Source organism: Siphonobacter sp. SORGH_AS_1065 (assembly GCF_030818595.1).
Classification (GTDB): Bacteria; Bacteroidota; Bacteroidia; order Cytophagales; family Spirosomataceae; genus Siphonobacter.
This window is the reverse complement of record NZ_JAUTAM010000008.1, coordinates 230,686-402,104: the sequence shown is the minus strand read 5'-3', so window position 1 is coordinate 402,104 and position 171,419 is coordinate 230,686. Positions and strand designations below refer to the sequence as shown.

Sequence of the window (171,419 nt, the reverse complement as noted above, 5' to 3'; positions counted from 1 at the left end):
AGCGGGCGTAGGTACGGGCGGTACCGTTATGGGTATTAGCAACTATTTGAAGGAGCGAGATTCGTCGATCCGCATTCACCCTCTAGAGCCCGCCGAATCCCCTACGCTGACGACGGGTTATAAAGTAGGCTCTCACCGGATTCAGGGGATTTCGGATGAGTTTATTCCCGCCATCGTTCAACTCGATCGACTGGATGCAGTAGTGCAGGCTCACGATGGAGATGCCATTTTGATGGCTCAGAAATTATCCAGAGAACTCGGTCTGGCCGTTGGCATTTCCTCCGGTGCTAATGTGATTGGTGCCATTCGGCTGCAACAGCAGCTAGGTATCAATTCCTGCGTGGTAACCATCCTCTGCGATAGTAACAAGAAATACCTGAGCACGGATTTAGTAAAAACCGAACCCCTTAAAGAAGATTACCTGAGTCCGGTCATTACGTTCTCGGGCTATCGACCTATGCCTCGTTTAGCTACTCACCCGGCTTTGTTCTAGCCATCACTTTTTGAATTGATAGTAGACATGAAAAGAAGCTTATTCTTTTTACTGGTTTTGTTGTGCCCTTATTGCCAGGCTCAGCTATTTAACCCCGTTACCTGGGACTTCAAAGCGAAGGCCACCTCCCCTACGGAAGCCGTATTAACCTTTCAGGCTAAAATCTCCCGGCACTGGCACATTTACTCCCAGCATTTGGCCGATGGAGGCCCCGTGGCTACCTCTTTTGTTTTCAATCCAAGCAAGGAATATACCCTGGTGGGTAAGGTTGATGAAAAGTCAAACGTGGTGAAAGGCTTTGATAAGACCTTTCAAATGGATATTAGCTGGTTTGAAAATCAGGCCCTATTCACGCAAAAAATCAAACTTACGGGAAATAAAGCCACGGTTTCCGGCAAGTTGGAATTCATGGCTTGTGACGACGAACGCTGTTTACCTCCCGAAGAAGTAGCGTTTGATATTCCCGTGCAGGGGCTCAGTGAACCCGTAGCAGCCGTAACTCCGACAAAACCTGCCAGAGATTCCATTCCGCAAGCTAGCCAATCGCTGGTCAGCGATTCTATCACTATCGGTTCGAAGTCAGCGTCTGTGGACACGGCACAGGCTTACGAGTTACCAGTCGTTCAGGCGAACGAATCTCCCAAACCCGAAGAAGAATCTTTATGGGTAACCTTTGTAGCGGGATTGCTGGGGGGACTGGCCGCCATCTTCATGCCCTGCATTTTTCCGCTATTGCCCATGACGGTTAGCTTCTTTACCAAGCAGGCGGAATCCCGCTCCTCTGGTATTCGAAATGCCCTGCTCTATGGTCTGTCCATCATCGTTATCTATGTTTCACTAGGCTTATTGATTACGGTGCTGTTTGGAGCCGATGCTCTCAATAACCTCTCTACAAACGGCCTTTTCAACTTCGCCTTCTTTCTTTTGCTTGTCGTTTTCGCGGCTTCCTTTCTGGGTGCCTTCGAACTTATGCTGCCCAGTAGTTGGGCGAATAAGATGGATCAGAAAGCTGATCAGGGCGGTTTGCTGGGTATCTTTTTCATGGCAACCACCCTTTCGCTGGTTTCTTTCTCCTGCACCGGGCCCATCATTGGCACGCTGCTGGTGCAGGCCGCCGCTCAGGGAGCATTGCTAGGCCCGGCCATCGGCATGTTTGGCTTTGCATTGGCTCTGGCGTTGCCGTTTACCTTGTTTTCGCTGTTTCCTTCCGCTCTCAAATCCCTGCCTAAATCGGGCGGTTGGCTGAATTCCGTGAAAGTAACCCTGGGTATTCTGGAACTGGCTCTGGCTCTTAAATTCCTTTCCAACGTTGATCTGGCCTATCACTGGCAGTGGTTCGACCGGGAAGTGTTCCTCGTCCTCTGGATCATCCTTTTCGCTATTTTAGGATTCTATCTGCTGGGTAAACTCCGCTTTGCTCACGACTCAGCACTGGTAAGCCTTTCGGTGCCCCGTTTCTTTTTAGCCGTGATTTCGCTCAGTTTCTCGCTGTATATGGTTCCCGGACTTTGGGGGGCTCCCCTCAAAGCCATTGCTGCTTTTCTACCTCCCCAGCAAACGCAGGACTTTGATCTTTACTCGGCCAGTCTGGCTGGAAATTCGGGTAGTGCTCCCGTTTTTCACGAGAAACACAAATACAGCGATTTATTCCACGCTCCGTTGGGACTGAATGCCTATTTCGACTACGACGAAGCTTTGGCGGAAGCCCGGAAAACGGGCAAACCCCTCCTGATTGATTTTACGGGACATGCTTGTGTAAACTGTCGAAAAATGGAAGCTACCGTCTGGCCTGATCCGGCGGTACTCCAGACCATCCGGGAAAAGTACATTCTTTTACAGCTTTACGTGGATGATAAAACGGAGTTAGCTCCTGCCGAACAAACGGTTATCAATGGTAAAGAAATCAAAACCATCGGTAAGAAATGGAGTACGCTACAGGCTACCCGTTTTCAGGCTAACTCCCAGCCCTATTACGTGTTATTAGATCCGATTACTGAAAAACCTCGGGTTAAGCCCCAGGGAGCTAACTATGACATAACCGAGTTTCTGACGTTCCTTCATGCAGGGATTTCTAAACCTTAAATTGTTATTTTTTTCGAATAAGCTTCTTTAAGAAAAGCTTACAAATGGTTTGGAGAAGAGTGATCTTAAAACATTGATGGCTTTGTAAATTTCACTACCCTACCCATAGAAGTATCGATGATCTATTTAATTCTGACAAGATCATTACGCTTAAATTATTAGAGTAATAAAAAGGCCTTTCTTTTTGGAAAGGCTTTTTTATGGTTTCTAGCTTATCGAAACAAGTAGTAGAAATAGAAAATAAGTATTCTTACCCATGTACAAATACGCTAATTTAAATATGAATCTACAGGTAACAATTATGTAAATTCAGTCAAAATATTTAGGAAATTCCTTATAATAGAAGGAATCTCAATAATTACTTAATAAAAGCCTATAACCTGAAAAAGTCCATTTGGTAGAAGCGGCTTATCGTCAAAATCATTAGGTAAATTCGATAAAATTGATTATTCCTAGATAAATTGATGTTCTTTATTCCGTAAGATTATATAACTTAAAATATTAATATGAAGACAAAGCCTGTCAACGTTACAGGCTTTGTCTTTATTCATTTATTTCGTTTTCTTTAATTCAAAATTAGAGGGAACTTTAATTGGTGTTACTAATCTTCTAGTGGAAGATCCAGTTGAAGCACTCATTCCATCCATAGGCTCAAGTTCTGCCCGAAATGTATGTGTGTGTGCATCTAATTGAAGAGTTATTGCATATGATCTTTCAATATATCCAAAATATATAATACCTGTCAAAACATTGCCAGTCTTATCTTTTTCAGGAAGAGAAAGAGTTAAGGTAGATTTTTGCTCTTTAGGGCTAGACTTTATAAATTCATAAGAAGAATCTATGACTTTTCCATCTTTCTCAAAGCTATGATAGCCATTCAAGACTTCAACCTTAATATTTCCAGGTTGTGTCATAATATCTTTGAATAGATAAATTTTAAAAGTTTCTGATCCATTACTCCATTTCCACTCACCAACATGCTTATTTGCATTATCTGACTTATAAGTCGAGTTTAATCTTAGTGAAGATTGACTAAATGAATTATTGAACTTAAAAATAAAAGCGAATAGAATGCTAAGTAAGATGATTTTTTTCATAAAAGCTTATTTTAGAAATGACTTTTTAGTGACAAGGTGACGGAATAACATTCATATTATTATCCGTGGAAATGGGTGAAAAATTATTAAAATAATCATTACCTTTAAATAATTTCATTCCACTTTGTGAAATTTTCAGATAATTAGCCAATTTCTTTTCATTTTCTGCACCGTTATAATGGTGATTTATATTAAATGGCTCATTGGTATAACCTTCTTCAAAAGCCCTTTCAGTAATTAAAGTATTATTAGCCGGTGAAACATAATTTACCCAAGCTTGAAACTTTGTTAGATCATCCACAATTACAATATATGATCCCCAGGGGGTAACAACGCCTAGGTAAAAATTTTCAGGATTGCTCATATGTCCTTTTTTATACATATGAGCAATAAACAGTAGATCACCTGCAGAGAAAACAGAAGTTGATCTATAATCGTGATAATGGGAATGTATTACTCCATCAAGTGGTGGATTATAGTTGATTTGCACATATCTATCGCCTGGACTTCCTTCAGAAGCCAATGGAGTACTTCCTCCATTACTAAACGCATAAGCAACTTCATAAATTTTACCTAAGTTTTGCTTCAAATCCATCATATAAAGTCTCCAATGAGCATCTGCTGCCAATTTTTGAGCCATTTCACATGGATTTTTAGGAGAAATAGGTGCTGGGTTTGGATTAGGGCCACCAGGTACATAGCCGCTTCCTGGTGGTGGTGCTGGCGAACCTGGTTCTTCATATACTGCTTCCCATACATATTCTGAGAAAGAAAAGAACCATGTTATTTGTCCCCAGTTATCAAATCCATGCCAAATCCCTGGACAATGGTCACTAACATCTTTTAAAATACTTGTCCCAATTGCTAGGGCATCTGGGTCAATTTCTGAGTTTTGATACCTTCCTTGATAATAACATTTTAAAAATTGTTTATAATTCCAGTTACTGATTCTTCCTCCAGTATTAGCAAGTAAATCCCTGCCTAATTCTGTACGAAAAAATTTAATTTTTTTCCCTTGTTTTACTTCAAACCCATCTAAAAGATTAGCAGTTTCAAAATCATAATATCTAATTTCACCAGTGAAGTTATAGCCAGATACGTGATAATCATGCTCTGTTGATACCATTTCCATGACTCGAAAAATGGTATTCCCTGATTTGTCTTGATAGATAATTAGATATCTAGGAAAAGTAGAAAAAGTAGTAGATTTTGTATTCTTTCCTGTTGTATCTCTTGTTATATCAACAGTACTTAATTTCAGTGGCTTACTTTTAAGTAATACTTGTACAAAACCAGAACCATCTGAATATTCATATTCATTGGCCATTTCCCATGCAGGAGAACCAAAATCCTTTCTATTAGAGTTAGTCCTTATACCAGAAAACTTTTTTGTATATATACCTTTAGCTTCACTAATTGAAAATTTTGCATTTAGAGAATTTTCAAATTCGTTTAATGGAAGAATTTGTTTACAAGAAAAGAAAATACTTATCCCAAAAACTGATAAGATAAGTAAGTAAGACATTTGCCTTACAAGGGAAAATTTCATAAATATTTTATTATAGTTTATAGTGTTAAAACTGATACAATGATATCTTATTATGTATATACGTCATAGTAAAAATACGACAAATAGATATATTTAATAGATGTAAAGGCTATAATTAAAGTCGTAGTAATTAATTAATATTTAATGATTTCCTATATTACATAAGTAATTTGTAGATTGATAATTAATTTTTTCTAATATGTTATTAGAAATATATAGCCTTATACGAATTAAGGTACTTAATAAAATTTCAATAATATTAATTTATACCTATTAAGTAGATTATATCTACTTATATTTTATTAATGACAAATAATGATACAAAGCTCTATCTATGAAGGAGCCTTATTTTTTGAGCCTATTTTCGCTAAACCACTAGCCTCTTTTTTCCATAGGTAATTCAACCAGCCTTCATGATTTCTGACTCGCTCTACTTTATAGCGTTCATTCTTTGCTATTGGCAAAAAGGTAAGCCAAATTCTCTAATTAGAATTACTGGTAGGTATCTGCTCATTTTCTATTCAAGCCTAAACCTTTTCTTCCGTGGAAGATATTCCTAACCCTAAAGAGATGGGTACCGGATTTGTGAATAATCCGGCAGGTTTGTTATCACTGGCAAAGATGGATTCGTTCAATCATTTATTGACTGAATTAAACCGAAAAACGGTCATGGAAGCGGCGGCAGTGCTAGCAAAAGCTGGTAAGTTTAAATCAAAAAAGCGGTATCAGAACCTATCTGATACCGCCCGGTAATCTACTAATACGCTTAGAGACTTATTTTTTCTGTTGCGAAAGGAAAGTAACTAAAGATGCAAATTCTTCGTAAGACAGAGCATTGGCCAGTCCAGAAGGCATCATGGAATTTTCCATTTCCTTACGACTTAGAATATCCGAAGTCTTGATGGTATACACCGTTCCCGTGATGTCACGCATGATTACGCGGGTTGGGTTTTCTTCCGTTACAAAGCCCATGTAGCTCTTCTTGCCTTTTGCGGTAATCATGACCGTCGAGAAGCCCTGGGAAATAGAAGCATTAGGCTTCAGGATTGATTCGGCAATTTGCTCCCGCGTCATGATCGAGCCGATTTGTCCCATGAAAGGTCCTTTCATCGGTTCTGTTTTGCTCAGGCTATGGCAGGCAATACAACCCTGATTGGTAAAGAGCGTTTTACCCTTCGAAGGATCTCCTTTCAATTGAGCAATCGCCAGCATTACGTCTTCAATCGAAGATTCGCCTACCTGCCCTTTTTTATTCTTGATTTTCTCTAAATCAACCTTAGGTTCTTCTTTCACAGCCGCGACTTCTTCGCCACCAAATTCAGAAATACCTAAACGTAACTTCGCATTCAGATCCGCATACGCCTGTTTGTCTGAAGACTTTTTCCATTCCTGCGTCAGGAAGGTTTTGATGGCTGGGGAAGATTCCCAGGTGATCGCTTTGTAGTAAGGTCCATGTGTATCGGGACGCGTACTCCACCACCAACTAGCATCGTAAGGAGCTTCTTTGTGGTACAGACGAGCAACTGTCTGGAGAATTTGCTTCTTCAAAGCCGGATCGTTGCTCTTCTGATACGCCTGAATCAACCCGTTTACGGCTTTTGGCGAGTGCATGTAACGCAGGGCCCATAAAGCCAGCGTGGACTCATCTGTACCAATGGCCGCTACGCAAGCATCCACTGCCTGTAAGTTAACCAGAGCACGAACGGCTAAGTGTGGAGGTACAATGGCCGAATTCGGCGTCGCGTGTGGTCCTTCGGTACCTTTCGCCGGAGCGACAAAAGAAGCGGGAACTTTGGTTTTCAGAAGAGCCGTAGCCGCTTCGGGTTTACCTAAACGTCCGATACCAATAATCGCTGCCGTCTGCACGCGGGGAGAAGCATCGTTCAAGGCTTTCAGGAATGGATCGAGGGGGACCTGAGCGGCCCAGGCTTTGCGGTCAGAAAGGGCTTTCAAGGCATATTCACGCAGATCGGCGTCATTGGTATACGTTACCAGTTGGTTAATACCAGCCGCTCCGTTTAACTGAGCATAGGTGAACAACGCCGCTACCCGACTCGATAATTTCTCCTTGGTATCCGAAATGATTTTTGTAATCATCGGATTTGCTTCCTGAGCTGCTTTGCGGTTGATTAATTCCTGCTGAGCAGCCAGACGAGCCACGTTACTACCCGCTTTGAGCTGAGCTACGACGTCTGAAATGCTCGCTTTTCTTAAATCGTGGAAAGCCTTATACTTCCAGTCTTTGGGAACAACCCGAACGACATAGCCTTTGCCGGGATTACCCGAGTAACCCGCACCGTCCCAGGCCGCTAAATACGCCCGGCCCGAAGCATCCAGATCCACATCCGTGATTTGAGGTAACTTGATGAATTCTTCTTCCTGTTGCGTAAAAGTCGCCTTATCGGGCTTCACGCGGTGAATGAAAAGAAAGTTACGACCCCAGTCGGCCATTAAAGGCACCTGGTTGTAACGCTCAGGCCAGGTTTCATCGTCAATAAAGAACGAGCCCGTACCCGAACCGCCACCTAAGTCCACCAGAGCAGGGATGATCTCTTCCGTAAAATTCTGGAAAAAGACCGGATACCCGTACTCACCCGATTGTAAATGGTGAGAGAAACGAATATTCCAACCGCCGCCGTCATTGGTGTTATCCCGCGTGAACACATTCATGTAAGGGTCAATAGCGACATCATAAATGTTACGCGTACCGTGGGAGAAAATCTCCATTTCTGTGCCGTCTGGTCTTACCCGAACGATGCCGCCACCCAACATGGTCAGTTTTTTACCTGAACGGTCGGTAGCATTGTGGAAGCCAAAATCCCCCACAGCGATATAAATCCAACCATCAATACCCATGCGGATTCCGTTCGTAGCGTGGTCTACACCCCGGTTACGGATATACGCAGCATTACTGATGTGTTCAATCAACATTTTTGACGGACCGTCAGCGACACCGTCCTGATTTTTATCTTCAAAAACCACCAGATTCATCCCCGTAGCCAAACCGGTTTCGGGGGAGAAAGCCGCATGAAGCACGTATACTTTGTCGCCTTCGATCAGAATACCACGGGGGTTGTTTACTTCCGCAAAAACGGTGTGTTTATCTACCTTGCCATCATTATTTGAATCGACGAGCTGGACGATACTTCCTTTGCCGGGTTCTTTCCCAAGTGAACCCATTTTGTCAACTCCCACGTACACCTCTCCGGTTGGAGCAACTGCCAGACAGGCTGGACTGGGAGTTAAATTCGGGCCAGAAAAATAGGTCAAGTCCAATTCTTTCGGCCAGCTTACTCCTTTCAAGAGGGTATCAGAACTGGTCGTCATGCTCCGCTGGGGAACCTGAGACGGAGTAGACATTTTAAGTGCAGCAACTCCTAAAAAAAGAGCGGCAGTAACCAGCGGTACGGTAAGCTTTATCATACTAAAAAATCAAAGGGTAAAACAGGTTTAGAAACACGGCCTCAGTGATAGTACAAACGGTTTTCTTCACTATTAGAATATTAAGGGTTATATATACCCTGTTTTCGTGAAATCAACTTCCTTAGTACTTTAAAAGCCCAGACTGTTACCATTCCTGCATATGCATCAACATAAGGTTTCTTAACAAAAGAAATCTAATTATCTCATTAGTAATACCAAAAGCGACAAATTGACAAAATTGACACTTTATTTGACGAAAATCTACCCCTATTACGTCCAGCTTTCCTCGTATCTGTTGTAAAATACTATCATTTGCAAAGCAGGCTTGTCCGGCTTTTCTGAGCATCTCCTCCCTGATTATGGCTAGTGATTACCCAAAAATCTTTACTCAATCAGGCATTTCTTCATGATAAGTTAATCCAATTTCTAGTCAGTTAATACGAAGGGACACGCCTGTATAGCTGACCGGAAAAGCATAGGTTACCCCTCAGACAAGGTTCTTTCCTGCTTGTGAAGCGGGTCTTTTGCTGACTGACATATGCCTGAAACGACATATTCCAACACGTTTATATTAAGTAATACGCTTCTTCGCTCTAGACCACAGACGTGGAGCCTAACGGCAGATGGGAACCTGCCATTATTGATAGGAACGAGAGGGAATCTCGCACCAGTGGCCACTGGCTCATCCCGAAACGAAACGTTCATCCCAAACCAAGAGAAAACTTGGATTATCGTTTTTTTCAACGGGCTTCCAAGAAGACACTTCCCTAACCTATAAGACGAAAGAATTTTAAGATAAAATCACCTCCCTACCCGATTTGGTACTTACTTTTGCGGGTATGAGTCCACTTTTCAAATCCATTAGCGTTGTTTTCTTCACTGGCTTACTGCTGTTGAGGACGCTTATGGTACCTTTGATTCTGATGGACTTTGAGCTTCGGCACGATTACATTGCCAGCGAATTATGTGTCAATCGGGACAAGCCCCAATTGCATTGTGATGGCAAATGTTACTTGGCTAAAAAATTAAAAGCTGCTCAGGACTCGGAGGAAAAAGAAGCCAGCGGGCGACTGCTGAGTCAGTTACTGGAGGTTCCGGCTCAACTTACCCAAACCCATATTACCTTTCACTGCCCTACAGTTTCATCCGAACCGATTAATAGTACCTTTACTTACCTCTGTTTCTTCCCTTCCAGTCTGCCTACTGACATCTTCCGCCCCCCACAGCTAGGCTAATTTCAATGCTGCATTCCGTACGTTTTTTAGAATATCCGTGAGCTTTCTATCCTCATGGCTAAAAATCATTAAGGAAATACTTTCGGGCCTTCGCTTGGTCTGGAATGCTCCCTTGTACGTCTGACAGCCTCTTTTCTTTCCCTTTCTTAAGTCGTTGATTCCTTTTCAGGTAATCAACCCATTGCTTTTATTCTAGTCCATGAAATTCCATTTACTCGTTTTTCTTTGCCTTTGTGTAGGGCTGGCACCCGCTTACGCTCAATCGGGAACCCTAAAGGGTCGCCTGGTTACCTTTGAAAATGAACCTCTGGCGGGGGCTTCCCTTTCCTTTCAACCTACTACGCTTGGTACTCAAACCGATTCGGATGGTCATTTCAGTATCACCGGCATTCCTGCGGGGACTTACGTACTGATCGTATCGAACATAGGTTACCGGGCTCATACCCAAAATCTCACGATCCGACCCGGTAAGAATCCTTTTCTTAATCTGCAACTGTCAGAGAGCCGACAGGAATTAAAGGAGGTCATTGTCAGTGCAGCTAAAAGCCAATATCAGGTACTTGCCTCCGCTACCTCTACCCGTCTGGAGCAGCCGTTGCTAGCTACTCCGCAATCCGTGCAGGTAGTAAATGCTCAGGTACTTCAGGATCGGCAGGCCTTTACCCTTAATGACATTGCGGGCACCTTTACGGGCATGAAAGCCAATAACGGCAACGGTTCTTTTCAAATACGGGGCTTTACGGCTTATTCGCCTAACGACGCCAGCTTTTTACTCTACAATGGCATTCGGGGGAATCTGTTTCTCTGGAGCCAGCAACCGCTGCTTTACAACATTGAGTCCGTAGAGCTTTTGCGGGGTCCCTCAGGAGCTTTATTTAGTGAAGGTTCGCCGGGAGGAGTGGTTAACTTCATTACTAAAAAACCACTGGCTCAGAAAAAAGCCCGTGCGGATCTTTCGCTGGGTAGCTGGGCTTTTCGTCGGGTAGCCCTCGATTTTACCGGCCCTCTTTCTACCAATCAGAAGTTACTTTACCGGGCCATTATTGGCTATGACCGCTCGAAAAGTTTCAGGGATTATCAGGACAAAGAAAATCTGTTTGTAGCTCCTTCCCTGACGTATCTGATTAATACCCGCAGCTCGCTTCATCTGGAGCTTAATTATGCTTATCAGAAGGCTGTCCATCAGTACGATAACGGAAGCTACATTTATACCCGGCCCGATGGCAGCTTTGATTTTAACTATTACCCCAATCACCTGACGATTCAAAGTCCGACGGATTACGGACGCACGCACAACGCTTCTGCTACGCTAAGCTTTACCCATCAGCTGACAGATCAATTGAAACTGACTGTGGTGGAACGGGCCGTTCGAAACGTGTTGGACTTCACGGATCATATTCCGAGAGGCCGAATCCGAAATGATTCCATTAGTCGGGGGTATCAGGACTGGCAAACGGATCGCTTTAGTTTACAAACCACAGCCTTTGCCAGCTATACTGCTAAAACGGGAGCTATCGCTCATCAGGTAGTTGTAGGAGTGGATTATAACCGCTACGGCTGGACGAAGAATGATTACCAGTATAAAAATTCCACCCGAATTTCAATCCTTCATCCAGACTACTCGGGTAGTGTGCCCGATGCCTCAGTTCCTGCGATTGAAGCTGATGATAATAAGCGAATTACAAACTTGATGGGTGCTTACCTTCAGGATCAGATAAGCCTGGGGGAACGGGTGAAGGTATTACTTTCGCTTCGGTATGATTCGTACCAGGGGAAGGAGACGCCGCTATCCGACCGAGATAATAAGCAAGGAGATACTTTACAGGCTTCAGGATGGATTCCCCGGGTTGGCCTCGTGTACTTACCTGTTCCAAACGTATCCATTTATGGCACTTACTTAAAATCGTTCAACCCTCAAACGTCAACGAATGCCCTCGCAGGCGGCCCCTTCCCTACTCGTCAATCCACTCAGTTTGAAGTGGGTTCGAAAGCGGATTTGATTCAGGAACGCCTCTCCGCTACCTTATCCCTCTATCAGATTAATTACGCCAATATTCTGACGGCAGCTCCAACGCCGGAAAACTCACACCGTCAGGCTGCTATCGACGGTACCCGAAGCCGGGGAGCGGAATTCTCCCTGACGGGTAGCCTGGGGCCGATACATCTGATTGCCGGATATGCATTCAATGATCACGTGTTGGTGAGTACCAGCAGCTACGGAAAAAAGGGAGATCGCTTTGCTAATGCTCCCCGCCACCTGATGAATGGCTGGGCTAAGTATACATTTTCCTCCAAAGCCCTGAAAGGACTAGGATTGGCGGCAGGGGTTCGCTACGTGGGCGATCAGGTGGGACTTTTGAGCAATCAACATTTCATTTTTCCCGCTTACACCGTTTTTGATGCAGCCCTTTCCTACCAGCGGAGCCGGTATTTACTCCAGGTTAATGCCTATAACCTTACTAATCAGCATTACTTCACGGGTAGCCGCTCTAGTACGACGACGGCAGGTTTGGGTGATCCTTTCAATTTCCGGGCAGCCCTTAGCTATCAGCTCTGGTAAGGTAAGTAGTTGTTAGTTGACAGACTGATAGCCAACATTTTACAGCCGAACCATAGATTAGTAAACCATTACAAGAACTTAAATTCAATGTAGCGTTCTCTGGGAGTAATCTCTACGTTGAAGCTGATGAAGTACGATCAAACGAGTTAAAACGTTAAATGTATGAATAAAGGAAAACTCACTCGCCTCACCTTCACCCTTCATAGCTGGCTGGGATTTGTTAGTGGCATTTTCCTGCTGCTGCTGGGCCTGAGTGGTTCCGTGCTCGTCTTCCGTCATGAACTGGATCATTGGGCTAACCAAGAACTGTTACAGGTTTCCAGCCAAGGCAAAACGCTGGCTCCTGATCGACTTTCCCGGTGTTACCATACCATCGTTGACAAGTACGGTGATCTGGATGGCATTGCCTGGCTTAACCCAGAAGCAGGTCCTGATCAGGCTTATAATTTTAGAATTTACTATAACGATGCCCGCCTGTTTACGTATGATCTGGGTCTGATTTCATTTGACCCTTATTCGGGAGCCATTCTGAGAGAAGGCCCTTCCCGTTCGTTTACGCCCAGCTTCATCGAGTGGTTATTACAATTTCATTTCAGCTTTCAGTTGGGGATTCCCGGGGCGGCTCTGACCGCCATTTTCGGACTAACCATGCTGCTTTCGTTACTAACGGGAGTCATCGTTTACCGGAAAATGTTTTGGAAAGTACTTTCTTTCAGAATCAGGATTAACCGAAAAAACTGGCGAACCATCAGTTCCGATCTGCACCGAATCGTTGGCGTATGGTCTCTGCTTCTGAACGCCATTATTTTCTTTACGGGTTTTTACATGAATCTCTTTGCATTTGAAGCTAAAACCTGGCGGGGAGAAACGGTTCCTACCCAACCGAATACGCTGATGGCTGCCTCTCCCGATCAGATGTTAAAACAGGCTCTGAAAGCGTTCCCCGGACTCCAACCAAGCTATGTGTATTTACCCACTCAACCCACCCGTACATTTGAAGTTAGAGGTTATACCCCTAATCAGTGGAAACTTTGGGGGGCTGGTAATAACGTAAAAATAGATCAGCAAACGGGTAAGATCACCCGAATTTCACGTTTGCAGGATAAGTCAGTAGGAGAGCGAATCGAAGCCACTTTCTTTCCCCTGCACGTAGGTAACTACGGTGGTCTGCCCGTTAAGGTGCTTTACGTAATCATAGGATTAACCCCTGGACTGCTTTCAATAACAGGCTTTTTACTCGGGTGGCGACGTTTGAGAAAACCCGCAAAAGCTCAGGTTAGCCCTGCTTTCAAGCCACGTCCATTACTAAAAAGATAACGATGCTTTAAAATAAGAGCTATGAGTCCATTTGTTAAATCCATTAGCGTCATTTTTCTGACTGGCTTATTGCTAGTGAGGGCCTTGGTGGTGCCTGCGATTTTGATGGACTTTGAACTTCGTAAAGACTATATTATTAAATATTACTGCGAAAACAGAAACCGACCCGAGCTACACTGCGATGGCAAGTGTTACCTGGCTAAAAAACTCAAAGCCACTCAGGAATCGCAGGAAAAAGAAGCTAGTCAGCGTTTACTAACGCAGGTTCTGGAAGTCCCTGACCAACTTAGCCACTGGCAGTTTACCTTCGAAGCCCCGGACTTCGAATCTACGGCAGTACCGTTCCCTTTTTTCTATCATCGTTTCTTTCCTTCGGCTGAAAAAAACGGCCTTTTCCGTCCCCCCAGGCCTTAAACGTCCCTACTGTCTGTGCTTATTCTTCCTGTTCGGGATTCTCCCGAACATAGGGTACGTATATGCTTATAAGTTAACCATTACCGTACGCTAGTGGAAGAAATCAGGAACATCCCGGTGCAAAACGGAGCGTTCTAATCGCGAGCCTGCTGGAGCCGCAGGATATCCTTATTTGATCATAAATTCTTACGGACGGGACCTTTCGAACCATCCGAATTTCAGAATCCATTTTTATACTTTTCTAATGAAAACTATTTTCTTCTTTATCATCTTAATCGGAGGCTTGTTTCTAAGCAGTTGCTCGGAAAAGAAGACGGCTTTGAAAGATGAAGTCATGGCTATTCATGACAGCATTATGCCCCGCATGAGTGAGCTTATGGACTTGCAGGAAACCCTAACACTAGAGCTGACACAGACGGATAGCTTGTTGGCAGCCCATCCCGCTGATTCCGCGTTAATATCTCGTCAAAGCCAGCTACAACGCCTGATTGCTAACCTCAAAGGGGCTGATCAGGCCATGATGCACTGGATGCACGAATACAACGCCGATACATTAACCAAACTAGAGGCAAAACAGGCCGATCTGTATCTGCAAAACCAGAAAAAAGCCATTGAAACGGTGAGGGATCAAATGCAGAAGAGTATTACGGACGCTCAAACTTTTCGACCATGAGAAAGCTACTTTACGTTTTTCTAATGGGCCTTCTACCTTCCTGCCAATCAGAAGAGGCGAAACTCCCCCTATTGGGTACTCCTCACGAGGTTGAGGTGAATGGTAAACTTACGCAGGTATATCCCAGCATTCCTGATTTTAGCTTCGTTAATCAAAACGGCGATACGGTAAGGCAACGCGATCTGAAGGGGAAAATCTACGTAGCTGATTTTTTCTTTACCACGTGTCCCACGATCTGCCCGATCATGAAACGCAATCTGTTAAAGGTCTATAAAGCTACTACGATCCAACTGCTTTCGCACACCATTGATCCCGATCATGATACCCCCGCCATCTTAAAGCGATATGCCCATGATTTGGGAGTCGTGGATACCCGCTGGCAGTTTGTAACCGGGGATCGGAAAAAGATTTACGAACTAGGTGAGAAACATTACCTGATTACCGCACAGCAGGATTCCACACAACCCGGTGGTTACATTCACAGTGGTCACTTTATACTCGTGGACCCTAATGGTCACGTCAGGGGACTGTTTGATGGGACTTCTGACGAAGGCACCCAACAGACCATTGAAGCCATCGCCCTTTTGAAAAAAGAGTTTCCTAACTAATTAAAATAGCATGAACATCCGATTTATTCTTGTCATTGGTTTATTCAGCAGTCTACCCGCCGCTGCCCAAAGCAAACCACCCGCCGACGTAGAAAAGATTTTACAAAAACACGCCTGTCTAACTTGTCATCAGATAGATACCCGAGTGGTAGGCCCCGCGTATAAAGAAGTAGCCAGGAAAAAATACAAGCCCGAGCAAATCGTGGCTTTAATCCACAAACCGGACCCTTCGCACTGGCCCGGCTACCCTCCGATGTCTCCCATGCCGCAGGTGCCCAAAGAAGATGCTTTAAAAGTAGCCAGGTGGATTAACTCACTGACTGTTTCAAAGAAGTAATTGAATCTCAACGCGTTTTATTTTATTTAGTTTAATAGGTTGATAGGCTTCCCCTTTTAGAGGAAGCCTATTTCGTGTATAATGTATTTTCAGTAACCCTTCTGAGCACCAAACTAACAAAGTCATGTTCTATTCTAAACTTTTAGCTATGAAAAGAATCTTATTTCTGGCAGGGTTCTCGCCGCAAGTACCAACCCTTTTTAGTTGGCTAGTGAACATTCACCCGGTTCAAGAGCGTTAATACCCGGCATAACCCTTATGCCAATCATCAGATTACTATTACGCTTATGAAAATAGCATTTAGAGTAGGTATCTCATTCAAGCTCATTAAAGAAGATTTGACAAGTCATCAGTGCTTTGAATAGCTCACCAGGTACACTAATTTTCGTTCGATATTTAGCCTTTCATTAACTATTCTATAAAAGACACTTCATCAAATGTTTTTTCAACCCCGCCCACTTGTAAATACCTGTCGGAAATTCGTGTCATTTTTTCTGACCTGTTTTTTACTGCTTATCATGCTGGGAGAGGCGGAGGCTCAAACCGTTACGTCCGTTTCGGGTCGGGTACTTGACTACTTATATAACCAGATTGGTGATTATAACGGGCTTCGCCTGAAGCCTTCAAAAGGGAGTGAAGTGGATGTATTTTTTCCACCTCACACAGCCGCCCGGATTCGCCGACAAGCGGCAATCGGACAACAGGTTAAGGTTGATCTTGATCCCAGCCCTAATGGACCACCGCACCCCGGACCCGTTCTAGCTAAACCCACACGGAAGAATCAGTCCGTTATTCCGGCCTTTCGCTTAATTCGGTTGCAAAATCAACGTTTAAAAACCACCTTATCGATCTCTGATCTCCCTTCTCCCCTACCTCAATCAGGGCCGCTGGTTCAGTCAGAGGGACCAGTGGTAGGACAAATGCACGATGAGCAGGGCCGATTAATAGCATTACTAACCAACAAATACTTAATCGAATTAAAACCTCACCAGTCCGAACAAATTAGTGCTCTGCTCGTGGGAGCCCAACGGTTGAGAGTTACCGGATTCGAGCGAATGTCTAATGGCTTTGTTAATCGGACGGGCCGCCCTTTATTACACCCGACTTCTTTAACCATTCACGGCCAAACGTTTGCACTTTAATGAAAATATTGCTGATCGACGACGAAGAAAAATTAGTCCTACACCTGCAAAAAGGACTTCGGCAGGCTGGTTACACGGTAGACATAGCCTTATCAGCGGCGACGGGTCTGGAAATGGCCGCAGTTGGGGGATATGATTTGATTTTGCTAGATCTGATGTTACCTGGTACAACTGGTTTCGATGTACTGCGTACGCTGCGGGCCTTTGGCATTGAAGTCCCCGTGATGATCCTGAGTGCCCTCAATCAGTCCAAGCACGTAGTTGAAGGACTGGATTTGGGGGCAGTCGATTATCTGCGTAAACCCTTCGAACTTGACGAACTATTAGCTCGCATTCGAACGGTTCAACGTAATCATGCTGGAAGCAGACTTCCCGTGTGGAGAGTCGAAGATCTGACGATGGATCTTGCCAGTCGGCAGGTAAGTCGGGCGGGCCAATCGATTGCCTTAACCCCCCGCGAATATCAATTGCTGGAGCAGTTGATGCGTCAGGCCGGGCGGGTCATCACGAAGGCACAGTTAACCGAAAAAGTATGGGAGTCGGATTTTGACCGGGGTAGTAATGTCGTGGAAGTTCATGTGCACCAGCTTCGCAAAAAGATTGACCGGGGGTTTTCGATTCCTTTGCTCGAAACGGTCGTGGGGGTTGGATACCGACTCCGGGGGAAGCTTGAAACGAACTAAATCTATGGCATTGATAAGGCCCGTTCAGAGCATTCGATTAAAAATAGGTCTGGTATTCGGGATTACTTTTTTCCTGGGATTTGCCGGAGCCGCTACCTACGTGTTCTACGAAGTAAAAAAAGTATTGATTCAGCAGGAAAATCGGTCCTTAACCGACCGGGCAACCCGGCTATCCGAAAGGACATCTCTCTACCCGCTGGTCATTCCCTTGCCGGACCGGGGGGAAGTTATATCACTCTGGTACACCACCGGGGGAGTCGCCAGACGGCTCTATCAGTCTCCGACATTTCCCGCTTCTGCCCCTAATCTGGGTAGTAAGGCTGTCTTTCAATCAGATACGTTTCAACTGGCTCGTTACGTTCGAAGCGTTGAAGGCGGCTACGGAAAACTAACCACTGTTGTTGGGCACAGCAACCAGCCTCTGGCTCATCAACTCCTGTCCATTGGCTGGTTACTCATTAGTTCTTTACTACTGAGTATGATCCTATCCGGGCTGGGAGCCTGGTGGTTGAGTGGCTGGCTGTTACAACCGCTGAAAACGATCATTAAATCGGCTCGTTCCGTCAATCTGGCCGACGAGGTTACCCCCATTCCAACGCCAAACTCTAATGACGAATTACAGGAATTAGCTGATACGATTAACGATATGCTCGCTCGCATTCGGCAGGCTATCGATACCCAGCATAACTTTTTTGCGGCGGCTTCACACGAATTACGTACCCCACTCAGCATTTTACGTACTGAAATTGAAGTGGCCCAGCGGGAAGCAACTCAAGATGAGGATCGCCGTTTTTTAGCTAGTCAACTATCGGAGTTACGTCGATTGAGTCGCCTGGTAGATGATTTACTGGCGATGAGTCAATTGCGTGCCGGTACGCTGCAACTTCGCCCCGAACCCATTGAACTGGATGACCTGACGCTGCATCTGATGGAGCGGTATCACTCATCCATCAATCAGCGGCAGCTTTACCTGGCGATTCATTTGGATGATACCACCCCCTCCTTCACCATTCAGGCCGATCTGGATAAGTTAACGAATGTATTATTGAATTTACTGGACAATGCGGTTAAATACGCCCAGCCCAATACCCAGCTCGATCTACGCATTTCTACTGACAATGAACTAATTATCTGGTCAATAACTAACCTGACAAATGTTCCCATTCCAGATCCTGATCGGTTGACCCGAGAGTTTTATCAGGTCGATAGCCGACATGACGGGTATGGCTTAGGTCTCTGGATCAGCCATCAGATTATTCGGTTGATGGGGGGCTCCCTCACGCTAGCCGCAAAAGATAATACGTTTCGGGCTGAAATCTCCTTTAAAAAGGCTAAAGCCAACTTCAATTAAAAGCGAGTTTCAGCCTACTCTGATTCATGAATGAGAGCAGCCTGAGTAATAATATACACGTAAAATTCATCGGATTCACGTTGGTCCTGTAACGTGAATCCGATGAATCTTATCAAGAATGAGAAGCTTCACTGTTTTACTACTAGCGGACTAAGTAGGACTGTCCGTTAACTGTGATTGTTGAAGCCTCAACGACGGTTTGCTTGGTTAATTGAACCTGTCCTTCTCCAATCGGGCGTACATAGCCATCCACCGAAATCGTACTTCCTTTAGGAGCAATCGTCAGGAGTTGAGACGCAATGTGAGGGGGCACCTTTACGAGCATCTGGTCACTCATTTTCAGTCCAGTAGCCTGTCCTTGTAGGTCTAATTGATAATCGATTACTTTTCCTTTCACACTAATCGACTTTGGTGTGGGAAGTACCGCCGGGGCTGCGGGTGGGGCATCATTCACTACCGTTTGTCCATTGGTTAAACTCACCAGACGGAAAACCTCTACCCCTTCGGGGGTAACCTCAGATACGCCGGTTACGGTCAGCTTACTTCCTGGTTTTCCAGCGGCCTGAATAGCCTGACCCAGGTGAGCAGGAAACCGAACTGCCACTGTTTTTGAATCTGTATTCAGCGTAAATCCATCCAGAATAGATTCGTCATTGGCGGTAAATTGCTGAATCGTACCCGACAAATTGGTTAGGGCTACAATGCCGGGTGTTTGCGGAGGACGAGGACCAGCCAGAGCCATTGGACCAGGGCCGCCGGGTCTGGGACCAACAGGGGGTTGTGCCTGAGCAGTAAACGTGGCGGTTAGTCCGACCAGTAAAAGCAGAAATGGGATTGGGTTGTTGCGTTTCATAACAGTAATAATTTGATTACGCTAGCAAACCTACCGTACCCATCTAAGGATGATCTGAGGAAAGTATTAATTTTTCTTAAGGTCAAAAAATGTACTTTATTTAAAACCGCAGTCTGCCGGATTTTCAGCATTCGAACGTGGTAATGCATGTATTAGCTCCAAAGTAACCCCTAATAAAGAACGACCCTTTGGATATTAAATGGTAAACCCTTAAGTTTATAGATTTATATTATAAGCTTTAATCAAGCTTTACGAAGTAACAGTGCAGGTAACGGGGCCGTGAGGTCCGCTGCTGATTACCTATTGTTTTTTAAATGCCCTCATCTTTACTAAACTTCATCAAGCAGATCTCAATGGTCTATTTTAATGATACTCCCTAGTGGTTCATTCCACTAGCTACGGTGAGGAAGGATCTTCCTCATCCGCTTCCCAATAATCTTCAGCTTTATTAAAACTTTTTATTACTACCTATCGCTTTTTTTTTCATCCTATGTTTTTAGTATAATTTCTTAAGTAAACACTACCTACACCCGGTCGGTTTGAGCTATGTGAATAGTCAGGATCGATTAAAACAGTCATACGTATGTATATCTATCAATTCCTAATAGATATGTCTCGATACGCCTGTTGATGATCTGATTAGATTATAAATACTGACTTACAAGCATTTACAACCGCCAATGTATAATGTTATTTTTTGTCAATGAAACGATCTTTTCTATATTTTCTTTCCATTTTACTAGTGCTGAGTCACTCGGCCTGGGCTTTGCCTGAGCCTCGTAAGGGTATTCTGGATCTTCGCCAAACCAATTTGAAAAATCAGGAGATTGCCTTGGGAGGAGAGTGGAAATGGTACTGGCATCAGTTACTTATTCCACAGCATCCTGCTGGAGAGAGTGAACCCATTCGTTTTCCCAAGCTTTTTAATAACAGTACCTGGAAAGGCAAACCTGTTCCGGCTCAGGGGTATGCCACCTATGAATTGACCGTATTACTCCCCCACCAACGACCGCCACTAGCTTTATTTATTCCTGACTGCTATACTGCTTATCAAATCTCCGTAAATGGTCAGGTGGTGATGAGTAGTGGCCGACCAGGAACTTCGAAAGAAACTACCATTCCCTATTGGTCGCCCCAGGCTCAGGTATTGCCTGATTTTCCCGGAGATTCGCTACAAATTTTATTGGAAATCGCTAATTTTCATCACTCTAAGGGGGGCTCCTATCGAGAAATGGAACTGGGAGATGCTCAGTTGATTGTCTCTTCTTTTGAAAAGGATAAAGCTCTGGATTTCGTATTGGCAGGCTGCCTTTTCATGGGCGGACTATTTTTCCTGGGGCTTTTTGGGTTCGGCAAACATGATAAAGCCATTCTGTATTTTGCCCTGTTCAGCATTTTTTACAGCTACCGAATCGTGGGTTCTGACTTACATGTCCTGCATACCCTTTTCCCCAATCTGAGCTGGAGTTTTTCCATTCATATGGAATACCTGACGCTATATTTATCTATCGCTGCTTTCGTCGAATACACCCGCCGTTTGTATCCTGAAGACGTGTATCATCCCGTAATGAAAGCTATGAGAGGTATTTGTCTAGCAATGGCCCTTGGAGTATTGATTCTGTCTCCGGTCATCTTCACTCAGCTCATCAATCAATTCTTACTTCTGACGTTTCTGTACGTAGGTTATGCGATTTATATCTACCTGAAGGCAGCCAGAAACCAGCGTCCGGGAGCTACTTATGCCTTGATGAGTACCGGAATTCTACTCGTGGTTTTTGTAATCATTAATTTACATTATTTCGGAATCATTACCCCTAAAAAGTTTCTGTTGTTTGTAGGCTATATAGCTTTTTTCTTTTTGCAGTCCCTGATCCTTTCTTTCCGGTTTGCCTTTGCCTTAAAACAGGCGAAATCGCAGGCAGAAGAAGGTTTAAAAGCCAAAAGTGAGTTCCTCAGTACGATGAGTCACGAAATCCGAACGCCCCTCAACTCGGTAATTGGTATGACGTATTTGTTACTGGGCGATCAACCCCGAAGCGACCAGAAGCAGCACCTGGATGTAATGTTGTTTTCAGCCAATAATCTGCTGAACATCATTAATGACATTCTGGATTTCAATAAAATTGAAGCCGGAAAGGTTACGTTTGAAAGCATTCCGTTTGACGCCACCCTCATTGCCCGCAACTGCATTGCCAGTTATCAGACCTACGCTCAGGAAAAACAGAACACACTAACGACTTCCATTGACCCTAAGCTAAAAAATCTGCTCTTGGGCGATCCTACCCGTACAACACAGGTTCTGAATAACCTGACCCATAACGCCCTGAAATTCACTCAGAAAGGCAGCGTAACACTCGGAATAGAAATGATGAGTGAAACGGATACCGACGTTCAACTAAAGTTTTCGGTTACGGATACGGGCATTGGCATTGATCCCGCTAAACAGAAACTTATTTTTGAGCGATTTACCCAGGCAGATTCTTCGATGACTCGTAGCTTTGGTGGAACCGGGCTTGGTTTAGCCATCTGCAAGCATATTCTGGAGTTACAGTCTGTCGAATTACAACTCATTAGCACTCCGGGAGAAGGTTCTCAATTTTTTTACATCCAATGGCTCAAGAAAGGAGATCCGATTAGCGTCGTGGAAACCCAGGTGGTGGAAACGCCTGTTCAGCCATTGCTAGGCCTTCACATTCTGTTGGTAGACGATCAGCCCATGAATATTCTGGCAGCCCGGGGAATTCTGAAACGCTGGGGAGCCCAGGTAGAAACGGCATCCGACGGACAACAAGCCCTGAACAAAATGGAAGAGAAGTTACCCTCGCTGGTATTGATGGATTTACAAATGCCCATCATGGATGGATACGAAGCTACCCGTCACATCCGTCAGCGAGGATATACCATTCCTGTCATCGCTCTAACGGCTAATCTGATTCCTGAAATCGAGGATAAAGTCAAAATCTCGGGAATGAACGACATAGTAATAAAGCCCTTCAAACCCGAAACCTTATTACAGGTTATTCAAAGTCACGTTAAAGTTCGTTCCTGATTATTCTTCAGGAAGACGACGAAACGTGCGGGCCGCAAAGAACATACTTAATAGTGCCAGTAAAGCTCCGGCAAGAAAGGGTGCTCCGGGGAAGTGAGTAGCTGCCCCGGGTTTGGTAAAGTGCGAAAAAAGGCTCGTCATGAATGGCGGCCCTACGATAGAAGTCGCACTCATTAGGCTGGTCAAGGCTCCCTGTAATTCACCCTGCTCGTTAGGCGGAACCTGCCCGGAAATAATCCCCTGTAATGCCGGACCTGCAATGCCCCCGAGGGAATAGGGAACGGTAAAAGCCAGCATCATCCAACCCTGACTGGCAAAAGCAAAACAAATAAAGCCGATTACATAAAACCCCATTCCGACAAAAACGGAATTTCGGGTACCCAGCTTGGGGATGATCACACGGGTTAATATTCCCTGAACCAGCCCCATGCAGAGGCCCACACAGGAAAGCGAAAGGCCAATCCAGCGTTCGGACCAGTTAAATTTCTCGATGGTGTAAAACGTCCAGGTGCTTTGTGTGGAATGCCCGGCAATGTAAATACAAACCAGCGAAGCTGTTAAACTAACGATAATCGGGTATTTACGAAGCTGGACTAAAGAGCCTACGGGGTTAGCCCGTTTCCAGTCGAAGGATCGCCGATTTTCAGGTTTCAAAGATTCAGGCAGTACGAAAAAGCCGTACAGTGCATTCAGTAATGAAAATCCGGCGGCAACAAAAAACGGAACTCTGGTACCAAAATCTCCCAGAAAAGCTCCAATGGCGGGTCCGAGAATAAATCCTGCTCCGAAAGCGGCCCCTACCAATCCGAAATTCTGAGCTCTGTTTTCGGGTGTGCTTACGTCAGCAATGAATGCACTGGCCGTGGTAAAACTGGCTCCGGTTACGCCCGCCAGAATTCTTCCTATGAACAGCCAGGTAATCGTTGGAGCAAACCCCTGAAGAATATAATCCAGTCCGAAGCCAATTAATGAGGCCAGCAACACCGGACGTCTGCCAAATCGGTCACTCAGGTTACCCAAAATCGGAGCGAACATAAATTGCATGATCGCATAGGCAAACGTAAGCCAGCCGCTATAGAGCGAGGCCTGGCTAATATCCCCGTGAATGAGTTCTTCAATTAATTTCGGAAAAACCGGAATAATAATCCCTAAACCCGTTACATCAATCAGTAAGGTTAGAAAAATGAAGATTAAGGCAGAAGAAGGCTTAGCCATAATTAGAATATTTACAAGCCTTCAAAAATACGGGTCAAAACCGAATTTTAAGCGAATCCGTCATTACTCGACATTTATATTTCATAATGAGGGGAATTCCATAACTTTCCTAAACATTTAGTCATCAGCAAGGGTATTAACAGTACCATGAACGACTATGAAATTAACGATTGGGCCCGCATATTACTAGGTGATTTACCGGGTCAGTTTTTACTGGAAGTGACCATCCGGACGCTTCTCATGTTTATCGTTATTTTCGTCAGTATGCGGGCTACGGGTAAGCGGGCCGTCCGGCAACTTTCCATTATGGAACTCGTGCTGATTGTCGGGCTGGGTTCAGCCGCGGGTGATCCGATGTTTTATCACGATGTAGGTATACTGCCCGCATTAATTGTTTTTAGCGTCGTTATTCTCGTCTACCGAGGTCTTACCCGACTGGCAGCTAAGTCCATCAAGATGGAGAAGATTATTGAAGGGGAAGCTCTTCTGATTGTAGAAAATGGACAGTTTACCATTGACAGTTTTGATAAGGAAGATTTGGGTCAGGATGAATTCTTCATGGAACTACGGGTGAACAGTATCGAGCATTTGGGTCAGGTCCGCCGAGCGTACATTGAAACCAATGGACAGGTAAGTATCTTTTTCTTTGAAGAAGACGAAGTAAAACCCGGGCTGCCGCTATTGCCCGAGATATTCAACCAAAGAACGCAAAGCATTCCCCGAATCGGCACTTATGCCTGTACATTCTGCGGAAACGTAAAAGAGTTAACGCCTCAAGATAGTCTGCACGTTTGCCCTACATGTAATCGTACCACCTGGGTAGCCGCTTTGAACAATCGCCGGATTAAGTAATACTATCCTTATTTATTTTCATAACCTCTTCCCGATCCCTTATATTTCTCCAAAAATCGAGTATGAATCAGTGAATGACTACGCCTATGGATGATTTCATCGCCGCCCGTTCCCAAATGGCCCTATCGCTGGGCTTTCATATTGTTTTCTCCTGTATTGGCATGGTCATGCCTGTTTTTTATGGCCGTTTCGCATTACCTCTGGCTCCAGACCCACCATATAGTTTACCAGAACATTACCCGAGCCTGGAGTAAAGGAGTAGCCATTTTCTTTGCCGTAGGTGCGGTTTCCGGTACGGTCTTATCCTTCGAGTTAGGCTTACTCTGGCCTACGTTCATGAAGCACGCCGGGCCCATTTTCGGGATGCCCTTCTCGCTGGAGGGAACTGCCTTTTTCATTGAAGCCATCGCTTTGGGCTTTTTCCTGTACGGCTGGGGTCGATTTAACCCCTGGTTTCACTGGATTACGGGGGTTATCGTAGGCATCAGTGGGCTATTATCAGGAATTTTAGTCGTTTCAGCGAACGCCTGGATGAACAGTCCAGCGGGTTTTGATTACGTCAATGGCCAATACCTGAACATCGATCCGATCAAAGCCATGTTCAATGCAGCCTGGTTTTCACAAGCCCTGCACATGTGTCTGGCCGCCTTTGCAGCGACGGGTTTTGCAGTGGCTGGCGTTCATGCCTTGATGATTCTTCGTAAGAAAAACGTTTTGTTTCATCGCCAGTCCTTCCAGATAGCCGCCATTTTTGGGTGCGTAGCTGCTCTTCTTCAGCCTTTAAGTGGAGATTTTTCAGCGAAAGACGTCGCCAAACGTCAACCGGCCAAGCTGGCAGCAATGGAGTCTCATTTTAAAACCGAAAAAAGAGCATCGCTCATCGTAGGTGGCATTCCTGACCCTGAAAACCAGAAAGTTGATTATGCAGTAAAAATTCCGGGATTACTCAGTTTTATGGCCCATGGTGACGTGGATGCCGAAGTAAAAGGATTGGATCAGATTCCGCTTCAGGATCAGCCTCCCATTGGCATCACACATTATGCCTTTCAAATCATGGTAGGTCTAGGAATGGTCATGATGTTGATTGCCTTGCTTTTCGGAACGGCTCTGTTCATCAAAAAAGACTGGCTGAAACGCAACTGGTTACTCAAGCTGTTTGCCTGGGCTACGCCCATTGGTTTCATCGCCGTAGAAGCCGGATGGACGGTTACGGAAGTGGGCCGCCAACCCTGGATTATTCACGGAGTGATGCGAACCGCCGATGCCGTTACCCCTATGCCTGGTATTGCCTATTCCTTCTATCTCTTTACGGGCGTTTACGTCTCGCTGGCTTTGGTTACCTTATTCATGCTCTACCGACAGATTAAAATGGTTGATACGCTGTACGATCTCCCCACGGGTATTAAAGAAGCTCATTAAACTAGCTGATTAGTAACTAAATCCAACATTCTCCTATTAACACTGTCGGTTATGTTATACGTCGTGATTGTTTTTTTGTGGGCAGCTATCTTACTCTATTTATTACTAGGCGGAGCTGATTTTGGAGCTGGGATTATTGAGTTATTTACCTCTTCCAAAAACCGAACCCAAACCCGTAAGATCTTGTATCGGGCCATCGGTCCTATTTGGGAGGCTAATCACATGTGGCTCATCATTGCCATTGTGATTTTATTCGTGGGCTTCCCGGCCATCTACACCACCATGTCGGTTAATCTGCACATTCCATTAACCATCATGCTATTGGGAATCATTGCCCGGGGGACGGCTTTCACTTTTCGGCATTACGACGCCGTAGTGGATGATATGCAGCATATTTACAATCGAATTTTCGCCGTTTCCAGCCTCATTACTCCTCTATTTCTGGGTATTATTGCCGGGAGCAGCGTTTCACGTCATATCGACCCGAATGCTACTTCTTTTCTGGACGCTTACATTTTCAGTTGGCTTCACCCTTTTCCGGTGGCTGTCGGGCTGTTTACCGTAGCCATTTGCGGCTATCTGGCCTCGATTTATTTAATTGGAGAAACCGAAACACCAGAAGAGCGGCAGCGTTTTATGGCGAAGGCGTGGATGATGAACTGGGCCGCCGTTGCTTGTGGAGTTATTGTGTTTACCGCCGCTTATTGGGAGAACATTCCTCTGATTCAATGGGTATTCGGAGAGATTTGGGGAATCCTGGGCGTAGCAGCGGCAACCATTTCAGTCATGACACTCTGGTTTTTTGCCCGTAAAGGATTTAATAATATCCTTCGAATATTAGCTGGGTTTCAGGTAATGATGATTCTCTTTGTGGCGACCTATCAGCATTTCCCTAATATCATTTTACTCAAAAAGGGAGGTTACCTGTCGCTCTTAGAGCATAAGGGTGACGACAAAACCATTGTTGCTCTAGGTTGGGCTTTAGTATTGGGAAGTCTATTCATCCTGCCATTTCTGATTTATCTCATGTATAGTTTTCAAAATAAAGATAGAGAAGATTCCACGGTGTACGGAGATGTCTAGGCTCATTAGTAAAAAAGGCGAACTCTTTCGGAGAGTTCGCCTTTTTTAGGCTAATACGTTCAGGTAACCTTTCTGATTCTCTATCGCTAGCGTTACTTCTGGAACATTTTCCAGGATCTCATCATCGGCGTGTACGTGTGGCCCATCCCAGCGAATCCTGAAATGACGTCCTTTAATGGCTGGAAAAGGAAATGTTTTTTCTGAACCATCGCATAAACTCAGGATGTATTTTCCGAACGCTTCTTTTTCTTCTTCACTGATACGAATCAGCTCAAACCATCCATCGCCAAATTCTGAATAAGGAGCCAAGGCCAGATTGGGGCCAATAGATTTGATATTCATGATTTCCAGAAGGATATATTTTCCGGAATAATCCTGACCATCCACCTGCAACTGACAATCCCGAGCTTCGGCTGTCATGATTAATTCATACAAAACGGTCAAGGCAAAATTGAGTTCTTCTTCCGGCTTCTCCGGTTTTTCTACCGTTTTCATTACCTGCATCAATCGTGGAAATAGTCCACAGCCAAAGGCTTCAATGAAGAAATGTTCTTCCGCTAACCCCCTGATCAAACCCACATCAAAACTTTTCGGGACTTTTTCTTTCCAGGATTTGATAAGGTCTTTGGTATCTTCCATTGCTCCCAGCGTTTTTGCAATGTTATTAGCAGTACCGAGTGGTAATACCGTAAAAGGAATAGAGGTGGGAACGCTTCCGTTTAATACCAATTCTTTAGCCACGCTTCGAACAGTGCCGTCGCCTCCGGCTACCACCAATAGATCGGTTGCAGAGGGCAGATGTTGGGGCCAGTCTTCATCTTTGGCCGAAGAGTACTCACAATGATAGCCTTCGTTTTCGATCGTTTGAATTAGTTGCCTTTCCGAATGCTCCTCTTCCCCTGCGGACGGATTGTGAATGAGTTTTATAGTTTTTATAGCCAGAGTCATCGTCTGAAGTATATAGTGGTGCTGAGTACTGATTCTTTAGGTAAAGCCATTAATAGCTAATGAACCATTTGAAAACAATCTCTGAAATATCTGTATTCGTTAAAAAGAAGTAGAAAAGGCTCCTCAAATCTACTCACTTCTCCCCTGCCCTGGTTTTCTTGCATGCAATCCTACTGCATTCAAAACTCACTAATCATTACTGTTATGCGAATTTTAGTCACTAATGACGACGGGATTTATAGTCCAGGCATTGCGGCTCTAGCCCGAATCGCTACCAAATTTGGCGAAGTATATGTCGTTGCTCCTGATGTTGAACAGTCTTCGATGGGTCATGCCGTTACGCATTCGCGACCCTTAACTATAAAAAAATCGACGAATTCTTTCGGTGAAAATATCTCTGCTCATCGGGTTAACGGCACCCCTGCCGACTGTGTCGCTCTGGGCACGCACCTGTACGCGGACGTGGATGTAATCCTCTCGGGTATTAATATGGGTCCTAACCTGGGTAACTCCATGTGGCACTCGGGAACACTGGCAGCAGCGAAACAAGCGGCTTTGTTTGGCCTGAAAGGCATTGCCCTCAGTACACCCGTAGGTAATGCTGACCCGGATTTTGATGCTCTGGCTCCTTTTGTTGAAAAAGCCATTGCCCTGGCATTAGAAGACAACCTATCGAATCTTATTAACATCAACTTCCCCCCTAACCCTACGGATTTGGTTTGGACGCGGCAATCCGTTCGCCAATACGATGGCCATGTGGTTCCGGGGGTTGACCCTATGGGCCGTAAACATTACTGGTTTACGGTATCTCCGCTGGAGCCTGCCGAAGAAGGCACCGATCGTTGGGCAGTTGAAAATAACCTGGTTTCGATAACTCCGTTGCGACTGGATCTGACTGACGAACAAGCTTTGCTCCGCGTATCGAATACCAGTGTTTAAAATTTAGAATCCGTAAACATTTAAGCGGTCGTTGATAGGCTGGTTTCCCGAACGCAGGAAGGAACTCTTTAGGGCGTTCGTTTATATCTCAAAAACTGTCATTCAGAGCGAAGAATCTTATGACTTTTGGGGGCAGGCGGTAACTTCACTAAGCTAGCCCCGTCCCATTCCAATAGAAGGTCTCTCCCTTCGTTCGAGATGACAGAATCGGAAGTATAACGGCAGGTTTCTACCTGCCGTTATACTTCCGATTCTGTCATTCACAGTAAAATTGAAATCTTCTTTTTCATAGATTCCTCACTAATGCAGGATCTATTGTTTCAAATAAATCAATTGAAAGGCTCTATAATTTTGGATAAAAAAAGTTCTTTCTATATTTGTCATAGAGAAAATTTTATCCTTAAAGCCTATGCTTACGCCTGAAAAAGCGATCCGGTTTTTAAAATCTAAACCCGCTTTAAATTTATCCCAAATCGAAAAAGAAGCGGGAATTCCTTCAAAAACTCTTCACAAAGCTCTTTCTGAACAGAACGATATTCCAGCTAAACATTTACAGGCCTTGGATACAGCTCTGCGGAAATACGGTTATTCCGACGATCAGGTTAATAAAGCTCAGGTTATTTCCATAGTCAATCACAAAGGTGGTGTCGGAAAAACAACAACGGTTATTAACCTTGGCAAAGCTCTGAGTTTGCTCGGCAATCGGGTGTTACTTATTGATATGGATTCACAGGGTAACCTATCCCAGTGTTTCGGTGTGCACGATCCACAGGAGCAAATCATCGATGCTCTGTTGCATAACTCTCCCCTTCCACTCATCCCAATTACAGATACCTTATATCTAACGCCTTCTGATATACGCATGGCGTATAAAGAGTCAGAACTGGCGAATGCCATTGGGGCGGATCGGCGTTTGGCGTTAAAACTGGAAGAAGTCCGTGAGCATTTCGACTATATTCTGATTGACTGCCCTCCCAGCCTCGGTATCTGCACTACCTGTTCGTTGGTTGCTTCTACTTCCTGTGTCGTTCCTATTCAGCCCGAAGCCAGTGCGTATCACGGCGTAGAGAGTTTATTTAACCGAATCGCTGAAATTCGAACCTACATCAATCCTACGCTTACGGTAAAAGGCATCGTGTTTACCATGGTTCATAAAAACCAGAGTGTGCACAAGAGCATGATGTCTCATATTCGGGAGAATTACAAAAACTTCCCAATCTATAACTCCATTATTGAAGTCTCAACCGTCATTAAGCAGTCGCAGGTGGCGAAAGAAGACCTATATACCTATTCACCCAAATCGGTTTCCTGGCAACAGTATGATAAGCTGGCAACTGAACTAATCGCTCTTTAATATGGCTAAAAAAGACTTCATGAATTTAATGAAGGAAAAGACGACGAATCTGAAACCTTCCATTTTGTCTTCCGAAGAACATATTAAAAGTCAGATTACGATTCTTCAGGAATTAAAAGAGCTGATTCCACCCCTTACGCCCGACGAGCTTCAGCAGCTCGAACAGAACATTCTGAAACATGGCGTAAAGGACCCGGTGACGATTTGGGAAACGACTACTTCCATTGCCGGGATTGACGAACAGTCATTGCCCGTTTATATTCTGATTGACGGCCATAACCGTTTCTCCATTGTTCAGACTCATCACCTGGATTTTCGGATTAATCTGGTTCATTTCGGGTCTATGGCTGAGGTGAAGGATTACATGATTGACCACCAATTGGGCCGTCGTAATCTGACTCCTGAGCAAGCTTCTTACCTGCGTGGACTTCGGTATTTACAGCAGAAAAATGTACGGGGAGGTAATCAATATTCCCCCGAGCAGGAAAATATTTCGGTTAATCTCGGGAAGGAATATGGCGTAAGTAGTCGAACCATCAAGCGGGACGGAGACTTTGCAGCAGGTTTGGAAAAGCTTACGACTGAGTTTAAAAGCGATATTCTTTCGGGTAAACAGAAGCTTCCCAAAGCTAGTATTAATGCCATTTCAAAGGTTAAAACGAAGCAATTATTCAATACACCTGAAGAGGTTCAGAACGCCATTTCCGCGTCTCCTTTTTCAGAAGATGTGACTGAACGTCGACAATTACAATTGGAAATCAAGACTTTAGCTTCTGGTCCGTTAACTAAAGAAATTTGCGAGACTTTGGTTCAACGCATTCAGCAGTTCCAAAATTTACTCCAACCAAAGTGACAGCTTGTCCCTTTGGTTTTCACATCTTAGTCCCTAAAAGCAAAGTGACAGGCTGTCACTTTGCTTTTTTTATTAGCTTGTTATAAGACAAAGGGACAAGCTGTCACTTTGCTTTTTGCATCGATTATTTGCTTCTCTACAGCATCAAAGAAACCGTCTGTTCTTTTTGTATCATGGGCTCAGTAGACACAAAGTGACACGTTGTCCCTTTGTCTTTTCATTCATTGTTTTTTTTCTACGAAGTACCTTTAAAAGCAGCGTTTCCATCTAATTGGAAAACCAGAGCCTCCTTCCCTTTGGGAACGTCTTGGGTTATGCAGAAACGTTACTAACTCGTAGCGTCGTCCCCTTCTACAGAAGGTTTCTTACCATGTTAGAGATGATAGTTGGAAAATTTAGTTTATAACGCAGAGCTAACCGCCCGCAATCGTGTTCCCGGATTACATCCGGGGCTATTGATATTGAACCCCGCTGGGGTTGTTATTCAAATCGTCTTATGGAAAATAGCCCTGGAGGGGTTAAACACGGATAGCCCCAGGCTGGATAGCCCCGGATGTAATCCGGGGAAGCAACATGCACCAACCAAAAATTATCCCTACACCAAGTAAAGCCACAAAAGGCCCTCAGCTTCTTCGCTTGGTTTCCCGCAGTCGATCGGTTCTAGCCGAGTGACTACAATTTTCTATTTACGAATCTGTAAAATTGTAAACCCAGTTTAACCCAAATTTTGGTTTTGAAAGCGTAGAGACGAATTACGACCAGCTGTTGCGAGATTCCATCTCGTCCCTATCTAACGGCACGTTCCCACCTGCCGTTAGGCTCTCAAGTCTGCGATCTAAAATGAAGCTTACCTACTTTGCTATTCTCTATCCGTGAAGGTTTCAGAAGCCATGATTCGCAGTTGGCTTCTACAAGTATAAATTTTAGATAGCCTTTTATGATTTTGAAAAACACAAAACCAAAGGGACAGCGTGTCTCTTTGGTTGGCTAAGAGCAGTGACTGATTTTTTAAATCTTTCAAAAATTATGGATAAGTAGAGCGGTGATTAACTCAGGATTGAAAGCAACATTATCAGTATGCATACAATTAGTCAATGGCAAGAATGATGGACCATTCACTTGGTTGGTATGCGTTTGTCACCAGTTGTTGTCCCAGACTAATTGGACTAATAGTGAAGCCCATCCTTTGCTGAATAGTAGATAAGGTAAGGCTCCTATATTAGTTTATGGGAACGATGTCCATACAAAAGGTAAGGCTTCCTTAGTACATCGGTGACTCAAGGTTAAGCCGCTATGAATTGAGTTATAGATTAAATAGCTAGTGCCCATCACTTTCATTTCAAGTACAAACATCAGGGTAAATCTGAGTTGAGTTATTAGTATAAATACGACAAAGCCGTAAGGCATTTTTTATAATATAGTTCAGATAAAAACACAATCTTACTCATATACTTAAATAAGTAAATTCATTACTTTTTTCGTTGGTGACTCTCCCTAATTATTGAGGGCAATTTGTGATAGATACGTTTCGTATTCTCTTTCTATTCATGAGTCTTCCCATCAGGTTAATAACTCTCCTAATAATTAATTGATTCAATAACTGTTGTTCCGAAGCGAGTAGGAGGTAGGCGAACTATCACAAATTGTGAGTAAAATTTGTAAGCCTTTCAAAGCTGACTATTGAATGTCTGGAAAATAAACCGTTAGGATTGAGGAGCAGGTATAATCTTAGAAAGCATCCTGAAAAACAAAACATTACTCATTAGCTGGTAAACAGGGAGTAAGGCTAAGAAATAGAGCAACTATCACAATTTGTGACAAATGAATTAGAAACTTCAAGCGTGCTATTTTCACTAAAACTAATCTAAATCGTTAACATAAATATTAATTAACTATCTAATATTCAATACATTGAAAAAACAATGTGTGATAGTTTGGGTAAAAAGAGAAGTAACAAAGCCCTTATTGATCATGTATTATTATTAGACCTTAACTTCCTCATTCTAAAGATATTACTGCTAACATATTGTGATAGTTTTTGTTCCTAGCATTTCATTCACTATCCGCCACTGCCTTCCGTACAGAATTCACAATTTGTGATAGTTTAATCTCTATAAACTTCCTAACAATCTAAACCATATGAGTCATTCCATTGATTTACAGATGATTATCTCTAACAAATTGTGATAGTTAATAAACATGGCTAGGAGACCCCAGCAAGTCTATCACTAAAACCACGTGGGAAAGTTTGGTAGAGGGCACTCACAAATTGTGATAGTTTATAGGATGCGAGATAGCTATTGTACGATTGTCATCTTGTAAATACCTATTTAAAGTACTGATTATAAATAGTTTACATACATTAAGTTCGAAACTATCACAATTTGCACGTGCTCGGAACCTGAATATTTAAGTATCACAAAAACACTTCCATTCTATTTTCCAATCATAAGCTCCATTTCAACATTTACTTTTTTCTTCATTTCACCTTTAAAAACCCTTCAAAAAATTCAAAAAATCATCATCAATTTCTGTTTGACTGTTTTTTATATATTATTTATATATATTTCCCTTAAAAATTCAGTTTGTAAATCATTCATTATCAATGTGTTATGAACACATTTTGGGATGAACTATCACAGATTCCACGTCTAAGTATCACAAAATGCACGTGCAACTATCACAAAATGCACGAATAAGTATCACAAAAATCACGCAAGTTTATTACCTTGCAGACGTGGAATCTGTGATACTTATTGAGATCGCTTCCCTAAACCTCTGATGTAAGTCCTTTAATCGCGTCTGGAAGTGGATAAAAAGCCTGTTACTCGTAAAAATGTCCGTAAGAAAAAGCGAAACAACACCGTCGTTCTGATTCGTAAATCTAACGCTCTGGTGGAAGCTCATTACAAATTTACGATTTGGGAAACCCGTGTGTTTGCCAAAATGATTTCCATGATTGATTGGGAAGATAGCGACTTCAAGGAGTATAAAATCTTCTTTCGGGACATTATTCAGGATTTCGGCCTTCGCAAGGACGGAAGAACCTATGATGACCTGAAAGAAGGGGCCAGGGGATTGATGAGTAAAATCATCAAACTCAAAGTAAAAACAGAAGGCGTGTACGAAACGCTGGAAACACCCATCATTGGGGGTATAAAAACGCCTGACGATGTGCATCGGAAAATTGTGCAGTCAAAACGACTCGACGACGACCGGGTTTATCTGAAGGTATCCTTTCACCCTGACTTAAAACCCTTTCTGATTGAGCTGAAAGAACGGTATCTTGTATACGAAATGGCAAACATTCTCGATTTGTCCAGCCCTTATACCGTTCGGATTTATGAGCTACTCAAGCAGTACGAAAAACTAGGGGAGAGAACCATTGAATTGCAGGAGTTGAAAGCCATGCTGGGTATGGAAGAAGAATATAAACTCTACGGTCACTTTCGGGATCGGGTGCTGGAGAAGGCAAAGGAAGACCTGCGTAAGTACACCGATATTCGGTTTGAATACGAAGGGGTACAGGCCAAGAATTATCCTTACGAGTTACCCGTTAAACTGAAATCTAATGCGGTAGTCGCGATTCGTTTTTATAACATCACTAAAAACGACGCAAGCCAGTCGCCGGGTAAGCCTTTTCTGAAAATCAGTAAACCGACCAAAGTCGAAGAACCAGAGGAGATTCCGTACGCTGAGGAAGTTCCTCTGGTACCGTATTTCGATGAAATCTACGCATTGGTCAAAAACTACGTTTCGGATCAGACCGTTTTGCAGTGGCTGAGTAAGTCATCAATTGAACACATTCGTACCAGCATTCAAACCACGCTGAAACAGACCCGAAAGAAAAACTCGTCTATCCAGAATATTGGAGGGTATCTGAATACGCTCATTCTGTCTCCGCCCTTATTCGGTGGGGCAGAGGCACCTAAGACGGTTACTCAAGCTCCTCAACTAGACCGGAAAGCGATTCAGGATGAGCTGGATCGCCTGAAAAGCCAATGGTACGAAAAGCAGTATGAACTCATTCGCGACTTCTTATCCATTCGCCCGGGTTTACGGATGGAATTGTTTCAGCAAGCCAAAAAGACGGTTCCGTTTTCGTACGATCCTAAAATGACGGATGAGCAGAACTACAAGGAAAAAATGCTGTTTGCCACCGCCGTTTGGGAGTTAGCCCGTACCTATTGTCAGGATGAACTGAGCGTTCTCGAAAAGAAATATTTACCCAGGCTAAAGGAAATGGAAATCAAACTATCTGCTTGAATTTTTATCAGGAAGTACATTTCATTACCTTACCAGCTCGTATGCGTTTTTGTAACAAACCTTGACCTCTATGACTACTTTGCAAACACGCCGGAGTTTCATCAAGTCTGCGGCTGCATTGTCATTGTTTAGTATTGTTCCCCGTCACGTTTTGGGCAAGGGGTTTCTGGCTCCGAGTGATCAGTTAACAAAAGGAATTATTGGTTTGGGAGGGATGGGGAGAGGGCATATTCCTTACGCAGGCACTCGCGTAGTCGCTCTTTGCGATGTGGATGAAACCCACCTGAAACAAGGGCTAGAACTGGCTGGTGGAGCAGGAATTAAAACGTTCAAAGATTACCGGGAACTGATTCAGTTACCCGAAGTCGATATTGTTCATATTGCTACGCCGCCGCACTGGCACGGCCTGATGGCTATAGATGCCGCACGAGCCGGGAAAGACATCTGGTGTGAAAAACCCATGACCCGAACCATTGGCGAAGGCAAACGGGTCAAGGAAGCCGTGGAACAATACGGTCGTATGTTTCGCCTGAATACCTGGTTTCGGTTCGAATCCACGTTTTACGGGATGAAAACTACCGTGCGTCCCATTAAAAAACTGGTTGAAAGTGGATTACTCGGTTGGCCGTTAAAAGTTACTGTTAGTAAACACACGGGGTTTGACTGGAAATTTTACTGGGTGGGTAAAACCAATCTGGAAAAGCAACCCGTCCCCAGCGAATTGGATTATAATGCCTGGCTTGGTCCGGCACCCTATAAGCCTTACAATGCTCACCGGGTGCATGGCACCTTTCGCGGGTATTGGGATTACGATGGGGGAGGGCTGGGCGATATGGGGCAGCATTACCTGGACCCAATTCAGTATTTTCTGGGAAAAGATAACGAAAGCCCAATCAGCGTCGAAATTGATGCTCCTCAGCAGCATCCCGAGGCTGTAGGTACCTGGCGAAGAATTGAATACACGTATGCGGATGGCTGTAAAATTATTCTTGATGGAGAAGGGAAGGACGAAGGCATCCCTTACATCGAAGGACCGAAGGGGAAATTGTATCCCGAATTCAAATCGGATATTCCTGATTTGAAGAAAAAGCTGGACGCCTTTCCAGATCCGGTCCCACAGGTAACGGATTTTCTGGAGTCGGTTCGGGAACGCAAACCTTTTGCCCTGAACGAACAGAATGGCTATCGGTCCTGTACGCTTATTAACATGGGCATTGTGGCTTTACGGTTAGGGCGTTCACTCAAATTCGATCCTGATCGTCAGGAATTTATTGATGATGAAGCCGCTAATCGCCTCATTGATCAGCCCATGCGGGCACCCTGGGTTATGGATTCATAGATGTTCGTTCGTAAATCGCTCTCAATCATGAAAAAAACGTGGTTACTCTTCAGTCTGGTATTTCCTTCCGTAGCCTGGGCTCAAAGTGATAAAATAGAAACAACGCTGGATCAGTTTCCCGCCGCAGATGCGGAGCATTTGCGTTCGGCTTTGACAGAACTCAATAAGTCAGGAGAAGCCGGAATTCTTGAACTGGTTGCAGGATTAAATCAACCCGGCGACCATAGCCGGGCAGAATATGCATTATGGAGTTACTCGGCTTACGTGGCCAAAGGTAATCACCCGGCAGATCGTCTACGCAGTTCTCTGGCTTATCAGAAAGCTCTGAAAGCCAGTAAAGATCCTGAGGCACAAGCTTTTCTCATTACCCAATTACAACTGGTGGGTAAAGACGAGACCGTACCTACACTGGCTACTTACCTGAGTGATGAACGTTTGGCCGATCCTGTTGCTCGAGCTTTAGTCAGTATTAACACGCCCGCCGCTCAGAAAGCCATTGCTTCAGCTTTACCAGCCTCAAAAGGAGCCGCTCAACTAGCGGTGCTTGAGGCGGCTGGGAAAATGCGAATCCAGACGGCTCAGCCCCTCTTTCTCAAATGGGCTAAAAGCCCGGATTTGAACGTGAGAAAACTGGCACTGTATGGACTGGCAAATCTGGGCTTCCCCTCGGCTCAGCCCCTTTTGCTGGCTCAGGCTTCAAAGGTTCATTACGAGTACGATCCCAGCGAGGCAACGAATGCGTATCTGTTGTGGCTAAAGCGGGCAGGCGAGAACCCAAAGCAGACCGGAGCAGAGAAAAACGTTCTGGAGCTTATTAAATCATCGAAAGGGCAGACGAGGTTGGCTGCGGAGCAGATCGTGCTGGAGAAGGCAAGTAAAGCGGCATTTACGGCTTTTATAGAGCGAGTTAGTAAATCAGACTATTCTGCGGCTGATAAATTCCATCTTTTGAAGCAGGCGATGGAAAAAGCATCGACTACGGAACAGAAACGGGTAGTTCTGAAAGAATTGGCTCAAGTGGATTATCCGGCGGCCTTGTATTTGGCCAGTACATTTCTGGAAACAAAAGAACTTCAGAAAACAGCCGCCACAACCGTAGCCGAGTTATCGCTGGATCTTCCTGAATTATGCACGTTTAAAGACCGTGAACTCATTTCCAAAACCTTTCCTTTCATTTCCAGTACTTTACAGGAAGAATTGCGGAAACATCTTTCCATCATGCCCGAACTGTATGGGTTGAAAGAGGAGGAAAAGAAAGAAGGCTTTAAAACCCTGTTTGATGGTTCCAATCTGGAGCAGTGGACGGGTAACAAGCAGGATTATATCATCGAAGAAGGAAACCTTGTGATTCGCCCTTCGGGTAAAGGCCAGGGAAATCTGTACACCAAAGATGAATACGCTGATTTTGTATTCCGTTTTGATTTTCAGCTAACCCCGGGAGCCAATAATGGTCTGGGGGTGCGGGCACCGCTTGAGGGAGATGCGGCGTATACCGGCATGGAACTTCAGATTCTGGATAATGATGCTTTCGAGTATAAAAACCTGCAACCGTACCAATACCACGGTTCCGTGTACGGGATCATCCCGGCGAAGCGGGAGGCGATGAAACCCGTAGGCGAATGGAACTCCGAAGAAGTTACGCTGAAAGGCACGCGTGTAAAGGTCGTCCTGAATGGAGTGACCATCCTGGATGGTGACACCGTTGAAGCCACCAAAGAAGGCACGCCGGATCATAAAGAACACCCCGGACTGAAAAGAACATCCGGCCACATCGGTTTTCTGGGACATGGATCAGTCGTAAAATTCCGAAACATGCGAGTAAAAGAATTATAAGCATTTCGCTTCTCATCCAAAGCCCCACAACTAACGTATAGTTTATATCGTTAGTTGTGGGGCTTTGGTTTGGCTCACATGGCGATGATTAGCTACCGTACGTATGCATAGATTGAATAACTATTTCTGAAGTACAAATCATAAACAGACAATAGGTCATGTAATCGCATAAAATCGATTTTTAGTCTACAAAATCTATAGATTATACTTGTATTTAAAAAATGCCCTTCTACCTTTGCCTCGATCTTTGGTTCTGCGTACACTTTAATAGGATAATCATCTTATAAACCTCAAAGACTGAGCAAATTCCGCCTGATACTTTGCTCATGCCTTGGAAAGTTTGTTGAAGTCTTAGATATATAGTCTATTTATTCTATATATCTACTAGTAATTAATATGTTATTGAAAACCATTTGAAGAGCAAGATTTTGATGAAACCTTACCTGTCTTCCGTACCCTTATCATGGAGGTTAACCCTTATTGCAGGAGGACTCAGCCTGAGTAGTGGGCTTGCGGCCCGACCTCCTGAAACCCATGCCTACGTATATTCCCAGCCCCGCATTCAGATTAACGGAAAAGTGCTCGATGAGAATGGCAGTGGTATCCCTGGAGTAAATATTCAGATCAAAGGCTCTTCGAAGGGAGTCACGACGAATGCCAATGGGGAATTTCAAATACCCAACACCGAAGTTTCTACGCGATTAATTATCTCATTCATCGGGTATAAAACCCAGGAAATTGTGGTTGGTAATCAGACGAATCTACGGATTCAGTTAGTGCCTGAGCAAAGTCAGTTGAGTGAGGTTATCGTCGTAGGGTACGGTACTCAGGAGCGTAAAAATCTGATTGGCTCAATTAGCAAGATTGATCCTTCAGAAACAAAAAATATACCGACGGGAAGTTTCGATGCCCAGCTACAGGGTAAAATTCCCGGCGTTCAGATTTCCAGTAATACGGGCGTTCCCGGCGAAACGGTAAATATTCGTGTTCGCGGAGCGACTTCAATTAATGCCGATAATGATCCTCTGTACGTCGTAGATGGCGTTTTTATCAACAATACCAGTTTGCAGTCCATCGGGACAGGTGGGAAAGCCACGTCTCCCATCGCCGACATCAATCCTAATGACATTGAAAGTATTGAGGTTCTGAAAGATGCCGAGGCAACGGCTCTGTATGGTTCTCGCGGGGCCAATGGGGTAATCCTGATTACCACCAAAAGAGGTAAGTTCGATCAGAAACCAAAGATTAGTTTCAACGCTTCGACGGGCTGGAATAAGGCCGCACGGCTTTGGGACTTGACCACTGGCCCCGAACACGCTCAATTAGTTAACGAATGGTGGATTAATACCGGAAAAGATACGCCCTCACTCAATCGTACCGAAGCAAATCGTCCCTTCCGGCCCGTCAGTGAAGGCGGTCGGGGCTTACCCGAAGAGCAAAAAACGTATGATCGATTAGGTGAACTTTTTCGAACGGCCCATCTGCAAAACTATGATCTCTCGCTGGCGGGAGGTACTAACGATACCCGCTATTACATTGGCGGAAGTTATACCCAGCAGGAAGCCATCATTAAGCCCATCAACTTCGAACGAGCCAGCTTTAAGATTAACCTCGATCAGAAGGTAAATGACAAAGTGCAGGTAGGGGTGAGTAACATTCTGAGTCGAACGTACCGCAATCAGGCCCGGGCCGGGGATGGCCCACAAGGTGGATTGCTGCAAGCGGCCTTACATACGCCTACGTATCTTTCTCCGTATGAAAATGGCGTACTGGTAGGCCGGGCAGGTTTTGATAACCTAACGCTACTGCTTGAGAATTATGACGTTCACTCCATCAGCCTGCGTTACATTGGTAACCTCTACGGCGAAGCTGAATTGTTACCCGGCTTAAAGTTCCGCACGAGTTTCGGGGTTGACTATAACGGTTACGACGAATCTGAATACTGGAACAACCTGCTCATTGCGGGAAGTCCTTCGGGTTTAGCGACTTCTTCACAGACGCAATTCTCCAGTCTGTTAAATGAACAAACGCTGGCTTATCGCAAAACAGTCGGTAAACACGGTTTTGGACTTTTAGTAGGGAATAGCTTGCAAAGCGATGTACTGAAACGTACTTACGCCGAAGGTCGTGGTTTTGCCAACAATGCCTTTACCCAGATTTCTTCGGCCTCTACCACGGCTGGTTCGCAGAGCTGGAGTAAGAACACCCTGGCTTCCTTCTTTGCCAAAGCCGATTATAATTACGCTGGAAAATACCTGGTCAATGCCAGCGTTCGGGCCGATGGTTCTTCGCGTTTCGGCAATGACCGGAAATGGGGCTACTTCCCATCCGTCGGAGCTGCGTGGCGAATCAGTCAGGAAGAGTTTTTGAAGAGCGTACCGGTGCTGAGTGATTTGAAATTACGGGCTAGTTACGGGATAACGGGTAACCAGAACGGTATTGGTAATTTCGCCGCACAGGGATTGTGGACCGGTGGAGCTTCGTATCAGGGAAATCCCGGGATCGCTCCCCAGCAGTTAGGCAACCCCGATTTGCAGTGGGAAAAAACCCGGCAATGGAACGTGGGTCTGGATGCGTCCTTGCTTGACGGACGGTTATCGGCTGAATTTAACGTGTATAATAAGTACACTACGAATGGACTATTACTGCTAACGCTTCCCAGTACTACTGGTTTTAGCACGTATTGGAGTAATGCCGCTGAAATCAGTAACAAAGGTTTTGAAGTAGCCTTGCAATCGGTGAATATTCGAACGCCGGAATTGAAATGGACCACGAGTCTGAATTTGGCTCGTAACGTCAATAACATCGAGAAACTCGAAACGCCTTTACGGTATGGCAGTCGTGATCTGATTCTTCAACAACAGGGTTCGCCGTTGTATTCCTTCTGGGTATACAAGCAGTTATACGTCGATCCGCAGACGGGTAATGTGGTGTATGAAGACGTAAACAAAGATGGAAAAATTACTACGGCTGACCGTCAGATTCTCGGTAGCATCTGGCCTAAGCTCTTCGGTGGATTGACCAATAACCTGACTTACAAAAATTTTGATGTGAATCTGTTCTTCTCGTTTTCGTACGGGAATAAAATCTACAATCATAACAAATTCTTTGGCGAGGGTGGGGGAGCCCGCGATGCCGCTCGCGTGATTTTCGCGAGTAACAATGCTCGCTGGCAGAAACCCGGCGATATTACTGACGTGCCTCGTCCTGATGGCGTAAATGTGAATAATTACCGGGACGGCGGAAGTCGTTGGCTGGAAGACGGCTCGTTCTTACGACTACGTTCGCTCACCGTGGGGTATACGTTCCCGAAAAACTGGTCGAAAAAAGCAGGTCTCGAAACCCTGAGACTCTACGCGGCGGGCAGTAATCTCTGGCTCTGGACAAAATACACGGGTCTCGACCCCGAATCAAGTGCCAGCAGTGATCAAAACCAGCAGGGGATTGATCTCGGTACGCCACCCCAGCCCGTGGGTTTGCAACTGGGTATTAACGTGACCTTATAAATGACATCCATGAAAGTACATACCTATCTTATTACGTTATTCAGTATCACGGCTTTAGCGTCTTGCCAGAAGTTTCTGGACGTGAAACCCAAGGAATCCATTTCGGATGCCGTGACCATTACCGATAAATCTTCTGCTGAAACCGCCGTTCGTGGCGTATACAGTGCTCTGGCTGGCAGTAATTACTATGGGACCAACTTTCAGGCCATCGGTTATTTGTCGGGTGATAATGTGCAGTGGACGGGCTCGCAGTCGATTGTGCAGGAATTTATTAACCACCGGGTAAACGCCGATAATGGCATGGTCAGCGGTGTCTGGACTGCTATTTATCAAACCATTAACCGGGCTAATAACGTTATTGTGAAGGTTAATGAAGTAACCGATCCTACGCTGACGGATGCCCTGAAAAAACAGTACATCGGCGAAGCTTACTTCATTCGGGCACTAGCTTATTTCGACCTAGCTCGTATCTGGGGTGGCGTTCCGCTCATTACGCAGCCTACGGTTCGTCCGACGGATAACCGGGGTATTGCCCGTAGCACCCAGGCTGAAACGTACGCTCAGGTCCTTAAAGATCTGGACGCTGCTGAGCCTTTGTTAACTAATACGGTGGATCGGTACCGGGCTACGCAGAAAACGGTTTGGGCCTTAAAAGCCCGGTATTATCTCTATCAGAAAGACTGGGCTCAGGCGGAAGCGTATGCCACCAAATTGATCGGTGAAACAACCACTTATAGTCTGATTAAACCTTACAGTGCCTTTTTTGCGAATAACGTTCGCGGTACCCAGGAATCCATTTTTGAGATTTTCTATAACGGAACTACCGAAATTAATGCTCACCGGGGGCAGTGGCAACCGCAAACGAATGGTGGCACCCGTCAGTGGGCACCGAGCGACGCTCTGGTAACCTTGCTCAATGATGCCTCTGTAGCAGGAAACCGTAACACCTTAATTGCGAAGGATAACCAGAATCGTTGGTACGGCAATCTGTATTACCGCAACCCCGGTTCAGATCCTTCGTACGTCTTACGCATTGCTGAACAGTACCTCATTCGGGCCGAGGCCCGGACGCAGCAGAATAAGCTAACCCAGGCGGCTAGTGATCTCAACGCGGTTCGGGATCGGGCGGGTTTAACCGCGACCACTGCCACTACTGCCGATGCTTTATTACTGGCTATCGAAAACGAACGCCGGCTGGAATTTGCCCTGGAACCGCATCGCTGGTTTGACCTTGTTCGCACGAACCGGGCGGGAGCCGTACTAGGCGTAACCGACCCTAACCGCTACGTTCTGCCCTTACCCATTGACCAGTTACTTGTAGACAAAGCACTTGTTCAAAACGAAGGTTATTAATCCCAATCGCTATGGCAGCTACGCTTGAAGTGTCATCGTCCCAATGGACTGAAGCAGAGAAAATTCTCTTCCGGTTTGTTTTTATTTATTTTTTCATTCAGGTTGTTCCGCTGGATTACAAGTATTACGCTCAGCTCTTGAGTTGGGATCGTTTAGGCTATCGGGAGATTTTTTACCTTTCGCGGTACAGTCCTAAATTCATTAGTGGAGCAGACAGTTTTCTCAATTGGGGTATCGTCGCTGGTATCGCGGTAGTTGGTTCAATCATCTGGACGGCCCTGGATAAAACTTCCAGAGAGTATAATCGACTCTATTACTGGCTTCGCGTGTTGGTGCGTTACCGCTTGGCCGTGGGTATTCTGGCGTATGGATTCCTTAAGTTTTTCCCGGAACAGTCGCCGTTGCCTTCGCTGAGTCACCTGAATACGAACTACGGCGATTTTTCGGCCTGGAAGCTGTTTTCCATCAGTCTGGGTGTTGTTCCTACCTATGAATCGTTCTTGGGTTTAGTGGAAATCGTGGGCGGTTTACTGCTGTTGCATCGTAAAACGGCAACCATTGCTACGCTCATCATTTTGCCTTTCACCGGAAACGTCTTTTTCTCTAATCTGGCTTACGAGGGGGGCGAATACGTGTATAGCCTTTATCTGATTAGTCTGGCTCTGTTCCTGTTTTCTTTCGATGCCATCCGTCTGTTCAATCTGTTATCTCTGGAAAGGGCAACCGTACCCAACCGTTTCCAACCCGTATTCTCGGAACACTGGCAACGGACGGGCCGACTCCTGGCTAAAGCTGGGTTTATCATCTTCTTCGTTTTTTTCTACGGTTACCAAACCTATGCGAGTCACCAAAAAGGCCCGTATCAGTATCCCCAACAACCGGGCTTAACTCAGGCAGCGGGCGTGTATAATGTGAGCAGTTTTAAAGTAAATGGGAATGAGTTACCCTATTCCAAAACCGATTCGCTCCGGTGGAAAGACGTGGTTTTTGAAAAATGGGCTACGCTGAGCGTTCGCTCCAACCGTCCGGTGTTGATTGATTCACTGAATACGGAAGAAATTTTCGCCGAGGATTCCCTTCGCAATTACGAGTCCACGGGCTCGATAGGGCGGCATTATTATTCCTATCAAATTGATACGGAACATCAGACGCTTCACCTGAACAACAAGAACAGCCATTATAAAACCGAAACACTGGTGTTGCATTACGAGCGTCCATCAGCTAATCAGATCATACTGTCGGGATTGAATGAAAATCGGGATTCGATCCGGGTCGTATTGGATCGGTTGGATAAGAAATACCTGATTCATGAAGCTAAAAAAGTCGGTCGTCGGAAAGGCCTTAAACTCTAAACGCCATGTCATCTTTCCCTCTGGAAACCCCCACGTCGCAGGTCAATTGGGTTGAACAGCCCGCTTCACCCAAGCCCTGGTCGAAGCTAACGAAATTCCTGTTCCGGGTTGCTTTCGTGTTTTTTGTGAGCATTTCACTGCCGAATGATCCGGGTTGGTACAAGGACCTGTTTACCTTCGACTGGACCAGCCTGCATTACCGGGATCTTTACGACATCGCCCGTTTCGGTTCAGGACTCAATATTTTTGGTAATAAAATCTTTGGCAGTACCCTAAACGGTTATGCTACCTGGGTGATTACTCTGATTTTTGCGGTAGTGGTTGGCGGTATTTGGACCGTCATTGCCGAACGTAAAAAGCCGCAACCCAAAGAATATAATCTGCTCTATTACTGGCTTCGTGTTGTGGTACGTTACCGGGCTGGCATTGGCATCATCGGTTTTGGGTATACTAAACTGTTCCCTACGCAACTGCCTTACCCTTCGCTGGGCGTGCTTAATACGGATTTTGGTGATCTAACGCTTCAGAAAATTTACTGGCTATCCATCGGTATTGTGCCCTGGTATGAGGTCTTCGCCGGAGTGGTGGAAGTGCTGGCTGGAGCCCTGTTGTTCTTCCGGGCTACTACCTTCTGGGGGGCTGTATTACTCTTTGGAGCCTTGGCCGACATCGTTTTTGTCAACTTTGAATACGACGGCGGCGTTCACGTGTACAGTTCTTACTTCGTGTTACTGTCGGCTTTTTTACTGATTTATGACATTCCAAAGGTTTATAACCTGCTGATTAAAGAGCGATTAACCATTCCCGTACATTATTACCCCACGTTCAATAAACCCTGGCAGCAATGGAGTCGAGTGCTTTTGAAAACGGGTGTAATCGGCGTGTTCATCGTTTGGTTCTTCTATTTACAAGGCGTAAACTTCCTCTACGATCCTTATAAACAACCCGCTTTAAAAGGCATTTCGGAGTTACGGGGTAATTACAACGTAACCGAATTCAAGGTTAACAATCAGGTTATTCCTTATTCTCCTCTAGACAGCGTTCGATGGCAACAGGTTACGTTCGAGAAATGGACCTCTCTGACCTTTAAAGTCAACCGTCCGGTTGATCTGGATTTATCCAATGGCGGCGGCTCGCCCATGCGGGACATTAACCGAACCTTTGAGTTAACGGGCGTAGCGGGAGGGCAACGCGTCTTTTATTACGAAGCCGATACCGTGAATAAAGTGCTGTATTTACAGGATAAAAACCGGGGACGACAAAACCGCGAAACCCGTGAGATTGAAGGAAAAGCGGCTCGTTCGGATCGGAAGGAAAAACCCGCAGAAGATCCCTGGATTTCGGCGGAGACTCGTAAAATCATTGGTTCGGAAGACGAAAAAATACATCCGTTGGCCCGTTCAACCCGCCGGACTCGCGGCATGGTTACCGAGGCCGAGGAACCCGGAAAGGAAAGCACCAAATTCGTGGGCTGGGATCAGAGTAACAACGGCACCGTGAAAGCTCAGGCTCCCCTTCGTAAACGCATGATTTTACATTACTCAGCCATTAACGGTGGGAACCGGGTGATTTTAAAGGGCATTGACGAAAACAAAGATTCCATTCAGGTGGTGTTAGATCGGGTGAATCGCAAGTATGCTCTCTCGGAAAGTACTTTAAAAGCGGGTAAGTACGATTAATGTATGAACGCAGTTTTCAAAATTACCTTGTCGATACTGATCCTTGGATGGGCGAGTGGCTTTGGATCTTTTTCAAAGCCATCGTCTGGGGGAGTGTTCACATCAGATACTATTTTCAATTTCGGTCGCCTGGCCACTCCGGCGGATATTCAACGCTGGGACATCGACATAAGACCCGATGGCAAGGGTTTACCTAAAGGTTCGGGGACGGCTCAAAAGGGAAAATCCATTTTTGCTCAGAAATGTGCGGCCTGTCATGGTGTGACGGGCGTGGAAGGGCCGAATGACCGATTAGTTTCGACCGATTCATCTCAAGGAAAAGCCATTGGGAATTACTGGCCTTACGCCACGACGGTGTTCGATTACATTCGCCGGGCCATGCCTTTTAATCAGCCCGGAACGCTGACGGACGAGGAAGTATACAGTTTAACTGCCTTCCTGCTCGAAGCCAATCGGGTAATCAAACCCGGAACCGAACTGAACGCTCAAACGCTTCCGGCAGTTCAGATGCCCGCCCTGAAAAGGTACATCCTCGATGATCGTAGGGGTGGGCCTATTATTCGCTAGTACGTCATGAAAGTAATACCCGGAGAAAAACCTACGCTGCTGCAAACCAAGGTTAGCCGACGGAAATTGCTCGGTGGAGCTGCCGCTGCCGCCGTAGTTTTAGCCGAAGCTCCCTTTGCCAGTGCCGTTCAGGCTGCTGTTACACAAGCGGAGTTAACAGACCCTACTAAAATACCGGGTGTTCCGCCGGGGCAGGTCGGTACTCGTTCGGCATTCGAGAAACTTGTTAAAAAACCTTCGGATATCTCGTCAAGAACGCCTTTACAGGATTTGTTCGGCACCATCACTCCCTCAGATTTACACTTTGAGCGAAACCACAACGGCGTTCCAGCCATTGATCCGGCCAAACATGAGTTAGTGATTCACGGGATGGTAGAAAAACCCCTCGTGCTCACCTTGGCAGATTTAAAACGTTTTCCTTCGGTTTCCCGCATCTGTTTTCTGGAATGTTCGGGCAACTTCCGTTCGGGCAGCGAAAAACTAAGCCCCCAGGATATTTGTGGCCTAACCAGCCAGAGCGAATGGACGGGCGTCATGCTTTCCACGATTTTCCGACAGGTAGGCGTGAACCCGAAAGCAACCTGGTTTTTAGCCGAAGGTTCGGATGCGGCAGTGATGACCCGTAGTATTCCCGTACAGAAAGGGTGGGACGATGCCATGATTGTTTACGCTCAGAATGGCGAAGCGATTCGTCCCGAGCAGGGCTATCCTTTCCGATTATTCCTACCCGGCTACGAAGGAAACATGAGTATCAAATGGTTACGGAGAATTGAGCTTTCGGATGCTCCGTACATGACTCGTGAGGAAACCTCTAAGTATACCGAACCCGTAAAAGATGGGAAAATCCGCTACTTTAGTTTTGACATCGACGCCCGTTCCATCATTACTTTTCCAGCCTATCCGGCTCAGGTGCAAAAAGGCTGGATCGAAATTCGGGGCATAGCCTGGAGCGGAAGGGGAAAAGTGCAGCAAGTGGAAATCAGTACCGATGCCGGGAAAAGCTGGAATCCGGCTCAACTCAGCGGTACTGTGCTGGACAAAGCTCATACGGGCTTTCGTTACCTTTGGCAATGGGATGGTCGCGAAACGGAAATTCAAAGCCGGGTAACGGATGAAACGGGTTACCAGCAACCGACCTACAAAGCATTAGCCGCTGCCCGGGGAAGTAAGGGGGGCTATCATTTTAATCCCATTACGGGCTGGGTTTTAAAGCCCGATGGCCGGGTTCTTTTGAGTAATGGGTAAGGAAAATTAAGACATGACAAAAAGAGATTTCGATGCGGTAGTGGTGGGTTCAGGGCCGAATGGACTGGCGGCAGCGATTACCTTGCAGGAAGCGGGACTTTCGGTTCTGGTGGTGGAAGGAAAATCGACGATTGGGGGCGGGCTTCGCACGCAGGAGTTAACCCTGCCCGGTTTTAAACATGACATTTGCTCGGCCATTCATCCCCTGGCGGCAGGCTCGCCGTTCTTCAATACCTTACCGCTCGAAAAATTCGGTCTGGAATACGTGTATCCTGAAGTGGCGGCGGCTCATCCTTTTGATCAGGGTAACCCCGCAGTTCTCTATCATTCCATTGAAAAAACGGCTGAGACGTTAGCAGAAGATCAGGAGCGTTATGAAACCATGGCCCGTTTTCTTACAAAAGTATGGCCAAAAATTGCCGTCGATACCCTCGGTCCTTTAGGTTTCCCTTCGCATCCCTTTGATTTTGCCCGTTTCGGTTTACACGCTTTACCTCCGGCCACCTGGTTTAGCAGACTCTTTAAAAGTCAGCAGGGGAGGGGGTTACTGGCCGGAATGGCCGCTCATGCTATTCAACCCTTGAGTAACTGGACGACGTCGGCGATTGGTCTGGTATTGTTGACGGCGGGACATTTACGCGGCTGGCCCATTCCCAAAGGAGGCTCAGCATCCATTGCCAAGGCATTGGGAGCTTACTTTGAATCGATTGGCGGAAAGATCAAAACCAATTTCTATGTTACTTCTCTGAAGCAGCTTCCTTCGAGTCATGCCGTTTTATTCGATATTACACCAAAGCAGCTTTTGAAAATTGCGGGACACGAATTTTCGTCTTTGTATCGAAATCAGTTGAGTCGGTATCGTTACGGCATGGGTGTATTTAAAGTAGACTGGGCATTGGATGAACCGATTCCTTTTAAAAATGCCGAATGCCGAAAAGCCGGAACGCTTCATCTAGGTAATACACTTGAAGAAATTACGCATACGGAAAAACTAAGTTCCGAAGGCAAACACCCCGATAACCCTTTTGTGCTACTGGCTCAGCAAAGTCAATATGACGCTTCGCGGGCACCCGAAGGAAAACACACGGCTTGGGGCTATTGCCACGTTCCGCACGGTTCTACGCTGGATCGTACGGCAGTAATCGAAAATCAGATCGAACGCTTTGCTCCGGGTTTCAAAGACCGGATTCTGGCCCGCCATACGTTTAATACCGCCGAAATGGAAGCGTATAATCCTAACTACATCGGTGGTGATATTAATGGCGGAATTCTGGACATTGGTCAGTTATTTACCCGTCCGGCCCTGCGACTGTCGCCCTACCGTACTTCCAGAAAAGGGTTATACATCTGCTCTTCTTCCACGCCACCGGGCGGGGGCGTGCATGGCATGTGCGGGTATCACGCCGCCAAGCGGGCCTTAGCAGATGTGTTTAAGATTAAGGAAAACCGAAAGTTGGTTCCGTGAGTAAGAATCTAGCTTTGTCTTTAAAACATTTATTGTCCCCCGCAGTCGTTCGGCTCTAACAACTGGCTATAGACTTCTGGCCGGTATGGTGCGACGATCAGCGGGCCACAGAACTATCTTTCCCAAACAAAAACAAGCTTGCAGCCATCGGCCAGAGGCCTACCAGACTACATCGTCACTCGGCTAGAGCCGAGCGACTGCGGGGGCAAATACCGTATCACTCCACAAAACGTCTCTTGCTACCTTCGAGAACTTGTTTCCTGAAAGTATACTTTTTTTCGCTAATAGTGAACATTAACTCAATGTAAAGAGATAGTTGAGATTTGCTAAGTTAACTATCTCTTTAGTTAATATAATATGTGTAATTATTATCTTATTTCGTAATGCGGCCTTAACACCTAGGTCATATTGCTGTAGTCTCTTTGCGGGAAATTTCTTTCAAATTCCCGCTATATGAAAAACAGTTTATTTGCTGTCCTATTACTCGTGTGGGGCTCGTGCTGGTTTTGCCAGCCTCTGCTTGCCCAAACTACTCAGGCCTCGATCTCCGGGGTTATCTCAGAAAAAGAAAATATGCCTCTACCCGGGGCAACAGTAACGATCAAAAACCTCTCTACGGGTTTTACGACCGGAACGGTTACGAATGCGAAAGGGGAATATTCCTTCAAAGAACTACCCCTGGGTGGTCCTTACGACGTGAGTGCAACCTTCGTAGGATATGGCGAGCAAAAACGCTCGGGATACATGCTAAACCAGGGCGACGCTGTGCGTGTAAACCTGACCGTTCAGGAGAAAGAGCAAAGCCTGGAAGTAGTTCAGGTGGTGGCTTCTGGTCTGAAAAATAAAATTGAAGACATTGGTACGGCAACGGCTGTTTCTGCCAAAGCCATGCTAGCGTTACCCGTCAATGGCCGAAATTTTACTTCATTAACGGATTTGTCTCCCCTGAGCCGGGGAAGTAACCTGTCGGGTCAGTTAGGCTCTTCCACGAACTATACGATTGACGGGATGACCGCAAAGAACCCGACTTCTGCGGGTGCTACCACTAGCCGAAGCGGTGCTCCTTATTCGATCTCGATTGAAGCCGTTCGGGAATTTAAAGTAGTGACTAACCAGTACGACGTAACTTTCGGCCGGGCCGGGGGTGGTACCGTCAGTGCGGTAACCAAATCGGGTACAAACAAATTTACGGGAAGTATCTTTAATTATACCCGGGCCAACTGGCTGTCGAGCCCGTATGACATTCGTGGTAACCGTCGGAATGTTCCTTTCTCGACGAATCAGTATGGTTTTTCATTAGGCGGTCCGATCATTAAAGATAAATTACACTTCTTCCTCGTTTGGGATCACCAACAAGACTCACGTCCGCTGGTAATTGCCGACATTCAGTCTCCCGCGGATGAAAACCGTTTCAACGTAACAACGGCTACACTGGATCAATACATTGCCATTGCCCAGAATAAATACGGCATGTCCAGAACGGGTCGTCAATACGGTACGTTCGATAAAAAACGTGGTTCAGACGCTGCTTTTGCCCGCATTGACTGGCAAATCAATAACAAGCACCTCTTGACGGTTCGTAATAACTTTACTTACGATCTGAACAAACTGGGATTGGCTGATAATACGGCCATCAACCTGTATGAGTCCTACGGGAATGACCTGAACTGGGATAACAGTTTTCTGGCGACGCTGCGTAGTTCGCTGAATCCTAAAATTACGAATGAATTAAAAGTACAGCATTTATATACCTATCAGAAAAGTAGCCCTGGCGATCAGTTACCGGCGGCTAACATTCCTCGGGCCATTGTTGAAAACGTTCCATCCAAGTTAAGCGACGGAAGAACTGTAACGACGGCCATTCAGATGGGCGGGCACCGGTTTGCTCAGGAATCTTTCAAGAACAACGTTATTCAACTGGTTGATAACCTTTACTATAACACGGATAAGGTTCAATACACCTTCGGACTGGACCTGATGTATACGAACGCCTATTCGGTGTATGGTAGTGAAGTCAATGGACGCTTCCATTATAACGTGGATACCCAGGCAGGGACAACGGCTTTACAGAATTTTAACGATCTCAAGCCCTACCGCTATTACCGGGAAGTACCTTTGATGAGTGATTGGGGCGTAACCGGGAATACCTTAAACGCTGGTATTTATGGACAGATGGAGACGAAGTTAGCTCGGGGGCTAAACATGACGGCTGGTTTGCGTTTGGATTATACCTATTACCCTTCATCACCTTTCAACCAGACTGTGTTTGACGAGCTGGGCATCCGTACGGATCATAAACTGAAGGCTTTCGTGGTGCAGCCCCGGGCTCAGTTTACCTGGGATGTCAATGAAAATCATAAAGACTTCGTCCGTTTTGGAGCCGGTATTTTCGCCTCTGACATCAATAACTACATGGTGATTAATAACCTGACGTTTGATGGAAAACACCTGGCGACGGTGGATGTACGTTCTCCGAATATCCCAACACCAGACTTTAACGCCTACCGTAACAACTTCTCAAGCATTCCAAGTCTGGCTCAGTTCCAGTTACCGACCATTAACACGAATGCTCCAGACGCTCGTATTCCGGTATTGTACAAAGCAAACATTTCCTATAGCCACTTCATTACGGACAAGTTTCGCGTAGGAATCGCTGGATATATGTCATTGGGACGTAACAACTACATGTACGTTGATCGTAACATGGTGGCTGATCCTCTCTTCCGTTTAGCGAATGAAGATAACCGGGGCGTGTACGTACCTTTGAGCACCATGCCTGAGTCTGGAGTACCCGACTGGTTAGAAGGACGGATCAGCAAGAAATTGGGTCGCGTGCTGGAATTAAACAGTCAGGGAAAAGTAAATCAGTTTGCTTTTGTTGCCGACGCAACGTATCAATACTTCAAAGACGGAGAAATTACGCTGAGCTACACCTGGAATGATGCTCGTGATAATACTTCCTACAATGGTAACGTAGCCAACACGGCAACGCTTTCATTACCTGTGAAAGATGATCCACGGGATTTGAGTCGAATGACTTATTCAGATAACCATTTCCGTAGCAAAGTAGTATTAGCGGCGACTTCTCCTTCGTTCCTGGGCATTACGATTGGTGTTCGTTACTCAGGTATTGGGGGTACGCGTTACTCCATGCTTTCGGGTGCCAATAATAACGGCGACTTCGTAGGTACCAACGATCTGGCATTTATCTTCAACCGTTCCAATGGAGAAGTTCCCCAGAACGTGCGTGCGGGTCTTCAGTCCATTTTGGATAACCCAGACGCAAGTCAAAGCATCAAGGATTATATTCTCAAATACGAAGGTAAAATTGCCGAGCGTAACGGGGGCATCAATGGTTTCTTTGGTACGTTTGATGTACGGGCCAACAAGAAATTCAAGCTCTACAAAAACCACGCTCTGGAAATCTCTGCCGACGTATTTAACTTCGCTAACCTACTGAATAAGAATTGGGGAGTTACGAAGACGTTTGGAAATCAGACCTTATACGGTTTAGGCGTACCCGCGGCCAATGGAAATGCTGCCATTCCTGGCTTCGACCGGACCGCTCAACGATTTAACTACCGGGTAAATACGGCGGGTGTGGTCAATCCCTCCGGTAATCCTTACCAGATTCAGTTGGGAGCCCGTTACAGTTTCTAGGCATTTTTACTTTCGATAGAAAAAACCCGGTAACCTCAACGTTACCGGGTTTTGCTGTTCAGTATCTACGCTTTGGGTAACTTTACGAAAAACTGGGTGCCCTGATTCTCAATACTGTTAAACCAGATTTGTCCTCCGTGAGCCATTACTATTTGTCGGCAAATGGCGAGGCCTAAGCCAAAAGGCTGCTCCCCTGAGGTGCCCGCTCGTTTGGCGGTAGTGAAGAACTCGAAAATATGCTTCTGTAAAGATTCAGGAATGCCAATGCCCCGATCCTGCACGGAAATGATAACATCATGCGGGAGTTCCTCAACCGTTATGTGAATGGTTTCACCCACGTCACTAAACTTAATGGCATTTCCCAGCAAGTTCCCAATCACCCGAAACACTTTTTCCCGGTCAGCCCGAATGGTTACCTCCGGTGTGTTCAGGGAAATGATCTGCTGTTTATCGTCTGCTTTATGACGCAGCATATTAACGCTGGAACTTAATAGCTCACGAAGCTGAACTTCTTCTTTCTGAATATCCTGATTCGCGTTCATGTTCACCTGTAACAATTGGCTAATCAGGCTGGTGGCATTCATGGAGGCGGTCTGAATCAGGTTGAGTAATTCAAGTTGCTCTTCGGTGTAATGTCCGTCATACAACAAGAGCTGAGTGGCGGAATGTACGGCTCCAATAGGGTTTCGGAGGTCGTGTGCCACAATTTTCATCATCTGCTGGTTCTGCTGCTGACTTTCTTCCAGGGCCTTCACAGTATCTATCATTACTGTATTTTGCCGGGCAATTTCTTCATTAAGTAAGGTTAGCTCAGCAACGTTACGCTGGGCATTTTTCCAGTTTCGGTAGACCAGAAAAGCAATACTCAGAATTGTTAGGGTAACCAGAAGGATGATGGCGAGCGATAATTCCTGCAACCGAGCCCGTTGTTTGTTCAGAGCAATCTCATAGTCCCGCTCGGTCTGGGCCATGCTTCGGCTGATGTCTAGTCTTAATCCTTTGCGTTCCTCCCGCTCATTTTCATCCCTGTAACCGATATAAGTCATCAGATGGTGAGCGGCGGTCTCGTAATTTTTCTGTTCATACTGATACTGACCGCTCATTTTCTGATATTCAAAACTGACCTCACGGCTGGGGTAACGTAACAGTGACTCCGCTAGTCTTTGAAGTTCCTTATGAACCTTGGGGTAGGCTTTGTTTTTAAGGTACAGTTTAATTAAACTAAGTTGTGACAATTGAGCGTTCTCAATGTCTGAATCTAGCCTGTAATTAGTATCAATGCAGGCTATAAGCATTGTTTCGGCTCGGCTGTAATCTTTTTTAGCCATATAGGCATCCGCCTGATTACTCATCACCACTACCTTGGCCAGCGACATGAACTGCTGCTGGTTGGGGTAATTTTTTTCCTCCTGCCGGATATACGCCAACGCCCGGTCATAGTAATAGAGGGCACTGTCCAGATCACCCAACTGGCGATAACTCAAACCGATATTATCCAGACTGCCCTGTTTCTCTACAAAGGTTAATTCAAAACCTGCATCCGGCTGGCAATTCTGTAATTCCTCGAATTCCTTTTTGTAGTACTCAATCGCCTGATGGTACTTTTTGTCCCCATAGGAAACCATAGCGATACGCCTGGAATATTTACTCAACTCACAGGTTTCACCCGCTTCAATCAATACCAGTTTTCCCTCAAAATAGTAGGGATAAACTTCCGAATACCGTCGTTGCTGAAGTAAGTCATCACCTTTAAAAAGTAAAGCGTCGGCATAGTCTCTGGGGTATTTTTTCTGAACGTCAGGTGATTTAAATAAAGAAAGCAGCTCATCCGTAGCTTTTCTAGCCTGTTTGGAATAGTTAGAATCTTTCTGATACAGTTGACGTAAAATTTTCAGATGTTTGATTCGATCTCCTGCACCTGGCTGGGGTAGCGTTTGCATTAATGAATCAAGCAAATGAATGGAATAGAGCACGCCTTTTTGACGGGCCAGACTATCTACCTGATCAAACCAGGCCTGCCACTGTTTCGGGTGATCCACCCGATCCGTAGAGGTCCATTGGCAACTGAAAAAGATAAGTGCAGGCAAACAAATCAGGCAAATACTAAGATAATGTCGCAAGGCAGAAAGGGCATACCACCTTTGATTATCAATGTTCATTAGATATTTTCACGTAAGTACCGAGTTTATAAAGGAGAGCTATTCAACACGAGTATGGGAAATCTTTCACTGTTTTTTACCTAAAATAAGCGTTAAACAACGCGGTTTGTCAAATGATAGCCTATATAAATAAATATTTAAACTTATTATAAGTACAAACTATGTAAACCTCATTCTGTTTTTAGAGTACTATCAACATTAATCAAATAAAAACCCCCATGAAGAACGTAGATCTTCATGGGGGTTTTTAGTAGTATAATTTATAGAGATTACTTCAGGTGAGCACGCAGCATCCAGGCGATTTTTTCGTGGGTTTCCATCACGCCCGTTACCCAGTCGGAGGTACCTGCGTCTTTATGAGCTTCATCGAATTCCTTGATGTTACCCCGGATGAATTCGATAATGCTTTCATGATCCGCCAGCAATTTCGCGATCAGGCTACGACTATCGTTACCGCCTCCATCTTTTTCGGTGAGGTGGGTAAGGTCGAGGAAGTTTTTCAGCGTACCGGGAGCATAATGTCCTAATTGACGAATACGCTCAGCTACCTCATCTACGATTTCGGCAGACTGTTTATATAATTCTTCGAAATATAAATGCACAGAATGGAAGTCTATGCCTTCCAGATTCCAGTGAGCATTCAGGGTTTTAGTATAAAGGACAAATTCGTCAGCTAATAATTTGTCAAGCTGATGGGCAACGACAGCACGATTTTCAGCAGAAATACCAAGGATGTTTTCCATAACTATTATGAGTAATTGAAGATTTGATAAGAACCAGTGTTAGGTTACATCATTAATCACAAAATAACCATGCTAGAACCTACTAGGTAATGTCATTTTTTATAATTCGTACTAAGATTTAATCTGCATTAATTTAAACAAGTCGAGTAGTTAAAAACAACATTCGAACCGCAAATCAGGAGAGATGAGGTTTCTTACTTGACTCTGGAGGACAGGCTTGAAGGTGTAAAGGCAGGTTCTCACCTGCCTTATCGTAGCAACGAGATAGAAACTCTCACTATTGTTTCAGTAGTTATGGGCTACTTAGTAGGGTGGGGGGCGATGAGTTGAATCTGTACATAGCCGCCACCATCTAAGCTTATGCCTTTCTTGAATCCATTGGCATCTCCCGCCGGATCGAACTCATAGATGAACGCTTCGGCGTTAATCGGAGCGATAGAGGTATAATATTTGCCGTTATAAACCAGCGGCGACCGCACCATACCTACCGGACTCAGGGGGGAGTTCATAAGCGTAACTTTCTGATTTTTTAAATCAAGCTTCACCACCTGAGCAATGTTTTTGTATCGATCACGAATGGAAGTCATCATTTCCTCAAATTGCACGGTTCCGAAAGCGATGCCATTGCTCACGTAATTAAGTCCCATCAGACAGGCTTGCTTGCCCAGCGGAGTTGTTACATCGAAAAAGTAATCCTTATCAAAATCAGATTCCCCTTTTTTAATACGAACGATTCCTGATTTTCCACCCAAACCCGTCCAGAATTTCCCTGCACTCACCACAAAATAATGGTTGCCGTCTTCGTCTTTATCCAACGTGGAGAGGTAATCATACCCAATTCCACCAGCAGTAGCTTTGGTTTGAATAACCTTCATGTTGTTCATGGAAGGATAGTCATAAACCAGTGCCCGAACGCCATCCACGACGAAAGATTTGCCCGCGTTATCGTAGAAGTAACCACCGAGAATAAACTTACCATTGTCAACGTAACCTTTACCGGGGAAAAACTCTACTCCTGGTTTACTAGCATCGAAAGGGACCTGAAGGGTGCCCTTGCTGGTTACTCTGAAGTCGGCGATATTGATCAGTGCCCAGCCGATTTTTCCGTTGTTTCCCGAGTCCATGGCACCCAGTACCAGCAAGGTGTTATCGTCTACAATGTTGAGCGACTGGAAGTAGTTGGGGACAATACCATCAGTTAACAGATAGGCTTTTTGCTGAATGCTGCCATCTTTACCCATTTCGTACTGAATGAATTTCTTTTCGGGAAGATTCATCAGATACACATATTGCTTATGCCAGAGATAGCGGGAACCATTGGCTTCCAGGCCTTTGCCTTTAAAGGACAGCGACCCTTCCATCAGCGAAGGCGTGGCGGCTACGTATTGCAAATCCTGAGTCCAGCTAGCAATGGTAAAATGCTGAGGGCCATCGGGGGTAACGTTTTCTTCTTTTTTACAGGAAAAGAGATAAACGGCCAGGCCTACCGAAAGCAGTAAGACGGATAGAAACGAGGTTTTTCGAAAACGGGTGATCATGGATTTTTGAATTATTGAAACTTACTTACTGATGAAATATCTGATTTTGAGGCTAATAAACCGGCCCGGCTTTTGGAGCAGATAATTGTCGTATACCTGTCGATCACCCAGATTCCGGCAATCAAGACCCAGCGTATACCGTCGGCTGGGCGTGGTATAATTCACTCCGGCATCCTGAACAAATTGCGTGGGAATTACCTTTTTGGTAGCCCTGGCACCCAGACTGGGCCACCCTAAAAAGTATTGAGGTACGTAATGGGTACTCACGTAAACCGATAGCGAAGAGCCTTTCTGGAGAAAATCCCGTTTGGTAACCTCCGCTTCGGCATTGGCCAGCAGATAAGGGGTGTTTCGAAGCCGATCATTATAGACGATGTTGCGGGCTCCGGTAGAGGTGTGTTTCAGTTTGTTCCGAAGATCCTGATACGTGACGTTAGCCGTTAATGATAGCCATTGGTTGTATCTATATCGAGCTTCTGTTTCAATCCCCGCACTCTGAATGCGATTGAGGTTTTCGTAACGAGCGGTGCCAAAAAGATCAGCTTCCCCCAGCCAGATTAAATCGCGGGTAAATCGGTAAAACAAGCCTGTGGACCAGTCTAGCTGGTGTAACTTCCATCGATACTGTTTCTGTAAAGAAGTGTTGACATTGAAACTGCGTTCAGGCTTGAGGTTAACGGCATTCAAAATGGTGTTACCGTCTCCTAGTAATTCTGCGGCTTCGGGTAGGCGAGTGGCATTTTCAGTGGAAGCCTTTAGTAAGGTGGTAGGGGTAAGAAAAGTGCGGGCGGCCAGGCCAAAACCCCAGGTCTGGTTATGCTGGTAATTAGCGATGAGTTGTTTCTGGCTGGAACCCTGGTAATCATAAAGATTTGTACGGGCAGAATAGTGATAATGCTTCGCAAAAAGGGTCAGACTTTTGTCGGCTTTCGTTGAAGTAAGCTCATACGACAAAGCGGAGATTTGCTTGTTCAAATGCTGAGGCTCGCGAAAAGGAATAGTCCATTCTGCCGTAGCCAGAGCATCCATACCAGTGCGTCGAGTAGATTGTCCGGTATAATTGAAACGAAGTGTATGATGGGCTGCCAGTGAATAAGTAGCATTCAGGGTAACCAGAGCCGTGCGATCATTGAAGGTATATCGGGACTTTTGTGAACGAATGCCTCCGAGTTCTCCATTTACATTCGAAGCAATTACCTTTCCCAGCCAGTTATACTTCTGGGAACTGGTATCAATGGTCATGCCGGTAAGCCGATTAAAAAGGGCGGAAGCTTTAACGGAAAGACCCTGGGTTAGAAAATTTTTCTTGGCGAAAGTCAACCCAGGCATCAGGAAAGATTCTTTATACCGAACCTTACCGTAGACAAATGCCATCGTACGACCCGTCTGAATGCCTTTTTCCAGATTGGAACCCGTAAGGCTTAACAGAAGCTGATCGGCCCATTTAACCTGAGTAAACCCTACTTCGAACCGAGCGTTGATGGATTGAAAATCGTCATTGAATCGCCTTAATTTCCCAACATTGGGTAAGGGCCGACCGTCATCGCCTGCGATTTCGATGGTCGGTCCCCAGACTTTGTAGGTATTGGCTGAAGACGAGTACGAAGCCTGACCGACCCAGGTAAAACCACTTGAAGGATGACGATAACGGCCATTTAGGGCAGCCTGATGGGTGCGAAAGGAACCTATACTATACGAGGCATCCAGGTATTGATTGACATCCTGCCGACGGATGATATTCACTGCCCCACCTAAAGCATCACTCCCCAATTCGATAGGGGTAACGCCTTTGTAGACTTCGATCCGATCAACTAGGTTAATGGGAAGGTTATTAATCCGGTAAGAAGATCCGAAGCTTTCCATGGGTATCCCATCCAGGAAAAACTTAACCGCCTTACCCGAAAGTCCATGAATGGAATAGGTAAAGTCCGAACCCGTGCCGCCCGTTTCCCGAACCTGAAGCCCCATGGTTTGATCCAACAGGCGATTCATCGCAATGGTGCGGTTTTGAACACGAACGGCATCGATGGCCTCCACCGAAAAGCCTTGCTGCACCACGCGTTTCATTTCTGACTTACCACTAACGGTTACGTTCTTTAAGTCCTGAGCCTGCTCGCTGAGTATAAGTTGAAGCGTATCCGTTCTTGGAAATTTGAGCACCTGCTGATAAGCTCGATACCCCACACCAGAAGCGTGAAGGGTGTACGTTCCTGATGGAATAGAAGGGAAAGAAAACAAACCCTGATCATCCGTTCGGGTACTTCGCTGAAGTTCCTGAAGACGAATATGAAGACCAGATAAGGGCTGTCCCGATACCGATTGAACCCGCCCCCAAATCATTCGGGGCTGGCTGGATTGCGTCCATCCCAAAGAAGATAAGGACAAAAGAATCCCAATCAGCAAGAATTTTTTAACTTGCATTGCTTTACTAGTTGCCAAACGGTAAAAGCTAACCCTGTTTTACGGGGTTACCCGGTCGTGTAGCTCGAACTACACGACCTTTTTTATAAATGAAAACGGTCAATCAGTCGTAAACTAAACGGACGGGGAATTTCATCATTGAGTTCGTCCGTCGTGGCCGTAATCAGGTTAAATACATTGTCTGTCATGGCGAGGAAAGTCTGTCCTTTTCTCAGATAAAATTCCTGCCGATGGGTACTGGCTTCCTGTTCCAGCCAGAAGTGACGAGCCTTGCTCACCTCGGATTCCGCAGTGATGGAAACGGCTCCGCTAAATTCAATCAGAGGAGAGTCCTGAAAAATACTTTCCCGGATTTCACAGCGACTGCCGGGTTCTACGACAACCTTCAATCCTTCCAGTTGGATCGTCTGAGCGGTCAACTGCTGATTGTGAATGCTGATCGCATTACTTTCAATAAAACCTACATATCCCATCAGAATCAGGATACTCGCCGCGATTACTGCTTTTGTAAAGGCACCTAACGATTGATAAGCAGGGGTAAATAGCGTCAGACGAGGGGGATTATCGAAGATTTTTTGCCAAAGTCGTTTCCGAATTTCGGTTTCTTCTGTAGCAGAACGAATGTATGATTCCGGTACATCGACAAAGGCATGTTCTTCCCGAAGCCAGTCTTCAACGGCCTGCTGTTCAGCAAAGGTTGCCAACCCTTGATAGTATCTTTTCAGCAAATCGGGAGTTACGTGCATACGTGCCTTTTTTGAATAGTTGCACGAGACGAAGATTCCCCCCTATGGAAAAGAAAATATTTTTTAATTATCAGCATGCTTACTTGTGGAGGTAATCGGCGAGCTGCTTGCGAAGAAAGTGTAACGCTCGGGTCAGGTAATTTTCAATTGTTTTTTCAGAAAGAGAAAGCTCTGCTGCAATCTGGCGATTACTAAGGCCCTGGTTCCGGCTTAACTCAAAAACCCGACGCGACTGGTGGGGCAACTGAACGGTCAATTCCTCGAGTCGGCGACTAAGTTCATTAGATAATACCTGATTTTCGGTGGTCAGGTCTTCTGCGGGTAACGTCTGGAGGAGCTGGTTTTGGTGTTTTTGGCGAAGGGCTTCCTGGCGGTAATGCTCCGCAATTTTCAGTTTTACGCACCGGAAAAGGTAATGTTCCAGAGGACCATTAATGATTAAGGTATCCTTTCGTTCCCAAAGAGATTTAAAAATATCCTGAACAATCTCCTCTGCCTGATCTGAATTCTGAGTGTAGTAACGGGCCAGATCGTACATCTTTTTCCAATAGCGATTATAAATCTGCTCAAACTGGCAGATGTCGCTAAAGCATACGGATGGATGGATGGAGTTCGCCAAGAGGAATGAATTTTCGTCAAAGCTAGATACTATTTAGAAAGATTACAAATAGTGAGATTATTATTATAGAATCGACGGAAAGCAGGCATGGGAATGAATGGCTTACTGGGGCCATTTAGCAGGTGTTCGCGTTAGGAAACCTACACAGCTCATCCATCCGCAACATAATTGCATACGACAGTAATAGTGATTACTATGCCGCTCTGTCATCCAGAGCGAAGCGAAGGACCTTATTCCCTTGCGACCTTACTTTGGTTTTAGGGCGGTACCTCTGGAGCGAGATGGAATCTCGTTCCTACAACAACGGCAGGTTCTAGCTCTCGTTGTCATCTTAGGCTTATTACTTGGCTTTGGGAAAAATTACTAGTCCTATTACTAACTCATTGGACAGCAGGTCTCTTACTTCAGTCGAGAGGCCAGAAGGAAAAGGTTCGTTTAAAACCCAAACCTATCATTCAAAGTGAAACCTAGAGACTTAAGGGTCTTCCCGTTCTCAATCGGTGATTGTTTTAAATAAAATGAGGGAAGGGCCAACCCTGTAACAGGATCAGCCCTTCCCTTATGACTCGATACGGAGGTTAAACCTCATTCGAAAGACCTTATTAACGGCCTTTACTGCTTACGTTCAACTCCCATTGATCGGCCCATCGGATGACAGGCCGATCGTTTTCAAAGGATATGGGTAACCATAGGTATCGACTGTCTTTTAAATCCTGTGGATTCCATCGGTCAGCCATGAATAGGAAAGCGTCGGGTTTGCCATGAATCGGTTGTACATACGTAGACTGCCCACCGAACGTCGTCTTTGCGGCAGGTCCCTGCATCGGATCGCCCACTAGTTTCCAGGGACCATAGATGGAAGAGGCTTCGTGGACGCTAGCTGCATTCGGTGCCCATCCGGTGCATCCGCTGGTGATGAGGTAATACCGATTATTTCGCTTGAAAATAGCCGGAGCTTCCCGGTGTGCACTGAACAACAGAGAATCCTGCGTAGTGGCACCCAGATAGTCGTCGGTTAGTTTTACCACTCGCAAATCATAGTTATCCTGCGAAGAATACATATGGTAAGCCGAACCATCCTCATCCACGAACAGCGTCATATCCCTCGACATGTTTCCATTGGGACGAAAACTGGATAGGAATCGGTACGGCCCCGTAGGTTTTTCACTAACGGCAACACCGGCCCGGGCGGCATCGTATCCCTTTCCAGCCAGTTCCAGGTGAAACCACATGACGTACTGCTTCGTTTTAGGGTTATAGATGACCTTGGGTCTTTCCATGAGGCAACCCACGGTAATATCACTCGAAGGATCGGTAGACTGACTCAAAGCTAATCCTTCGTTTTTCCAGTGGGAAAGGTCTTTCGATGAATAGACATTTACCCCTTCTGATGCCGTTTTCCCGCGTTTTTCACCAAACCAGTAATAGGTGCCCTTGGAAAACAGCAGTCCACCACCATGAGCGTTGATGACTTCTCCATGATTGTCAAGCCAACGCTCGCCTGGTTTGATTACCAACTGCTTGGTTTGGGCCTGAGCCCTTCCCAGGAGGGTAAGTCCAAGCATCATCGTTAGTGCGAGTAATCTGTTGTGTACCATAGAAATTACAAGTGTTTAGGATACGAGTAAAGGTGCACGGCTTTCGTTTTGAATCCCTGCTGATCCTGTACATAGTTAACTACTACGCCAACCGTTACTTTAGTGGTGGCGTTTAGTTTGAACGTAACCCTCGGTTTATCGAATGTAGCAGATAAGACGGATGTACTGGTTGCGATGTCGGCATAGTCAGGCAAAGTGCTGGCATTAGGAGCTACGACTACGTACGATACATCTTTCGTTCCCTGCCAAACCCAGGGGGAGGGGTCAAAAGCATAGGTCCCGGCGGGTAATGTGATGGTCTGGTAAAGTTTTCCATTTTTGATAAGCGGAGAACCCCAACCTGATTCCATATCCATAGTTGGTCCATCCCCATCCTTAGAAAAGCCACCTACGCCGTTATGGCTCAGGGCTCCGCTGCTGGCTACCCAATCGGCCAGCGTACCCCAACGTCCTCCCGGATCCATGGCTGAGGTAACAAACGGATTACCTGGGTTTTTGATGTACTTGCTGGTAACTTCCACTGCTGGTCCAATTACCAGAGCATCTACATCCACAAGCACAATGGTTTTACTGGCAGTTGCACTCAGTCCGAACGGTGTAGGATTCGCCAGACCAACAGCCAGAGCTAGCTTTTTACCCGAATAATCTGCCTTTTTCAACTCATTGATGTTTAGCGTCAGGTAAAAAGTCTTGGAAATACTGTCCCCAGCGACCCGAATACTCTTCGGTAACGTGTACATGGAGGCAGGCATGAGAATCGTATTGGCATCCAGCGTTTTGTTGGTAATGAGTTGCTGGATGGTATCCGTGTCTACCTTCAAGTCAACCGAGTAGCTGGTACGGTTGATTCCCGAAAGACTGACACCGAGAATAACATTGAGTTTCTGCTGCTCCGCATTCAGGGTATAATTGAAGGTAGATGAATCCGTTCCAACCGGAACTACATAATTGATGTTGACTCCGCCGGATTGATTTACTGCCTGAGGCATGTAAATTTTTGAAATCCCATAGTCATAGAGGTTCTCTTTTTCACAGGAGCTGATCATGCCCACCAGAAATAAAAGTACCCCGAGGCGAATGAAGGATAGTAGTTTCATACGTTATTCGATGAATGGCTCCAGGCGTATTACCAGCCCGGATTTTGATTCAAGACACCACTAGATTTATTGATCTCGACTTGAGGAATGGGGTACAGATACATTTTGCTGGCATCGAATACCCGATTTTCAACGACGATAGTATTATACGTAAAGGTTCCGCCTGTTTTACTTACCGCCACCCCTTTGACAGGGCTATTGAGAACCGAACCAGCCTGTTTCCAGCGAAGGAGGTCCCAGTAACGATGATTTTCAAAGGCTAATTCCACCTGACGCTCCCGGCGAACAGCGGAACGAAAATCTGAAGTGCTGGTAACCGTTACATCAGGCATACCCACTCCTGAACGACTCCGCACCTGATTGAGAGCCTGGCGGGCCGTTAAGGTATATCCATTGGCATTGTCCGGACCGTAGGCTTCATTCATGGCTTCCGCGTACATGAGCAGCACATCTGCATACCTGAAGACAGGCCAGTTGTGAACAACGGTCTGGCCTTGTACCAGATTCAGACCATCGGCCAGAAACTTCTTGAGGTAGTAGCCCGTGCGACTCGCGTTGGTTTTTCGCATATCGTCGGTTCCCCCGGCTGACTGGTCAATGGTTCGGCCATTCCAGCTACTGTTGTTCGTAACGACGGTAAGTGCCAGGCGGGGATCGCGATTGGCATACGGATTGAGAGAGTCAGGCTTGCCTTTGTATTCGTAGGCGTTCACCAGGTCCTGCGTAGGTGTAATGCCACTAGCACCTCCAGCGGTAGCAATCGGATAATTCTTCCGCTCCAGATCGCTATTGGCGGGGTAACGAATCGCCCAGATGGTTTCCTTACTGGTGAGGGTGTTATTTTTCAGGAAGTAATCCCGGTAGCTATTATCCAGACTATACTGGCCCGCTCCAGCGGCAAAAACCAGCACATCATTGGCCGCTGCTGCCGCTGCTTTCCACTTGGATACGTCACCCGACGAATTGTGTAGTGGGCTAGCCGCGTACAGTAACGTACGAGCTTTGAGAGCCAGGGCCATGCCTTTGCTAACCCGTCCATCATTGTTGGTGAAAGAAGACGTTTTCCAGTTAACCTGCAAGCTGTCTTTGTAGCGATCCAGGTCATTGACAATGAATGAAACGACTTCGTCATAACTAGCTCTGGGCAGGTTCATATTATCCTGCAAACCCAGCGTACGCGTCACTAGAGGAACGCCTCCGTAGCGTTTGATTAGCTCAGCGTAATACCAGGCTCTGAGCACCCGTGCTTCGGCCCGATACCAGCCGATGTTCAGGACATCGTTCTGGTAATTGGTTTTGCCATTCACCGAAATGGTATCGCGATTGATCGCTAGGCGAGCTTTATAGTCTGTGGAGTTTTCCAGGAAAAAGTTTGCGGCCCGAATACCGGAGTAATAACTAGAATAGTAATTATCCGGATTGGATAGGGCATTCCAACTGCCATTATTAAAGAGCAAAGCAAGCGAACTTCCCGGAGAGGTTTGGACGGCCTCATCAGAAACTGGAGCAAACAAATTGTTATCGAGAATGGCAAACTCATTCCGCAAATAAGTATACGGAGCGTTGGCGTAGGAGAACAGTGTCGAATAGTTAGACGAAAGTGTCTCCTGAGTTTGGGATGTATCGATTCGGGTATCCAGAAATTCTTTCTGGCAACCGACGAGTAGCCCCAGTACCCCTATGGAGAAAAGGATAGATAAGGTTTTCATGCGTTTCTTAGAAACTTAAAGTGATGCCAGTATTGTACGTTTTCAGACCTGCGTAGCCAGAGATGGTTTCTGGGTCGATGTTATAGTGCTTGCTTAAGTAAGACCACGTAAAAGGATTCGTGGCATTAACATAGATCCGCACGTTTTCCAGATGAATTTTATGCAACAACTGGCTGGGCAGTGTATAACCAATTTCAATATTTCTTACCCGTAGGAAACTACCGTTTTTCATCCAGAAAGTTGAATTCAAATAGTTATTCATATTGGCTTTGGTCGTAAATCTGGGATAGGTAGCCGTAGCTCTGGTATCGATACCTTGATCGGGATAATAAGCCCAGGCTTGTCCGGCAGTTGGGTATACATTGGTGTTGTCGACAAATGCAACAGCCTGACTGGAATTCAACAGATTTATACTCCGATGAGCTGCTCCCTGGAACAAGATGGAAAAGTCGAAATTCTTGTATGAAAGTCCAGCGTCGAATGCGTACGTCCATTCGGGTAAGGAAGTATACTTCATGGGTGAGACATCATTCAGATCTACTTTTCCGTTCCCGTCAGTGTCCTTATACCGTATATCACCGGGTTGTACACTACCAAAGGTTGGCTGGGCAATCCCCGATTTAAGAGTTCCATCTGCATTGAAATCAGTTATGTCATAAAATCCAACGGCTTGCAGTCCCAGCGTCGTCTGAATTCGCTGACCCGTCAGTCGGCTGAATGCATTCACTGGAGCAACTTCACCCATTTGCTTGACCTGGTTATGGGCATACAGGGTCATGGCGTTCAAATGATACTTTACATCACCTACCTTATCTGTAAAGTTCAGGGCGAGCTCAAAGCCTTTGTTGGAAACGATTCCCAGGTTACGATAGGGTGGGTTGGCTCCAAACACACCTGGTAAGGTATAATCTACTGTCACAATACCTGTTCGCTTATTGAAGAAGCCATCTGCCGTAAGCGAAAGCTTATTCCACAACTGAAGGTCTACCCCTACGTTATAACCCGTATTACGTTCAGCACGGATCTCAGGATTGGCCGCATAGGATGGAGCAATTCCGCTATTGTTATTCAGACCATTATTACCCGTGTAGTAGGTGCCGCTTCCCGTAAAGTATTGCTGGTACAGGTATCGGCCCTGATTAGACTGATCGAAGCCTGATTGGCCTGCTGATGCCCGAACCTTGAGAAAGGTAATGGCCTTATTCTGAGCCAGAAAATCTTCTTTAGATACTACCCAGCCTAACGAAAGGGCGGGATAGAACGCCCAGCGATTTCCCGGAGCATAATTATCAGAACCACTGTATCCGGCAGATAACGCAAGTAAATACTTATCATCATACGAATACTGGAATTGACCACCCAGGTTTTGGTAATGATAGAAAATGTTATTACCGGTATTCAGTCCACTCGCATTGATATTCCAATCCAGCATGTAATCACTGAGGAAATAATTGAGATCTGCCGACAAGGCATGTTTTCCTACGGAACGCTTGTACGCGGCGTTTAGCGTTATCTGTTGCCAGTTGTACTGGTTCGTGGGAGACGAGCCAATCGACGCGATATCCGTAGCCTTATCGGTTGTAGTATTTACGCCATTATTAAACCGGGCATAAGAAGCGGTCCGACCGAGGGTATTCCGCGTCCAGGTGTTGAAAGAAATGGCCTGCCCAATGGATAAACCTGGGGTAATGAAGTCCAGATTTTCCTTCAGGTTGAAGTTTGCCTGTAAGGTACGATCGTGCGTTGCAATGCGGCCCAGGGCTAACAGAGAGGCTACGGGGTTATCGGGAAACAGAGACGTTCCTGACCAGTTTTGGGTATTACCATCCCTCACCTGATAAATGTTGGAAGGATACGATGCCAGATTCCGCCACAACTTCGGACCATTATAGTTGGGATATTGACGATCTTCGATACGTCCACCCAAATCAACTCTTGCTTCAAAGATCTTGAAGAATTTAAAATCAAGATTGGTTCGAAGATTAAATCGCTGAATTTGGGCATTAGAAGTAGTTGCCGACGTAGGTACATTGTACAGACCCGTTTGTTTCATGTAGTCGAGTATGACGGCATACTTAGAAACCTGATCCCCACCGGTAAACGACAGATTGGCATTTTGGTATCGACCATACTTCTTCAACGTCTCCGCATACCAGTCTACCGAAGGGGATGTGCCGTTCTGATAAGCCTGAAGTTGGGCATCGGTATACTTGGGTGACCACACGAACGTATTATTATTCAGGGCATAGTTGTCATTGCTTATGGCCTGATTATAGAGACGAGCGTAATCGTAGGATCCGTAGGGCTTGTTGATCCGCAAAGCCTGCTGCAAACCAGTAACAAGGTTGAATTGAATCTGGGGTTTGCTGATCCTTCCCCGCTTGGTCATAATCCACAGAACCCCATTCGCTCCTTTCATACCAAAGGCAGCCAGCGAAGCGGGATCTTTCAATACCGTGATGCTTTCAATTTCGCTGGGAGACAGGTACTGGAAATACGAGGAGGTAGTAATGAATCCGTCTACGCAGATTACCAGATCAGAATTGTCATAGGTACCCAGTCCGCGAATGTTGAGAGTTGCAGCATCATACCCTGGCTCGCCAGAATTCTGGCGTACAATTAAACCCTGTAAACGACCATAGAGGGCATTGGTGATATTAGGCACGGGGGTCTTGGCAATCGTTGTTCCAGAAACGGAAGAAGAGATTAACGACCCTGTGGATGAGGTAAGAAATGGATTAGACTGGCTCATGCCCGGAGCAAAGAGCGGTGTTGCCTTAAGACTATCTAATTGCTGTGAGTTTGCGTTTAAACACGTACTCCCAAGCACTAATGCGAATAGCCAGGCGGTCCGTTTATTGACGTATAGGTGGTTTTTCATCTAGAGTAAATACGTTAATCAGGCCTAATACCCTGGATTTTGAACAATAATGGCTTTGTTAACCTCGTATTGAGGGAAGGGATTCAGATACTGGCGGGGAGCCCAGAAACCCTGGTATTCGATTTTGCTCTGGTAATTGGTATTGCCCGTCATCTTGGCACCGTTTCCATTATTGAAAGCAAAGGTTCGGATGGAGCCACCAATGATACCTGATCCGATGTTTTCGAGTTTCCAGTGTTTAATATCCTGAAGACGGTAATTTTCCGCGAAGAATTCTGCCGCCCATTCGCGTTGGATGATCTTCCGTAAAGCGGCCTGATTGGTTACCGTAATGGCGGGTAAACCGGCACGCTGGTGAACTTTATTGAGTCGTTCCAGAGCTTTCGCGGTCTGGCCTGATTCGTTATAGGCTTCAGCCGCACTTAAATACAGGGAAGCAACCCGGAAAATAGGAAACTCAAACCAGCCTCTGGAACCAGCCTTGTAATAAAACTTGGTTGATCGGGCACAACCCGTCAATTCCCACTGGAACGTATTCTGATTGCTCCAGGAGTTATCGCCAGGATTGTTCCAGGCATCCATTTGCCAGGGTTGAAAACAGGCTTTAAAACGGGCTTCCATATCCTTCATTTTGCTCAGATAGTCTGAGAAAGGTAAGGGATCGCTGCCCATTGTTGGCCAGCTCTGGTCCGTCCCATCCTGCTTGTAATAGGCTTCCAACTGAGTAGTCAGTAAGACGTTTCCGTAGGCCTGCCAGTTGTGCACGTTATAGAACGTATTCATTTGCCAGCTTTCGTTCGACTTGTAGGCCAGAATTACTTCCGCATTACCGGGGGTAGAAGTAGCGGTGCCATAATCATCCAGAGGATTCCCTGTATTAATAAGACGGAAGCCACCGTTGTTTTCAGCCTCTGCCAGGGCAGCTTCGGCAGCCTGAGCAGCGGTTGTCCAGCGTGAGGGGTCATTATTACCCAGGCAAATCAATGCATTGTTTACGCCGAAATCCAGATAAGGCGTTCCGGTATTGAACAAAGGTCTTGCCGCGTACATTAAGGCTTTGGCTTTGATCGACAGAGCCGCCGCTTTGGTCATTCGGCCCGAAAAGGTGTCTGGCCACTTGGCGGGCAACACCTCCGCTGCCTGATCACACCAGGAGACAACGGAATCGAGCACGGCTTTAACAGAACTCCGGGGAACGGTCAGATCTTCAGCGGCCTGGAAACTTCTGGAAACTAACGGTACACCACCCCAGATGGTTAACATCTGGCCGTAGCGATACGCCAACAGGGCCTTCATTTCGGCTTTTACCATTGCTTTATCCGCCGCAGACATATCCCGAACCTTATCGATGTTTTCTTTGACGAGACAGGCCTGGCGAATAGTCGTATAGTTGTAGTTGAAGCCATCCATATCCTGACTGCTGCCATTGGCATTCATCCCGGTAATGATGATTCCCTGTGAAATGGTCCAGGCAAAACCGTAGTTAAGTCCTCCCGTCAGGTTTTCGTGAATCATGGAATTCCAGAAACCCTGATAAGGTAAGCCCTGAGAAAGGTTCTTCTGGTAAGCTTCCGCAATAGCCGACTGTGCCTTAACGGTCGTGGAAAAGACGGAGTCAACCGTGGTAGCACTCGAAATAGGTAGCTGCAGAAAGTCATCCTGACAGGCACTAAAAAGCAAGCCAAACAGGGCTAATACGATGATATTGAGTTTCATATGCTTCTGAAATGAACTTAGAATTGGATACTTGCTCCGATATTGAAAGTGCGAGTCAACGGGTAGAGGTATCCCATGGAGTTTTTGCCCGTATCAGCCTGTTCGGGATCAATTCCATTGATGAGGTGGGAACCCCACGTAAAGAGGTTGTTGCCATTTACGTACAAGCGTACCCCCTGCAAATGCGTGGCTTTCAGGAAAGAGTTATTCTGCTGGAATGTATAGCCGACTTCAAGGTTTTTCAAGCGAGTGAAATCATTTGACTTGAGCCAGAAATCACTCAACTGGTTGTTATTAGACTGACCGCCACTGAAAGAGATGGTAGGGTAATAAATGGGCTGTCCTGCGGCATATTTTTCAGGAGTCCAGCGTCCGTCATAGGCATATTGCATCACGGCACCTACGTTTTTGGCGAAAGGCGTGCTGAGGATATACCCATACTGAGGGAAAGACCCCTGTTTTGTACCAATGAACAGAGCGTTGATATCAAAACCTTTGTAGGAAAGACCTACGGAAAAGTTATACGCTACCCGTGGCAGGTTAGAATAGCCGATGGGCACCAGATCCTGATTGTTGAGGATACCATCGCCGTTAATGTCACGGAATTTGATATCTCCCAATTTTGCCTGATTACCGCCAAACGTATTGTAGGGGCGATTGCTGAGTTCTTCCTGCGTGTTGTAGAAGCCATCCGTCCGCAGCCCTTTATACTGGCCGATGGAATACCCAGTCGAGTTCATCCAGGGGTAAGGGTAGGGAGCTTCCGCCCGATAGTCAATTCGGTTACGAGCATAGGAGAAGGTTCCTCTGACAAAGTACTGAACGGCTCCTACTTTATCGTTCCATTCGCCGAAGAGTTCATAGCCGCGGTTACTAACCCGTCCTACGTTAGCCGGAGGTACGTTCCAGTCAGGCACACCATAGGTACCGGGAATCGTTCCCAGGGATACCAGAATGTTGTTCCGATTTTCCCAGAATAAGGCCGTGTTTACGGTCAGACGATCCTTCAGGAACCGGAATTCAGCAGCCAAGTTCGTTTTCCGGGCACGTTCCCAGGTAATGGCCGGATTTCCTAAGGCCGTTTCCTGAGCCCCGCTGAAGTAGGGGTTGGCACTGGACCCATCGCTTCTGCCGAAGTAATAACCCCGACCGTTGTAAGCCCAGGTGTTAGGCAGGTATAAGTAGCGACGGCCACCTAACTGGTCGTTGCCTACTTCTCCGTACGAACCCCGGAATTTTACCCAGGTAACTAGATCGTTTTTAGGGAAAAACGATTCGTTGGACAAAATCCAACCGGGCGAAACGGAGGGGAAATACCCGAATCGTCTACCCGGAGCAAACTGCTCACTACCGTTGAAGCCCATGTTAAACTCAAACAGGTAACGTTCTTTGAAATTATACGTAACCCGTCCGACCAGACCCATCAGACCAGAAGGAGTGTTGTAACCCTGTCCGTTGGCCGTAAACCGCTGGGCGTTTCCAAGGATCAAACCCGTAACCGTATGATCTCCAAAACTGTGATTGTAATCAATTGCAGCTTCCAGATACAGTTTATTCCAGGACCCATTACCCACGTTATCAGCCGTGGACGTAGGACTGATCTGCCCACCGATAAAAATCAGATTGGCTGGATCGGATGGGTTTCGCATGGCACTGAACTGTGGAATGCTAACCGTTTTGGCAAATCCTTTCGTGTAGCTATCATCATACGCAACCGATACCCGCGAGCTCAGACCCGGCGTGATGTAACCCATCGTATGTTTCACCACGAAGTTACTGGTCAGGGTAGTGGTATACATGGTACGTGTTCCCGCCGTAAGGAGTTGAGTGAGAGGCGTATATCCTCCTCCTCCCTTACTGCCAACGGGATTGGTTGGATCGCCGGGTAATCCTACGAAGCCCGTTACCAAACGCCCATCTACGATACCTGGGCCAGAGAAGGGGCTGTTTTCCAGAATACTCTGAATGATGTTCTGATAGCGGTTTCCAAAGTCTCCGGAAGAGTTACCAGCTCCGGGTACTCTGGCGATGGAAGTCTGACCGGCCATGTTGAACGATACCTGGAAATTCTTAAATACGTCGATATCAACGTTAGACCGGAAGTTGTACCGATTGAAATAAGGATTGGTATTTGATCCTCCGTATTTTGTGTTGTTCAGAATACCTGCCTGTTGGAAATTTCCCAGCGAGACGAAGTACTTTACCCGGTTGGTGCCGCCCGATACGTTCAGGTTATACTGTTGCTGCCGACCTACGCCGCCGAATTGCTCCTTGTAATAGTTATTGCTCGTGTAGTACAGAGCCGGACTATTCAGCAGAGCTTGTTTCTGGTCAGCCGTGAGGTTCATGGCATTTACCTCGGCGGGGGTATAATCCCGGTTATTCTGAAACTTCCAGAGTTCGTCGTTCGAGAACAGAAGCTGGTTGTAACTGTTATCACCCGAAGCCTGAGCATTTCGAACGGCTTCGTTGCGAAGCAATCCAAACTCATAAGAATTGAGCGTTTCGAATAGGGAAGAGGCTCTGGTAAAGGCCTGATTCGTTGAGAAACTAAATTGAGGACGATTGGTCCGACCACGTTTGGTGGTAACGATGATTACTCCGTTTGCTCCACGAATACCGAATACTGCCGTAGCAGAAGCATCCTTAAGTACACTGATGTTATCAATTTCGTTGGGATCCATGGCGTTCAGTACCGTATACGGCTGTTCGGTAGGCTGTTGAATCCCGTCGATTACGATGAGTGGATCGGAGCCGTTTAGTGTAGATATCCCCCGAATCCGAATGGTCGTGGCATTTTGTCCAGGCTCACCACTGTTCTGGATACCGCTAATACCAGCCGCCCGTCCAATCAGCATGTTGGTAATGTTGGCCACTGGAGTTTGCAGCAGGGCTTTGCTATCGACAACGCTGATTTCACCCGTAACGGTCGGAAGTTTCTGCTGACCGAAACCGACAACAACGACTTCATTGAGTGCTTTATGATCAGACTCCAGTTGAATGGTAAGATTGGTCTTGTTGCCAATGGCTACCGCCTGCGATTGAAAACCAATGTAGGAAATGACCAGAACCGGGTCTTTAACGTTATCTGGTATACGTAAACTAAACCGACCGTTGCCGTCAGTGGTAGTTCCCAGATTCGGCACTCCTTTTACGGAGATGGTTGCCCCGGCTAATACGTTCCCTTTTTCGTCTTGTACCGTGCCGGAGATGGTAGTGACGACCTGCGAGGGTGATAGGGGCGAAGCAGGATTTTCATAGGCATGTAAAGGCAGGTGCATTGCCGAAACCTGCCGGTTTCCAGGCAATGCACCTGACAAAAGCGTTACTCCGGTAAAAAGTAGCCCTTTTAGTGGTAAACGTTTTTGAAACATAATTCTCATTGTTTCGGACCTTGATTCTTGAGTGAACGGCCTAGGGGGGAATAAAAAAAATTGGAATAGTTCAAAAGTAGAGGAGTGAGGGCAGAGCAGGGGGCGTTTTTTTCGTCAAAAAGAAGGTCCGATTTAGTCAATAGTCCCTATACCGACCAAGTACCATTTCTTTTTTCTGCTGAAAGGTTTGAAAACCCTGCTTTTACCCTCAAATCTCATGATTCCGTGCATTAGGGTAATATAATCTAATTCTAAACAGGGTTTAGGCGGCGTATCTTTTACTTAATACGGGGTCTGCTTCGCCTTAAGGTTTTTGAGTATAAAAACACAGATTTACGCCTGTAGCTTTAGGATACTACCTAGAATTAAACGTGTCCTGATTAGATCCATCAGGACTTTTGCTTACCCATCTGGGCTATCACTTAGGGGTAGTGTCTTCACCATGTTTGTCCAGTGATAGCCTACCCTATTAACGTCCTATACCTGGGGTAGGAGCAAGGGAAGTTTATCAGTAAGACTGCACTGACTAAATAGAAATCTGCCGACTGACGGAAATGAGGATTCAGCAACAAAGGAGACTCAACTTGATGCAGTATATTTCTAAAAGTATAAAGGATGGAAAGGAAATTATAGTCTAAACTTTGGAAGGCCTTATGTACCGTTGGAACTAATGAAGGGATTATTTTTTTGAAGCTTAATAATGGAGCCAGCGAGCATACGGATCACTTATCTACTATCATACATTTAAAAATTATGACCCTGTCACTCGAAGTACTTAACGAAGTCATTCGTAACCGTCGCAGTATTTTTCCTCCGAGTTATACCAGCGAAGAAATTTCCATTCAGGAAATTGAAATGATTCTGGAAAACGCCAATTACGCTCCAACGCACCGATTGACCGAACCCTGGCGGTTTACTATTTTCAGAGGTAATGGACTCTATAAACTAGCGGATTTTTTAGGGGAAACCTATCGTAGTCAGACGACGCCTGAAAGTTTTTCAGAAGCGAAATACGAGGGTACTCGCCAAAAAGCGTTGCGTTCGGCTGCTGTGATTGCCATCAATATGGAGTTACATCCCGAAAAAGTACCGGAATGGGAAGAGCTGGCTGCCGTAGCTTGTGCCGTTCAAAACATGTGGCTGACCGCTTCGGCCATGAGAATTGGTTCATACTGGAGCACACCCGGAAATCTGGATAAGCTCGGGGCCTTTTTAGAACTCAAGCCTAATGAAAAGTGCGTAGGACTGTTTTATATGGGACGATTTGATGGAATCACGAAACCTGCCGTTCGAAAACCCATTATCGATAAACTGACCTGGATTGAAGATTAACAATTTTCTGAGCGGGTGTTTTTTATGGTAGACCTGCTCAGAAAATGTATTAACCTGCAAGAAAGACTCTAAAGTTTACAATCGTCGGACCTTCATGCGACTTACGAAACCTTTACCGATAGAATCTGGCAGCAAGGGTTAGTGTCTAACTTCCCAAAAGTTTTAAATTTTGGGGAAGTTAGATAAAGGTACGTAAGCCCTTCGTTTTGCTTGGGCTAGTAGATTCCACAAAAGTATCAGGGTCTCCATTGATCGTTACCAGCCAGAATACGTTCAGGTGTATACGTCTTTGCTTCTTTAGCCGTCAGCGTTTTTGCCCATTTAACGCGGTTCGTTACTTCCGTGCCCCGACTTTCATACTCGGCGTATAAAACGGTTTTCTCATTTTCCGCATTCTCCCAATTGTTCCAACCTTCGGGTACGATGTGTGCACCCATTTTCGTGCGAATGAAAACCGTCTTTGCCCAGGGTCTCCAGGGTCGGCCCAGATATACTTTTTTCGCCGCTGGATCGGAGATCAATTCGCAGTCCAGAAATACAAATCCGTAGGTTTGATAAGCTGGCGTCGCAGCGGCGGTGATGTATGAATCTGAGAGGCTTTTAATACGGCAGGTTTGAAAAACGGCAATTGATTTACCAAAAATGAAGTCAGTAGTGCCTTCGATGTGGCAATTTTGGTAATACTGTCGACTGCCTTCACGAGCCGCGTACAGCGTATCCTGATTACCCAATAAAATACAATTTCTGCAAACAAAGCGGTCGCCTTCGACGTGTAAGGCAACCGCCTGACCGACGCGTCCGGCAGTATTTCGAATCGTTAGGTTCTCCAAAATAATGTCGGGAGCGTCCACAAGAACAGTGTAAGAAGTATACGTGCTGAACTTAGCATTGCCCGTTGCGTCTTTACCCTTTGGATAATCTTTTCCCGAAAAATCATCGTCCGTAATAATCACCCCTTCTTTACTTTCTCCCTTGATGTGAATAGTAGGTTTCCAGGATGGAATGACTAGCTTTTCAGGGTAAATACCGTTCTTCACCAGCAAAGTAACCCGTACCTGCATATGATCTCGGAAGGAGTTCACGCCTTCCTGAATCGTTTTGAAATCGCCGCTGCCGTCCTGAGCTATGGTGTAGGTGATGGCCTGGATGGGACTTTTTTGCTGAGCTGCCAGACTCAGCGTTACCAGCATGAAATAACCAAAGAGCAAAATTCTTTTCATCGTAAGTAGTAGGGAACGGATAAACCCGCTCGCCGGATTTAAGTGAGTCGATTCTGTTTTTTGCGTTTGTTATCAGACGCTTGCTGAACCCAGGTAGGAAAGGACGCATCAATTCACAGTAGTAGGTTCAGTAATTAGGAAGACCTGTTTTTCCGCTACGAACCTTACTTCCGGCAAATCTTAGTCTGATTGATTTTCAGAGGCAACCGAAGAAATGGCTGAGGACTTTAGGGGTATTGGCTCGCCTTGGACTTACAGGTGATTGAATAATAAGGTATCATGTATAGTCTTAAAAATTTTAGGCTGGTCTTTATAGGTTGTCTGACAAAGACATTTTCAATAAAAAGGAAGAGCGTAAGTAGGCGTTCGTACGGATGCAAACACCGTTGGAGGCTTTCGTTTATACCCTGATCTGTCATCCAGAGCGGAGCGAAGGACCTTATGATCTTTGGCGGCTGCTTCCCAGGATTTCATCCGGGGCTACTCGTGTTTAACCCCTCCGGGGTTATTTGTCATAATACGATTTGAACAACAACCCCAGCGGGATTTAATATAGGTAGCCCCGGTCTGGATGGACCCGGATGAAATCCAGGGACTCCCGCAGTCACTCGGCTAGAGCCGAGCGACTGCTAGAGGCTTTACTTGGTTGCTTCCCCGGATGAAATCCGGGGACACTGCGGGAGGGATATCGAAATACAAATTAAGGTAGAGACGCGACTTTATCGCGTCTGGGGTAAGAGGCAATAAAGGCTACATTCAATATACTCCCATTCCCCAGCAAGACGCGATAAAGTCGCGTCTCTACTAAAAGAGGATGTTACTTTAAAACGCTCTTCGTTCAACTATTAGTCCTCGTTTCCAAGCCGGATTGGAAAGAAGAGCGTCTATAACGCTGAACGTCGCAGACGCTTTTCTCAGGCATCCGCGACACAGTCGCGTACGAGCATAGTCTAAAGGTTGAAATTCTGAAAGAAGTTAATGATTTATTCCTTCAAAACCAATGGTAACCCTGAAACCATGAAGATAGCTTCTGACGCTTTCTCCGCTACGTATTGATTGGCCCAGCCTTGTAAATCAGTGAATTGGCGACCTAGAGCCGTTTCGGCGTGTAAGCCCATCCCAATTTCATTGGATATGATGATCAGCGTTGCAGGAATTTGTAACAGAGCATCAATCTCAGCTTTGAAAGCAGCTAAGGTTGATTCAAGGTGGCTGTCATGGTCCATGAATAAATTGGTTAACCATAAGGTAACACAATCAATTACCACGACCCGATGAGCCAGGGGCAGTCCGGCAAGATTTTTCTCGGCTTCCAGACTGGTCCATTCAGGACCGCGTTCCTGCTGGTGTCGCTGGACCCGTTCGGCAAATTCATCATCCCAAATTTTAGCCGTGGCTACGTAAACGGGATTTTCTGACCAAGCCTTAGCCCGCAACTGGGCGTAACGGCTCTTGCCGCTGCGGGCTCCTCCCGAGATATAAAGGATCATTCGGCAGATTTAAAACGTTTGTAAAGGAATAATTGCCATTTCTCCTCGGCCACTCCCGCCTGATCCATCTCGGCCCGGGCCAGGGTAAAAAACAGATCGGACAAACGATTAATATAGGCTGGAATGGCCTCGTGAACCTCATCCGTTTTAATCAGGGAAACCAGTCGGCGTTCGCCCCGACGCATTTGCGTACGAATCATGTGGCATAGGGCCGACACTTCATTCCCGCCGGGTAACAGGAAGTAATCCGAAGGAGAAGTCATCGCCGCCTCCAGTTCATCAATCCAGTTTTCGCAAAATTCGGCTCCGTCTACGGGCATAGGATTCTTGTTTTCTTTTTTCGCATCCGAAGGGCGAGCCAGATGCGACATCATGTCCATCATGTCCTTCTGAATCTTATGAAGATTGCTTTGCCAGGCATGTTCATTGCCCAGTTTCACCCGTAACAAACCAATAGTTGAGTTGACTTCATCCAACGTTCCAATGCATTCCACGCGAACATTGTCTTTATCAACCCGGCTGCCGCCAAATAATCCCGTCGTGCCTTTATCTCCTTTTTTTGTGTAAATCTTCATTGTCAGTGCGGTATGAATACCGATTGGAAAGTTCCTGTAATAAATCGTGAATAGAAGTAACGAAGGTTTGTTCATCAATAAACCATCCTTCGTTGGTAACTTGAACGGAATGTCTGGCCGATGCCTGAATTTGATACCCTTCACGTGACAAGGCCCTTCGCGTCCAGAAGTAAGCGGCTGAATTACCCTGTAAACCCAAGGCTGGTCCCGTTGGAGCCGGATACATTTGAAACGTTCCGGTGGTACGGTCAAACGCAAAACCAGAAGCAGCGAACGTTCGCTCGAAGGACCCGTTGAGGACTAAATCTTCGGGAACGCCGTGCTCAAATTCTCCTTTAGCTCCCAAAAGCCATAATTCATCCGCTGCCTGAAGGGCCAGGTCCAGTTCGTGCGTAGAGAGCAAAATAGCTTTCCGGGTTTGTCGGGCCAGTTCGTGTAACAACCGCATCAGTTCCACGCGGCTGGGTAAATCGAGATGAGCCGTGGGTTCATCCAGTAAAATCAAATCCGTGTCCTGAGCCAGGGCACGAGCCAGCATTACTTTTTGACGCTCGCCATCGCTTAACTGAGGTAAGCGTCTGTTTATGAACGACTGAGTGCCTGTTAGTGCCAGAGCCCATTGAACTCGCTCCTGATCCGCTGAAGTTAAGCTTCCGAGCCAGTTGGTATAAGGCGTCCGACCCAGAGCGACCAGTTCACCAACGGTCAAATGACCCGCTTCGACCCGTTCGGTTAAGACCAGACTTAATTTTTTAGCCAGTTCAGTCGGCGGAATATGAGAAAGTCGTTTATCTCCTAGATATACGTCCCCCTCTAAGGCATTTTGTAAGCCCGAAAGGGTTCGCATGAGCGTGGATTTTCCGGCTCCATTGGGCCCGAGTAAACACACGAGTTGCCCTGCCTTGAGCTGAACGGATAAGGGTCCCGCCACCCGATGATTGCCATAACCGATGCTTAAGTGACGGGTATGTAATAACAGGTCTGCACTCATGAGAAAGAAGCTCTGAGGTTATGACGACTAACAATCATCCAAATCACGACCGGAGCCCCAAGCAAAGAAGTAACAACATTGATTGGTAAAACCGACTGGGTGCCGGGTAACTGAGCAATGCTATCGCAAACCAGCATTAAGATACTACCGATTAATCCACTGGCCGGGATGAGAATGCGGTGATTGGAAGTGCCCAGCAACGAGCGGGTTAGGTGTGGTACGGCAATCCCAATAAAGCCGATGGGTCCGCAAAAGGCTGTGATACTTCCTGTGAGAATGCTGGTACTGGCCAGAATGATGGTGCGGGCCCGGCCTACGGTTAAGCCCATACTACGGGCATACGCTTCGCCGAGTAATAAACTATTCAAAGCCTTGGACGAAGCAAAGGCGAGTATTAATCCGAAAATCACCACGGTAGAAAGCACAAGCAGATGATAATCTACCACACCGCCCAACGAGCCAAACGTCCAGAGCAGGTATTCCTGCAATTGTTCGGGTTGACTGAAATACTGCCAGATGCTAATGATGGAAATCGTGATGGTTCCCACCATCACACCAACAATGAGCAAGACGACATGATCACGTATCCGTCCGGCAATTGACAAGACTAGTAATAACACCATTGCTGAACCCAGCGAGGCCATGAATACAATCAGCCAACTGCCTGAAATCCCTAACTGACGAATGGCATATAAACTCGTTACACTTCCGCTACCTAACATAATAGCTGCCACCCCCAGCCCAGCCCCGGCGGTAATGCCCAGTTCCGAAGGTCCCGCGAGTGGGTTTCGGAATAAGGTTTGCATTTGTAACCCACTTACCGACAGTCCCCAGCCCACCAATACGGCGGTAAGGGCTTTAGGCAAACGAATTTTTTCAATAATGAAAAGCCAGGCCGTTTGTTCAGATTGTTGGGTAAAGAGAATACGGGCCACTTCCCTGGCTGGAATCGATACCGAACCAAGCGTAAGGTTTACTACGAAACACACCACGCTCAGCAGAATCAGCAGGCTGAATAACAGCGGTCGGGTCATTGCAGTTTTTTGTAGTAATACAGCTCGTAATCGGGTAAAAGCTCCGGGTGCAGAATCTTAATCAGGTCGGATAAAATCAGATGCGGATTAACCGCTCCCGACTCCCAGTAATCATTCGATCCACGAGCATTGGTCCGTTTGCTGTAGTTATAGAGTTGACCCGTTTTGAAAGCCTTAAAATCTCCGTAACGGCTATCTTTATCAAGAATGTCTTTCTTCGTATCTCGACCGCTAATGCCGACATTCAACCAGTAATCCGCTTTCAAACCAATGGGATAAACGGCTTCAAAATTGAGAGGTAAGCTTCCCGTTGCCTTGACTTTGTCCCAGTGATAGGTAGTGCCCGCGTCCCGAAAAAACTGAGCCATATAGCTATCTCCGTTCGGAACATACCAGGCATCTTTATAACTCGTACCCGTGATAATGCTGGGCTTGTTTTTTAGGTTTTTAGTCAGGCCCGCCAGGCGTTTGTATTCTTTTTCAACCTCAGCGAATTTCTGATTAACCAATGCTTCTTTATTCAGCAAAGCCGCCATCAGTTTTACCCATTCTGCCCGTCCCAGCGGCGTATTTTCTACCCATTCGGAGTTGATTAACACCGGCACGCCTGCTGCGTTCAGGGTCTGGTACCGATCCATGCGGGCATTAGGTTGCCCTACGGTCATTACCAGATCGGGTTTTAATGCTACCAGAACCTCTTCGTTAAGTGTCTGATCTTTGCCGACCTGCGTAATTTTCTTTTCATTAATCCGTTCAATGACTTTGGGTGATGATACGTATTTCAAATCGCCCAGTCCAATTAATACGTCTTCTGCCGAGAGAAAACTCAGCAAACCAATGTGGAGTGAAGACATCCCGACCATGGTTCGGAGGGGAATTTCAATAATCTGCCGATCTGCATACCCTTTGGGCCGGGGCGTACCGCGTTGCAAGAGGATGTAACGAGCGGTATCCGTGGATTTTTCAAAGGGGCTGAGAATATCGACTACTTTATAGTTGGGTCGGTATTGAATGCGGAAGCCTCTGGCGTGGCTAAGTTTTACTTTTTCGGGAAAGTAATCCTGTTTAACTGAAATGTCGCCTTGTTCAGAGACGGAAGAAGTAGTACTGCATTGCGTAAAGCCTGCCATACAGCCCAGGCTAATCAGCAAACCGAAAGCCCACCGGGTCATTGTTTCCCGGCTGGAAAAAATAGAATAATGCATCATGGTTCGTACCAGCTTTTCATCCGAAAGCTGTCGGGGGTTAACCATCAAGGCAGGTCTTCTGACTCATTCCCTCCCAAACTCCTTCCCAAGCTAGGCTCAGTGGATGTGTGTTTGGAAGTTTTGTGTGTAGGGTTTTGAGTTTTGGGTTTTGAGTTAGTCTGGCCTTTGACAGAATCAACACAAAACTCTATACTCAAAACTCATTCAACTCAACTGGAATTTACAGCAGCGGAGACTGTTTCGGGTTTACACCGAATTCCCTTTTAAATCCCTTCCTTATGCAGGAGGCATACCTTCATGTATGAATGAAGGGGCAAATCTACGAAGAATTAACGGGCGGGAAAGGCTTCAACGGAAAGAAGTCCTGTCAGAGCAGAGGTGATGAAAGTAACTCGCTCATTTACTGGACCTTTGGATAATTCCAGTAACTCATACCCGCAGGTTTTGTAAACGCTGGCGATGGCCTGATAAAGCTCCTGTGCTTCCTGAAAACTTTGCCAGCGTTCGTCGTCGTTTACGTAAATTTCCAGCCAGGGTGGTGTCATAACTACCTGGTTATGGTACCGATAACGCCGAGCAGCTTTCAGGAAATCTTTGGAGACCGGTAAGCCGCCAACTTCCAGGTAAGCAATGATATCGGGAATGCCGCGATCAAAAAAGGTTAGCTCGGAAGGACTGTTTTCGAAATCCGTAATCATGGCCTCCAGAGCCAGCCGGGCAAAGCCTTCCAAATTTTTCCAGGGAACTAAGTCAGATTGAAGCTCCACTTGCTGGCGAATTAACCGACGGGAAACTTCTGCGGAAGTGGCATACCCCTGTTTTTGCAAAGCGTCAATTAAGGTAGTTTTCCCCGCCCCCGGTCCTCCAGAAATCACAATTCGATGCCTCATTTTTCTAAAACTAAAGGATAGTACATGTCGATAAAATCTTGTGTACCCGTTATTTCAGAGCTATAACCCATATTTAGGGAACAATGCTATGAACATGTAATATTTTTCTCCAGAGCCAGACAGAGCTATTTCACCCTCGCAATCAGGCTGAATTTGCTTCCCGAAAGCAATAGTTAATTGTTCTATTCGAAGGGTTCTGCGGTGGTGCTGGTCTGGGGTAAGCTTGTATTGCTAATCAAATGTTATCCAATTTTTCGATTTCTTTCTTCACTTCTTCCAGCAATTGCTGCTCGGTAGGTAAATAGAGTTGGTATTTACTGGTAATGATGGTTTTGTTACTTTCAGGCAAAGATATTTTGACCATTGCATCATTTTTATCGGTGCAAAGCAAAATGCCGATGGTGGGATTTTCAAACTCCTGTTTTTCGTAGCGGTCGTAATAATTTACGTACATCTGCAATTGCCCTAAATCCTGATGCGTGAGTTTTTGAGTCTTTATTTCAATCACTACGAAACATTGTAACAAGCGGTTGTAAAATACCAAATCCACAAAATACTCATCCCCGTCGATATGGATTCTTTTTTGCCGGGCTACAAAAGCAAAGCCATTACCCAGTTCTAAAATAAAATCCTGCAAGTGGGTAATGATAGCCGTTTCCAGGTCTTTTTCGTAATACGATGCTTCTCTTTTAAGCCCTAAAAACTCCAGAACCATTGGGTCTTTAATGATCTCTTTGGCATCGGTGGGTTGTTTTTCATTTCGGGCTACGGCCAAAACGGCCTGTACGTCATTGCTCAACAAAAGTCGCTCAAATAACTGACTGTTGATCTGGCGTTCGAGTTGCCTTGCCGTCCAATTGTTTTTTTCAGCTTCTGCTATATAAAATTCTCTTTTGTCTTGATTATCAATACGAATAAGTAACCTGTAATGAGTCCAACTGAATTGCGAACGCAGTGCGTTCGTAATTGGGAACGTACGGTAAAACTGCCGATTCATCTCTAACTGTCGCACTGAAAATCCGGTCCCAAATTGGGGTTGAAAAGTATCGGATATGGATTTTATCAAAAAGGTCCGGTAAGTAGCCCGGTCTTCGCCCTGCTGCTCTTCCTCAACTATTACTTTTCCAATATGCCAGTACATCAGCACTCGCTCAAAGTCCACACTGCGTATGGCTTTTTGCTGGGCATTGGCAATAATGGACTGAATTTGTGATAGGATATTTTTATTCAAATGCATGGGATGGCTTGTTAAAACTTTCGCTTTGGCAATTGGCCAAATTAGTCAAAGTAGCTAAAAAAACAATGGTCGTTTTTATGCAGACTTTATAGGGCATCAACGATTCCGTAGCTTATGGACGAAGAATGAAATAGCACTTTCACCTGCTCTTGGGGATGCTCAAGCATTTTTTTCTGGAAGTTACTGGATGTAATTTGCGGACGAATGAGCTGAAGTCAGTTTCATCTCTTGATTGCAAAACATCTTTATAATTCATTATGAAAAAAGTTATTATCTGTCTGGCCAGTGCCTGTTTATTATCAACAGCGGCGATGGCTCAGGATATGAAGTTACCTTCTGCAAGCCCTAAAATCAGCCTGACCCAACAATTTGCTACGTCTAAAATCGAGCTGGAATATTCTCGTCCTTCGATGAGAGGTCGTAAAGTATTCGGTGAAATGATCCCTTACGGTAAAAGCTGGAGAACCGGAGCCAATGCTTTGACGAAAATCACGTTTGGTGAGGACGTTATCTTCGGCGGTCAGAAAGTGGCGGCGGGTGCGTATAGCTTATACACCATTCCCGGAAAAGACAGTTGGACGGTTATTCTGAACAGCGGCCTTCAAAGCAAGGGCGAGCAGTTTTTTGATGCGGCGAAAGACGTAGCAAAAGTTACCGTTAAGCCCGTTGTTTCCAAAGAAAATTACGAAACGTTTACGATTGATTTAAATGATATTACCAGCTCGTCTTTAACGCTGAATATTCGTTGGGAAAATGTAAAAGTCCCCGTGAAGATTGTGGCGGATAACCAGGAGAAAATCATTGCTTACCTGGAAAAGGAACTGAAGGGAAGTAATCCTCCCTACCAGGCCGCAGCGGGTTATTTCAATGAAGTGAATTACAAGTTAGAAGATGCCATCACCTACGCGGACAAAACGCTGGCAGTAAACCCTAACGCCTTCTGGATTCATTCTCTGAAAGCTCAAATTTATTCCAAATTAGGAAAGAAAAAAGAAGCTATTGAATCGGCTCAGAAAGCAGCAACAATGACGAAAGGTACTGATTTTGAGTTCGAATATGCTCATAAATTGGATCAGTTGAAAAAAGGAGCCAAGTGATACTGCTTGCAGCAGAATTGAATACGCATGCAAGGGAGGTTTTCTGCCCCATAGAAAGCCTTCCTTGTATTGTTTTTAGTCGGATTTGGTGTGGAAAAGTTCTGCTTTAGGTCTGCTTTTGTCGAGAGCCATTACTTTCAGTATGTATCATCATTTTTTCGTAGAGACGTAATCAAGTCGCGTCTAGCTTTCCATACCATGACTGGTGCCTCACCAGCCACGGCATAAACAACAACCCCGGAGGAGTTAAACACGGATAGCCCCAGGCTGGATAGCCCCGGATTTCATCCGGGAAAGCAATTTCCCCAAGATCAAGTAAGGCCGCAAAAGGTCATAATCTCCTTCGCTTCGCTCTGGATGACAGATCGCATTGTAAACGCTTCCACCTACGCCCTCTCGAACGGAAGAGAGCCTACCTACTTTTAATGTAATGTCAGTTTCTCGCAGTCGCTCGGCTCTGCCGAGTGACTACCTAGCAGTAGGCCTCTGGCCGTCTGAGGCAAATAAAACGACAGAACGCTAAAGAGCTCGCCTAATTTAAAAAGCTTTGACTACCATCGGCCAGAGGCCTAGCTATTCATTCGTCACTCGGCAGAGCCGAGCGACTGCGGGAGGGAATGCTGGAATGTCCCCGGATGAAATCCGGGGAAGCAATTTCCCCAAGATCAAATAAGGCCGCAAAAAGTCATAAGCTCCTTCGCTTTGCTCGCAAACAGTGGTTGGTGTCTCACCAACCACGGCATAAGGATAGGATTCAACGATTCTAAATAGTTTCTTAAATCTGCCTAAAAATTATCTAGGTAAGCCAAAAACATAACGTTTATCTTACTTAAGGTTTAATTGTAAATACTTAGATAACGATGACTAAACTTAAAACCCCTGATTTATATAATCTACAGTTTAGCAGTATCGTTTAATGAATTGAAGGTTCAAATTGTTACTATTTATAAGAAACAATCTAATTCATCTAGTAAGCAATTATGTCTTTATTAATAGCTTAAATTACTTAGTGTATTTTGTTTGCCAGTGAGTTTATTACATTCAATGGTTGCTTCCTAAGTCTAATTGATTGGGAATAAGAAGGTAAGCTAGCCTCTCTAGAGTTCTTACGATCATTCTACATAAAATTGCTTAATTTTAAGGCTATTTTTTCTCGGACTTACTTCGGTCATTGCCGAAAGTCTTCGTTTAGATGATACGGATAAGTAATAAAAAATATCAAATGAGGGGCAGGGAAGGACGCATAACGTTCACGAGCTTACTTGCCTTGGTTATTCTGTTGCTCTTGCCTTTAATAATGCGGGCGGAAGAGCCCCATTCAGGTCGGGTGCTAAATTATTCGCTTAAAGACGGCTTGTCGCTAGGAGTGGTAAACAGTATTCTACAGGATAATCAGGGGCAGATGTGGTTTGCTACCAGCGATGGTCTGAATCGATTCAATGGAACGTCTTTTCAGGTTTTCAGGCATTCTTCTGCTCAGACCAATACGATTGCCGGAAATTACATCAAAAGCATTTTTAAAGATCGTCACGGAACCCTCTGGATTTCTTCGAGGGACGGTTTGAACGAGTTTATTGAAACGGAAGGGCAATTCAGGCGTTACCATCCGCAGCCCGAAGCAGGGGAGAAGAGCAGTGATATTAGTGACATCTCGCAGACCAAAGACGGGAATCTATGGCTTTCGCTGAATGGATCGGGTTTTGCCTCTTTTCACGTCAACGACCATCGATTTACCTATTATACTCAGAAAACCTTAGCAGGACTTTCGACGAATGCGATCTTAAACGTATTCGAAGATTCGAAAGGGTTACTTTGGCTGGGCACTCGCGAGGGGGGCATTGATTTGTACCAGATTGACGCTCAGCGAAGATTGAAGAAAGCGTACCTCGATTACAGTCAGGTTCCTAAAGCCCGGGTTCACCGAATTTTTGAAGATCATCAGCAGAATATCTGGATTGCTACGGCCAAAGGGCTGGTGTTATTCAAACGCAATGAGTCCCGATTTTATAAGCTCAATTTACCCACCGACTCGGGCAGCGAAATTTTTCTCTCTTTCGTAGAAACCCGGCAGCATCAGCTTCTGATTGGCGTGCAGGAAGGCGGTTTATACCGAATTGATTTAAGCCAGCCCCGACGGCCCGAAGCGTTGCGGCTGGAACGGGTAAAGGCTTCAAACCAGTCACCCATCACCGGGCGTTCGGTACAATCGCTTTTCATTGACCGGGATGAAAATGTATGGGTAGGTACTTACGGTGATGGCGTCTATCTAATCGGACATGAGCCTGAAAAATTTGCCCTGCATACCCAGCGAACCAGTCCGGCCAAAGGTGAAAATTTCATGCGTTTTTATGGCATGTGTCAGGACAAGGAGGGGAAACTATGGCTGGGAACAGACGGGGGCGGTATTTTTAAAAGTAACCCCAATGGTGAAATAATTAAACATTACGTGCCTGGAAATCAGGCGGGTGATTTAAAAGATGGGGCGGTGATTGCTGCCCATCGGGATCGGGAAAATAACCTCTGGTTTGGTACGTACTCCAAAGGACTCTTCCGGTATCATCCTCAATCCGATTCTTTTCAGCAATATGCTCATCAGGCTGACAATCCCGGTAGTCTGGAAAAAAACGACGTGCGGGTAATTTATCAGGATCGGCAGAAACAACTCTGGGTGGGCACGAATGGCGGAGGGCTAAGCTTGCTCAACCAGAAAACAGGTCAGTTTCAGCATTTTAAACCTTCTAACAGTAGCATTAATGCCAACGATGTCAGGGCTATTGTGGAAGATGCAAAAGGAAATCTCTGGATTGGAACCTATGGGGGCGGGTTGAATTACCTGGATGTTCAGACGAAGCAATTCAAGGCCTTTTTCAATCAATCCACCGATTCGTATTTTATCTCAAACCGCATCGTCATTTCGCTGGCCCTTGATGCGTCGGGCCGGTTATGGATTGGGACCGAAGGCGATGGGTTACTAGTCTATGACGTGGTCAATCAAAAGATGGATTGGTTCAATGATACCAATGGTCTGCCGAGCAATGTTATTAATTCCATTCAAATAGACGCAGCTCAGGTAGCCTGGGTGAGTACCAACAAAGGCCTTTCCAGTGTTCGGTTGAAAGACCGTAGGATACAGAATTTTGATCAGCAGAATAACCTGCAAAGGGGACAATTTAATCCCGGATCGAGCCTTTATGATGCCCAGAAAGATCTGATGTTTTTTGGAGGAACGGAAGGCTGGAATTCCTTCCAGCCCGGTCGCATTAAACCTTCGGGTTACCATCCCAAAGCCATGATTACGGGACTTCAGGTGTTTGATAAACAGGGTGGAAAAGGGAGCACACCGATGGAGGAATATGCGGGTAAACAATCCATCGTATTAGACCCTTCCCAAGCCGTCTTCACGATTCAGTTTTCTTCACTCAATTACGCCTATCCTGAAAACACGCGTTTCGCTTATCAACTGGAAGGGCTGGACAAAGACTGGTATTATACCGATCAGGAACGCTCAGTTACGTACCGTTACTTGCCCGCAGGCAATTATGTTTTCAAGGTTAAAGTAGCCAATCAGGATGGGGTCTGGTTTGAGGATTACGTAAGCCTGCCCATTCAGATTCTGCCGCCTTGGTATCAATCCTGGTGGGCTTATGCGGGCTATGCTTTAGGTTTGGTGCTAGTTTTGTACGGGTATCAGCGGTATCGGTTGAAACAGACGAGATTGACCTACGAAGTGCAACTGGCTCAGTTAGAAGCCCGGAAAGAGAAGGAGCTGCACGAAAAAAGACTTTCGTTTTTTACCTACATTTCGCACGAATGCCGAACGCCTTTAACCCTGATTATTAACCCCGTAAAAGAACTTTTGGCCAATCGGCCGGAGGGAAAGGAGCAGTCGCACCTCACGCTGATTTACCGCAATGCCCGCCGTCTGCTGAGTATGATGGATCAGTTGTTACTCTTTCAGAAAGTAGAACTGGAAACGGATCAACTGAAACTTTCGTCGGTGAATCTCTACGAAATGGGTAATGAAGTTTTTCAGTGCTTTCTGCATCAGGCCGAGATGCACCAGATCACGTATACCTACACCTGCGAAAATGAAAATCTGGAAATTTCCTGCGACCGTGAGAAACTGGAAATTGCCTTATTTAATCTGATTTCCAATGCTTTAAAATTTACACCAGCGGGGGGCTCTGTCCAGGTAGTGATCCGGGAAAAAGAAAAACAGGTGATCCTAAGCGTAGAAGATTCAGGCATAGGCATTGATCAGCAGTCGGCTGCGGATATTTTTCAGCTTTTTCAACAGCAAAAAACAGAAAACAGAGCCAGCAAAGCCGGGTTTGGGATTGGGTTATACCTGACTAAAAATTACGTTGAAAAACACGGCGGTACGATTACCTATCAGTCGGAGAAAGGCAAGGGGACTTCGTTTTTTATCACACTTCGTAAGAAAGAAGTGGCTCCGCTTAGTCCCGTTTCCCAAAACCAGCCTTCGGTATTTTTGGAAGAACTTTCGGGAGCGGAAAACCTCGAATGGCTTCCAGCTCCGCTCATCCCGGCTAAAGGGATGATTTCTGAACTCGCTCAGGAAAAAGATACGCTAGTACTGGTGGACGATGAAGAAGACATCCGAACGTATTTGCGTCAGTTACTCGAAGATCAGTATCGCATTATTGAATGTGGCAGTGGAGAGGAAGCCCTTGCGGAGGCTCATCAATACCAACCCGATCTGATCATTAGTGATGTAATGATGGCCGGAATGTCCGGTTTGGAATTATGCCATCAGCTTAAATCAGAAGCGAGTTTGAGTCACATTCCTCTGATCCTGTTAACGGCAAGCTCGCGGCAGGAAATTGAACTGCAAAGCATGGAAGAGCGGGCCGATGCTTTCCTGCGAAAGCCTTTCGAGCCTAGTCTATTGTTAGCTCAGATTGCCTCCATTCTGAAAAACCGGAAGGACTTACGAAGTTTCTTTTATAATGAAATCACGCTTCAATCCAGTTCTTTCAAAGTCTCGCCAGAGTATAAAGAATTCCTTCAGGATTGCATCCAGATTGTAGAACGACACGTGATGGATTCGGGCTTTAATACAAAAGTGCTGTCCGCTGAAATTGGCTTGAGTCAGTCCACGTTGTACAATCGAATCAAATCCATTTCCGGAAAATCCATTAATGAATTCATTCGCTTTATCCGCCTGAGAAAAGCGGCTCAATTGCTGCTAAGTACGGATATTACTATTGCCGAAGCGGCCTATCAGGTCGGTATGAATGATGCAAAATATTTCCGGGAACAGTTTCATAAACTTTTCGGGATGAACCCTTCAGAGTACGTCAAAAAATACCGAAAAGCCTTCCACGAAAACCAGACACTCGGCCAGCAATTCTTCAAAGGGTAAGGCCCGAAATGGGGGAGTAAATCACCGAAATGGTCAATTTTTTATGGGAAATGACCCTTTTTAATGAATTACCCCCCATCAAATGTGAGATTGTCCCCCTATAGTGCTGTTCAAATAATCCTAGTTTTGTTCGGTTAAATTATAGAACGAATCCCACTCCGTTTTTCTCCATTTCCATGAGATGAAGAAGTATAACCTGTGCTGATCCCAGCCACAGCAGAGAAACTACGGCCTGTTGATTCCTATTTTATCCTAATCATTAGTTCTATTTTAAATCCGTTTATGGAAAAACTTTTTCTTGAAAAATGGGTGCTGCCTCAACCCTTCAGAGGCGTGCTGAGTAATCCAGTGAAGCAGTTATTGCTCCTGCTCCTGATCGGCATTAGCTCCGTTCAGAGTTTTGCTCAGACTACTCAGATTCGTGGAGTAATTAGCTCGTCCGACGGGCAGCCTTTACCTGGTGCCACGGTAGTAGTCAAAGGCACTACCCAGGGTACAACAACCGATAATGAGGGTAAGTACACTCTGAATGTACCTGCGAACGCCACTACAATCGTGGTTAGTTATGTAGGATACATCAGTCAGGAAGTGGGGATCGCCAATCGCAGTCAGGTTGACGTTTCTCTAACCGCTAATAACGAGACATTGAATGAAGTGGTGGTCGTAGGTTACGGCACGCAGAAAAAAGCAACCTTAACCGGATCGGTTTCGGAAGTAAAAGGAGCGGACATTGTGAAAAGTCCCCAGCCTAACCTTTCGAACTCACTGGCGGGTCGTTTCTCGGGTTTCGTAGCCAACAACCGGGGCGGCGAGCCGGGTTATGACGGATCAAGCTATAAAATTCGTGGTTTTGCCACAACGGGTAACAGCGACGTACTGATCGTAGTGGATGGAATTCCCGGTCAGGTAGGCGGTCTGGATCGTCTGGACCCGAACGATGTCGAAAGTATTTCCATCTTGAAAGATGCTTCGGCGGCGGTTTACGGTTCGCGGGCAGCTAACGGGGTTATTCTGGTAACGACCAAACGAGGAACCACGGGTAAGCCTGTAATTTCCTACAGTTTCAATCAGGGCTTTTCGTCACCTACGCGTTTGCCTAAAATGGCCGATGCCGCGACTTTCGCCACGATTATGAACGAGATTGATTATTATAACAATCCGTCGGGGGGCATGAACCAGTTTTATTCAGCCGAGCAAATTGAAAAATTCCGTAACGGTTCAGATCCGATCAATTACCCCAATACCAACTGGCAAAAGGTGGCTTTGAAGCCTGTTGCTCCCCAAAATCAGCAAAGCCTGTCCATTAATGGCGGTACGGAAAACGTGAAGTATTACGTTTCGCTGGGTACAATTTATCAGGATGCTTTATACCGCAATGGAGCAACGAAGTACAAGCAGTATAACTTCCGTTCAAACATTGACGCGAACGTTACGAAAGATTTCAAAGTAAGTCTGATGCTTTCAGGTCGTCAGGAAGATCGGAAATTCCCCGTTTCTTCGGCGGGCAATACCTTCCGCTCCATTTATCGGGCTTACCCAACGGTGATTGATCAATACCCTAATGGATATTATTCAACGGGTGTGGAAAACAGTAACCCTGCCGTGCTGGGTACAGCTATGGGTGGAACTACGAATAACCCCACGTCGATTTTCAACGGTATTTTACGGGCAAGTTATAACCTCCCCTTCGTAGAAGGACTGTCGCTGGAAGGCTTCTATTCAGCGGACAAATCGTTCAATTTCTCCCGTACGTTCAGCATTCCTTACACGTTGTATAATTACAACAGTACGAGCAATACTTATCAGCCCGTCGTGGCGGGTGGTTCGGCAGGCAAACCTTCCCTGACTCAGTCGCAAACGAACATTACCAACTTGACCCAGCACCTTCGTTTGAACTATGTGCGTCAACTGGGCAAACACAATGTAAATGCGTTTGTGGCTTATGAGCAAAACCGCCGCAACGACATTCTGATGGGAGCCAGCCGGATTAACTTCCCCACGGCTTCTACGCCCGAACTTTCGCAGGGGGGGGCTGCCGCTACCGACAAGAATAACTCGGGAAGCAGCGTAAACTTTACCCGTAAGAGTTACATCGGTCGTGTGGCTTATAACTTCGACGAGAAATACCTGGCTGAAGTGCAGGCCCGGGTGGACGGTTCGTCCAATTTCCCCGTAGGAAAGCAGTACGGTTTCTTCCCCTCGGTATCTGCTGGTTACCGGATTTCTCAGGAAGACTGGTTCAGGAACAGCGTAAATTTCATTGACGACTTGAAAATTCGTGCGTCATACGGAACGCTGGGTAATGATAACGTAGCTCAGTTCCAATATTACAACAACTACAGTTTCAATAACCAGTATGTAACGGGTGCTAACATCATCACTACGGGTATTGATTTAACGAAACTGGCGAACCCTCAGATTACCTGGGAGACGGCGAAAAAACTGGATATTGGTATTAACGCAACGTTCCTGAAAAACTTTAGTCTGGAATTCATTTACTTCAATCAGCAGCGTTCGGACATTCTGGCGGCTCGTAATGGTTCTATTCCAGGGGTTACGGGTATCGTAAACCCTTACGGTTCAGATCGATTATTACCTGATCAAAACTTCGGTAGAGTCAATAGCAGCGGGGTTGAGGGTTCGTTAACCTACAGCCACTCGGGTCCCTTCCGTTATAGCATTTCAGGTAATGCCACGTATGCGAAGAGCAAAATCATAAACATGGACGAAGCTCCCGGCTTATTGCCGTATCAACGTCAGACGGGTGGGCCCTTGAATACGGAGTTATTATACCGTTACCTCGGCATTTTCCGTACCCAGGCCGATCTGGATCGTTATCCACACCTGTCAGGAGCACAGTTGGGTGATTTAATCATCGAAGATTACAACGGCGATGGAAAAATCACGGCAGATGATCAGGTTCGTACAAAATACGGTAACGTACCTTTATTAACGTTCGGTCTGGTGCTGAACGGCGGCTACAAAGCTTTTGATCTTTCGATGGTATTCTCGGGTCAAACGATGGTTCGTCAGTTCGTCTTACCCGAATCAGGTCAGGTGGGTAACTTCTACAGTAGCTGGGCAAATAACCGCTGGAGCCCCAATAACCCCGACGGCAGCTATCCTCGTGCTGATTCCCGGGCTTCTTCTTCGATCAACGGGGGCTTGTATCCCAGCACGTTCTGGTTCAACGATGCATCGTTCGTTCGTTTGAAAAACGTCGAGTTAGGGTATACGCTTCCGCAGGACGTATTGTCTAAAATCAAAATTTCATCGCTCCGCGTGTACGCTAGTGCCTTTAACCTCTTCACGATCACGAAAGTGAAGGATTATGATCCCGAGGGAGATAACCGTAGCGGACAATTCTATCCTCAACAGCGAATCGTGAATCTGGGTGTTAACATTAAGTTCTAATTGAGATTGATCATGAAAAATATAAAATCAACCAAACTGTTAGCGGCATTACTGGCTCTGGGGTCGATGGTAAGCTCGTGTAAACAGGATTTTCTAAGTATCGTTCCTACGGATCGGGTTTCGGATGCGGCTATTCTATCGGATTCTGTCCTTTTTGAGGCCTATGTGGTGAATCGTTACATGGGGGTTCGCCTGACTGATAAGGAAGCCGAAGGAACGCCTCCGGGTTTTGGTCGGGGGTTCGAGTACGCCATGTGGTCGTCGCTGACGGATGAATCCATCTATAATAACGATGATAATACCTGGCTCATTCAGCGGGGACAAATCGCTCCTGAAAACACGGGTATCGCCGGAACGTTCTGGAGCCGGAGTTACCGCAGTATTCGGGAAATTAACTACGCCCTGGCGAACATTGAGCAGTTACCGATGTCGGCAGCTCGTAAACGCCAGATCAAAGCCGAACTTCGTTTCATCCGGGCTTTCCGCTACCATGATCTGATTCGTAACTATGGTAAGGCCGTACTGGTAGGCGACAAAGTTTTCCAGATTAGCGATGACCTGACCAGTCAGGAGCTGTTCAATCGCTCTTCCATTAAAGCAGGTATTGATTATGCCGTAGCCGAGTTAGATGCCGCTGCCGCTGACTTACCCTTGTCGAATGACGGAAGCTGGGCTTTAGGTCGGGCTACTAAAGGTGCCGCTCTGGCCCTCAAGTCACGATTACTTTTATACGGAGCCAGTCCCTTGTATGAAAATGCCGCCACCTGGGCTTCGGCTGCTTCGGCTGCCAAAGCGGTAATGGACTTAGGCAAGTATAGTTTATACACCGGAGGCTACGGTAACCTGTTTTTAACGAACGATAACTCGGAGATTATTTTCAGCCGGGTATACGCTCAGGGAGCCCGCCACGTGTGTCTGGAAATTTCGAATGGCCCGAATAGTTACAATGCCTGGGGTGGTAACGTGCCTTTGCAAAACCTGGTGGATGACTATGAAATGATGGACGGAACCCGTATTACGGATGCCAATACGAGCTATAATCCTAGCCGTCCGTATGCCAACCGCGATCCTCGTTTTTATGCGACGATTCTCTATAACGACGCTCCTTACCGCAACAGCACGGTTCAGACGTTCACGCCTGGCGGAAAAGACAGCAAGGATGGCCCATCTAACTGGAATACGTCTAAGACGGGTTATTACCTGAAGAAATTCATGAATGATAACCTGCCGATTGATAACCCCTGGGACGTTGCCGGAACGCAGACCTGGATTTACTTCCGTTATGCCGAAATCCTGCTTAATTACGCCGAAGCACAAAACGAAGCCAGCGGCCCGGATGCCTCGGTTTACGCAGCCGTTAATGCCGTCCGTCAGCGGACGGGCGTAGGCATGCCTGCTTTACCAACGGGGCTGACGCAGGCTCAGATGCGGGAGCGAATTCGCAATGAACGCCGGATCGAATTAGCTTTCGAAGAGCATCGTTTCTATGACGTTCGTCGCTGGAAGACGGCTTCAACCGTAGAGAATGTTCCTGCTTACGGCATTGACATCAATAAGAGCGGTACGAATTATACCTACAGTAAGAAAGTAGCCTTAACCGGTCGTGCTTTTACCGACAAGCAATACTGGTTACCCATTCCACGGGCTGAAATTCAGGCTTCCAATAACAAACTGGAGCAAAATCCCGGGTATTAATCTTTCTTTGTCCCGGTGGAGGTAACTTCACCGGGATTTTTTCATCAAACCTTTCTTCTCATCCCCTCATGAAACGTATTGTTATACCCATCCTCGGATTATTTTTAAGCGGTAACGTCGCTTTTGCTCAGCAGGAAAAGTCTATTCGCATTCAGATTGATCCTAACCAGCGTTATCAGGTGGTGGAGCACTTCGGAGCTTCGGATGCCTGGTCTGGACAATTCATAGGGAACTGGCCTGCGACTCAGAAAGAAGCCATTGCTGATTTACTTTTTTCAACGGAAACTACGGCTACGGGTCAACCCAAGGGCATTGGTCTTTCGCTCTGGCGATTCAACATCGGGGCCGGCACTGCCGAGCAGGGAAAAGAAAGCGGTATCCGGGACGAATGGCGTAGGGCCGAAGGCTTCTTACAGGATGATGGAAGCTACAACTGGAACAAACAACAGGGGCAACTCTGGTTGCTGGAAGCGGCTAAGAAACGCGGCGTTCAGTCCTTTCTGGCTTTCACCAACAGTCCGCCGGTTCAGTTAACCAAAAATCATAAGGGCTTTGCTACCAACAAGCAGCCTAATTTAGATCCTGCCAACTTCGATAAGTTCGCCGATTTTCTAGCCGGAACCATCAAAGGAGTGAAAAAGAAAACGGGGGTTCTTTTTCAGTACATAAGTCCCGTGAATGAACCGCAGTGGGACTGGAGCGACGGAGGACAGGAAGGAACACCTTTCTTTAATACGGATATTGCGGGCATTACCCGATCATTAAGTAAGGCTTTGCTGAAGGCTAAACTGCCTACAAAAATCTCCATCGCTGAGGCCGGACAGATTGATTACCTGTATTCGGAGCATAACCGAAAAGGACGCCAAAACCAGATCGCGGATTTTTTTACGAAAGGCTCAGCCAATTACGTGGGTAACCTGCCGAATCTGGTCCCTGCCATTTCAGGACATAGTTACTTCACAACTTCGCCTTATGCTAAGGCTGTCGAGAAAAGAAAACAGTTGGCTGCGGCACTTAAACCCGACGTTGGTTACTGGATGTCAGAGTATTGTATTCTGGGGGATAACGAAGGAGAACTCAATGCCCAGGGCCGTGATTTAGGAATCACTCCGGCTTTATACATTGCTAAAGTGATCCATAATGACCTGGTAAACGCTCAGGCCTCGGCCTGGCACTGGTGGTTGGCATTAAGCTGTTACGATTACAAAGATGGATTAGTCTACGTGGATCGGAATGAGAAAGAAGGCAAGTATTACGACTCCAAAATGCTTTGGGCATTAGGCCAATACAGCCGTTTCATCCGTCCTCAGGCCACTCGAATCAAAGCATCGACGGAAACGAATCAGGAAGAGGTGCTGGTTTCGGCTTATAAAAACAAGAATGGTAAAGTCGTTCTGGTGGTCATTAATCCTTCCAGCGAAGCATTTAAACTACAGCTTGATAAGCCTGCCTCACTGAAGTTTTCGAAAAGTTATACTACTTCTCCATCGCAGGATATGGCTGTGGCGAAGGTTTCCTCGTCGGACTTGTCTATCGCTCCCCAAAGTATAGTTACTTTAGTGACTGAGTAAAAAGTGAATGCGTAAAAAAGGCTCGGAATTTCAAAATCCCGAGCCTTTTTCTTTATACATCAATCGCATCGTAAACCACTACTTTGTCCCAGAGGGCACTGCAATCTTTGATGAATTGCTGGTGAATGGGGTGCGTCTGGTAGCTGGCCTGATCTTTCTCATTTTCAAAAAACATAAGTTCAGAAACTGCCCAGCTTTGGTCTACTACATCGCGTTTTTCCGTATTTGCCACGATTCCAATGCGTAATTCCTTAATCGCTTCAATTTTTCTCAAGCTTTTCAAACCCGCAATGATCTTATCACGATCAGCGACGGAACCTGGGTTTTTAAGCCAGAAGAAAACGTGGTGAACGAGGGGATATTTGGCTTTCTCCGTAGGAACGGGGGCGGCCATCGTTGCGGCAGTTCCAGCGGCCAGGGTAAGAGAACTAGCAAGAAAGGTACGACGCGTGTTTTTCATCAAATGGATAATTAGAGTAAATGAAACCGAAATTCAGAATGGAAATGACGGCATCAATAATGTCTGAATCATTACTAATCATAGCTTCCCGAATAAGTTATTCAAAAAAAGCTACTCAATGGATGAGCAATCTATTCATTAAAAGGGGAAAATCCACTTGCATGAAGAGGTTTTCGCAAGGATCAGGTCTTCCTGTCAACTACTCACTAGAGCGAGCTAGTTTGGATGACGAAGCTAGATGGGTTTTAAAAACAAGCAACTAATTTACAGCCCGCTTACCAACCCATGCATTTGAAGACACCAAGGATGTTATCTGCGGTCTGTTGAGGGATGACAGATACGAATGATTGATGTTCCGAGTAAAGCCGGTACTGCGTTAGTCTTTTCGTTAAAAAAGCGACCAGGATGGGTTGATTTTCTCGTTCCGATAAGTCATAGGATACGTTTCCTTTACAATCCATCTTATCCATCATTTTAAGCGAATACTGACTCCCTCCTTCAAAAACGAAATAGGCTTTATCCGTTGATTTGATGCAACCCAGAGCAGGTAACTTCAAATACCATATGTATTCGTTTTTATTCTTCCTGATCGTAAGATAAATGGGGTTCTGATCCTGATCAAAGATTTGAAAGTCAGCTAGTTTAATATATCCGCTGGCAACGGTTCTGACAAACTCATTACAAAAATTTTTAGGCATGGGGGATGCGGAAGCAGATACTTGTGCAGAAGCGTTTCCAAATGCCCAAAGAAGGCACAAGGACAGTACTAATTTTTTCATTAGAAGTGGCGGCAAATACTTAGTGGGTTACAAAAATAAATAGTGACTTTAATATTCAAGACATTAAAGTCACTATTTATCCGTTAAAAAAAGACGGCTTAGACGTATTTATAGATTATTTATTTTGCTAGTTTATCAATAGTTAAAAAATTGATATATTTTTTTATTCATATTGAAATGATTGTAGACATATGCATATAATCAAATATTAATTAATTTTTGATATACTCATAAGTATATGTACTTTAATCAATCGATTCTAACCAACATAAGTGAAGCGACGTGAAACCCGCACCATAAAGTGGACCGAACCGCTGATGGGAATAATTCCTGTTCCTAAAGCAAGCTTAACCGTTGAGTTAGCCGCCAGTCTGATCATGTGATTTCCGCTAGTATTTAATCGAGAACTCAAACCCATAGTGGAATACTGACGTGCAATGCTATTATTGATAACAATATGCGTAAAAAAATGACCTGTTGATGAGCTAGGCGTAATAGAATAGGTGATCTGATAAATACCTCCTTTGATTACTTTAATTGAGGTTTTATCCTCAGGAATCTGGATGTCTTTTGAATACATTAAGGAATCAAAGGCAATAGGAGTTATGGCAAAGTTAGAGCCTGTCAATGTAATACTTTCAGGGTTAACTCTTAAGCCTGAAAAGTAACTGGGGGTGGTTATTTCAGATTGACGAACCAGTTTTTCCCAGGCATTCTCATGGTACGCATAGAAACCTGGTTCGTGGTCGGTTTGGTAAATCATTAGACCCGCAACGGCCGGATTTTTACCGGGACTTCCCGGACGGTTCGCGTAACTTACTCGCGGAATGAGAAGCCCCTTATCCATACGGCAGGTTCCACCTGCCGTATCGTAGGAACGAGATGGAATCTCCCACCAGTGGATTTTTCGATTGGCTCTAAGCGAAGGATAGGCTATGAGCTAACGTTTTCCGCTTGTCATCTCGAACGAAGAGAGAGACCTTCTGTAGAATGAGGCAGGGTTAATGTATTCAAGTTACCGGATGATACAACAAGCTCGAAAAAGGTCATAAGATTCTTCGCTTCGCTCTGAATGACAGACGCTGATTGATGATATAATCCTTCTGGTATGAAATGACCTTAAATGCTAACCGTGTCCCCGGATTGTCATCCGGGTCCATCCAGACCCGGTCTGGATAGACCCAGACTATCCATGTTTAACCCTATCAGAATTATTTTTCGTAAAACTATTGTTACAATTTTAACAATAACCCCAGCGGGGTTCAATATTAGTAGCCCCAGGCTGGATAGCCCCGGATGGAATCCGGGGAGGCAATTATATACCAAACAGTTCCTCTAACGATTCTCTCGAAGTGGGCTATTCTCAATACTAGGCTAGGTACTTATTAAATAAACACAAAATTATTGATGGGCTATGCTTATCAGAAAGGGAGTAAATCAACTTGATCTTTTACAATTGAAATGAATTTATTTGACGGTTTTAAACGGTAATAAGCTCTGTTTTACAACCATTGAATTAAACATTAATGGCGATAAGAGCTTAGGTGTGGAAAGGATCATTAGAAGTCAACTTTGTAGTAAAACAGCGGTAAAAAGCCCAATTGATACTGCCGCTTTAAATAACTCTCCGAAGGAGCTGCTCCGGGGATTGGGACGAAGGTAACGCCCAGCACATTTTTTCTGCCGCTGATGTTGATGAGATCAATGCCGAGCTCATGATTAAGCCCTAAGGCGTTTTTTCGGAAACCTAATTTCAGATCCATTCGAAAGTAATTGGGAAATTGCTGGGTATTACGCAAAGCATCCTGAAAAACGACCTCACGTTGCAAAAGTGAAGCCTCTACATTCAGCGGTCCATAACGTCGACCTCCGGCCCAGGTTACTTTTCCGCCTGCCAGTAACGTCGTACGTTTGCGTTTGCCCACGGGCCATTCGCCGCCCGCCAGGGCATTAAGGGCAAAGCGACTGTTATAATCTGTATTTCGCCAGACCTGATCATTCGCCCGGTATTTTGAATCGTATAGCGAAGCCGTAAACAGTGCGTAATAATTCTTACTAAACTGCTTTTCAAGGGTTAACTCAACGCCGACATTATAACCCACGCCCGTATTTTCGAGAGAATCCGGGAAGGCTCTGCTAAAAGTAGAGCCCTGATTGAGTAAAGAAAACGAAGAAGTCGAAAGAACGGAAACCGGAATCTTAGCCAATCGCTGGTAATAAGTTTCGGCTTTCAGGTGCCAGGTTTCACTCAGGCGACGATTATACCCTAATACCCAATGCTGATTGCGGGTTAGCCCCATATTTTCGTTATAACGTGAATATTGATTCCCCAGCGGTTTTTGAATAAAGTAAGTATAACTCGCCTGCGTCTGATGGTGCATGCCGTAGGCTAAACTCAGCGATTCTTTATCATTGAAGGTATACTGAAGTCCCGCTCTGGGATCAAGCCCTTTGGAATTGGAGTTTAACGTATAAACTAAAGCGTTTATTCCGGCGGTAACGGTTAATCGTTCGCTGGCTTTCACTTTTACCTGAGCAAAGGGCTGCACAAGCCAGGCCGAGGTAGCGTAATCCCAGCGTCGTTCCCAGTAAGAAACCGGAAAACGTGGCTGTTCCCGTAAAATGCTATCAACGTCACTGTAACCAAACCGATCCAGAAAAACACCCGTTTTAAGGGTAGTTGAGGAAGTTAATTTTTTAGTTAAGATTAAATTAATGGAACTGCGGGCATCTTTGAAATCATACCCCATGCTGTAGTGCTTCCCTATCATCTGTCCAGAGGCCGTGTAATCAATCAGGTCGTGATTAGCCCAGCTTCGCAGGCGACTGTGCGAAAAGATGGTTCGCAGATAGGTCGTTGCATTAATCGGGAAGTCGTGTTTCACGCCGACGGTATAACTCGATGAACGGAAGTACTGATCACGGTCTTTGTCGGCATATAAATCTTCCTGCAAATCCTCATTCTTCGAAACAACAATGTTAATAGCACTGGTGCCTCCTATCCCAAACACCGAGAACGTTCCGGCTTTAGCCGTCGGGAAATTGAGTTTGAAGGTTAAATCCTGATAGTTAGGTACGGCAGAAGTGCCAATCTGAATACCTAATTTCTGAAAAACATCAAGTGTAGAATAACGATAGGCTACCAGAAAGGAAGAACGATTTTTCCGGGAAATAGGCCCTTCCAGCACTCCCTCCAAGCCTAAAAGACCTGCCTGAAGTGTTCCTTCTGTTTTTTCATTATTACCCGAGCGAAGGCTCAGGTCAAAGACACCCGCCAAGGCATTGCCGTATTCAGCGGGAAAGGCTCCGGTAAAAAATTCAGAATTTCCCAGGGTTTTACTATTCAGCATGGTAACCGAACCGCCCTGGCTGCCCGGAATGACAAAATGGCTGGGATTAGGAATGTTAACGCCTTCCAGCCGCCAAAGCAAGCCCTGCGGAGAGTTACCCCGAATGACAATATCATTACGCGAGTCGTCAGAACCCTGTACGCCCGCGAAGTTGGAAGCCATCCGGGCGGGATCATCCCGGCTGGCGGCATAACGCCCCGTTTCTTCCACTGAAAAAGGTTGAGAGCTGAGTAAGGCCATCTCATTTTTGGGCGTGGTTCGGCCACTTACCCGTACTTCTCGCAATTGTTGGGTATTACTTTCCAGCTCAATGGCTAAAACAGTTTCTTTGCCGCTTACTACAATCAAGTTGCTGATTTGTTTGGTGTTATAGCCCACGCAGGAAACCCTAAAAGAGCGACGGCCAACGGGTATATTGGTCAATTTGAAGTATCCTTCCGGGTCGGTAATGACACCAGCCCCCGAGCTGGAGTCGTGCATGACTCGAAAGCTTGCTCCGGGCAAGGCAGATTTGGTTTCGGCGTCTACCACGCGACCACGTACGGTTTGCGTTAGATTTTGGGCAAATGCAGCATGGGTAAAGAGTAGAAAAAATAAGTAAATATATTTCATAGGCGAAGCCAGAAAATGCAGTTGGAGTGATGCTAATTTTCCTGCAAGAAATACAAACTTCAGGAGAAAAGTTATATGATCTTCCTTATAGAATTTTTTCTATAAGAAAATGCCCAATCGGTTAAAGGATCTTCTAAAATTGATAATCGTCGGAATCTGGTGCGAGTCCTGGCTTCTGAAATCATCACCAGTTGAGAGTCGAAAGGTAAGAGGAGAGACGTTTGCGTTACTAACGCGAAATAATAGGTGGTAGGAATACAAACACCTGCCGAACGAAGGGAGTGAAAGCATAACAGGAACCCCTTTGTCTTTGATAAACAAGATTCGGTATTCACCTCTGCAATTCCGTAGAAATACTAAAGATTTCAATTCTTTTGGGATTATTGTGTCCCGCTGGTCCGATATTCGTTGCATCATTTCTACTAAACCTCTTGAAACATGTTCAGTCGATTTTCACTTTTTTGTTTCTTTACGTTAGTTAGTTTGCAAAGCTTACGAGCTCAGGTCATGAGCGATTCGCTTCAAATTGAAGGAAATTACCGGACCTTTTACTTCAATAAACCTGCCACCACCGAAAAACCTCAAAATCTGGTTTTCGTCATGCACGGATCAGGAGGAAATGGTCGCGACATGATGCGTTCGACCGAGGCGATGGAAAAAGAAGCAAAAGCTTCCCACACTTTAGTGGTCTATCCCAGCGGCTATAAACGCTACTGGAACGAATGCCGTAAAGCGTCTCCGGCTCTGGCCAATAAGGAAGACGTGAACGAGCAGGCGTTCTTTGCGGGCATGATCGGCTATTTCAAAAAAAAATACGGAGTTAATCCCAAGCGTGTTTTTGCGGTGGGTACTTCAGGGGGTGGACACATGGCTTACAAACTGGCTTTAACCATGCCTGAACAATTTCGGGCGGTTACGGCCATTATCGCCAATTTACCCGATACGGATAACATGGACTGCGTACCGGCGGGTAAGGCGGTCCCGATTATGATTATCAACGGGACAGAAGATAATGTAAACCCTTACCAGGGCGGGGTCGTTGACTTAGGACCAGCTATGAACATGGGCCGGGTACGTTCCACCGAACGATCCTTGGCTTACTGGGCTGATTTGGCGGGTTATCAGGGAAAACCCAAGCTGGAAAAACTTCCCGATACGGACCCAAACGATGGCCGAACGATTGAAAAATATTCGTATCAGGCCCGAAATAAACCAGATGTGATTTTATTGAAAGTAATTGGCGGGAAACACGATTACCCCCATGACATTGATGTACACGTAGAAGCCCTTCGTTTTTTTCTACGTCAGAACTAAGGAGGTTGATTCAAAGGGTACGCACATGAATGTAAAAATCTGGATTCTTTACGTCTGGTTTACTATGCTTGCAACGTCTGGTTTGGCTCAGTCCATTCATCCCGATATTCTGGAAAAACCCTGGGCGGCTCACTGGATTTCTCCTGCCAGTATTTCTCCTCAGGGTTACGGGGTCTATCTGTTTCGGAAAACGCTTCGGTTACCCATCCGGCCCGAGCAATATATAATTCATATTTCTGCGGATAACCGTTACAAGCTTTATGTAAACGGTAACCTTGCTTCCATGGGGCCCATTCGGGGCGATTTGCAGCACTGGCATTACCAAACGCTGGATATTTCAGGTCTTCTGAAAGACGGAGATAACCTCATTGCGGCGGAGGTTTGGAATGAAGGAGAATTCCGACCCGAGGCCCAGATTTCGCTTCGAACGGGATTGATTATTCAGGGGAACACTGCGAGCGAGGCCGGAATTAACACGAACGAAACCTGGAAAACGTTTCAGCAGACAGATTATCAGCCCATTCCAGTGAAAATGCAGGCGTATTACGTAGCAGGTCCGGGCGAATTTGTAAAGATGAATTCAGCCCTTAGAAACTGGAGAAACGCTGATTTTGATGACAGCCGCTGGGCTGCTGCCCGATTACTCATGCCGGGTGTGCCTAAAGATGTGAAAGGCGGTTTTGGGACGGTCAGTGGCTGGATGTTAACCCCGGCGACCATTCCCGAAATGGAACTCAAGCCGCAGCGTTTTGCTCAGATTCGTCGGGCGGCTGGTGTCAGAATTCCCGAAGGTTACCCGGCGAAAGTCTCCGCCTTAACCATTCCTGCCCACTCCACTGCAACGTTGTTGTTTGATCAGGGAGAGTTGACCAATGCTTATCCCGTTCTTTCTTTTCAGGGTGGAAAAGATGCGTCGATCACCTTGCACTATACTGAAGCTCTATATTCGAAATTTCCCGTCAAAGGCAATCGAAATGAGGTAGAGGGGAAAGTGATCATAGGAAGGAAAGATAGCTTATTGGCGGATGGAAGTCCGGCACAACGCTTTACTACCCTTCAGTGGCGGACTTTTCGTTACGTCGAAGTGAAGGTCATTACCAAAGACGAACCGCTTATTCTGGAGGATTTTAGCAGTGTGTTTACGGGTTACCCGTTTACCTATCAGGCCCATTTTGAAAGTGACCAGCCTGAATTATCGCAGATTATCAAAGTAGGATGGCACACCGCTCGCCTTTGTGCGGTAGAAACGTATATGGATTGTCCGTATTATGAGCAGTTGCAATACATCGGCGACGCCCGCATTCAGGCTTTGATTTCGCTTTATAATACAGGTGATGACCGACTAGTAAAGCAGGCTCTTAGTCAAATGGATCAATCCCGACAGCCGGAGGGAGTTACCCTCAGTCGCCATCCTTCTTACACGCCGCAGTACATTCCTACCTTCTCCTTGTGGTATATCGGGATGCTGCATGATTACTGGAAGTATGGGAACGATCAGGCTTTTATCAAAGCTAAACTGAACGGCGTACGCCAGATTCTTGCCTATTTCCAGCAGTATCAACAGCCAGACGGTTCATTAACGGGTCTGCCTTATTGGGTGTTTACGGATTGGGTAACGGCCAGCGACTGGAATGATGGCGTCGCTCCGAAAAGCAAGGATGGGAGCTCCTGTGTGGTGGATTTACAGTTACTATGGGCTTATCAGGCAGCGGCTGAGCTGGAAAGGGAATTAGGTTATGAGGAAATCAGTCGTCGGTATGTTAAGCAGGCTGAAGTATTAAAAGCGTCTGTTAAGCAAAAATATTGGGAGCCTCGACGGAAGCTTTTTGCGGATCGAATGGAAAAAGACCGATTTTCCCAGCATAGTAATGCACTGGCGATTTTGACTGGGGTTGTAACCGGAGCGGAGGCAAAAGACCTGGCTCAACGCCTGTTACAGGACCATAACCTAGCTCCTGCCTCCATCTATTTCAAGTACTATTTGCATCAGGCCTGTATTCGGGCTGGCTTGGGGAATGAGTATCTGCAATGGTTGGGAAAATGGCGTGAAAACCTGTCCATGGGACTAACAACCTGGGCCGAAATGTCAGATATTAACGAGTCTCGCTCGGATTGTCATGCCTGGGGCTCCAGTCCTAATATTGAGTTATATCGAACGGTTTTAGGCATTGATAGCCAGTCTCCGGGATTTAGTGAAGTAAAAATTGAGCCCCATTTGGGTAACCTGAAAAAAGCATCGGGGACCATCCCGCATTCCCGAGGTCCCATTACGGTGTCCTACGAACTACAGGAGTCGGAATGGCAGATGATTATTCAGACTTCTATCCAAGGAGAATTCATCTGGAAAGGAAAGAGTTACCCTCTAAAACCAGGAAGTAATACGTTCCATATAAAAGAATAAGTTAACCAAAGGGACAAAGTGACAGCTTGTCACTTTGGTTTTATTGATTAGGTAACTTGTAGTCAAGAATTGGTAGAATTTTAATTCTAAAGTAAAAGTTTATTAATTGATAACTAAAACTCTGAATTTCAATTGTTTGTACGCGATTTATGAAAAGCTTTGCAAGGTAGAAAAGCTTTATGAAAATCAAAGAATGATAGAGCTTACTTCCATTGATGAACCCGGCTTTAATTCTGTTGTGTTACTTTAGTAGTTCTATTTTCTACACTCCTTTATGCCTGATTTTCGCTTGAAAACAAGCCTAGGCGTTTCATAGTTTTGTTTTTGAACGTAGATCACGCCCTTAAAAAAATGACTAAACCTATCCTGACTCTATTGGCTGCCGCCGTAGCCCTGGCTTCCTGTTCAGAAAAAAAGCCTTCGCACGAAGGTTCTGCCGATAGTACGTTGGCCCCCGTTGAAACCAAGGAGCCTAACTCAGCTTACAAACCGGCTTTCGAAGGACAAACGCGTATTGCGGGTGTCAAAACTTCAACCCCTTACGAATCAAAAGCCATTAGTGATGGCCTGAAAAATCCCTGGGGTATTACCAGCCTGCCCGATGGTCGACTCATCATTACTGAGAAATCAGGGACGATGCGTATTGCCAAAGTGACGGGTGAACTGAGCGAACCTATTACGGGGATTCCAACTGTTAATCCTGATGGCCAGGGTGGTTTGCTGGGTATTCGGGTAGACCCCGATTTTGAGCAAAATCGCATGATTTACTGGGTGTTTTCTGAAAAACGCCCTGACGGTAATCTGACGGCTGTAGCGAAAGGAAAGCTTTCGGCTGACGAGAAAAAGATTGAAGGAGCAACGGTTATCTACCGGGCTACCCCCGCCTATAAAGGCGATTTACACTATGGAGGACGCATTCTGATTGACAAAGATGGAAATCTCGTGGTCAGCACTGGTGAGCGTTCAGATACCGTTACGCGTCCGCAGGCTCAATTTCTGAATTCAAGTCTGGGGAAAGTCCTGAAAATTACTAAAGACGGGAAAGCCGTGGCTGGAAACCCCTTCGAAGGAAAAGCGGATGCTAAACCTGAGATTTATTCATACGGTCACCGTAACGTACAGGGGCTGGCATTCCACCCGGTTACGGGTGATCTTTGGGAAACCGAATTCGGTCCTCGGGGTGGCGACGAATTGAACCGCATCGAGCCGGGTAAAAACTACGGCTGGCCTACAATCACGTACGGGATCGAGTACGCCGGACCCAAAGTAGGCGAAGGTATCCAGCAAAAAGAAGGGCTCGAACAGCCTGTTTATTACTGGGACCCCGTCGTTTCTCCCAGTGGAATTACCTTCTATACGGGTGATGCTATTCCTGAGTGGAAAAATAATCTTTTCATCAGCGGATTGAGCAGTACACACATTGCCCGACTGGTGATTGAAAATAACAAAGTCGTTGGCGAAGAACGCCTCCTTGAGAAAGAAGGCCAGCGGTTCCGGGACATTACCCAAGGTAAAGACGGAGCTTTGTACGCGATTACGGATCAGGGGAAACTGTATCGAATCTCTAAAAAGTAGTCTGAGTATTTTTCGATAACACAAAAAGGAGCATTTGGAAACAGTGCTCCTTTTCTATTATTGAAAATTAAATCCTATATTAATGAGTGCTACATCAAGAGGTAATCATGAGAAGCAACCTACATTTTCTTAGGCTATTTATGTAAAAAATTCATTTAAAATAAAAAATTATATAGTTGAGTTTAAATTTAATGTGGTTATTTAAGTACTTATTGCTAATTATGGACAGCCTTGATAGGGGAACCTACCTGAGCTGGTTCATATTTTTAGCATTTTATCCAACACGATCAACCTTATTAAAGTACAGTGTCTGAATACATGGAAAATATATATGAAGACCTACCGACCTATGCCTTTTTGCAGGGCGGGGGGGAAATGGGAGAGTTAATTCGAACCTATGACTGGTCCAGTTGTCCGTTGCAGACGCCCGATCAGTGGCCTTCCAGTCTTAAAACGATTATCCCGCTCATTTTACATGCCAAAGTCCCCATGTTTGTGTGGTGGGGTAAAGAACTTATTCAATTTTATAATGATGCCTACCGGGATCTGCTGGTTGCCGGTGGTCGGCATCCCCATTTTCTTGGGAAAAGTGCTTATCAGTGCTGGCCTGAATCCTGGGGGATTATTAAGCCTCTGATTGATCAGGTGTTGGAGGGTGAGGGGGTGTATATGGAAAATCTGCTCATACCACATTATCGATACGGCACTTTACTCGATTCCTATTGGACCTTCGGTTATAGTCCAATCTATGATGAGGAAAATCATCCTGTAGGAGTATTGGTTAACTGCACCGAAACTACGCAAACCGTGGTAAGCCAGCAGCAATTGGAAATCAGTGAAGCATTTTCTCAACAGATATTTCATAGTTCGCCAGTTGCCAAATGTGTATTTATGGGCGAAAATATGGTCATTCAGATGGTGAATGAAAGCATGTTAACGCTTCTGGGCCGGGACCGATCCATTATTGGGAAAACATTCATGGAAGTCGTGCCTGAACTGACGGTTACCTCCCTTATGGGTCGATTGCGGCAGGTTTTGGCAACGGGAGAAACGTATATTCAACCCGAAGAAAAACAGGAACTGATTCGGTTTGGGCAACCCTATACCGGTTATTACCACTATACCTGCTCCGTACTCAAAAATGAAATCGGAGAAAATACGGGTGTAATTGTTGCGGTCATTGAAATAACTGACCAGGTTCGGATCCGGCAACAGGTGGAAGAACGGGAGGCTCAATACCGTGACCTTTCCGAACATCTGGAGCAGGTGGTGAAATTCCGCACGGAGGAACTGGAGGCAACCAATGAAGAATTGGTAAGTTCTAACGAAGAGTTGCAGGAATTGAATAAGCAATTGCAACGGGCAAATGACCGGTTACAGCAATTTGCTTATGTGGCTAGCCATGATTTACAGGAACCCCTTCGAAAAATTCAGACCTTTAGTTCTTTACTCAGTCAGAAGTACGAGCAGCAATTCGATGAATCGGGACTGATGATGCTTTCGAGGATGTATAAAGCTGGAGAGCAGATGTCAACCTTAATTAATGATCTGCTTGCTTATTCGCGGCTCATATCTCCTTCCGATGAGTTTAACACCATTTCGTTGCAGCAAATCATCACCTCAGTCCTGGAAACGCTGGAACTCACCATTGAACAGTCTGGTGCCATCATCAGTATTGAACCTTTGCCCACGGTCAGAGGAGATGCGATGCAACTGGGACAGCTCTTTCAGAATTTGATTTCGAATGCTCTGAAATTCACCAAAAGAGACCAGATGCCCCGTATTAGTATTGCGGCTGAATTAGTACTGGAAAAGGATTTTCCAAAATCACTTAAACCTACTGCTAAAGCGGAATGCTATCATCTGATACGCGTAAAAGATGAAGGGGTTGGTTTTGATTCTAAGTACGCCAGCCGAATTTTTGGGGTATTCGAACGCCTGCACAGTAAACAGGAATTTGCAGGTACGGGTATTGGCCTGGCTATTTGTCAGCGTGTAGTAGAGAATCACGGTGGAGCGATTTACGCGGAGAGCGAAGTAAATAAAGGAGCTACCTTCCACGTATATCTACCAGCGTAAGCTGTTAACTACCCTGAGTCGGCATCACCCATGATTTATATAATTGTTGCCAGACTTGCTGTAAACCTTCAAACGTAGGAGGTTTGCTGATAAAACTACTGACTCCATTGTCGTAAGCCTGTCGGATCGTAGACTCAGTCGTGGTGGTAGATAGCATGATTACGGGTATTTTAGACCAGCTGGAAGAGTTCTTGAGTTCCCGTACAAACTCCATGCCGTCCATGAAAGGCATGTTCAAGTCAGTTATAATCAGGGCTGGAGGCGTCTCCATCGTTTCCAGCATGTCAAGGGCATTTTCTCCATCCCGGGCAAAAGCCAGTTGGCAGTTCAACTTGGACTTATGCATGGCTGTTTCGAGCAAGAGGCGGTCATCATCATCATCTTCAACAACCAGAATAACAAAGGAGCTAGACATAAATTTATAAGAGCGGGGTAGTAGGGTAGTAGGACCCAAAATGGGAATAGTAATTATTTACTAACTGGACAAAAATACACTTAATCTTATTAACTCTATTTTCATTTGCTAATTTTCTGACTTATGTAGACCTATATCACATCAATTAGTGATTAGCATAGATCAGATGAATGTGTAAAGTAATAAAAATGGATCACTATTAAAACAGAGGCCTGACCGTAATTAATTCACAGGATGTATTTTACAAAAACACCGAGAGATTAGGTTTTGAACTAGTATACCTATACGCCTTTGAACTACTAACAAATAACGGTGATTCGTTATGCTATTCATTACTTATTATCGTTGATATAAAAGACTTCAAAACTTGTATCAGCCGAAACCTCCTGAATTTTCCCTACTTGTAAACTTTCAGCGAAAACCCGGTAAGGCTTGTTCTGTGTTTTCATCAATTTCAGGTATTCAGGAACCTGAAGGGGCTGCTTTACACTTTTCAATTCAGTTAAGAAGGCAAGGCCAACAGGCTATCTATTAAATTTTGTAACGCTTACAATGTATTTTTTCATTGATGAACTGAATCGGCTAATAATTAGCTTATTAGCATAGATAAAACTAAGTTTTGTGCATTCATTCTACGCTTCATCAATGAACAGAAACACGTACAAGTAGGCCAGAATGGATGCCACAAAACCAAACATAAATATGTTATAGGCAATGCGAAGAAGCTTATATTTCTTACCTAAAACCACACCCAGATAATAAATATCACGAGTCATACTGCCGTATAAAAAATCGGAATTATGCATCATGGCCGAGATACCGTGTTCGTAATCTTTAAGACTCATGTTATAAAAGTTGCCGAAGAATAGCAAATTCGCTTTTTGCTGCTCAATGTCTTCCCGGCTAAAGGTCCCCTGCGTAACGTTAGGTCGCGTTGCCAGTACGGAAAAAATGATGGTAAGGACTGCCGTTGATAAAAACAGAGCCGTAGGGGGAATCAAAGAAGGGTGATTTTCAAGACGATGCGAAAGCACCGACACCACAACCGACACCATGATCGAATTGACGGAAATCATGATGTTCGCTTTACTATCCGCAATTTCACTCAGTCGAAGGTGATTGGAAGAGGTAGTGCGGAACATCGTTTCGATGCCACGTTCGGGGTTATCTTTCTTTTTCTTTTTTTCAGGAACTTCTGTTTGCTCTTTTTTATCCTGTTTTTCCAGTAAGCGTTCAAGGTTGGCGGTTTTACCCGACTGGTAGATGCTGCGGGCGTAGTGGGTGAAATACTGGTGATTCTGAAAAAACAGTATATTCGCTGTTCGCCAGTCTGCTCCCGAAAGCGTATAGCCCTTCAGTAATTCTACTTCCTGCCGTAGCAGTTTCGATTTTTCTTTGTAATCAGCACTAGCCAGGTGACACAGATCGGCATCGCAGATGATTTCTTCAAGCAAAGTATTCGGTTTTTGAGGCATCCGGGTGGCTAAAATGCAGGCCCGAACCTGAGCTATGAAAGAGTCACTAAAGCCTTTCTTGTTCAGATAATCGGCGGCCAGTTCAGCACTTTTCTGTTCATGCTCGGCGGCTGAACCATAGAGGTAACCCAAATCATGAAACCACGCGGCTGCCATCACGATCTGATAAGGTTCTGTACTCAACTGATAATGCTGACTGAGGGTATGCACCGCTGCTACGACTTCCCGTGTATGCGTTAGGGTATGATAGACCAGCTCAGGGACCACTCGATCCTGATACGTCTGAACGACATGTGCTTCAACCTGAGAAAGATCCAACTCCATCATTACATCAATTTTTTTGGTAAGGTAAAAGGTTTATGCTTAAAAACGGAAACCCAGCGAAGCATACGGTAACGCACCTTCGTTGGAAAAAGCCACAGAGGCATTAAAAATCAGGAGTTGAGCTGGTGAAATATACAGCCCGGCTCCGTAACCATCGTGCCATTTTTGGGAGGTTTCATTCCTGGCCCATACGCGACCTACGTCATTGAAGAGGGTCAAACCAACCGTTCCCGGGAATAAATAGGAGTTGAAATCAAAAAGCTTCGTTCGCAGTTCGATATTATGATAGACCATTTTATCTCCGGCAAAACGGTACTTTCGAAAACCGCGAAGGTTATCTTGTCCACCGAGGTACTGTAACTGATAAAAGGCTGGGTTTCCGTACGTTAATCCTCCGCCCAAACGATTCACAATCACAAATCGGGCCTTTTGGCTGAAACTGGCATGAATACTAAGATCCGTCGTAAACTGACTCAAATGATTGCGGTCATTACCAAAACCCTGCAACGTGGTTGCCCGCGTGTCCCAGTGCAGTCCCCGGGTAGGCAGGGTGGGGTGATTCCGATTATCAATTAAAAACGAGGCCTGAAACCCAGCGTAGGCCTGTTGCCGCAAAAAGGTTCGGTTTTCAGGTAAGGTGTTTAGATAATCTTCCAGAAAGCGGCCTCTGTTGTCTTCAAGATCTACGTTGAAATACTGAAAAACCGGGCCAGCCGTAACCTGTACCTGCTGACTCAGGTTTCGTTTTAAGGTAACGGCAACCGTGCTCAAGTCGTAACGCGTCCGGTAGTATCGGATGCGGCGATTTTTATCATAGGCCGTTTCATTTCCAATGCCAAAAAAGTTGGTAACGTTATCCGGGGCTCGCAAAATAGCATTAATCCAGAGATCATTTTTCCCAAGTACGTTGGTGAAAATTCCGTCGTATTTAATGGCGGTAGCGTTGGTGGCCAGGGCATGACTGATTAACAACCGATTCATGGAGACATAGGGAGCCTTGCGGAAATGATGCTTCGTCAACTGAAATCCGGCCCCAAGCAAAACGCCATCGTCCACGTTAAAGCCCGCTGAAGCTAAGGGAGCGAGTCGATCGTACTGAAAGGCGTGCGTATCGAAGTGGTTAATACTGGCCGAAGTCGAGGTATGAATCTGAGCGTTTTGACTGCTCGGGAACGTATTATTTTCCGTGGAAAGGTCATAAATCAGATTTTCAGATTTTTTGCTTTCGTTCACCTGATACCGATCCGAACCCGGTCCGCCGATCATGCGTATTTTTATTTTTCGGGATGATTTTCCCGTCACTATAAACTGATCGTTGCCCGCCTGTCCATACACGCGAATTTCGCGGGTTTGTTTGGGGTCAAAAAGGCGGGAATAAAGTTGCTGTTTAAGCGTACTGTCTTTGCCAATCTTGAAAATGTGAAGAGCTATTTTGCCGTCATTCTGGTGTTCAATACTGAAACGCTCCATCTTATCCGAAGCGGCAATGTCTACTTCTTTGGCTAAAAAACGATAATAGGTAAGGCCATACTTTTGCAGGCGATCCCGGCGGGCTTTGAGCGTTTTTAAAATTTCATCACCCGATTGCCGGCGAATAGGATCGGGCAAGGTCTGGATGGCTTTTTCAAACACCGCATCGCTCCAGGCCGATTGAAGCTTGGCAATCGTCTTTTCCCAATCGGCCTGACTTAAGTTATTCAGAAAGAGCCGATCAAAGTAACGGGCATTGTACATGAAACCGTTCACGTTGGACAGATTTTCCCGAAAACCCTGAAATTTGGGCTGAATCCACGAACGGGAAGCGATATACGGGAATAAACCATCAGACTTGAAAAAGACCTGATCGCGGTCACGGGGGACGGGCTGATAGACTTTCCCGTTTTTAGTTTTATGACTAATCCAACGCCATTGATCCTCGTGCCGATCCCAGTCGCCTATCAATAAATCCAGGAGTCGAGCCTCCAAAACGGCTTGTTGGTCAACCTGATTATCATTGTCTTTCTGTAAAGCTTCCAGCAATTTCGGCGTACTTACGCTTTTGTCCGAATCAGGATTGCGTTCCTCCAGCAAGCAAACGGTATTGGCAAAGTCAACGCCATACATGCCCAGGGCTGGATCATCGGGCACAAAAAAGAGCCGTGGGTGGGCATGTGGTACCGCCGCCGCCTCGGCCAGAACTGGAACTACCAGCGGAGCAAAGGGAAAAGCCGCCGAAATTTGATCCTGGATGACATCGCGGGCAACGGTTTGGCGGAGGTAATCGGGAAGGGCTTTTTCGGGGGCTTTCTGGATGGTTCGCAAAACCCATTCTTTACCGGAAGCGTCTTTCAGCCGTAACGATTTCGTTTGCTGGCCGCCGCCGCGTTGGAGAATCATAAATCCACCCTCCACCTTGTTAATGTCAAAAACCGGAAAGGAAACGGGCGTAGCCCAGGTTTTTCGGTAATTTTCGCCAAAAAGAAGCCGATGAAATCTGCTGACTTTATCGTAATCCGACGCGATAGAAACGTGAACCGAATCAGGCCAGGTTTGGGTGGGCGTTCGAGTAGAATTTGATGGCGTTGTCAAGTTAATTCTGAAAAGTGTAGCCGAGTGAGCCAGCGTAGCCTCGGCGGCTTCATTAACCGTATAAAAATCTGACCGAACGCGGCCATCCGTTAATTCATCAAGAACGACATAACCCCATTCGCCACTCACGAATGAAGCTTTCTTACCCTTTTTTACCCGTTCCCGATTGATGCCTGACCCACTGACAATGAAATTCCGATTATGATCAACGATGTGTTGGAGGGCATGGTCGTGTCCTGAGACAAACACGACGTTGGGGGCGGGCTCCAGGGCCTTTTCCAGCACTTGGGCCATGTGTTTGTAAATAGGGTTGGGTAAATCCTGAACCGTTCCAAACACACCCCGGGCAATCGGATAGATGGAACCGATGAGGGGTAAAGGAATGTAAAGCTTGGGGTTTATATCCGTCAGCGGAAAAATATGTTGCTTTAGCGTATAGTAACCTCCGTGAATGCCATAACTACGAAAGGGCTGGTGCGTAGCCAGAATAATACCTTTATCTTTATTCAGGTAAACCAGTTCCGAAAGTCGGGCGACCACTTCATCCTGGGTTTTACAGGCACAATCCGATTCTTTCCCCGGCTTTTCGTTAGGGTGTAACCACCATTGGGTATCAATAATAATCAATACCAGATGATCATTGAGGTTCACCAGTTCCGGTCCGGGGCAGCCGCCTTTGGGCAAGAGCTGTATATTGGGAGCGTGCAAACTGTCAAGCCACTGGCCCTGCCGTTTGATTTTTTCCCATCCGTCGGCGTGATCTTTGCTCCAGTCGTGGTTACCTGGAATGAATAGAACCTGAGACGATTTGTTGAGCCCTAAGGCAGCCTGGTACCGCAAAATCGTTGTTAGTGAATCATAATCCGGCGAGCTTGAATCAGATAAACCTCTGGGATATACGTTATCTCCCAGATACAAAAGTGTCGTATGTAGATCGTCAAAGGAATACCGATTGCGAACGGCATCTACCACCGGATTTTTCCCCTTGTATAACCGCCCCGCATCACCAATTAATACCAACCGATGCCGAACCGAATCAGGTCTGGTCTGCTGAGCGTAGGTAAGGCCCGATGAAAGGAAGAAAGCTAATCCTAAGAATGCTATTAATTTATATAAGTTCAGGAAGGTATTCATCCGTTCATTATCTGATGTTATAGTCTGACCTGTTCCAGTTGTAAATCCTGCACCGGGGCCGAGTTTGTATACTGGATTCGAAGTCGAATGGCTTTCAGGCCTACTAGTCCCTGAACGGGTTCAAGTTCAAGGTATTCAATTTCAGCCGCAATCTGATTTTTCTCCTGTAACTGATGAATCAGCGGTAAAAAATCCGAAATTTCCTGCTGATTCATGTACACCAGAGCAATCTGGTCGGGCTGCGTCAGGCGTTCTCCACTGCCCAAAACCACGGCTTTATCGATCCGTTTTTTAATAACTTCGTAACGAATGCTGTACGAACCTTCTACATCAAAACGATGCTCGTCTTCGCGGAAACTAATGGCAACGGGTTGAGCATGGGCCAGGATCAACTGCGTGGTTTGCAAAGGAAGGGGCAGATGCGGTAGTAAGCGATGGGTTAACTGAGCCATTTCGATCATGGACGTTAATTGCCACAAACGAAGCCGACGCAGATCATCCGCTACAAAAGGGGTTTTTGGAGCAATGGACTGACCGACATAGATATTATATTCCATGCCGTCCGTCCGGTACTTTTCGAAGTAATGCGGATAGACCGACTGAAGTTTTTGTTCTTCCTGTTCGATGTAACTGTTAACGGTCGAGTTGATCCAGTCCAGACTTTGTTCGTAATCTCGCTGAGCTCGGTGAAAAATCCCGCTCTGCGGATCGGTTTGCCTGAAGTAAGATTCAATTGGCTCCTGAAGTTCTTTCTGAGATTGCTGCAAATGCCGTAAATAGGGGCTTACCTGCTGAATCAAAAACAAAGTAATACTCTCTTCATCATCAGGACTAAGGTCTAGTAGCAGTACATTCTGATAATGCTTATTCCATTCCAGCAAAGCCTCGTGGCGATACTCCCGCTCTCTTACTTTTTCCAGCAATTGCTCAACGCCGGATAATTGCTGGCTCAAATCGTGCCGAACGGCCCGGTGACGTTCACTGGAAGAGTTTCGAATGTCAACGGCTCCGTAAAGTGGATATACCTGCGGAAAACGGACGCGGGCAAGTTCTGGCTGAGTAGGCTTGCGGTTCCCCGCTTTCAGGTATTGCCAGGCTACTTCATTGAATTTCCACTCCACCGCAGGTTGCAGGGACGTAAACCGCTGTCGGATTAACCGATCCACGTTTTTGTTGAATTCATTAATCTGAAACAACAGTAACTCCCGCACTAGTGGCACTACTTTCTCAACTTTAAAGAGGACTTCTTCTCCCAGTGAGTCGGCGTTTTCGGAAGCCATTTCAATAACTCCAATCAATTCATCGCCTGCTTTAATGGGATAAAGCATGAAACTTTTTAATCCGTTGTTATGCAGTAATCGTAACTCTGGTTCAGCAAATTGATTTAAATCGCAAAACAGGTGTGGATGATCGTGCTGCTTTAATCGCTGAGCAATGGTTTTCTGAATGTCAGGCTGTTGAAGTAAATCACCGTGCTGTTCGCACGTTCGAATTTGCGTGAAGAAAACGCTTCGGTTACTAAACTGCGGATGAAAAACGTACGTATCGTTTACCTTAAAGAAAGGCATCAACCCGATATGAATGTCAGGAAGACCGCACAAGTCACGTAAGGCTTTCTCGAAACGGTTATAAATAAGTTCTTCGGAATCCGTTTGTAAATGGATAAAAACCTCTTTCAACTGCTGTAAGGAACTTTCTTCCGTAATGTCTTCCACCAGAAACACACAAAAACCAGAGAGTGTAAACAAATGAAGAGGTAGGGTAGAAGTCATTTGCTCGAAAGAGCGGTACCCTTTCGCAAACTCCACCCACTCATTTTGCAGCGGGGGTAATTCAGATTGATAATACTGTGGCTCTACGAAATTGACATTTACCTTTAGTCGGTAATATTTCGTAATGCCACGTTCCGTTTTCTGAAAGGATATGGATGGAGTTAACTCCTTTATAAACCGAATAGTATAACAGTTTTCCAGAATCAGCTGATAAAAGTAGCGAAGCTTATCCGTGGGATTTTTATGTTCTTCATTCCCCATTTCCAAAGCAGGGGTAATGTATTGGATGAAGGTATCCGAAGCGTGAAAAAGCTCCAGTGGGATGGGGAGTCCAAAGGCATAGGGAATTTCCCGCTCCGTACCCACGATGGGTAACACGCTTAACTTCAGTAACTGGGCAATGGCTTCAAGCTGATCGGGCGTATAGGTTTCCTCAATAGAGTCGGCGGGGATAAGTGGATTTAGTTGTTCCAGTAAATAATCAACCACTTGCGACTGCACGTCGCCGGCGGGAATAGTAGCCTTTCGTTGCGTTAAGTACTTAATAAAAGGCTTGAAAGATAACCGAAGGTCCATCGGATGAGCGGGAATTTCGGGGAGATTCAAATGGGTATCCATTAGCAGGACTATTAATTCATGGCAATTGGAATAATAATTGAAACCGTGGACTTTGGGTTCATTAAGTTGAAAATATTGTATGAAATACGCTTTTTATATGATAAACGAATAGCCTTAGTTTCAAAATAATGCCGCTGTAAAGTAAAAACCTCCCAAATCGGCGAATTTGGGAGGTTTTCTGAGTCAGGACTCTATTAAGGTATCATCGTCGGCCCCGTGTGTGAGGCGTTTGAGTGGTTTGAGTAACAAGAGAATTAATCCGCCAAAAAGTATACAGAAAATGGCAATGCCCGTGAAGGTCTGAAGCTCGCCCCAGTGTTCAGAATACGCTCCAATCATACCCGCCAGCTTCTCGCCGAGTCCGGTTGCCGCCCAGTAGGCTCCCATGATGATCGAAGCATATTGAGCCGGAGCCAGTTTGGTGATGAAAGATAACGCTACGGGAGACGAAGAAAGCTCGCCTATTACGTGAAATAAATAAGCCAGAATGAGCCAGTACATGGCAGCCTGACCCATTTGCTCGTACTGCAGAGCGGCGGCGGTCATGAAGAAAAAGCCGGAACCCATAATCATGGTACCAATGGCCATTTTCGCTAATGACGAACTTTCTTTGCCTTTCAAAGCCCGGCGAGTCCAGAAATTAGCAATCAATGTACCGAGTGAAATAACAAAAAAGCCCGTTAAGGACTGAAACCAGGAAGCCGGAATTTCCATGCCCAATAAGTGACGATTGGTTTTTTGCTCGGCATAAAGGTTCATTAATCCTCCGGCCTGTTCGTAAGCTCCCCAGAACGTAACCACAATCAGGAAAGAAAGTAACAACACCCAGATGCGGTCTTTTTCGACTTGAGTCAGTGGCTGACGAAGTTTGGCCCGATCTTCTGCTTGGGTACTTTTCCCGAGAAAATCACCCACACCCACCAGATGCTTTTGACCCTGAGCGTAGAGAATCAGGCTTAACAACATACCAATGCCCGCCAGAGCAAAGCCGTAGTGCCAGCCGTATTGGTAGGCCACCCAGCCCACCAGAATCGGAGCAAATGCCGCCCCCAGGTTAATGCCGATGTAAAAAATTGTAAATCCCTTATCCCGACGTATATCATGTTGAGCGTATAACCCACCTACCATCGTCGAAATATTAGGTTTCAGCAAGCCTACACCGAGTACAATCAGGAAAATACCGCCGTAAAAGGCCTGCATGTTCTGAAAGGCTAATGTTAAATGCCCTAATGCCAGCAGTAACGCTCCAATTAAAACGGTTTTTTTCTGCCCTAAAAAGCGATCGGCGAGGTAGCCGCCGGGCAAACTGGCCATGTAGACGCTAAAGCCGTACCAGCCATAGAAAGTAAGTGCTTCAACATTGGTCCAGCCGAGTCCGGGGTTCGCACCGGTAACTGAAGCGGTGAGGTATAGAACCAGAATGGCACGCATGCCGTAGTAACTGAATCGTTCCCAAAGTTCGGTCATAAAAAGGACAAAAAGACCTTTCGGATGGCCGAACCACTGGGCTTGTGAAGGAGGCGTCATTCGTTAATGAGATGAGGGGAAAATGGAAAAATTAGGATTAGGGGCGGGGTAACAAATCTTGAATGTACATGGGGATTCCCGAAAATCGCTTATTAAGCTGCCGAATATAATGAGTTTTTAAGTTTTGAAAGCGGGGAATGTGCTATATAGTCAGGAGGCGTTCTGGTCTGTTTTAAAACAATCGATGTAGACCGTGTACTTATAAAACTCACGATTTATGTGAAAATTTTCTGCTTTCCTTTTTCTGTCTAGTGAAAAATGGAAGGTAGTTTATGCAGTCATTGCTAATGTTTTTTTCAACGAATGCAGGGGTATATCGTAGAAGTACGACTAGAGGGAGGTTACTGAAAAGAGATAGCGAATCATGTTTCAACTAAGCTGGCATTCGATTTTTGAGTACAATTCTAAAACTTCAACACTATGAAAGGATTAGGAATTGGGCTTATCGTAATCGGAGCCATTATGGTCATCTGGACCGGATTTTCGTACACCAAAAAAGAAAAAGTGGTTGATGTAGGACCAATCGAAATCTCAGCCGATAAAAAAGAATCTGTTAACTGGCCGCCTTATATCGGTGGATTGCTGGTGCTGGGCGGAATCGTTATTGTGGCTACTGCGAAAAAAAGCTAATAGGGGTGATTGTCACAAATCGCCTCAACTTTGGCACTTTCAGCATCTTCGACAAGGTTAGGTTTGTCGTATCAAACGACACAAACCTATGGCAACTTTTGAGAAGATAACCACCGAAACGCTCATTAACGCACCCGTTGAAAAAGTATGGAAACTATGGAGCGAACCCGAACATATGATGCAATGGAACACGGCTTCTGAAGACTGGCATACAACGCAGGCAACGAACGATTTGCGTACGGGCGGTACGTTTTCATCCCGCATGCAAGCAAAAGACGGCAGCTTTGGTTTTGACTTTAGTGGAACGTATACCGAGGTAATTCCTCAGTCGCTGATTGCCTATGTGCTTGGAGATGAGCGTACGGTGACCATTACTTTCTCAGCCAAAGGCGATCAGACGCTAGTGGTAGAAACGTTCGACGCAGAGACTACGAATCCAGTCGCCATGCAGCAGGAAGGCTGGCAGCGTATTCTGGATAATTTCAAGAAATACGCTGAGCATAACTGAGTTATTTTGAAGAGTATCGATTTGCCCTATTGCTGCCAGCTGAAAAGCTGGCAGCTTTGTTTTTGGGATAATCAAAATAGGTTTGATGTTAGTTTTTTGGGTTTACTAGTGGCTCAGGCTGCCAGCAAAAGGGCTGGTAGCGGCACTAGATAACTCTGCTATTGAAGATCTTCCAGCTATAGCTTTCTAGCTAATGTAGCCGCTGCCAGCCTTTCTGCTGGCAGCATTGCTTGGGGATAATTAAAATAGGTTCGATGTCGGGTTTTGAGTTTAGTAGGAGCTCATGCTGCCAGCAAAGCCTGGCAGCGGCATTACTGGGGTAGCTGTTGTCCTAACAATTATTGCCGCCAGTTTGACCCGACCAGCTTTTCCGCTGGCAGCGGAATTCAATAAGCATTTAAACATCACTACACTAACGGCAACTGTATTATTAGGGGTGTGCTTTTTCGGCTTTATATCTTAAAGCAGTCCAAGTCAGATTCGTAATCCTAACCTAAGCCAATCTTCCTTCCAGAACCGGGCGTTTATCTTCGATGTTGTCAATAATGGAAAGACTGCGGCGGAATTTAAGGGTGACCTTATCGCCTTCGATGTGGACACGCAATGTATCATAATGAGCCGATTCGATGTAGCGGAGGGTAATCAAAAACGTTTGCTCATCACTCCAGGCTCCACTGGTTGCCAAGCGGGTTGGTAACTCTTTAGGTAAGGTAGAACGGGTTAACTTCAGGGCAGTTAGGGGCAGGCTGGTAGAGCCTAACTTCCAATAGCCAATCCCTCCTTCAATGCGATGTTCACGAGTACCGTCTTTCAGCATTAACGTAAAATCTTTTCCATGAAAATTTAACTGAACCTGACTGATGCCCTGAGCATTCGACTCGACTGAAATTTTCTTACCGCTAAGGGTAGCCGCTAATGGAGAAGTGGGCGAACCCGGCGTAAGGGGTAATGCCAGCGAAGTAAGTTTTTTCTTTAATTCCTGCTGTACTCCAGCCGATCCCGATTGCCCAACGGCGGGAAGAATATGATTCCAAACCGCATTCAGAATGCCTTGCATGTTACCACTTTCACTGGTCGTTACCACCACCATTTCTTTTTCAGGAATGACGATACAAAACTGGCCGAAAGCCCCGTCGCCCCGATAGGCATTATGCCGGCATCGCCAGAATTGATACCCGTATCCCTGTAACCAGTCGTTACTTTCTTTGGGCTGATTGCCTCCTTTGGATTCCACCTGAGCCTGGGTCGCTTCCTTAATCCAATCGGCCGGTATTAGTTGTTTACCCTGCCATTTGCCTTCCTGCAAGTACAGTTGTCCAAATTTGGCAATGTCCTCGGTGCGGAGTCTCAATCCCCAACCTCCGGTATTAATCCCTCTAGGGTCAATTTCCCAGTCGGCTCCGGTAATGTCTAGGGGTTTGAATAACCGAGGTGTCAGGTAATCCAGCAGTTTTTCTCCCGTTAACTTTTCGATCAGGGCCGAGAGCATGTAAGTCGCTCCGCTGTTATAGAAGTAGAAGGTCCCCGGCTGGTGCTGAACGGGTTGTTCAAAAAAGGCCTTTACCCAATCATCGGTTTGTGAAATGGGTCCAGTTGTATCCTTATCATGGCCCGTTGACATGGTTAATAAATCTTTCACCCGCATGGCGGCTAGGTTAGCACTAACACTGGTGGGAGCTTTATCAGGAAAAAAGGAAAGAATTTTGTCTTCCACCCGAAGTCGTTTTTCGCTCACCGCAAAACCAATGGCCGTAGAAGTAAAGCTTTTACTGAGCGAGTATAACGTATGTTTAAGATCGGCCTGATAGGGTTTCCACCAGCCTTCGGCGATTACTTTACCTTTCCTCAAAATCATCAAACTGTGTAGGTTGAGTTTTTCATTTTCAACGGTTTGAATGAAGTTTAGCAGGCCTTCCGAAGAAACCCCCTGAGCTTCGGGAGTTGTTCGGGGAAAAGCAGAACCGGGCGAAACGGCCCAGACCGGTAAAGACGAAAGAAGGCCGGCTTGAGCGGTCAGAAAGCCCGCTTGCTTAAGAAATTCACGACGATTTAGAGGCATGTGAGGTAGTTTTGAAAATTTTGTAAAAATCTAAGAAATATCTTCATTGAATAAAAATAAAAAATATCTACTTTTAATAGGGGATAAGGCAGAGTCAGTGGTCATAGGGTCAGGTACTTCGGTTATGGAAACAAAGGAAGAAGAATCGTGACAGAAAAACCGAAATGTTATGCTCTTTAAACATTCATAATCAACAGTTATTACAGGAAAGCTTATGGTTAAGTTTGCACTGATTCCACTTGTATTGATAACCTTTTCGCTGGTCAATTCATTCACAGCCCGGGCGGACGGAAAGCCTCCTCTGGCCATATCCAAACAGTTGTTTTCGCTTCAGTTGAGTCGTAACTCTAACACGGTTATGTACGACGCAAACATTGGAGCAAACCAAAAACTTAATCCTGAGAAACCGATTGATGTTTACTGGATTCGTCATGAAGAACAGGGCCAACGCGAAAGCCTATCCAAAATTCAATGGAAATTGGCGTATGGATACACACATACCAAAACCAGTGCGGATACGTATTCAGTAAAGATCAATGCTTTTAAGGACCGAGCTTTTCGTGTGGAAGTGAATGAGGGAAAAGCAGTTGCTCTGGCTACGATTGATGGAAAGAAGTCTTACCTGCAAAAGATTTTCGTGCAGCTCGATCCGAATTCTTTCCTGATTCCCAAAGTTCAGTATGTAGAGCTGTTTGGGGTTGAGGTTCAGGGTAATAAATCTGTTTATGAACGCATCTTACCCAAATAAAATTTAGTATTAAATCGGATGTGAATTATTGTAAGGGCTCTTTTGTGGGTATATAACTAGAAGTTTCGACCGCTGTAGAGCACAAGACCACAGGGATAAAATAGGGGTATAACCAAAGAAGCCGATGCTGCAAGCATCGGCTTCTTTGGTTACTGAAAATGTTAACATTAACAACCCGTGCCGTCCAGAATAATCTGATTTCCGTTTTGACGAATGTGTAACTGGAAAGAATCCGCAATTACTTTAAGAATTGTGTCCAGACTGTCTTTAGTGTCGAATGGGACGTTCAACTGACAGTGCTTAAGCCGATCGTTAGCTAACTGAATATCTGCCTGGTATACTTCCCGAAGCGTTTCAATCACTTCCGACAAAGGCGTTTTTTCAAAAATTAGCTTGCCTGTCTTATAGGCAAAAACGTTCGGATTCAGATGGGCTGTGGTTTCAATGGTGTGCGAAGCCGAGTCAAAGGAAGCCTGCTGATTTTTAACAAGAGAAACTTCTTTCTTCATTGCTGTAAAAAGTACTTTTCCCGTTCGAACGGCTACTCTGACGTTGGAATTATAAGCCCGAACACTGAATGAAGTCCCAACCACCCGCACCGTTGTGCCATTCGCTTCAATAATAAACGGTTGCGAAGGATTGGGCGTGATGTCAAAAAAGCCTTCGCCTTTTAGTTGAACTACCCGCTGACCTTTTTCAAAACGTTGGGGATACGTCAACTGACTGCCCCGGTTAAGTAACACCGTACTGCCATCGGGTAAGTGTTGCTCCAAAGCCTGTTCAGTTGCTGTAGCTACCTGCTGGGGAGCTTGTCCGAATGGATTAAACATAAACCAGCATAATCCGAAAACTACCAGAATGGCAGCGGCGGCGGGCCAGAAATTTCTACGTTTAATCGGAATTACTTTAGCTTCCGATGCTATGTCGAGCGTTTGAACGGCAGGAAGGCCAAGTTTGCTTTTGACGCTATGCCAGGCTGCTTCCGTATCCACCGCGGCGGCGGGACTTTTGAGTACGGCACTCGACTCCCAGATTTGCTGTAGACGGTCAAATTCCCGCTGATGGTTTTCCCCGTTGGTAGGGTTGTGTCTTAACAGCCACTGCTGAACCTGCTCAGTTTCAGCCTCGTTGGTTTCGCCAGCCAGGTATTTTCCGAGTAGGCTATCATCTATACTATCCTGATTAGCCATGTTGGGAAGGGTGGTTAAAAATCGTAATGGTTAGTCATACACATGAATGCCTAGTAAAAGGAGTAAGGGTAAATAATCCGCTAATTCGGTCCGCAAGATTCGCAGGGCTTTCCCGATCTGATTTTCAACCGTTTTAATGGATAAGCCCAACTGATCGGCGATTTCTTGATACTTTAATTCTTCAAAACGACTCATCATAAAAATCAGTCGGCACTGCTCGGGCAATCGTTCGATGGCCCGCTGTAACTGAATATCCAGTTCGGAGGCCATTAATTCCTGCACCGGACTTTGGTAAACATCGGAACCGTCGGCTTGCACATAACTCTGATACTCTGCCTGAACGGATAGATGTTTAATTCGGTTCAGACAGCGATTATGAACGGCCCGGTAGAGGTAGGATTTCAGCGAAGTCGTAATGACTAGTGAATCGCGTTTTTCCCAGAAAGCCAGAAACATGGCCTGCACGACCTCCTCGGCATCATCCCAGTCTTTTAAAAACGAAAATCCGTATTGGCATAAAGGGGAATAGTGTTGTCGAAATAACAGCTCAAACGTGCGTTCATTGCCCATTCGAATGGCCTCCAGAAATTGCTGATCTGTCAAGGTCTCCGCCCCTTTTTTGTCATTCATGGTTTGATGGTCTGCTAGGATGACATCTCAAACGGTCTTTCCCCTACCGAAGGATGAATTTTTTTAATATAGGCATTGAAAGCGTGGGAGAGACTTCTCTCCCACGCTTTCTTAATTATACATCAGGCCGCTACGACCGTATTATTCTTCTTCGACAATTTTAAAAAGCGAAATAACAGAAAGACGGAAGCAAAAGTAAGTCCACTAATGAAACCCAGCCACATCCCCGAAGCACCCATGTGGCCGTGGAAAGCGAACCAATAACCCAACGGTAAGCCCACCACCCAATAGGCAATAGCAATGATAACGGTAGGCACCTGCACGTCTTTAATGCCCCGCAATAACCCGGCTCCGATGGCCTGCGTACTGTCAGAAATCTGGAAAACGGCGGCAAAAAGTAATAATAAGCTAGCAAGCTGTAATACTTCTGTGTTCTTGTTAAAGAAAGTTGGCAACTGATCGCGGAGCAGAACGAACCCAACGGCACAAAGTGTTCCATAGATTAGGGCTGTTACCAGCGTACTCTTACCGATGGTGGCAATGAGTGGCCAGTTGGAACGTCCCAGGGAGTTACTTACCCGAATCGACCCGGCCTGGGCTAAGCCCATGGATACCATGAATGTAAAGGAAGCACAGCTCAGGGCAATCTGGTGAGCGGCCTGAGCGATGGCACTGATCGTTCCGATAATAATTCCGGAAACGGCAAAAGCTCCAGCTTCCATGCCAATCTGTAAACTGCTGGGAATGCCAATGTGCAACAATTCCCGCATGGTAGTTCCGCTCAGATACCACTGTGATTTACGAACCGCCATGTATTTCCGAAAATTAGGATGATAGATGACATAAAGCGTAATGGCGATGAAAATTAAAGTCCGCGTAATCAGCGTCGCCCAGCCTGCTCCGATGAGTTCAAGTCGGGGAAAACCTAAGTTACCATAGATGAGTAACCAGTTTAGAAAGGCATTGATGGGCAGGGCCGACAGCGAGAAAAACATGGCCGTGCGGGTAAGCTCTAGTCCATCGGTGAATTGCTTGAGCGTCATGAATAACAACATCGGAATAATAGACAATCCCATGAGTTTCATGAAGGGCAACGCCAGTGCTACTACCTCTGGGTCCTGTTTGAAATAAAACAGAATATGGTTCCCGAAGAAGAGCGTCAGAGAAATGAGCAGAGCCGTTAAGGTACAAAGAATGAAGCCATTGTAGAGGTAATGTGAAACCTGCTGACTATCATGACGACCATGAGCCAGCGACACCATCTGCGAAACAGAAATAGTCATCCCAATACCAATGACAAACGGAATGTTGACGGTATTCAGAACCAGAGCTGCGGCTGCTAATTGTTTATAACTAATGGCTCCGACCATCGCGGTATCAATGATGTGCAGCACCATCTGAGCCAATTCTCCGATAATAATGGGAAATGCTAATCGTAAAGTTTTAAATGCCTCCGTTTTCATGACTAGTGGAAAGATAATAACGCAATTGAGCCGCGAAGGTACGGAGGATTCCAGCGAAGCCCTAGTAGAGTGAAAAAGAAAGAGATGGAGAAGTGGTTTATACCCAGATCTGTCATCCAGAGCGAAGCAAAGTATCTTGTGTAGTTGGGCGACATACCCTCGCAGTCGCTCGGCTCTGCCGAGTGACGAAATGGAATGCAGGCCTCTGGCCTATGGTAGGCAAAGCTTTTTAGGTTAGACAAGCCTTTCGCTTTGTGGTAGATTTCTTTGCCTGAGACGGCCAGAGGTCACTCGGCAGAGCCGAGCGACTGCGGAGAATAGTTAGGAGGTGTTCATTTATCCCCAGATCTGTCATCCAGAGCGAAGCGAAGGACCTTATGGGTTTTGACAGGTTACTTGGCCTTAGGAAACTTCGTTAGTCCGCGTTGGAAATGCGGATGAGCACGACTGGAGCGAGATTCCATCTCGTTCCCCCCGCAGTCTATTTCTTTTCCACAGACGGCCAGAGGCTTACTGCAAGGGCTATTAACTTCCCCAAAGCTTAAAACTTTGGGGAAGTTAATAGCCCTGCTGGCAGAGGACGACGATTATAAATTTTTAGACAGTGTCTCGTAGCATAATAAAAAAGCGACGTAGGTCTCTACGTCGCTTACTTGGTTAACTATAGGGCGGTTTATCTAAATCCGGCTTGTCGTAATTTCGATTAGGATTGTTTTGACGAACGGGAGCATCTAATTCATCACCATCCGTATATTCCTCATCGATTCGATCCACCGGAGGTGCATCTTTTAAAGGTACTTCAGCAGAAACTCCACTATTTCCTTTGATAGATTGGTCGGTAAGCCCATTGGGGCTTGCCGCCTTTTTCGCGTTTATTTCGTCTTGTTTCATAGCATTAAATAATTAAGGGAACTTCAAATGCTACAACTAGAGAAATAAACGTTCCGGGCAAAATAATGAAAAATCTGGGTCAAAATGCCACCACTGTTGTAGAGAGAGGCCCCCGAATGGAACTCTTGCTAATTATCATTTTCAGACTTCCTAAGTAGGTATTTTTGAAATATACTTTCAGAATTTAGCGAATACTGTTTAATGACTTCCTGGCTATTCATAGGATATAAAATTTCCATATAATCATAATAGTCATTATTAGTATGACGATTATAAGGATTCGAAATAGTATTTTCAGGAGCTTTATTAACGGTAATGAATGTTTGATAAAGATACGTAAAAATACTAGCCGTATTTAACAACCAGAAGGCTAGTCCAGCCAGTAATAAATAATTGACAGGACGGTTAAAGGATGATTTTAAAATGAGATGAATAATACTTATACCAATAATAAATAAGGAGGGTACACTGGCTCTATTGTTCAGGTCATTAAAGTAGCCTATCTGAAACAAAGCCAGCACAGATAAAGTACCGTAAGAGATACAGACCATGGCTGCATCAAGTTCAAATAACCTTTTGCGAAAGAAAAGAATCCAGATTCCGGCGGATACTACTATAAAAAGGCCATAGAGTAAAATGGGGTAGGAAGCAGTAGTATGGGTAAAAAATCGGTTACTATCCATCTGCGTTGCGGATGACCCCAGGGTGTATAATACGAGTGGCAAAAAACCAATGAGCATCATCACAAGCATGGGAAGCTGCTTTTTCATAAAAGCAATAAAGCCTCTTTCCGTCACATAAAGGTAGTAGGTATAAAGCGTGAAAGGAGCCAAGCCAATGCTAACAAAAGGACTCCAGAATAAGCTACCAATGGTAAAGAGGCTGAAAATGCCCACACTCGCACTAGTGCAGCCCAGTGCCATAAATAGAGCTCCGCCCAGAATAGCTGTAATGGCGTGCTGCGGCCCTTCAACCACACTTTTAAGGATGGAAGAATAATGAAGCATCATTTCGCCGCGACCAATAAAAACACTGTTACTTCCCAGAAAGGAGGGTTTATCAAAGAGTTTTTCTAATACGGGAATCATCACCGCCACATAAGCTCCCGACCAGATCATGAACGTAGCAACCGTCCGCTTGAATAAATTAAACGACCTGAAAATCTGATGAATCCAGAGTAAACTTAAAAATAAACCAAACCACAGCCAGGCGAAAGAAATATATTTCACCGAATCTAAACCAAACCATTTTCCTAAACCCGATGGAACTAAATAGTAACCCAGGTAATAGCACATATAAACCTTTCGATTAGGGTTATAAATGGGCCAATCATCTACAGTAAGTAAGTTGAATTTTGCATTATGTAAAAGGTAATCGTAAAATTGATTAATAAACTCGCCAGCCCCACTAACGTAGGTAAAAATTAGGGAACTAATGAATGAACTAAATAACGTTGCAGGACTGAGAGAAACCTGTTTTTCTTTCCAAACAGATGTGTAATTCCATAGTGCAAGAAAAGCTCCGAATAATAAAATTAAATCTGCAAATATTGCTACTGTGGGCTTAGTCCAGAAAGTAGTAAAAAGAATAGTCGGAATTAATAGATAAATAAAAGTTATAGGAAGGACCGAATTATTTATTTTCTTACTGAACGTATATGAACCCATGAATAGCTAAAGGGAATATAAGTGAAGCTTCAAAAATAATCATTGTCTAATGGCTTACCAATTAAAGGAAATATAATTGAAGATCAGAGTTCAATATCTTTTGCGATGATAAGCCCTGATTACCGATTCATAGCCTAGGTAGGAATTTACTACTGTGAAAAATATGTCTCACTATCTGGTACCAATGTACCTAAACAGCCTTTCTGGTAGTGCAGAAGTACATTTTCGAGGGCTGGAATGTTTCTTTACTCTAAAGCGGGGTAATCTATTTTAAAACCAACTCAACTTACGTTATTATGGCTAAGGATTTCAATCCCGAACATAAAGAGGGACCCGTCGCAACCGCAATTGAAGAACAAACCGCAAAATTACCTTCAGACGTTTTTCTTTGGGCTTCACTGGCTTCTATGGGAGCTTCATTAGGTCTGAAAATTGCTGGACATAAACACACCGCCTTATTTGTAGGCCAATGGGCAGCACCTTTCCTGTTATTAGGTATTTACAACAAATTAGTGAAACTGGAAGGTCACGATAAAGAAGATGACGAGTAGGTAACGACTCGCAAAAAAGAGCTGTCAACGATCTTGGCGGCTCTTTTTTTATAAGCCTACGTCTTTCAGGAATTGTTCTCGGTAACTACTCCCAATGGGAATTTCGAAGTGATGAATAAAGACCCGATTTCCTTCAATGTGCGAGATCTGAGCTTTATTGATGAGAAAAGAACGATGAATTCGCAGGAAAAGAGCGTTTGAGAAGAGTTCTTCGGCATGGGTGAACGTCATGCTACTCAATAAGGTCTGATGATGTGTAATAATCTTCGTGTAATTTCCATTAGCTTCGGCATATAACACATCTTCATACCTGACTTTATATATCCGTCCTTCCGATTTTATAAAAACAAAATCTTCAGTCTTAGGCATTTCAATGGGGGCAATCGGACGTAAACGTTCCGTGGCCTTATCAATGGCAACAATGAATCTTTCCAGCGAAAAGGGTTTTAGCAAATAATCACAAGCGGCCAGATCAAAGGCGTCTACCGCGTATTCTTTATAGGCTGTAGTAAAAATAACCTGAGGAGTAGTTCGTAAGGTTTTTAAAAATGCGATGCCACTTAAAACGGGCATATTGATATCCAGAAATAAAATATCAACGTCTTCCCGCTGCAAAAAAGCCTTGGCTTCCAGGGCATTTCCACAACTCCCGATCACCTGTACCTGCGGCAAATGCTCACAATAGGTCTGGATGATTTGCCGGGCAATGGGTTCATCATCCACAATAAGACATTTCGCCACTCGCATAAAACGGAATCAGTCAAGTAATAAAAGATAGTTTGTAAACAACGGCTAACTTACTAAACGGTAGCCAAATCCATTCAGTTTCGCTGAAAAGGTAGTTTAGTTTGGTCATGCCGCTACCAACGTGGCCTGACCAGCTTTTGCTGTTAGTTACTATTATCGTAAAAAATATGGCTGTACCACGTTAGCAGTAGCAGCCAAATACCTCCAGTTTCGCTGAAAAAGTAGTTTAGTTCGGTCATGCCGCTACCAGCTTTTTTCGCTGGTAGCAACTCCTTATCTCACCTAATAGAACCTCATAGCCTAAGTTAGTGCTGCCAGCGAAAAAGCTGGCAGCGGCGTAGAAACTATTTTTTGAAAAATAAATTTATTTGATAAACAACTAACAACTAACAACTAACAACTAACAACTAACAACTAACAACTAACAACTAACAACTAACAACTGCTACTTCATCCTCAGCTGCAACATAACTTTATACCAACCATCCTGTGAATCAATGGAAAGTTCATAGGTTTCTGGGTATAAGAGTTGTAACCGCTTCATGACATTCTCCAAACCTAAACCACTGTGTTTATTCATCTCATTATTGAGTTTTTGATCGGCGTCGTACGTATTCTTGATGGAAAACAAAACCGTATTTCCCCAAAGTTTAAGTTCTATTTCGATTTTAATTTTAGGGTCTGTTGTGTTTTTGGAATGCTTGAAGGCGTTTTCTACGAAAACAATCAGTAACATCGGAGCAATTTTCAAATTCGGGGGAATATGCTCCATCGCTAGCGTAAGGTCCAGCCGTTCACCCAGGCGAATGCGTTCAAACTCTATGTAGTTATGAATATAAACCAGCTCATCCGATAAAGGGACCCACAATTCTTTCGCTTCGTATATAGAGTACCGTAGTAAATCGGAAAGTTGCAGGATAAGCGGGGGCACCTTACCCGGCTCAGCTATGGAAAGTCCATAGAGGTTATTCAAGGTATTAAATAAAAAATGCGGACTGAGCTGCGATTGCAGTAATTGCAATTCATTCTGGCTTTGCTCAGCTGTAATCTGAACGGCGGCTAACTGATATCTTAACCCGGTTCGTACTTGCTTGATGAATAAACCAATACAGATACTTAGAGCCAGAAAAGGTGGTAACAGGAAAATCAGACTGGCTAGGCCGGGCAGAAGGGGTAATGATAGTACCGCAATGATGAACATTACTAATAGGAAAATGCTAAGCAGTAATTTCATCAAACGACGATTAGAAACAGGAGCATTAGAGCCCGTCCATAACTGAGATAGAATTCGTCCCAGAAAAATACCCCCCACAAAACAGCATCCTGTCAGGACGGCGACTAAATCTTCGTATCTTCCCTGTAATAGGCGATCATAAAACCGTTCCGTGAGGAGAAAGATGATAAAAACAATACTGCCTGCAATTATGGCAAGTACGCGGGGACTAGGTTCGTATAGACCCGAAATGACATTCTTATGTTCCATATGCTGATTTTGCAAATTCGGAATCAAAATTCAGTTACCCTATTTTCTAAAGTAAACTTTCCTGACATACACCGTCGAATGCCTGACGAAATCTTTAAAATGACTTTTGAATGGGTTAATCCGCCGAAAACAGTCTTTCGACCTATGAGAGCGGCTGTCTGGCCCTGAAATTTCTGATAGCCCCCATAGATATACACTTTCGCTGACGAAAATCATTCACTTTATCGTCACATGAGATATCTATTTTTATTTCTTGCTTTTTGGCCTTTTACTTCCTGGTCTCAGGATTCCACTTTTCAGTTCAGGGGAAAGGTGCTAGATGCTCAGCAACAAGCCATTCCGGGAGCAACGCTTCGATTAATGAAAGATTCATTAGTATTGAAGGGAACGAACGCCTCTGCCGATGGCTCATTTCAATGGGCTGGACTACCTGCGGGTCATTACCAGGTTTTAGTGACCGCTCTTTCTTACGAAACCCTTCAGCAAAGCATACAGCTTTCGAAGTCGGTTAATGGATTTATCATTACTTTGAAACCTGCAAAATCAACGGAGTTGAAGGAAGTTACGGTGGCAGGAAAACGCCCTTTAATGGAGCACGAACTTGATAAAACGATCATTAACGTGGATGCGATGCTGGGTAGTGCCAGCAGCCATTCGCTGGATATTCTGGAAAAAACGCCCGGAGTAAGTGTAGATCAGGATGGAACGATTCGCCTGAACGGAATGAGCAGAGTAACGGTCTACGTGGATGGAAGACCGACGTATTTGTCAGGCCGAGATCTGCTGGATTACCTGAAATCGTTACCCGGCGGAACCCTGGATCGGCTGGAGTTAATGACCAATCCGTCTACGAAGTATGATGCCGCTGGCGGAGCAATTATTAATATTCGACTCAAGAAAAACCGATTGAAAGGGATGAACGGCAACGCTGCTCTGGGCTATAATCAGGGCTGGACGACGCGAATGAACCACAGTGTATCGTTAAATTACAATCAGAAAAAAGTCAGCCTGACGAGTACTTTGTCTTATTCGAAAGATGCGAATCAAAGCCGTGAATGTTTTGATCGAACCATCACGGATGAAGCGGGTAATCCCATACAAAAGGTACAATTACAAAACCGAAGCTGGTTGCGGGGACATGCCTTTATGGCTCGTCTGGGATTAGACTATACGTTATCCCCGAAAACAAGTCTTGGTTTTTTAATTAACTACACGAATAATCCCAAACGAGAAGGATTAACCTATTCGAGTAACAGTTTTAGTACTCAGCTCGATTCGACGGGCAGGGGATCGGTAACGGGTACTTCAGACCGATATAATCTGGGTACTAACCTGCATGTATTGCATCAGTTTAATACCAAAGGGCATGAGCTCTCGGCGGATGTGAACTACATTACCTACCATACGCAGGCCTTTCAAAGTATTGAAAATCAGAAAATTGATAATTTTTATCAGGCGAGTTTCCAGTACCAGTTGCCTGCTTTTTTATCCATTTATTCCGCTAAAACGGATTATACCTATCCACTCCCTAAAGGGTTGATTGAGGCAGGGGCTAAGTGGAGTTTTATTCGTAATGATAATGATTATCATTATTTGCGGATGGTTGATAATCAGTTATTGGTGGATGACCGGAAGTCGAATCACTTTATTTATGATGAGCGAATTGCGGCGGCTTACCTGAATGCCAGAAAAACGCTAGGTCGCTGGCAAATGCAGGGTGGGTTACGCCTGGAACAAACGCTGATGAGCGGCCATCAATTGGCGAATCGAGAGTGGGAAGAAAGCCGTTTTTCAAGAAATTATATCAGCCTGTTTCCGAATGCATACCTGAGTTATAAACTGGATAGCACGGGGGCCAACTCGCTGATTTTAAGTGCCAGTCGTCGTATTAACCGACCGGGTTATAACCAATTGAATCCCTTTTTATTTTACCGGGATAATTACTCGTATTCAACGGGAAACCCTAATCTCAAACCCGCCTTTATACAGCAAGTGGAACTCAAATTCCAGCATAAGCAAAGCTGGGGACTGAGTGCCCAATACAGCCGATTCCGGGATATTTTCTTTGAGTCTACGGAAGCTCAGGGCGATATTTTCATTTCTCGTTCTGCCAACGTCGCCATTGGCCAGTTGATGTCTTTAAATCCGTATTTGAACCTTAACCCTGCTTCGTGGTGGATGGCCAACCTTTCCGGGTCACTGGTTCGCCTTTCGATAATGAATACTGTTTTGTACGGTGAAAAAGTAGATTCCCAGTTATTAACGGGACGGATCAATCTGCAAAACCAGTTTAAAATCACAAAAAGCTGGAGTGCCGAATTAAGTGCGATGTACTCCGGGCCGAGTATTAATGGGCAGGTACACTTAAAGTCACGGTATAGCCTCAATGCGGGTGTTCAGAAGAAACTTTGGAAGGATAAGGCCAGCATCCGGGTCAATGCCGAGGATGTATTCCGAACCTGGATTCAACGGGATTACATTCAAAGTTTACGACAGGCCGATCAATACCACGAAATGCGGATGGATACCCGTCGGATAGGATTAGCCTTTACGTATCGATTTGGAAAAGAAAGCAGGAAGCGAGGTAAGGTAGATACCGCTGAAGAGGAAAAAGGACGGGTGAACTGATGTTTTTTATCGTTAAGAGATTACTTAATCAATGTTGTTTCCCCGGATGAAATCCGGGGACATGGTTAGTAATGATAACTTAGGCTCATACCTGAATGATTCATCAATACTGTATCATCAGCGTCTGTCATCCAGAGAGAAGCGAAGGATCTTATGACCTTTGCGACCTTACTTGGTCTTGGGAAAGTTTATGTTGCTTCCCCGGATTTCATCCGGGGCTATCCATATTCAACCCCGCTGGGGTTGTTCCCGCAGTCGCTCGGCTCTGGCCGAGTGACTACTTAGCTCTAGGCCTCTGGCCGGTAGGATGCGAGATAGTAGAGAGTCAGAGAACATCTTACACCAGCAAAAACAGGCTTGCTAACATCGGCTAGAGCCGAGCGATTGCGAGGGTGTTAAGAAACTTTACTACCCCACTGGTGCGAGATTCCATCTCATTCCTACGATCATGCAGGTTCCATCTACCGCTGTCATAAGCCTGTCAGCCCTAGCAAAGCCAAGGGAGGAAACGCCTTCCGATTCGTATCAAAGTCTTCAATTACACATTTTAGACCGCTTTTAACGAAATGATTAAATGAATCGATTCGTTTCAAAACCAGATGAGGTATATTTGCAGCATTGTTTACTAACCATTAATTAAGGCAGCATGAATTGGAAAGATCGGCTAAAAGAGAAGTGGGAGCTAGACTCGATGACACAACTCTGGGCCATTCTGGCTGTATTTACATTTGCGGGTAGCTCCGTGGTTTGGTGTCGCAAAGGACTTTTCTGGTTGCTTAACTACACTGACGAAACGCCGCTCTGGCTCAAGACGGTTACCTACATTGTTTTCATTTTTCCTACCTATCAATTATTGCTGTTATTCTACGGTTTTATTCTCGGACAGTTTGATTTTTTCTGGAAAAAGGAAAAGAAATTATTCGCCCGCGTTTTCAATCGCTAGGTCTTCATGGAAGTATAGAAATGGGAGCTGTTCCAATCAGGAGCAGCTCCCGTTTTGTTTGGTTGAACAAGTAGACTCAGCGTAGTTACTTTTTTCAGGATTTATTCTTACTTTGTATGATTAAAATCATGAAAAAACGTGCGTACGTTCTCCCAAGTTATTCTTTTCCTGAGTTTTGTTTTTATAGTAGGGTGCTCTACTGCTGAAAAAGAAAAGCCCTATACCATCGGTTTTGCCCAGTGCACCCATGGGGACGACTGGCGAAAAGCCATGTTGGAGGGAATGGAAAAAGAGCTGAGCTTTCACCCGCAGGTAAAGCTACTGATGAAAGATGCTCATGACGATAGCCAGCTTCAGATTCAGCAGATCCGGGAGCTGGTGGCTTCCAAGATCGACTTACTTATTATTTCGCCTAACGAGGCTCAACCCATTACCCCCGTCGTAGAAGAGGTTTTTAACCAGGGCATTCCAGTTATTATTGTAGATCGGCGGACTAACTCTAAACTATTTACGGCTTATGTAGGCGGAGACAACCTACAAATTGGTCAAACGGCGGGGTTATATGTGGGAGAACTGCTGCAAAAGCGGGGTAAGGTATTAGAGATTACCGGAACACCCAGTGCTTCGGCGGCCAGCGAACGACATCAGGCGTTTTCGGAAGCTCTTCGAAAATACCCGGGCATAGAGTTAATGCCTAGTTTAAATGGGGACTGGGAACGTCCTTACGTCATGAAACGTCTGCCGGAAGTGCTGAAAAAGAATCCCGATGTTAATCTGATTTTCGCTCAGAATGACCGAATGGCTTTGGGGGCTTATCAGGTTTGTAAAGCTTTAGGCATTGAGCATCAGGTAAAGATTGTAGGCGTAGACGGGCTGTCAGGCCCCAAAGGCGGCCTTCAATTTGTGGAAGATGGCATATTCAAGGCGACTTTGTTATATCCTACGGGTGGGGAAGAAGCCATTCGAACAGCCCTGAAAATTCTGGATAATGAACCTTATGCCAAAGAAAACATCCTGGGTACGCTGGTCATCGATTCTTCAAATGTCCATATTCTCAAACAGCAGTCCGAGAAAATCGTCGATCAGCGGCAGGACATCCAGAAGCAGCAAGTCCGTATTGAAGAACAAAATCGGCTTTATGATAGTCAGCAGACGGTTTTATACATTTTAGGTGCGTCCTTATTAACGGCGGTAGTGTTCGCCGGGATTGCGTATAAATCTTTACGTTCCAACCGCCGGATTACTCAGCAACTGAAAAACCAGAACGAAGAAATATCGGCTCAACGAAATACGATTTCGGAATTGGCCGAACAGGCCCGGCAATCCACGGAGGCCAAACTGGGCTTTTTTACCAACTTCTCGCACGAGCTCCGAACGCCACTAACCCTGATTTTAAGTCCGATTGATGAGTTATTAGCCGCGGCTCCGGCAGGAAGCAACCAACGGAAAGACCTGGAAGTTATTCAGCGAAATGCCCGCTGGTTGTTAAAACTGATTAACCAGCTTATTGATTTTCGGAAAATCGAAGTGGGCAAAATGCCCTTGCGGGTTGCACAGTATGATCTGGTGAGTTTTACCCGAACGTTACTTCAAGCTTTTGAAAAAACGGCCCAGCAGCGAGGTATACACTTGCGGTTTCTACCCGCAGACTCCCTAATCAATGCCTGGTTCGACGCAAATCTGCTTGATAAGGTAATTGTTAACCTGGTGTCAAACGCATTCAAGTTTACGCCGGATCATGGAAGTATAACGATCGTCCTGCAAACGCAGTCTACGGATGATACCATTCGATTAACGGTTGAAGATACCGGGCCGGGCCTGAGTGAAGAACAGCAAAAACGCGTCTTTGAATGGTTTTATCAGGGGAACGAATCCGCTAGTGTGGGTTCGGGTATTGGTTTGGCCCTGGCAAAAGAATTGATTCAGCTTCATCACGGGACCATTGGTGTTCGGAGTCAGTTGGGTAAAGGCAGTAGCTTTGAAATCAGTTTACCCGCCGGAAAGCCCGTCTATGCTCAGGATGAAGTATTACCCGAGCCTTCAGTGGCAGATCCTGACTGGACTACGGGCGAATTAGTTCCTGAAGTGGAAAGCACGTCCAATCCTCAGGCCGCCAGTGTATTGCTGATTGAAGATAATCTGGAATTGCGAACGTTTCTGACTCGGAAACTTAAACCTCACTTCCAGGTTCTGGAAGCTGCCGATGGTTCAAGTGGCCTGAATACGGCAATGGATGCCTTACCCGATCTTATTGTTTCGGATGTGATGATGCCCGGCACTTCGGGCGTGAATCTGGTAGATACTTTAAAGCAGGATTGGCGAACGTCGCATATTCCTATTGTGCTGTTAACAGCCCGAACGGCTCAGGAACAGCAACTGGAAGGCGTGCAGGCGGGTGCCGATCTTTATCTAACCAAGCCTTTCGACCCAACGTTCTTATTGGAAAGTTTAAAAACCCTGTTGAGAAACCGCCAGCTTGTGAGGGAGCATTTTCGTCGGGAGTTATCAATTGACACCACCGTACCTGCTTCTCAAAAAGTAGATCGCAAATTTATTCAGGAGCTGGGGGCTCTGGTCGAGAGAAATGTGAATCGATCGGAGTTAAGTGTGGAGGAACTAGCTCGGGACATGGGGCTTTCCCGCGTGCAGCTTTATCGAAAAGTCAAAGCTCTGCTGGATTGCGGCGTTACTGATTTCATTCAGAACATTCGCTTAACCAAAGCCCGTGAATTATTAGCCACCCAAAGCATCACCATTGCGGAGGTAGCCTATCAGGTAGGCTTTTCATCTCCCACTTATTTTTCAACGGCCTTTAAAGCCAAATACAATATTTCACCCTCTGACTTTAAAAATTTGCACCAGAAAAATTGATCATGTAACAAAATTGAAAGGTAGGTAACGTGATTGAAATACTTTGCAAGTCAATTTAATATAAAAATAATACAATAGTTCTGTTTTTGAGCCTTTTAACTGGAAATGGTCGGGAAGTATCAAAGTTTAATTATTTTGAGATTGGATTTAATTATCGAAAGGAATAAAGCGGGCAGATTTGTTGAAAAATTCCTCGTATGAAAAAAGTCTTTCTCTGGTCAATTGTCATTGCATTAGGAGGTTTTCTCTTCGGTTTTGATACGGCTGTCATCTCGGGTGCCGAGCGAGCCATTCAGGTAATCTGGAACCTTAATGTCTTCGAACACGGTCTCACCGTTTCCATCGCTTTAATTGGGACAGTTGTAGGAGCCTTGTTAGGAGGCATTCCTTCGGATCGTCTGGGTCGTCGCAAAACCTTATTGGGGGTAGCGGCTTTGTATTTGATTTCCTCTCTGGGGGCGGCCTTGTCACCTACCTGGTTACCTTTCTTATTTTTCCGTTTTCTGGGCGGTTTGGGCGTAGGGGCCTCCTCTGTTACCGCTCCTTTATATATCTCCGAAATTTCACCAGCCCGTTCCCGGGGCCGGATGGTTGCTTTGTTTCAAACCAACGTGGTGTTTGGAATTCTGGTAGCCTATCTTTCCAACTACGCATTTGAAGGCATCGGTGAAAATGCCTGGCGTTGGATGCTGGGCGTACAGGCGGTTCCCTCTTTACTGTTCTTGTTGTTATTACTCGGCGTTCCCGAAAGTCCACGTTGGTTGATTACTAAGTTGGGTAAAGTGGAAGAAGCCCGCAAAATTTTGCAGATCATTAACCCCGACACGTTCAGAGAAGATGTAATCGCCATCGAAGCCAGTCAATTTGCGAATAGCGAACAATCAGAAAACCTCTGGGCAAAATCGAACCGCTTTCCCGTCTTTCTGGCCGTGGTATTTGCCTTCTTTAATCAGGTTTCGGGTATCAATGCGATCATCTATTACGCTCCGCGAATTTTCGAAATGGCTGGCTTTGAGAAAAGTTCTTCCCTGCTTTCAACCACCGGAATCGGGCTGGTAAACTTCTGCTTTACGTTACTGGCCATGAATTTCATTGATCGCTTTGGTCGCCGTACCCTGATGCTTATCGGATCTTTCGGCGTGATTGGTACGCTGGCACTCGTTGCGAGAGCTTTTTATACCCAGCAATTCGACGCCGTTCCTTATTACCTATTCGTGTACATTGCTTTCTTCGCTTTCTCACAGGGAGCCGTGATCTGGGTGTTTATCTCCGAAATTTTTCCGAACAGTGTTCGTGCCAAAGGCCAGGCTCTGGGCAGTTTTACCCACTGGTTTATGGCGGCTCTCATTGCCTTCACGTTCCCGTACTTATCCGAACAACTGGGCGGTGGACACACCTTTTCCTTCTTTGCCATCATGATGTTTCTACAGCTAATTTTCGTTTGGCGAATCATGCCCGAAACGAAAGGAACCAGCCTGGAACAAATGGACAAAACCTTAGTCATCCATTAATGCTTTAACAAAACCCTAAACAGTTACTTAACTACTTCTAATCCTATGAATCTGTTACTCCGCACGTGCCGCACGTGCCTGGGCTTGGTATGCCCTGTGTTTACACCCTCCAGGGAAAAGGTGTATCTCCCTTTACTCATCCCTAACGACTTTACTCCTTACTCTAACCATTAATAGCTATGAAGAATCTTCTATTTTTATGGCTGTTCCTCAGTTCGCAACTGGCCTTTGCTCAGCGAGTATTGACGGGAACAGTGACCGATGCCAAAACCAATGAAGCTCTCGTGGGAGCCAGCATTCTTGGAGTGGGAAGCACCGCTGGAACGACGACTGATGCACAGGGAAAATTTTCGTTAAATATTCCCGCTACTGTAACCACTATCAAGGTTTCGTACATTGGTTATACTACTCAAGATGTACCAGTTTCCGGGTTAACCAATGTTTCCGTTGCTATGGTGGAAGGCCAGCAACTGTCAGAAGTGGTGGTGCTGGGCTATACCTCTTCCAAAAAAGAAGACTTGACGGGTGCGGTAGCGGTAGTGGAAGTCGCTACCATCAAAAATACCAGTTCTGGTAACCCCATGCAGGCGTTGCAGGGCCGCGTACCGGGTTTATACATTGAGAAAACGGGAACACCTTCGGGGGAGAGCAGCCGAATCCTGATTCGTGGGGCGAATACGCTAGGTAATAATGATCCTCTATACATTATTGATGGCGTGCCTACCAAACGGAGTCAGGTTTTTCAGAGTTTGAATGCCAGTGTTATTCAATCGGTTCAGGTGCTGAAAGACGCTTCTTCTGCATCGATTTATGGTTCCCGGGCTTCCAATGGAGTGATCATTGTTACCACTAAAAACGGAGCTGGTACGGATGGAAAAGTACACGTGCAACTGAATAGTAGCATTACTACCCAATCTGAGAAACCTGAACGTTTCAAAATGCTGAATTCCGTTGATCGGGGACGAGCTTTGTGGCAGGCTTCGGTAAATGATAAAGTGGACCCGGCTTCGGGTTACGGAGACATCTATTCGTTTGACTGGAATCGTGATTTTAATAACCCAGTGCTGAACAGTGTAACGGTGAAACCTTATGTAGGCGGCAATACGAACGTTCCGGCAGGAAATACCGACTGGCAAAAAGAAGTATACAAAACGGGGGTTGTGACGAATCAGGATTTGACGATTTCCAGCGGAACGTCAAACTCTTCCATTGCCGTTAACCTGAGTTACCTGAAAAATTCGGGTATGTTACGCTTTACCGATTATGAACGTATAACGGGCCGCGTTAATGCCATGACTAGCAAATGGGACGGACGATTCAAGTTTGGAGTGAACCTTCAAGCCACGACTTCCAAAGAAACACCCGTGGCAACTGATTTAGGTGGAGCTAGAGTGCCGGGATTAGCCGTTACCCTGGCTCCTACCATTCCGGTTTATACCACGACGGGTGAGTATGCGGGTCCACTAGGTTCTGGTTATTCGGATCGGAATAACCCCTTGCATATGCAATACATTAACCGCTGGGATAAAATCAGACGACCCTTTTTGTTTGGTAATGTTTATGCGGAGATCGAGCCCGTTAATAACCTGATTTTCCGTTCATCGGTGGGCATGGATAATTCCGGTTACTCGTTTAAAAATATCGAGCAATCGTTTACGGAAGGGTTTATTTCGCGGTCGCTCAATAACATGACGCTGACGAATACCAAGTTTTTAAGCCTGACCTGGACGAATACCTTGCGGTACAGTCTGGCTTTTGGTTCGCATAAAATAAATGCCCTGGTAGGGGTTGAGGCCATTAAAGATGATCAGGAAACCCTGGTGTCCTATCGCGAAAACTTTGCCGTGCAAACGGAAGATTACTTTGTGCTGAGTGCGGCTTCGGGAAATGCCAGCAGCATGGGCACGTCTACGGGCAGTCGGTTACTCTCACAGTTCGCCCGACTCGATTATGCCTTTAGTGATCGTTACCTGGCAGCCTTAACCCTTCGCCGGGATGGATCTTCCCGCTTCGGATCTCAGAACCGATACGGCTTTTTTCCTGCCGCTTCCATTGGCTGGCGGATTGACCGCGAAGCGTTTCTGGCTAATTCCAAGCTGTTTAGTAACCTGAAGTTACGGGCGGGCGTCGGACGAATTGGTAATCAGGATATTGGGGACTTAGCTCGCTTTGGCTTATTCGAATCACGTTACGGAACGCTGGCTTCACAGGTAACCAATGGCCATGACGCCTTCTTTGACCAATACTGGAACGTCGGAACGGCCTATGATTTGAATGGCTCCAAGAGCGGTACCTTACCTTCGGGATTCGTGCAGACTCAGGGTGCAAACACGGCTCTCAAGTGGGAAACGACGGATGAGCTTAACGTCGGTCTGGATTTTGCTTTCCTGAATGGAAGCCTTTACGGATCATTAGACGTATTCAGTCGTGAAACGCGAGACATCCTTATCAAACCTCCCGTTGCATCAGCAGTGGGCGAAGGTCAGTTGCGGTTCGTAAATGGAGCCACTAAAACCAACAAGGGTTTCGAATTATCGCTGGGTTATAACGGCAAGCCCGTGGGGGACTTTACCTATAGCGTTTTCGCAAACTTCAGCCGCTTCCGCGATAAAATCACGGTGCTTCCCGAAGAGGTTCGTTCCGCATTTGCAGGTAATGCCGTGACTACCATCATTGGTCATTCCCAGTTAGATTTGTTTGGTTATCGCACGGATGGCATTTTCCAGAGTCAGTCGGAAGTAGACGGCCACGCCAAACAGGTAGGTGCTGCTCCGGGTCGGATTCGTTACCGGGATCTCAACAACGACGGGGTTATTAACGCTCTGGATCAGGAGTTTTTCGGAACTACCTTACCGGGTCTGGAATACAGTGCCCGCATTGATTTGGGGTATAAAAACTTCGATTTCTCCCTCTTCGGATCGGGTATTGCGGGTCGCACGGGTTTTGATCCGTATACCTTCTACAATGACTTCATTCGTGGACGTGATAACGTAGGCCCCGGTGTTTTCAGAGCCTGGACACCTCAGAACCCCACCTCAACGGTTCCTGCCTTGACTCTGTCGGACGGCAATGATGAAACGCGGAGTTCGGATTATTTCAATGTAAACACTTCGTATTTCAAAATACGGAATGCTCAGCTTGGTTACACGTTACCCAAGACTACCGTGGAAGGCTGGGGCTTAGGTAGTGTTCGACTCTACGTAATGGGAGAAAACCTGTTCTGGATCAAAAGCAAAAGCTTCCAGGGCCCTGATCCCGAACGCACCACGCTGGACGCCATTCCCGTACCCCGTGCTTATACGTTTGGTTTAAATGTATCCTTCTAAACCGCTTCATTTGTTATGAAAACTATTTTTCGCACCATACTTTTTGCTTCAGGAATCGCTCTGGTTTCCTCCTGCAATAATTTTCTGGAGTATCAGCCCAAGGGCACGCTCTCTTCCGACCAAGTAACGTCCGCTTCCAACGCCGAGGCTCTGGTTACTGCTGCCTACGCGGGTATTGGCAATGCCGATATGATTGGTCCCATTGCTAGCATGTGGGTGTACGGCAGTGTTCGTTCGGACGATGCGTATAAAGGCGGCGGCGGCGTTGCTGACTTGCAGGATATTAACTTCTACGAGCAGTATAACCTCACGCAGGCTCAGCAGGGCGGCGGGTTTTATCACCCCTTAACCTGGGAGAATTACTATAAGGCCATTTCAAGGGCCAACGTAGGCATTCGCTCGCTGACTAATTTATCCGACACGGATTTTCCATCGAAAAAGACGCGTCTGGCGGAATTGCGTTTCCTGCGGGGGCATTCACACTTTATGCTGAAAATGCTCTTCAAGAACATTCCCTACGTCGATGAAACGTTGAGTAACGACCAAATCTTGGCCACTTCTAACCGCCAGGGTACGAATGATGCCTTGTGGGATAAAATTGCTACTGATTTCCAATATGCTCTGGATAACCTGCCCGTTTCGCAAAGCCAGCCGGGTCGTGCCAACCAGTACGCTGCGGCGGCTTACCTGGCCAAGACTCGACTGTATCAGGCCTACGAACAGAATGACAAACATCAGGTTACGAACATTAATCGTACGCATTTACAGCAGGTAGTAGAATTAACCCAGAAAGTAATCAGTTCGGGCAAGTATGACCTCCATTCTGACTTTGCTCAGAACTTTCTGCCCGAATTTGATAATGGCATTGAATCCGTTTTTGCAATTCAGTTTTCCATCAATGACGGAACTACGCTGGGACGTTTGAATACTGAAAACGGGCTCAATTATCCGCACGGAGCACCTCAGTACGGTTGCTGCGGCTTTCACCAGCCCAGTCAGAATTTAGCTAATGCCTTCGGAACGGACGCTAATGGTTTGCCCAAGTTTGATTCGTTTAATGCCACCGAAATTGATTTCAAAACGGCCACGGTAGACCCCCGCGTGGATCACTCGATTGGTATTGATGGTCACCCATACAAGTATAACGCCAGCTTACCTTACAGCAACAGTTGGGTTCGCGATCCGGGAGTATACGGCTATTTTCAGAGTATGAAAGAACAGCAATTGGCGACGAGTCAATTCTTTAAAAAGCAGGGGCCGTTCATTGGTGTAGCAAAGAATGTGGATGTCATTCGTTACGCCGATGTATTACTCTGGCAGGCCGAAGCATACATTGAACTGGGTCAACCCGAGTTAGCTCGTCCGCTGATTAACAAAATCAGAACCCGGGCCGCCGCCAGTACGGGCCGCACCAAGAAAGCCGACGGTAGTGATCCATCCAAATATCTGATTAAAACATACGATGCTTCGGGCTGGACTCAGTCGTATGCCCGTCGGGCTTTGCAATGGGAACGCCGACTGGAATTTGCTCTGGAAAGTCCTCGCTTCTTTGATCTGGTTCGCTGGGGCATTGCCGCAGAAACGCTGAATAACTATCTGGCTAAAGAAAAAACCAGACATTCCTTCTTGAGTGGAGCCAGTTTTACGGCGGGCCGTGATGAGTACCTGCCTATTCCACAGCGTGAAATCAATTTTACCAAAGGTCTGTATATTCAAAATCCAGGCTATTAATTTACCTTAGTGCGAGTCTGCTTAATGGTCTAATCCATTCAGCAGACTTTTAACCTTTTATTATGAAAAAGAAATTATTGCTGAGTTTGCTAGCTGCCATGACGGCTACTTATTCACAGGCCCAAACGCCAACTGAAGCGTATCGTCCAGCCTTTCACTTTACTCCAGAGAAGAATTGGACAAATGATCCGAATGGTCTTTTATATTACGAAGGCGAGTATCACCTTTTTTACCAGTACAATCCTTTTGGCGACACCTGGGGACATATGAGCTGGGGTCACGCCATTAGCAAAGATTTGATTCACTGGGAGCATTTACCCCTCGCGATTCCCGAATTTGATAATCCCGACGGCAAAAGCCAAACCATGATTTTCTCGGGAAGTGCTGTCATTGATTATGGTAACAAAAGTCAGGTATGCCCTCCGGGTACCAAAGATTGTATGGTGGCCATTTACACCGGACACGTGCACGCCAAGGGCGAAGAACTAGAGCAACATCAGAATCTGGCTTACAGTACAGATAAAGGCCGAACCTGGACCCAATACGCTAAAAATCCAGTCTTGACACTAGGCACGCCGTCCTTCCGCGACCCGAACGTATTCTGGTATGAGCCGCAGAAAAAATGGGTGATGTCGGTGGTGAAGCCGGATATTCACACCGCAATGTTCTACGAATCCAAAGATCTGAAAAGCTGGACCAAGACGGGAGAATTTGGCAAACAGGGGGACGTTTCTAAAATCTGGGAGTGCCCTGCCCTGATGGAAGTCCCCATTGAAAATGAACCTGGTAAGAAAAAATGGGTGTTGTATATTTCTTCGGGCCATCAGGTGGAAGGCTTCGTGGGGATGCAATACTTTGTGGGTAATTACGACGGAAAAACCTTCACGCTGGATAAGGATAATCCAAAACCAGCTCGGGCAGGATGGGGTAATAGTATTGATTACGGCAAGGACTATTACGCGGCCATTGAATTTAATAACTTGCCCAAATCGCAGACCAAACCCATTACGTTGGGCTGGGCTCTCAACTGGACGTACGCCAAGGAAATTCCTACAAGTCCTTTTCGGGGCAGTATGACTTTACCCCGCGAAATTTCGCTCAAACGTACGCCCAAAGGCTTAATTCTGATTCAGAAACCTTACCTGGCCTTAGCCAAGCTAAAACGCACGCCACTGGAATCAGTAAAAACGCTAACCTTAACCAGTAACGAAAAGGTTCTTGGTAAAGCCACGGGCGAACGGCTGGAAATTAAAGCAGAGCTGCTTCCGGAGCAAGCCAAAGAAATAGGGTTAAAGCTTTATAAATCAGGTGACGAAGAAACGATTATTCGGTATGTAGATGGTAAAGTACAGTTTGATCGTCGGAAGTCAGGCAAAGTGGATTTTAATCCGACTTTTGCTAGCGTGGAAGAAGCTCCGGTGAAACTTAAAAATGGAACCGTTAAGCTACACATCCTCGTAGATGCCTCGATGGTTGAAGTATACATTAACGATGGCGAAGCCGTAATTACTGACCACGTTTTCCCCACTAAAAAAGACGGAACGGTAAGTTTGTTCACGGAAGGTGGAAAGGGAAGTTTTAAAAACGTCACGGTAGAAAAGCTGGATTAACTCAAGTAAGGAGCCTCTGGCAGACCACAGGTTACTCATGGTCTGCCAGAGGCTCCTTACTTGAGAAGAAAACTTGTTCGGAATGGAAAGGGGGTTACTACCCCGGATAAGTTTGCAAAAGCATAAGTAAGGTCCTTCGCTGTGGATGACAGTGAGAATAGACAACCCCAACTACTTCAGCCCAGCCGATGCCAGCTTTTCCGCTGGCATCATTCGTCTAACGCTTCATATCCACCCCGGGAGTCGCTCGGCTCTAGCCGAGTGACGCTGTAGTAGGGTAGGCTTCTGGCCGGTATTAGTCAGCCTGTTTTGTTTGGGAAAGTTGTTTTGTAACTAGTTAGGGGTTTGCATGCTACCGGCCAGAGGCCTGGAGCTAGGTAGTCACTCGGCTAGAGCCGAGCGACTGCGAGAGAAAAGGGAATGGAGTTACTAACCCAGGCAAGTTTGCAAAAGCATAAGTAAGGTCCTTCGCTCTGATGACAGTGAGAAGAGACAACCCCAACTACTTCAGCCTAGCCGATGCCAGCTTTTTCGCTGGCATCATTCGTCTAACATCCCATTTTTATATTAGCATAATTACTATTTCTTACTTTCCATTGATGGTTTTCTTCGTACAAATCCAGGGTATAACATTTTCCAATAGAATTGAAAAAAAGCTGTAAACGAATCGCCTGATCTGCTAGCGGCACGATGCCCCAGATTTCCAGATAAGGCAAAGGATGTTGCCAATCTCGTTCGTTGGAGCAAGGAGCTTTGTCAATCAGATAGTAAGGCTTCCGGTTGAGACGTTTCCCGTTTTGATGACTTAAGTAAAAAGATTTTACAATTTGTAGCGGATGACGGTAAAACTCTGGCGAAAATTTTTGATGCCTGAAAAGATGCTCAATCCCAGCTTCAATAATAGTAAAATGGTCTATAGCAGGTTTCGATGGGTAACGCCAGTAGATAACAGCGATTATAGCTACAGAACAGAAAAAGATAAGGCCTTTCTTCATCATTACAATACTGGGTTGGATGGGGTTTAAAGTTTACTAATTGATCATCAAAATACACTATAAAACCTTCCTTTTTCTAACGTATGAATGTCGATGCTCTATTTTTTTGCTGGCATTACCTACTATAAATATCCTTGGTTCCGTATCAAAACGAAGGTATAAAAACCTTCACATTTTTATAACATTACCTCGTATAATATCATGATTCCGTAATATTCTCACTCCTAGCTTTGTGGCCTAACTTCTTACTATCCCATGAAGCTTCCATATGTACCTTCTTTTCTAACGGCAGGGGCTCTGCTGTTAGCGGTTGCAGCCTGTACCGATCACGTTTTTCCTCCAGCTGGTTTCCCCCTTTTTGCGGAAGCCTCTGACCCTAAAATACTGGCCACGGCTCCTAACGGTACCGTGATTTATAACGGCGGTTTCGGTTCGGCTCTGGCTACTGATCCCAATGATCCCAATATTTTTTATCTGTTAACCGACCGGGGGCCGAACTCAGGAGGTGTAGCGGCTAACTCCATTATTTTTGGCAAAGCTGATTTTACACCACAAATTGGCAAGTTCCGACGGGACGGAGATAAATTGGTATTACTTGAAACCATTCTTCTGAAAAATGCCGCTGGTCAGCTTCTGACGGGACTTCCTAACCCTTCTGGTCAGGGTAGCACGGGCGAAACACCCCTGGATTTAACGGGTAAAACCTTAAACCCAGACTCCGATGGACTGGATTCGGAAGGACTCGTGCGGGCGGCTGATGGCTCGTTCTGGGTTAGTGATGAATACGGCCCTCACCTTGTTCACTTCGACGCTTCGGGAAAAACGATTGAACGTATTAACCCCTTCGGTTCAGGAACGGGAGGCCGTGTCCTGCCCAAGGTATTGGCTAAACGCCGTCCCAATCGCGGTATGGAAGGTCTGACGATTACTCCCGATGGCAAAACGCTGGTAGGATTAATGCAATCGCCTCTGTATAACCCTTCTTCTTCGGCAGTTTCGGGGGGAACCATTCTGCGGGTATTAACTTTCGATATTACTAGCGGAGAAACTCATCAGTATGCTTACGTCATGGAAAATTCCAGCCTGACGGGTTGCAGTGAAGTAGCAGCCATTACGAATACGACCTTCCTGGCTCTGGAGCGGGACGGTAATTACGGCGGAGATCCAGCCAAACCAGCTAAGTTCAAGAAAGTATTCAAATTTGATCTGGCCGGAGCTACGGACATTTCTGATCCTGCCAATGGTGAAAATGGAAAACTCTATAACGGGCAAACGGTAGAGCAACTTAAGAACACGGCTGGTTTGCAAAGTGCGGGTATTACGCCCGTTACGAAAACGCTGGTGCTGGATTTGCTGGCTCAGATCAACCCCGTGTATCCGCACGACAAAGCCGAAGGTCTTGCTTTGATTGGCAATAGTACGTTGGCTATTTCCAATGACGATGATTTCGGTGTCATTGATAACGGTGCCAACGGTTTTGCGGCCAAGATATTACCTGCTACTGGTAAAGTAGACCGAAACCGTATTTACTTCGTTAATCTGGCTACGCCACTGAAATAACATTTCTATTATTGTTAAGTACTGAAGGTCTGAAAGTCAATTTCTAATTGATTTTCAGACCTTTTTATTATTGCATAGTAGCGAATGGACATTTTTCCATATATTTGAGTCAAATGTCCATTCTATGAAAACATCAATGGTTTCGGTAACGCCTGACTCCGGCTGGAATTTGGGAATAGTAACGGAGATGGTCCGGCAAAAAGCTCCTGCCAATACCATTACCTGGTTGATTTTAGGAAGTACGCATTTTATGGAAAACGAACCCGTTTCCGGGCTGGATTTTCTGACGGCCAGCGAAAAAGGCATTCCTAAAGCATCACTCGAACACCTGGCTGATGTGTTGGACATTCCCATGAAAGACATGGCCGAACTGCTGAACCTTTCTTATAAAACGCTGGCCCGGAAAAAGAAAACGGACGTGTTGAATACGCTCGTCTCCTCTCTTTCCATTGAAATTGCCCATACCATCGCTCTGGGCCTCACCCTTTTCGAAGATCCTGACAAACTCAACCGCTGGTTGCATAAGGAAAATAAAGCCCTGAGCGGACAAAGGCCTTTTGATTTACTGAATACGCCTACGGGCATTAAACTGGTCAACCAAATTCTGGGACGAATCGAGGAAGGAGTGTATTCGTAGTATTCATGATTGTTTATCGAATCGCAAAAAAGAAGGAGCGAGCTAATGATCTAAGCGGCTTAGGGGCCTCATTGTTCGGTGGTCGCTGGAACAACGAAGGCGTTTTCGCATTATATACCAGCGAAAGCCGGGCGTTGGCTATGCTGGAATTATTGGTGCACGTGGATGACTCCGAACTGCCACCAAACCTCTTTATCATGACCATCGAAATTGACGACTCTGCTCAACTTTACGAAGTTCAGGACGAAGCATTACCTATCGACTGGCGGATGACCGAAAATCTGGCATTGAAACATCAGGGCGATAGGATTTTAAAAGCAAAAGAATACCTCGGCTTCAAAGTAAGAAGTGCCGTTTTACCGCAGGAATATAATGTCGTTTTAAATCCTTTATTCCCCAGGTATTACGATCTGGTGAAAGTTATTGCCGTGGAGGATTATACGCGGGATGAGCGTTTGTAATAGAAAAAACGCAACTCTTTTATTTAGGGAGAAAGAAAGGGCCTTACCCATCATTCCTTATACTTTTTGTTAGTTAGCTACCTTCAAAACCTGGTCTGTTTTAGAAGATATTGAGGCTGGATGGTCTCTATGGAGTGCTTCACTCGTATAGCTCAAAAATCTGCTGTCAGCACATGTTCTTAATTTGGAAGAGGCTTACTCCATCATATGTTTATGCTGCCAGCGAAAAAGCTGGCCAGGCCACGCTGGCAGCGGCGGCACCTAACTGCCTTCAGTTAGAAACTAATATGAGTAGTAGTTTCTACCGCTTTACAAGAAATATTTTTAATACTAAAATAGTCAAACGAGCTACTGCCATCGTGGCCGTTGCCAGCTTTTTCGCTGGCAGCACATATTCTAAAGTTGGAAAAGACTCTCTCCATCTTATTAGTACCTTTCAAGTTTATATTAAATAGCGACTAGATTGGAGTAAAATCTATCAATCGAAGGCATAGAAATACCAAACAAAAGGCTGCCCGAATTCCGGGCAGCCTTTTGTTGAAAATAAGTTAATTACCTTAGAGTATAGTTCTAGAAACCATATCTGGCACCCAACTGGAACTGATAAGGGTTGCCGCTTAGGTTAGATACCCCGGCGTTGGTATTCACTGCGTATTTGTAATTGTTGTTAGTGGGGTCAAATCCAGCACGGGATAATAAGGCAGTAGCTCCTAAAGCGTGGTTAACGCCCCAATCTCTCTTCAGCATGTTAGCCACGTTAAACAGGTCGCAGGAAAGCTCCACGTATTGTTTCTGGAACGTTTTCATTTTGTAAGTCAAACGCATGTCAACAGTTCCATAGAAGGGGTTAACGCCACCATTGCGTTCGGCAACTTTACCGAAGCTATTGCGGATGTAATCCTTCATGCTATTCTCCACCTTGGGGTTATTTAAAATAGCATTAATTCCGTCTTTTAAGTATTGGGGAGTTTCGGCTTTGTTAGGATCAAAAACAAAAGCTAAATCGTTCGTTTCTACGAAGTCACCGTTGATGTTACCGTTAACAATCATCGAGTAACGAGTGCCGCTGAATCCTGAGAAGCGAACGCCCAGGTTAAAGCCATAGAACGAAGGGGTATTTCCGTATACGACTACCTTATTTCTGAAATGGTTGTCCGAATAATTCATTTTGTTCAATGTACGGGGATCGCCAGCCGTGTACTGAACCAAGGTGGCCGTATTAGCTACGTTTCCGTTGTACGAAGTATTATCCATCGTCTGGTTCCAGGTATACGAGGCTGCGATTTCGCCGTCCTTGTAGTATTTGTAGTTCGCATCCACTACTAATGCAGCCTGATTTACCTTCCCTAAGCTTTCCAGTTCCAGAATACGACCCACTTGGTCTGTTTTGCGGCCTAGCGTCCAGTTCTGAGAGCCGTTTGAAGTGTTAATGCTAGATGCAGGAACATACACTGGACGATTTCCTTCCTGTGATAAGGTGAAGAAAGGCTGGTCTACCATGTTTTTGTCGATATACGTGTAGTTATTACGAGCAAAAGACATGTAACCAGCGATACTCATGCGGAAATTGCGAGTAAAGAAGTGGCTATACGAACCGTTGATTTTGTATACCGTTGGTACTTTAGCATCCTTACCATTCATGTTAATGGTGTAGAGTTTCGGAACACTGGTGTTATTGACTAAGTCGACGCCCGGAGCCGAAGCGGGATTTTTACGGTAGGCAGGAAAATCGGGGGTAGGAACCAGATTTCCGGTTACGTCGATACTTACGATCTTACTACCATCGAATAACATATTGTTAATCATAGAGTAAGGGTTCAACGCCGATCCTAAAATACCACCGCCGACACGGATGATATCTTTACCGTTTTGATGGATGTCCCAGGTAGCCTGTACGCGAGGTTGTACCTGAAGCGTGGTTAGTTTATTATCGGTGCGTAAGCCCAGCGTGTTGAATACCGTCTGATTAAAGTTAGCCCGAGTCAGATAGTCAGTATAGTCGATACGAATCCCAGCGGTGATGTCCAGACCCGGTCTGATCGTCGTTTGTGCCTGAGCGTATACATTGGGACAAAGAATATCGAAGATGATGTTATGATTGTTATTCAGATATACGTCCCGCGTAAAGCGATAAGGGGCCAGATTATTGAAGGCTGTTAAACCAGTAAACCAGAAACGACCATTGGTTTCACTACCGTAAATCGAATTCTGTTTGGTATAGGTCAGACCCGCTCCAAACGTAAAGTTGAATTTGTTAGTATTTACATACAAATTGTTTACGAGCTGGATCAGGTGGTTATTGAAATAATCACCTCCATAGCGTTGACCACCGAGCTGAACGTTGGTATACAAGAATTTGGTAGTGTCACTCGGGTTAACTGATGCAATATTACCAACCGTTGCTCTCGGAATGTTATCCGAGGGTAACTGGGGATTGGCAAACATTTGGTTATACTCCCAAAAATGTTGCAACTTCAACTCGTTCGTCACTTTCGTATTGATGGTTGTTCGCAATGAACCCATCAAACTGTTCGTCATACTCTTACGGGTACTGTATACTTCATAGAGGTTAATAGTAGTGTTATCGCCGTCCGACTGGTTATCCATATCGTAAATGAAGTTATTACGAATCGTCAGCAGGTTTTTGGAGTTGAGCTGCCAGTCAATACGACCAAACAGGGCATGGGTATTTTTGAAGCGGTTAAACTGACCAAATTGCGGAGCATTGCCAACGCCGTATTTGCTACGGGCAATCTTTAAAAACTGATCTTCTGTGGCCTGGGTAATGTTGTACCGCAGAACATCGGCTGTGGTTTGAATCGGAGCAATCAATAGAGGTAAGGTACTTTCCTGACGATCCCAGGCCACAAAGAAGTGAGCTTTATCTTTGACGATAGGACCACCCAGCGAGAATCCGTACTGAGACGTATGGAAAGGATAGTTTCGAGGCTGTCCATTCAATCCGTAGCGGCTTGCAAGTCCATTGGTTCTTAAGAAGGTAAAGGCACTCCCGCTGAGGGTGTTAGTACCCGATTTGGTAACGGTACTAATGGTACCACCCCCTGCATTGCCATACGTAACGTCATATTGATTCGTAACCACTTGAAATTCCCGTACCGCTTCCATCGTAATGCTGTAGGCTCCGGCAGTTTGCCCCCCGGCAATGGTTCCCCTCGCAGCCATACCATCAATGGTGTAATTGGTAGCAGAGCCTAGTTGCCCACCCAAGCTATTACCCGTACTTAAGGGAGAAAGGTCTGAAAGAGTACTGAAGTTACGTCCGTTGACGGGCAGTCGATTGATGTCCTTGGCCGTTACCGCCGTGGCTGTCCCGATGTTTTCGATCTTGTTTCCTAAAGAAGTTGCAGAAATAACTACATCTTGCAACTGTTCCGTCTTTTCTGCCAACTGGAAGGAAAGCTGTAAAAGGTCCCCCTGGTTGAGTGAAAATCCAGTTTGTGTCTGGGTCGCCATTCCTACGTACTGAACCGTAACGGAATAAGGAGAACCCAGGGGCAATTCCTTCATGAGAAACTCACCTTTCTCATTTGAAATGGTAGCGGTCTTAAAACCAGTAGACTCATTTTTAATCTGTACGGTAGCCTTATCCAGGGGCTTGCCGTCCTGAGTCGTTATTTTTCCAGCAACACCCGCCAAATTGGTTTGAGCACTGGAAAAATGAGCAATAAACAGAATAAAGATTAATAAAAATTTGGGGAGATTGACCATGGTATATGCATGTTTATACTACGGCCCAAATATCCCCAGACAACATTTTTTAGATATTAATGATCTGTTATGTTACATTGAATTATTGACGTGCAATGTTTCCCCATTGTTTACAAAATGCCATTTCTAGTGAAAGAATAGGAAAAAATGGTAGATCGCTCTTGGTTTTGTACAATAGTTGACAAAAACTGGTTACAAGATTAGTCCGCGTTTCCAACGCGGATTCAGGGGAACAGCATCTGCGACGCTACCGCATGGTAAATACTATTGGCCAGCATCCACAACACGGTTGCGAATGCTGGCCAATAGTCCAACAAATTTACTCCGACCGCACCTCTAATAAACTTTCACTCTTCAGATACATCTGTTGCAAGGCCTGTAAGGTTTCAGGATTGGGGTTTTCCCAGAGTTCGCGTTTGGCGGCTTCGAGTAGTCGTTCGGTAATGGCATTGAGAGCCCAGGGATTACTTTGTTCAAAAAAATGCTGTAATCCGGGATCAAGAGCGTAGGTTTCGGCCACTTTTTCGTACATCCAGTCTTCCATGACCTGAGCCGTGGCATCGTATCCAAAGAGGTAATCCACCGTAGCTGTTAACTCCAGCCCGCCTTTATAGCCGTGCCGCTGAATGCTTTCCAGCCATTTCGGATTAACCACTCGCGAACGGAACACCCGCAGGGTTTCTTCTTTCAAATCCCGCACGACGGGCTGGGCTGGATTCTGGGAGTCACCAAAATAATGCTTCGGCTGCTGACCCGTCAGGCTACGAATGGTGGCAATCATTCCGCCATGAAATTGCAGGTAATCGTCACTATCGAAAATATCGTGTTCGCGGTTATCCTGGTTATGTAAGGCCACCTGAACGGTGCTGAGTCGTTGTTGAAATTCCTGTCGGGCGTCCACTCCCTGAGCACTTTTACCGTACGCGAAGCCCCCCCAGTTCACATAAGCCTGAGCAAAGTCGGCATCGGTTTGCCAGTTTTTTTCGTTAATCAGGGGTAATATTCCGGCTCCGTAACTCCCCGGAGCCGCTCCAAAAATGCGGAAGCTGGCCCGCTCTTCGGCTTCTTCAATGGGCAGTTCGGAAAGCTCGGCTAAATCGCGGAGGTAATGTTTACGAACAAAATTCTGCTCATCTGACTCATCCAGAGCAATAACCTGCTGGACGGCCTCGTCGATTAACTCAATCAAATGCGGAAAAGCATCCCGGAAAAATCCACTGATCCGGGTCGTTACATCAATTCGGGGACGCCCTAATGCTTCGATGGGAATGACTTCTACCGAAGTAATCTGCCTACTTTCAGCCTGCCAGATGGGACGAACGCCGAGCAGAGCCAATACTTCGGCTACATCATCGCCGTGGGTTCGCATCGCACTGGTGCCCCAAATGCTGATCCCCACACTTTCAGGATACGTGCCCGTTTCTTTTTTATGCCGATCCAGTACTTCGCGGGCCAGTTGCTGACCTACCTCCCAGGCCGCCTGTGAGGGCAGGGCTCGTGGGTCTACAGCGTAAAAATTGCGTCCCGTGGGCAGAATATGAGCCATGCCCCTGGTGGGAGCCCCACTAGGTCCAGCAGGAATGTAACCACCTGAGAGTCCATGTAACAAGTGATGAATCTCGTTTTCGGTCTGAGCCAGGTTGGGAATTAGTTTTGTACAAACGTATACTAAAATGGGCCTCAGTGACTGCAAGCTGGAAGCGTCTTTTAAAAACGTTTCGCTCAATACCTGATCAATGCGGGAAGGCTGAAAATGATACTTGGCCAGCAGCGAAAACAGATGCTTCCCTAGCTCGTCAATGGTTTCAAGGGCATCGGAAAGCGTGATGATGGGTCGGCTGGCTAAGGTCTGAAAATCAGCCCGAACGCTGGGTAATCGCTGCCCTTTAGGCTGATGTAAATCAGGCAAATCAAAAATCCGGGCGATGGTGTCGGGCAGGGATGGGTAATCCAGATTGGAAAGCCGCGTCATGGATTGCAGCATATCAACCAGAGCCTCGCCCTGCGGCATTTGTCCGAGCGTATGCAGTCCGTTTCGAATTTGGGCGGCCCCCAGTTCACACAAGTATCCGTCAATGTCTTCGATGAGGTGGGCAATGTCCTTACCTGCCATTTCCGTCAGCGTCACCGGCACGCCTTCCGGGGTTAGCTCATCGTCCCATTCGTGTTTATGATCGCCGTGATCGCGGCTGAGCATCGCAGAAAGATCCGCCTGCAAATTGGTCTGTTGAATTAACTCCCAGATTTGCCGTTGCAGCAAAGGCAGCTTGGCCGGATCGAGCGTTTCTACCTGATAATATTCATCGACCAACTGCGTTAACTGAGCCAGCTCGCCGTAGCTATCTGCCGAAGTCATGGGGGGCGTCAGGTGATCTACCACCACCGCGTGAGCCCGTCGCTTGGCCTGCGAGCCTTCGCCGGGATCATTAATGATGAAGGGGTAAAACAGGGGCATATCGCCCAGAATGGCATCGGGGAAACAGTTTTCGGAAAGACCAATGCCCTTGCCGGGTAACCATTCTAATGTGCCGTGTTTCCCTACGTGAACGATGGCGTCGGCCCGGTAACTTTCTCTGATCCAGCGGTAAGCTGCGTAGTAATGATGCGTGGGGGGTAAATCGGGCTGGTGGTAAATGGCATCCGGGTCCATGCCGTACCCCCGGGGCGGTTGCAATAACACCACCACGTGGCCGAGATCAATACCCGCCAGAGAAATACAGCCCTCGTGAACGTACGTTTCACCCGGTGGGGGTCCCCACTGCTTTAGCATTTTCTGCTGCAACGCTTCGGGTAACTCTTTAAACCAACCTTCGTAGGTTTTGGCCGGAATGCGGGCAATGGCCCGGGAAAGTTGTTCGGGCGTTAAGTAGGTTTCATCGTACGAACAGCGGTCAATTAATTCATGAATGAGCTGAGTGCCACTTTCTGGAAGATTATCCACGCGATACCCTTCCGCCAGCATCGCTTCCAGCATCTGCATTAAGGAGACCGGAGCATCTAGTCCTACCGCATTTCCGATCTGGGAAGCCTTGCTGTTGGAATTCGTAAAAATAAACGCAATTTTCTTCTGAGGGTTCGGGATGTAACGAAGCCGGGCCATTCGGTAGGCAAGTCCCGTGATGCGTTCCACCCGGTTTTCGACGGGCTCGTAATGCGTTACTTCCTTATTTTTTTCCTTGAATGAAAGCGGAACGGTAATGATTCGCCCGTCAAATTCGGGAATGGCTACGTTCATGGCCGTATCCAAGGGGCTTAACCCGCGGCTGGATAACTCCCAGGGAATGCGACCCATGCCGCTGGTAATGGCCTGAAGAATGGGTACATCCAGAGCCAGTAAACTTTCCTGCGGCTTATTACCCGTTGCCCGCACGTCTGTCATGGCGTAGGAAACCGTGTTAATCAGGGCATCAATCCGAACGCCCTGATTAAAAAAATCAAAGGCATAAGGTTGTCGGGTTTCAGGGTTTACCGTTTTTAAGGAAGAGGTATAAATGGGTAATACATTCACTGACTTTTCTTCCAGCGAACGAATCAGGGCATCAACAAAAGACGTGTTTCCACTGATCCAGTGGGAACGATAGAAGGTAATACCGATGGTAGGAAGCTGAGGCTGATAATACCGCTGCCAGTCACTCCATTCCGCATTTTCGGGTAATTCTGGATGGTAAATGCCGTGTTCGGGCAGGGTCAATGGAGCTTCCGATCCAAAACCTGTCATTAATAAATGATCGGCAACGTAGTACAACAGGGACGTTAAGTTAGCATAACCTCCCGCCTGTATATACGCTAATACGTCCTGTTGAATGGCAGGAGAAACGCTCGAAATCGCCGCAAATTCTGGGTTTAAATCGCCCGTTCCACTAATAACGATCAGGTGTTGATGGTGCTCTTTGGCCCGTTTAACCAGTTCACCAAAGCCCGGAATACTACTGGGGCGACCGTGAATCCGAACGATAATAATTTGAGCCGCTCCAATTTCCCGTTCCAGTAACTGAGCCATGTGGGCTTCGCTTTTGATGGCGAGCAAACTCATACCCAGGGTCTTCGGAAAATCATCGGATAAATCCTGCATCGCCCGACTCAGGGTTAATAAGTCGGTATCCGCGTGCGTGAGAAAGACGATTCCGTCCGTGGGGGATGGCGTAATACCCAGCAGCGTTGAGGTCTCCGAACCCTTCCAGGTATAATATTGAAATACAAATTCGCTGATTTCAGCCGGGGGCGTTAAGAACCGATCCGCCGCAATCATCGAATCGATGTAATCAAAAATTGCCCGGATGTGCCATTCGCTGTTAATCGAATGAAACCACACAGAATGTCCGTCGAATAGCAAGGTCGCTACGTTGGCCAGCGTGCAGGGGCCGAGGCAGCCGCCTTTGGTTAGGTGCACCTTGTTACGCATTTTCCGGCGAAGCCATTCTTCCTTATACACGTCCACCAGCACCGGGGCATACCCCCGGTCGGTGCGACCGCAACAGCAGGCGTTGTAACAATAGGATAAATGTCCGCGTCGCTGGACGATATTAATGGCTTTGCCATCGGGTCGCATGACCCGCTGCCGCTTGATTTCAGACATGGCTAGTAGTGAGGCGGCCCGATTGCTCAAGCCAGTCCATGATAAATTCGGGCTGCTCCGCCCAGTAGATATGAGCGTAAGTAGCTAATGTATTCTGATACTGAAAAAGTTTGGTAGTTACGGGGGCTCCTTTCGCCGAGGTGATCGTCGCAACCGAAGGTAACGATTCATCTTCCTGAATCTTGGAATAATGAAATTCATGCCCCCGAAATTCCCGGCCTTTCCAGTGCATCCGGCGATACCCCAGCGTTAACTTTCGGTTTTGCATGGTCGTCTGGTAAGGGAAAAGACCGACCATGTCAAACGTTTGATTGGCATCGTTGGTCATCCTTTTTCCCAAATACATCAACCCTCCGCATTCGGCATAAGTGGTTCCTCCGTTTTCACTGTAGGCACGAATGCTTTCCAGCATCGAACGGTTTTCACTTAACTTTTGGGCATGTAGTTCAGGATAACCGCCGGGCAAATACAGAAAATCCGTTTCGGGTAAAACGGCATCCTCAAGCGGACTGAAAAAGGTAAGATCAGCCCATGGTTTCAACGCCTCGAGATTGGCGGGGTAATAAAACGAAAAAGCCTCATCCTGAGCTACGGCCATTCGAAAGTGTTTGAATGGCCGTCCGCTGCTCCGTTGGAGAGTGGAAATTTCACGGTTGCATAGTTCCAGTAACCGATCTACCTGAACCGTTTGCGGAAGGGCATCGGCGATGCGTTGAATAATGGCTTCGTAATCGGTTTCCGAAGAAATATGTAAACCCAAATGCCGCGAGGGAATCTCAAAATCGGGGTTTGACGGTAAATAGCCGAGCACTTCAATGCCCACGTCTTCACTGGCTTCCTTCAAAAACTGGTAATGCGTTGGGGTATTGACGTTATTGAAAATGACCCCTGCGATCTGAATTTCGGGTTTAAAGTGTTTATATCCGTACAAAAGCGGAGCCGCCGAATAGGCCATGGCTTTGGCATTTACGACGAGAATGATGGGAATATTAAGTAAGGTAGCCAGGTGAGCACTGCTGTTTTGCATCCGATCCGATCCATCAAAAAGGCCCATGACGGCTTCACTTACGGCGATGTCCGACGGGCTGGCGTATCGGGTATATAACTCCTTTACGTGAGCTTCTGAAGAAAGAAAGGTATCCAGATTCAGGCTGGTTTTTCCGGCTGCCGTAGCGTGATGACGCGAGTCAATGTAATCCGGGCCACATTTGAAAGGTTGAACGCGGTAACCCCGTTGCCTCAGCACGCGGAGTAACCCCAGCGTCAGAGTAGTCTTTCCGGAGCCGCTGGAGGGAGCCGCAATCATGAAGTGTGTCACGTTCATTATACTCAAGTGCTACTTTAGTTAGAATTGATAACTGACTTATCAACAGTGTTTTTAGAACTACTGGTTAATGCCTTTCTGGCTTTTGAAATCTTTCGTTTCAGCCATTTCCAGGTTAAGACCAAACCCGTACTACTGGTAGCCATGCCCCCGAGTAATAAGACGATGAGCGTAATATCCCAAAGCGGTCGGCGGTAGAATAGAAAGCTAAAATCCAGGCTGTGCAAACCGTGATAGAGCCAGCGTTCGAGCCGGGTCAGGTTTTGATGTTTATAGACTACCTGACTCGTTTTTAAATCTACGTAATACCAGATTTGTTCCGGGGTGTCCAGTTTTACTCGTAAAATCGGTAATCGTTTTTCTCCGTTTTTCGAGTAATAGTAATCATCGTAAGCAGTAAGAATTTTTGTTTCCAATACCGGGCTTTGGGGATGCAAGGTACGAATGCTTTGCTCGATTGCCCCTGAATCAAAACGTTCAAAGGGATCTGCTCCCGTCTGATTCGCTAACAGAAGTCGGGTATGATGGTCGTCCTGAAAAGCCAGGTAATAGGGCTTACCGTTGAATTGAATCAACTGAATTTCTTTGATCGTTAAATCCTTCGACAACTTCTGAAAAGCATGGGCGGGAGTAACCGTGAAGAGTGTAGGGTTAAGCGGACCGCCCATCCACTGCCCGGTTTCTTTGAGAGAAAGTCGGCTGGAAGGGGCCCAGTTCCAGGGACTCATGGAAAATAATCCGCTCAGAACCCAGGTGAAAGCGAAAAAGCCAAAGATAAATCCGGTATAATGATGCCAGCGAAACCAGCGTTTTTTGTAAGGACTAAAAGCCAGTGAATCGGGATTTTTTCGTGTAAAACGAAGGAAGCCCATCCCAATGCCAGCCAGGCACATTACGCAGCCCACTACCGAAATCCAGATGACTACCTGACTCCAGACGGGCCGTTGCCGGATCAAAAAAGTCGGATAGATCCAGTGCGGAATGGGGCCCAGCCAGGCCAGGAAGCGTTGACGAGCCGTAACACTTTGCACGACTTCATTTGAAAAAGGGGAAACGTAGACATACGCACCGTCGTTCATTTTCAGTCGATACACTTCAGGCAGATAGCCCTGGTAGCGGTGGGCAGCCATCCACTGATCAATTTGGGTTAGTTTTTCGACTTGCCTGACTTCCGCTTTTGTCCAGTTTTGTGCTAATTTACGGGCTAAGGCTTCATTCCCGTAGGGCAGAACGGTAGCGGAATCAGCGTAAAGACTCAGGTGACAGTTTTGTAAAGTAATGATCCGGTAGACCGGACGATTCAATACCATGCCCAGACGGATAGATTTGATAGAATCACTGAGCCCTGCTTTTTCCAGAACTTCTGCCGGAGTAAGCAGACAGGTACTCCAATCTATCTTGGCCGTTTGCTGAAGCTTCTGATGGGATTTTAGGGTGGGATACGACACGTACATCATCATGATTCCCGACAGAAACCAGATGAGAAAAATCAGGCTCAGGGCAAACCCGAGATACCGATGAATCAGCCGTACCGCTTTAGTAAATCTTTTCACAGAACATGGCAAAAAACGCTGATTTTCAGACCAGCGGCTTAAGAGTTTAGAGTTGATAACTAATCGTGAGTAGGTAATGTCGGGTAGCTCCGGGATAAAACTGCCGGGTTAGAATTACGTTTGTAAAGTAACGTTCGTTGAACAGGTTATTCACATTGGCCCGAATACCTACCCGGCTCATCTGGTAACCCAGGGCCGCATCAACCGTTTTGTAAGCGGGTAATTGGTACGTATTGGCAGCGTTCGCGAAGGCCTTGCTCTGGAAGTTAAAGCCTGCTCCGGCATTTAAGCCTTTCAAAGTCGTTTGCTGAACGCTGTAATTAATCCAGGCATTCACCAAGTGTTTGGGAGCGAGAATAGCCGCGTTTCCGGCAACGGAATTTACCTCGGCACTGGCAAAAGGTAAATATTGAGCCTGCGTGAAGGTATAACCTGCCGTAAGATCAAGTCCGGCGACTGGATTACCCTGAGCTTCTATTTCAACCCCTTTTGATTCTGCTGAACCTATGCGTTTGAAGATACCACCGGACAAACTTTCCACCTGATTATCTTTCCGCATGTAGTAAATGGAGGCAGTGGCCGAAAACCTGGAAGATAATTCCAGTCGGGAACCCACTTCCGCCTGATAACCCGTTTCGGGATCGAAGGTCTCGCCGTTGGGGGCCACGCGACGGGAAGGCTTGAAGTAAGTTGAATAAGAAGCGTATACCGACAATGGTTCAATGGGTTGATACACCAGCCCTAGTCGATACGTCAGGGCATTACGAGCAATGGTTGAGGTGGCCCCGTAAGAGGTGACGTGACGTTCCCGATCCACCTGATCGGTATAATAATCTCCTTTGAAGAGGTCGTAACGTAATCCGATTAAGGCTTTGATTTTCTCGGAAAAACGGATGAAATCCTGTAGATAAATGCCGTGAACCGTTTCTATCGTAGCCCGGTAGTAAGTATCGTAATAGTTGAGGTAGCCCTGGTTTTCGATAGGGTTGACAACTGGAATTTTAGCAAACTTGCCGGGCCCATCAATTGTACCGTTGTACGTTTTTCGGTCCAGATAGTTCAGCGAATAGCCCAACAATACTTTCTGCGAAATTTTGCCTGTATTCCAGTCATAGGTTAACTCCAACTGGTTTTGGAGGGGTTTGGTCAGGTGATTGAAGTAATAGGGGAACGAGCGGGTAATGGAATCGAGTCGGGAATTGAGGCTTAATTCTTCCGTTGAGAAATAGTCAATGTTATCATCCGAATAGGAAAGCTGATTCGAGAGTTTCAGGTGGGGCGTTAACTCCCGCACGTAACGAAGCTGGAAATCCGTCCGTGTGTGTTTTAGAAAATCAGCAGGATCATTATAGCGAGTCGTGACATCCATGCCGGGTACCAGAGCCCCGCCTGCCAGTACTGGAATGCCTGAATCGGTTCGGTAAACATCCTTGTTGGCTCCCACGGCAAGATAAAAGTAATCTTTGCTGGTGGGCGTATATTCCAAAGCTACGTACGCATTATTGGTAGCCACACCCGCCTGCCGAAATCCGTCGGTATCAGACACGCCAAAATCCATGCGGTAACGAAGTTGGGTGTTGATGGAACCACCCGCTCCGGCCCGCATGCGGCGGGTATTAAAGCTCCCGTAGCTGGCCGAAAAATTGGCTCTGAAATCAGCCGTGGGTTGTTTACGAACGATGTTAATGATACCCCCTAAAGCCGAGTGCCCAAAAAGTACCGAAGCGGGGCCTTTTAAAACTTCGATCCGTTCGACATTGGCGAGGTTGGTGTTGGGTGCACTGGTGGAGATGTTATGCCGCTCATCGCGAACACCGTCCACCAATAACACAAAGTTGCTGAAACCCCGAATGGTAAAGTGTTGAAAACCACCGTAGGTATTATTGGAACGCACACCCGTGGTATTTTTCATGGCATCGCCCAGATCGTCAATGCCGCGTTGTTCGATGGTTTTGACCGTAACTGAACTGACTGACAAAGGCAAATCACGAATGGGAACGTCGATTTTGTTAAGGGCTGAAAACGAACGGTTTCGCTGACTGGTAATGGTTACTAACGAGAGCTCGTGCGTTTTTTGATTGAGCTGATAACGTAGTGGCAGACGTTCGCCGGCTTTCACCGTTACCTGAGTTTGATATGCTTCATAACCCACCCCACTGATGGTTAGCGTATAAGTACCGGTAGGAATGTTTAGTAGCTGAAAACTACCCTCGGCATCCGTGGTAACGCCAAAAGTAGTGGCCTCCAGGCGAATGGAAATGCCGGGTAAGGGTTCTTGTTTTTCGGTTTCAACGCGGCCTTCGAGTGAACCGTTTTTTTGTTGAGCGTAACCCTTTAGGCAGACGCTAAGAATAAATGCCAGGGTAGATAAAATGATTTTACTACTCAATCGTGAAGTAGAAGTGGGGAGCATAACTTTTAACAAAAAGGTTAAAAGCTCTCGGCTTACCTTCCAGTCAATCAGAAATCAGGGAAACAGAAGAAGTCAGTAGAGTTTACGTATAGACGCGACGGTGCATGCACGTCTGTGCCTACCATCCATAAACTCCCCTTTGACGACGCTCTAACCCGTGAAAGCATGATCAGCTAAGAATAAAGGCAGGTCTCCTGACTCGTCCCCTCCCAGACGCCTTCCCATATCGTAACGATACAGTGGCTTTATTGTAAAGGAGTTGTAGGTTTTGGGTTTTGAGTTTTGGGTTTAGAGTTAACAAACGAACCCTAAACTCAAAACCTTAAACTCAAAACGTTACCGGAACTTACAGTTGCACGACAGTTCGTGATTTGCACACGATTCCCTATTAATCTGCAGTTAAGCAGAACCTTTTTCCGTGGAAAAATGAAGTAAAGAACTTGAATGAGGGGACAAAAGTAGGGTATAATTCAGCCGTTTATGGATTTACATTCAATAATAAATTTTCCAGGTAAGGTCTGAACCTTAAAAATAATCGTACTTTCGCGGCTCAATTGGTGCCTTTTCTGCCCGTCAGAAGAAGCTTAAAAGGGAATCCGGTGCAATCCCGGAGCAGTACCCGCTGCTGTAATTTCTACTTAGTTTACAGTTTGCCGTTTACGGTTTTCAATTAGTTTACTACTAACTGAAAACGGCAAACTAAAAACGGACAACTAAGTAAACTCTAAACATCAATGCCACTCCAGCGTGCTGGGGGAAGGCGTTTGGAGTGGAAAGAGCCAGAAGACCTGCCTGTTGAACATACCATTCATGCTTTCGGGAAGAAAGGCAGGAGGCTTCAAATGCTTAGGAGGTGTTTCCACCTCTGTCCTGTTTCCCGTGTATACATTTAAAAGGGAAACAAATGATCAATCCTTTATTACTCGATTCGCTGGTGTTGGGGATACAACATTCCTTTGAACCCGATCACATGGCCGCCGTTTCCGTGTTGGCCAGTGAAAGAAAAAAAGGCCAGCTTTGGCGAGTCATCTGGCGGTCTTCGCACTGGGCTTTGGGGCATTCCTTTACGCTGATTCTCTTTGCCTGTCTGATTCTGCTGCTGAAATCCCAGATCTCGGAAGAGGTGGCTTCCTACGTGGAGTTTCTGGTGGGCCCTTTAATGATCTGGCTGGGGGTAGTAGCCATCCGGCGAAATTTTGTTCCGGCACCCATTCAAACGCCGGAAGAGGCCAAAATCAGCCGTTCCTTCGGAGTAGGCATGATCCACGGATTGGCCGGAACGGGAGGAGCCTGTACCGTAGCGTTGACCCTGGCGGCCAAAGATGCCAGCACCGCCGTCTGGATTATCATTCTGCAAAGCCTCGGCATTATCGTAGCGATGACTTTGTACGGTTGCATTCTGGCTTTTTCGCTGAAGCAGGTCGTGCAGCGGGCCGAGAAAGCCCTGGTAATCATCAATTATGCCGTAGGTATTTTCTCCATCCTCATTGGATTCGTAACCCTTTACGAATCTTTTCAGTAACCCTTAGCACTTTTTTCCCCTTTTTCATTTTATATATTTTTACATGCGTTTTACGCCTTATTCGCTGGGACTGGCTCTGCTGGCTCACCAGGCTTTAGCTCAAACTCCGGCTGATTCCAGCCGCAATCTTAATCCGGTGGTGGTAACGGCTACCCGTTCCGAAACCCGACTGGATCGCATTCCCCAAACGTTAAAACTGATTAATCGGACGGATCTGGACTTAACACCTGCGAACGATCTGACTGACCTAGTTAAAAAAACGGCGGGCGTACAGGTGATTCAGTATCCGAACCTTTCCTCGGGGGTGGGAATCCGTGGGTTCCGTCCGCAGTTTTCGGGCTTGAATCAGCGGACGTTATTACTCATTGACGGTCGTCCGGCGGGAGCGACGAATCTTTCCACGATTCAGTTATCAGCCATCGACCACATTGAAGTTCTGAAAGGTCCTGCTTCGGCCTTATACGGTTCACAGGCCATGGGAGGGGTGATTAACGTGATTACCCGTCGTTCGAAGGGAACGCCTACCGGAAACGCTTTTGCCGAATATGGTAGTTTTCAAACGCTTCAGGCTGGTTTTTCTTCGGGGGGTAACCTGACCAGCAAACTCGATTACGATTTATCCTTCGCTTATTTTGAACGGGGAAAAGATTACAAAATCGGGAAAGACAACTGGCTACGAAATGCGTTCGGTTTTAAAAACGCCGTGAAGTATTACGCCAAGGGTACGAGTGAAGAAGTAGATGATCGTCGCGACGATGGCCAGACGCGGCCCTACACCCAATTGCGGTATTATTCAGGAGCGTTGCGATTAGGATACCAGATTGCGGAAAACTGGCGGGTAGACGTTCGCGGCGAAAGATTCCAGGCTCGCAATGTTCAATCCCCCGGTGACATTGCTTACGGAATTACGGAAGCCAGCAGTAAGGATGTTGAGCGGGCTTCGCTGGAAGCTTCCTTAACCGGACAAATCGGTGCTCACCAGCCTAGCCTGAAGGTGTTTACTGCCGATGAGGCGAATAATAACTATACCCTGAATGCTTCCGGTAAACCCGTCATCCCTTACCGCTCGAATCGCACGGCAAATGCCTGGTCGGGTTTACAGGTGAAAGATGTGTGGAAGTTAGGACAGCATTCGCTGGTGCTGGGTTATGATTATACCAATGCCTCGACGCAGGGTCGCCGCTGGAGTGATGCTACAACCGAGCGTGCTCCCACGCAGCCCGATTATGCTCTGATTTCTTCGGCTTTTTACGCCCAGGCAACGCTGAACGTTGATAAACTAACGATCCAACCCGGCCTGCGTTGGGATCAGATTACTTTTGATGTCAAGCAAACCCCTTTATTAACGTCGTACCGGGCGGGGAAGAAAACCAATCCCTTCCTGAGTCCTAACCTGGGGGTGACCTATCAGTTGCCTCAGCATTTAAGAATCAAAGCGACTGTAGGGCGTGCCTTTGTAACCCCCGATGCTTACAATGTAGCGGGGTATTCTGAAGCCCGAACCACCGCCGGGAAAATTGCCGTAACCAGCGGAAACCCTGACTTAGCGAATGAAAGTAGCTGGAGCTGGGATGTGGGGGTGGATTACCAGCATCAGGGTTTCTACGCTAATGCAACGTATTTCTCTACTCAGGTGAAAAACCGCATTGCTCGCGTCGTACGGACGGTAAATGAGCCGCTTGGCAATGGGGATGTGATTGTTTCGAGAACTACGTTTATTAATGCCGCCGATTCGGATATAAACGGTCTGGAAGCGGAGGCGGGTTATGACTTTGGTTATAATCAGAAACACGCCCTTCGTCTTTTTGGTAACCTGACAACGATGTTCAAAGCTCAGGAGGTAATTGTCGGAACGGATGAATCCCGGACGGAACGGATGATTGCCAATGTAGCGAAAACCAATGTCAATTACGGACTGGAATTTGATAACCGTAAAAACCTGCGTCTGCGATTAACGGGCCGCTATGTCGGTACCCGCCGCGACATTGATTATACAGATGCCTTGAATCCGGAAATTGAGTATACGCCATTCATGGTGGTTGATCTGGTGGCTGCGTATACGCTTGAGAAAAAGCACACACTGACTTTGTTACTCAATAACCTAACAGACGAAAACTACTACGAAAAACGCGGTTATAACATGCCCGGCCGGAGTGTTTCGTTACGGTATGCCCTTCAGTTTTAAAGTACTGCTTGTTTTGAGTATGAAAAGGCCTTTCCCATTGGGGAAGGCCTTTTGTCTTAGTAATAAACGTTTGGTAAGGATATTAATGGTTTGATAGTTAGCTGGTTATTTAGTGATAACGTAGAAATAGCGAGCTTAAAAATGAATTAAAATACGCATTTCCGCTGGCGGATGGCTGAGAAAAAGAGTTCAGTATACAAACTCAAAACTTGAACCATGAAAGGATTAGCTTGTATTGCTCTATTAACCATTTCAAATGCCTTTATGACGCTGGCCTGGTACGGACATTTGCAGGTAAAGCAATGGCCCCAACTGGCGAAACTATCTTTATTCGGCATCATTGCCCTGAGCTGGGGCTTAGCCTTCTTTGAATACGTATTCCAGGTGCCTGCCAACCGCATTGGCTCGGACGAGACGGGAGGGCCCTTTTCTCTCTTCCAATTGAAAATCATTCAGGAAGTAGTCTCCCTGACGGTGTTTACGCTGATGACGGTATATCTGTTTAAAACGGATCGACTGGCCTGGAACCATGCCGTTGGGTTTGTCTTTTTAGTAATTGCGGTGTTTTTCATTTTCAAGAAATGGTAAGCTCTTCTACCGTTACTCCGCAGCCTTCCCGGCAAAGTTTGTCGGCACTGGACAAAGCCAATTTTCTACTCGCCGACGTTCGCGATGGTATGGGCCCTTATCTGGCTATTTATCTGATGGTCAGCTTAAAATGGAAGCCTCAGGACATTGGCATTGCCATGTCCGTAATGGGTATTACAACCGTAGTAATGCAAACGCCCGCTGGGATACTGGTGGATCGTACGACACGAAAAAAGTTGTTTACGATACTGGCTTCCGGTTTAATGGCCGTGGCCGCTCTGCTTACCATCCTGCTGCCCAGTTACCCCGTCATTATGGGTAGTCAGGTGTTAATGGGCATTTCTGCTGCCTGGTTTACACCCGCCGTGGCCGCGATCACGCTTGGACTGGTGGGCCATCAGGCTCTGGATGCCCGTATTGGTCGCAACGAAACGTTTAATCATGCGGGTAATGTCGTAGCGGCTTTGCTGGCGGGTACGATTGGTTACTTTCTAAGCAGTAAGGGAATTTTCGTGTTGTTGGCCCTGATGTCCGTTTTAAGCAGCTTAAGTATCTGGCAAATCAAGAGCGAAGAGATCAATGACGAGCTAGCCCGCGGCAGTGGGGAAGCCAACGAGAGCGAGGCAAGCCCATGGAAATCATTATTGGCCAAGCCTTCTCTGTTGCTTTTTGCTTTGGCTTGTGTGTTGTTTCATTTTGCTAATGCTGCTATGTTACCCTTACTGGGGCAGCGTCTCTCCCTGAAAGCCGATGCTGGAGGAGCCTCACTGTATATGTCGGCCTGTATCATCGTTGCACAAGTTGTCATGATTCCCGTCAGTGCCTGGGTGGGGAAGAAGGCTTCGTCGGGCCGCAAACGGTTGTTACTGATCGCTTTTCTGGTTTTGCCGATTCGAGGCGTACTCTATACTCTTACCAGCGATGAAGTATTACTGGTATGCATTCAGATTTTGGATGGGGTTGGAGCCGGAATTTTTGGCGTATTATCCATTCTCATCGTATCGGATTTAACGCAGGGGTCTGGTTTATTTAACACCGTTCAGGGAGCCATTGCTACGGCGGTGGGGCTAGGAGCTTCGTTAAGTAATGCGTTTGCGGGCTTTTTACTTCAACGGAGTAATTTTCAAACGGTTTTTCTGGTCCTCGCCGCCATTGCCCTCGCCGCTCTTATCCTCGTCTGGCTGGGCGTTCCTGAAACGCAGAAGTCCAGTGAAAAAGCTCAGGTTGCCTAGGCTATTACTTACAATGCAGCCCGTCATCCAGAGCGAAGCGAAGGACCTTACTTAGTGGTTGGCTTTGTTTCTTGTGGGCAAGTTTTCTATTTTCCTACCGCAGTCGCTTGGCCCTGCCGAGCGACAAAGCGGAGTGCAGGCCTCTGGCCGATGGCAGTCAAAGCATTTTAGGTTAGGCAAATCTTTTGCTTTTTAGTAAATTTCTTAGCCTCAGACGGCCAGAGGCCTACCGCTATGCGGTCACTCGGCAGAGCCGAGCGACTGCGGAATACTTTCTTTCCTGTCATCCAGAGCGAAGCGAAAGACCTTACTTAGTAGTCGGCTTCGTTCCTATGTTGGTAAGCTTTCTACCTTCCGTAATTGTTGGGCAAAGCTGAGCGACCGCGGAGATAAGGATTCTCATAAAACCAAGAAGAGGTTCATTCAAAATCGAATGAACCCCTTCTTGGTTTTCAAAAGTTACCCGCGATGGTAAGTTTCAGCCCATTTTTTCAATTGTCGCTGATGAGCTTCCGTTAATTGGCCGGGAATTAATCGCCATTTCCAGCACGCTTCGTTCCCGGCTGGCGTGTTCATACGGGCGGATTCGTCTAGTCCCAACACATCCTGTACGGGAAGTATGGCGGTTTGAGCTACCGACGAATACACCATGCGAATGAGAACAAAGTGAATGGTTTCTTCTTTTAAAGGTCCACCCAGGTATTCTTCCAGTCGGCGATGGTCATCGGGGCTTAAATCGTTGCGGTACCAGCCTTTGGTCGTATTATTATCATGGGTTCCCGTATAGGCAATGCTTAAGGGAGAATGATTATGCACGATGTTCACCGAGTAAGGCATGTCTTCGCTGAATGCAAAATGCAGCACTCGCATCCCCGGTAGCACACAGGCATCGCGGAGTTCGTACACGTCCGTTCCGATATCGCCGAGGTCTTCTGCTACGAGAGGAAGACTGCCGAGTTTTTCCCGAAGCACGTCAAAGAACGCAGTACCGGGCCCGGGTTTCCATTCGCCATTTTTAGCCGATTTTTCCTGAGCGGGAACTTCCCAGTAACTGGCAAAAGCCCGGAAGTGGTCGAGCCTCAGCAAGTCGTACAGTTCCATATTCTTGCTGATTCGATTGAGCCACCAGTCGTATTTTCGGGCTTTCAGAACATCCCAGCGATAAATGGGCATGCCCCAGCGTTGACCATCTTCGTTGAAATAGTCCGGTGGTACGCCCGCTACACAGGTCATATTCCGCTCTTCGTCGAGATGGAAAATCTCAGGATTAGCCCAGACGTCTACCGAATCATAACTCGGATAAAAGGGTAAGTCCCCAAAGAGCTTCACATTCCGAATGTTACTGTATCGCCGAAGCTGATGCCACTGCCGGAAGAAAATAAACTGAATCCATTGCTGATAAACCAGAGCCTCCGCCTGTTCTTCCCGGAATTGTTGTAGGGTAACCGCGTCGCGAAGTTTAAAGGACTCGGACCATTCGTGCCAGGGCTTATGATCTTGTTGTTGCTTGATGACTACA

The 171,419-nt window shown here is 45.9% G+C and carries 111 protein-coding genes and 3 riboswitches (1 of these 114 running past the window's edge); of the genes, 60 read left to right on the top strand and 51 right to left on the bottom strand.

Features of this window, described 5'->3' with window-relative positions; genetic code table 11:
* Together QE390_RS24035 and QE390_RS24030 are read left to right on the top strand one after the other, a co-directional pair.
* Positions 1-493 (top strand): pyridoxal-phosphate dependent enzyme (locus QE390_RS24035; protein WP_307144247.1); only part of this gene is annotated, 493 nt, incomplete at its 5' end.
* Positions 494-520: 27 nt separating this feature from the next.
* Positions 521-2,575 carry a protein-disulfide reductase DsbD gene (locus QE390_RS24030; RefSeq protein ID WP_307144246.1) on the top strand — a complete coding sequence of 685 codons (2,055 nt, stop codon included), beginning with the start codon at positions 521-523 and terminating at the stop codon, positions 2,573-2,575.
* Between the two features lie 551 nt (positions 2,576-3,126).
* On the opposite strand, the gene QE390_RS24025 is transcribed toward QE390_RS24030, so the two are convergent.
* Positions 3,127-3,672, bottom strand: coding sequence for a DUF6705 family protein (locus tag QE390_RS24025; protein ID WP_307144245.1), 546 nt, complete (start codon positions 3,670-3,672; stop codon positions 3,127-3,129).
* A 25-nt stretch (positions 3,673-3,697) separates the two neighbouring features.
* Complete coding sequence (locus tag QE390_RS24020) at positions 3,698-5,221, bottom strand: hypothetical protein (RefSeq protein ID WP_307144244.1); 1,524 nt, start codon at positions 5,219-5,221, stop codon at positions 3,698-3,700.
* A 543-nt stretch (positions 5,222-5,764) separates the two neighbouring features.
* Between QE390_RS24020 and QE390_RS24015 the strand changes: the two genes are divergently transcribed.
* Complete coding sequence (locus QE390_RS24015; protein ID WP_307144243.1) at positions 5,765-5,974, top strand: hypothetical protein; 210 nt, start codon at positions 5,765-5,767, stop codon at positions 5,972-5,974.
* 21 nt (positions 5,975-5,995) lie between these two features.
* On the opposite strand, the gene QE390_RS24010 is transcribed toward QE390_RS24015, so the two are convergent.
* The gene (locus QE390_RS24010) at positions 5,996-8,644 is read right to left on the bottom strand and encodes a HEAT repeat domain-containing protein (protein WP_307144242.1); all 2,649 of its coding nucleotides are present in this window, start codon (positions 8,642-8,644) and stop codon (positions 5,996-5,998) included.
* 839 nt (positions 8,645-9,483) lie between these two features.
* Between QE390_RS24010 and QE390_RS24005 the strand changes: the two genes are divergently transcribed.
* The 10 genes from QE390_RS24005 (at position 9,484) to QE390_RS23960 (ending at position 18,964) form a co-directional block, all read left to right on the top strand.
* The gene (locus tag QE390_RS24005) at positions 9,484-9,879 is read left to right on the top strand and encodes a hypothetical protein (protein WP_307144241.1); all 396 of its coding nucleotides are present in this window, start codon (positions 9,484-9,486) and stop codon (positions 9,877-9,879) included.
* A 199-nt stretch (positions 9,880-10,078) separates the two neighbouring features.
* Entirely contained in the window at positions 10,079-12,439 is a 2,361-nt protein-coding gene (locus QE390_RS24000) for a TonB-dependent receptor (protein WP_307144240.1), read from the top strand.
* A gap of 162 nt (positions 12,440-12,601) precedes the next feature.
* Entirely contained in the window at positions 12,602-13,756 is a 1,155-nt protein-coding gene (locus QE390_RS23995) for a PepSY domain-containing protein (protein WP_307144239.1), read from the top strand.
* A 21-nt stretch (positions 13,757-13,777) separates the two neighbouring features.
* The gene (locus QE390_RS23990) at positions 13,778-14,170 is read left to right on the top strand and encodes a hypothetical protein (protein WP_307144238.1); all 393 of its coding nucleotides are present in this window, start codon (positions 13,778-13,780) and stop codon (positions 14,168-14,170) included.
* 244 nt (positions 14,171-14,414) lie between these two features.
* Positions 14,415-14,843, top strand: a complete 429-nt coding sequence (locus QE390_RS23985) for a viral A-type inclusion protein (protein WP_307144237.1) — start codon at positions 14,415-14,417, stop codon at positions 14,841-14,843.
* Positions 14,840-15,451: an SCO family protein gene (locus tag QE390_RS23980; protein WP_307144236.1), complete on the top strand. Its 612-nt coding sequence runs from the start codon at positions 14,840-14,842 to the stop codon at positions 15,449-15,451. Before QE390_RS23985 ends, QE390_RS23980 begins: the two co-directional genes overlap by 4 nt.
* Positions 15,452-15,461: 10 nt before the next feature.
* A complete protein-coding gene (locus QE390_RS23975) occupies positions 15,462-15,788 on the top strand; it encodes a c-type cytochrome (RefSeq protein ID WP_307144235.1) in 327 nt (108 codons plus the stop codon).
* Positions 15,789-16,270: 482 nt separating this feature from the next.
* Positions 16,271-16,930 carry a hypothetical protein gene (locus QE390_RS23970; protein ID WP_307144234.1) on the top strand — a complete coding sequence of 220 codons (660 nt, stop codon included), beginning with the start codon at positions 16,271-16,273 and terminating at the stop codon, positions 16,928-16,930.
* Entirely contained in the window at positions 16,930-17,613 is a 684-nt protein-coding gene (locus QE390_RS23965) for a response regulator transcription factor (protein ID WP_106636071.1), read from the top strand. Before QE390_RS23970 ends, QE390_RS23965 begins: the two co-directional genes overlap by 1 nt.
* A 4-nt stretch (positions 17,614-17,617) precedes the next feature.
* Positions 17,618-18,964, top strand: a complete 1,347-nt coding sequence (locus QE390_RS23960) for a HAMP domain-containing sensor histidine kinase (protein ID WP_307144233.1) — start codon at positions 17,618-17,620, stop codon at positions 18,962-18,964.
* Positions 18,965-19,106: 142 nt separating this feature from the next.
* Here the strand turns inward: QE390_RS23960 and QE390_RS23955 are convergent, their stop codons facing one another.
* Entirely contained in the window at positions 19,107-19,817 is a 711-nt protein-coding gene (locus QE390_RS23955; RefSeq protein WP_307144232.1) for a hypothetical protein, read from the bottom strand.
* Positions 19,818-20,520: 703 nt separating this feature from the next.
* Between QE390_RS23955 and QE390_RS23950 the strand changes: the two genes are divergently transcribed.
* Entirely contained in the window at positions 20,521-22,866 is a 2,346-nt protein-coding gene (locus QE390_RS23950) for a response regulator (protein WP_307144231.1), read from the top strand.
* Here the strand turns inward: QE390_RS23950 and QE390_RS23945 are convergent, their stop codons facing one another.
* Positions 22,867-24,081, bottom strand: coding sequence for a TCR/Tet family MFS transporter (locus QE390_RS23945; RefSeq protein WP_307144230.1), 1,215 nt, complete (start codon positions 24,079-24,081; stop codon positions 22,867-22,869).
* Positions 24,082-24,228: 147 nt separating this feature from the next.
* On the opposite strand from QE390_RS23945, the gene QE390_RS23940 reads away from it, so the two are divergent.
* From QE390_RS23940 to QE390_RS23930, 3 genes are all read left to right on the top strand, one after another.
* Entirely contained in the window at positions 24,229-24,933 is a 705-nt protein-coding gene (locus QE390_RS23940; protein WP_307144229.1) for a DUF421 domain-containing protein, read from the top strand.
* A 180-nt stretch (positions 24,934-25,113) separates the two neighbouring features.
* Entirely contained in the window at positions 25,114-26,352 is a 1,239-nt protein-coding gene (locus QE390_RS23935) for a cytochrome ubiquinol oxidase subunit I (RefSeq protein WP_307144228.1), read from the top strand.
* 51 nt (positions 26,353-26,403) lie between these two features.
* Positions 26,404-27,435, top strand: coding sequence for a cytochrome d ubiquinol oxidase subunit II (locus QE390_RS23930; RefSeq protein WP_307144227.1), 1,032 nt, complete (start codon positions 26,404-26,406; stop codon positions 27,433-27,435).
* 45 nt (positions 27,436-27,480) lie between these two features.
* Here QE390_RS23930 and QE390_RS23925 read toward each other — a convergent pair whose 3' ends face one another.
* Positions 27,481-28,383: a diacylglycerol kinase family protein gene (locus QE390_RS23925; protein ID WP_307144226.1), complete on the bottom strand. Its 903-nt coding sequence runs from the start codon at positions 28,381-28,383 to the stop codon at positions 27,481-27,483.
* A gap of 204 nt (positions 28,384-28,587) precedes the next feature.
* On the opposite strand from QE390_RS23925, the gene surE reads away from it, so the two are divergent.
* The 14 genes from surE (at position 28,588) to QE390_RS23855 (ending at position 53,794) form a co-directional block, all read left to right on the top strand.
* Entirely contained in the window at positions 28,588-29,322 is a 735-nt protein-coding gene (gene surE / locus QE390_RS23920) for a 5'/3'-nucleotidase SurE (protein ID WP_106636064.1), read from the top strand.
* Between the two features lie 409 nt (positions 29,323-29,731).
* Positions 29,732-30,676: a ParA family protein gene (locus QE390_RS23915; RefSeq protein WP_106636063.1), complete on the top strand. Its 945-nt coding sequence runs from the start codon at positions 29,732-29,734 to the stop codon at positions 30,674-30,676.
* A 1-nt stretch (position 30,677) separates the two neighbouring features.
* Entirely contained in the window at positions 30,678-31,529 is an 852-nt protein-coding gene (locus QE390_RS23910) for a hypothetical protein (protein ID WP_106636062.1), read from the top strand.
* A 2,808-nt stretch (positions 31,530-34,337) separates the two neighbouring features.
* Positions 34,338-35,795: a replication initiation protein gene (locus QE390_RS23905; protein ID WP_307144225.1), complete on the top strand. Its 1,458-nt coding sequence runs from the start codon at positions 34,338-34,340 to the stop codon at positions 35,793-35,795.
* A gap of 70 nt (positions 35,796-35,865) precedes the next feature.
* The gene (locus tag QE390_RS23900) at positions 35,866-37,134 is read left to right on the top strand and encodes a Gfo/Idh/MocA family oxidoreductase (RefSeq protein ID WP_307144224.1); all 1,269 of its coding nucleotides are present in this window, start codon (positions 35,866-35,868) and stop codon (positions 37,132-37,134) included.
* A 27-nt stretch (positions 37,135-37,161) separates the two neighbouring features.
* Entirely contained in the window at positions 37,162-38,967 is a 1,806-nt protein-coding gene (locus QE390_RS23895) for a family 16 glycoside hydrolase (protein ID WP_307144223.1), read from the top strand.
* A gap of 431 nt (positions 38,968-39,398) precedes the next feature.
* Positions 39,399-42,473: a SusC/RagA family TonB-linked outer membrane protein gene (locus QE390_RS23890; protein WP_373424575.1), complete on the top strand. Its 3,075-nt coding sequence runs from the start codon at positions 39,399-39,401 to the stop codon at positions 42,471-42,473.
* A 9-nt stretch (positions 42,474-42,482) separates the two neighbouring features.
* Positions 42,483-43,826, top strand: a complete 1,344-nt coding sequence (locus QE390_RS23885) for a RagB/SusD family nutrient uptake outer membrane protein (protein WP_307144221.1) — start codon at positions 42,483-42,485, stop codon at positions 43,824-43,826.
* A gap of 11 nt (positions 43,827-43,837) precedes the next feature.
* The gene (locus QE390_RS23880) at positions 43,838-45,178 is read left to right on the top strand and encodes a DoxX family protein (RefSeq protein ID WP_307144220.1); all 1,341 of its coding nucleotides are present in this window, start codon (positions 43,838-43,840) and stop codon (positions 45,176-45,178) included.
* Between the two features lie 5 nt (positions 45,179-45,183).
* Positions 45,184-46,857, top strand: a complete 1,674-nt coding sequence (locus QE390_RS23875) for a hypothetical protein (RefSeq protein ID WP_307144219.1) — start codon at positions 45,184-45,186, stop codon at positions 46,855-46,857.
* Between the two features lie 93 nt (positions 46,858-46,950).
* A complete protein-coding gene (locus tag QE390_RS23870; RefSeq protein ID WP_232793630.1) occupies positions 46,951-47,424 on the top strand; it encodes a c-type cytochrome in 474 nt (157 codons plus the stop codon).
* A gap of 6 nt (positions 47,425-47,430) precedes the next feature.
* The gene (gene soxC, locus QE390_RS23865) at positions 47,431-48,669 is read left to right on the top strand and encodes a sulfite dehydrogenase (RefSeq protein ID WP_307144218.1); all 1,239 of its coding nucleotides are present in this window, start codon (positions 47,431-47,433) and stop codon (positions 48,667-48,669) included.
* Between the two features lie 13 nt (positions 48,670-48,682).
* Positions 48,683-50,134, top strand: a complete 1,452-nt coding sequence (locus tag QE390_RS23860; RefSeq protein ID WP_307144217.1) for an NAD(P)/FAD-dependent oxidoreductase — start codon at positions 48,683-48,685, stop codon at positions 50,132-50,134.
* Positions 50,135-50,587: 453 nt separating this feature from the next.
* Positions 50,588-53,794, top strand: a complete 3,207-nt coding sequence (locus QE390_RS23855) for a TonB-dependent receptor (protein WP_307144216.1) — start codon at positions 50,588-50,590, stop codon at positions 53,792-53,794.
* A 65-nt stretch (positions 53,795-53,859) separates the two neighbouring features.
* Here QE390_RS23855 and QE390_RS23850 read toward each other — a convergent pair whose 3' ends face one another.
* From QE390_RS23850 to QE390_RS23795, 12 genes are all read right to left on the bottom strand, one after another.
* A complete protein-coding gene (locus QE390_RS23850) occupies positions 53,860-55,881 on the bottom strand; it encodes an ATP-binding protein (protein WP_307144215.1) in 2,022 nt (673 codons plus the stop codon).
* Positions 55,882-56,222: 341 nt separating this feature from the next.
* The gene (locus tag QE390_RS23845) at positions 56,223-56,696 is read right to left on the bottom strand and encodes a Dps family protein (protein WP_106636053.1); all 474 of its coding nucleotides are present in this window, start codon (positions 56,694-56,696) and stop codon (positions 56,223-56,225) included.
* Positions 56,697-56,995: 299 nt separating this feature from the next.
* On the bottom strand, positions 56,996-58,234 hold the full coding sequence (locus tag QE390_RS23840) for a DUF4374 domain-containing protein (protein ID WP_307144214.1): 1,239 nt from the start codon (positions 58,232-58,234) through the stop codon (positions 56,996-56,998).
* 21 nt (positions 58,235-58,255) lie between these two features.
* Positions 58,256-60,655: a TonB-dependent receptor plug domain-containing protein gene (locus QE390_RS23835; RefSeq protein WP_307144213.1), complete on the bottom strand. Its 2,400-nt coding sequence runs from the start codon at positions 60,653-60,655 to the stop codon at positions 58,256-58,258.
* 83 nt (positions 60,656-60,738) lie between these two features.
* The gene (locus QE390_RS23830) at positions 60,739-61,401 is read right to left on the bottom strand and encodes a hypothetical protein (RefSeq protein ID WP_307144212.1); all 663 of its coding nucleotides are present in this window, start codon (positions 61,399-61,401) and stop codon (positions 60,739-60,741) included.
* Positions 61,402-61,480: 79 nt separating this feature from the next.
* Positions 61,481-62,020 (bottom strand): RNA polymerase sigma-70 factor, encoded by a 540-nt coding sequence (locus QE390_RS23825; RefSeq protein WP_307144211.1) that lies wholly within the window; start codon positions 62,018-62,020, stop codon positions 61,481-61,483.
* Positions 62,021-62,622: 602 nt separating this feature from the next.
* Positions 62,623-63,618 (bottom strand): glycoside hydrolase family 43 protein, encoded by a 996-nt coding sequence (locus QE390_RS23820; RefSeq protein WP_307144210.1) that lies wholly within the window; start codon positions 63,616-63,618, stop codon positions 62,623-62,625.
* A gap of 5 nt (positions 63,619-63,623) precedes the next feature.
* On the bottom strand, positions 63,624-64,715 hold the full coding sequence (locus QE390_RS23815; RefSeq protein ID WP_307144209.1) for a DUF5013 domain-containing protein: 1,092 nt from the start codon (positions 64,713-64,715) through the stop codon (positions 63,624-63,626).
* A gap of 29 nt (positions 64,716-64,744) precedes the next feature.
* Positions 64,745-66,424, bottom strand: a complete 1,680-nt coding sequence (locus tag QE390_RS23810) for a RagB/SusD family nutrient uptake outer membrane protein (RefSeq protein WP_307144208.1) — start codon at positions 66,422-66,424, stop codon at positions 64,745-64,747.
* A 7-nt stretch (positions 66,425-66,431) separates the two neighbouring features.
* Positions 66,432-69,305, bottom strand: coding sequence for a SusC/RagA family TonB-linked outer membrane protein (locus QE390_RS23805; RefSeq protein WP_307144207.1), 2,874 nt, complete (start codon positions 69,303-69,305; stop codon positions 66,432-66,434).
* A gap of 24 nt (positions 69,306-69,329) precedes the next feature.
* The gene (locus QE390_RS23800) at positions 69,330-71,021 is read right to left on the bottom strand and encodes a RagB/SusD family nutrient uptake outer membrane protein (RefSeq protein WP_307144206.1); all 1,692 of its coding nucleotides are present in this window, start codon (positions 71,019-71,021) and stop codon (positions 69,330-69,332) included.
* A 17-nt stretch (positions 71,022-71,038) separates the two neighbouring features.
* A complete protein-coding gene (locus QE390_RS23795) occupies positions 71,039-74,395 on the bottom strand; it encodes a TonB-dependent receptor (RefSeq protein ID WP_307144205.1) in 3,357 nt (1,118 codons plus the stop codon).
* 753 nt (positions 74,396-75,148) lie between these two features.
* Here QE390_RS23795 and QE390_RS23790 point away from each other — a divergent pair.
* Positions 75,149-75,727, top strand: a complete 579-nt coding sequence (locus tag QE390_RS23790; protein WP_106636042.1) for a nitroreductase — start codon at positions 75,149-75,151, stop codon at positions 75,725-75,727.
* A 236-nt stretch (positions 75,728-75,963) separates the two neighbouring features.
* Here the strand turns inward: QE390_RS23790 and QE390_RS23785 are convergent, their stop codons facing one another.
* From QE390_RS23785 to QE390_RS23745, 9 genes are all read right to left on the bottom strand, one after another.
* Positions 75,964-76,947 (bottom strand): pectinesterase family protein, encoded by a 984-nt coding sequence (locus QE390_RS23785; protein WP_307144204.1) that lies wholly within the window; start codon positions 76,945-76,947, stop codon positions 75,964-75,966.
* A 336-nt stretch (positions 76,948-77,283) separates the two neighbouring features.
* Positions 77,284-77,421, bottom strand: coding sequence for a hypothetical protein (locus QE390_RS23780; RefSeq protein WP_307144203.1), 138 nt, complete (start codon positions 77,419-77,421; stop codon positions 77,284-77,286).
* A 509-nt stretch (positions 77,422-77,930) separates the two neighbouring features.
* Positions 77,931-78,437, bottom strand: a complete 507-nt coding sequence (locus QE390_RS23775; protein ID WP_307144202.1) for a bifunctional adenosylcobinamide kinase/adenosylcobinamide-phosphate guanylyltransferase — start codon at positions 78,435-78,437, stop codon at positions 77,931-77,933.
* Positions 78,434-79,012: a cob(I)yrinic acid a,c-diamide adenosyltransferase gene (locus QE390_RS23770; RefSeq protein WP_106636038.1), complete on the bottom strand. Its 579-nt coding sequence runs from the start codon at positions 79,010-79,012 to the stop codon at positions 78,434-78,436. The genes QE390_RS23775 and QE390_RS23770 overlap by 4 nt, the downstream gene beginning before the upstream one ends.
* The gene (locus tag QE390_RS23765; protein WP_307144201.1) at positions 78,984-80,003 is read right to left on the bottom strand and encodes an ABC transporter ATP-binding protein; all 1,020 of its coding nucleotides are present in this window, start codon (positions 80,001-80,003) and stop codon (positions 78,984-78,986) included. Before QE390_RS23765 ends, QE390_RS23770 begins: the two co-directional genes overlap by 29 nt.
* A complete protein-coding gene (locus QE390_RS23760; protein ID WP_307144200.1) occupies positions 80,000-81,037 on the bottom strand; it encodes an iron ABC transporter permease in 1,038 nt (345 codons plus the stop codon). Before QE390_RS23760 ends, QE390_RS23765 begins: the two co-directional genes overlap by 4 nt.
* On the bottom strand, positions 81,034-82,290 hold the full coding sequence (locus tag QE390_RS23755) for an ABC transporter substrate-binding protein (protein WP_307144199.1): 1,257 nt from the start codon (positions 82,288-82,290) through the stop codon (positions 81,034-81,036). Before QE390_RS23755 ends, QE390_RS23760 begins: the two co-directional genes overlap by 4 nt.
* Positions 82,276-82,557: riboswitch (cobalamin riboswitch) on the bottom strand. (Overlaps the previous gene by 15 nt.)
* 17 nt (positions 82,558-82,574) lie before the next feature.
* Positions 82,575-83,135 (bottom strand): AAA family ATPase, encoded by a 561-nt coding sequence (locus QE390_RS23750; protein WP_307144198.1) that lies wholly within the window; start codon positions 83,133-83,135, stop codon positions 82,575-82,577.
* A gap of 235 nt (positions 83,136-83,370) precedes the next feature.
* Complete coding sequence (locus tag QE390_RS23745; RefSeq protein ID WP_307144197.1) at positions 83,371-84,372, bottom strand: YhcG family protein; 1,002 nt, start codon at positions 84,370-84,372, stop codon at positions 83,371-83,373.
* 257 nt (positions 84,373-84,629) lie between these two features.
* Here QE390_RS23745 and QE390_RS23740 point away from each other — a divergent pair, with 257 nt between their 5' ends.
* The 5 genes from QE390_RS23740 (at position 84,630) to QE390_RS23720 (ending at position 97,535) form a co-directional block, all read left to right on the top strand.
* Positions 84,630-85,469, top strand: a complete 840-nt coding sequence (locus QE390_RS23740; protein ID WP_307144196.1) for a DUF2911 domain-containing protein — start codon at positions 84,630-84,632, stop codon at positions 85,467-85,469.
* Positions 85,470-86,691: 1,222 nt separating this feature from the next.
* Entirely contained in the window at positions 86,692-90,855 is a 4,164-nt protein-coding gene (locus QE390_RS23735; RefSeq protein WP_307144195.1) for a two-component regulator propeller domain-containing protein, read from the top strand.
* 282 nt (positions 90,856-91,137) lie between these two features.
* A complete protein-coding gene (locus QE390_RS23730) occupies positions 91,138-94,269 on the top strand; it encodes a TonB-dependent receptor (protein WP_307144194.1) in 3,132 nt (1,043 codons plus the stop codon).
* 12 nt (positions 94,270-94,281) lie between these two features.
* Positions 94,282-95,964, top strand: coding sequence for a RagB/SusD family nutrient uptake outer membrane protein (locus tag QE390_RS23725; protein WP_307144193.1), 1,683 nt, complete (start codon positions 94,282-94,284; stop codon positions 95,962-95,964).
* 68 nt (positions 95,965-96,032) lie between these two features.
* Positions 96,033-97,535, top strand: a complete 1,503-nt coding sequence (locus QE390_RS23720) for a glycoside hydrolase family 30 protein (protein WP_307144192.1) — start codon at positions 96,033-96,035, stop codon at positions 97,533-97,535.
* A gap of 52 nt (positions 97,536-97,587) precedes the next feature.
* Here the strand turns inward: QE390_RS23720 and QE390_RS23715 are convergent, their stop codons facing one another.
* The 4 genes from QE390_RS23715 to QE390_RS23700 form a co-directional block, all read right to left on the bottom strand.
* Positions 97,588-97,995 (bottom strand): Dabb family protein, encoded by a 408-nt coding sequence (locus QE390_RS23715; RefSeq protein WP_307144191.1) that lies wholly within the window; start codon positions 97,993-97,995, stop codon positions 97,588-97,590.
* A 275-nt stretch (positions 97,996-98,270) separates the two neighbouring features.
* Positions 98,271-98,693: a hypothetical protein gene (locus QE390_RS23710; RefSeq protein ID WP_307144190.1), complete on the bottom strand. Its 423-nt coding sequence runs from the start codon at positions 98,691-98,693 to the stop codon at positions 98,271-98,273.
* 340 nt (positions 98,694-99,033) lie between these two features.
* Positions 99,034-99,621: a hypothetical protein gene (locus QE390_RS23705; RefSeq protein WP_307144189.1), complete on the bottom strand. Its 588-nt coding sequence runs from the start codon at positions 99,619-99,621 to the stop codon at positions 99,034-99,036.
* 712 nt (positions 99,622-100,333) lie between these two features.
* The gene (locus QE390_RS23700) at positions 100,334-102,736 is read right to left on the bottom strand and encodes a TonB-dependent receptor (RefSeq protein ID WP_307144188.1); all 2,403 of its coding nucleotides are present in this window, start codon (positions 102,734-102,736) and stop codon (positions 100,334-100,336) included.
* A gap of 438 nt (positions 102,737-103,174) precedes the next feature.
* Here QE390_RS23700 and QE390_RS23695 point away from each other — a divergent pair, with 438 nt between their 5' ends.
* The 4 genes from QE390_RS23695 to QE390_RS23680 all read left to right on the top strand — a co-directional run bounded on the left by QE390_RS23695 (position 103,175) and on the right by QE390_RS23680 (position 110,105).
* On the top strand, positions 103,175-104,050 hold the full coding sequence (locus QE390_RS23695) for a PHB depolymerase family esterase (protein ID WP_307144187.1): 876 nt from the start codon (positions 103,175-103,177) through the stop codon (positions 104,048-104,050).
* A gap of 25 nt (positions 104,051-104,075) precedes the next feature.
* Positions 104,076-106,451: an alpha-L-rhamnosidase N-terminal domain-containing protein gene (locus QE390_RS23690; RefSeq protein ID WP_307144186.1), complete on the top strand. Its 2,376-nt coding sequence runs from the start codon at positions 104,076-104,078 to the stop codon at positions 106,449-106,451.
* Between the two features lie 351 nt (positions 106,452-106,802).
* Positions 106,803-108,026, top strand: a complete 1,224-nt coding sequence (locus tag QE390_RS23685; RefSeq protein WP_106636164.1) for a PQQ-dependent sugar dehydrogenase — start codon at positions 106,803-106,805, stop codon at positions 108,024-108,026.
* A gap of 318 nt (positions 108,027-108,344) precedes the next feature.
* The gene (locus QE390_RS23680; RefSeq protein ID WP_307144185.1) at positions 108,345-110,105 is read left to right on the top strand and encodes an ATP-binding protein; all 1,761 of its coding nucleotides are present in this window, start codon (positions 108,345-108,347) and stop codon (positions 110,103-110,105) included.
* A gap of 4 nt (positions 110,106-110,109) precedes the next feature.
* Here the strand turns inward: QE390_RS23680 and QE390_RS23675 are convergent, their stop codons facing one another.
* The 5 genes from QE390_RS23675 to QE390_RS23655 form a co-directional block, all read right to left on the bottom strand.
* Entirely contained in the window at positions 110,110-110,520 is a 411-nt protein-coding gene (locus QE390_RS23675) for a response regulator (protein WP_106636022.1), read from the bottom strand.
* A 632-nt stretch (positions 110,521-111,152) separates the two neighbouring features.
* Entirely contained in the window at positions 111,153-112,322 is a 1,170-nt protein-coding gene (locus tag QE390_RS23670; protein ID WP_307144184.1) for a Pycsar system effector family protein, read from the bottom strand.
* A 36-nt stretch (positions 112,323-112,358) separates the two neighbouring features.
* Positions 112,359-116,021 carry a BamA/TamA family outer membrane protein gene (locus QE390_RS23665; protein WP_307144183.1) on the bottom strand — a complete coding sequence of 1,221 codons (3,663 nt, stop codon included), beginning with the start codon at positions 116,019-116,021 and terminating at the stop codon, positions 112,359-112,361.
* Positions 116,022-116,038: 17 nt separating this feature from the next.
* A complete protein-coding gene (locus tag QE390_RS23660; protein ID WP_307144182.1) occupies positions 116,039-118,411 on the bottom strand; it encodes a hypothetical protein in 2,373 nt (790 codons plus the stop codon).
* 183 nt (positions 118,412-118,594) lie between these two features.
* Positions 118,595-119,938 (bottom strand): peptide MFS transporter, encoded by a 1,344-nt coding sequence (locus QE390_RS23655; RefSeq protein WP_307144181.1) that lies wholly within the window; start codon positions 119,936-119,938, stop codon positions 118,595-118,597.
* Between the two features lie 420 nt (positions 119,939-120,358).
* Here QE390_RS23655 and QE390_RS23650 point away from each other — a divergent pair, with 420 nt between their 5' ends.
* Together QE390_RS23650 and QE390_RS23645 are read left to right on the top strand one after the other, a co-directional pair.
* Complete coding sequence (locus QE390_RS23650) at positions 120,359-120,568, top strand: hypothetical protein (protein WP_106636019.1); 210 nt, start codon at positions 120,359-120,361, stop codon at positions 120,566-120,568.
* Between the two features lie 88 nt (positions 120,569-120,656).
* Positions 120,657-121,076 carry an SRPBCC family protein gene (locus QE390_RS23645; RefSeq protein WP_307144180.1) on the top strand — a complete coding sequence of 140 codons (420 nt, stop codon included), beginning with the start codon at positions 120,657-120,659 and terminating at the stop codon, positions 121,074-121,076.
* 493 nt (positions 121,077-121,569) lie between these two features.
* On the opposite strand, the gene QE390_RS23640 is transcribed toward QE390_RS23645, so the two are convergent.
* Complete coding sequence (locus QE390_RS23640; RefSeq protein WP_307144179.1) at positions 121,570-123,135, bottom strand: serine hydrolase; 1,566 nt, start codon at positions 123,133-123,135, stop codon at positions 121,570-121,572.
* Positions 123,136-123,349: 214 nt separating this feature from the next.
* On the opposite strand from QE390_RS23640, the gene QE390_RS23635 reads away from it, so the two are divergent.
* Positions 123,350-123,883 carry a DUF4833 domain-containing protein gene (locus QE390_RS23635; RefSeq protein WP_106636016.1) on the top strand — a complete coding sequence of 178 codons (534 nt, stop codon included), beginning with the start codon at positions 123,350-123,352 and terminating at the stop codon, positions 123,881-123,883.
* Between the two features lie 167 nt (positions 123,884-124,050).
* On the opposite strand, the gene QE390_RS23630 is transcribed toward QE390_RS23635, so the two are convergent.
* From QE390_RS23630 to QE390_RS23610, 5 genes are all read right to left on the bottom strand, one after another.
* The gene (locus QE390_RS23630) at positions 124,051-125,073 is read right to left on the bottom strand and encodes a FecR domain-containing protein (protein ID WP_307144178.1); all 1,023 of its coding nucleotides are present in this window, start codon (positions 125,071-125,073) and stop codon (positions 124,051-124,053) included.
* Positions 125,074-125,103: 30 nt separating this feature from the next.
* Positions 125,104-125,703 carry an RNA polymerase sigma-70 factor gene (locus QE390_RS23625; protein WP_307144177.1) on the bottom strand — a complete coding sequence of 200 codons (600 nt, stop codon included), beginning with the start codon at positions 125,701-125,703 and terminating at the stop codon, positions 125,104-125,106.
* Positions 125,704-125,825: 122 nt separating this feature from the next.
* Positions 125,826-127,166: an MATE family efflux transporter gene (locus tag QE390_RS23620; RefSeq protein WP_307144176.1), complete on the bottom strand. Its 1,341-nt coding sequence runs from the start codon at positions 127,164-127,166 to the stop codon at positions 125,826-125,828.
* Between the two features lie 657 nt (positions 127,167-127,823).
* The gene (locus QE390_RS23615; RefSeq protein ID WP_106638152.1) at positions 127,824-128,057 is read right to left on the bottom strand and encodes a hypothetical protein; all 234 of its coding nucleotides are present in this window, start codon (positions 128,055-128,057) and stop codon (positions 127,824-127,826) included.
* A 128-nt stretch (positions 128,058-128,185) separates the two neighbouring features.
* On the bottom strand, positions 128,186-129,352 hold the full coding sequence (locus QE390_RS23610) for a hypothetical protein (RefSeq protein ID WP_307144175.1): 1,167 nt from the start codon (positions 129,350-129,352) through the stop codon (positions 128,186-128,188).
* 668 nt (positions 129,353-130,020) lie between these two features.
* On the opposite strand from QE390_RS23610, the gene QE390_RS23605 reads away from it, so the two are divergent.
* Positions 130,021-130,275, top strand: coding sequence for a hypothetical protein (locus QE390_RS23605; RefSeq protein ID WP_307144174.1), 255 nt, complete (start codon positions 130,021-130,023; stop codon positions 130,273-130,275).
* A gap of 48 nt (positions 130,276-130,323) precedes the next feature.
* Here QE390_RS23605 and QE390_RS23600 read toward each other — a convergent pair whose 3' ends face one another.
* Both QE390_RS23600 and QE390_RS23595 read right to left on the bottom strand, forming a co-directional pair.
* Positions 130,324-131,016 (bottom strand): LytTR family DNA-binding domain-containing protein, encoded by a 693-nt coding sequence (locus QE390_RS23600; protein WP_307144173.1) that lies wholly within the window; start codon positions 131,014-131,016, stop codon positions 130,324-130,326.
* A gap of 451 nt (positions 131,017-131,467) precedes the next feature.
* The gene (locus tag QE390_RS23595; RefSeq protein ID WP_307144172.1) at positions 131,468-132,505 is read right to left on the bottom strand and encodes a sensor histidine kinase; all 1,038 of its coding nucleotides are present in this window, start codon (positions 132,503-132,505) and stop codon (positions 131,468-131,470) included.
* A gap of 231 nt (positions 132,506-132,736) precedes the next feature.
* Between QE390_RS23595 and QE390_RS23590 the strand changes: the two genes are divergently transcribed.
* The 7 genes from QE390_RS23590 to QE390_RS23560 all read left to right on the top strand — a co-directional run bounded on the left by QE390_RS23590 (position 132,737) and on the right by QE390_RS23560 (position 147,125).
* Positions 132,737-135,133, top strand: a complete 2,397-nt coding sequence (locus QE390_RS23590; protein ID WP_307144171.1) for an outer membrane beta-barrel family protein — start codon at positions 132,737-132,739, stop codon at positions 135,131-135,133.
* A 646-nt stretch (positions 135,134-135,779) separates the two neighbouring features.
* Positions 135,780-136,076 carry a DUF6787 family protein gene (locus QE390_RS23585; RefSeq protein ID WP_106638159.1) on the top strand — a complete coding sequence of 99 codons (297 nt, stop codon included), beginning with the start codon at positions 135,780-135,782 and terminating at the stop codon, positions 136,074-136,076.
* A 138-nt stretch (positions 136,077-136,214) separates the two neighbouring features.
* Complete coding sequence (locus QE390_RS23580) at positions 136,215-138,947, top strand: substrate-binding domain-containing protein (RefSeq protein ID WP_307144170.1); 2,733 nt, start codon at positions 136,215-136,217, stop codon at positions 138,945-138,947.
* A 197-nt stretch (positions 138,948-139,144) separates the two neighbouring features.
* Complete coding sequence (locus QE390_RS23575) at positions 139,145-140,458, top strand: sugar porter family MFS transporter (protein WP_373424573.1); 1,314 nt, start codon at positions 139,145-139,147, stop codon at positions 140,456-140,458.
* A gap of 179 nt (positions 140,459-140,637) precedes the next feature.
* Positions 140,638-143,784: a TonB-dependent receptor gene (locus tag QE390_RS23570; protein ID WP_106638162.1), complete on the top strand. Its 3,147-nt coding sequence runs from the start codon at positions 140,638-140,640 to the stop codon at positions 143,782-143,784.
* A gap of 15 nt (positions 143,785-143,799) precedes the next feature.
* Entirely contained in the window at positions 143,800-145,515 is a 1,716-nt protein-coding gene (locus QE390_RS23565) for a RagB/SusD family nutrient uptake outer membrane protein (protein ID WP_307144169.1), read from the top strand.
* A 62-nt stretch (positions 145,516-145,577) separates the two neighbouring features.
* Positions 145,578-147,125, top strand: a complete 1,548-nt coding sequence (locus QE390_RS23560) for a glycoside hydrolase family 32 protein (protein WP_307144168.1) — start codon at positions 145,578-145,580, stop codon at positions 147,123-147,125.
* Between the two features lie 548 nt (positions 147,126-147,673).
* Here the strand turns inward: QE390_RS23560 and QE390_RS23555 are convergent.
* Positions 147,674-148,123 carry a hypothetical protein gene (locus tag QE390_RS23555; RefSeq protein WP_307144167.1) on the bottom strand — a complete coding sequence of 150 codons (450 nt, stop codon included), beginning with the start codon at positions 148,121-148,123 and terminating at the stop codon, positions 147,674-147,676.
* Positions 148,124-148,375: 252 nt separating this feature from the next.
* On the opposite strand from QE390_RS23555, the gene QE390_RS23550 reads away from it, so the two are divergent.
* From QE390_RS23550 to QE390_RS23535, 4 genes are all read left to right on the top strand, one after another.
* Positions 148,376-149,680: an esterase-like activity of phytase family protein gene (locus QE390_RS23550; protein WP_307144166.1), complete on the top strand. Its 1,305-nt coding sequence runs from the start codon at positions 148,376-148,378 to the stop codon at positions 149,678-149,680.
* Between the two features lie 124 nt (positions 149,681-149,804).
* Positions 149,805-150,317 carry an antitoxin Xre/MbcA/ParS toxin-binding domain-containing protein gene (locus QE390_RS23545; RefSeq protein ID WP_307144165.1) on the top strand — a complete coding sequence of 171 codons (513 nt, stop codon included), beginning with the start codon at positions 149,805-149,807 and terminating at the stop codon, positions 150,315-150,317.
* Positions 150,318-150,322: 5 nt separating this feature from the next.
* The gene (locus QE390_RS23540; RefSeq protein WP_307144164.1) at positions 150,323-150,778 is read left to right on the top strand and encodes an RES family NAD+ phosphorylase; all 456 of its coding nucleotides are present in this window, start codon (positions 150,323-150,325) and stop codon (positions 150,776-150,778) included.
* A gap of 173 nt (positions 150,779-150,951) precedes the next feature.
* Positions 150,952-151,233, top strand: a complete 282-nt coding sequence (locus tag QE390_RS23535; RefSeq protein ID WP_307144163.1) for a hypothetical protein — start codon at positions 150,952-150,954, stop codon at positions 151,231-151,233.
* 115 nt (positions 151,234-151,348) lie between these two features.
* Here QE390_RS23535 and QE390_RS23530 read toward each other — a convergent pair whose 3' ends face one another.
* The 5 genes from QE390_RS23530 to QE390_RS23510 all read right to left on the bottom strand — a co-directional run bounded on the left by QE390_RS23530 (position 151,349) and on the right by QE390_RS23510 (position 164,373).
* Positions 151,349-154,507 (bottom strand): TonB-dependent receptor, encoded by a 3,159-nt coding sequence (locus tag QE390_RS23530; RefSeq protein ID WP_307144162.1) that lies wholly within the window; start codon positions 154,505-154,507, stop codon positions 151,349-151,351.
* Between the two features lie 319 nt (positions 154,508-154,826).
* Complete coding sequence (locus QE390_RS23525) at positions 154,827-159,083, bottom strand: cobaltochelatase subunit CobN (RefSeq protein ID WP_307144161.1); 4,257 nt, start codon at positions 159,081-159,083, stop codon at positions 154,827-154,829.
* Entirely contained in the window at positions 159,076-160,407 is a 1,332-nt protein-coding gene (locus QE390_RS23520; protein WP_307144160.1) for a cobyrinate a,c-diamide synthase, read from the bottom strand. The genes QE390_RS23525 and QE390_RS23520 overlap by 8 nt, the downstream gene beginning before the upstream one ends.
* A 17-nt stretch (positions 160,408-160,424) precedes the next feature.
* Complete coding sequence (locus QE390_RS23515; RefSeq protein WP_307144159.1) at positions 160,425-161,960, bottom strand: PepSY domain-containing protein; 1,536 nt, start codon at positions 161,958-161,960, stop codon at positions 160,425-160,427.
* Between the two features lie 46 nt (positions 161,961-162,006).
* On the bottom strand, positions 162,007-164,373 hold the full coding sequence (locus QE390_RS23510; protein ID WP_307144158.1) for a TonB-dependent receptor: 2,367 nt from the start codon (positions 164,371-164,373) through the stop codon (positions 162,007-162,009).
* A 166-nt stretch (positions 164,374-164,539) separates the two neighbouring features.
* Positions 164,540-164,802, bottom strand: a riboswitch (cobalamin riboswitch).
* Between the two features lie 109 nt (positions 164,803-164,911).
* A riboswitch (cobalamin riboswitch) is annotated at positions 164,912-165,184 on the top strand.
* A gap of 93 nt (positions 165,185-165,277) precedes the next feature.
* Here QE390_RS23510 and QE390_RS23505 point away from each other — a divergent pair.
* From QE390_RS23505 to QE390_RS23490, 4 genes are all read left to right on the top strand, one after another.
* Positions 165,278-165,895 (top strand): cytochrome c biogenesis protein CcdA, encoded by a 618-nt coding sequence (locus tag QE390_RS23505; protein WP_106635969.1) that lies wholly within the window; start codon positions 165,278-165,280, stop codon positions 165,893-165,895.
* A 43-nt stretch (positions 165,896-165,938) separates the two neighbouring features.
* Complete coding sequence (locus QE390_RS23500; protein WP_307144157.1) at positions 165,939-168,080, top strand: TonB-dependent siderophore receptor; 2,142 nt, start codon at positions 165,939-165,941, stop codon at positions 168,078-168,080.
* Between the two features lie 216 nt (positions 168,081-168,296).
* Positions 168,297-168,668, top strand: coding sequence for a DMT family protein (locus QE390_RS23495; RefSeq protein WP_106635967.1), 372 nt, complete (start codon positions 168,297-168,299; stop codon positions 168,666-168,668).
* Positions 168,662-169,900 carry an MFS transporter gene (locus QE390_RS23490; RefSeq protein WP_307144156.1) on the top strand — a complete coding sequence of 413 codons (1,239 nt, stop codon included), beginning with the start codon at positions 168,662-168,664 and terminating at the stop codon, positions 169,898-169,900. Before QE390_RS23495 ends, QE390_RS23490 begins: the two co-directional genes overlap by 7 nt.
* Positions 169,901-170,359: 459 nt before the next feature.
* Here QE390_RS23490 and treY read toward each other — a convergent pair whose 3' ends face one another.
* Positions 170,360-171,419, bottom strand: partial view of a malto-oligosyltrehalose synthase gene (gene treY, locus QE390_RS23485; RefSeq protein ID WP_307144155.1) — the final stretch only. It continues 3,047 nt past the right edge of the window; 1,060 of the gene's 4,107 nt are visible here — the last part of the coding sequence; the start codon falls outside the window, past its right edge — the gene reads right to left on this strand; the stop codon is at positions 170,360-170,362.

Bases quoted from the DNA above. Each gene is read 5' to 3' on its own strand.
- QE390_RS24030 (WP_307144246.1), top strand. From the start codon at position 521: ATGAAAAGAAGCTTATTCTTTTTACTGGTTTTGTTGTGCCCTTATTGC.
- QE390_RS24025 (WP_307144245.1), bottom strand. From the start codon at position 3,672: ATGAAAAAAATCATCTTACTTAGCATTCTATTCGCTTTTATTTTTAAG.
- QE390_RS24020 (WP_307144244.1), bottom strand. From the start codon at position 5,221: ATGAAATTTTCCCTTGTAAGGCAAATGTCTTACTTACTTATCTTATCA.
- QE390_RS24010 (WP_307144242.1), bottom strand. From the start codon at position 8,644: ATGATAAAGCTTACCGTACCGCTGGTTACTGCCGCTCTTTTTTTAGGA.
- QE390_RS24005 (WP_307144241.1), top strand. From the start codon at position 9,484: ATGAGTCCACTTTTCAAATCCATTAGCGTTGTTTTCTTCACTGGCTTA.
- QE390_RS24000 (WP_307144240.1), top strand. From the start codon at position 10,079: ATGAAATTCCATTTACTCGTTTTTCTTTGCCTTTGTGTAGGGCTGGCA.
- QE390_RS23995 (WP_307144239.1), top strand. From the start codon at position 12,602: ATGAATAAAGGAAAACTCACTCGCCTCACCTTCACCCTTCATAGCTGG.
- QE390_RS23990 (WP_307144238.1), top strand. From the start codon at position 13,778: ATGAGTCCATTTGTTAAATCCATTAGCGTCATTTTTCTGACTGGCTTA.
- QE390_RS23985 (WP_307144237.1), top strand. From the start codon at position 14,415: ATGAAAACTATTTTCTTCTTTATCATCTTAATCGGAGGCTTGTTTCTA.
- QE390_RS23980 (WP_307144236.1), top strand. From the start codon at position 14,840: ATGAGAAAGCTACTTTACGTTTTTCTAATGGGCCTTCTACCTTCCTGC.
- QE390_RS23975 (WP_307144235.1), top strand. From the start codon at position 15,462: ATGAACATCCGATTTATTCTTGTCATTGGTTTATTCAGCAGTCTACCC.
- QE390_RS23965 (WP_106636071.1), top strand. From the start codon at position 16,930: ATGAAAATATTGCTGATCGACGACGAAGAAAAATTAGTCCTACACCTG.
- QE390_RS23960 (WP_307144233.1), top strand. From the start codon at position 17,618: ATGGCATTGATAAGGCCCGTTCAGAGCATTCGATTAAAAATAGGTCTG.
- QE390_RS23955 (WP_307144232.1), bottom strand. From the start codon at position 19,817: ATGAAACGCAACAACCCAATCCCATTTCTGCTTTTACTGGTCGGACTA.
- QE390_RS23950 (WP_307144231.1), top strand. From the start codon at position 20,521: ATGAAACGATCTTTTCTATATTTTCTTTCCATTTTACTAGTGCTGAGT.
- QE390_RS23945 (WP_307144230.1), bottom strand. From the start codon at position 24,081: ATGGCTAAGCCTTCTTCTGCCTTAATCTTCATTTTTCTAACCTTACTG.
- QE390_RS23940 (WP_307144229.1), top strand. From the start codon at position 24,229: ATGAACGACTATGAAATTAACGATTGGGCCCGCATATTACTAGGTGAT.
- QE390_RS23935 (WP_307144228.1), top strand. From the start codon at position 25,114: ATGGCCGTTTCGCATTACCTCTGGCTCCAGACCCACCATATAGTTTAC.
- QE390_RS23930 (WP_307144227.1), top strand. From the start codon at position 26,404: ATGTTATACGTCGTGATTGTTTTTTTGTGGGCAGCTATCTTACTCTAT.
- QE390_RS23925 (WP_307144226.1), bottom strand. From the start codon at position 28,383: ATGACTCTGGCTATAAAAACTATAAAACTCATTCACAATCCGTCCGCA.
- surE (WP_106636064.1), top strand. From the start codon at position 28,588: ATGCGAATTTTAGTCACTAATGACGACGGGATTTATAGTCCAGGCATT.
- QE390_RS23915 (WP_106636063.1), top strand. From the start codon at position 29,732: ATGCTTACGCCTGAAAAAGCGATCCGGTTTTTAAAATCTAAACCCGCT.
- QE390_RS23910 (WP_106636062.1), top strand. From the start codon at position 30,678: ATGGCTAAAAAAGACTTCATGAATTTAATGAAGGAAAAGACGACGAAT.
- QE390_RS23900 (WP_307144224.1), top strand. From the start codon at position 35,866: ATGACTACTTTGCAAACACGCCGGAGTTTCATCAAGTCTGCGGCTGCA.
- QE390_RS23895 (WP_307144223.1), top strand. From the start codon at position 37,162: ATGAAAAAAACGTGGTTACTCTTCAGTCTGGTATTTCCTTCCGTAGCC.
- QE390_RS23890 (WP_373424575.1), top strand. From the start codon at position 39,399: ATGAAACCTTACCTGTCTTCCGTACCCTTATCATGGAGGTTAACCCTT.
- QE390_RS23885 (WP_307144221.1), top strand. From the start codon at position 42,483: ATGAAAGTACATACCTATCTTATTACGTTATTCAGTATCACGGCTTTA.
- QE390_RS23880 (WP_307144220.1), top strand. From the start codon at position 43,838: ATGGCAGCTACGCTTGAAGTGTCATCGTCCCAATGGACTGAAGCAGAG.
- QE390_RS23875 (WP_307144219.1), top strand. From the start codon at position 45,184: ATGTCATCTTTCCCTCTGGAAACCCCCACGTCGCAGGTCAATTGGGTT.
- soxC (WP_307144218.1), top strand. From the start codon at position 47,431: ATGAAAGTAATACCCGGAGAAAAACCTACGCTGCTGCAAACCAAGGTT.
- QE390_RS23860 (WP_307144217.1), top strand. From the start codon at position 48,683: ATGACAAAAAGAGATTTCGATGCGGTAGTGGTGGGTTCAGGGCCGAAT.
- QE390_RS23855 (WP_307144216.1), top strand. From the start codon at position 50,588: ATGAAAAACAGTTTATTTGCTGTCCTATTACTCGTGTGGGGCTCGTGC.
- QE390_RS23845 (WP_106636053.1), bottom strand. From the start codon at position 56,696: ATGGAAAACATCCTTGGTATTTCTGCTGAAAATCGTGCTGTCGTTGCC.
- QE390_RS23840 (WP_307144214.1), bottom strand. From the start codon at position 58,234: ATGATCACCCGTTTTCGAAAAACCTCGTTTCTATCCGTCTTACTGCTT.
- QE390_RS23835 (WP_307144213.1), bottom strand. From the start codon at position 60,655: ATGCAAGTTAAAAAATTCTTGCTGATTGGGATTCTTTTGTCCTTATCT.
- QE390_RS23830 (WP_307144212.1), bottom strand. From the start codon at position 61,401: ATGCACGTAACTCCCGATTTGCTGAAAAGATACTATCAAGGGTTGGCA.
- QE390_RS23820 (WP_307144210.1), bottom strand. From the start codon at position 63,618: ATGGTACACAACAGATTACTCGCACTAACGATGATGCTTGGACTTACC.
- QE390_RS23815 (WP_307144209.1), bottom strand. From the start codon at position 64,715: ATGAAACTACTATCCTTCATTCGCCTCGGGGTACTTTTATTTCTGGTG.
- QE390_RS23810 (WP_307144208.1), bottom strand. From the start codon at position 66,424: ATGAAAACCTTATCTATCCTTTTCTCCATAGGGGTACTGGGGCTACTC.
- QE390_RS23805 (WP_307144207.1), bottom strand. From the start codon at position 69,305: ATGAAAAACCACCTATACGTCAATAAACGGACCGCCTGGCTATTCGCA.
- QE390_RS23800 (WP_307144206.1), bottom strand. From the start codon at position 71,021: ATGAAACTCAATATCATCGTATTAGCCCTGTTTGGCTTGCTTTTTAGT.
- QE390_RS23795 (WP_307144205.1), bottom strand. From the start codon at position 74,395: ATGTTTCAAAAACGTTTACCACTAAAAGGGCTACTTTTTACCGGAGTA.
- QE390_RS23790 (WP_106636042.1), top strand. From the start codon at position 75,149: ATGACCCTGTCACTCGAAGTACTTAACGAAGTCATTCGTAACCGTCGC.
- QE390_RS23785 (WP_307144204.1), bottom strand. From the start codon at position 76,947: ATGAAAAGAATTTTGCTCTTTGGTTATTTCATGCTGGTAACGCTGAGT.
- QE390_RS23780 (WP_307144203.1), bottom strand. From the start codon at position 77,421: ATGAAATCCTGGGAAGCAGCCGCCAAAGATCATAAGGTCCTTCGCTCC.
- QE390_RS23775 (WP_307144202.1), bottom strand. From the start codon at position 78,437: ATGATCCTTTATATCTCGGGAGGAGCCCGCAGCGGCAAGAGCCGTTAC.
- QE390_RS23770 (WP_106636038.1), bottom strand. From the start codon at position 79,012: ATGAAGATTTACACAAAAAAAGGAGATAAAGGCACGACGGGATTATTT.
- QE390_RS23765 (WP_307144201.1), bottom strand. From the start codon at position 80,003: ATGAGTGCAGACCTGTTATTACATACCCGTCACTTAAGCATCGGTTAT.
- QE390_RS23760 (WP_307144200.1), bottom strand. From the start codon at position 81,037: ATGACCCGACCGCTGTTATTCAGCCTGCTGATTCTGCTGAGCGTGGTG.
- QE390_RS23755 (WP_307144199.1), bottom strand. From the start codon at position 82,290: ATGGTTAACCCCCGACAGCTTTCGGATGAAAAGCTGGTACGAACCATG.
- QE390_RS23750 (WP_307144198.1), bottom strand. From the start codon at position 83,135: ATGAGGCATCGAATTGTGATTTCTGGAGGACCGGGGGCGGGGAAAACT.
- QE390_RS23745 (WP_307144197.1), bottom strand. From the start codon at position 84,372: ATGCATTTGAATAAAAATATCCTATCACAAATTCAGTCCATTATTGCC.
- QE390_RS23740 (WP_307144196.1), top strand. From the start codon at position 84,630: ATGAAAAAAGTTATTATCTGTCTGGCCAGTGCCTGTTTATTATCAACA.
- QE390_RS23735 (WP_307144195.1), top strand. From the start codon at position 86,692: ATGAGGGGCAGGGAAGGACGCATAACGTTCACGAGCTTACTTGCCTTG.
- QE390_RS23730 (WP_307144194.1), top strand. From the start codon at position 91,138: ATGGAAAAACTTTTTCTTGAAAAATGGGTGCTGCCTCAACCCTTCAGA.
- QE390_RS23725 (WP_307144193.1), top strand. From the start codon at position 94,282: ATGAAAAATATAAAATCAACCAAACTGTTAGCGGCATTACTGGCTCTG.
- QE390_RS23720 (WP_307144192.1), top strand. From the start codon at position 96,033: ATGAAACGTATTGTTATACCCATCCTCGGATTATTTTTAAGCGGTAAC.
- QE390_RS23715 (WP_307144191.1), bottom strand. From the start codon at position 97,995: ATGAAAAACACGCGTCGTACCTTTCTTGCTAGTTCTCTTACCCTGGCC.
- QE390_RS23710 (WP_307144190.1), bottom strand. From the start codon at position 98,693: ATGCCTAAAAATTTTTGTAATGAGTTTGTCAGAACCGTTGCCAGCGGA.
- QE390_RS23705 (WP_307144189.1), bottom strand. From the start codon at position 99,621: ATGGATAAGGGGCTTCTCATTCCGCGAGTAAGTTACGCGAACCGTCCG.
- QE390_RS23700 (WP_307144188.1), bottom strand. From the start codon at position 102,736: ATGAAATATATTTACTTATTTTTTCTACTCTTTACCCATGCTGCATTT.
- QE390_RS23695 (WP_307144187.1), top strand. From the start codon at position 103,175: ATGTTCAGTCGATTTTCACTTTTTTGTTTCTTTACGTTAGTTAGTTTG.
- QE390_RS23690 (WP_307144186.1), top strand. From the start codon at position 104,076: ATGAATGTAAAAATCTGGATTCTTTACGTCTGGTTTACTATGCTTGCA.
- QE390_RS23685 (WP_106636164.1), top strand. From the start codon at position 106,803: ATGACTAAACCTATCCTGACTCTATTGGCTGCCGCCGTAGCCCTGGCT.
- QE390_RS23680 (WP_307144185.1), top strand. From the start codon at position 108,345: ATGGAAAATATATATGAAGACCTACCGACCTATGCCTTTTTGCAGGGC.
- QE390_RS23675 (WP_106636022.1), bottom strand. From the start codon at position 110,520: ATGTCTAGCTCCTTTGTTATTCTGGTTGTTGAAGATGATGATGATGAC.
- QE390_RS23670 (WP_307144184.1), bottom strand. From the start codon at position 112,322: ATGATGGAGTTGGATCTTTCTCAGGTTGAAGCACATGTCGTTCAGACG.
- QE390_RS23665 (WP_307144183.1), bottom strand. From the start codon at position 116,021: ATGAATACCTTCCTGAACTTATATAAATTAATAGCATTCTTAGGATTA.
- QE390_RS23660 (WP_307144182.1), bottom strand. From the start codon at position 118,411: ATGGATACCCATTTGAATCTCCCCGAAATTCCCGCTCATCCGATGGAC.
- QE390_RS23655 (WP_307144181.1), bottom strand. From the start codon at position 119,938: ATGACGCCTCCTTCACAAGCCCAGTGGTTCGGCCATCCGAAAGGTCTT.
- QE390_RS23650 (WP_106636019.1), top strand. From the start codon at position 120,359: ATGAAAGGATTAGGAATTGGGCTTATCGTAATCGGAGCCATTATGGTC.
- QE390_RS23645 (WP_307144180.1), top strand. From the start codon at position 120,657: ATGGCAACTTTTGAGAAGATAACCACCGAAACGCTCATTAACGCACCC.
- QE390_RS23640 (WP_307144179.1), bottom strand. From the start codon at position 123,135: ATGCCTCTAAATCGTCGTGAATTTCTTAAGCAAGCGGGCTTTCTGACC.
- QE390_RS23635 (WP_106636016.1), top strand. From the start codon at position 123,350: ATGGTTAAGTTTGCACTGATTCCACTTGTATTGATAACCTTTTCGCTG.
- QE390_RS23630 (WP_307144178.1), bottom strand. From the start codon at position 125,073: ATGGCTAATCAGGATAGTATAGATGATAGCCTACTCGGAAAATACCTG.
- QE390_RS23625 (WP_307144177.1), bottom strand. From the start codon at position 125,703: ATGAATGACAAAAAAGGGGCGGAGACCTTGACAGATCAGCAATTTCTG.
- QE390_RS23620 (WP_307144176.1), bottom strand. From the start codon at position 127,166: ATGAAAACGGAGGCATTTAAAACTTTACGATTAGCATTTCCCATTATT.
- QE390_RS23615 (WP_106638152.1), bottom strand. From the start codon at position 128,057: ATGAAACAAGACGAAATAAACGCGAAAAAGGCGGCAAGCCCCAATGGG.
- QE390_RS23610 (WP_307144175.1), bottom strand. From the start codon at position 129,352: ATGTGCTATTACCTGGGTTACTATTTAGTTCCATCGGGTTTAGGAAAA.
- QE390_RS23605 (WP_307144174.1), top strand. From the start codon at position 130,021: ATGGCTAAGGATTTCAATCCCGAACATAAAGAGGGACCCGTCGCAACC.
- QE390_RS23595 (WP_307144172.1), bottom strand. From the start codon at position 132,505: ATGGAACATAAGAATGTCATTTCGGGTCTATACGAACCTAGTCCCCGC.
- QE390_RS23590 (WP_307144171.1), top strand. From the start codon at position 132,737: ATGAGATATCTATTTTTATTTCTTGCTTTTTGGCCTTTTACTTCCTGG.
- QE390_RS23585 (WP_106638159.1), top strand. From the start codon at position 135,780: ATGAATTGGAAAGATCGGCTAAAAGAGAAGTGGGAGCTAGACTCGATG.
- QE390_RS23575 (WP_373424573.1), top strand. From the start codon at position 139,145: ATGAAAAAAGTCTTTCTCTGGTCAATTGTCATTGCATTAGGAGGTTTT.
- QE390_RS23570 (WP_106638162.1), top strand. From the start codon at position 140,638: ATGAAGAATCTTCTATTTTTATGGCTGTTCCTCAGTTCGCAACTGGCC.
- QE390_RS23565 (WP_307144169.1), top strand. From the start codon at position 143,800: ATGAAAACTATTTTTCGCACCATACTTTTTGCTTCAGGAATCGCTCTG.
- QE390_RS23560 (WP_307144168.1), top strand. From the start codon at position 145,578: ATGAAAAAGAAATTATTGCTGAGTTTGCTAGCTGCCATGACGGCTACT.
- QE390_RS23555 (WP_307144167.1), bottom strand. From the start codon at position 148,123: ATGATGAAGAAAGGCCTTATCTTTTTCTGTTCTGTAGCTATAATCGCT.
- QE390_RS23550 (WP_307144166.1), top strand. From the start codon at position 148,376: ATGAAGCTTCCATATGTACCTTCTTTTCTAACGGCAGGGGCTCTGCTG.
- QE390_RS23545 (WP_307144165.1), top strand. From the start codon at position 149,805: ATGAAAACATCAATGGTTTCGGTAACGCCTGACTCCGGCTGGAATTTG.
- QE390_RS23540 (WP_307144164.1), top strand. From the start codon at position 150,323: ATGATTGTTTATCGAATCGCAAAAAAGAAGGAGCGAGCTAATGATCTA.
- QE390_RS23535 (WP_307144163.1), top strand. From the start codon at position 150,952: ATGTTCTTAATTTGGAAGAGGCTTACTCCATCATATGTTTATGCTGCC.
- QE390_RS23530 (WP_307144162.1), bottom strand. From the start codon at position 154,507: ATGGTCAATCTCCCCAAATTTTTATTAATCTTTATTCTGTTTATTGCT.
- QE390_RS23525 (WP_307144161.1), bottom strand. From the start codon at position 159,083: ATGTCTGAAATCAAGCGGCAGCGGGTCATGCGACCCGATGGCAAAGCC.
- QE390_RS23520 (WP_307144160.1), bottom strand. From the start codon at position 160,407: ATGAACGTGACACACTTCATGATTGCGGCTCCCTCCAGCGGCTCCGGA.
- QE390_RS23510 (WP_307144158.1), bottom strand. From the start codon at position 164,373: ATGCTCCCCACTTCTACTTCACGATTGAGTAGTAAAATCATTTTATCT.
- QE390_RS23505 (WP_106635969.1), top strand. From the start codon at position 165,278: ATGATCAATCCTTTATTACTCGATTCGCTGGTGTTGGGGATACAACAT.
- QE390_RS23500 (WP_307144157.1), top strand. From the start codon at position 165,939: ATGCGTTTTACGCCTTATTCGCTGGGACTGGCTCTGCTGGCTCACCAG.
- QE390_RS23495 (WP_106635967.1), top strand. From the start codon at position 168,297: ATGAAAGGATTAGCTTGTATTGCTCTATTAACCATTTCAAATGCCTTT.
- QE390_RS23490 (WP_307144156.1), top strand. From the start codon at position 168,662: ATGGTAAGCTCTTCTACCGTTACTCCGCAGCCTTCCCGGCAAAGTTTG.